This is a genomic window from Sphingobium sp. TomMM7A, assembly GCF_055397305.1.
In genome coordinates this window covers 1,732,506-1,955,114 of the sequence record NZ_AP027311.1, presented here as the reverse complement: position 1 = coordinate 1,955,114, position 222,609 = coordinate 1,732,506, and the positions used below count along the sequence as shown (strand labels likewise).

220 protein-coding genes, 3 tRNA genes, 3 pseudogenes, 1 riboswitch and 1 other annotated feature (2 of these 228 running past the window's edge) are annotated in these 222,609 nt (G+C 61.7%); of the genes and pseudogenes, 118 read left to right on the top strand and 108 right to left on the bottom strand.

The features are described from left to right. Window positions 1–146, bottom strand: the 5' end (the start) of a protein-coding gene (gene sseA, locus ACZ5ZH_RS09755; protein WP_464771379.1) for a 3-mercaptopyruvate sulfurtransferase. Its footprint begins 703 nt before the window's first position; 146 of the gene's 849 nt are visible here — the first part of the coding sequence; its start codon is at window positions 144–146; the stop codon falls past the left edge of the window. Between the two features lie 296 nt (window positions 147–442). Continuing rightward, window positions 443–1,693, bottom strand: coding sequence for a hypothetical protein (locus tag ACZ5ZH_RS09750; RefSeq protein WP_464771378.1), 1,251 nt, complete (start codon window positions 1,691–1,693; stop codon window positions 443–445). Between the two features lie 101 nt (window positions 1,694–1,794). Here ACZ5ZH_RS09750 and queF point away from each other — a divergent pair, with 101 nt between their 5' ends. The 3 genes from queF to ACZ5ZH_RS09735 all read left to right on the top strand — a co-directional run bounded on the left by queF (window position 1,795) and on the right by ACZ5ZH_RS09735 (window position 5,567). Then, complete coding sequence (gene queF / locus ACZ5ZH_RS09745; RefSeq protein WP_464775174.1) at window positions 1,795–2,262, top strand: preQ(1) synthase; 468 nt, start codon at window positions 1,795–1,797, stop codon at window positions 2,260–2,262. Window positions 2,263–2,404: 142 nt separating this feature from the next. Continuing rightward, window positions 2,405–2,692: a GIY-YIG nuclease family protein gene (locus ACZ5ZH_RS09740; RefSeq protein ID WP_464771377.1), complete on the top strand. Its 288-nt coding sequence runs from the start codon at window positions 2,405–2,407 to the stop codon at window positions 2,690–2,692. A gap of 244 nt (window positions 2,693–2,936) precedes the next feature. Continuing rightward, window positions 2,937–5,567, top strand: coding sequence for a M1 family metallopeptidase (locus tag ACZ5ZH_RS09735; RefSeq protein WP_464771376.1), 2,631 nt, complete (start codon window positions 2,937–2,939; stop codon window positions 5,565–5,567). A 122-nt stretch (window positions 5,568–5,689) separates the two neighbouring features. Here the strand turns inward: ACZ5ZH_RS09735 and ACZ5ZH_RS09730 are convergent, their stop codons facing one another. The 4 genes from ACZ5ZH_RS09730 to hspQ form a co-directional block, all read right to left on the bottom strand. Further along, window positions 5,690–7,186, bottom strand: a complete 1,497-nt coding sequence (locus tag ACZ5ZH_RS09730) for a SulP family inorganic anion transporter (RefSeq protein WP_464771375.1) — start codon at window positions 7,184–7,186, stop codon at window positions 5,690–5,692. Between the two features lie 55 nt (window positions 7,187–7,241). Then, window positions 7,242–7,297 (bottom strand) — a sequence feature (sul1 is cis-regulatory element that is thought to sense ions involved in sulfur or methionine metabolism; They are found in Alphaproteobacteria). A 121-nt stretch (window positions 7,298–7,418) separates the two neighbouring features. Next, entirely contained in the window at window positions 7,419–9,356 is a 1,938-nt protein-coding gene (locus ACZ5ZH_RS09725; RefSeq protein ID WP_464772628.1) for an OPT family oligopeptide transporter, read from the bottom strand. A 105-nt stretch (window positions 9,357–9,461) separates the two neighbouring features. Beyond that, window positions 9,462–10,271 carry a GDSL-type esterase/lipase family protein gene (locus tag ACZ5ZH_RS09720; RefSeq protein ID WP_460986854.1) on the bottom strand — a complete coding sequence of 270 codons (810 nt, stop codon included), beginning with the start codon at window positions 10,269–10,271 and terminating at the stop codon, window positions 9,462–9,464. Then, a complete protein-coding gene (hspQ, locus tag ACZ5ZH_RS09715; protein ID WP_464771374.1) occupies window positions 10,228–10,599 on the bottom strand; it encodes a heat shock protein HspQ in 372 nt (123 codons plus the stop codon). The genes ACZ5ZH_RS09720 and hspQ overlap by 44 nt, the downstream gene beginning before the upstream one ends. A 124-nt stretch (window positions 10,600–10,723) precedes the next feature. Between hspQ and ACZ5ZH_RS09710 the strand changes: the two genes are divergently transcribed. The 3 genes from ACZ5ZH_RS09710 to ACZ5ZH_RS09700 all read left to right on the top strand — a co-directional run bounded on the left by ACZ5ZH_RS09710 (window position 10,724) and on the right by ACZ5ZH_RS09700 (window position 13,148). After that, window positions 10,724–10,813 (top strand) — tRNA-Ser (locus tag ACZ5ZH_RS09710). A 144-nt stretch (window positions 10,814–10,957) separates the two neighbouring features. Beyond that, a complete protein-coding gene (locus ACZ5ZH_RS09705) occupies window positions 10,958–12,100 on the top strand; it encodes a tyrosine-type recombinase/integrase (RefSeq protein WP_196224675.1) in 1,143 nt (380 codons plus the stop codon). A gap of 178 nt (window positions 12,101–12,278) precedes the next feature. Further along, entirely contained in the window at window positions 12,279–13,148 is an 870-nt protein-coding gene (locus ACZ5ZH_RS09700) for an EAL domain-containing protein (RefSeq protein ID WP_196224674.1), read from the top strand. Between the two features lie 358 nt (window positions 13,149–13,506). Here ACZ5ZH_RS09700 and ACZ5ZH_RS09695 read toward each other — a convergent pair whose 3' ends face one another. Continuing rightward, a complete protein-coding gene (locus ACZ5ZH_RS09695; protein WP_460986853.1) occupies window positions 13,507–13,638 on the bottom strand; it encodes a hypothetical protein in 132 nt (43 codons plus the stop codon). An 858-nt stretch (window positions 13,639–14,496) separates the two neighbouring features. Between ACZ5ZH_RS09695 and rlxS the strand changes: the two genes are divergently transcribed. From rlxS to ACZ5ZH_RS09640, 11 genes and pseudogenes are all read left to right on the top strand, one after another. Further along, the gene (gene rlxS, locus ACZ5ZH_RS09690) at window positions 14,497–16,434 is read left to right on the top strand and encodes a relaxase/mobilization nuclease RlxS (RefSeq protein WP_464771373.1); all 1,938 of its coding nucleotides are present in this window, start codon (window positions 14,497–14,499) and stop codon (window positions 16,432–16,434) included. Window positions 16,435–16,512: 78 nt separating this feature from the next. Further along, window positions 16,513–16,929 (top strand): CopG family transcriptional regulator, encoded by a 417-nt coding sequence (locus tag ACZ5ZH_RS09685; RefSeq protein ID WP_196226620.1) that lies wholly within the window; start codon window positions 16,513–16,515, stop codon window positions 16,927–16,929. Beyond that, window positions 16,926–17,120 carry a helix-turn-helix domain-containing protein gene (locus ACZ5ZH_RS09680; RefSeq protein ID WP_196224671.1) on the top strand — a complete coding sequence of 65 codons (195 nt, stop codon included), beginning with the start codon at window positions 16,926–16,928 and terminating at the stop codon, window positions 17,118–17,120. The genes ACZ5ZH_RS09685 and ACZ5ZH_RS09680 overlap by 4 nt, the downstream gene beginning before the upstream one ends. A gap of 53 nt (window positions 17,121–17,173) precedes the next feature. Continuing rightward, on the top strand, window positions 17,174–17,479 hold the full coding sequence (locus ACZ5ZH_RS09675; protein ID WP_196224670.1) for a hypothetical protein: 306 nt from the start codon (window positions 17,174–17,176) through the stop codon (window positions 17,477–17,479). 151 nt (window positions 17,480–17,630) lie between these two features. Further along, complete coding sequence (locus tag ACZ5ZH_RS09670; RefSeq protein ID WP_460986852.1) at window positions 17,631–20,090, top strand: TonB-dependent receptor; 2,460 nt, start codon at window positions 17,631–17,633, stop codon at window positions 20,088–20,090. Window positions 20,091–20,421: 331 nt separating this feature from the next. Further along, window positions 20,422–20,683, top strand: a pseudogene (locus ACZ5ZH_RS09665) (hypothetical protein); the annotation flags it as partial. Between the two features lie 273 nt (window positions 20,684–20,956). Then, window positions 20,957–21,688, top strand: a complete 732-nt coding sequence (locus ACZ5ZH_RS09660; RefSeq protein ID WP_230463184.1) for a TetR/AcrR family transcriptional regulator — start codon at window positions 20,957–20,959, stop codon at window positions 21,686–21,688. A gap of 334 nt (window positions 21,689–22,022) precedes the next feature. Then, window positions 22,023–22,823 carry a phytanoyl-CoA dioxygenase family protein gene (locus ACZ5ZH_RS09655; protein ID WP_196224668.1) on the top strand — a complete coding sequence of 267 codons (801 nt, stop codon included), beginning with the start codon at window positions 22,023–22,025 and terminating at the stop codon, window positions 22,821–22,823. 95 nt (window positions 22,824–22,918) lie between these two features. Then, window positions 22,919–23,848, top strand: a complete 930-nt coding sequence (locus tag ACZ5ZH_RS09650; protein WP_196224667.1) for a phytanoyl-CoA dioxygenase family protein — start codon at window positions 22,919–22,921, stop codon at window positions 23,846–23,848. A 185-nt stretch (window positions 23,849–24,033) separates the two neighbouring features. Then, the gene (locus ACZ5ZH_RS09645; protein ID WP_460986851.1) at window positions 24,034–24,762 is read left to right on the top strand and encodes a hypothetical protein; all 729 of its coding nucleotides are present in this window, start codon (window positions 24,034–24,036) and stop codon (window positions 24,760–24,762) included. 53 nt (window positions 24,763–24,815) lie between these two features. Beyond that, complete coding sequence (locus tag ACZ5ZH_RS09640) at window positions 24,816–26,120, top strand: NtaA/DmoA family FMN-dependent monooxygenase (RefSeq protein WP_196224665.1); 1,305 nt, start codon at window positions 24,816–24,818, stop codon at window positions 26,118–26,120. A 679-nt stretch (window positions 26,121–26,799) separates the two neighbouring features. Here ACZ5ZH_RS09640 and ACZ5ZH_RS09635 read toward each other — a convergent pair. From ACZ5ZH_RS09635 to ACZ5ZH_RS09625, 3 genes are read right to left on the bottom strand one after another with little or no spacing between them, the layout of a single operon-like run. Next, window positions 26,800–27,522, bottom strand: coding sequence for an anti-sigma factor family protein (locus ACZ5ZH_RS09635; RefSeq protein WP_464771371.1), 723 nt, complete (start codon window positions 27,520–27,522; stop codon window positions 26,800–26,802). Next, window positions 27,515–28,048: a sigma-70 family RNA polymerase sigma factor gene (locus tag ACZ5ZH_RS09630; RefSeq protein WP_464771370.1), complete on the bottom strand. Its 534-nt coding sequence runs from the start codon at window positions 28,046–28,048 to the stop codon at window positions 27,515–27,517. The genes ACZ5ZH_RS09635 and ACZ5ZH_RS09630 overlap by 8 nt, the downstream gene beginning before the upstream one ends. Continuing rightward, window positions 28,036–29,277, bottom strand: coding sequence for a glycosyltransferase family 4 protein (locus tag ACZ5ZH_RS09625; RefSeq protein ID WP_464771369.1), 1,242 nt, complete (start codon window positions 29,275–29,277; stop codon window positions 28,036–28,038). The genes ACZ5ZH_RS09630 and ACZ5ZH_RS09625 overlap by 13 nt, the downstream gene beginning before the upstream one ends. A 230-nt stretch (window positions 29,278–29,507) precedes the next feature. Between ACZ5ZH_RS09625 and ACZ5ZH_RS09620 the strand changes: the two genes are divergently transcribed. From ACZ5ZH_RS09620 to ACZ5ZH_RS09605, 4 genes are all read left to right on the top strand, one after another. After that, window positions 29,508–30,140: a peptidylprolyl isomerase gene (locus ACZ5ZH_RS09620; protein WP_464772627.1), complete on the top strand. Its 633-nt coding sequence runs from the start codon at window positions 29,508–29,510 to the stop codon at window positions 30,138–30,140. 59 nt (window positions 30,141–30,199) lie between these two features. After that, on the top strand, window positions 30,200–30,946 hold the full coding sequence (locus ACZ5ZH_RS09615) for a DUF72 domain-containing protein (RefSeq protein WP_464771368.1): 747 nt from the start codon (window positions 30,200–30,202) through the stop codon (window positions 30,944–30,946). Between the two features lie 361 nt (window positions 30,947–31,307). Next, entirely contained in the window at window positions 31,308–31,637 is a 330-nt protein-coding gene (locus ACZ5ZH_RS09610) for a gamma-glutamylcyclotransferase family protein (protein WP_464771367.1), read from the top strand. 65 nt (window positions 31,638–31,702) lie between these two features. Next, window positions 31,703–32,617 carry a dienelactone hydrolase family protein gene (locus tag ACZ5ZH_RS09605; protein ID WP_464771366.1) on the top strand — a complete coding sequence of 305 codons (915 nt, stop codon included), beginning with the start codon at window positions 31,703–31,705 and terminating at the stop codon, window positions 32,615–32,617. A gap of 106 nt (window positions 32,618–32,723) precedes the next feature. Here ACZ5ZH_RS09605 and ACZ5ZH_RS09600 read toward each other — a convergent pair whose 3' ends face one another. Further along, entirely contained in the window at window positions 32,724–33,257 is a 534-nt protein-coding gene (locus ACZ5ZH_RS09600; RefSeq protein WP_460988120.1) for a peroxiredoxin, read from the bottom strand. A gap of 125 nt (window positions 33,258–33,382) precedes the next feature. Between ACZ5ZH_RS09600 and ACZ5ZH_RS09595 the strand changes: the two genes are divergently transcribed. From ACZ5ZH_RS09595 to ACZ5ZH_RS09580, 4 genes are all read left to right on the top strand, one after another. Beyond that, a complete protein-coding gene (locus ACZ5ZH_RS09595; RefSeq protein WP_464775173.1) occupies window positions 33,383–33,889 on the top strand; it encodes a hypothetical protein in 507 nt (168 codons plus the stop codon). A gap of 40 nt (window positions 33,890–33,929) precedes the next feature. Beyond that, window positions 33,930–35,000, top strand: coding sequence for a DNA replication/repair protein RecF (gene recF, locus ACZ5ZH_RS09590; protein WP_464771365.1), 1,071 nt, complete (start codon window positions 33,930–33,932; stop codon window positions 34,998–35,000). A 108-nt stretch (window positions 35,001–35,108) separates the two neighbouring features. Further along, window positions 35,109–35,642, top strand: a complete 534-nt coding sequence (locus tag ACZ5ZH_RS09585) for a CHAP domain-containing protein (protein WP_460986842.1) — start codon at window positions 35,109–35,111, stop codon at window positions 35,640–35,642. A gap of 79 nt (window positions 35,643–35,721) precedes the next feature. Continuing rightward, window positions 35,722–36,447 (top strand): CHAP domain-containing protein, encoded by a 726-nt coding sequence (locus ACZ5ZH_RS09580; RefSeq protein ID WP_464771364.1) that lies wholly within the window; start codon window positions 35,722–35,724, stop codon window positions 36,445–36,447. Between the two features lie 125 nt (window positions 36,448–36,572). Here the strand turns inward: ACZ5ZH_RS09580 and ACZ5ZH_RS09575 are convergent, their stop codons facing one another. The 7 genes from ACZ5ZH_RS09575 to ACZ5ZH_RS09545 all read right to left on the bottom strand — a co-directional run bounded on the left by ACZ5ZH_RS09575 (window position 36,573) and on the right by ACZ5ZH_RS09545 (window position 41,565). Continuing rightward, a complete protein-coding gene (locus ACZ5ZH_RS09575) occupies window positions 36,573–36,848 on the bottom strand; it encodes a DUF3297 family protein (protein WP_460986840.1) in 276 nt (91 codons plus the stop codon). A 30-nt stretch (window positions 36,849–36,878) separates the two neighbouring features. Further along, window positions 36,879–37,733, bottom strand: coding sequence for a S1 family peptidase (locus ACZ5ZH_RS09570; protein ID WP_460986839.1), 855 nt, complete (start codon window positions 37,731–37,733; stop codon window positions 36,879–36,881). Between the two features lie 3 nt (window positions 37,734–37,736). Next, window positions 37,737–38,159 carry a DUF350 domain-containing protein gene (locus ACZ5ZH_RS09565; protein WP_449474264.1) on the bottom strand — a complete coding sequence of 141 codons (423 nt, stop codon included), beginning with the start codon at window positions 38,157–38,159 and terminating at the stop codon, window positions 37,737–37,739. 235 nt (window positions 38,160–38,394) lie between these two features. Further along, window positions 38,395–38,694 carry a hypothetical protein gene (locus ACZ5ZH_RS09560; protein WP_464771363.1) on the bottom strand — a complete coding sequence of 100 codons (300 nt, stop codon included), beginning with the start codon at window positions 38,692–38,694 and terminating at the stop codon, window positions 38,395–38,397. Between the two features lie 119 nt (window positions 38,695–38,813). Then, window positions 38,814–40,055 (bottom strand): class I SAM-dependent methyltransferase, encoded by a 1,242-nt coding sequence (locus tag ACZ5ZH_RS09555; RefSeq protein ID WP_464771362.1) that lies wholly within the window; start codon window positions 40,053–40,055, stop codon window positions 38,814–38,816. 32 nt (window positions 40,056–40,087) lie between these two features. Then, window positions 40,088–40,834, bottom strand: a complete 747-nt coding sequence (locus tag ACZ5ZH_RS09550; RefSeq protein ID WP_464772626.1) for a molybdopterin-binding protein — start codon at window positions 40,832–40,834, stop codon at window positions 40,088–40,090. A 2-nt stretch (window positions 40,835–40,836) separates the two neighbouring features. Further along, the gene (locus ACZ5ZH_RS09545) at window positions 40,837–41,565 is read right to left on the bottom strand and encodes a cytochrome b/b6 domain-containing protein (protein ID WP_464771361.1); all 729 of its coding nucleotides are present in this window, start codon (window positions 41,563–41,565) and stop codon (window positions 40,837–40,839) included. Between the two features lie 412 nt (window positions 41,566–41,977). Between ACZ5ZH_RS09545 and ACZ5ZH_RS09540 the strand changes: the two genes are divergently transcribed. Beyond that, the gene (locus tag ACZ5ZH_RS09540; RefSeq protein ID WP_464771360.1) at window positions 41,978–42,496 is read left to right on the top strand and encodes an outer membrane protein; all 519 of its coding nucleotides are present in this window, start codon (window positions 41,978–41,980) and stop codon (window positions 42,494–42,496) included. 191 nt (window positions 42,497–42,687) lie between these two features. Here ACZ5ZH_RS09540 and ACZ5ZH_RS09535 read toward each other — a convergent pair whose 3' ends face one another. From ACZ5ZH_RS09535 to ACZ5ZH_RS09520, 4 genes are all read right to left on the bottom strand, one after another. After that, window positions 42,688–43,605 (bottom strand): EamA family transporter, encoded by a 918-nt coding sequence (locus tag ACZ5ZH_RS09535; protein WP_464771359.1) that lies wholly within the window; start codon window positions 43,603–43,605, stop codon window positions 42,688–42,690. Continuing rightward, window positions 43,602–43,958 (bottom strand): endonuclease domain-containing protein, encoded by a 357-nt coding sequence (locus ACZ5ZH_RS09530; RefSeq protein ID WP_464771358.1) that lies wholly within the window; start codon window positions 43,956–43,958, stop codon window positions 43,602–43,604. Before ACZ5ZH_RS09530 ends, ACZ5ZH_RS09535 begins: the two co-directional genes overlap by 4 nt. A gap of 126 nt (window positions 43,959–44,084) precedes the next feature. After that, window positions 44,085–45,605: a fumarate hydratase gene (locus tag ACZ5ZH_RS09525; protein ID WP_464771357.1), complete on the bottom strand. Its 1,521-nt coding sequence runs from the start codon at window positions 45,603–45,605 to the stop codon at window positions 44,085–44,087. A gap of 100 nt (window positions 45,606–45,705) precedes the next feature. After that, the gene (locus ACZ5ZH_RS09520) at window positions 45,706–46,350 is read right to left on the bottom strand and encodes a glutathione S-transferase family protein (RefSeq protein ID WP_464771356.1); all 645 of its coding nucleotides are present in this window, start codon (window positions 46,348–46,350) and stop codon (window positions 45,706–45,708) included. A 548-nt stretch (window positions 46,351–46,898) separates the two neighbouring features. Between ACZ5ZH_RS09520 and ACZ5ZH_RS09515 the strand changes: the two genes are divergently transcribed. Beyond that, window positions 46,899–48,830 carry a ribonucleoside-diphosphate reductase subunit alpha gene (locus tag ACZ5ZH_RS09515; protein WP_464771355.1) on the top strand — a complete coding sequence of 644 codons (1,932 nt, stop codon included), beginning with the start codon at window positions 46,899–46,901 and terminating at the stop codon, window positions 48,828–48,830. Between the two features lie 67 nt (window positions 48,831–48,897). On the opposite strand, the gene ACZ5ZH_RS09510 is transcribed toward ACZ5ZH_RS09515, so the two are convergent. Then, complete coding sequence (locus ACZ5ZH_RS09510; protein ID WP_449474680.1) at window positions 48,898–49,152, bottom strand: DUF2171 domain-containing protein; 255 nt, start codon at window positions 49,150–49,152, stop codon at window positions 48,898–48,900. 90 nt (window positions 49,153–49,242) lie between these two features. On the opposite strand from ACZ5ZH_RS09510, the gene ACZ5ZH_RS09505 reads away from it, so the two are divergent. The 3 genes from ACZ5ZH_RS09505 (at window position 49,243) to ACZ5ZH_RS09495 (ending at window position 52,224) form a co-directional block, all read left to right on the top strand. After that, window positions 49,243–50,298: a ribonucleotide-diphosphate reductase subunit beta gene (locus tag ACZ5ZH_RS09505; RefSeq protein ID WP_449474249.1), complete on the top strand. Its 1,056-nt coding sequence runs from the start codon at window positions 49,243–49,245 to the stop codon at window positions 50,296–50,298. A 19-nt stretch (window positions 50,299–50,317) separates the two neighbouring features. Then, entirely contained in the window at window positions 50,318–51,391 is a 1,074-nt protein-coding gene (locus ACZ5ZH_RS09500) for a hypothetical protein (protein WP_464771354.1), read from the top strand. Window positions 51,392–51,648: 257 nt separating this feature from the next. Next, window positions 51,649–52,224: a glycine zipper 2TM domain-containing protein gene (locus tag ACZ5ZH_RS09495; RefSeq protein ID WP_464771353.1), complete on the top strand. Its 576-nt coding sequence runs from the start codon at window positions 51,649–51,651 to the stop codon at window positions 52,222–52,224. Here the strand turns inward: ACZ5ZH_RS09495 and ACZ5ZH_RS09490 are convergent. Both ACZ5ZH_RS09490 and ACZ5ZH_RS09485 read right to left on the bottom strand, forming a co-directional pair. Next, the gene (locus ACZ5ZH_RS09490; protein ID WP_464771352.1) at window positions 52,221–52,661 is read right to left on the bottom strand and encodes a thermonuclease family protein; all 441 of its coding nucleotides are present in this window, start codon (window positions 52,659–52,661) and stop codon (window positions 52,221–52,223) included. The two genes, ACZ5ZH_RS09495 and ACZ5ZH_RS09490, sit on opposite strands and share 4 nt — an antisense overlap. Window positions 52,662–52,940: 279 nt before the next feature. Beyond that, window positions 52,941–53,258, bottom strand: a complete 318-nt coding sequence (locus tag ACZ5ZH_RS09485; protein ID WP_464771351.1) for a hypothetical protein — start codon at window positions 53,256–53,258, stop codon at window positions 52,941–52,943. Window positions 53,259–53,395: 137 nt separating this feature from the next. Between ACZ5ZH_RS09485 and ACZ5ZH_RS09480 the strand changes: the two genes are divergently transcribed. Genes ACZ5ZH_RS09480 through ACZ5ZH_RS09465 form a run of 4 tightly spaced genes read left to right on the top strand, consistent with a single transcriptional unit; the run spans window position 53,396 to window position 55,310 of the window. Further along, window positions 53,396–53,776 (top strand): RidA family protein, encoded by a 381-nt coding sequence (locus tag ACZ5ZH_RS09480; protein ID WP_460988117.1) that lies wholly within the window; start codon window positions 53,396–53,398, stop codon window positions 53,774–53,776. Between the two features lie 5 nt (window positions 53,777–53,781). Continuing rightward, on the top strand, window positions 53,782–54,138 hold the full coding sequence (locus tag ACZ5ZH_RS09475; RefSeq protein ID WP_196224626.1) for an ArsC family reductase: 357 nt from the start codon (window positions 53,782–53,784) through the stop codon (window positions 54,136–54,138). Window positions 54,139–54,189: 51 nt separating this feature from the next. Continuing rightward, complete coding sequence (locus ACZ5ZH_RS09470; protein ID WP_196224625.1) at window positions 54,190–54,615, top strand: RrF2 family transcriptional regulator; 426 nt, start codon at window positions 54,190–54,192, stop codon at window positions 54,613–54,615. Window positions 54,616–54,653: 38 nt separating this feature from the next. Beyond that, window positions 54,654–55,310 (top strand): MBL fold metallo-hydrolase, encoded by a 657-nt coding sequence (locus ACZ5ZH_RS09465; RefSeq protein WP_464771350.1) that lies wholly within the window; start codon window positions 54,654–54,656, stop codon window positions 55,308–55,310. A 3-nt stretch (window positions 55,311–55,313) separates the two neighbouring features. Here ACZ5ZH_RS09465 and ACZ5ZH_RS09460 read toward each other — a convergent pair whose 3' ends face one another. After that, complete coding sequence (locus tag ACZ5ZH_RS09460) at window positions 55,314–55,742, bottom strand: MAPEG family protein (protein ID WP_464771349.1); 429 nt, start codon at window positions 55,740–55,742, stop codon at window positions 55,314–55,316. 210 nt (window positions 55,743–55,952) lie between these two features. On the opposite strand from ACZ5ZH_RS09460, the gene rpmF reads away from it, so the two are divergent. The 5 genes from rpmF (at window position 55,953) to ACZ5ZH_RS09435 (ending at window position 59,054) form a co-directional block, all read left to right on the top strand. Further along, on the top strand, window positions 55,953–56,132 hold the full coding sequence (gene rpmF / locus ACZ5ZH_RS09455; protein ID WP_081570365.1) for a 50S ribosomal protein L32: 180 nt from the start codon (window positions 55,953–55,955) through the stop codon (window positions 56,130–56,132). A 65-nt stretch (window positions 56,133–56,197) separates the two neighbouring features. Then, window positions 56,198–57,223, top strand: coding sequence for a phosphate acyltransferase PlsX (plsX, locus tag ACZ5ZH_RS09450; protein ID WP_449474679.1), 1,026 nt, complete (start codon window positions 56,198–56,200; stop codon window positions 57,221–57,223). Continuing rightward, window positions 57,220–58,188 carry a beta-ketoacyl-ACP synthase III gene (locus tag ACZ5ZH_RS09445; RefSeq protein WP_464771348.1) on the top strand — a complete coding sequence of 323 codons (969 nt, stop codon included), beginning with the start codon at window positions 57,220–57,222 and terminating at the stop codon, window positions 58,186–58,188. The genes plsX and ACZ5ZH_RS09445 overlap by 4 nt, the downstream gene beginning before the upstream one ends. A 125-nt stretch (window positions 58,189–58,313) precedes the next feature. After that, window positions 58,314–58,610 carry an integration host factor subunit alpha gene (gene ihfA / locus ACZ5ZH_RS09440; protein ID WP_449474233.1) on the top strand — a complete coding sequence of 99 codons (297 nt, stop codon included), beginning with the start codon at window positions 58,314–58,316 and terminating at the stop codon, window positions 58,608–58,610. Between the two features lie 81 nt (window positions 58,611–58,691). Continuing rightward, entirely contained in the window at window positions 58,692–59,054 is a 363-nt protein-coding gene (locus ACZ5ZH_RS09435; RefSeq protein ID WP_464771347.1) for a MerR family transcriptional regulator, read from the top strand. Between the two features lie 201 nt (window positions 59,055–59,255). On the opposite strand, the gene ACZ5ZH_RS09430 is transcribed toward ACZ5ZH_RS09435, so the two are convergent. Together ACZ5ZH_RS09430 and ACZ5ZH_RS09425 are read right to left on the bottom strand one after the other, a co-directional pair. Beyond that, window positions 59,256–59,798 (bottom strand): SixA phosphatase family protein, encoded by a 543-nt coding sequence (locus ACZ5ZH_RS09430; RefSeq protein WP_464771346.1) that lies wholly within the window; start codon window positions 59,796–59,798, stop codon window positions 59,256–59,258. Then, complete coding sequence (locus ACZ5ZH_RS09425) at window positions 59,795–62,545, bottom strand: ATP-dependent DNA helicase (RefSeq protein ID WP_464771345.1); 2,751 nt, start codon at window positions 62,543–62,545, stop codon at window positions 59,795–59,797. Before ACZ5ZH_RS09425 ends, ACZ5ZH_RS09430 begins: the two co-directional genes overlap by 4 nt. A 176-nt stretch (window positions 62,546–62,721) precedes the next feature. Here ACZ5ZH_RS09425 and ACZ5ZH_RS09420 point away from each other — a divergent pair, with 176 nt between their 5' ends. Further along, window positions 62,722–64,299 carry a lysine--tRNA ligase gene (locus tag ACZ5ZH_RS09420; protein WP_464771344.1) on the top strand — a complete coding sequence of 526 codons (1,578 nt, stop codon included), beginning with the start codon at window positions 62,722–62,724 and terminating at the stop codon, window positions 64,297–64,299. Between the two features lie 240 nt (window positions 64,300–64,539). Here the strand turns inward: ACZ5ZH_RS09420 and ACZ5ZH_RS09415 are convergent, their stop codons facing one another. From ACZ5ZH_RS09415 to ACZ5ZH_RS09405, 3 genes are all read right to left on the bottom strand, one after another. Then, window positions 64,540–65,013, bottom strand: a complete 474-nt coding sequence (locus ACZ5ZH_RS09415; RefSeq protein WP_449474225.1) for an RcnB family protein — start codon at window positions 65,011–65,013, stop codon at window positions 64,540–64,542. Between the two features lie 185 nt (window positions 65,014–65,198). Further along, window positions 65,199–65,876, bottom strand: a complete 678-nt coding sequence (locus ACZ5ZH_RS09410; RefSeq protein WP_464771343.1) for a 2OG-Fe(II) oxygenase — start codon at window positions 65,874–65,876, stop codon at window positions 65,199–65,201. Window positions 65,877–65,974: 98 nt separating this feature from the next. After that, a complete protein-coding gene (locus ACZ5ZH_RS09405) occupies window positions 65,975–66,808 on the bottom strand; it encodes an RcnB family protein (RefSeq protein ID WP_464771342.1) in 834 nt (277 codons plus the stop codon). Between the two features lie 326 nt (window positions 66,809–67,134). On the opposite strand from ACZ5ZH_RS09405, the gene ACZ5ZH_RS09400 reads away from it, so the two are divergent. The 3 genes from ACZ5ZH_RS09400 to ACZ5ZH_RS09390 all read left to right on the top strand — a co-directional run bounded on the left by ACZ5ZH_RS09400 (window position 67,135) and on the right by ACZ5ZH_RS09390 (window position 71,061). Beyond that, window positions 67,135–67,620, top strand: coding sequence for a biliverdin-producing heme oxygenase (locus ACZ5ZH_RS09400; RefSeq protein ID WP_464771341.1), 486 nt, complete (start codon window positions 67,135–67,137; stop codon window positions 67,618–67,620). After that, a complete protein-coding gene (locus ACZ5ZH_RS09395; RefSeq protein WP_464771340.1) occupies window positions 67,613–70,183 on the top strand; it encodes an HWE histidine kinase domain-containing protein in 2,571 nt (856 codons plus the stop codon). Before ACZ5ZH_RS09400 ends, ACZ5ZH_RS09395 begins: the two co-directional genes overlap by 8 nt. Before the next feature lie 68 nt (window positions 70,184–70,251). After that, window positions 70,252–71,061, top strand: coding sequence for a DODA-type extradiol aromatic ring-opening family dioxygenase (locus ACZ5ZH_RS09390; RefSeq protein WP_464771339.1), 810 nt, complete (start codon window positions 70,252–70,254; stop codon window positions 71,059–71,061). A 12-nt stretch (window positions 71,062–71,073) separates the two neighbouring features. Here the strand turns inward: ACZ5ZH_RS09390 and ACZ5ZH_RS09385 are convergent, their stop codons facing one another. The 3 genes from ACZ5ZH_RS09385 to ACZ5ZH_RS09375 are packed head-to-tail and all read right to left on the bottom strand — an operon-like array spanning window position 71,074 to window position 73,332. Next, entirely contained in the window at window positions 71,074–71,610 is a 537-nt protein-coding gene (locus ACZ5ZH_RS09385; RefSeq protein ID WP_464771338.1) for a (2Fe-2S)-binding protein, read from the bottom strand. Further along, window positions 71,607–72,098: a DUF2721 domain-containing protein gene (locus ACZ5ZH_RS09380; protein WP_449474213.1), complete on the bottom strand. Its 492-nt coding sequence runs from the start codon at window positions 72,096–72,098 to the stop codon at window positions 71,607–71,609. Before ACZ5ZH_RS09380 ends, ACZ5ZH_RS09385 begins: the two co-directional genes overlap by 4 nt. A gap of 25 nt (window positions 72,099–72,123) precedes the next feature. Next, on the bottom strand, window positions 72,124–73,332 hold the full coding sequence (locus ACZ5ZH_RS09375) for an LL-diaminopimelate aminotransferase (protein ID WP_196224609.1): 1,209 nt from the start codon (window positions 73,330–73,332) through the stop codon (window positions 72,124–72,126). Between the two features lie 141 nt (window positions 73,333–73,473). Between ACZ5ZH_RS09375 and ACZ5ZH_RS09370 the strand changes: the two genes are divergently transcribed. The 5 genes from ACZ5ZH_RS09370 (at window position 73,474) to ACZ5ZH_RS09350 (ending at window position 79,089) form a co-directional block, all read left to right on the top strand. Then, window positions 73,474–75,216, top strand: coding sequence for a PHA/PHB synthase family protein (locus ACZ5ZH_RS09370; protein ID WP_464772625.1), 1,743 nt, complete (start codon window positions 73,474–73,476; stop codon window positions 75,214–75,216). Between the two features lie 140 nt (window positions 75,217–75,356). Further along, complete coding sequence (locus ACZ5ZH_RS09365) at window positions 75,357–76,199, top strand: phasin family protein (protein ID WP_464771337.1); 843 nt, start codon at window positions 75,357–75,359, stop codon at window positions 76,197–76,199. 145 nt (window positions 76,200–76,344) lie between these two features. Continuing rightward, complete coding sequence (gene clpS, locus ACZ5ZH_RS09360) at window positions 76,345–76,713, top strand: ATP-dependent Clp protease adapter ClpS (protein ID WP_449474206.1); 369 nt, start codon at window positions 76,345–76,347, stop codon at window positions 76,711–76,713. A gap of 117 nt (window positions 76,714–76,830) precedes the next feature. Next, window positions 76,831–78,612, top strand: a complete 1,782-nt coding sequence (locus ACZ5ZH_RS09355; RefSeq protein ID WP_464771336.1) for a sensor domain-containing diguanylate cyclase — start codon at window positions 76,831–76,833, stop codon at window positions 78,610–78,612. A 99-nt stretch (window positions 78,613–78,711) separates the two neighbouring features. Further along, window positions 78,712–79,089 (top strand): MerC domain-containing protein, encoded by a 378-nt coding sequence (locus tag ACZ5ZH_RS09350; protein WP_460986811.1) that lies wholly within the window; start codon window positions 78,712–78,714, stop codon window positions 79,087–79,089. Window positions 79,090–79,161: 72 nt separating this feature from the next. Here ACZ5ZH_RS09350 and glpX read toward each other — a convergent pair whose 3' ends face one another. Next, the gene (glpX, locus tag ACZ5ZH_RS09345; RefSeq protein WP_464771335.1) at window positions 79,162–80,145 is read right to left on the bottom strand and encodes a class II fructose-bisphosphatase; all 984 of its coding nucleotides are present in this window, start codon (window positions 80,143–80,145) and stop codon (window positions 79,162–79,164) included. Window positions 80,146–80,299: 154 nt separating this feature from the next. Between glpX and ACZ5ZH_RS09340 the strand changes: the two genes are divergently transcribed. Then, on the top strand, window positions 80,300–80,611 hold the full coding sequence (locus ACZ5ZH_RS09340) for a hypothetical protein (protein WP_464775172.1): 312 nt from the start codon (window positions 80,300–80,302) through the stop codon (window positions 80,609–80,611). 13 nt (window positions 80,612–80,624) lie between these two features. On the opposite strand, the gene ACZ5ZH_RS09335 is transcribed toward ACZ5ZH_RS09340, so the two are convergent. Together ACZ5ZH_RS09335 and ACZ5ZH_RS09330 are read right to left on the bottom strand one after the other, a co-directional pair. Then, on the bottom strand, window positions 80,625–81,929 hold the full coding sequence (locus ACZ5ZH_RS09335; RefSeq protein ID WP_464771333.1) for a homoserine dehydrogenase: 1,305 nt from the start codon (window positions 81,927–81,929) through the stop codon (window positions 80,625–80,627). Between the two features lie 96 nt (window positions 81,930–82,025). Continuing rightward, on the bottom strand, window positions 82,026–82,865 hold the full coding sequence (locus tag ACZ5ZH_RS09330; RefSeq protein ID WP_464771332.1) for a hypothetical protein: 840 nt from the start codon (window positions 82,863–82,865) through the stop codon (window positions 82,026–82,028). Between the two features lie 267 nt (window positions 82,866–83,132). Between ACZ5ZH_RS09330 and ACZ5ZH_RS09325 the strand changes: the two genes are divergently transcribed. From ACZ5ZH_RS09325 to ACZ5ZH_RS09305, 5 genes are all read left to right on the top strand, one after another. After that, the gene (locus tag ACZ5ZH_RS09325; RefSeq protein ID WP_460986806.1) at window positions 83,133–83,789 is read left to right on the top strand and encodes an energy transducer TonB; all 657 of its coding nucleotides are present in this window, start codon (window positions 83,133–83,135) and stop codon (window positions 83,787–83,789) included. Window positions 83,790–83,860: 71 nt separating this feature from the next. Beyond that, entirely contained in the window at window positions 83,861–84,619 is a 759-nt protein-coding gene (locus ACZ5ZH_RS09320) for a MotA/TolQ/ExbB proton channel family protein (RefSeq protein ID WP_449474194.1), read from the top strand. Window positions 84,620–84,732: 113 nt separating this feature from the next. Next, window positions 84,733–85,221: an ExbD/TolR family protein gene (locus ACZ5ZH_RS09315; RefSeq protein ID WP_449474193.1), complete on the top strand. Its 489-nt coding sequence runs from the start codon at window positions 84,733–84,735 to the stop codon at window positions 85,219–85,221. A gap of 20 nt (window positions 85,222–85,241) precedes the next feature. Beyond that, window positions 85,242–85,664, top strand: coding sequence for an ExbD/TolR family protein (locus ACZ5ZH_RS09310; protein ID WP_196224597.1), 423 nt, complete (start codon window positions 85,242–85,244; stop codon window positions 85,662–85,664). A gap of 187 nt (window positions 85,665–85,851) precedes the next feature. Beyond that, the gene (locus ACZ5ZH_RS09305; RefSeq protein WP_464771331.1) at window positions 85,852–86,169 is read left to right on the top strand and encodes a PilZ domain-containing protein; all 318 of its coding nucleotides are present in this window, start codon (window positions 85,852–85,854) and stop codon (window positions 86,167–86,169) included. Between the two features lie 24 nt (window positions 86,170–86,193). Here ACZ5ZH_RS09305 and ACZ5ZH_RS09300 read toward each other — a convergent pair whose 3' ends face one another. Both ACZ5ZH_RS09300 and ACZ5ZH_RS09295 read right to left on the bottom strand, forming a co-directional pair. Continuing rightward, window positions 86,194–87,981 (bottom strand): ABC transporter transmembrane domain-containing protein, encoded by a 1,788-nt coding sequence (locus tag ACZ5ZH_RS09300; protein ID WP_464771330.1) that lies wholly within the window; start codon window positions 87,979–87,981, stop codon window positions 86,194–86,196. Between the two features lie 56 nt (window positions 87,982–88,037). Further along, entirely contained in the window at window positions 88,038–89,324 is a 1,287-nt protein-coding gene (locus tag ACZ5ZH_RS09295) for a class I SAM-dependent methyltransferase (RefSeq protein WP_464775171.1), read from the bottom strand. A gap of 103 nt (window positions 89,325–89,427) precedes the next feature. On the opposite strand from ACZ5ZH_RS09295, the gene dgcA reads away from it, so the two are divergent. After that, on the top strand, window positions 89,428–90,405 hold the full coding sequence (gene dgcA / locus ACZ5ZH_RS09290; RefSeq protein WP_464771328.1) for an N-acetyl-D-Glu racemase DgcA: 978 nt from the start codon (window positions 89,428–89,430) through the stop codon (window positions 90,403–90,405). Here dgcA and ACZ5ZH_RS09285 read toward each other — a convergent pair. From ACZ5ZH_RS09285 to ACZ5ZH_RS09265, 5 genes are all read right to left on the bottom strand, one after another. Next, a complete protein-coding gene (locus ACZ5ZH_RS09285) occupies window positions 90,399–90,797 on the bottom strand; it encodes a hypothetical protein (RefSeq protein WP_464771327.1) in 399 nt (132 codons plus the stop codon). The genes dgcA and ACZ5ZH_RS09285 overlap by 7 nt on opposite strands. 88 nt (window positions 90,798–90,885) lie before the next feature. After that, window positions 90,886–92,049 carry a mechanosensitive ion channel family protein gene (locus ACZ5ZH_RS09280; protein WP_464771326.1) on the bottom strand — a complete coding sequence of 388 codons (1,164 nt, stop codon included), beginning with the start codon at window positions 92,047–92,049 and terminating at the stop codon, window positions 90,886–90,888. 25 nt (window positions 92,050–92,074) lie between these two features. Continuing rightward, window positions 92,075–93,079: a DNA topoisomerase IB gene (locus tag ACZ5ZH_RS09275; RefSeq protein ID WP_464771325.1), complete on the bottom strand. Its 1,005-nt coding sequence runs from the start codon at window positions 93,077–93,079 to the stop codon at window positions 92,075–92,077. A gap of 68 nt (window positions 93,080–93,147) precedes the next feature. Further along, window positions 93,148–93,867 (bottom strand): hypothetical protein, encoded by a 720-nt coding sequence (locus ACZ5ZH_RS09270; protein WP_460986798.1) that lies wholly within the window; start codon window positions 93,865–93,867, stop codon window positions 93,148–93,150. After that, window positions 93,867–95,234, bottom strand: a complete 1,368-nt coding sequence (locus ACZ5ZH_RS09265; protein ID WP_464771324.1) for a putative O-glycosylation ligase, exosortase A system-associated — start codon at window positions 95,232–95,234, stop codon at window positions 93,867–93,869. Before ACZ5ZH_RS09265 ends, ACZ5ZH_RS09270 begins: the two co-directional genes overlap by 1 nt. A gap of 200 nt (window positions 95,235–95,434) precedes the next feature. On the opposite strand from ACZ5ZH_RS09265, the gene ACZ5ZH_RS09260 reads away from it, so the two are divergent. Together ACZ5ZH_RS09260 and ACZ5ZH_RS09255 are read left to right on the top strand one after the other, a co-directional pair. Further along, on the top strand, window positions 95,435–96,664 hold the full coding sequence (locus ACZ5ZH_RS09260) for a TIGR04063 family PEP-CTERM/XrtA system glycosyltransferase (RefSeq protein ID WP_464771323.1): 1,230 nt from the start codon (window positions 95,435–95,437) through the stop codon (window positions 96,662–96,664). An 8-nt stretch (window positions 96,665–96,672) separates the two neighbouring features. Then, window positions 96,673–97,530 (top strand): hypothetical protein, encoded by an 858-nt coding sequence (locus ACZ5ZH_RS09255; protein WP_464771322.1) that lies wholly within the window; start codon window positions 96,673–96,675, stop codon window positions 97,528–97,530. A 10-nt stretch (window positions 97,531–97,540) separates the two neighbouring features. Here the strand turns inward: ACZ5ZH_RS09255 and ACZ5ZH_RS09250 are convergent, their stop codons facing one another. After that, entirely contained in the window at window positions 97,541–97,912 is a 372-nt protein-coding gene (locus tag ACZ5ZH_RS09250; protein WP_449474173.1) for a hypothetical protein, read from the bottom strand. After that, a complete protein-coding gene (locus tag ACZ5ZH_RS09245) occupies window positions 97,909–98,094 on the bottom strand; it encodes a hypothetical protein (RefSeq protein WP_097092364.1) in 186 nt (61 codons plus the stop codon). The genes ACZ5ZH_RS09250 and ACZ5ZH_RS09245 overlap by 4 nt, the downstream gene beginning before the upstream one ends. A gap of 116 nt (window positions 98,095–98,210) precedes the next feature. Here ACZ5ZH_RS09245 and ACZ5ZH_RS09240 point away from each other — a divergent pair, with 116 nt between their 5' ends. Together ACZ5ZH_RS09240 and ACZ5ZH_RS09235 are read left to right on the top strand one after the other, a co-directional pair. Continuing rightward, window positions 98,211–98,882: a S24 family peptidase gene (locus ACZ5ZH_RS09240; protein ID WP_460986795.1), complete on the top strand. Its 672-nt coding sequence runs from the start codon at window positions 98,211–98,213 to the stop codon at window positions 98,880–98,882. 51 nt (window positions 98,883–98,933) lie between these two features. Next, window positions 98,934–99,851 (top strand): XdhC family protein, encoded by a 918-nt coding sequence (locus tag ACZ5ZH_RS09235; protein WP_464771321.1) that lies wholly within the window; start codon window positions 98,934–98,936, stop codon window positions 99,849–99,851. A gap of 9 nt (window positions 99,852–99,860) precedes the next feature. Here the strand turns inward: ACZ5ZH_RS09235 and ACZ5ZH_RS09230 are convergent, their stop codons facing one another. From ACZ5ZH_RS09230 to ACZ5ZH_RS09215, 4 genes are all read right to left on the bottom strand, one after another. Continuing rightward, window positions 99,861–100,046 (bottom strand): YbdD/YjiX family protein, encoded by a 186-nt coding sequence (locus tag ACZ5ZH_RS09230; RefSeq protein WP_464771320.1) that lies wholly within the window; start codon window positions 100,044–100,046, stop codon window positions 99,861–99,863. After that, the gene (locus ACZ5ZH_RS09225; RefSeq protein WP_464771319.1) at window positions 100,043–102,091 is read right to left on the bottom strand and encodes a carbon starvation CstA family protein; all 2,049 of its coding nucleotides are present in this window, start codon (window positions 102,089–102,091) and stop codon (window positions 100,043–100,045) included. The genes ACZ5ZH_RS09230 and ACZ5ZH_RS09225 overlap by 4 nt, the downstream gene beginning before the upstream one ends. A 66-nt stretch (window positions 102,092–102,157) precedes the next feature. After that, complete coding sequence (locus tag ACZ5ZH_RS09220) at window positions 102,158–102,616, bottom strand: DoxX family protein (protein WP_464771318.1); 459 nt, start codon at window positions 102,614–102,616, stop codon at window positions 102,158–102,160. After that, entirely contained in the window at window positions 102,594–103,028 is a 435-nt protein-coding gene (locus tag ACZ5ZH_RS09215) for a pyridoxamine 5'-phosphate oxidase family protein (protein WP_464771317.1), read from the bottom strand. The genes ACZ5ZH_RS09220 and ACZ5ZH_RS09215 overlap by 23 nt, the downstream gene beginning before the upstream one ends. A gap of 115 nt (window positions 103,029–103,143) precedes the next feature. Between ACZ5ZH_RS09215 and ACZ5ZH_RS09210 the strand changes: the two genes are divergently transcribed. After that, window positions 103,144–103,701 carry a 2'-5' RNA ligase family protein gene (locus ACZ5ZH_RS09210; protein WP_464771316.1) on the top strand — a complete coding sequence of 186 codons (558 nt, stop codon included), beginning with the start codon at window positions 103,144–103,146 and terminating at the stop codon, window positions 103,699–103,701. A gap of 89 nt (window positions 103,702–103,790) precedes the next feature. Here ACZ5ZH_RS09210 and yihA read toward each other — a convergent pair whose 3' ends face one another. The 9 genes from yihA to ACZ5ZH_RS09165 form a co-directional block, all read right to left on the bottom strand. Beyond that, entirely contained in the window at window positions 103,791–104,438 is a 648-nt protein-coding gene (gene yihA / locus ACZ5ZH_RS09205; RefSeq protein ID WP_460986789.1) for a ribosome biogenesis GTP-binding protein YihA/YsxC, read from the bottom strand. Between the two features lie 13 nt (window positions 104,439–104,451). Beyond that, entirely contained in the window at window positions 104,452–106,152 is a 1,701-nt protein-coding gene (gene yidC, locus ACZ5ZH_RS09200) for a membrane protein insertase YidC (RefSeq protein WP_464771315.1), read from the bottom strand. Window positions 106,153–106,188: 36 nt separating this feature from the next. Further along, window positions 106,189–106,401 carry a membrane protein insertion efficiency factor YidD gene (gene yidD, locus ACZ5ZH_RS09195; protein WP_460986787.1) on the bottom strand — a complete coding sequence of 71 codons (213 nt, stop codon included), beginning with the start codon at window positions 106,399–106,401 and terminating at the stop codon, window positions 106,189–106,191. Window positions 106,402–106,403: 2 nt separating this feature from the next. Continuing rightward, window positions 106,404–106,784, bottom strand: coding sequence for a ribonuclease P protein component (gene rnpA, locus ACZ5ZH_RS09190; RefSeq protein WP_460986786.1), 381 nt, complete (start codon window positions 106,782–106,784; stop codon window positions 106,404–106,406). Window positions 106,785–106,816: 32 nt separating this feature from the next. Then, entirely contained in the window at window positions 106,817–106,951 is a 135-nt protein-coding gene (rpmH, locus tag ACZ5ZH_RS09185) for a 50S ribosomal protein L34 (RefSeq protein WP_013848777.1), read from the bottom strand. A gap of 266 nt (window positions 106,952–107,217) precedes the next feature. Beyond that, a complete protein-coding gene (locus tag ACZ5ZH_RS09180; protein WP_460986785.1) occupies window positions 107,218–107,988 on the bottom strand; it encodes a DsbA family protein in 771 nt (256 codons plus the stop codon). Beyond that, window positions 107,985–109,334, bottom strand: coding sequence for a M48 family metalloprotease (locus ACZ5ZH_RS09175; RefSeq protein WP_464772624.1), 1,350 nt, complete (start codon window positions 109,332–109,334; stop codon window positions 107,985–107,987). Before ACZ5ZH_RS09175 ends, ACZ5ZH_RS09180 begins: the two co-directional genes overlap by 4 nt. Beyond that, window positions 109,334–109,465, bottom strand: coding sequence for a hypothetical protein (locus tag ACZ5ZH_RS09170; protein ID WP_464771314.1), 132 nt, complete (start codon window positions 109,463–109,465; stop codon window positions 109,334–109,336). Before ACZ5ZH_RS09170 ends, ACZ5ZH_RS09175 begins: the two co-directional genes overlap by 1 nt. Window positions 109,466–109,478: 13 nt before the next feature. Next, entirely contained in the window at window positions 109,479–112,103 is a 2,625-nt protein-coding gene (locus ACZ5ZH_RS09165; protein ID WP_464771313.1) for an Rne/Rng family ribonuclease, read from the bottom strand. A 479-nt stretch (window positions 112,104–112,582) separates the two neighbouring features. Between ACZ5ZH_RS09165 and ACZ5ZH_RS09160 the strand changes: the two genes are divergently transcribed. Continuing rightward, complete coding sequence (locus ACZ5ZH_RS09160; protein ID WP_464772623.1) at window positions 112,583–113,515, top strand: N-acetylmuramoyl-L-alanine amidase family protein; 933 nt, start codon at window positions 112,583–112,585, stop codon at window positions 113,513–113,515. Between the two features lie 66 nt (window positions 113,516–113,581). Continuing rightward, window positions 113,582–116,119 (top strand): penicillin-binding protein 1A, encoded by a 2,538-nt coding sequence (locus tag ACZ5ZH_RS09155; protein WP_464771312.1) that lies wholly within the window; start codon window positions 113,582–113,584, stop codon window positions 116,117–116,119. Window positions 116,120–116,140: 21 nt separating this feature from the next. Here the strand turns inward: ACZ5ZH_RS09155 and ACZ5ZH_RS09150 are convergent, their stop codons facing one another. After that, window positions 116,141–116,650 carry a hypothetical protein gene (locus ACZ5ZH_RS09150; protein WP_449474153.1) on the bottom strand — a complete coding sequence of 170 codons (510 nt, stop codon included), beginning with the start codon at window positions 116,648–116,650 and terminating at the stop codon, window positions 116,141–116,143. A 215-nt stretch (window positions 116,651–116,865) separates the two neighbouring features. Between ACZ5ZH_RS09150 and prfB the strand changes: the two genes are divergently transcribed. From prfB to ACZ5ZH_RS09135, 3 genes are all read left to right on the top strand, one after another. Next, window positions 116,866–117,993 carry a peptide chain release factor 2 gene (prfB, locus tag ACZ5ZH_RS09145; RefSeq protein ID WP_196224571.1) on the top strand — a complete coding sequence of 376 codons (1,128 nt, stop codon included), beginning with the start codon at window positions 116,866–116,868 and terminating at the stop codon, window positions 117,991–117,993. Continuing rightward, a complete protein-coding gene (locus ACZ5ZH_RS09140; RefSeq protein WP_464771311.1) occupies window positions 117,993–118,727 on the top strand; it encodes a class I SAM-dependent methyltransferase in 735 nt (244 codons plus the stop codon). Before prfB ends, ACZ5ZH_RS09140 begins: the two co-directional genes overlap by 1 nt. Before the next feature lie 100 nt (window positions 118,728–118,827). Further along, window positions 118,828–119,139, top strand: a complete 312-nt coding sequence (locus ACZ5ZH_RS09135) for a PilZ domain-containing protein (RefSeq protein ID WP_449474147.1) — start codon at window positions 118,828–118,830, stop codon at window positions 119,137–119,139. A gap of 3 nt (window positions 119,140–119,142) precedes the next feature. On the opposite strand, the gene ACZ5ZH_RS09130 is transcribed toward ACZ5ZH_RS09135, so the two are convergent. From ACZ5ZH_RS09130 to ACZ5ZH_RS09120, 3 genes are read right to left on the bottom strand one after another with little or no spacing between them, the layout of a single operon-like run. Continuing rightward, the gene (locus ACZ5ZH_RS09130) at window positions 119,143–119,298 is read right to left on the bottom strand and encodes a hypothetical protein (protein WP_449474146.1); all 156 of its coding nucleotides are present in this window, start codon (window positions 119,296–119,298) and stop codon (window positions 119,143–119,145) included. Window positions 119,299–119,316: 18 nt separating this feature from the next. Next, window positions 119,317–120,027 carry a hypothetical protein gene (locus ACZ5ZH_RS09125; RefSeq protein ID WP_464771310.1) on the bottom strand — a complete coding sequence of 237 codons (711 nt, stop codon included), beginning with the start codon at window positions 120,025–120,027 and terminating at the stop codon, window positions 119,317–119,319. A gap of 4 nt (window positions 120,028–120,031) precedes the next feature. Then, on the bottom strand, window positions 120,032–121,246 hold the full coding sequence (locus ACZ5ZH_RS09120) for a toxic anion resistance protein (RefSeq protein ID WP_464771309.1): 1,215 nt from the start codon (window positions 121,244–121,246) through the stop codon (window positions 120,032–120,034). 191 nt (window positions 121,247–121,437) lie between these two features. Here ACZ5ZH_RS09120 and typA point away from each other — a divergent pair, with 191 nt between their 5' ends. Together typA and ACZ5ZH_RS09110 are read left to right on the top strand one after the other, a co-directional pair. Further along, complete coding sequence (gene typA, locus ACZ5ZH_RS09115; protein WP_464771308.1) at window positions 121,438–123,255, top strand: translational GTPase TypA; 1,818 nt, start codon at window positions 121,438–121,440, stop codon at window positions 123,253–123,255. Between the two features lie 125 nt (window positions 123,256–123,380). Further along, window positions 123,381–124,433, top strand: coding sequence for a DUF1176 domain-containing protein (locus ACZ5ZH_RS09110; protein WP_464771307.1), 1,053 nt, complete (start codon window positions 123,381–123,383; stop codon window positions 124,431–124,433). 27 nt (window positions 124,434–124,460) lie between these two features. Here the strand turns inward: ACZ5ZH_RS09110 and ACZ5ZH_RS09105 are convergent, their stop codons facing one another. Genes ACZ5ZH_RS09105 through gluQRS form a run of 3 tightly spaced genes read right to left on the bottom strand, consistent with a single transcriptional unit; the run spans window position 124,461 to window position 126,189 of the window. Continuing rightward, the gene (locus ACZ5ZH_RS09105) at window positions 124,461–125,030 is read right to left on the bottom strand and encodes a cob(I)yrinic acid a,c-diamide adenosyltransferase (protein WP_464771306.1); all 570 of its coding nucleotides are present in this window, start codon (window positions 125,028–125,030) and stop codon (window positions 124,461–124,463) included. A gap of 7 nt (window positions 125,031–125,037) precedes the next feature. Next, window positions 125,038–125,271 carry a twin transmembrane helix small protein gene (locus ACZ5ZH_RS09100; protein WP_464771305.1) on the bottom strand — a complete coding sequence of 78 codons (234 nt, stop codon included), beginning with the start codon at window positions 125,269–125,271 and terminating at the stop codon, window positions 125,038–125,040. 9 nt (window positions 125,272–125,280) lie between these two features. Further along, a complete protein-coding gene (gene gluQRS, locus ACZ5ZH_RS09095; protein WP_464771304.1) occupies window positions 125,281–126,189 on the bottom strand; it encodes a tRNA glutamyl-Q(34) synthetase GluQRS in 909 nt (302 codons plus the stop codon). Between the two features lie 96 nt (window positions 126,190–126,285). Between gluQRS and ACZ5ZH_RS09090 the strand changes: the two genes are divergently transcribed. Next, entirely contained in the window at window positions 126,286–126,852 is a 567-nt protein-coding gene (locus ACZ5ZH_RS09090) for an HNH endonuclease (protein WP_449474132.1), read from the top strand. A gap of 15 nt (window positions 126,853–126,867) precedes the next feature. Here ACZ5ZH_RS09090 and ACZ5ZH_RS09085 read toward each other — a convergent pair whose 3' ends face one another. Beyond that, window positions 126,868–127,602 carry a Crp/Fnr family transcriptional regulator gene (locus tag ACZ5ZH_RS09085; protein ID WP_449474130.1) on the bottom strand — a complete coding sequence of 245 codons (735 nt, stop codon included), beginning with the start codon at window positions 127,600–127,602 and terminating at the stop codon, window positions 126,868–126,870. 212 nt (window positions 127,603–127,814) lie between these two features. On the opposite strand from ACZ5ZH_RS09085, the gene murA reads away from it, so the two are divergent. Together murA and ACZ5ZH_RS09075 are read left to right on the top strand one after the other, a co-directional pair. Continuing rightward, window positions 127,815–129,098, top strand: a complete 1,284-nt coding sequence (gene murA, locus ACZ5ZH_RS09080; RefSeq protein ID WP_449474129.1) for a UDP-N-acetylglucosamine 1-carboxyvinyltransferase — start codon at window positions 127,815–127,817, stop codon at window positions 129,096–129,098. Continuing rightward, the gene (locus tag ACZ5ZH_RS09075; RefSeq protein WP_464771303.1) at window positions 129,091–130,614 is read left to right on the top strand and encodes a PAS domain-containing protein; all 1,524 of its coding nucleotides are present in this window, start codon (window positions 129,091–129,093) and stop codon (window positions 130,612–130,614) included. Before murA ends, ACZ5ZH_RS09075 begins: the two co-directional genes overlap by 8 nt. Here the strand turns inward: ACZ5ZH_RS09075 and ACZ5ZH_RS09070 are convergent. The 3 genes from ACZ5ZH_RS09070 to ACZ5ZH_RS09060 form a co-directional block, all read right to left on the bottom strand. After that, entirely contained in the window at window positions 130,559–130,996 is a 438-nt protein-coding gene (locus tag ACZ5ZH_RS09070; protein WP_460986767.1) for a response regulator, read from the bottom strand. The two genes, ACZ5ZH_RS09075 and ACZ5ZH_RS09070, sit on opposite strands and share 56 nt — an antisense overlap. A gap of 69 nt (window positions 130,997–131,065) precedes the next feature. Then, window positions 131,066–131,296 carry a DUF2188 domain-containing protein gene (locus ACZ5ZH_RS09065; RefSeq protein ID WP_460986765.1) on the bottom strand — a complete coding sequence of 77 codons (231 nt, stop codon included), beginning with the start codon at window positions 131,294–131,296 and terminating at the stop codon, window positions 131,066–131,068. A 4-nt stretch (window positions 131,297–131,300) separates the two neighbouring features. Continuing rightward, window positions 131,301–131,918 (bottom strand): DNA-3-methyladenine glycosylase family protein, encoded by a 618-nt coding sequence (locus tag ACZ5ZH_RS09060; RefSeq protein ID WP_464771302.1) that lies wholly within the window; start codon window positions 131,916–131,918, stop codon window positions 131,301–131,303. 76 nt (window positions 131,919–131,994) lie between these two features. Between ACZ5ZH_RS09060 and ACZ5ZH_RS09055 the strand changes: the two genes are divergently transcribed. Beyond that, window positions 131,995–132,312, top strand: a complete 318-nt coding sequence (locus ACZ5ZH_RS09055; protein WP_449474120.1) for a 2Fe-2S iron-sulfur cluster-binding protein — start codon at window positions 131,995–131,997, stop codon at window positions 132,310–132,312. A 21-nt stretch (window positions 132,313–132,333) separates the two neighbouring features. Here the strand turns inward: ACZ5ZH_RS09055 and ACZ5ZH_RS09050 are convergent, their stop codons facing one another. Both ACZ5ZH_RS09050 and rlmB read right to left on the bottom strand, forming a co-directional pair. Continuing rightward, window positions 132,334–133,068, bottom strand: a complete 735-nt coding sequence (locus tag ACZ5ZH_RS09050) for a hypothetical protein (RefSeq protein ID WP_464771301.1) — start codon at window positions 133,066–133,068, stop codon at window positions 132,334–132,336. 51 nt (window positions 133,069–133,119) lie between these two features. Beyond that, entirely contained in the window at window positions 133,120–133,860 is a 741-nt protein-coding gene (gene rlmB / locus ACZ5ZH_RS09045) for a 23S rRNA (guanosine(2251)-2'-O)-methyltransferase RlmB (RefSeq protein ID WP_464771300.1), read from the bottom strand. Window positions 133,861–133,967: 107 nt separating this feature from the next. On the opposite strand from rlmB, the gene ACZ5ZH_RS09040 reads away from it, so the two are divergent. The 4 genes from ACZ5ZH_RS09040 (at window position 133,968) to ACZ5ZH_RS09025 (ending at window position 138,884) form a co-directional block, all read left to right on the top strand. Next, a tRNA-Tyr gene (locus ACZ5ZH_RS09040) sits at window positions 133,968–134,054 on the top strand. A 114-nt stretch (window positions 134,055–134,168) separates the two neighbouring features. Next, on the top strand, window positions 134,169–134,489 hold the full coding sequence (locus ACZ5ZH_RS09035; protein ID WP_464771299.1) for a DMT family transporter: 321 nt from the start codon (window positions 134,169–134,171) through the stop codon (window positions 134,487–134,489). Window positions 134,490–134,559: 70 nt separating this feature from the next. After that, the gene (locus ACZ5ZH_RS09030; RefSeq protein WP_464771298.1) at window positions 134,560–136,824 is read left to right on the top strand and encodes a glycoside hydrolase family 3 N-terminal domain-containing protein; all 2,265 of its coding nucleotides are present in this window, start codon (window positions 134,560–134,562) and stop codon (window positions 136,822–136,824) included. A 191-nt stretch (window positions 136,825–137,015) separates the two neighbouring features. Next, window positions 137,016–138,884 (top strand): ABC-F family ATP-binding cassette domain-containing protein, encoded by a 1,869-nt coding sequence (locus tag ACZ5ZH_RS09025; RefSeq protein ID WP_464771297.1) that lies wholly within the window; start codon window positions 137,016–137,018, stop codon window positions 138,882–138,884. A gap of 6 nt (window positions 138,885–138,890) precedes the next feature. Here ACZ5ZH_RS09025 and ACZ5ZH_RS09020 read toward each other — a convergent pair whose 3' ends face one another. Further along, window positions 138,891–139,337 carry a nuclear transport factor 2 family protein gene (locus tag ACZ5ZH_RS09020; RefSeq protein WP_464771296.1) on the bottom strand — a complete coding sequence of 149 codons (447 nt, stop codon included), beginning with the start codon at window positions 139,335–139,337 and terminating at the stop codon, window positions 138,891–138,893. 241 nt (window positions 139,338–139,578) lie between these two features. Beyond that, window positions 139,579–140,883, bottom strand: a complete 1,305-nt coding sequence (locus tag ACZ5ZH_RS09015; protein ID WP_449474109.1) for an NtaA/DmoA family FMN-dependent monooxygenase — start codon at window positions 140,881–140,883, stop codon at window positions 139,579–139,581. 306 nt (window positions 140,884–141,189) lie between these two features. Here ACZ5ZH_RS09015 and ACZ5ZH_RS09010 point away from each other — a divergent pair, with 306 nt between their 5' ends. Beyond that, on the top strand, window positions 141,190–142,035 hold the full coding sequence (locus ACZ5ZH_RS09010; protein ID WP_464771295.1) for an SDR family NAD(P)-dependent oxidoreductase: 846 nt from the start codon (window positions 141,190–141,192) through the stop codon (window positions 142,033–142,035). Between the two features lie 27 nt (window positions 142,036–142,062). Here the strand turns inward: ACZ5ZH_RS09010 and ACZ5ZH_RS09005 are convergent, their stop codons facing one another. Then, window positions 142,063–142,383, bottom strand: coding sequence for a hypothetical protein (locus tag ACZ5ZH_RS09005; RefSeq protein ID WP_464771294.1), 321 nt, complete (start codon window positions 142,381–142,383; stop codon window positions 142,063–142,065). A gap of 142 nt (window positions 142,384–142,525) precedes the next feature. Here ACZ5ZH_RS09005 and ACZ5ZH_RS09000 point away from each other — a divergent pair, with 142 nt between their 5' ends. The 10 genes and pseudogenes from ACZ5ZH_RS09000 (at window position 142,526) to ACZ5ZH_RS08955 (ending at window position 153,424) form a co-directional block, all read left to right on the top strand. Next, complete coding sequence (locus ACZ5ZH_RS09000; RefSeq protein WP_464771293.1) at window positions 142,526–143,197, top strand: TadE/TadG family type IV pilus assembly protein; 672 nt, start codon at window positions 142,526–142,528, stop codon at window positions 143,195–143,197. After that, entirely contained in the window at window positions 143,170–143,865 is a 696-nt protein-coding gene (locus ACZ5ZH_RS08995; RefSeq protein ID WP_464771292.1) for a TadE/TadG family type IV pilus assembly protein, read from the top strand. The genes ACZ5ZH_RS09000 and ACZ5ZH_RS08995 overlap by 28 nt, the downstream gene beginning before the upstream one ends. 95 nt (window positions 143,866–143,960) lie before the next feature. After that, complete coding sequence (locus ACZ5ZH_RS08990) at window positions 143,961–145,745, top strand: pilus assembly protein TadG-related protein (protein ID WP_464775170.1); 1,785 nt, start codon at window positions 143,961–143,963, stop codon at window positions 145,743–145,745. Window positions 145,746–146,020: 275 nt separating this feature from the next. Further along, entirely contained in the window at window positions 146,021–147,169 is a 1,149-nt protein-coding gene (locus ACZ5ZH_RS08985) for an HlyD family secretion protein (RefSeq protein WP_464771290.1), read from the top strand. Between the two features lie 6 nt (window positions 147,170–147,175). Beyond that, window positions 147,176–149,293, top strand: a complete 2,118-nt coding sequence (locus ACZ5ZH_RS08980; RefSeq protein WP_464771289.1) for a glycosyltransferase — start codon at window positions 147,176–147,178, stop codon at window positions 149,291–149,293. Window positions 149,294–149,427: 134 nt separating this feature from the next. Beyond that, window positions 149,428–149,583: pseudogene (locus ACZ5ZH_RS08975) on the top strand (transposase); the annotation flags it as partial. A gap of 246 nt (window positions 149,584–149,829) precedes the next feature. After that, window positions 149,830–150,369, top strand: a complete 540-nt coding sequence (locus tag ACZ5ZH_RS08970) for a VOC family protein (protein WP_449474097.1) — start codon at window positions 149,830–149,832, stop codon at window positions 150,367–150,369. Between the two features lie 52 nt (window positions 150,370–150,421). Next, window positions 150,422–151,213 (top strand): glucose 1-dehydrogenase, encoded by a 792-nt coding sequence (locus ACZ5ZH_RS08965; RefSeq protein ID WP_464771287.1) that lies wholly within the window; start codon window positions 150,422–150,424, stop codon window positions 151,211–151,213. A 68-nt stretch (window positions 151,214–151,281) separates the two neighbouring features. Then, window positions 151,282–152,682, top strand: coding sequence for an aromatic ring-hydroxylating oxygenase subunit alpha (locus ACZ5ZH_RS08960; protein ID WP_460986736.1), 1,401 nt, complete (start codon window positions 151,282–151,284; stop codon window positions 152,680–152,682). 232 nt (window positions 152,683–152,914) lie between these two features. Continuing rightward, window positions 152,915–153,424 (top strand): MarR family winged helix-turn-helix transcriptional regulator, encoded by a 510-nt coding sequence (locus tag ACZ5ZH_RS08955; RefSeq protein ID WP_464771286.1) that lies wholly within the window; start codon window positions 152,915–152,917, stop codon window positions 153,422–153,424. A 111-nt stretch (window positions 153,425–153,535) separates the two neighbouring features. On the opposite strand, the gene ACZ5ZH_RS08950 is transcribed toward ACZ5ZH_RS08955, so the two are convergent. Both ACZ5ZH_RS08950 and ACZ5ZH_RS08945 read right to left on the bottom strand, forming a co-directional pair. Further along, window positions 153,536–153,718 (bottom strand): transposase, encoded by a 183-nt coding sequence (locus ACZ5ZH_RS08950; protein ID WP_464771285.1) that lies wholly within the window; start codon window positions 153,716–153,718, stop codon window positions 153,536–153,538. Window positions 153,719–153,859: 141 nt separating this feature from the next. Then, window positions 153,860–154,441 carry a VOC family protein gene (locus ACZ5ZH_RS08945; protein WP_464771284.1) on the bottom strand — a complete coding sequence of 194 codons (582 nt, stop codon included), beginning with the start codon at window positions 154,439–154,441 and terminating at the stop codon, window positions 153,860–153,862. A 983-nt stretch (window positions 154,442–155,424) separates the two neighbouring features. On the opposite strand from ACZ5ZH_RS08945, the gene ACZ5ZH_RS08940 reads away from it, so the two are divergent. Next, the gene (locus ACZ5ZH_RS08940; protein ID WP_464771283.1) at window positions 155,425–156,579 is read left to right on the top strand and encodes an alpha/beta hydrolase; all 1,155 of its coding nucleotides are present in this window, start codon (window positions 155,425–155,427) and stop codon (window positions 156,577–156,579) included. 89 nt (window positions 156,580–156,668) lie between these two features. Here the strand turns inward: ACZ5ZH_RS08940 and ACZ5ZH_RS08935 are convergent, their stop codons facing one another. Continuing rightward, a complete protein-coding gene (locus ACZ5ZH_RS08935; RefSeq protein ID WP_464771282.1) occupies window positions 156,669–157,385 on the bottom strand; it encodes an IS6 family transposase in 717 nt (238 codons plus the stop codon). Between the two features lie 65 nt (window positions 157,386–157,450). Beyond that, a complete protein-coding gene (locus ACZ5ZH_RS08930) occupies window positions 157,451–159,679 on the bottom strand; it encodes a TonB-dependent receptor (protein ID WP_464771281.1) in 2,229 nt (742 codons plus the stop codon). 579 nt (window positions 159,680–160,258) lie between these two features. On the opposite strand from ACZ5ZH_RS08930, the gene ACZ5ZH_RS08925 reads away from it, so the two are divergent. The 7 genes and pseudogenes from ACZ5ZH_RS08925 to ACZ5ZH_RS08895 all read left to right on the top strand — a co-directional run bounded on the left by ACZ5ZH_RS08925 (window position 160,259) and on the right by ACZ5ZH_RS08895 (window position 165,954). Then, window positions 160,259–160,741: a DUF3489 domain-containing protein gene (locus ACZ5ZH_RS08925; protein ID WP_464771279.1), complete on the top strand. Its 483-nt coding sequence runs from the start codon at window positions 160,259–160,261 to the stop codon at window positions 160,739–160,741. Beyond that, complete coding sequence (locus tag ACZ5ZH_RS08920; protein WP_464771278.1) at window positions 160,741–161,154, top strand: DUF2924 domain-containing protein; 414 nt, start codon at window positions 160,741–160,743, stop codon at window positions 161,152–161,154. The genes ACZ5ZH_RS08925 and ACZ5ZH_RS08920 overlap by 1 nt, the downstream gene beginning before the upstream one ends. After that, a pseudogene (locus tag ACZ5ZH_RS08915) lies at window positions 161,061–161,918 on the top strand (recombinase family protein); the annotation flags it as partial. The gene ACZ5ZH_RS08920 and the pseudogene ACZ5ZH_RS08915, both read left to right, overlap by 94 nt. A 1,122-nt stretch (window positions 161,919–163,040) precedes the next feature. Further along, window positions 163,041–163,310 (top strand): hypothetical protein, encoded by a 270-nt coding sequence (locus tag ACZ5ZH_RS08910; RefSeq protein ID WP_464771277.1) that lies wholly within the window; start codon window positions 163,041–163,043, stop codon window positions 163,308–163,310. 49 nt (window positions 163,311–163,359) lie between these two features. Continuing rightward, window positions 163,360–163,647, top strand: coding sequence for a hypothetical protein (locus ACZ5ZH_RS08905; protein WP_464771276.1), 288 nt, complete (start codon window positions 163,360–163,362; stop codon window positions 163,645–163,647). Window positions 163,648–164,014: 367 nt separating this feature from the next. After that, window positions 164,015–164,707 carry a hypothetical protein gene (locus ACZ5ZH_RS08900; RefSeq protein ID WP_464771275.1) on the top strand — a complete coding sequence of 231 codons (693 nt, stop codon included), beginning with the start codon at window positions 164,015–164,017 and terminating at the stop codon, window positions 164,705–164,707. A 230-nt stretch (window positions 164,708–164,937) separates the two neighbouring features. Next, window positions 164,938–165,954: an alpha/beta fold hydrolase gene (locus tag ACZ5ZH_RS08895; protein WP_464771274.1), complete on the top strand. Its 1,017-nt coding sequence runs from the start codon at window positions 164,938–164,940 to the stop codon at window positions 165,952–165,954. Between the two features lie 147 nt (window positions 165,955–166,101). Here ACZ5ZH_RS08895 and ACZ5ZH_RS08890 read toward each other — a convergent pair whose 3' ends face one another. After that, window positions 166,102–166,572: a protein tyrosine phosphatase family protein gene (locus tag ACZ5ZH_RS08890; protein ID WP_464771273.1), complete on the bottom strand. Its 471-nt coding sequence runs from the start codon at window positions 166,570–166,572 to the stop codon at window positions 166,102–166,104. Window positions 166,573–166,588: 16 nt separating this feature from the next. Further along, window positions 166,589–166,669: riboswitch (ZMP/ZTP riboswitch) on the bottom strand. Window positions 166,670–166,899: 230 nt separating this feature from the next. After that, a complete protein-coding gene (locus tag ACZ5ZH_RS08885) occupies window positions 166,900–167,523 on the bottom strand; it encodes a TetR/AcrR family transcriptional regulator (RefSeq protein WP_464771272.1) in 624 nt (207 codons plus the stop codon). Window positions 167,524–167,695: 172 nt separating this feature from the next. On the opposite strand from ACZ5ZH_RS08885, the gene ACZ5ZH_RS08880 reads away from it, so the two are divergent. The 3 genes from ACZ5ZH_RS08880 to ACZ5ZH_RS08870 all read left to right on the top strand — a co-directional run bounded on the left by ACZ5ZH_RS08880 (window position 167,696) and on the right by ACZ5ZH_RS08870 (window position 171,280). Continuing rightward, window positions 167,696–168,760, top strand: a complete 1,065-nt coding sequence (locus ACZ5ZH_RS08880; protein WP_464775169.1) for an alpha/beta hydrolase family protein — start codon at window positions 167,696–167,698, stop codon at window positions 168,758–168,760. 169 nt (window positions 168,761–168,929) lie between these two features. Next, entirely contained in the window at window positions 168,930–170,303 is a 1,374-nt protein-coding gene (locus tag ACZ5ZH_RS08875) for a S41 family peptidase (RefSeq protein WP_464771270.1), read from the top strand. A gap of 200 nt (window positions 170,304–170,503) precedes the next feature. Further along, window positions 170,504–171,280 carry a hypothetical protein gene (locus ACZ5ZH_RS08870; RefSeq protein WP_464771269.1) on the top strand — a complete coding sequence of 259 codons (777 nt, stop codon included), beginning with the start codon at window positions 170,504–170,506 and terminating at the stop codon, window positions 171,278–171,280. 48 nt (window positions 171,281–171,328) lie between these two features. Here ACZ5ZH_RS08870 and ACZ5ZH_RS08865 read toward each other — a convergent pair whose 3' ends face one another. From ACZ5ZH_RS08865 to ACZ5ZH_RS08850, 4 genes are all read right to left on the bottom strand, one after another. Beyond that, window positions 171,329–171,991, bottom strand: a complete 663-nt coding sequence (locus ACZ5ZH_RS08865) for an RES family NAD+ phosphorylase (RefSeq protein ID WP_464771268.1) — start codon at window positions 171,989–171,991, stop codon at window positions 171,329–171,331. Window positions 171,992–172,304: 313 nt separating this feature from the next. After that, entirely contained in the window at window positions 172,305–172,640 is a 336-nt protein-coding gene (locus ACZ5ZH_RS08860; protein ID WP_464771267.1) for a hypothetical protein, read from the bottom strand. Between the two features lie 328 nt (window positions 172,641–172,968). After that, window positions 172,969–173,463, bottom strand: coding sequence for a hypothetical protein (locus tag ACZ5ZH_RS08855; RefSeq protein ID WP_464771266.1), 495 nt, complete (start codon window positions 173,461–173,463; stop codon window positions 172,969–172,971). Window positions 173,464–174,359: 896 nt separating this feature from the next. Next, window positions 174,360–174,450 (bottom strand) — tRNA-Ser (locus tag ACZ5ZH_RS08850). 225 nt (window positions 174,451–174,675) lie between these two features. Between ACZ5ZH_RS08850 and ald the strand changes: the two genes are divergently transcribed. Further along, window positions 174,676–175,791, top strand: coding sequence for an alanine dehydrogenase (gene ald, locus ACZ5ZH_RS08845; RefSeq protein ID WP_464771265.1), 1,116 nt, complete (start codon window positions 174,676–174,678; stop codon window positions 175,789–175,791). Window positions 175,792–175,814: 23 nt separating this feature from the next. On the opposite strand, the gene ACZ5ZH_RS08840 is transcribed toward ald, so the two are convergent. Further along, window positions 175,815–177,017 carry a phospholipase D-like domain-containing protein gene (locus ACZ5ZH_RS08840; protein WP_464771264.1) on the bottom strand — a complete coding sequence of 401 codons (1,203 nt, stop codon included), beginning with the start codon at window positions 177,015–177,017 and terminating at the stop codon, window positions 175,815–175,817. A gap of 123 nt (window positions 177,018–177,140) precedes the next feature. Here ACZ5ZH_RS08840 and rpoZ point away from each other — a divergent pair, with 123 nt between their 5' ends. After that, on the top strand, window positions 177,141–177,485 hold the full coding sequence (rpoZ, locus tag ACZ5ZH_RS08835; RefSeq protein WP_449474068.1) for a DNA-directed RNA polymerase subunit omega: 345 nt from the start codon (window positions 177,141–177,143) through the stop codon (window positions 177,483–177,485). Between the two features lie 266 nt (window positions 177,486–177,751). Here the strand turns inward: rpoZ and ACZ5ZH_RS08830 are convergent, their stop codons facing one another. Beyond that, window positions 177,752–178,198, bottom strand: coding sequence for a hypothetical protein (locus tag ACZ5ZH_RS08830; RefSeq protein WP_464772622.1), 447 nt, complete (start codon window positions 178,196–178,198; stop codon window positions 177,752–177,754). Between the two features lie 138 nt (window positions 178,199–178,336). On the opposite strand from ACZ5ZH_RS08830, the gene ACZ5ZH_RS08825 reads away from it, so the two are divergent. Then, window positions 178,337–179,008 (top strand): spermidine synthase, encoded by a 672-nt coding sequence (locus tag ACZ5ZH_RS08825; RefSeq protein WP_464771263.1) that lies wholly within the window; start codon window positions 178,337–178,339, stop codon window positions 179,006–179,008. 260 nt (window positions 179,009–179,268) lie between these two features. Here ACZ5ZH_RS08825 and ung read toward each other — a convergent pair whose 3' ends face one another. After that, a complete protein-coding gene (gene ung, locus ACZ5ZH_RS08820) occupies window positions 179,269–179,961 on the bottom strand; it encodes a uracil-DNA glycosylase (RefSeq protein WP_464771262.1) in 693 nt (230 codons plus the stop codon). Window positions 179,962–180,045: 84 nt separating this feature from the next. Between ung and ACZ5ZH_RS08815 the strand changes: the two genes are divergently transcribed. From ACZ5ZH_RS08815 to ACZ5ZH_RS08805, 3 genes are all read left to right on the top strand, one after another. Continuing rightward, entirely contained in the window at window positions 180,046–181,017 is a 972-nt protein-coding gene (locus tag ACZ5ZH_RS08815) for a serine hydrolase (protein ID WP_464771261.1), read from the top strand. Between the two features lie 63 nt (window positions 181,018–181,080). Then, window positions 181,081–181,446, top strand: coding sequence for an Mpo1-like protein (locus tag ACZ5ZH_RS08810; protein ID WP_464771260.1), 366 nt, complete (start codon window positions 181,081–181,083; stop codon window positions 181,444–181,446). 58 nt (window positions 181,447–181,504) lie between these two features. Beyond that, window positions 181,505–182,572, top strand: coding sequence for a GNAT family N-acetyltransferase (locus ACZ5ZH_RS08805; RefSeq protein ID WP_464771259.1), 1,068 nt, complete (start codon window positions 181,505–181,507; stop codon window positions 182,570–182,572). Here the strand turns inward: ACZ5ZH_RS08805 and ACZ5ZH_RS08800 are convergent. Further along, on the bottom strand, window positions 182,550–183,410 hold the full coding sequence (locus ACZ5ZH_RS08800; protein ID WP_464771258.1) for a transcriptional regulator: 861 nt from the start codon (window positions 183,408–183,410) through the stop codon (window positions 182,550–182,552). The two genes, ACZ5ZH_RS08805 and ACZ5ZH_RS08800, sit on opposite strands and share 23 nt — an antisense overlap. After that, on the bottom strand, window positions 183,407–184,537 hold the full coding sequence (locus ACZ5ZH_RS08795) for a GNAT family N-acetyltransferase (RefSeq protein ID WP_464771257.1): 1,131 nt from the start codon (window positions 184,535–184,537) through the stop codon (window positions 183,407–183,409). The genes ACZ5ZH_RS08800 and ACZ5ZH_RS08795 overlap by 4 nt, the downstream gene beginning before the upstream one ends. A 191-nt stretch (window positions 184,538–184,728) precedes the next feature. Here ACZ5ZH_RS08795 and ACZ5ZH_RS08790 point away from each other — a divergent pair, with 191 nt between their 5' ends. The 4 genes from ACZ5ZH_RS08790 to ACZ5ZH_RS08775 all read left to right on the top strand — a co-directional run bounded on the left by ACZ5ZH_RS08790 (window position 184,729) and on the right by ACZ5ZH_RS08775 (window position 188,421). Then, window positions 184,729–185,727, top strand: a complete 999-nt coding sequence (locus ACZ5ZH_RS08790; RefSeq protein ID WP_464771256.1) for an NAD-dependent epimerase/dehydratase family protein — start codon at window positions 184,729–184,731, stop codon at window positions 185,725–185,727. A gap of 288 nt (window positions 185,728–186,015) precedes the next feature. Further along, complete coding sequence (locus tag ACZ5ZH_RS08785) at window positions 186,016–187,023, top strand: KpsF/GutQ family sugar-phosphate isomerase (protein ID WP_449474053.1); 1,008 nt, start codon at window positions 186,016–186,018, stop codon at window positions 187,021–187,023. A gap of 41 nt (window positions 187,024–187,064) precedes the next feature. After that, window positions 187,065–187,826 carry a cytidylyltransferase domain-containing protein gene (locus tag ACZ5ZH_RS08780; RefSeq protein ID WP_464771255.1) on the top strand — a complete coding sequence of 254 codons (762 nt, stop codon included), beginning with the start codon at window positions 187,065–187,067 and terminating at the stop codon, window positions 187,824–187,826. Window positions 187,827–187,830: 4 nt separating this feature from the next. Continuing rightward, on the top strand, window positions 187,831–188,421 hold the full coding sequence (locus ACZ5ZH_RS08775; RefSeq protein WP_464772621.1) for a histidine phosphatase family protein: 591 nt from the start codon (window positions 187,831–187,833) through the stop codon (window positions 188,419–188,421). Window positions 188,422–188,540: 119 nt separating this feature from the next. On the opposite strand, the gene ACZ5ZH_RS08770 is transcribed toward ACZ5ZH_RS08775, so the two are convergent. From ACZ5ZH_RS08770 to ACZ5ZH_RS08755, 4 genes are all read right to left on the bottom strand, one after another. After that, entirely contained in the window at window positions 188,541–189,353 is an 813-nt protein-coding gene (locus ACZ5ZH_RS08770; RefSeq protein ID WP_464771254.1) for a hypothetical protein, read from the bottom strand. A gap of 151 nt (window positions 189,354–189,504) precedes the next feature. Then, window positions 189,505–190,053 (bottom strand): LptA/OstA family protein, encoded by a 549-nt coding sequence (locus tag ACZ5ZH_RS08765; protein WP_464771253.1) that lies wholly within the window; start codon window positions 190,051–190,053, stop codon window positions 189,505–189,507. Continuing rightward, entirely contained in the window at window positions 190,053–190,700 is a 648-nt protein-coding gene (locus ACZ5ZH_RS08760; protein WP_449474048.1) for an LPS export ABC transporter periplasmic protein LptC, read from the bottom strand. The genes ACZ5ZH_RS08765 and ACZ5ZH_RS08760 overlap by 1 nt, the downstream gene beginning before the upstream one ends. A gap of 21 nt (window positions 190,701–190,721) precedes the next feature. Next, window positions 190,722–191,339, bottom strand: a complete 618-nt coding sequence (locus tag ACZ5ZH_RS08755) for a ribonuclease D (protein WP_196224467.1) — start codon at window positions 191,337–191,339, stop codon at window positions 190,722–190,724. A 242-nt stretch (window positions 191,340–191,581) separates the two neighbouring features. On the opposite strand from ACZ5ZH_RS08755, the gene ACZ5ZH_RS08750 reads away from it, so the two are divergent. Continuing rightward, window positions 191,582–192,427, top strand: a complete 846-nt coding sequence (locus ACZ5ZH_RS08750) for a cold-shock protein (protein ID WP_460986614.1) — start codon at window positions 191,582–191,584, stop codon at window positions 192,425–192,427. Between the two features lie 200 nt (window positions 192,428–192,627). Next, window positions 192,628–194,274, top strand: coding sequence for an AAA family ATPase (locus ACZ5ZH_RS08745; RefSeq protein ID WP_464771252.1), 1,647 nt, complete (start codon window positions 192,628–192,630; stop codon window positions 194,272–194,274). Window positions 194,275–194,635: 361 nt separating this feature from the next. Here the strand turns inward: ACZ5ZH_RS08745 and ACZ5ZH_RS08740 are convergent, their stop codons facing one another. The 8 genes from ACZ5ZH_RS08740 to hflK form a co-directional block, all read right to left on the bottom strand. Beyond that, entirely contained in the window at window positions 194,636–195,952 is a 1,317-nt protein-coding gene (locus tag ACZ5ZH_RS08740; protein WP_464771251.1) for a cell wall hydrolase, read from the bottom strand. A gap of 18 nt (window positions 195,953–195,970) precedes the next feature. Then, complete coding sequence (gene cysK / locus ACZ5ZH_RS08735) at window positions 195,971–196,900, bottom strand: cysteine synthase A (protein ID WP_449474042.1); 930 nt, start codon at window positions 196,898–196,900, stop codon at window positions 195,971–195,973. Continuing rightward, window positions 196,897–198,201 carry an MFS transporter gene (locus ACZ5ZH_RS08730; RefSeq protein ID WP_464771250.1) on the bottom strand — a complete coding sequence of 435 codons (1,305 nt, stop codon included), beginning with the start codon at window positions 198,199–198,201 and terminating at the stop codon, window positions 196,897–196,899. Before ACZ5ZH_RS08730 ends, cysK begins: the two co-directional genes overlap by 4 nt. 106 nt (window positions 198,202–198,307) lie before the next feature. Further along, on the bottom strand, window positions 198,308–198,712 hold the full coding sequence (locus tag ACZ5ZH_RS08725) for a hypothetical protein (RefSeq protein ID WP_464771249.1): 405 nt from the start codon (window positions 198,710–198,712) through the stop codon (window positions 198,308–198,310). A 25-nt stretch (window positions 198,713–198,737) separates the two neighbouring features. Next, window positions 198,738–200,369 carry a helicase HerA-like domain-containing protein gene (locus ACZ5ZH_RS08720; protein WP_464771248.1) on the bottom strand — a complete coding sequence of 544 codons (1,632 nt, stop codon included), beginning with the start codon at window positions 200,367–200,369 and terminating at the stop codon, window positions 198,738–198,740. A gap of 123 nt (window positions 200,370–200,492) precedes the next feature. Next, window positions 200,493–202,004, bottom strand: a complete 1,512-nt coding sequence (locus ACZ5ZH_RS08715; RefSeq protein ID WP_449474036.1) for a Do family serine endopeptidase — start codon at window positions 202,002–202,004, stop codon at window positions 200,493–200,495. A gap of 136 nt (window positions 202,005–202,140) precedes the next feature. Beyond that, entirely contained in the window at window positions 202,141–202,992 is an 852-nt protein-coding gene (gene hflC / locus ACZ5ZH_RS08710) for a protease modulator HflC (RefSeq protein WP_196224459.1), read from the bottom strand. Then, window positions 202,992–204,119, bottom strand: coding sequence for an FtsH protease activity modulator HflK (gene hflK / locus ACZ5ZH_RS08705; RefSeq protein ID WP_449474032.1), 1,128 nt, complete (start codon window positions 204,117–204,119; stop codon window positions 202,992–202,994). Before hflK ends, hflC begins: the two co-directional genes overlap by 1 nt. Before the next feature lie 73 nt (window positions 204,120–204,192). Here hflK and ACZ5ZH_RS08700 point away from each other — a divergent pair, with 73 nt between their 5' ends. From ACZ5ZH_RS08700 to ACZ5ZH_RS08660, 9 genes are all read left to right on the top strand, one after another. Further along, window positions 204,193–205,152, top strand: a complete 960-nt coding sequence (locus ACZ5ZH_RS08700; RefSeq protein ID WP_464771246.1) for an Mrp/NBP35 family ATP-binding protein — start codon at window positions 204,193–204,195, stop codon at window positions 205,150–205,152. Between the two features lie 66 nt (window positions 205,153–205,218). Then, complete coding sequence (locus ACZ5ZH_RS08695; RefSeq protein ID WP_449474029.1) at window positions 205,219–205,653, top strand: CoA-binding protein; 435 nt, start codon at window positions 205,219–205,221, stop codon at window positions 205,651–205,653. A gap of 39 nt (window positions 205,654–205,692) precedes the next feature. Then, complete coding sequence (locus ACZ5ZH_RS08690; RefSeq protein ID WP_464771245.1) at window positions 205,693–207,969, top strand: molybdopterin cofactor-binding domain-containing protein; 2,277 nt, start codon at window positions 205,693–205,695, stop codon at window positions 207,967–207,969. 8 nt (window positions 207,970–207,977) lie between these two features. Further along, window positions 207,978–209,033: a ferrochelatase gene (gene hemH, locus ACZ5ZH_RS08685; RefSeq protein WP_464772620.1), complete on the top strand. Its 1,056-nt coding sequence runs from the start codon at window positions 207,978–207,980 to the stop codon at window positions 209,031–209,033. Further along, window positions 208,978–209,700 (top strand): acetoacetyl-CoA reductase, encoded by a 723-nt coding sequence (gene phbB, locus ACZ5ZH_RS08680; protein ID WP_464771244.1) that lies wholly within the window; start codon window positions 208,978–208,980, stop codon window positions 209,698–209,700. The genes hemH and phbB overlap by 56 nt, the downstream gene beginning before the upstream one ends. Further along, window positions 209,700–209,993, top strand: coding sequence for a ribbon-helix-helix domain-containing protein (locus tag ACZ5ZH_RS08675; protein WP_460986604.1), 294 nt, complete (start codon window positions 209,700–209,702; stop codon window positions 209,991–209,993). The genes phbB and ACZ5ZH_RS08675 overlap by 1 nt, the downstream gene beginning before the upstream one ends. 69 nt (window positions 209,994–210,062) lie before the next feature. Continuing rightward, window positions 210,063–212,495, top strand: a complete 2,433-nt coding sequence (locus tag ACZ5ZH_RS08670) for a TonB-dependent receptor (RefSeq protein WP_464771243.1) — start codon at window positions 210,063–210,065, stop codon at window positions 212,493–212,495. 173 nt (window positions 212,496–212,668) lie between these two features. Further along, complete coding sequence (locus ACZ5ZH_RS08665; protein ID WP_464771242.1) at window positions 212,669–213,436, top strand: energy transducer TonB; 768 nt, start codon at window positions 212,669–212,671, stop codon at window positions 213,434–213,436. A 27-nt stretch (window positions 213,437–213,463) separates the two neighbouring features. After that, complete coding sequence (locus tag ACZ5ZH_RS08660) at window positions 213,464–214,147, top strand: Fe2+-dependent dioxygenase (RefSeq protein WP_464771241.1); 684 nt, start codon at window positions 213,464–213,466, stop codon at window positions 214,145–214,147. A 14-nt stretch (window positions 214,148–214,161) separates the two neighbouring features. On the opposite strand, the gene ACZ5ZH_RS08655 is transcribed toward ACZ5ZH_RS08660, so the two are convergent. From ACZ5ZH_RS08655 to ACZ5ZH_RS08630, 6 genes are all read right to left on the bottom strand, one after another. Next, the gene (locus ACZ5ZH_RS08655) at window positions 214,162–215,034 is read right to left on the bottom strand and encodes an FAD:protein FMN transferase (RefSeq protein ID WP_464772619.1); all 873 of its coding nucleotides are present in this window, start codon (window positions 215,032–215,034) and stop codon (window positions 214,162–214,164) included. A gap of 98 nt (window positions 215,035–215,132) precedes the next feature. Next, the gene (locus ACZ5ZH_RS08650; protein ID WP_464771240.1) at window positions 215,133–215,972 is read right to left on the bottom strand and encodes a DUF4198 domain-containing protein; all 840 of its coding nucleotides are present in this window, start codon (window positions 215,970–215,972) and stop codon (window positions 215,133–215,135) included. Between the two features lie 10 nt (window positions 215,973–215,982). After that, window positions 215,983–216,507 (bottom strand): DUF2271 domain-containing protein, encoded by a 525-nt coding sequence (locus ACZ5ZH_RS08645; RefSeq protein WP_464771239.1) that lies wholly within the window; start codon window positions 216,505–216,507, stop codon window positions 215,983–215,985. A gap of 19 nt (window positions 216,508–216,526) precedes the next feature. Next, entirely contained in the window at window positions 216,527–217,165 is a 639-nt protein-coding gene (locus ACZ5ZH_RS08640; RefSeq protein ID WP_464771238.1) for a PepSY-associated TM helix domain-containing protein, read from the bottom strand. A 367-nt stretch (window positions 217,166–217,532) separates the two neighbouring features. Beyond that, window positions 217,533–222,203, bottom strand: a complete 4,671-nt coding sequence (locus tag ACZ5ZH_RS08635) for an NAD-glutamate dehydrogenase (protein ID WP_464771237.1) — start codon at window positions 222,201–222,203, stop codon at window positions 217,533–217,535. Between the two features lie 175 nt (window positions 222,204–222,378). Beyond that, a protein-coding gene (locus ACZ5ZH_RS08630; RefSeq protein ID WP_464771236.1) for a PAS domain-containing protein crosses the window boundary here: on the bottom strand, window positions 222,379–222,609 show its final stretch. Its footprint extends 1,044 nt past the window's final position; the window shows 231 of its 1,275 coding nt (coding positions 1,045–1,275); its start codon lies beyond the right edge, outside the window — the gene reads right to left on this strand; its stop codon occupies window positions 222,379–222,381.

The window sequence follows — 222,609 nt, the reverse complement described above, 5'->3', positions numbered from 1 at the left end:
TAGACGGCGCCGGGGATGTGGGCGGCTTCGAACTCGGCGCGGGGGTCGCGCGGGGTGCTGGGCAGGAACAGGCTGGCGTCGAGTATCTTGAGGTCGTCCTGGCCCAGTTGGGTTGCGAGCCTGTCCGTGGAGATGAGGATGTCCATGCCGCCTCTTTGGTTGGTGCGTGGCGATCGTTTTAGGCGGGTGATGAGGGTGTGGGAAGGGTGTTGGGGGCATTCGTCATTCCAGCGGAAGCTGGAATCTCGGGAGGGGTGGCGTAACGGGGCCTGAGATCCCAGCTTTCGCTGGGATGACGAGGTATTTGGGGGATGGGGGAGGGGGCCTGATATCCCGGCGTTGGCTTTGCCGCCCTTCGGGTCGCTGGGATGACGGGGTGTGGGGAGGGTGGCGTGGCCGGCTTGAGATCCCAGCGTTCGCTGGGATGACGACTTGGGCGGACTTAGCTCGCGAGTTCGAGCGCGGTGGCGCGGCTGCCGGGGGTGCGGAACTGGCGTGGTCCCTGATCGACGCGGAAGGGGGCGAGGCGGTCGGCGGGCGGGGTTTTTTCCTGGCCGACGATGAAGGCGCGGCCGGTGCGACCTGAACCGACAGGGGCGCCGTCCGGTTCGTCGGACCAGCGATATTGCGCGTCGAAGGCGACAAGCGGAATGAGCAGCGCGCGATCGCCCATCTGCACGGGCGCGATCTGGTCGGGCAGGAGGCGTAGCTCGCCCGTCAGGCTGTGGCTCTGCCCCGGTGCGAGCGAGACGGCGGAATGAGCCGGTAGTCCGGTGGCTCCGGCGAAGAACTGCTGTAGCTGCGCCTGCTGGTTGGTGTCCGCATTGGCCATGAAGGTGCGGATCAGAATGTCGTCCGCGCCGCGTTCGCCGCGATTGTGGAGCGTCACAGCGTAGCCGATGGTTGCGCCCATCAGCGAGAGACGGGCGCTGCGGACTTCAAGGGTGAGGTCGATCCATGGCCGCTCGGCGGTTGCGGCGGCAGGGACGGGAGGTGGCGCCTTGGGCTGGGGCGTGGGGGGTGCTGGCGTAGGCTTTGCCGACGCTGGCCGGCGCGCGGAAGACGGGGGTGTTGGCGCGGATTCCTGCTCTTCGATGAAGGGTTGCTGTTCTTCTTCGGGACGGCGGCGCAGGAAAAGCCAGGCGGCGGCCACGATCGCCGCGAGCAAGGCGATGCTTCCTGCGATCCAGCCCCAGGAAGAGGCATCCGCAGGCGCGCTGAGCGGGGGTTCGGCGGCGGGAGTGGTGGGCGCTGGGGCAGGGGCGGCTTGCGGTGCGGCGGGTTCCGCTGGCGCGGGCTGAGGTGCCAGAGACTGGGGTGCCGGAGATTGCGGTGCCTTGGGCTGGGGCGCGGGGCGGCTGCTTTCGGGCTCGCGGGCGGGCGTGGCGGGTTCAGCGGGGGCCGGGCGCGGCGCTGTTGTGGTCGGGCGCTGCGGCTGGGCGGGGGCTGCTGGTTGGGGCTGGGGTTGCGCGACGACCGGCGGGGGCGGGGTGATGACGGGCGTGCTGGCTGGCGGCGTCACCGGCGCGCCACGGAATACATCCAGTTCTGGCCCCTGTCGGCTGGGATCGGCTGGCGGCTGGGACGTGCGCGGCAGGGTGAAGACGGGATCACTGCCGCCTTGTTCCTGCGCGAGCGAAGGCGTGGCCAGCAGCAGCGGCAAGGCGATCAAGATGGCAGGACGCATCCCCATGGCAGACAGCCAAGGCAATGATGACGCTGAACGGGAGATGAATGGCATGGCGGGATCAGGTTGCGGTGACATTAGGCGTGCGATGGCGTAGATGGCCGGTCATGACCGATATACCCCAAAGCATGGCACCGATCCATCTGGGCCAGAGCAGCGCGCTGCCTGCGAGCCCGGAGGAGGCGGTTCTCGATTATGTGCCCAATCCCCGGCCGGGGAAGCCCTATCTGGTGCGCTTTACCGCGCCGGAATTTACGTCGCTGTGCCCGGTGACGGGACAGCCGGACTTTGCCCATCTGGTGATCGACTATGCGCCCGGCGCGACGATCGTCGAATCGAAGTCGCTGAAGCTGTTTCTGGGGGCGTTTCGTAATCATGCCGCTTTCCATGAGGATTGCACGGTAGGGATTGGCGAGCGGCTGTTTGCCGAGATGCAGCCTTTGTGGTTGCGGATAGGGGGCTATTGGTATCCGCGCGGGGGGATTCCGATCGATGTGTTCTGGCAGTCGGGCGAGCCGCCTGCGGGACTGTGGCTGCCTGCGCAGGATGTGCCGGGGTATCGGGGGCGGGGTTGAGGCCGCGTCTGTTCGGTATAGCGGCTTGAGATCCCAGCTTTCGCTGGGATGACGGTTCCTTTTTATCTTTTTCATTCTAACTTTTTCCACCGTCATGCCAGCGCAAGCTGGCATCTCGTGAGGCTAGGAGTGGGCTTGTTCAATGCGCCGCAGTTGGACTTACATCATGACCAACAGGCGGCGTGGCGTGCTGTATGTCGGGGTGACGACTGACCTTGCGGCGCGGGTGGATCAGCATCGGCGGGGCGAAGGTTCGGCGTTCTGCCGGAAATATAATCTGCACCGGCTGGTGCTTGCCGAAGAGCATGGGGAGATCGACTTCGCCATCGCTCGCGAGAAAGCGCTGAAGGCGTGGAAGCGCGATTGGAAGATCGAGTTGATTGAGGCCGGCAATCCGGAGTGGCGGGACTTGTTTGAGGTCATCATGTAGCGGCCTGAGATCCCAGCTTTCGCTGGGATGACGATATCTCATACGCGTCATGCCAGCGGAAGCTGGCATCTCGTGCGTTGACACCTCAGGTCGGACGGCGCGCCAAGCCCTCCCTGTTAAACAAACGAACAACAAAATTCCGACAACCGCTTGACCGCAGACGAGAAAGGTTCGATCCCGCAACTATCATGGCACATGGCCGCACGGGCCGTGCCGTTCTCAACGTGTCGGAGTTGCGAACCTGATGTCTCTTTCCAAAATTTCGTCCCTCTTGCTGGCCGCCGCGCCGCTTGCCCTTGTTCAGCCTGCTATCGCCCAAACGCCCGCCGGGCCTGCGCCGGGGATCACGACGCAGTTGCCGCGTGGGGCGGCTCCCAGTCATTATGCCATCGAGGTGGTGCCGGATGCGGCGAACCTGAAGTTCACGGGCAAGGTGACGATCGACCTGAATGTCGCGCAGGCCATACCGATGCTGGTGTTGAATGCGGCTGACCTTAGCATTGGCAGTGTTACGCTGACCCCGGCGAAGGGGAAGGCGGTGACGGGGACGGCGAAGATCGACGCGAATGCGCAGACGGTGACGCTGGATTTTGGCAAGCCGGTGCAGCCGGGCAGCTACAAGCTGGATATTGCCTATGGCGGCGTCATCAACACGCAGGCGAACGGGATGTTCGCGCTGGATTACAAGGACAATGCGGGGGCGCAGAAGCGGGCGCTGTTCACCCAGTTCGAGGCGCCGGACGCGCGGCGGTTTGTGCCGAGCTTTGACGAGCCGAGCTATAAGGCGACGTTCGATCTTTCCGCGATCGTGCCGACGGGACAGCTGGCGGTCAGCAACATGCCGGTCAAGGCGTCGCAGGATCTGGGCGGGGGCAGGACGCGGGTGACGTTTGGCACTTCGCCGAAAATGTCATCCTATCTGCTGTTCTTTGGCCTCGGCGAGCTGGAGCGCGCCACCAAAATGGCAGGCGCGACCGAGGTGGGTGTGATCACCGGCAAGGGGAATACGGGCAAGGCGCAACTGGCGCTGGATGCGTCGGCGGCGATACTGCCTTGGTATAACGACTATTTCGGCGTGCCTTTCCCGCTGCCCAAGCTCGATAATGTCGCGGGGCCTGGCCAGAGCCAGTTCTTCTCCGCGATGGAGAATTGGGGCGCGATCTTTACATTCGAGCGGGCGCTGCTGGTTGATCCAAAATTCACGTCCGAAGGGACGAAGCGGACCATTTACTCGATCGTCGCGCATGAAATGGCGCATCAATGGTTCGGCGATCTGGTCACCATGGCCTGGTGGGACGATCTGTGGCTGAATGAGGGCTTTGCCAGCTGGATGGCGACCAAGGTCACGGACAAGCTGCAACCGGATTGGGAAATGCTGCTGACCCGCGTGGGCGGGCGTGAGCGGGCGATGGCATTGGATGCGTTGGTGACCACGCATCCGGTGGTGCAGAAAATCCATACCGTCGATGAGGTGAACCAGGCGTTTGACGACATCACCTATGAAAAGGGTGAGGCGGTCATCACCATGCTGGAAGGCTATGCGGGCGAGGATGTGTGGCGCGAGGGTATTCGCGGCTACATGAAGGCGCATGCCTATGGGAATACCGTGACCGACGACCTGTGGAAGGCAGTCGAGGGCGCGGGGGCCAAGGGGCTGGTCAGTATCGCGCATGACTTTACCAGCCAGCCGGGCATTCCGCTGGTCAAGGTGGACAGTGCGCAGTGCCGGGGAGGATCGACTCTGCTGTCGCTGTCGCAGGGCGAGTTCAGCCGGGATCGGAAGGATAAGGCGCCGCTCCGCTGGAATGTGCCGGTGATGGCGCAGACGATCGGCGGGGCGCCGCAGCGGCTGATCCTGAACGGGACGGCTTCTGTGACGCTGCCCGGTTGCGGGGCCTATGTGATCAATGCGGGGCAGACGGGCTATTATCGCTCGCTCTATCCGCAGGCGAATGTGAAGGCGCTGGCGGCGGGCTTTACCCGGCTGTCGTCGATGGACCAGATCGGGTTGATGGCGGATAATTTCCAGCTGGGGCTGGGGGGATATCAGCCGATCGGGCTGGCGCTGGACATGGTGGATGCGGTGCCCGCCAATGCGAGCCCGGCTGTGCTGGCCGAGGTGCCGGACTATTTGGACAGCGTCTATACGATGCTGGAGGGCGACAAGGTGGCGCAGGCGCGAGTGGCTGCCTATGCCTCGCGCAAGCTGGGGCCGGTGCTGAAGGGCGTCGGCTATGATGCCAAGCCCGGCGAAGGCGCGCAGGTGCCGGTGCTGCGGTCGGCGCTGGTGGCGACGCTGGGGAGCATGGGCGACAAGGCGGTCGTTGCCGAGGCGCGGCGGCGTTTTGCCGAGCCTGCGTTGATGGAAGGGCCGTTGCGCAATGTGTGGCTGCGCATCATCGCGCACAATGCGGATGCGGCGACCTGGGACAAGCTGCGGGCGATGGCCAATGGCGCGACGAGCGCGCTGGACCGGAGCACGCTGTTCGCGTTGCTGGGCGCGGCGAAGGATGAGGCGCTGGGGGGCAAGGCGCTCGACCTTGCCATGACGGATGAGCCGGGCAAGACGACGAGCGCGGCGATCATCTCCTCCGTGGGTGGGGAGCATCCGATGCTGGCGGTGGACTATGTGCTGGCGCACCGGCAGCAATATGAGGCGCTGATCGATGTGTCGGCGCGGTCCCAGGCGATTGCGCGGCTGGGCGGCGGGTCGGCTGATCCGGCGATGGCGGCGAAGCTGGATGCCTATGCGACCCAGTATCTGACGCCCGAATCGCGCAAGGTGGTGGATCGGTCGATCTCCGCCATCAAGACGCGGATCGAGACGCGGGCGCGGTTGAAGCCTGCGCTGACGGCGTGGTTCGCCAAGAGGTGATTGGAAGGGCGGTGGAGTGATTTGCCGCCCTCTTCATTGCTGCGGCCTAGAGGGGGCGACGGTTTTGGGTGGAGAGCGGAAGGGCAGTCTTTAGCTGTTGATCGTAAAAGCTGCCCGTTGGCTTAGTGGGGGACCACACCCAGCTCAAAGCCGGTTTTGTCATGAAGTGCGAAGCGATCTACAATGTCTGCACTGGCGCGGTTGTAGCCGACCACCTCGACTGAACGACCGTCTCGGCGCAACCGTGCTACGATCTTGTCGAGTGCGCCGACACCGGAAATATCCCAGAAGTGCGCATCGGCGACATCTATACGCACCTTCTCTGCGGTGTCCTCTGCGTTGAACGCGCGCCTGAACCGCTCCACGGATGCGAAGAAGATCTCACCCCTGACACGATAGGTCGCCTGTGCGCCGTCGACCGATACTTCGCGCTGGACAGAGAACATGCGCTGCACCTTGCTGGCGAAGAAGATGCCGGAGAGCAGCACACCGGCAAGCACTCCGAGCGACAGATCATGTGTGGCGACGACCACTATTACGGTGGTCAGCATAACGACCGACGAGGTGGGCGGATGTCGGCGCAGGTTTGGAATCGAGTTCCAGCTGAACGTCCCAATCGACACCATGACCATTACGGCGACCAGAGCAGGCATCGGCACGCGACCGACATAAGGTCCTAGCACCGCCAGCAAGAAGAGGAGAAACGCGCCAGCGACGAAGGTCGACAGCCTACTGCGGCCGCCCGAGGTTACGTTGATCACCGACTGGCCGATCATCGCGCAGCCGCCCATGCCGCCGAACAGAGCCGCAACAATGTTAGCACCGCCCTGCCCGGCGCATTCCTGCCGCTTGTCGCTGTCAGTGTCCGTCATATCGTCGACGATCTGCGCAGTGAGAAGCGACTCCAGCAGTCCGACCGCTGCCATCGTAAGCGAATATGGTAGGATGATCCGCAGCGTGTCCATTGTCAGAGGGACGTTGGGCAGGACCAGGCTGGGCAGACCCTCTGGCAGCTTACCCATGTCGCCCACAGTATTGACCGGGAGACCCAGACCAATGCTAATCGCGCTCAGCACCAGAATTGCGACCAGCGGCGAAGGAATCGCCTTTGTGATGCGGGGGAACCCGTAGATGATCGCAAGGCCGCCAGCCACCATCGCGTAGGTCTCCCATCCGACATTGGTAAGTTGCGGAAGCTGAGCCATGAAGATCAGGATGGCGAGCGCGTTAACGAATCCGGTAATGACCGAGCGCGACACGAACTGCATGACAAGATCCAGCCGCAGTAGACCAGCGATGATCTGAATGACGCCCATCAGGATGGTGGCGGCGAACAGATACTCGACACCGTGATCCCGCACGAGTGGCACGACAAGGACTGCGACGGCTGCTGTAGCTGCCGAAATCATCCCCGGTCGACCGCCTATGAGAGCGATGGTCATCGCAATGGCGACAGAAGCATACAGACCGACACGCGGATCGACGCCCGCGATGATGGAGAAGCCGATCGCCTCAGGGATAAGCGCGAGCGCGACGACGATGCCTGCCAGGATGTCACGGCGGGCGGCGATACCGTCAGTGAACCAATGGCGACGGTAAGTAGTAAGATCTAATGTCATTGAAAATCCACAACAGGGCACGAGCGCTGAACAGCGCATAAGGAGCAGTGCATGTTGTTATCCGGCGGATCAGCGGCCGGAATAGCCACCCGGACTTTCACCGGGTCCTTGCGAATGCGAGCCCTATAGAGGGTGCACCTGGGTGAATCAACAAGCCTGCAGTGTGTCGGCTATCCGAAAGTATGCGTGAAGCTCTAGCGACCGAATGTGGTCGAAACGGGTCGCTTCCCCCCTAACCAAGCGGTGCGCTCGCCCAGTGGCGCAGCCGCGCATAGAGTGCCGCGATCACCGCCGCGAAGATCAGCAGCGCGGCAGGCACGGCCCACTCATTTTCCGCCATCAGCGCGAGTGGGGCGTCGCTGTTGGTGGCGGCTACGATCCCGGCGAAGGCGACGCCGAACAGGCTTTCGCCGACGATGAAGCCGGTGGCCATCAGCACGCCCATGCGCTCGGCGAAGTCGGGGTTGGATTGGCGGCGCGCCCAGCGATTGTAGAAATGGCCGATCACCGCGCCGACCGGGATCAACAGGGTGAGCGCCATCGGCAGGTAAATGCCCATGCCGACCGCGAGCGGGGGCAGGCGGAGCTTGCCTGCCTTGCCGAGCAGTTCATCGATGGCGACGACCACGGCGCCGATCAGCGCGCCGGTGCCGATCAGGCCCCAATCGAGATCGCCGCCCAGCACGCCCTTTGCCAGCGCGGAGATGAGCGCGGCCTGGGGCGCGGGCAGGGCGGTCGCCTTGGCTCCGGGAGCGCCCGCAAAACCGAAGGCGCTGTTGAGGAGATCGAGCACTGGCGGAATGACGAGGGCGCCGAAGATGACGCCCAGGACCAGCGCGACCTGCTGCTTCCAGGGGGTCGCGCCGACCAGCTGGCCGGTCTTGAGGTCCTGAAGATTGTCGTTGGAGATGGTGGCGATGCCGAACACGATGGCGGTGACGAACAGGGCATAGGCGATGAGCGCCTGGCTTTGTTTCGGATCGCCGCCCGAGCCGTAGATGGCAGCGAGGATCAGGGAGGCGCCCAGCACGGCGAGGATGCCGACGCCGGAGATCGGGCTGTTCGACGCGCCGATAAGGCCCGCCATATAGCCGCAGACCGACGCGATGACGATGCCTGCGACCAATATATAGGCGAGCGTCAGGATGAGGATCGGCACTGGGTTAAGTGCGATCGGGCCTCCTTGCGCGAAATACCAGAGCAACACCGCGATCGGCGCGAGCGAGGCGAGGATGGTGCCGCCGACGATGCCGATGGGAAGGTCGCGCTCGGTGAGTTCGAGCAGGGCGCCGTCGCCAGCCTTGCGCCGTTGCGCTGCTGCGATGGCGGAGCGGATGCCGCTGATGATCGGTCCCAATATCTTGAGCAGGGTCCAGATCGCCGCGACGCCGATGGTGCCCGCGCCGATGAAGCGCGCTTTCATGCGGAAGGTGGTGCCGACGACTTCGGCGATGTCGGCTCCGGCTGGCAGGGGCGCGGTAAGCCAGGGGACAAGGCCGACCCAGCTGATCAGCAGGCCGACGAACATCGCGACACCGACCGACAGGCCGACGAGGTGGCCCACGCCGATCAGTGCCATGGAAAAGCTGGTCGAGACAGATGTCGCGCCTGCGCCGAATTTGAAGAAGGTGGCGGCCTCTTCGGCGATCAGCTTCGTCTTGGCGATGATGGAGAAGGCGGCGGCGGCGAGGGCGCTTATGAGGATGGCAGAGAGGCCGCGCTTATTCTCTTCCAATCCTTCGCGGGAGCCTGCGCCGACCTTCAGCACTTCGGCGGCGGCGACGCCTTCGGGATAGGGGAGGTCGGAGCCGGTAACGAGCGCGCGGCGGAGCGGCACAGAATACATGACCCCCAATATGCCGCCGAGCGCGATGGTGAAGGCGGACAGCCAATAGGGAAAGCCGTGCCACCAGCCGATGATCACGAGGCCGGGCAGAACGAAGATGATCGCCGAGAGCGTGCCCGCCGCCGACGCGATCGTCTGGACGATGTTGTTTTCAAGGATCGTGCCGGTCGCGAACAGGCGCAGCACCGCCATGGAGATGACGGCGGCGGGGATGGAGGTCGCGAAGGTGAGGCCGATCTTCAGCCCCAGATAGACGTTGGCCGCCGTGAAGAGCAGCGTGATGAGCGCACCCAGAATGACGCCGCGAAGCGTCAGTTCCGCCATGGGAGCGGGCATGGGCAGGGCCTTGGCCGAATCAGTGGTCACCAGCATCGTCCCCCTTTGGGTATGTTTTACAGATGTATGGTAATAATGTTGCTTGGCCGTGGATCAATTGGAAAGTGATGCCGAACGCGATGCCGGTGCCGCCGCCATCTCCGTCCGGTCAAGCCAGCCGCCGACCAGCCTGTTCCAGCGGCTGTATCCGCGCGGGTTCATGTGCAGCCCATCAGGGCCAAACAGCGATGCGTCGGGTAGGCCGTCATGGGCGAGCAGGCTGCTGCCGACGTCAAGATATTCAAAACCGCTGACCCGGCTGCGCGCTGCGACGGTCATGTTGACCGCCGCCATTTTCGGCCAGAGTGTCCATCGGATGGGCGAGGGTTTCAGCGACAGATAGGCGATGCGGGCCTTGGGATAGTCGGCGCGCAGCCTTTTCAGCAGCGTGAGTATGTTGCGCGCGACGGTGTCGGGGGTGGCTCCGGCTGCGAGATCGTTCTCGCCGATATAGACGAGCACCGATCGGGGCGCGGCTTTGGGGAAGAGCCGGGTATAGTGGCGCAGGACATCGGGCGTAGTCGCCCCGCCGAAACCGCGATTGACCGTGCTTCGGTCAGGGAAGCCCGCGTTTGTGTTCCACAGCCTGATGCTGGAACTGCCGAGGAAGAGGATGGCGCCGGGCGCGCCGCTGTCCCTTTCATTCGCCTTGGCGAAGGCGGCGACTTCATTGGCGAAGGGGAAGGTCGGATCGGCATTGATCCGGGGTTCCTGCGCGGGGCGCTCGGTCGGTGCCTGCGCAGCGGCGATTCCGGCGAGGCCGGGCAGCAGCGCGAGGGCGGCGGCGACCCGCCACCATGCCCGTGCGCGGGACGGCGCCTTAATGGCGATGGAGCGGGCGCAGCTGATATTTGCCGTGGGCATAGGTCCCGAACATCCCCGCGATCGCCGGATGATCCACCGGCTCCCCGCTGTCGTCGGCCATCAGATTCTGCTGGCTTACATAAGCGACATAGCTGGTTTCGCCATTTTCGGCGAGCAGATGATAGAAGGGCTGATGCTTGTCCGGCCGGGATTGTTCGGGAATCGCCTGATACCATTCCTCGCTGTTGGCGAAGACGGGATCGATGTCGAACACCACGCCACGGAAGGCGAAGAGGCGATGCTTTACGACATCGCCGATGCTGAAATGCGCGTGGACAACAGGTGGCGCGCTGACATCGGCGCCGAAGATTGCAGTGGTGTCGGTCATGAAAAGCAATTTAGGGTGCTTGCTGAGTGTTACAAGAAAAATACGGTGCGGGCCGCTTGGCAAGCCGGTCATCATTCGCTAATGGCCGCCGCTCGACCGGGACGGCACATGCTGGACCTTCTGCGGAGAGGTGGCAGAGTGGTCGAATGCACCGCACTCGAAATGCGGCGTGCCGGAAACGGTACCGAGGGTTCGAATCCCTCCCTCTCCGCCACCATCCTGTCCTTTCACATCCGTTCCGAATCACTAAAGCCCAGCTTTTCTGCGGCTTTCAGCGGGATTCGCATCCACGTCCATCCCTGCCAGTCCACCGGTGACCGATTGGAAATGTGGGAAAGAATGTGGGAGATTTGGTGGCATGGGAAGGCTCTCCGCTACCGCTGTGAAGGCAGCAACACGTCCCGGGCGGCTCGGGGATGGCGACGGCCTGTTTCTTGTGATTCAGCCCGGCGGTGCCAAGAGCTGGGTGTGCCGGGTGCAGAAGAATGGCAACCGGCGCGACTTCGGCTTGGGCAGCGCATCCAAAGTCTCGCTGGCGACAGCCCGAGAGCGGGCGCGAGAAATCCGCACCTGGGTCGAACTCGGGCTGGATCCGAAATTCGAGCGGCGCAAGGCGCAGGGCATTCCCACATTCCGGCAGGCGGCAGCCAGAGTGATTGCCGCCCACAGCAAGACATGGCGGAATGAGAAGCACGAGAAGCAATGGCTCCAGACGCTGGAGGCCTATGTGTTTCCCCAGATCGGTCATGTGCAGGTTCATGAGATTACAGGACCCATGATCCGGAACGTGCTGTCGGATATCTGGCTCGCCAAGCCAGAGACAGCGCGACGAGTCCGGCAGCGGATCGGCACCGTTCTCGATTGGGCTTACGCTTCGGGCTATCGCGAGACGGAAGCGCCGATGCGCGCAATTACCAAGGGGCTTCCACGACAGCCCAAGAAGGACGGGCACTTCGCGGCCATGGCCTATGCAAAGGTGCCCGCTTTCATGGTGAGGCTCGCGGAGCGGGAATCCTTCAGTAGGTTAGCGCTGCGCTTTGCTATCCTGACTGCCGTCCGATCAGGCGAGGTTCGAGGTGCGGCATGGGAAGAATTCGATCTGGACGAGAAGCTGTGGACCATACCGGCCGCGCGCATGAAGGCGTCGCGCGAGCATGTCATTCCCCTGTCGATACCGGCGCTGGCGATTCTGGAACGGTGCCGGGAATTGCGGATCGGATCGCGCTCGCTTGTATTTCCTGGGGCCAGAGGTGACGCGTCGATGAGTGACATGACGCTCACGAAATTGCTCCGCGAGATGAAGGAGGACGCGACCGCCCACGGATTTCGCTCGGCTTTCCGGGACTGGGTCAGCGAGGAGACCAATCATCCCGGTGAAATCGCAGAAGCCGCTCTGGCTCACCGGGTCAAGGACAAGACGGAAGCTGCATACCGGCGCGGGAACCTCCTCGAGAAGAGGCGAAAGCTGATGGACGAATGGGGAGCATATTGTTTGAAGTAGTGACTGGACACCTTCTTCAATGCCTACGGAGCATCTTGCCGTCTGATAGCGGCCGTCTCACGACTTCAGCCGGAATGGCCTTCATGTTCGCTTCGTTCGTCTCTGTTGGTCGAACGCTGGAGGAAATTAACTTTGCAGCGGAACGGCGACAGCTGACCAGGAGGCTCTGCAAGCCCGCATGTCGGAACTGTCGCTGGCCCGCCAGGCGCTCGACCTTGATCAGATCCTCCCCTTCTATCAACCCAAAGTCGATTTGGAATCGGGTGCCATCGCAGGATTTGAGGCACTATTGCATTGGCGCGACGGAATGCCTGGCGCATATCACGGACCCGGAACAATCTCCGCCGCTTTCGAGGATGCCGAACTCGCCATCGCTCTTGACCAGCGCATATTCAAGCTGATCGCGGCCGACATCCTTCGGTGGAGAAGGCGGGGACTCCCGATCGGTCGTATCGCCTTTAACGTGTCAGCCGCATCCTTTCGACAGGAGCATTATGTCGCGGGCTTGATGGAACGCATCGATCGCGCAGGCATCTCCGCATCTTGTCTGGAACTGGAAGTCACTGAAACGGTGCTGCTTGAGGGGGCTTCTCACAACGTAACGAAGACATTTGAACAGCTTCGGCGCGCCGGGATGACAATCGCACTTGACGACTTCGGCACAGGCTATGCCTCTCTCATCCACCTAAAGCAGTTTCCGGTTGATGTACTCAAGATTGATTGTTCTTTTGTTCAATCCCTCGACGATCCGATCAACGCGGCGATCGTCCGCGCGATCGTCAACCTCGGAAGGGATCTGGGAGTCACGACGGTCGCCGAAGGGATCGAAACAGGAGGCCAGGCAGATCGCCTGCACAGGAGCGGGTGCGATCAGGCGCAGGGTTATCTCTTCAGTCCAGCCGTAGCAGCAGATCAGATCCCTGCGCTTCTTGCCGATCAAACTGCAAGACGGAGCCGACGCGAGAGGCGTAGTGCCAGAGAACGGCGCATGCATCGGCCCTCGAGCAGCATCTCAAAAAGAGCGATTGAATGCGATCGCACGCCTTGAAAGAGCGGTATTTGAATCCACCGCCTGATGGCGGAATGCGATCAAGAGCTTTATAGGCTTCCAGTATGGCCGCTACTTTCTGAGTACCGGCCTTCACTCCCGGAGACGGTCCCGCGAGGGCAATGCCGTCGCCGGGAGACTAAAGATCGCCGACAACAACCGCTAGGCCGCATCACATTCCAGCAGTATTTGGGAAGTGTGGCCTCCCACGGTTCGTGCCATCCGTCGCGAAGATCCTACTTCCGGTCGAAGGCGACCGCCAATCTGCCGAACAAGGGCCGCGAGGATCCCGTCTACCGACTCCATCTTGACCGAAGGCTGGATCGATATGAGGTCGAAACATTCGTCAGGCTTGCAATTATTGAGGGGCAAGAATGTCGGCCCAGAAGGTGATTTCCTCATAAAGCTGCATGCCTTCCGGGTCCTCCCAGTCTCGCCGGTTGGGATCCCATCGGCCCACGACGGGCTGATCCTCCTCCCACAGCAGCATCCGTCGACCATCTTTTCGGTCAGATGGCAGATCAGAAATAGGGTTCCAGCCTGAACTGCTCGGCAACGTCATACGCGTCCCTCGGGTGAGCGACGCCCTGAGCCTTGGCCTTCATCGTCGCGCCTATGTCCACTCGGGGCGACGGCCAAAGCCGGATGTTCGAAACCTGACCAAAGGAACAGGCGCATGCGCCTTTACCGTTGCCGGCTGGACATGCGCGCATGCCACCCGGCCCCAGTAAACTGTGACCGAGCATCCTTTGGTTCGGGGTTTCGACGCCCCGCTCCCACGTATCTTGGGAGCCGGGCCAGATTGCTGGGTTTGGCGAAGTTATCAAGCCAAATTTCGCGCTTAATGACGTGGAGGAGATGCAGCCTGCATCAGAAATTCACATGCTTCCTCAAGTCGGCATCAGGACCGCCGCCGACCGCAGGACGCCTGAAATCAGGTGCTCGATGACTTCGTTTTGAAGTGAAAACCAGCGAGGATAGCTACAACCAAGGCCACGTCCGCAACCATCATTCAGGCAATGAGGATGGTGAAAAGCCGCCGAGCAGGAGGGCGGTTTGCCCATCCTCGCCGCGGGATCAAAGGCCGGAATTTGTGAGCGTCGTTGTTGAAATCTGAGACGCTGAAAAGGCAGATGTGAGGGGATTTAAGGTACGGCAAGATTAAAGCCCTGCCTCCTGATGCGGCCGGGAATGGCGCCTGCACAGGGTTTTTGATGGAGGCATGCCGACGGCCATGCCTCCACAGGGCCGGAGAATGCAGCACCTTCGGTCTTGGCGATGGAGGCCCTTGCACGGCGGGCCGACCGCTTCCCATCCTTTCCCGCATTCCTAGGGAAAGGACCACGACATGGCCGACGGCGACGATTTCGATCTCTGGCTCGGACGCATCGGCCGCGACACGCCGACCGTCGGCAAGAGCCTCGCCCGGGCTCGCCGTGTCGGCGGTGGCGGCAGTGCTGGCCGCCGCTTCACCGGCGCCCGTCTGGGGCGCGGCAATGGCGTCGGGCGGGTGCTCGGCCGGGGCTCACCCCCATCCGTCGCCAGCGCCCGTCGCGTGGTGGTGAAGAGCCGCATCGTGAAGCTGGGCAAGGGCATGGCAGCCGCTGCCCATCTCCGCTATCTCCAGCGCGACGGCACGACCCGAGAAGGGGAACGCGGATCGCTCTATGGCCGCGACACCGATCGGTTCGACGACAAGCCCTTCCTCGAACGCTCGGCTGGTGACCGCCACCAGTTCCGCTTCATCGTCGCGCCGGAGGATGGCGCACAATATGATGACCTTAAGTCCGTGATCCGTCAGCTGATGGAGCAGGCCGAGAAGGATTTGGGCACGAAGCTCGACTGGGTGGCGGTCGATCATTTCAACACCGGCCATCCCCACAGCCATGTCATCGTGCGGGGTAAGGACGAGACCGGCAAGGATCTCGTCATCGCCCGGGATTATATGACCCAGGGCCTTCGCGCCCGCGCTGCCGGGATCGTGTCCCTGGACCTTGGTCCCCGCACGCAACAGGAGATCGCTGCCAGCATGGCAAGAGAGATCGAGCAGGAGCGCTTCACCGGCATCGACCGAACCTTGATGCGGCAAGCCGATGAAGAGGGTGTCATCACCGTCACCAAGACCCATCCGGGCCAACATGCTTCGCTCATTGGGCGGCTACGCACGCTGTCCCGTCTCGGCCTTGCCGAGGAAGGCAGGAACGGACGCTGGACGCTCGATCGTGAACTGGAACCGACGCTGCGCCGCATGGGCGAGCGTGGCGACATCATCCGGACGTTGAACCGCGAACTGCGGGAAGCAGGGATCCATCGCCCGCCCCACAACCATAGCCTGTACGATCCCGCCCACGGAGAGGCGATCATAGGCAGGGTCGTCGCCACGGGCCTGTCCGACGAGCATCGCGACCGGCGCTACCTCATCATCGATGCCCTCAATGGCCACAGCCATTATGCCGACATCGGCGAGGACCAGCAGGCCTTCCCGACTGCAAGTATCGTCCGCCTCTCGCCCGCACCGATCGAGGTACGCGATGTCGATCGCACGGTGGCTAACATCGCTGCCCAACATCAGGGGCGCTACAGTGTCGATCTCCATCTCGCGCAAGACAGGACGATAACGGAGAGCACAGCGGAGATGCATGTCCGCCGACTCGAGGCCATGCGGCGGCTGATCGGCGTGCCTGAACGGCAATCTGACGGCAGCTGGGTCATCGGTGAGGATCATCTGATTGACACCGAACGCTATGAACGGGAGAAAAGTCGGCGCCTGCCGGTCCGCATCGAAACGCTGTCCGTCAGGCCGCTCGAACATCTCGCCGCCCATGATGGCGTGACATGGCTGGACCGCGAGATGGCGAGCGATCAGCCGCAGCCGCTTTCCGGCGGGTTCGGGGCGGATGTCAGGAAGAGCCTTGCCCAGCGGCAGGCATGGCTTGTGGAGCAGGGACTTGCAGAGCAGCAAGGACAAGGTGTTCGCCTACGCCGCAATCTGCTTCTCCTCCTCCAGCAGCGCGAGCTCAGCCGGACCAGCCAGCAGATCGAACGGGAAACGGGGCTGCGGCACATCACGTTGCGGCCCAGGGAGCCGATTGAGGGCATCTATCGCCGCGCCATAAACGTCGGGGACCAGCGCTATGCCGTGATCGAGAGGGCGCATGAGTTCAGCCTCGTGCCCTGGCGCCCGGTCCTCGATCGGGCCGTTGGCAAGCCTGTGTCGGGCGTCATGCGTGACGGTCCAATCAGCTGGACCATTGGCGGCAGGAATAGGGGATTGGGCATCGGCTGACCGGCCGCCCTCCGATAGACACCTGACGGCACCATGGAGGCACTGTCGCCCCATAGCGGCTTGGCGGATGTTGCGGGCATGAAGACGTTCAAGACCCGCCATCAATTCTACCTCCCCGATAGCCTGTCGGCGAAGCTGAATGCGCTGACCGCCGATCCCGGCACGTCGAAGACGCAGATATTGACCGACGCGCTCAACGCATGGCTCGACCGCAAGGGCGCGCAGGAATTGGACCAGCGGTTCGGGCCGCGGCTTGACCGGCAGAACCGGACGGCCGATCGGCTGGAGCGCAAGGTCGATGCGCTGACCGAGATGCTGGGCCTGTTCATCCGGCACCAGCTGACGCTGGTTGCCGACCAGCCGCCATTCGACAGTGACACCGCCCGCCTCGGAAGGACGCGCTATGTCAGCTTCATGAAGCTGGTCGAGCAGCGCCTGGTGAGGGCCGACAGCGGCGAAATAACCGCCCTTGCGAAATCGGAGGAACAGCCATGAGCCTCGAGCCATCACCCGCGCCGATCACGGTCCGCATCAAGGATGCCTGTCGCATGACCGGTATCGGCCGATCCAAGCTCTATCTGCTCATTGCCGATGGAGAGATCGAGACCCTCAAGGTCGGTAGCATGACGCTCATACCGGTCGCCTCGATCGAGGCCTTCCTCCGCAGTCGGCGAAAGGGCAGCTAAGCGCCAGTCTCGGTCATAACGCTCCGCTGCCGATCGCCTGAAAGCGGACATAGTTGCGGCTGGTCGGCAATGGAAAGCTTGCTGAAAGCGGCCTTGCCGAGCAAGATCAAAGGATGATCGTCACAGTAGCGTTCGATGTAAAGAATCACGTTGAAGTGATGGAGGGCTGGCCCATCGAATTGGGTAATACGAGCTTCTTCCTGGAACGTGAAGCCAATGTACTAAAGCGCGTTTGCGGCATCTCAGCCAGCATCGCCATTCATTCAACAAGTTCGCAACCAACTTCCTTGGTGCCATCTACCTCGCCGCCGCTGCCGCCGCCGTGGCGTGGTGAGTATGAGTCGGCCCTTGTTGCTTAGTTGAAAAATTTCAACTATTGAGCTCAGAAGCTCCGATATGCTGGCAGCACCCGGCCATCGTATCCGGCACTGCTCGTTGCACTGATGTCAGGCGGCGCAATAACGCCGCTGCGCATGACTGAAGCTGATGATACAAAAGGGAGGGAATACATTGAAAAAATATTTGAAGCGCAACCTGATGCTGTGTTGCGCTGCTAGCGCATTGGCGTTGCCAACCGTGGCGCATGCCCAGGATCAGGGCGCCTCTCCAACGACGCCAAGCCAGACGCGGACAGAAGGCCTGGGCGCAGTGACAACTACGGACATCGTTGTGACCGCGACCCGTGTCGCGCGTAACCTGTCCGACGTTCCGATGTCGGTTAACGTCGCTACTGGCGAACAGCTTGAAAAACTTCAGCTGTTCGACACTAAGGACGTCCAACAACTGGCTCCGGGCTTAGAGTTGACCAACACTTCGGGCCGTAACAACACAACCACCCTTCGCGGCCTTTCGTTTGATCCCGATTCAGGCGTCACCCCCACTGTTCAGACTTACGTCAACGAAGTTCCCGCTGACGCTCAAACTGTATTCACTGCCTTGTACGATATCGGGCAGATCGAAATTCTTCGCGGGCCTCAGGGTCTTGAACGTGGTCTCCCGTCGCCGGCTGGTGCCATCACCATCACGACGCGTCGTCCTGTCTTCGATGAAATAACCGGCTATGCGCAAGCAAGCGCGACAGACGACAAAGGTTATAACTTCCAGGGCGGTGTGAACCTGCCGTTTTCCGACAAGTTCGCGATCCGCGTTGCTGGTCTGGTTGATCACAACCAGGTTAACCAGGTGAGAAATATCAGCAATGGCGACCGTTCCCGCGCGACTACGATGAGCGGTCGTATAACGCTTGGTTTCAAACCGAGCGACGCGTTCACCGCTTATCTGACCTATCAATATCTTGAAGCCGATACCCGGCAATATACCCAGGTTGTTGGCACAGGATCGACTGGTCTGGCAGGTACATCAGGTCCAGCCTTGGGCGTTGATGACTATGCATCGGTCATGGAAGGTCCGGCACGTTTCAAGAATCGATCACACCAGATTACGTTCAATGGCCACTGGGATATGGGGCCAGTCTCACTGGATGGACTGGCTGCGTATCAGTATTCCAAGCTGGGTCAGGCGCGCGATCAGGACACCACCAACGCCATTCCGGGCTATGTGGCCGTCCAACGTATCGAGACACCGTTCAAGATTCCTACCTTTGAGCTTCGGCTTTCGACGAATGATGACGGCTCGCTCGGCGGTGGTATCGGTGCGTTCTACACCAAGCAGACTGGTACTACGCGGGTAGATCAGCCGGCAGACAACTTCTTCACGGCTTTTGCACCTGCGTCGCTGGGCCTGTTCCTGCCGATTGGGGTCAATGTCATTATTCCCGCAGACGTTGAAACATTGTCTTTCAACGCGTTCGGACATGCGCGTCTGGGTAATCTCAAGATTGAAGGCGGTTTGCGCTACACCAAATATCATAACATACTCGTCAGCGACACGTTTGTCAGTTCGCCTGGCTATCCGGGCTTTGCCCCCTTTGGCATTGATCCGATTGATCCGTTCACTGTCAATCAGGACGGTATTCCAGCAGCCCTGCGCGACCAGGGTACGCATGCGTTCACTGGCGGCGTGAACCTGACCTATGAGGTCAACGACGCCCTGAACATCTATGCCTCCTATAATCGGTCATTCCGCGCCCCCACGGCAGGCGCGTCAGTGCCTGTGGGCTTGTCGAACGACCTGATCGTCACAGATGACGAAAAGACCGATGCTTTTGAAGTCGGCGTGAAGGGTTCGGCGTTCGACCGGAAACTGAACTTTGCTTTCGCCGCCTTCTATCAGAAGATCGACGGCTTCGTGTCGCGCTTTACAGGTGTCACCTATGACTGCCCCAACCTGCCAGCGGCATTTGGCGGGGGCTGCGACAACGTTCCGCCGGCATCGCCGGTGGGCACGCCTGGCGATCGCGTCAACGACGGTGGGTTCGATTTCAACTATAATGGCGACGCAACGGTCAAAGGCGTAGAATTGACCCTTGATGCACATCCGACGACTTTCTGGGATTTTTCGGTCAGCACCGCTTATGTCAAGGCGCGGTATTCCAAGGGTGCCCGGCTGCCGTGCAACGATTATAACGGCGATGGGGCGCCGGATTCGGAGGGAACTCCAGCAATTACCGGACCGGGCAATGTTAGTTTCTGCAAGCTTGGCAGGTTGTCGGATACACCGAATTTCAGTCTTTCGGCCAACAGTGAGTTGCGTTTCCCGATGGGTGGATCGTTCACACCCTTCGTGCGCGGGCTGATCAACTATCGTCCCGCGGTATTTTCGCAGCTAAGGAACTTCAACTATCAAAGCCGTACCATTCTCAATGTCTATGCGGGTGTCCGCAGCGATGACAGCAAGTGGGAACTGACCGGATTCATCAAAAACCTCATTAATCAAAAGCGGATCACGGACATTTCGGCCGCCATCGGCCAGACCGCGGCAGCGGATGGCAGCGTGTTCGACTCGGGTTACCGGACGATCAACGCGACCGCGCCACGCGAGTTTGGCGCATCGCTTGCCTTCCGGTGGTAAGCTGCGCGGCAGCAACGAAGTAAATTGAAGGGACTGGCCGTCGCGGGTTCGCAACGGCCAGATCTCTTTTAGCGGACGCTGGGAAACGGGGTTGAACTTCTGCCGATCACTTCGATCGGCACTGTCAGATCAAATGCACTGCTCGTTAGGCGCTGGTAAGCAGATTCCATGCCGTGGCCCGCACCTGCCAGCCCAATCCGCTACGTCAACTCTTCGCGAGAAATCATCCGCCTGGTGGTGATGATGCATGTGCGATTTCCCCTGAGCCTGCGGAACGTTGAATAGATGGCCTTCGCTGATATGTCGCTGCGGTGGACCGGCTGGGTATACAAACAGGATGGAGAACAGCCGCCGTTTGCCTTTCGGCGACGGGAAAGAGCGACGCTCCGCTTCAGGCAGATGAAGGCACTACAGAAATTCGCCTCTGTTCACGCCAGCATCCACAACCATCTTTCCCTGGAGCGCCACCTCATCGACGGCAGACCTTTAAGGAGAGACGCTCAGCCGCACTGGCGGAGTGGCGGTTCCGCGGCCTGAGTCCCTGCCTCTTCATCCCTTGGTGCATGCAGCGAAGAGCGATTCGGTTTGTCTGACAGCACTACCTCGAATCTCCGGTTGGCCCGCTCCCGTTCGGCCGTCAAGTCGTTCGCGAGATCGACATCACCCGGTAGCCTCAGGTATCCAGCGCCAATTTCGGCGGGGCACGGCAGTAAAGGGAGTCGTTCCCGCCTAAATTTGGGGCAGGTGACGGCGCCCAAATGTGGGGTCACCGCTCGTGTCGCGGGGTTCGAGCCTCGCGGTGTAGAGAAGGCCAACCTACACTGGCACCCTTGATCGACTGATCCTTCAATGCTTAGGACAGTGCCATGATGGAAGCCGATAGCAATGAACAATCGATGGACCTTGGCATGGTGCGCCCCGGGAAATCTTCCCGAGGCTCTAAAACGGTCGACATGATACTTCGATCTGCCGTTCAAGTGTTGATTGAAGAGGGATCGGCGGCGTTCACATTGAAACGGATCGCAGAAAAATGCGGTTTGCAGATAGGCAACGTCACGCGCCATTTCCCTCGAAAGGAAATGCTTGTCCAGTTACTTCTTCATGAAATCCTCGATTCCAGTGAAGAACTCCTAAGACATCGCGTGTATGAAACTAATATGCCTGCCGAAGACGCGCTGACTCTTGTGATAACCGGCACGTTGGAAGGCGCCAAGGCGAAAGGAACAACGCATTTAATGACAGAACTTTGGGCCATGAGTAATCACAATGAATTTGTGGCGGAGCGCGTGGAGGCCTTATACCAATATAGTCACACATTGATTGGTTCGTTCGTAAAGCAGCTGAATCCCTCGCTTAACGACGAGGAAGTTGAAGCAGTCTCGATCTTCATCAATGCCGCAATGGAAGGCATGACAGTCATCGCAGGTCATGGTAAGCCATGGTCGAAAAAAATGCCGCTTATGCAAATGATCGGAGCGAATTCGCTCGTCAAAATGGCGAAAACCATCACTCCGGCCGAAATACGCATACTGAAGGCCCGGCCAGACGAAATGGCTGCGGAAAAACGGGGTGCGACGCAAAAGCGGGCGCCGAAATAGGTTAAACTCAGAGCGTGCGGCCAAGCGCGCGGCCCACGCCGGGTGGCCCCATCGCTAAATCATGCTTCGATAACGAACTTGGACGACGAGTCTTGCGCTCGGCCCATCGCTGGCGCTCGCGATGGCGCGGTAACCCCACATAAACCTGTTGACAGGAAGTTGAAAATATTCAACATAAGAAATGTTGATAAATATTAACGTAAGAAGGAAGGCGCGGTGCTTGGCTCAGCGACGGTCCGCTGCCCTATGCGATTTGGTTTAACCGACAAGGTGGCACTGGTAATTTCTTTGAGCTTAGCGCGCGACGAGACGACCTGCTTCAAGGAGTATCACGATGAAGCTTCAGCATCTTCCTAACGACGCCACCGTCGAGGAAGCGATAAAGGTGATCCGTGAGCATGGCCATGTGATCATAGATGAGCTGGTTCCAGGTTCCGTTATCCATCAAATCCTGACGGATATGCGGCCATATACCGATGCTGCGCCGTTCAGCGAAAATGAGTGGTTCGGTAATGGAAGTCAACGCGTCGGCAATTTGATCGCACGCTCGGAAACCGGTCGCGACCTCGTGATGAACCCTTTGGTACTTGGCGTCGTGAAGGACGTACTTAGCCATTCACCGATCGTTCAGCTCGGCGCAACCGAGATGATCTCATTGAAGCCAGGTTGTCCCGCGCAATTTATTCATCAAGACGAAATGACTTTCGACAGCTTTCCATTTCCTGATGACTATATCGTTTCTTGCAATACCTTGTGGGCATTAACGGACTTCACCGAAGAAAATGGCGCGACCCGGGTTGTTCCAGGAAGCCATGCCTTACCGCGTGCGGAATATAGGTTGGAAGACACGCTGCCAGCCGAGATGAAACGTGGTTCCGTGATGATTTTCACGAGCAAGCTGTGGCATGCCGGGGGCAGCAATCGATCGAAAGACATCCGACGCGCGCAGGCGATCAACTATTGTGTTGGCTGGGTCCGGCAGGAGGAAAACCAGTTTCTGGCCTGCCCGCAAGATATCGCCCGAACCCTGCCTGACGATCTTCTGAAATTGATGGGGTATCAGATCGGCTTTGGCTACGGCCACGCCGGGGCGCAAGCGGACCCCTTGACTGCACTCAGGCAGGCACACCCCTGATACGTGCCGGGATGAAGGACGCGAGATAGCGATCAGGGTGAGATCACGGTCTCACTAGCGATATCATTCCAGATCAAAGACTGAAGGATCGTGAAATGTCAGTTGGAAACACAATTTCGATAGATGACTATCAGACCGAGCAAATGAAAGCGACAGTAGTGGTGCCACTGGATTTTCAGGACGCTCTGCCGCAACCTACGCCGGATCTGGAAACGGCAAAGGCCGACTTTGAACGAGCAGGCTATGCGATCCTGACCGCCGCGATCTTGCCAGACAAGGTCGAACTCGCCCGGCAGGTGCTGGCTTCCGAAATTGCCCACGAAGAGGCGGCGGACATCACTCGGGTAAGCCAGTTCTTTGTCGATCCCGATGCCAAGAATCGGCGTCTGGACCGCTTGCCCGATCGGCATCCGGTGTTTCTCGAACTCCTCGAACAGCCTGTTTTGTTGGACCTCGTCAAACACATCCTCGGACCCACGGTGCTTAACGAAAGCTACCTTGTTCAAAGCCTGGATGCCAATGTCACACGTCCAGGAAGCGGCGCGCAATTCATCCACCTGGACGCTGCCCGCGACACCCATGATCAGGCCGTTCCATACCAGGCTCGCTTCATCTGGTGCCTGGATGCGTTTGACGAGGAGAATGGTGCGACGCGTGTCGTCCCTGGCAGTCATCGCTGGAACGACCGGATCGATATGTCTGGTGCAACATTCTACGAGTCGGTGCCAGCCATCGCCCCTGCTGGCTCGCTGCTCATTTACTCGGATATGCTGCTCCACGGCACAGGGGCAAATGTATCGACTGACCGGCAGCGGGCATCCATCAACTTTGGTTACTGCCCGCCCTGGTGTCGGCCGTTGATCAACTTTCCGCTCGTTCTTGATCCGCGCACGATGGACGGCGCGTCACGTACGCTCCGTCAGTTGCTGGGCTACAGCTCTGTCGTGAATGGCTTCGATTCACCCTGGAACTCGGCTTCGGAAGAGCTGCGTTCCATGACGGTCCCGGCCACCATCGAATACTGACCGTAGGAGCGGCGCAAGGCAGTCGGTACGCGGCGGTGGCGGCATCGCCACTGAACGCAAGTCGGTGCCTGGTGCGGACTCGACGGGGAAGGGGTCGGGAAGGCTGGAAAGACACCGGCGTACCCCGGTCGGCGTACATTTTGCGAGAGCAGCCTATGCACACCGCTTTCTCATTGAAGGGTTCGATGTTCGAGATCGAGATGAACGGTCATGCGGCGGATCGGGAGGAGCTGCTGGACTGGCGGCCCGATGATCGGCTGGCCGTCATTCTCACCTCGCCCCTGAGCGCACTGGGTGCCAGCATGCTGTTACAGCTGGTGACCACGGCCTATTATGATGTGCGCCCCAGCCGCCGAAAGGCGCCGCATTATGCGGAAATCTACCTGCTTCATTCTGGCGGGCGCTATGGCGACTTCTCAAGCTTTGACGTGGTGCCCCGTCGGGAGGTCTTTCTTCCAGCCGATCCCGACGCGCTGATCGAGGCGATCAACGATCGCGCGATTACCCACCTGGCTATTCCCGACGGAACTCCACGGCATTTGACGTTCCCTTGGAAAGAGCCAGAGGTGGCGCGCGATCGCATCCGGCATTGCTTTGCCTATACTGCCCAGGGACGCACCAGTAATGCCGATATTGCGATCATGTCGCGGAACCCTGATCTGCACCAGGATGTCGAACTGGCGCTCGAACCAATCGCGCTTGCGGAGAGTATCGAGCGCTACATCGACGCAGGCGATGCGGATGTTCAGCTTTATTCAAGAGAGCTGGCGCAGCGTGTGCGCAGTCGATTGATTGAAATTAGTGCAGACGAGAAAATAACCGCAAGAAAATATCACGACGCCATTTGGGATGACGGCGTCATGCGGCAGACTTTTCGAAAGATCAGTGTCGACGCCGCGCTCTCGCTGCTCTGACACACGTCTACCGGTCATCAGATCATCAAATTAAAATCAAGGAGACTGACGCTATGGCACACACAAAATTCCACCTCGGCTATTTCACCAAGTTCGGGGCCACGTCATGGCCCGGTGACGGCAAGGAGTTCGGGTCGGACTGGATTGACGGTTCCTATCACAAGCAACTCGCCAAGATGCTGGAAGCAGCGAAGTTCGATTTCATCTTTTTCGAAGACACGTTGATCGTTGGCGACAGATATGCCGGCTCCATGGAGCTCGATCTGAAGAACGCTACGCTGGCCCCCAAACTCGATCCCATCCCGCTGCTGCCAGTCATGGCGCAGGAAACGTCGCACATCGGACTGGTCGCTACCGCGTCCACCACATTCTACCCGCCCTATCTGCTGGCCCGACTACTTTCGACCGTCGATTCCCTTACGGGCGGGCGCGCTGGCTGGAACATGGTCACGTCCAGTGAGAAGAACGCGGCCCTGAATTTCGGCATGGACAAGCTGCTGCCGCCTACGGTCCGCTATGACATAGCGGATGAATATGTCGAACTGGCCAAGAAGCTGTGGGATTCGTGGGAAGAAGGCGCGCTGGTCGCTGACCCTGAAACAGGTGTGTATGTCGACCATAACAAGGTTCACACCATCAATTTTGAAGGTAAGCATTTCCACTCGCGCGGCCCACTGAACACGGTGCGGTCGCCGCAGGGCTATCCTGTCCTGTGTCAGGCCGGTGCATCGGAACGCGGCCGCGAATTTTCGTCGAAGAATGCGGAAGTTGTTCTGGGCATGATGACCGGCGGCGTTCCCGGGATGAAAGCCTATCGCGAGGATATTCGGCGGCGCGCCGAAGCGCAGGGCCGCAACCCGGATGATATCAAGGTCATCTTTCTGACGCCCGTCAACATCCTTCCCGAAGGGGTTGAGAAGCAGGAAATGACCGAAGCTGAAAAGCAGGCGTCGTTCGAGCATAATATCGTCATGGCCTCCTCCTCGCTAGACGTGGACTTTTCGCTCTATGACCTGGACGTGCCCGTGCCGCAGGACATCGTTGCGGGCGGCCATACCAGCGCGCTCGACCATATGAAGAAAGCCGGGCGGGAAGAAGGCAAATCCATCCGTGACCTGTTCTCCATGGGCCAGGGCGCCAGTGGAATGGACTTCAGTGGCACGCCGGAGCAGGTCGCCGAAAAGATGATGGCGGTCATGGATGAAGTCGGCGGCGACGGCTTCCTTATCGAAGGATCGGGCTATAACCGCCAGCTCCCCGATCTGCTCAACGGCGTTATTCCCGCTCTGCAAAAGGCCGGTGCGGTTCGCACCGAATATCGCGGCACCACATTGCGCGAAATTCTGCGGGAGTTTTGACTCTGCAATCGGGCGGTTCGCAGTTAGCCGCCCGGTTTCAAGCCTGCCGCTACCCATGTACTCTGGGTGGTGATTGTAGCGGGGTATCGAAGGTAACAGCTTGCGCCGAGGTAGGCCATTCGCGATACACGAGATAAGTCATACGCTTGGATGGTGCCGCTGATGTCTCCTTATGGCTGCAGTCCGGTAACCGAGCGGCACGGGTCGGCGCGCTGCACCCATCTGTTATCGGGCGAATGGCAGGATGCGTCCTGATCTGACATTTACACCAGAGCAGGGGGAACGCCGATGCTGCGAAGGGTTTCGGGCGCTTGCGTACGAAAGCCTCCAGTGCAGGAACCCGCGGGGTCCTTTGGTCGGAAACTGCCTCTGGGATCAGGTTCGGTGAATGGCGGCTTTCCTGTCTTCGCCTCTCTAAACGCCAAATTCCGCAAACGGCCGGTCGCGCTCGAACACCTGCGTCCACTCATTTCGGCTAGCGTCTGGACAGATCAAGGTTTGTCCGTCATCCTTTCATCAAGCTGGTGATTTCATGGCCAGCAGGGATACCCGTGGTAAGGGGTGTGGGAAAGCTTCAGCTGGTCTGGCAGGAACATAGGAAATTTGCCGCTTTTAGCGCGGGAATACTGATCCCTCCCTCTCCGCCACTTGATATCAAAAGCTTCCGTATCCAGCCGGGTCAGGACCAATATTGGTTTAGCCGTTCCGCCTCCTGGTCGATCGTGCCGGGATCGCCTTCGCCGGTCAGGGCATAGGACATGTCGCCGCGTCGCCAGTAGGCGACGGACTGGTTGCCTTCGCGTACCGTGTCGGGGATGGCGGGGGCGTCGCTTTTCTGTCGTGTCGCGAAGATGGACAGGCGCTCGCCCGCGCCGGTTCTGATCGCGACGAGAAGGGCGGGACTTTTCCCCGCCGGGAAAAGCTGAACGTCGGTCACGTTCCAGTCGGCGGGCAGTGTGGGCAGGAAGATGTGGGTTCGCGCCAGAAGCTCATGATGGTCGAGCGCCTGCCCTTCGATTTGTGAAGCCATGTGCGCCCGGATCAGCGCGACCCGGTGAGAGGCGACGGCCATATCGACATAATCGGGCGGGCTAGGCCCGGTCGCCAGCAGCAATGCCAGCGCGGCCGCTGTCCCGGTCCCGCCGACCGTCGCTGCCCTGCGCCAGAAAAGCCGGGCTTTCGAAGGCGCAAGCGCTGCGCTGTCGTCGAGCAAATGGCCGGAGAGTTGTTCCTTCCTGCGCGCCAGCAGACGGAGGCCCGTCCGCGCGCTGAGGTCGGCCATTACTCGCGCCGCGAGATCAGGGCGGGCGGCAAGATGCGTTTCCACGGCAAAGCGTCCGGCATCGTCCAGTTCATCATCGATATAGGCGTGCAATTCGTGATCGGCGGGTTCCTCAGTCATCCTGTCCTCCAACCAGGCGCAACGTCGCCCGCCCATCGACGCTGCCGGAGTTGCGCAAGCCCGCCCGCGCCCGCGCCAGCCGTGACATGATGGTGCCCACCGGCACGTCCAGCACCTCGGCCGCTTCCTGATAGGTCATGCCTTCGACAGCGATCAGGTGCAGGACCGATCGATGATGGTCCGGCAGCGCGGCGAAGGATTGCCCCAATTGGGCAAGCTGCACCCGATGTTCCTGCCCGGCATCGACATGCACCATCACCGTTTCGGCAAAGCGCGCGTCGCGCCGCGCCTCGGCGGCTTCGCGCCGTTTGCCCGATATGAAGACATTGTGGACGATGGTGAGCAGCCATTGGCGCCTGCTACGGCTGGGTCGAAAGCTGTCCTGCCGCTCGATCGCGCGCACCAGCGCGTCCTGGACCACGTCGTCCGCGTCCTGATCGTCGCGCGCGAGGGAGCGGGCATAGCGGCGCATGGCGGTGAGGTCGTCGCCGATCGGGCCGCCGGTCCCGCTTTTCAGCCAGCGCATGATATCAGTTCCCGTACCGTGGCGGACGGTGGGGCATCCGCCAGGCAATCGGCATAGGCTTGATAAACAGGCGCAAGGACATCGTCCCAGTCATAGCGGTCGGCAGCCGCGCTGGCCATCGCGCTCATGCGGCGGCGGCGGCGGGGGTCGCCGATCAAATGTTCGACGGCGGCGGCATAGGCGGCCGCGTCTTTCGGTTCGACCAGCAGGCCCGTGACATCATGGGTGACAAGAGCGGCGGCGCTCGGCACGTCCGCCGACACGACGGGCAGTCCACTCGCCATCGCTTCGAGATTGACGTTGCCAAAGGCTTCGGTGACGCTGGGATTGATCAATATGTCGGCGCTGGCGATGGCGGTGCCGAGCGCTACCCCCTCCAGATGCCCGGCAAAGGTCGCATTGGGCAGGCGTTGCGCCAGCCAGCTGCGGGCCGGTCCCTCTCCCACGATCATCGGACGCAACCCAGGGTGACGCTGACGCAGAAGCGCGATCGTCTCGGCAAAGACGTCCAGGCCCTTTTCCAGGACGAGGCGGCCAAAGAACAGCGGCACAACATCGTCGCGATCATAGCCATAGGCCGCGCGCACAGCGTCGGATCGGAGTGACGGATGGAAGCGCGCGCGATCGACGCCCCGGCCCCATATCGAAACCTTTGCCTCTCCATAAGCGCTGGCGAACTCATCGGCGATGGGCAGCGTCGGCGCCAATATGCGGTCGCACCGGCCATAAAAGCGGTCGAGATAGCGCTCGATCGGCTTGCGCAGGAAGGACAGGCGATAATAGTCCGCATAGGTTTCAAAGCGCGTGTGCACGCTGGCGATCACGGGCACATCATTTTGCCGGGCGTAGCCGAGCGCCTGCCATCCAAGCCAGTCGGGCGCTGATAGGTGGATGATGTCGGGGGCGAAGCTGTCGAGATCGGCGCACGCGGCGGACGTAAGGCCCAGGGCCAGCCGATATTCGGGCCGTCCCGGCAAGCCGAGCGAACGAACGGCCTGGATATCTCCAACGGCGGCGAAGGCGGGCTTTGGCGCGCGCGGGGTGTAGATGCGCACTGTTACGCCATGGCGCGCCTGAAGATAATCCACCAGCCGGTTGAGCGCCTGATTCGCGCCGTCCCGTACGCAGTCATAATTGCCGGAAAATAGGGCGACCCGCATTGGCCGCTTTGCATCTCGGGCGGCGATCGGCGGGCGGGGCGAGCGGTCGAGGTGGAGAAGCGTTGCCATGATGCGACGCTTACGCGTGCCGTCGCGCTTTTATTCCGGCTCACCTCCTTTTTTAACGGACGGCATAAGGCGGACTGATCGGGGACGGGAGACGTCCCGTTGGCCACTGGCGAGCGCACGGTTCGTCCTGTAGCGCGATCATCGCCCGTGTGCTTTGGAATGGAGACGATAGATCCTTGGTTAGACCGCCGATTTCTGCTGCCCTGTTGCGCGCACTTGCCCTGTTGTTGATGGTGTTTCCGGCGGCGGCGTGGGGAATGCCGGGCAATCGGGCGACGCCCGGCTATACGCGCGTGGCGATCGAGACATCGGTGGGCACGATCATTGTTGCGACGGATAATAAGCGGGCGCCGCGCACTTCGGCTAATTTCCTTACCTATGTCGATGATGGCCGGTTCGATGGCGTCACCTTTTACCGCGCGGCGCGGCGCAAGAGTGATGCGAGGCTGGGGCTGATCCAAGGCGGGATCGATACCGACGCGCGCCGGTCCCTGCCGCCGATCCCGCATGAGCCGACCAGCAAGACCGGCATCCGGCATCTCGACGCGACCCTGTCGATGGCGCGGCCCAACCGGCCGAATTCGGCGATGGGCAATTTCTTCATCACGGCGGGCGCGACGCCCAATATGGACGCGCGGGGGGACTATATCGGCTATGCCGCTTTTGGCCATGTGGTTGCTGGCATGGATGTCGTGCGCCGCATCCTGGCCATGCCGACCTGTTGCGGATCGGGGCCGATGCGGGGGCAGATGATCGTTAAGCCGGTGACGATCATTCGCGCAAAGCGGCTGGATGGAACGGCGCGGCCGACGCGCGGGGTGAAGCCTTGGCTGATCGGCCTGCGGCGCAAGGCGGCTTCCTGACATTTCCTCTGTTCCGGGCAGCGTTCAGCCGTCAGGATAAGTGCTGAAAGGAGAGTGCCATGGCGGCGGGACGCATCAGGGTAGGCATTGGCGGATGGACGTTCGAGCCATGGCGCGGCGGCACCTTCTATCCCGAGGGGCTGCGGCAGAAGGATGAACTGGCCTATGTCGGCCAGCATCTGACTGCGACGGAGATCAACGCCACCTATTACAGCACGCAAAAGCCCGCGACCTTCGCCAATTGGGCCAAGGCGGTGCCCGACGGTTTCCAGTTCGCGGTGAAGGCGTCGCGATACTGCACCAATCGCCGGGTGCTGGGGGAGGCCGGGGAATCGATCGCCAAGTTCGTGGGGCAGGGGATCGCGGAACTCGGCGATCGGCTGGGTCCGATCCTGTGGCAGTTCATGCCGACCAAGAAATTCGAGCCGCAAGATTTCGGTGCTTTCCTGAAGCTGCTGCCTGATTGCGTCGATGGCGTCCCGCTGCGCCATGCGCTGGAGGTGCGGCACGAAAGTTTCGATGATCCCGCCTTTTTGCAACTGGCGCGCGATGCGGGTGCGGCGGTGGTGCTGGCCGACCATGACGAATATCCTGCCATTGTCGGCCATGATGTGGGCTTTTCCTATTGCCGCCTGATGCGCACGCGGGAGGAGGAAGCGACCGGCTATTCGCCCAGGGAAATTGGCGGCTGGGCAAAAAAGGCGCAAGCGATGGCGGATAATGGTGACGTCTTCGTTTTCTACATCAGCGGGGCCAAAGTGCGTGCGCCCGCCGCGGCCCAAGCGATGATCGTTGCATTGGGGTGACAGGGCTGTTGCATTTGCTGCAACTGCGAACGCGTCCTTTGCGATTGAGGCAAAGGGCGTGTTCCATCATATGCGTTCTTGTCCAAACAGGGCGCAAAACAAAAATTGCAGGAAACGAAACATGCGGCACACTATGCAGGGCGTTGCGTTGATGGTTGCGGTCGGTGCGCAGATGCTGACCTTCTACTCGGTGCTTTTCGCCTGAGCGATTAATCGCTCCCTTCATTCCTCGTCTTGGGGGAATTTCAAAAAGGCCGCCCGGCTATTGTCAGGGCGGCTTTTTTATTGCTAGCGATTGCGTGCAATGAGCCAGCCTCTGCTATTCGTCTACGGGTCTCTCCGGCCTGGATTTTCAGGGGATATGGCTCGCTGGCTGGCATCAGTGGCGGAATTTGCGGGTGCTGCCATTGCGAGCGGTGCGCTTTACCGGATCGATTATTATCCCGGCTTCGTTCCCGATGCTGACGGAATTGTCACGGGTGAGCTGTACCGGTTGCCTGATCCTGACGGCATCCTTGCCATCCTTGACGAGCATGAGGAGTGCGCGGCGCATTTTCCCGCGCCTCATGAATTCGCGCGGGAGCAGATTAAGATCCGAAGCGCGGCGGGGTCGATCGATGCATGGACTTATGTCTATGCGCGCAATGTCGCGGGGCTGGAGCGAATCGCGAGCGGCGATTTCCTGGCCTGACCGCTTGCGCTGGGCGGACGGGCCGATAATCTGCGGCGGCCGGGGGGCTGCGGAGAGGAAGCGCGATGAGCAGTGAGAATGCAGAACCCGGCCCCATGGATCGCCTGCCCGAAGACCGCAACTGGATCGACAGCACAGGGCTCGACCGGCGCAAGCTGCTGATGACCGGCGCCTTCGCGGCTGGCTTCGCCGCCGCATGCCGCCCGGTGTCGAGCAGCGCCGTGCAGACATCGGGCGAAGGACTAACGCAGGAGACGGTTTCGATCGCGGCGAGTGATGGCTTTGCCATGCCCGCCTATGTGGCGCGGCCGGAAAAGGCGAAGAACGCGCCGGTCATCGTCGTGGTACATGAGGTTTTCGGCGTCCATGAATGGGTCCGCGACATGTGCCGCCGCTTTGCGCGAGCAGGCTATTATGCGATCGCGCCCGATCTGTTCGCGCGGCATGGCGATGCCACCAAGATCGCGGATATCCAGCAGTTGATCAGCAGCATCGTGTCGAAGGCGCCCGATGCGCAGGTGTTGTCCGACATTGACACGACCTATGACTGGGTGGGCAAGCATGGCGGGGACGCGGCACGGCGGGGCATTACCGGCTTCTGCTGGGGCGGGCGGATCGTTTGGCTCTACGCCGCGCATAGCGCGCAACTGGATGCAGGCGTTGCATTCTATGGGCGGCTGGTCAGTGAGAAGACAGCGTTGCAGCCGTTGAGCGTGGTGGAGCAGGCGGCTGCGCTGAAGGCGCCGGTGCTGGGACAATATGGCGGGTTGGACAAGGGCATCCCCGTCGCTGACGTCGAGACGATGCGGGCGGCGCTGATGAAGGCAGGCAAGTCGCCGCCGGATGCGATTACGGTCTATCCGGACGCTGATCATGGCTTCATGGCCGACTATCGACCCAGCTATAATGAGGCGGCGGCTAAGGAAGCCTGGGCAGCTACGCTGGAGTGGTTTGGGCGCTATGTGAAGGGCGTCGGATAAGGGTGATGCCCGTTCGTGTCGAGCGAAGTCGAGACATAGGATGCGTCAGCGCTTCTCGACTTCGCTCGAAGCGAACGGAGGTGGGGGGAGACGGGGTAGGCGTTTCCTATTTCGCCTTCATCGATTGTACGGCAGCAAGGGTGCTCTTTACATGGCCGGTATAATTCATTTCGCTGTGGACGAAGACGATCCGACCGTTGGGCGCGATGACGTAAGAGGTGCGGTCGGTTATGCCCGGCGCCATCTTGAGCGCGACGTCATAGCCCGCGATGATGTCTGGCCCGGCCGAGGCGACCGCGAACTTGCCCGCGCACTCCTTGGTGGAGAAGGCGACAAGGTCGTCCACCGGATCTGCCGACATGCCGATCACGGTCGCGCCCGCTTTCCTGAAATCATCGATATGCGTCGCAAACTCGCGCGCTTCGGCCGAACAGCCGGGCGTGAAAGCCTTGGGGAAGAAGTAGAGGACGACCGGGCCCTGCTTCAACTGGTGGGACAGGGTAAGGGTGAATGTCTTGCCCGCCCGCGCGCCGCGCGTGGTGAAATCGGGCGCCTTGGCACCGGCAGACAGCGCCGCCACGGCGCCGGTCGATCCCAACATGGTGGCGGCAAGGGCCATTGCGATCATCGCGCGCTTCATCATCACCCGTCTCCATCCTTTGCGGCAGAGCAAGGGTGATGGCCCCAAGCCGTGCCGCTGGCAAGCCTGTAGCTGGAACCCTTCACCGCCCCGCCGGTTCATTACGGATGCGCCTGCTTTTTGCCATGCCCTTGCTGTTGCTCGCCGCATGTGACGACAAGGGCGGGGAAAAGCCCCGCATGTCGACCAACATCGTCGATGAGCAGGCGACCTATGATGTCAGCAATGAAACGCCTGCGCAGGATGAAACGCTGGCGGCGGGCAATGAGACGCCGCCCCAACCGGGCGACAACGCATCTGTTTCCGCCGCTGCTGACAGGACGGGAACCGCGTCGCATGCTGGCGCAATTCCTGCGGCGTTACAGGGGAGCTGGACCGGCCTTAACGACCGTTGCGGCGATCGGTCGGCTGAACTGGAACTCAAGGTGACGTCGGACAGCCTGATCTTCCATGAAAGCGTCGGGACGGTGACGGGAGTTGCGACCGGAGTCGGCGGCAAGGTGAAGGTCGATGCCGCCTTTACCGGAGAGGGGGACAGCTGGACCAAGAAGCTGGAACTGCGCCCGTCCGCCAGTGGCCGCGAACTCACGATCATCAATGACGGGGCGGCTGTGACGCGCAAGCGCTGCTGAAGCGCTTTCCGTTTGTCGCGAGCGTCGCTAGAGCGGGGCGATGATCGGCCGCCTGACCTTGAGCGATTTCCGCAATCATGCGGATGCGCTGATCCTTCCCGATCATGCTTTCATCGTGCTGACCGGCGAAAATGGCGCGGGGAAGACCAACATATTGGAAGCGGTGTCGATGCTGGCGCCTGGACGCGGCCTGCGCGGCGCGGCGTTGCGCGACATGGCGCGGCAGGGTGGGCCGGGCAGCTTCGGTATCGCGGCGGAAGTGGACGGGGTGGTGCTGGGGACCGGCACTTCGCCCCAAGCGCCTGATCGACGTCAGGTGCGGATCGGCGGCGTTGCTTCGTCGGCCAACGCGCTGGCGGATCATCTGGCGATCGTGTGGCTGACGCCTGCGATGGACCGGCTGTTCATGGACAGCCCCGGCGGTCGGCGGCGGTTTCTGGACAGGCTGACGCTGGCGCTGCATCCGGGGCATGCGGTGCACAGCGCCCGTTATGAGGCGGCGATGCGAGCGCGCAATCGGCTGTTGTCGGACTTGCCGCGCGCCGACCCGTCATGGCTGACGGCGCTGGAGGCGCAGATGGAGGAGCATGGCGCGCTATTGTCCGCCGCGCGGGCCGATCTGGTTGCCCGGCTGGGCGTGGAACTTGTTGGCCAGCCCGATGAGCCTTTTGCCCGCCCGCTACTGGCGATCGACGGGGAGGAGGAGGACGATGGGCCGCTTGCGCAGCGGCTGGCGCGGGAGCGGCGGCGGGATGCGGCGGCGGGGCGGACCCTGTCAGGGCCGCACCGGCAGGACCTGTCGGTCACCCATGCGGCCAAGGGGCAGGCGGCGGCGCTCTGTTCGACTGGCGAGCAGAAGGCGCTGCTGTTGTCGATCCTGCTTGCCCATGCCGCACTGGTCGCCGCTCATCGCGGCCAGCCGCCGGTCTTGCTGCTCGATGAAGTGGCGGCTCATCTCGACCCGTCGCGACGAGCTGCATTGTTCGGCCGGTTAAGAGAAACCGGTGGGCAGGTGTGGATGACGGGGACAGAAGACAGTCTTTTCAACGAGTTGGGTCTAGCAACACGGTTAACGGTAACGGCGGGCCAGCTTTTTCGTTCCGCAGGTTAACCCGCCTCCGCAACAATTCACCGCTTGGCGCTTCTCAACTCATCCTGGCTCTGCGCTAAAGACGCCACGGGGTTGATAACGCACAACAAGTCGGGGGTCGTTTCACACATGGTCGGTGCTTTTCGCGCATTTATCGCGACTGTCGTGCTTGCGCTCGGCGCCCTGATCGTGACCCCTGCCGCCGCTGGCGTTCTGCAGTGCGCACCCTATGCGCGTCAGGTTTCCGGCATCGCACTTTATGGCAACGCCAATACCTGGTGGGGTCAGGCCGAGGGCCGCTATGACCGTGGTCATGAGCCGCGCGAAGGCGCTGTCCTGGCCTTTGCCGCCAGCCGTTCCATGCCCGTCGGCCATGTCGCCATGGTGAGCAAGGTGGTCAGCGATCGCGAAGTGCTGCTGACCCATGCCAACTGGTCCTATCGCGGCGGCATCGAGCGCAATGTCCGCGCCATCGACGTGTCGCCCAATAATGACTGGACGGACGTGCGCGTGTGGTACGGCCCGATCGGTGGCCTTGGCCTGCGCTCGAACGCCGCCAAGGGCTTCATCTATCCCGGCCATGCCGGTGAGGCCGCGCCGGTTCAGATCGCCATGGCCGATCGCGTGAACCCGGCCGCTGCCGCCGCTGGCGCCGCTTTCTGACAGTTTAACCAGTTCATAAGAGCCGCCGGATAATCTTAGCGGCGGTGGGGCGATTCTCAGTGGTTTGAGGTCGCAAATAATGTTTCGATATGTTCGCGGGGCGGCTTGGCTGCTGGCGGCGCTGGTCGCCACGCCGGTATTCGGCGCAACCGCTTTGCAATGCGTGCCCTATGCGCGGATCGTGTCCGGCGTGAATATCCGGGGCGATGCGCTGACATGGTGGGATCAGGCGCAGGACCGCTATGCCCGTGGGCACGTGCCCCGGCGCGGCGCCGTCATGACCTTTCGCCCCTATGGGCCGATGACCCTTGGTCATGTCGCGGTGGTCAGCAAGGTGCTGGACGACCGGCGCGTGCTGATCCGTCATGCCAACTGGTCGGTGCCCGGCGCGATCGAGGAAGATGTGCTGGCGCTCGATGTCTCGGATGCTGGCGACTGGAGCCAGGTGCGTGTGTGGCACAGCCCGACCGGCCAAATGGGCGCGCGGACCAATCCGACCTTTGGCTTCATCTATCCCGACAAGCCGCAGTTGCATGCGTTCGAGCCCGATCCCGCGCTGGGTACAAGCGTGCGGCTGGCGAAGGCGGATGCCGAGGATTGGAAGCCGACAAAGGCGGTGATCAAGGCTGACGGAGAGGAGCCGTCTCTGCGCCTTGCGAGCCTTGGCCGATCCTTGCGCAAGGCGGCGCACGAGCCGAAGCTGGAAATGGATATGCGGGCGATGCAGTTCGCGGATGCCGCGCCTTCCGGGCGGTCGTTGCGCGACATCATCGCCGATGTGAAGCGGGATGCGCGGCTGCGCTGACGGGTTTGAGCGACCTCTGTTCGTGTCGAGCGAAGTCGGGGCCCGTTATGTGCAACCGTTTCTCGACTTCGCTCGAAGCGAACGGAGGTTATTGGGAAGCGCCGGTCCTATGAGGATAGGCCAGCTTATTCCGCGTCGGCGGCCTTTTCCTCTTCGCCGTCGGCCCCGCGCTCGAACCAGGCTTCCACCGGGCCGGAGAGCTTGATCGTCAGCGGCTGGCCGTGGCGGTCCTTGGTCTTGCCGGCGGCGACGCGGATCCAGCCTTCGGAAATGCAATATTCCTCAACATCGTTGCGGACGCGATCCTTGAAGCGGATGCCGATGCCCCGTTGCAGCACGTCCATGTCGAAATGGGGGCTGCGCGGGTTGGTGGAGAGGCGGTCGGGAGGCGTGTCGCTCATGGCTGTTTCAGATCCTTCGTTTCGCGCCGCCTAGCCTTTTGGCCGCGCCGCCGTCAACCGGGGCGCTTCGTCCACGTCGCAGAAGATGCGCCGGATCACCCCCTGTTCCAGCCAGGAGGCAAAGCGCGTCTCGGCATCGGCCAGCCCCGCGAAGGGATAGGCGACCGGCTGGTCATTGACGGCGCGGCTGGCGTGCACCAGCCGGATCATGGCATCGGGCGCGGTTGTCAGAATGCGGCCGCGCCGGTCGGTGGCGGCGCTGTTGACGCCAATGACATGGCCATCTTCGGCAAAGACGGGGCCACCACTGATCCCGGACAATGTATCGTCGCTTTCGGGCAGGCGCGCGACTTCTGCCCAGGCGAGCACCGGCTGGGTTTCCTCCGTCCGTCCGCGCCGGGCGCTGGCCGCGCCGATCAGTTCTGATACGACAAGCGCCGCGTGCCCGGCAGGGAAGCCCATGTGGAAACCGAGCGATCCCGGCGCGGGCACGCGATCCGACAGCGGCAGCGCGTGATCGCTGGGCAGGCCGTCGCGCACCAGCGCGGCGTCGGCTTCCCGGCTCTCCACGATGCGGGACACGGCGCGGGCGACGCCACCATCCTCCAGCCCGATGCGGGAGCAGTCATGGGTGACATGCTCGGCGGTCAGCCAGGCCCCGTCGCGATCGACGGCAAAGGCAGTGCCCATGCTGTCGGATGGCGCGGCCGCCCGATCCTCGATCACGAAGGCTTCGTCGCTCCATTGCGGCATCGGGCGCCGGGGCGATCGGGGATCGAAGCTTTCGACCCGTAGCGGCGTCGGCTGCGTCACCTCGCCGATCCAGGCGATCGTCAATATGACGCCCAGCATCAGCGGCAGGCAGCCGACGCTCCGCCGCGCCATGGCTTAGCCCGCCACGGCCGCCGCCGTCAGGCAGGCGATCGCGACTTTCATCATGGCAAGGAAGACGGCGGCCGACCGCTCATTCGCCTCGATCCGTGCCGACAGGGAGCCGAGCAGGAAATCCACGAAGCGGAAGGCAATGAGTTGCAGGATCAGCGTGACGCTGCCCCAGATGATCACGTCCCAGACATTGACCGACCCGGCGAGGCACAGCGCCAGAGGAATGGTCAGCCCGATCGCGGCGCCGCCAAGGGATATCGCCGCCGCCTCATTCCCGGCGCGGATCAGGGCGAATTCGTCGTGCGGCGTAATCCACATATAAAGCGCCAGTGCCGCGAGCCAGGCCAGCGTTGCGGAGGCGAGGTGCAGCAGGAAGATGGGGAGCCCGGACAGCAGGCTCTGGATGACGGGCATGGGATCGCTCATGCGACCAAGGATGCCGCAACCTGATCCCCGCTTCAATCAGGGATCGGGTTGCGGAAGTGTTTCTGTGCCCGGAGCTTCGTGCGTTTATCGGCACTGCCTCCTATTTCCGTTCGCCCTGAGCCTGTCGAAGGGTTCTACTTCTTTTTAGGAAGTAAAGGGCTTCGACAAGCTCAGCCCGAACGGGGTTGGGTGATTCAGATTAGAGGCACGATGCTCCAAGTCAGACAGCTATGCCTCAGCGGCAGATACGCACCCGGACGTCCCGGTCGCGATAATAGTCATAGCGCCATTCGGTCCAGCAGCGCTGGCGATAGCGATAATGGCTCCGCCGTCCATCGCGCCAGTAGCGGCGGTCGTTGTGCCAGCGGCGGTCGTCTCGACGGTCCCAATCGCGGTCATGGCGCCCATCACGCCAGTCGCGGTCGCCATAGCCATAATAGCCGCCGCGATATTGCGCCTGGGCGGGCGCGGCAGTCGCGCCCAGCGCGGTAATCGCCAATCCTAGCGCGGTCGCGCCCTTCACGAAGATGTTCATTTCCTCTCTCCTCACTAGCACCCCCGGACGCATGGCGTTCAGTGGGGCTACGGATGAGAAGATGCACTGGGTTGACTGAACCGTCCGGGAACGGCGCTGTCAGCCAGCGTTCAGGGGGGTTATTTGCCGCGCAGTTCGTCCTCGGCAGACACCATATAGTCGCGCGTGATCGGCAGGGATCGGCGATTGCGCGTATATTGAACCTGGTAGTTCACCATGCTGCCATGTTCGAACACCGTCGCCGCGCCCGCCAGATAGAAGGTCCACAGGCGGAAGAAGCGTTCGTCATAAAGCGCGATGATATCCGCCCGGCGCGCCATCGCGCGGGCATACCATTGGCGAATGGTCAGGCCATAATGCAGCCGCAGCACTTCGACATCCGTCACCATCAGCCGCGTGCCCTCACTGCCCTGGATCATTTCGGACAGGGCGGGAATGTAGCCGCCGGGGAAGATATATTTCTGGGTGAAGGCGTCGGTGATGCCCGGCCCATCGACGCGGCCGATCGTATGGATCAGCATCACGCCATCGGGCGTCAGAAGATCGCGGCACTTGTCGAAGAAGGTGCGGTAATGGGCCGTGCCGACATGTTCGAACATGCCGACCGACACGATCCGGTCGAACGGCCCCTCTATATCGCGGTAATCGATAAGCTCGAAACGGACATGGTCAGCGACGCCGGCCTCCTCCGCCCGCTGCCGCGCGACTTTCAACTGTTCCTCCGACAGGGTGATGCCGGTCACATCGACGCCGCAGGTGCGGTGCAGATAGAGGGCCATGCCACCCCAGCCGCAGCCGATGTCCAGCACCTTCATGCCCGGCTTCAAATGCAGCTTGGCCGCGATATGCGCTTTCTTGTCCTCTTGCGCCTGTTCCAGGCTGATCCCCGCATCATTGTCCGCGTCGGGAAAATAGGCGCAGCTATATTGGCGGTCGCGATCGAGGAAGAGGGCGTAGAGGGCGCCGGACAGATCATAATGATGAGCGACGTTCGCTTTTGACCGGGCGCGGTGATTGGCGCGCCAGAGCGTCTGGCGGATCGATTTGAACCCGCGTTTCAGCCGCCCCTTGTCGCTGATCGACTTCCCGCTTTCCCAACTGTTGTTGGCGCGGATCAGCGAGATCAGTTCCATGATCCCGCCACCTTCGATCGTGACGCGCCCGTCGATATAGGCCTCCGCCATGCCAAGGCGCGGGTCCTTGATGATGTCGAAGGGCACGCGCGCGTCGCGGAATTTCAGCGCGAGCGAGGGGAAGGCCGGATCGGGCGCGCCCGCCGTCACCTTCCTGCCATCATGATAGATGATGGTCAGCTGTCCCCGTGTGACAAGCCGCTTGATGACGCGATCGAATAATTTCATGGGCGGCAAATTGTCAGTTCATGCAGCGCCCGTCAAATGCCTGCATACCAATCATAATTGGCGCGATCTTCCCAATAGCCCCCTTTGCCGTCGCCGATGCCGGAGAGGGTGCTGACCGCCTTAATCTCCATTAAATATTTGGCCTGCTTGTAGCCCAATTGCCGTTCGACCCGCAGACGCAGCGGGGCGCCGTTGGCTACCCTTAGCGGCTGGTCGTTGAGCGCGAAGGCGAGGATCGTCTGCGGGTGAAAGGCGTCGACCCTATCGATGCTTTCATAATAGGGCCGCCCGTCGCCCATGAAGTCCGCGCATTTGAAGACGAGATAGCGCGCGCGGTCGCTCATTCGGGCGGCGTCGAGGATGAGACGGAGCGGCACGCCGCGCCATTTGCCGATCGCGCTCCATCCTTCGACGCAGTCATGGCGGGTGATCTGCTCGCGATGCGGAAGGTTGTGCAGCTGGGCAAGGGATAGCGAAAGAGGGCGGCCGACCAATCCCGTGACCTTTAGCCGCCAATCGGCAAAGCCCGTCCGCCACAGGGCGCGATATTCGGGCGTGTCGGGATTGGCGGTTCCGTTGGGCCGGAAGAAGGGAGAAATCTGGTCAGGCCTGAACTCCCGCGCCAGCGCGTCGCGCGCCATCAGGTTGCGCTGCGCCCATTTGTGGAAATTCTCGGCAGAGAATAGCGCGTCCCGCACATGTTCGTTACGCGCCAGCCGGTCGCATCCCGACAGCGTGGCCGCCGCACCGAGCATCAGCGTGCGGCGATCGAGGATCATGCTCATGGCCTCTCCTCCGGCAAACGGTAGCGCCCGGTGATGATCGATCGCAACTCGTTCGCCGGGCCTGCCAGCATAACCATCGTGATATGGACGAGGAAGAAGGCGACGAGCGCGAAGGCGGTGATGAAGTGGATCGACCGCGCCGATTGCCGCCCGCCGAACAGATCGACCAGCCACGGCCAGGCGGCGTTCATGCCCGGCGACATGGTGAGGCCGGTGAGAATGATGAGTGGCAGGGCGACGAAGATGACCGCGATATAGCTCGCCTTTTGCAGGACATTATAGCGCAGTGCCGCCTGACCCGTCGGGAAGCGCAGCCGCGCATGATCGAGGATGTCCTGCCAGACATGGCGTGGGGCAAGCTCGCCCTTCCGGAAGGCGAGGTCGCGCGCGATATGGCGGCCCAACAGCGCCCAGAGCATATAGGCAAGCAGGGCGAAGGCGAAGACGGGCGCAGCCGCGAGATGCCAGTGCCGCGACATGGCCAGATCATAATGGGCGGGCAGGGTGATCCACTGACCAAAGCGCTCCAGCTTCAGCCAGGGCTGATCGAAGTTCGCGCCGAACTGCCCCCAATAAAGGCGCGGATGGGCATTGAAGATGCCAAGTCCGCTGGTGAAGAGGATGTAGAGCAGTCCTGCATTGATCCAGTGCCACAGCCGCACCGGCCAGCGGTGGCGCAGTACCGGCGGCTCCTTGTCGCCTGAGGGGGTAGGACCGCTGTCCATCGTCCTGCTGTTACCCTTTTGCATCAGTCGCGTCAAAAGCTGCTGTAGCGATCAGAACGTATCCGAAATGAGGTGCCGGTTCATCTTCTGGCCACATTCTCTGTGGATAGAGCGCTCGGCCTTGCCTCAAGATCACGCTGTGGCGGGAAATGGGGGAATAAGATGGTGAAGAAAAGATGACTGTTGCGAAATAGCATCATCCATCGACAATCTTCATATCGATATTGCAACATTGATCAAAGACGCACATATGCGCCCTCGCTTACGACGCAAGATCGGGGCAAGCAGGGATGGAGTAAAGGGGTCACTTCATAGCGACGCTCGAAGCTGAATGCTTCGATACCATGCCTGTTATATATCAAGAGTGCGATCCGCTTCCTGGATAATGCACGTCTTATCGCATGAGGACATTATGAAGACTGTGATTTTCGCAGCTGCTGCTGCTGCCGCTTTCTCGGCTCCCGCTTTCGCGCAGGACGCTGCTCCCTTCACTGGCCCCCGCGCTGGCGTGACCGTTGGCTATGACAGCGTCGAAGGCTTCAAGGACGGCGTGAGCTACGGCCTGAGCGCTGGCTACGACGTTGCCGTTGCCCCGTCGATCACCTTCGGTCCCGAAGTTTCGCTGGGCGACAGCACCGCTGACGCTGACATCGTTGGCCTGGAAGTCAGCCGCGACCTCGCCGCTTCGGTTCGCTTGGGCTACATCCTGAACCCGCAGGTTCTGGTGTTCGGCAAGGTTGGCTATGCCAGCACTCGTTTCGAAGGCTCGAACAGCAACAACGGTGCTTCGCTCGAAGGCGTCCGTTTCGGCGGCGGTCTGGAATATGCTTTCAACGGCAACGCCTACATCTCGGCTGAATATCAGCGCACCGAGTATGAAAACAATGGCAGCCGTGACGCTGGCGTCGTCGGCATTGGCTTCCGTTTCTAATCCCTCTCGGATCTGAAACACAGGAGGGCGGTCCCATCGGGGCCGCCCTTTTTGTTTGTCGGCCTTGGCTTTCGCAGATTAGTTCGCGAAGCTGACGCCGTAGATTGGGAGCGGCCCGGCATGGGGGCGAAGCGGCTGATTGAGCGAGGCCCTGCGTGGGTGCCGGGCCGCTGCCCTCAACCCCCACGAAGCTATAGTGACCCGGCCAGTGCGAGGACCACGCCGCTCACGACCAGCAACAGGCCCATCACCTCGCCGCGGGTCATCCGCTCTCCAAGGTAGAAGTGGCCAAAGCCCAGGGTGAAGGCTACCTCCACCTGACCCACGATGCGCACCAGCGCCACGGGCGCGGTCGCAAATCCGGTGAACCAGCAGGCCGATCCCAGCGCCGAGAGCAAGCCGACCTGCCCCGAAATGCGCCAGCTCGCGAAGACTTTCCGCATCTCCGCCGGTTCGCGCAGCAGCAGGTAGCCGCCCTGCATCAGCGTCTGGAGTGACACGGTGGCCGCCAGCACGACAAGGGCGGCCAGGATCGGGTCGCTGCCGCCGACTTCCTGCGTCGCGCGCCTGATGCCGATGGCAGTGAGGGCGAAGAAAAAGCCCGACGCGATGCCGGTCAGCGCGGCGGGCTGACCGAGCGCCTTGAGGAAATCGGCTGGCCCCATGCGCTTGCCGCCGGTCGACAGCAGCATCACTCCGGCAACGCCGCAGCCGATGCCCGCCCAGGCGAGGGGGCTGAGCCGCTCCCCCATCAACAGGAAGGACAGCGCCGCGCCCTGCACTGCTTCCGTCTTGGAATAGGCGGTGCCGACCACGAAATTGCGGTGGGCGAAGGCCATGATCAGCAGGTTGGTGGCGATGATCTGCGCAAGGCCGCCGCCGATGCAGAACAATAGGAAGGATGGGTCGGGGTGAGGCAGGGGCACGCTGCCTATCGAAACATAGCCGGTCAGCAGTAACAGTGCGAAGGGCAGGCCGTAAAGATAGCGGACCAGCCCAGCCGCGTTGATCGACAGGCTATGGCTGACCCGCCGCTGCACCGCCGTGCGCCACGCCTGCATGGCACCGGCGAACAGGGTGGCCGGGAGCCAGATGGGCGAGGTGATCATCTAATCCTCCCCATCATGAGATGGGGAGGGGGACCATCCGCAGGATGGTGGAGGGGAAAGGCGCGGCAGTTGTTCAGGATATGCCGCATCACGCTATCCAGATCGGTAAGAACATCGATTGCTTTGATCCTCAGGACCCTGAACCCATGCGCCCGCAGCCAAGTGTCGCGCCGCTCATCATGCGTGACCCGCTCGATGTGATCATGCCCGCTTCCATCAATCTCAACCGCCAAGCGGGCTGAAGTACAGTAGAAATCCAGCACATAAGGCCCCACCGGATGTTGGCGGCGGAACTTCAATCCGCTTGGCCGTTGCCGCAGCCATTGCCACAGCGCGACTTCTGGTGGCGACATCTCTCGCCGGAGCCCGCGCGCATTGTCGACCGTTTTCCTTCGCGGCGGCATCGCGCATTTCCCCTCCACCACTCGCTATGCGAGTGGTCCCCCTCCCCATCTTTCGATGGGGAGGATTTGGATGGCTCACGCCTTTTCGAGAAGGCCTTCCTTCTTGATCTTCTCCTGCCAGACCAGCGGGGCGAGGCGGTGGACGTTTTGGCCTTCGCTGTCCACGGCGACGGTCACAGGCATGTCCTGGACGTCGAACTCATAGATGGCTTCCATGGCGAGGTCTTCGAAGCCGACGACCTTGGCGCCCTTGATCGCGCGGGCGACCAGATAGGCCGCGCCGCCGACCGCCATCAGATAGGCGCTCTTATGCTTGGCAATGCTGTCCGTCGCCGCCGGGCCGCGCTCGGCCTTGCCGACGCAGGCGGCGAGGCCCTGTTCCAGCATCATGTCCATGAATTTGTCCATGCGGGTCGCGGTGGTGGGACCGGCCGGGCCGACTACCTCATCGCGCACCGGATCGACCGGGCCGACATAATAGATGACGCGGCCCTTGAAATCGACCGGCAGCTGTTCGCCTGCGGCCAGCATGTCGGCGATCCGCTTGTGCGCGGCATCGCGGCCGGTCAGCATCTTGCCGTTCAGCAGCAGGCGGTCGCCATGCTTCCAGCTCTGCACGACTTCCGGCGTCAGATTGTCGAGATCGACGCGGATCGCTTCCTTGCTCGGCTTCCAATCGACCTGCGGCCATTCCGAAATCTTCGGTGCCTCCAGATAGGCTGGACCCGAACCATCGAGCGTGAAATGCGCATGGCGGGTCGCGGCGCAGTTGGGGATCATCGCCACCGGTTTGCCCGCCGCATGGCAGGGATAGTCGTAGATCTTGACGTCGAGGATCGTCGAAAGCCCGCCCAAGCCTTGCGCGCCGATGCCGAGCGCATTGACCTTGTCGAAAATCTCGATCCGCAGCTTCTCGATATCGTTCTGCGGGCCGCGCGCTTTCAGTTCGCCCATGTCGATGGGCTCCATCAGCGATTCCTTGGCCAGCGCCACGGCCTTTTCCGCCGTGCCGCCGATGCCGATGCCCAGCATGCCGGGCGGGCACCAGCCAGCGCCCATCTGCGGGATCATCTCCAGCACCCAGTCGACGATCGAATCGCTGGGGTTCATCATCTTGAACTTGGTCTTGTTCTCCGACCCGCCACCCTTGGCCGCGACGTCCACCGTCACCCTGTTGCCCGGCACCATCTCGACATTCAGCACGCAGGGCGTGTTATCCTTCGTATTGACGCGCGAGAAAGCCGGATCGCGCAGGATCGAGGCGCGCAGGCGATTTTCCGGGTTCAGGTAGGCGCGGCGCACGCCTTCATCCACGACGTCCTGCATCGAACGGCTATTATCGTCGAGGCGGCAGTCCATGCCCCATTTGATGAAGACGTTGACGATGCCGGTGTCTTGGCAGATCGGGCGATGCCCTTCGGCGCACATGCGGCTGTTGGTCAGGATCTGGGCGATGGCGTCCTTCGCCGCCGGATTGGCTTCGGCGTCATAGGCTTTGCCGAGCGCGCGGATGTAATCCATCGGATGATAATAGCTGATGAACTGGAGCGCGTCGGCGACGCTCTCGATCAGATCGGCGGTCTTGATGACGGTCATCTTGCCTGCATGTCCCTAATTAGCGCCCGGCCCTGCACGGCGGGTCTTCGCAGGCGCGGCTAATAGGGATTGGGCCGAGAGTCCAGATATGCCGCGTCAGCTATCCGTTGGCATAGGGGAACATGTGCCACCAGGGCTCCTTCTCCTCCAACACGCGGGCAAAGCTTGGCCTTGCCTCTAGCCGGTCGAGATAAGCGGCCAGTGCCGGAAAGCCGCCGCGCATCGGTTCCACCTTGTCGGCATAGAAGAGAGCGGGGGCAGCGGCGCAGTCCGCCAGCGTGAAGTCGTCCCCCGCCGCCCATTGCCGCGCCCCGATCCGCTCCTCCAGCATCGCATAGGCCTTGCCCAGCAGGATGCGCGCTTCGCCCACACCATGGGCATCGCACGCATCGTCGGGCCGCAGCCGGTCGGCCACGATCTTCTGCATCGGCGTCATGACATAATTGTCGAACAGCCGATCCATCAGCCGCACCTCCAGTGCTTGGGCGGGATCGGCGGGGATGGGGCGGAAGGGGCCGGGGCACTGCTGCCCCAGATATTCGATGATGATGCTCGCCTCGGCGACCGTCTGGTCCCGCGCCTCGTCGCGCAGCACCGGGAACTTGCCCAACGGCCACAGCGCGAGCCACGCCTCCGCCACGCCGGGCTCCTCCATCATTGCCCGTTCGAACGGCGTGTCATTCTCATAAAGGGCGATCAGCACCTTCCAGCAATAGGAGGAAAGGGGGTGATAATAGAGAATCATCGGCTCTGCCTCTTTGCATGGTCCGGGGGGTAGGATTGTGCCTCTTACCATGGTTTCTGGGCGGTTTCTCGACTGCTCCTCATCCACAGTTGATCCACATCAGCTTGTGGATAAGTTGTGGATGAACCACCATCCTTAGCGGAACAGGGCAGGGGTGCTGACCTGTTCCCGGCAATTTCGGGCCTAAGCGAAAATTATTTTCGTTCTCAAATTGTTTCCCTTGCCTTTTGCAGGACCGTGGGAAGTCGGCGCGTCGCTGCAATGCAGGATGACCGCCATGCCATGCAGATAGCATCTCCTCCGCCGCCCGGAGTCTTCATACCGTCATTTACCCTCTTGCAAGCAGATCAAGCTGTGGCACTATCCCTTGTATCGGGTTAACGGGGGTTACCCAACAGATTGTGATTGCACCGGCCGGACCGTTTTCCGGGCGAGAGGCGTTTTGTCTCATGCGATCCGCTGCTGGCGCACCCCGCTGCCGTTCCGGGCGGCCTTACAAGATGAGGCTTGACCGAATCGAACGAAACAGGAACATTCGGGGGCTCGGAATGGATTTTCGTGACAGCGAACAGACAGGTGCAAGTGACGTGGCGACGGTAATCGACGAAGTGGTGGAAGCAGTGGCGGAAAAGAAGGCTGCGCCAGCCAAGGAAGCCGTGCGTTCTTCATCGTCCATCCAGGCGCGCCGGTTCGACGTGGTCACGGACGAAAGCCGCGATGCGCTGCTCACCGAGTTCGGCAAGGACACGCTGAAGGACCGCTATCTGCTGCCCGGCGAAAATTATCAGGACCTGTTCGCCCGCGTCGCTGCGGCCTATGCCGATGACCAGGCGCATGCCCAGCGCGTCTACGACTATATTTCGCGCCTCTGGTTCATGCCCGCAACCCCCGTCCTGTCGAACGGCGGCACCGGCCGCGGCCTGCCGATCAGCTGCTATCTGAACAGCGTGGATGACAGCCTGGAAGGCATCGTCAACACCTGGAACGAGAATGTGTGGTTGGCCTCGCGCGGCGGCGGCATCGGCACCTATTGGGGTAGCGTGCGCGGCATTGGCGAGCCGGTCGGCCTCAATGGCAAGACCAGCGGCATCATCCCCTTCGTCCGCGTGATGGATTCGCTCACCCTCGCGATCAGCCAGGGCAGTCTGCGCCGCGGGTCTGCCGCCTGCTATCTCGACGTCTCTCATCCGGAGATCGAGGAGTTCCTCGAAATCCGCAAGCCCAGCGGCGACTTCAACCGCAAGGCATTGAACCTCCACCACGGCGTCCTGCTGACCGACGAGTTCATGGAGGCGGTCCGCACCGGCGCTGAGTTCTCGCTCAAATCGCCCAAGGACGGTTCCGTCCGTGGCACGGTCGATGCGCGCAGCTTGTTCCAGAAGCTGGTGGAAACCCGCCTTGCGACGGGCGAGCCCTATATCGTCTTCTCCGACACCGTGAACAGCATGATGCCCAAGCATCATCGCGATCTCGGCCTGAAAGTTTCGACTTCCAATCTTTGTTCAGAAATCACACTGCCGACGGGTCGCGACCATCTCGGCAATGACCGGACGGCGGTTTGCTGCCTTTCGTCCCTGAATCTGGAAACCTGGGACGAATGGAATAAGGACCCCGTCTTTGTTGAGGACGTCATGCGCTTCCTCGACAATGTGCTGCAGGATTATATCGACCGTGCGCCGGACGAAATGGCGCGGGCGAAATATTCGGCGGCGCGTGAACGGTCAGTGGGCCTGGGGGTGATGGGGTTCCACTCCTTCCTCCAGGCCCGTGGCCTTCCCTTCGAAGGGGCGATGGCCAAGAGCTGGAACCTGCGCATCTTCAAGCATATCAGCGAGAAGGTGAACGACGCCTCAATGCAGCTCGCGGTTGAGCGTGGGCCGTGCCCGGACGCCGCCGACATGGGCGTGATGGAGCGGTTCAGCTGCAAGATGGCGATCGCGCCCACCGCGTCGATCAGCATCATCTGCGGCGGCACGTCGGCCTGTATCGAGCCGATCCCGGCGAACATCTACACCCACAAGACGCTGTCCGGCAGCTTCGTGGTGAAGAACCCCTATCTGGAAAAGATCCTGCGCGACAAGGCGAAGGATTCGACCAATGTGTGGAACACGATCCTCGAGCGGGGCGGCAGCGTCCAGCATCTCGACTTCCTGAGCCAGGAAGAAAAGGACACGTTCAAGACCAGCTTCGAAATCGACCAGCGCTGGCTGCTCGAACTCGCGGCGGATCGCACCCCCTTCATCGACCAGGCGCAGTCGCTGAACCTGTTCATTCCGGCGGACGTGGAAAAGTGGGACCTGATGATGCTCCACTTCCGCGCATGGGAACTGGGCATCAAGTCGCTTTACTATCTGCGGTCAAAGTCGGTGCAGCGCGCGGGGTTTGCGGGGGGCGTGGAAGCCGACAACACGATCGACGCACCGAAATTCGAGCTGGCTGGGGGAAGCACAGACTATGACGAATGTCTTGCGTGCCAATGAGTTAATGGGGGGGATGGGCGCGGCGGTGGCAACACTGACCGCGCCCACACATTCAGCCCCGGAGGCTTTACCCCTCGTCCTGTTCTTCTTCAAAGAGGACGGCGTTGGCACCGGTCGCAGACAGCCGCACAGTGCCATCCTCATCAACCCCGGCGATCAGTCCCTGGCTGATATAATGATGATGCCCGGAGTGACTTCCCTGGCCGCTATCCGCCTTGATCAGCTTGATACGATCGCCATCGACGTGATCGACAGTGCCGACATGGACGCCATCAGCGCCGATAACCTCAGCATGTTCCTTGATGCTGGTAAGATCAACCATCATATTGCTCCTGTGCCGGGAATGACAGGGACTGAACGTCCCGCGCCCGCGCAGGTTGCGCTTGTCCATTAATTCGCGGAGCCGACCCCAATGCCCCTTCTTCAAGCCAGCAAGGTCTACAAGCCTTTCGAATATCCCTGGGCCTATGAGTTCTGGAAGCGCCAGCAGCAGCTGCACTGGCTGCCCGAGGAAGTGCCGCTGGGCGAGGATTGCCGCGATTGGGCGCAAAAGCTGTCCGATCACGAACGCAACCTGCTGACCCAGATCTTCCGCTTCTTCACCCAGGCGGACGTGGAAGTGCAGGACTGCTACCACGAAAAATATGGCCGCGTATTCAAGCCGACCGAGGTCAAGATGATGCTGACCGCGTTCAGCAACATGGAAACGGTCCACATCGCCGCCTACAGCCATCTGCTCGACACGATCGGCATGCCCGAAACCGAATATTCGGCCTTCATGCAGTATAAGGAGATGAAGGATAAGCATGACTATCTGAGCCAGTTCGGCGTCGATACGGACGAGGATATCGCCAAGACGCTGGCGATGTTCGGCGGCTTTACCGAAGGGCTTCAGCTCTTCGCTTCCTTCGCCATGCTGATGAACTTCCCGCGCTTCAACAAGATGAAGGGCATGGGCCAGATCGTCACCTGGTCGGTGCGCGACGAAACGCTGCACTGCGAAGGCATCATCAAGCTGTTCCACGCCTTCACCAAAGAGCGCGATTGCCTGACGCCGTCGGTCAAGGACGACATCATGGACATGTGCCAGAAGACGGTGCGGATCGAGGACGCGTTCATCGACCTCGTCTTCGAAATGGGGCCTGTGCCTGGCATGACGCCCAAGGACATCAAGAAATATGTCCGCTACATCGCCGACTGGCGCCTGGGGCAGTTGGGCCTGAAGCCCATCTACATGATCGACGAGCATCCGCTGCCGTGGCTTACTCCGCTGCTGAACGGGGTGGAGCACGCCAACTTCTTCGAAACCCGCGCGACCGAATATTCGAAGGGCGCGACGCGCGGCCAGTGGAACGAGGTTTGGGATGCCTTTGATCGCCGGAAGCAGCTCAAGGCTGGCGATGCGGCCAATGCCGATGAGGTGAGCGATCCGGATATGTTCAAGGCCGCCGGGATCGCTGCGGAGTAAATTAGCTGAGGGTGATTAAATGACGAGTCCAGCGCAGCGCCACACGCGAGTAAAAGCTGCAAACGACAGCCCGAGCCCCATTGTGGAAGAGCTGAATGAAACTCAGCTTGCGTTGAAGCGCGTCCAAGATTTTGAAGTTTCTTCCTTGGTCCGCGAAAATGACCTTGGTAGCAAGTTTGCTTTTAAAGAGGTTGTTGATCCAGCGAACAAAGTAATTGATCTCTTCAAAATGATATCCCTCTCACAGCTTCATTTCTTTCCTGAGCGTCAAAAGACAATTATAAGGGATGAAGCTAATGCTTTTTACAACCTATTGGATCAGTGCCTGAAATTCGACCTTGAGTCCGCTCAGCCTGCTCCTATGGACGCCAAAATGAACTTGGTGAACCAAGTGACAAGCCGGTATCAGTCTATATTTGACCAGCTGTTTCTTTTGATTTCTTTTGCAACTGCTCGGTCTCAAGATTTCTCTCGTCTTGAAAGAGAGGCGAGAGCAGCGTCTCAGTCAGCGCGCGATCAAGCGGAAAGGTTGATGAGCGATCTATCAGAACAGAAGTCGGCCGCCGATTCTATACTGACGGAAGTGCGGGCCATCGCTGCGGAGCAGGGGGTAAGCAAACAAGCAATACACTTCAAAAGTGAAGCAGATAGTCACAAGGATTTGTCAGATACTTGGTTCAAACGGACTGTTTGGCTCTCCATCGGCTTAGCGTTTTACGCTGTAGCATCGTTGTTTTTCCACCGTGTCCCCGGCCTTGATAACTTAGACGGTTATCGTGGTGGCCAGCTAATTATCAGTAAAGTTTTGATATTCGCCGTTATAGCTTACATGCTGTTCCTCTCTGCTAGGAATTTCATGTCTCACAAGCACAATGAGGTTGTGAACCGACATAGGCAGAATGCCTTAGCTACGTTTACTGCCCTCGCCGAAGCTACATCGGATGCGGCAAGCTCAGACATTGTATTAAGTCATGCTGCGGCATGCATTTTTTCTCCTCAAGACACAGGGTATGCTAAGGGCGAGGGAGGCCACTCTGAAGGCGTTCCGAGTCTGCAACTAATACCAAGGATTGGAAACGTCGGCTCGGCTTAACTCGTGGCCGACCGGAGTAATATTTCTATTCCGCTGTCCTACACACTCTCACCCCGCTACATCCTCCAGCGGCTCTTTCACCCTGTAGGAAATTTCGCCGAAAACCGCGCTTTTCCGCGGCCCTGTCGTGTCACCTTTGTCACCCTGACGCGTACCTTGCGCGGGGGTGAACGGCAGGTTTTGTTCCGTTCATGCAACGTCCATCGGCGATCATGTGTTTAGACCTTCAGCCTGATAAACTGGCAAGGAGTAGACCCATGAAGATCAGCCTGAAAGCCGCGCTTTCGGCGCTTTCGCTGGGCGCGATGGCGCTGGGCAGCGTGCCCGCTCTTGCGCAATCCCGTGATTGGCGGGAAAACCGCGAAGACAGGCGCGAAGCCCGCCGAGAGTATCGCGAGGATGTCCAGGACGCGCGCCGTGATTATCGCAGGGATGTGCGGGAAGCCCGCCGCGACTGGCGCGATGATCGCCGCCACGACAATGGCCGTCACAAGGGTCATTGGAAACGTCCCGGTGGGGTCGTCTATAGCTATGACTGGAACCGCCCGGATCGCCGCTATGGCAGCCGCTATCGGCCCGATCGCTATTATCGCAGCGGCTATGAGCCGATCCGCGTGACGCGGGGCACTCGCATCTATCGCGGCTACGACGACCGCTATTATTGCCGCCGTTCGGACGGCACGACCGGCCTGATCGTCGGCGCGGCGCTGGGCGGGTTGCTCGGCGGGCAGCTGGATCGCGGTTATTCGAACACTGCTGGCGTGCTGATCGGAGCGGGTGCGGGCGCTCTGCTCGGCCGCGAGATCGACCGCGGCGGTATCAGCTGCCGCTAACTACGGCACCATGGCTGGCGCGCTCCGGTCCAGGGGCGCGCCAGACCTTCGGCGACCAGCAATGCGCCGATCGACCGGCCCTGTCGCGTCACGATGCGCAGGGTTCGTCCATAGCGATCCCGTTCCCGCTCCACCGGCATAAGTGAAAAGGCGCCCGCATTGAGCAGCGCCAGCAGCCGCTGTGTTGCCCGCATGCCCAGCGCCCCCTCGGCACTGCAACGCGGGCCGTGGGTTTCCGGCGTGTCGATGTCGGCGATGCGGATTTTTGTCCCCTCCATCCAGAATGTATCTCCATCGACCACGCAATCCGGCCCGCCTATGCCGTGGCACAGGCCGAAGCGCGAAGAAGGATTTTCCGCCCGGACAGGCCCCGCCGATCCGATCAGCAGGATATGAAGGGCGAGGAGGGGAGGAAGCAGTTTGCACAGGCGGATCATCCCGCCAGCCTAGGCTGCGTTGCTGGCGGTGCGCGGCGAAGCTGATCCGTTTACCCTCCGTTATGGCGGCTTTGGGCCTTTAGGGCTTCGTGATCTTTATCTGGATCACTCAATTCCGTTCGGGCTGAGCTAGTCGAAGCCCTGTTCTTTCTAGAAAAAAGTACAGCCCTTCGACAGGCTCAGGGCGAACGGTAACAGGGGCAGTGCCGATTTAAGGCGCGACGCTCTAGCGGCTGGAGGCCGGAAGGCGCGGGGAGAGCGCCTTATCCCGCCTCGGCGCTATTCCTCGTCCTCGGTGTTGCCGAGATAGTCTTCCTCATCATCCATCTGCGGTTCGCCCGCGAAGGCGTCATTGTCGATCCGTCCGGAACGGTTCATTTCCTCCATCCGCTCGACCAGGTCGGGCGTGTCTTCGGGAATGATCTGGGCGCGGTTTGGGGTTCCGCCCCGTTCGCTGTCCTCCGACAGGTCGGTGCTGTGCGCGCGGGCGTCGTCGGCGACATCCTGCGCCTGCGATCCCCTGTCCCTCTGCTCGTCATTTTCCTCGATATCGTCGGGAACGCGGTCCTTGTCCGACTGATGCTTTGGCTGGTCCATGGCATGTCTCCTTGCCTGCCCAACCGATCAACCGGGGCGCCCGTTCCATGGCTGTCCAAAAGGCGCTGGACAGGGGAGACGGCAGGGGGCAAGAGCCGCCCGATCCCTTTCATCGCTACCCCTTCGAAGGAAATCCCATGTCCCGCAAACTCATCTCCTCGGGTTCGCCTTTCGAGGCGCAGGTCGGCTATTCGCGCGCCGTGGTTCAGGGCGACTGGTGCTTCGTCGCCGGTACGACCGGCACCGACCCTGAAACCAAGACGATGCCGGAAAGCGTCGTCGATCAGGGCGTCAACGCGCTGAAGGTCATCGGCAAGGCGCTGGAAGATGCAGGCTTTTCCTTCGCCGATGTCGTGCGCGTGACCTATTATATCACTGACCCGGCCTATTGGGATGACCTTGGCAAAGCGACCGCGCCCGTGTTCGGTGAGATTCGTCCGGCCGCAAGCTGCGTCGTCGTCGGCCTTATCAAGCCGGAGATGAAGATCGAGATCGAAGTCACCGCGTTCAAAGGCTGACCCCCATGATTACCATGTATGGCATCAAAAATTGCGACACCATCAAGAAGGCGCGCAATTTCCTGGACAATGAGCGCGTCTCCTACAGCTTCCACGACTATAAGGTTTCCGGCGTGGACAAGGGCAAGCTGGAAGAGTGGGTGATGGAACATGGGTGGGAAACCATCCTCAACCGTTCTGGAACGACCTTCAAGGCGCTGGACGCGGGCGACAAGGCGCATATCGATGCGGAAAAAGCGATCCTGCTGATGAGCACCAACCCGTCGATGATCAAGCGGCCAATCCTGGACGTTGGCGGGCGGACCGTCGTTGGCTTCAAGGCTACCACCTATGAAGAAGCGTTGAGCAAGGTGAAGGCCTGATCGGCCCCGCGGCGACTTGTCAAATGAGGCGCGGGGGCGAATAACGGGAATATGCTTTCGCAGAAGACCCGTTACGCCATCCGCGCTCTCCAGCATCTTGCCGACCGCTACCGCCAAGGCCCCGTGCCGCTGAACGAGATTGCGACGCGGCAGAATATTCCGGCGAAGTTCCTGACGGTCATCCTGTCGGAACTGTCGCGGGAAGGGCTGGTGGCGACGCAGCGGGGGCGGGATGGGGGCTATTGGCTCGCGCTGGCTCCGGTTGATATCAGCTATGGCGATATCGTGCGGCTGACCCGAGGATCGTTGGCGCTGACGCCCTGCGCCAGCCGATTCGCGCATGAGACCTGCACCAACTGTTTGCCCGAATCGGAATGCAGGCTGCATCGCGTGATGCTGCGCGTGCGGGACGAGACAGCGAAGGTGCTGGACGGGATAAGCCTTGCTGAACCGCTGGCGATGGAAGACGCGGGCTAGCTCTTGCGCCCCACGCCCGCCTTCGCCACATCTCCGCCATGACCACGCCTCCGCTAAAAGCCGCCCTGATTCCCGTCACTCCCTTGCAGCAGAATTGCACGCTCTTCTGGTGCACGGCCACCAACCGTGGTGCTTTTGTCGATCCGGGTGGGGACCTCCCGCGGCTGAAGGCCGCTGCGGAGCAGCAGGGCGTGACGATCGAAAAAATATTGGTGACGCACGGCCATATCGACCATTGCGGCGAGGCGGGCACGTTGGCCAAGGAACTCGGCGTTCCGATCGAAGGGCCGCATGAGGCGGATCGCTTCTGGATCAGCCGTCTGGAAGAGGACGGCCGCAATTACGGCGTGAACGGAAAGATCTTCGAGCCTGACCGCTGGCTGGCCGACGGCGATCAGGTGACGGTCGGCGATCTGGTGCTGGACGTCTATCATTGCCCCGGCCACACGCCCGGCCATGTCGTGTTCCATCACGCGCCCAGCAAGCTGGCGATCGTCGGCGACGTGCTGTTCCAGGGATCGATCGGCCGCACGGATTTCCCGATGGGCAATCACCAGCAGCTGATCGACGCCATCACGGGCAAGCTTTGGCCTCTGGGCGGCGACACTGCCTTTGTCCCCGGCCACGGCCCGATGAGCGATTTCGCCCATGAGCGCCGCACCAATCCTTTCGTTGGTGACGCGGTCCTCGGCTAACGGCTAGCGCGCGGCCATGGCTGGTGGTGCAGGCACCGCGCGGGTCGCGTGATAGGCGACATATAGCGCCGCCATTGCCAGCGCCGCCGTCACCACCCAGGTGAGCATCGCGCCGCCTGCCCGCCAGGCGGTGGGGCGGTCGGCGTCCATGCCGATTCCGTGCGATGCGCGCGCTATGACATAGGTCAGCGCGCCTATCCACAGCCACAGCGGCGATCCTATGGCCAGCTCGATCAGGGCGAAGAGGATGAGGATGATCGGCGTATATTCGGCGAAGTTCGCATGCGCCCGTATCCGGCGCGCAAGCAGTTGATCGCCGCCATCGCCATGCAGCACTTTGCCGCCGACGCGAATCCGGACGCAGCGAAATGCGAGCCACAGGTTGAGAAGCGCGCAGGCAGCGGCCAAGGTCAGCGTGATCGGCAACAGCATCGCATGTTTCTCCCTATCCTTACGTTGGCGGTACAATAGGCGGCCATCGTTTCGGGGCAAGGAAGGACTTGCACCCCTGCCAAAAAACGCTATAGGCGCAGGGCTTCGCGATCACCCGGGCCGCATGGGTCTGCGGCGCCTGTGGCGTCGATATTCATCGGATTTCGGCCAGTCGCTTAACCAGATCTAATTATGGAATAAGGTGCCGACATGGCTGTCCCCAAGAGGAAAACTTCCCCGTCCCGTCGCGGCATGCGTCGCAGCCACGACGCGCTGCGCGTTGAAGCGTTCCAGGAATGCTCGAACTGCGGTGAACTCAAGCGCCCGCATAATCTGTGCGACGCCTGCGGCCACTATAACGGCCGCGAAGTCGTTGCCGTCGGGGCCTGACGACACACTCCCTCCTGCAAAGGTGTCCTGAAGTGTCCAGCCAACCGCGAATCGCAATCGACGCGATGGGCGGGGATGAAGGTGTGCGCGTGATGATGGCGGGTGTAGCGCTCGCCCGTCACCGCCACGAAGGGCTACGCTTCACCCTTTTCGGAGACGAGGCGCGGATCAAGGCCGCCCTCGACAATCATCCGAATCTGCGGGCCGCGTCCGAAGTGGTGCACGCCAGCGATGTCGTGTCTGCGGGGGATAAGCCCAGCGCCGCCATCCGCAAGAAGGCCAGCTCCATGAGCATGGCGATCGCTGCGGTGAAGGCTGGCGAGGCGGGCGCTGCGGTCTCGTCGGGTAATACCGGCGCGTTGATGGCGATGGCCAAGCTGGCGCTGCGTACCATGCCGGGGATTGATCGGCCCGCTCTGGCGGCTTTGCTGCCTACGCTCGGCGACAATGACGTGGTCATGCTGGACCTGGGCGCCAATACAGAGTGCGACGCCCGCAACCTGGTGCAGTTTGCTGTGATGGGCGCGGCCTATGCGCGCATCGCTTTCGACCTTGAACGCCCGCGCGTTCGCATCATGAACATCGGCACGGAAGACATGAAGGGCACGGAAGAAATCCGTGACGCTGCCGCGATTCTGCGCGCTGCGACGAGCCTGCCCCTCTCGTTCGATGGCTTTACCGAAGGCGACAAGATCGGGCGCGGCGAGGCCGATGTGATCGTCAGCGACGGTTTTTCCGGCAATGTGGCGCTGAAGACGGCGGAGGGCACGGCCCGATTCGTCACCGACCTGCTGCGCACCGCCTTCACCAGCTCCATCCGGTCCAAGATCGGGTTCCTGATTTCCAAGCCCGCCATGCACCTGCTCAAGCATCACCTGGACCCCAACAACCATAATGGTGCGGTGTTTCTGGGCCTGAACGGTGTCGTGGTGAAAAGTCATGGCAACGCCAATGACAAGGGCGTTGCCAATGCCGTCCATGTCGCTGCGCGGCTGCTGGAAGAAGATATTACGCGGCGTATCGCCGCCGACATGGCGGGCGTCAGCGCGCTTTCGGCCGTGGCGTCCAAACAGGAGCTCGCCGCAAAGTGATTCGCAGGTCCGTTCTTCTGGGTACGGGGTCGGCTCTCCCGGTTCGCGCTGTCAGCAACGCTGAACTGGCGGAGACCGTGGACACGAGCGACGAATGGATCGTCGAACGCACCGGCATCCGCAATCGCCACATCGCGGGCGACGGCGAAACAACCGCAAGCCTTGCGACCGATGCTGCTCGCGCGGCACTGGATGAGGCGGGTCTGGCGGCGCAGGATATCGACCTCATCATTCTGGCGACGGCTACGCCGGACCAGACGTTTCCCGCCAGCGCGACCATTGTTCAGGCAGCGCTCGGCATCAATGATTGCGTGGCGTTCGACGTTGCGGCGGTGTGCTCGGGCTTCCTCTACGCGGTGACGGTGGCGGACAGCATGATCCAGTCTGGCGCCGCGCAAAAGGCGCTGGTGATCGGATCGGAGACGTTCAGCCGCATTCTCGACTGGGAAGATCGGACGACCTGCGTCCTGTTCGGGGACGGCGCGGGGGCGATCGTACTGGGCGCGGAGGAAAGCGCAGACGGCGCGCGCGGCATATTGGCCTCAAAGCTGCATGCTGACGGTCGGCACAACCAGCTTCTCTATGTCGATGGCGGGCCTTCGACGACGAAGACGGTCGGCAAGCTGCGCATGAAGGGGCAGGAAGTCTTCCGCCATGCGGTCGTCAACCTTGCCTCGGTACTGACTGAGGTCATGGAAATAGCAGGCCTCGGCACGGACCAGATTGACTGGCTGATCCCTCATCAGGCGAATGCGCGCATTCTGGACGCCACCGCGCGGAAGCTGAAGCTGTCGCCCGATCGGGTCGTCATGACGGTGGATCGCCACGCCAATACTTCCGCCGCTTCGGTGCCATTGGCGCTTGATCTGGCCATGCGTGACGGCCGGATTAAGTCCGGCGACCTGCTCGTGCTGGAGGCGATGGGCGGGGGCTTTACCTGGGGCGCTTGCGTCCTTCGGGTCTAAGCCAAGGCATCTACCCGGAATTCTTTGACTTTCTTCGGCGAGTCATCTTGCCGAATCACTCAGCTTATCGCACAATTTACCATTGTCGTCGGCATTGACCCGGCGAATGAAGGTGGGGACGTTCGATGACTGGCAATGGCACCCTGACACGCGCAGATCTGGCGGAAAGCGTCAATCGTCATATTGGCCTTTCACGATCCGAGGCCGCCGCGCTTATCGAGTCCATATTGGAACATATGACCTCCGCACTGGAACGCGGGGAAAATGTGAAGATATCGAGCTTTGGCACCTTCGTTCTGCGCGACAAGACCCAGCGCATGGGCCGTAATCCCAAGACAGGCGTTGAGGTGCCCATCGAACCGCGCCGCGTGTTGACCTTCCGCGCCAGCCAGACCATGCGGGACCGCGTTGCCGCATCCTGATAGGTTAGGCCCTAAGGATAGCTGCCAGTTAATCCCGCGCATGGTTGACCTTTGCGTCCTGATAGGTGCAACATCGGACCCATGGAAAAGGCAGAGGGTGCGTTCCTGACGATTAGCGAGCTGTCCGGGGAACTGGGGCTTCCGCAGCATATTCTGCGTTACTGGGAAACGCGTTTTCCCCAACTACGTCCTCTCCAGCGGTCGGGTAATCGCCGTTATTACAGGCCAGCGGACGTGGCGCTGGTCAGGCGCATCAATCAGTTGTTGAATATTGAGGGGTTCACGGTGCGGGGCGCGCAAAAGGCGCTTGCCGATGGGATCGCCGTGGCGAAACCCGCCGCTGTTCCGGCTCCTGCTGTTTCGGCCAAGCCTGAGCGGGGTGCGGATTTGCTGGATCGGCTTCAGGCGATCCGGGCGGCCTTGGCGAAGGCTATTGGGGAGTAAGTTCAGCGCCTCGAGTTTACTTAGTGCTTCCAGCTCTAACTCAGTGCCGCCCTTTAAACCGGTTTGCCCCAAGCTTGTCGAAGGGCTTTACTGCCCCTTAAAAAGAAGAGGGCTTCGACAAGCTCAGCCCGAACGGAGGTGGGGGTCCGGGTTGAACTCACTCTGCGCCAGCAGCGACCTTGGTCACTTAGAACAGTTGATTTAACGCGATTCCGGGCCTAGCGCCGGATCTAGATCACGCGGGCGGGTGAAACTCATCAGCGTTCCCGCGTTCGGTGCGACGTCCGCCCAGCCATCGACATCCAGATCCAGGACCGCGATGCTGGCCGTCGGAAACTTGACTTCCACATCGCCGCGTAGCGGGCTGGCGTTATTGTCCGGCACCAGTTCCAGGATCAGTTCCTCAAGGCCGGGATTATGTCCTGCCAAGATCACGTTGCTTGCAGTGTCGGGCAGATCGCGCAGGACATCCAGCAGCGTTGCCACGGACGCCAGATATATGCGGCGATCCCAATGAGGATCCAGCGGCTGGCCATAGCCTTCCAGAAAGGTGTCGAGCGTTTGCACAACCCGGACGGCGGGAGAGGCGACGAGAAAGTCGAACTGCATTTTCCGGTTGCGGGCATATTGACCGATCAGCAGCGCCGCCTTTTCCCCGCGCCGGTTCAGCGGGCGGTCGAAATCCCGCTCTACCGGATCGTCCCAGTCGGACTTGGCGTGGCGCAACAGGGTCAACCGCTTCATCTTTGCTCCAGGTCGGGAATGCCGGATTCGTGTCCTCGTTGCCCTAGCGGCATGCCGTCGCCAAGGCCAGCGTGGCAATGGGCGCTGACCGCAATGATCGCTTCGTCAAGGGTGACGCGGCGAATGGGGGTGCCCGGCGGAAAGGCGCTGAGCAGGCGACTGGGCATCGCGGCCGACAATATGACGAAGCTGCCGCGATCCTCGGCGCGGCGGATCAGGCGGCCAAAGGCTTGGGCAAGGCGCGCGCGGATGAGCCGGTCGTCATAGGCGGCACCCCCTCCTGCGAGACGGCGGGCGGCGTGCAGCACCGTGGGCTTCGACCAGGGAACGCCCTCCATGACGACGAGCCGCAGCGAATGGCCGGGCACATCGACCCCGTCGCGCAAGGCGTCCGTGCCGAGGAGCGAAGCACGCGGGTCATCGCGGAAAATGTCGATCAGCGTTCCGGTGTCCATCGGATCGACATGCTGAGCGTAGAGCGGCAGGCCCGCTCGCGCGAGGCGATCTGCGATACGCGCATGGACCGCGCGCAGCCGCCGTATCGCCGTGAACAGGCCGAGCGTGCCGCCGCCCGCCGCTTCGATAAGCCGCCCATAGGCACCCGACAGTGCGGCAATGTCGCCGCGCTTGATGTCCGTGACCACCAGCACCTCCGCGCGGCCGGGATAGTCGAACGGGCTTGCCGCTTCGAACCGCTGGGCACCGTGCGGGAGATGGCTCGCCCCGCTGCGGCTTTCCGCATTGTCCCAATCGCCGCCGCCCTTGAGTGTCGCGGAGGTTATAAGCACGCCCTGTGCGGGTTTCAGCACGGTTTCGGCGAGGGGTCGGGTGGGGTCCAGCCAGTGGCGGTGGATGCCGATGTCGAATTCCCGCCCTTCGATGCGATCGACCGTCATCCAGTCGACGAAATCCGCATCAGCCGGGCCGCCGATCCGCGCGAGCAGCGCGAGCCAGGCGGCGATGAGGTCGCACCGCCAGCCGAGCGAGGCAATCGCGCCTTCGATCCGTGCGCGGGCTGCGCCGTCGAGCCAATCGGGCGCATCCTCGATGACTGCCTCCAGCCGTTTGCCGAGCCGGTTGAGCGGCCGCAGCAAAGCGTCGAGCGCGAGCGCCGCCTCCTGCGCGGCTTCGACCAGCGGGCCATCAGGTTCGGCCACTTCCGTTTCCAGTCCATAGCCTGCGTCCGCTTCCCCAACGTCGGCGGCGCGGGCATAGACGGTGCCACGCACCGCGGCGAGCAGCTGTTCAAGTGGTCCGAACGGCTCTCCCGCGACGATGCGTTTCAGCCACTCATCGGCTGGCAGCGCGCGCGCGGCGTCCGCCGCCGCGCGGATCGCCTGGCCGCCTTCCTCGTCATAGCTGGCCAGATCCGACAGGCGGGCGGCAAGACCGCGCCGCCGACCGCGCGAATTGCCTTCAGGCCCCATGACCCAGCGGCGCAGCTCGATGGCTTCCTGCCCGGACAAGGCGACGGAAAAGGTGGAGTCGGCCGCGTCGAAAAGGTGATGGCCCTCATCGAAGATGATGCGCTGGGGCCGTTGGCCTGTTTCCCGCCCGCGCGCGGCGTTGATCATGACGAGGGCGTGATTGGCGATGACGATGTCCGCGTCGGCAGAGGCGCGCGCCGACCGTTCGATGAAGCATTTGCGATAATGCGGACAGCCTGCGTAGATACATTCGCCCCGCCGGTCGGTCAGCGCGGTGGAGCCGTTGCGGCGGAACAATGTCGGCAGCCAACCGGGCAGGTCGCCGCCGACCATGTCGCCATCCTTGCTGAACGCCGCCCAGCGCGCGACCAGTTGGGCCAGGATAGCCGCGCGGCCGGAAAAGCCGCCCTGTAGCGCATCCTCCAGGTTCAGCAGGCAGAGGTAATTTTCGCGCCCCTTGCGTACGACGATCCGCCGCGCTGCCATTGCAGGATCGGGGAAGAGGCGGAGGCTTTCGCGGTCAAGCTGCCGTTGGAGCGCTTTGGTATAGGTCGATATCCATACCGTGCCTTGCGCCTGCGATGCCCAGAGCGAGGCCGGGGCGAGATAGCCCAATGTCTTGCCGATCCCGGTGCCAGCCTCCGCCAGCAGCATGTTGGGTTGATCCCGATGCTGTCGCGGACGGAAGCTCTCCACGGCTGCTGCCGCATAGGCGCGCTGCCCCGGCCGAGCTTCCGCCGCGCTACCGGTCAGATGCGCCAGCCGCGCCAATACCGCCTCTTCATCGAGGGAGATGGTGCGTGGCGCGGGGCGCGGCGGCGTTTCCTCCCATTCGGGCAAACGGGAGAAAAGCCAGCGCTCCGCTTCGGGTGGTCGGCTTATCCGGGGCGCGATGAGCGGCGCCCAAGGCCAGCGGAGGCGGTGCAGCGTCTGGGCGGAGGTCCAACCGCCCTCCCGCTCGGTCCATGAAGGCGATCCGAGCAAGTCCAGCAGAGTAGCGGTGGCGGCTTGCAGCAGCTGCGGAATGTCCGCTTCGCTGCCCGGCCGTTCCAGGCCGAGCGCTTCGGCGAGGCCCTTGGGGGTGGGGACAAGGAAGCGGGCCGGGTGGACGAAAGCCCAGAGCTCCAGCAGGTCCAGGCCGTTAAGTTCAGGATAGCCAAGCCTTTGCCCCGTCAGCGGCGCATTGAGCAGCAAAGTGGGTGTCTCTGCGGCGCAGGCGATGGCCGCTCCCTTTGCAACCGCCCGGGTGTCCTCACCCTCGCGCAACCAGATCCCACCATGGCTGGCATGAAGGGCGGGCAGGGCAGTGGGGTCGATCACTCCAATCGCTTAGGCGACCGGGAACAAAAGGGAAACCGGAAAAAGGCTCAACTCAGCTTGCGCGGCGGCCAAATCCGGTTGGCCGCAAGGAAAAGGCGCGCGGGGCAAAGCCGCGTCCGCCGCTGTACGGAAAGACGTTCCATTTCCGGCCTTCCAAGGCTAGGGGCATGTGCATCATGACCGTGTCCGATATCCTCCGCACCGCCGCTCTGGCGTCCAAGGCCTGGCCCTATGAAGAAGCGCGCAAGCTGCTGAAGCGCTACCAGAACGGCGCTCCCGACAAAGGCCATATCCTGTTCGAGACCGGCTATGGCCCGTCCGGCCTGCCGCACATCGGCACCTTCAACGAAGTGTTGCGCACGACGATGGTGCGCAACGCCTATCATGCGCTGTCCGATATACCCACGCGCCTGATTGCGTTTAGCGACGATATGGACGGGCTGCGCAAGGTGCCCGACAATGTGCCGAACCAGGCGATGCTGGCCGAACATCTTGGCAAGCCGCTGACCCAGGTGCCCGATCCGTTCGAGAAGTTCGAAAGCTTCGCGCACCACAATAACGCCATGCTGCGCGAATTTCTGGACCGCTTCGGTTTCGATTATGAATTCGTGTCCGCGACCGATCGGTACAAGTCCGGCGCGTTCGACGACGCGCTCAAGAATGTCCTGCGTCACTATCAGGACATCATGGACATTATGCTGCCGACCCTGCGCAAGGAACGGCAGGCGACCTATTCGCCAGTTCTGCCGATCAGTCCGAAGAGCGGTATCGTCCTTCAGGTTCCGATCGAGGTGCTGGACGCCGACGCCGGGCTCGTCCGGTTCGAGGATGAGGGCGAGATGGTCGAGCAGTCGATCCTGTCCGGCGGCGCGAAGCTGCAATGGAAGGTCGATTGGGCGATGCGTTGGGTCGCGCTGGGCGTCGATTATGAGATGGCGGGCAAGGATCTGATCGATTCGGTTACCCAGTCGTCCAAGATCTGCCGCGCGCTGGGCGCCCGCCCGCCCGAAGGCTTCAATTATGAGATGTTCCTGGACGAGAAGGGGGAGAAGATCTCCAAGTCCAAGGGCAATGGCCTGAGCCTTGAACAGTGGCTGACCTACGGGCCGCAGGAAAGCCTGGCCTTTTACGCCTATCGTGAGCCGAAGAAGGCCAAACAGCTGCACATGGGCGTGATCCCGCGCGCGGTGGACGAATATTGGCAGTTCCGGGTCAACTATCCCAACCAGCAGGTCGAGCAGCAACTCGGCAATCCGGTGCATCATATCCATGATGGAAAGCTGCCCGACGGCAAGCTGCCGGTGACCTTCGGCCTGTTGCTCAATCTGGTCGGCGTCATGGGCGACGCCAGCCGGGAACAGGTGTGGGGATATCTGCAAAATTATGTCCCTGAAGCGAGCGCGCAGACCTATCCTGAACTGGACGCACTGATCGGGCATGCGCTGGCCTATCATCGCGACTTCGTGGCGCCCACGCTGAAGCGTCGCGCGCCGGAGGCCCATGAAGCCGAGGCGCTGCGCAGGCTGGACGCGGAACTGGCGGCGCTGGGCGATGACGCCACCGCCGAAGATATCCAGAATATCGTTTATGCGATCGGCAAGGACGAGGCCTTTGGCTTTGCGGAACTGCGGGACTGGTTCAAGGCGCTGTATCAGACGTTGCTAGGCGCCGATCAGGGGCCGCGCATGGGCAGCTTCATCGCCCTTTATGGCGTGGCAAATAGCCGCCGCCTGATCGCGGAGGCGCTGGGTTGACGCAGGGGAACATTAGCCGACCCTAAGCGTTCCTATTCCGGTCCACCCCCTTTCGGACTGATGGTGCGCCCTGTGCGTGCCATCGGCCGCGCCTGCTCGGAGACGGGCGGCGCGGCCAAGGGGACTTCGAAAAATTGAGATACTGGCTGCGATCGCACCGCGACCGCTCTTCTGTGGCGAAAGAAATAGCGAACGGCTCCGAACCGAAATCCGGAGCCGCGCTTAGTCGTCAGTTCTGCGTTACCAGAAGAAGCCCCGATGGACCTCCATCACGCGCCCGCTGCGGACGTTTACCAACAGCACGTCATTATAATGCCTTACCCAGCGCAGGTTGCGGTTCGCGGGCCGGGGCAGGCGATAGCGATAGGGATCGCTGATATAGTAGCGGGAATTATAGAAGCCCGGGCGTAATTGAGACCCGACTTCCCAGCGATTGTAGCGGAAGGGCGCGCGCCAGTTGCCGCCGCGATAGACGTCACGGTGCGAACGGCGATAGTCGCGCCAATCTTCGCGCATTTCCTGCCTGGCGTCGCGGACATCGCGGCGCTCTTCCCGTACATCGTGACGTGAGCCATGGCGTTGCGCGTCGCGCAGTTCGCGCTGCTCCTGCCGTAGGTCCCGCGCACTGTCGCGCACTTCGCCGCGCGACTGGGCCATGACCGCGCTAGGCATCGCGGTCGCTGCGATAAGGCCGAGGATGATCAACTTACGCATATATTTTCTCCCATCAGCTTGGCGGCCTGAACCGGCTGGGATCAAACTTTCATCCCCTGGGCCGGTTCCGTCACCAACAATGGGGTTATGCATTCCGGCCGCTGAACCTGTGGGGAACAGTGTTGTCAGGAATCAGTCATTTATGTCGCAACTTGTATCACGGCTATGAAGAGGTGCGCTTGCGATCAGTGTACCCAGCGCCGCTCCCGAAACCATTTGGTCACGACATATTTAACGCCGTTTTCCACGGGCCGGGCGGCATGCAGGCTCATCGGATTGGGTGAACCGTCGGTCCTCAGGTTGTTCCAGATGAGGATCATCCCTTCAACGGGAGGCACCATGAACTCGCAATGGGGAAAATGCGTCTCCCCGCCGGCTCCAACCGGCGACAGATAGATCATCGCCGTCCAGCTGCGCTGCCCGCCCTTTTTCATCATCGCGGGCCAATAATTGGCGGTGACCGGGAAATAATCGCAATGGGCCTTATATTCCTGACCGACCGCATAGCGTTGACCCTGCAAGGTTTCGCCATTTTCGGGCGGCAAGCCGGTCAGCGCGCAAATCCGGCGGCTGATGCCATCGACCAGCGGGTGCCAGGGGCTAAGGTTGCAGCTGTGGCTGGTGCGGTAGTCGGCATTCGCGCTGCCGGAAAACAGCGTGGAGGGCTGGGCGTCGGCGTCGATCAGTGCGCGCAAGCCTTCGCATTCTTCGGCGCTGAGGAAGTCATGGCGGCCGTAGATTTCAAGGTTCGCTGCGTCGATCCGGCTGACCAAGGGGTTGCGGTCCAGCTTTGCGCGCACCGCATCGCCGATCTTTGCCCGAGTGGCCGAAGCGATGCCGCCATCATCAATCACGTCCGTCATGCCCGCTTCCTGCCGCCGTCGTCCCGTCGGTGCAAATGAAAAGGGCCTGACGCACATGGCGCCAGGCCCAGATGAAATCAGCGGATATGATCCTTCGCTTACCAGAAGAAATCGTGGATCACATCTACCACATAGCCGTCCCGGATATCGACCAGCAGGGCATCGTCATAATAGCGCACCCAACGCAGCGTGCCGTAGGCAGGCGGCAGGCGATAGGACCATGGATCGTTGATCCAATAGTTGTTCGCGAACAGCAAGCTGTTCAGGAAGATGCCTGTCGAAAAGCTTCTGTAGCCATAGCTCCATCCGCGCGGCGCATAATAGCGGCCCATCCGGTAGCGGTCGCTGTAGCGTGAGCGATAGCTGCGCCAGTCATAGCGGCGGTCCTGCCGCCAGTCATTGTCCCAACGACGCTGGCCGTTCCAGCGGGTGCGATCATCGAACCGGCGATTGCCCGCCAGGCTGCCGCGCCAGTTGTTGCCGCTGTCGAGGCGCCCTTCTGGTCGTCCATCCCGACGATCATCACGCCGGTCCTGTCGCCTGTCGTCGCGACTGCCGCGCCAGCCCGCCTGGTTGTTGTCCCGGCGGTCATCCCGCCACTGCGGACGATCGCCAACGGCCCGTTCCCGGACGCGCATATCGTTGCGCCGCGCATCGCGAGGAGCATCAGGGCGTGATTCCGCAGCACGCCACTGTCGATTGGGCTGTGCCGGAACGGTCTGTACCCGCGCGCGATCATTTACGCCTTCTTGCCAACGCTGCGTGGAAGCCTGGTCACGCACGCGGACGTTTCCGCGATCGCCATCCTGCCCGCCGCCACGGGGTGCCCGGCCTTCGTTCCGGCCAGACTGCTCACCGCCGCGATCGCGCCCTCCATCCTGCCCGCGTTGCGCATAGGCAGGGGCGACGCCACCCAGAACGGTGGCGGTCATCAGCCCCGCCAACATCATTTTCCTCAACATGGTCTTTTCTTTCCAAAAGGGGCGCCATGCCCCGCATGATTTCCCTTTTATGTCTGCCGCCATGTCGCGACGCTGAACTCGTTCGTCAGCGATTTGAAAGAATCTCACAAGTATAGATGATCATTGGGACCTGGCGTACACAAATCGATTATTTCGGTAGAAAATCGACCAACCACCGCCGTCAGGCTCAAAAACTGATCCAGATCAGTGCGCGCCTCGGTGTCAGCCTTTAGGAACGACGAGTGAAGAGAACGTCCAACGTCGGCCGAATTCGACAGGCCTTAAGAAAAGCGACGATGGAAAACCATCAGCGGGTGGATGATCTTTTTTCCGGCTTTTCGCTGGATTCCCCTGCGGAATATGGAGCCTTTCTGAAAGCGCATGCACGCGCGCTGATGCCGCTGGAACAGTTGGCGATGCCCGATTCTCCGCGCTTGCCCCAGTTGATGGAAGACCTTGCATCATTGGGCGAAACGCTGCCGGAGCCATTGGAAACAACGGCGCATGCGGGCGAAGGGTTTCGGTGGGGTGCGCTCTACGCCCTGGAAGGTTCGCGGCTGGGTGGCGCCATGCTGGAACGGCGCGTGCCTGCCGGGTTGCCCAGGGCCTATCTCAAGTCTGTCCACGGCCAAGGAAGCTGGATCGCCTTTCAGCAAGCGCTGGACAAGGCGGCGGATGGCGGTGGCCAGGATTGGATCGACAACGCGATACAGGGAGCGCAAGCCGCCTTCGCTCTGTTCGCGGCAGGTGCCGCGGCGGAACGGGTGAGCAGTCATGGCTGAACGCGATGGACAGGAGATGGCCGACTTCGCCGTCGACATCAGCAATTGCGATCGCGAACCGATCCATGTGCCGGGCACCATACAGCCTTTCGGCTTTCTGGTTGCGCTGACCGCCGACTGGCTGGTTTCCCGCGTCTCGGCAAATTGTGAACAGTTTATCGGGCTGACGCCTGAGCAGATGTTGGGCAAGCCGATCAGCGGGCTGTTCCGGGATGATGCCATTCATTCGCTGCGGAACCGCATCACGCTGCTGCGTGGCCCCGACGCGGTCGAGCGGATGTTCTCGCTGGTGCTGATCGACGGCATTCAGCCCTTTGACATAGCCGTTCATTTTTCGGGCTCGCTGGTGGTGATCGAGGCCGAACCGGCTTTCGCGGATGAGATCGAGGCGACCAGCATGGTGCGCTCCATGGTCGCGCGGCTTGCTCAAACGGACAGCATGGCTGCCTTCCTGCGCGATGGGGCGAGGCAGGTGAGAGCCTTGACCGGATTCGACCGCGTCATGGTTTACCGCTTTGCCGATGGTGGCGACGGCGAAGTCGTGGCCGAAGCGCTGCGGCCCGGCATCGACAGCTTTTTCGGGCTGCATTACCCGGCTTCGGACATCCCGACCCAGGCCCGGGCGCTTTACTTGCGCAATATCTTCCGCGTCATCGCGGACGTTGGGGCAGAGCCGGTTCCGGTGATCCCGGTGCTTGATCCCACCGGCGCGGCGCTCGACATGTCGTTGTGCCTGCTGCGCGCGGTTTCGCCGATCCACATCGAATATCTCGGCAATATGGGCGTGGGGGCTTCGCTCTCCATCTCGATCATTGTCGAGGGGCGCTTGTGGGGTTTGTTCGCCTGCCACCATTATGGCCCGCGCCTGCCGACCTTCGCGCAGCGTAGCGCGGCTGAGCTGTTCGGACAGATTTTCTCCATGATGCTGGAAAGCCGCGAGCGGGCGGAGACGGCGGATTATGAGGGGAAGGCGCGGCAAGTCGCTGATCGCCTTATGTCCGCTGTTGCCCAGGATCATGATCTGCTGTCCAACGCTCGTTGGCTGGGTGACGTCATCTTCGACACCGTGCCCGCGGATGGCGTCGGCGTGTATATTGACGGGGACGTGACGCTGGCCGGTTTGACGCCGGACAGGTCCGCCTTTGCAGCGATCGTCTCGATGCTCAATCGGACGGCGGCAAGCCAAGTGTTCGCGACCGACTGCCTCTGCCGGGTGATGCCCGAAGCGGAAGCCTATGCCGATCGCGCGGCGGGCCTGCTCGCCATTCCGCTGTCACGGCGACCGCGCGACTATGTCGTGCTGTTCCGCGCGGAGCAGATGCGTTCGGTGCGCTGGGCGGGCAATCAGGAAAAGCATATCGAATATGGGCCGAATGGGCCGCGCCTGACCCCGCGCAAGAGTTTCGAAGAATGGTCGCAACTGGTGAAGGGCACGTCAGTGCCTTTCACCCCGGCAGAATTGCGCGTCGCGGAGGCATTGCGGACGGCTCTGCTGGAAGTGGTGCTGCGCCTTTCCGATTCCGCCAACGAGGAACGGCAGAAGGCGCATGAAAAGCAGGAACTGCTGATTGCCGAGCTGAACCATCGGGTCCGCAATATATTATCGCTGATCCGTGGGCTTTTGTCCCAGACGCGCGACAATGCCCGTTCGGTGGACGAGTTTATCGACACGTTGGAAAGCCGTGTGCATGCGCTGGCCCGCGCTCATGACCAGATCACGGCTGACCGCTGGGCACCGGCACGGTTGCAGGACCTGATCGAGGTGGAGGCAGGGGCTTATCTGGGCGAGCGGCGCGACCGGGTCAAACAGACCGGCCCCAATGTACTGCTGACGCCGTCGGCCTTTACCGTGCTGGCCCTCGTCATTCATGAGTTGCTGACCAACGCCGCCAAATATGGCGCGCTGTCGGATGGTGGCACGGTTGCGATCGACTGGCGTGTCGATCCGGAAGGCAGCTTGCTTCTCGACTGGAATGAAAGCGGTGGCCCGGCCGTCGTCGCCCCGACTCGCCGGGGTTTCGGTTCCACCGTCATCGAACGGTCGATCCCTTATGATCTGGATGGCAAGGCGGAGATTACCTACCGCCTTTCCGGGCTGGAGGCGCATTTCTGCATCCCGTCCCAGCATATCGTGTCGGTTCTGCCGGACGTCACCGTTGGGGAAAGATCGAAGCCCGCGCCCGCGCCTGCTCCCGGCTTGCTCAAGGGGCGCAACGTCCTTCTGGTCGAGGACAATATGATCATCGCGATGGATGGCGAGGATGCGTTGCGCGATCTGGGCGCGGAAGTCATCACCGCCGCCAGCGTCGGGCGAGCGCGTGAAGCCATCGATCTGCACGCCATCGATTTTGCCGTCCTGGATTTCAATTTGGGCAATGAAACCAGCTTGCCGATCGCCGACATGCTCGCGGAAAATGGCATCAGCTTTCTGTTCGCGACGGGCTATGGCGATGGTCTTGACCTGCCCGAGCGGTTCAGCGGGGTCACCCTGTTGAAGAAGCCCTATTCCGGCGCCACGCTGGCGCAGGCCATCGCCCCCATTATCGAGGCTGGTGAAGCTTAGGGGCTACGAAACGCACTGTTTCACGCCGCGCACTTGCATGGCCAGGGGCAGCGCGCGATCTAACGGTCATGAAACAGCCCAGCCTTTATATCCCGCACGGTGGTGGTCCTTGCTTCTTCATGAACCCCGCAGATCCCGACCGCCCCTACAGCGACCCCATGTGGCAGACGATGCAGGATTATCTGACGCAACTGGTCGAGAGCCTGCCCGAACGGCCGCGCGCGATGTTGATCGTGTCGGCGCACTGGGAGGAGTCGGTCCTTACCGTGCATAAGGGGGATCGTCCGGACCTTCTGTTCGACTATTATAATTTTCCACCGCACACCTATTCCCTGAAATGGGATGCGCCGGGAGCGCCCGCCGTTGCCGACCGCGCCGCCCAACTGCTGCGTGAAGCTGGCTTCCCCGTCGCGGAAGAGCATGGACGCGGCTGGGACCACGGCATCTTCATTCCGATGAAGGTCGCGCGGCCGCAGGCCGACATTCCCGTCGTGCAACTGTCGTTGAGAAAAGACCTCGCCCCACAGGCGCATATCGCGGCGGGCCAGGCGCTTGAACCGTTGCGCGATGAAGGGGTCGTGATCATCGGGTCGGGGATGAGTTTCCACAATATGCGGGTGCAGGATTCGCAGGCGCGAACACCATCGCTATTGTGGCACGAGGCTTTGACTGACGCGGTGACGGACCCGGACCCCCAACGGCGATCGGCTCGCGTCGCTGCGTGGGAGACTTTGCCGGAGGCGCGCTTCGCCCATCCTCGTGAAGAACATCTGCTGCCGCTGATGGTGGCGCTGGGCGCGGGCGGCGATGATGTCGCGCAGGTTGATTATGACGACGCCGTGAGGGGATGGCCGGTATCGGCCTATCGGTTCGGCTAGGCGGCGGCGGGACTAGGGCCGCCGGAGCGCCGGGACGGCGCGGGCGGCCTCTTCGGGCGATACGCCGGGGGGCGGGGCCGCCTCTACCTGTTCCTCGCCGCGCATGACCTTTCCGGCGCGCTTGATGGCGCCGCGCAGGCGGGGGTAGATGCCACACCGGCATATGTTGGTGATGGCGGCGTCGATATCCTCGTCACTCGGATCGTTGTTACGCTTCAGCAGAACCGACGCCGCCATGAGGACACCGGGGATGCAATAGCCGCACTGCGACACATTGTCGGCCGCGAAGACCTGTTGCAGCGGGTGGCCGCGATCGGGGGAAAGTGCCTCTATGGTGGTGACGAAGCGTCCTTCGGCCTCCCTGATGCTGACCTGGCATGAGCGCACCGCCTGCCCGTCGATATCGACCGTGCAGGCCCCACAATCGCCCGTTCCACAACCATATTTGGTCCCGGTCAGGTTGGATGCGTCGCGCAGCGCCCAGAGGAGTGGCGTGTCGGGGTCCATCCGATATTGGACCGGGCGGTCGTTGACCGTGAATTTGGTCATGCCTCCTCTTCCCCCTCCGCCTGGTGATAGAGGACTTCGTTGCGGATGCGGATGGTGCGCGATGCCAGGCGGATTTCCTGAATGAAGGTTGCAAAACCGCCCGCCTGAAGCAGCATCGCCAGACTGAACAGGATGGCAATGAGCGTGCCAAGATGCGCACCGAACAGGTTGCCCGCAAACAGCAGGATGACGACCAGGCAGACCGCGCATGCGGATGCCACCGAAAGGAAGATCGCGACGTTGACCACGTTCATGCGCCGGTCCAGCACGCGGATCTCGCCCACCATGCGGTCATGTTCCTTACCGCGCGACGTGAGTATTTTGCCTTCGACCAGCCTGGCGCGGTCGATAATCCGGGCAAGGCGCCCCGCACAGACGTTCAGGAAGGCGCCGATGCCCGCGAGCAGGAACACCGGCGCCAAAGCAAGCTGGATCGTCTGCGCGACCTGCGAAACCTGGGGCAGGGGGATTGTCGAGTGAAGTGCCACGCCCTTTAACCCGGCGCCGCTTCCGTCAGGCCGCGCCCTTGGCGGGCGTGTTGATACCCATGGATTTCAGATACTGCTTGATGTTGCGCGCCGCCTGCCGCAGCCGCTGCTCATTTTCCACCATGGCGATGCGGACGAAACCTTCGCCATCCTCACCATAGCCGACGCCGGGGGCTACCGCGACCTTGGCATGGGTCAGGAGCTGCTTGGAAAATTCCAGGCTACCCATATCCTTGAGCGCGGGGGGCAGTGGAGCCCAGGCGAACATCGACGCCTTGGGCGCCGGAATTTCCCAGCCAGCGCGGCCAAACGCCTCGACCATGACATCGCGACGCTTGTGATAGAGTTCGCGATTCTTCTGGACGATGTCCTGCGGCCCGTTCAGCGCCGCGCAGGCCGCTGCCTGGATCGGTGTGAAAGCGCCATAGTCGAGATAGGACTTCACCCGCTTGAGCGCCGCGATCAGTTTGCGGTTGCCGACCGCGAAGCCGATGCGCCAGCCCGCCATGGAATAGGTCTTGCTGAGCGAGGTGAATTCGACCGCGACATCCTTGGCTCCCGGAACCTGCAGGATGGAAGGCGTCGGGTTGCCGTCATAATATAGCTCGGAATAAGCAAGGTCGGACAGGACCCAGACGTTATTTTCCTTCGCCCAGGCGACCAGCCGTTCGTAAAAGGCAAGATCGACCGTTTCGGCCGTAGGATTGCTGGGATAGCCGACGACCAGAATGGAAGGACGCGGCACGGTGAAAGCCATCGCGCGTTCCAGCGACTTCCAATAATTTTCATCCGGCGTCGTCGGGACCGAGCGAATGGTCGCGCCCGCGATGATGAAGCCGAACATGTGAATCGGATAGCTGGGATTGGGTGCCAGCACGACATCGCCCGGCGCGGTGATCGCGGTCGCGAGGCTGGCAAGCCCTTCCTTCGACCCCATGGTCACGACGACCTCGGTCTCCGGATCGAGGTCTACGCCGAAGCGGCGGCCATAATAATTGGCCTGCGCCTTGCGCAGTCCGGGGATGCCCATCGACTGGGAATAGCCGTGGGCGCTCGGCTTTTGCGCGACTTCGCACAGCTTGGCGATGACGTGGTCGGGTGGCGGCAAATCAGGATTGCCCATGCCGAGGTCAATAATGTCCTCACCCGCGGCTCGCGCGGCGGCCCGCATCGCGTTGACTTCAGCGATGACATAGGGCGGCAGACGCTTCATGCGGTAAAATTCTTCGGACATTATAGGGCTTTCCTGAAAGGTCTCCATGGGGAATAGTGCTGCACGCACTTTCGCGCGATGCGCTCTGGCTATAGCCCGCCAGATTGGCTCACGCCAGCGAAAGCGGCGGACATAAAGGATGCCAGGAGGAGGAAGGTGGCCATGGAAGCGCAGAACCTCAACGAGCCTCATCTGCCTACGCTGGAACAGATGCAGCAATGGACGCAAGTCGTCGGCCGGGCGCAGCAGCTCATTCTGGAGCAGGCAGCCGGAGCCACGGGAAGGACGATGCCATTCGATCCAGATGCGGTGGCGCGCATTCAGACAGGCTTTGCCAATGAAGGTCTGGCCCTGTGGCAGCGGTTTCTTGACTCAGGCGGCATGCTTCGCGACCAGCCGGACGCTCCGCCTCCCGAAAGCCCTGCCGCGCGCAAGGATCGCCGCTTTGCTGACCCCGCCTGGACCAAGCATCCGTTCTACGACCTGATCCGGCAAAGCTATCTGCTGATGTCGGACTATCTGCTGAAATTGACGGACGCGGTGGATGGGGTAGATCCCAAGCAAAAGGCAAAGCTGCGCTTCGCCACCAGCGGCATGCTGGACGCGGTGGCGCCCAGCAACTTTCCGCTGACCAACCCCCTCGTCATGGAAAAGACCCTGCAGAGCGGGGGCGAAAATCTGGTCAAGGGCCTCCAGCACATGCTGGCGGACATGGAAAAAGGTCAGCTGACCCAGACGGACGGCACCGTCTTTGAGCTTGGCCGGAACATCGCGACCACCCCGGGCAAGGTGATCAAGGAAACGCCGCTTTACCAACTGATCCACTACGCGCCCACCACGGACAAGGTGCTGGAAACGCCGCTCGTCATCTTTCCGGCGTGGATCAACCGCTTCTACATACTCGACCTGTCACCGGAAAAAAGCTTCGTCAAATGGGCGACCGACCAGGGGATCAGCGTCTTCCTGCTGTCGTGGAAATCGGCCGATGCATCGATGAAGGACCTGCTCTGGGATGATTATATCGTCCGGGGCCAGGTCGACGCGATCGACACCGTGCGCGAACTGCTGGGCGTGCCGAGCGTCCATACGATCGGCTATTGCGTGGCCGGCACCACCCTCGCCGCGACCCTGGCCTATCTTGCCGAACGTGGCGAAGCGGACAAGGTGGCAAGCGCGACCTTCTTCACGGCGCAGGTGGACTTCAGCGAGGCGGGGGATCTTGGCCTGTTCGTCGACGATGAGCAGATGAAACTGGTTGACCAGCTTTCGACCGGGGGCTTCCTGGATGGGCGCTATATGGCCGCGACGTTCAACCTGCTGCGCGGCCGCGACCTGATCTGGAACTATGTGGTCAATAATTACCTGCTGGGGCAGGATTATCCGCCGTTCGACCTGCTATATTGGAATGGCGACACCACCAATCTTCCCGCGTGCTGGCACAAAAATTACCTGACGCAGCTTTATCGCGACAACCAATTGGTGGTGCCGGGGGCACTGACCATCGACGGAACGCCGCTTGATCTGAGCAAGGTCAAAACGCCCGCCTATGTTCAGGCGGGACGGGAAGATCATATCGCTCCTCCCGAAAGCGTGTGGAAGATCACATCCCACTTCGCTGGGCCGATCCGGTTCTTGCTGGCTGGATCTGGCCATATCGCGGGCGTGGTCAATCCTCCGGCGGCGGGGAAGTATCAATATTGGTCCTGCGATGAACTGCCTGCCAGCCTTGCCGACTTCGTGGCGAACGCGAAGGAGACGAAGGGAAGCTGGTGGCCGGACTGGATCGAATGGATTCGCTCTCATGGTGATTCGATGGTCTCTGCCAAAGACGGCGGACGGGTGCCGGGCGCCGGTTCCCTGAAGGCCATAGAGGATGCGCCTGGCCGCTATGTGAGAGAGCGCTAAGCCTCATAAAACACGCTGATTTCAGACGGGTAAAACAAGGACCGATTTCTCCGCCAATCTGTTTTTGCTGCACTGCACAAAAATTATTGCGTTTGCGCTTTGAATTATATATTGTGCACTGCAGCAACGGAGAACCTTTTATGCCAGTCACTCCAAAGCCTGCTCGCCGCAAGGCAGCGGCCAAGACGCCCGGCTCTACATTGTCGGCGGCTGAAGCATTGAAGGCTGCGGAAGAAGCGGTGAGCGTCAGCCCAAAGGTTGCGCCAGCGCGGAAGGCCGTGGCGGTCAAGAAGGCGGCGGTTAAAGCCGCAAAGCCTGACCCGGTCGCGATCGTCGCCGCCACCACGGCGGTCGATGCAGCGCCCGAACCGGCTGTTCCGCCAGAAATTGATCCGGCCCCTCATGCACCAGCGCCGCTGGTCGAAGAGGTCGCCATCGAAGTCGAAGAAACCAAGAGCCTTTCGTCCGAGGCCGGGCCGGTAGAGCCCACCATGCTGCCTGCCACAGAAGGAACCAAGATGATGAACGACGTGATCGAAACCGGAAAGAAGTTCGCTGAAGAGACCAAGGCCAAGTTCGAGACGGCCTATGCCGGTCTGAACGAGAAGGCCAAGGCTGGCGTCGAAAAGTCGACCAAGGCCATCGAAGAGCTGAGCGACATCGCCAAGGGCAATGTCGAAGCGTTGGTCGAATCGGGCAAGATCGCTGCCAAGGGCATTGAGACCCTGAGCCAGGAAGCTGTCGATTACAGCCGCAAGAACTTCGAGAAGGCGACTGCCTCGCTCAAGAGCTTCTCGACGGTCAAGACGCCGACGGAATTCTTCCAGCTGCAGAGCCAGCTTTTCTCGAGCAGCTTTGACGAGCTGACCAAGGAAGCCGCGAAGAGCAGCGAAGCGCTGATCAAGCTGGCTGGCGAAGTCGCCCAGCCGCTGACCGCACGCGTTACCGTTGTCACGGACAAGGTAAAGTCGCTCGCCGCCTGATCGGCGGTAAATGGCTTGAAAGAATGAAGCGGCTCTCATCCCCGGGGTGAGAGCCGCTATTCTTGGTTACCACCATTCCTTGCGCGATGACCTGCAATCTGCGCCCCTTGCCTTAAGGGCTGGAATCGCCATATCCTCACCCGTCATGAGCAGCATTAGCAGATATCGGGAGAAGATGGCGGGCCGGGACCAGGATGATCAGGGTGAAGGCCCTGGCGGTCCCAATGTCGGCATCGCGACGCGCACCCGCGCCCGCACCAAGAAGCCGTCTCTCTACAAGGTATTGATGCTGAACGACGACTACACGCCGATGGAATTCGTCGTGCATGTCCTTCAGCAGTTTTTCCGCATGGACATGGAAGAAGCCACGCGCGTGATGCTTCACGTGCACCAACGCGGCGTCGGGGTTTGCGGCATTTTCAGCTATGAAGTGGCGGAGACAAAGGTGAACCAGGTGATGGACTTCGCCCGGCAGAACCAGCATCCGCTTCAATGTACGCTGGAAAAGGCCTGAACTGCCGAAAGCACGTCTGCCCAAACTGTAAGATGATGAAAGTCATGCTTTTGTCGTCGTCCGGCGCCCCCTCATGGTTATTATATATTAAGGATGGTTGCTTAGGCAGAAGGCGTCATGCCTGCCATTCTCCGTTCTCCTTCTTCCAGACTGACGCCGCTGGTTGCTGGCATTGCCTATTTCCTGATGGCGACGCTGGCGATGCTATGCTCGCGGTTCGAAGGGGGACTCGCTTTTGTATGGGCCGCCAACGCGTTGCTGATGGCGGAATTGCAGACATCGGAAACCAGCTATTGGCCGCGTGTAATCGTGGCTTGCGGTATTGCCAGCATCATATCGACGTCGCTGTTTGGCATGGGACCTTGGGCAGCCCTGCCCATGGCATTCATCAACATCGCCGAATCGCTGATCGTCGCGGTCCTTTGCCGCCGATTCATACCCGTCCACCTGAGTGACGGGTCGAAGCGCTCCCTCCTCGTCTTCGTCCTTGCACTTTGCATCCCTGCTAATATCCTCGCTGGCACGGCTGCGGCGCTTGTCGCCTCAACCCTTACGCCCGTGTCCTTTAGCGCTTCATGGCTGCAATGGTATAGCGGCCATGTGCTGGGCGGCCTGGTCTGCACACCGATACTGACGATGCTGTTGCAGGGACAGGTTCGCGCCTGGACTCGGGAGACATCCGGCAGGCAGAAGCTGGAGGCTTTGGCTCTCCTGGCCCTCTTCGCGGCCATGGTCGTCCATATATTCTACCTTGCACATTATCCGATGCTGTTCCTGCTATTCTTGCCGTTGGTCGCCATCGCGTTCCGGGTCGGCTCATTAGGAACAGCTGCCGCCGTCGTGCTACTCGCTCTGATCGGCGGGGCGGCGACGATGACGGGCTACGGGCCGCTGAACTTAGTGGCGAGTAGCGTCGGTGAACGGACACAGCTGTTCCAGTTCTTCCTGGCTTTCAGTTTTCTATTGTCCATGCCGCTTGCAGCCGAACTGAACGGGCGCCGCCGATTGTTCCAGATGCTGCAGGCGAGCGAGGCCCGATATCGGGCCATAGCCGAACATAGCGGCGACCTGGTGTTGAACGTCAGCGTTGATGGCATCATCCAATATGCTTCGCCTTCAGCGGCCGAGCAGATCGGCTGCGCGCCCGCGGTGCTCGTGGGCCGTTCGGCGGACATCATGGTCGATCCCAAGGATCGCGCGGAGGTTCACGGGGCTCATCAGCGCGCTCTGGCACGGCCGGGCGACGTGCAGACAGTAGAGTTCCGCCCGGCAGCTTTCACCGATGGGGTCGATTGGTGCGAGATGGTCACGCGTGCCGTGCTGGACGAACAGGGCCTTCCTACCGGGGTGATCAGCACGATCAGGGACATGTCGCGGCACAAGGCGCGGCAGAGGGCGCTGCAGCGCGTCGCGGCCGTGGATACGCTGACCGGCGCCGACAGCCGCTGGGCCTTCATCGAAAAACTCGACCAGGAAATCAAACGGGTGGCGCGAGGCGCCAATGCCTGTCTGCTGATGATCGACATAGATCATTTCAAATCGGTCAATGATCGCTACGGCCACGGGGTAGGGGACAAGGTGCTCTCCAGCTTCGTCGAGCGCCTGCGTCCTGGCTTGCGCGGCGGGGACAGTATCGGAAGGCTTGGCGGAGAGGAGTTTGCGATCCTTCTGACGGGCACCGATATCCAGCGCGCGAGCATGGTGTGCGAGCGCTTACGGAACATGGTGTCCGCGCAGCGCATCAGCGCCGTCGGCAGCGAATCGATCGCCATTACCTTCAGCGCAGGACTCGTTGAACTTGACGGGCGAGCGAGCAGGGCGGATCTGCTCGATGTTGCGGACAAGGCCCTTTACCGCGCCAAGAATAGCGGGCGAAACTGTTTGCGACTTGCCGCCTGAACCGGCCACCGGGCTTCCCGAAAACGCATCTCCGATCCTGACGAATATGTCAGATGATATGTTGTAACTTCATCTGGTCTGGCCTATGTACTGGCTACCATGCCAACCAGTATCCGCTCTCGCCTGTCAAATGGCCGCATCGATCGCATCGCGATTGCGGTGTCGGGCATGTGCGTCGCGCATTGCATCGGCACGGCGGTCCTGCTCGGCGTTCTTGCGTCGGCTGGCGGGGTTTTTGAGAATCCTCTCTTCCATGAGGTTGGGCTTGTGCTCGCTATCCTGCTGGGGGCGGTGGCGCTTGGGCATGGGGCCATGGAACATGGCTTCATGATGCCAGCGGCCGTCGGCTCGCTGGGTCTGGGCATAATGGCAGGGGCCATGACCCTGGACCATGGATGGCAGGAAAGCGCTTACACATTGTTTGGTGTGGTGACGCTGGCCCTGGGGCACGATCTCAATCACCGGGCTGGGCGCTGAGGCAGCCTGACCGGAGCGAATAGAAAAGGGGGCCATCAGCCCCCTTTTTTCGTTATCGGCGTTTCATTCTGGTCAGGAATGCTTCCGGTCCAGATGATGCTCGCCCTTTACCCAGCGAACCGTCCCGGTGCTGGCGCGCATCACGACGCTATCCGTGGTTAGCTTGCCACCGGGCAGCCGCTTGACGCCCGCGAGCAGGGAGCCGTCGGTAACGCCGGTCGCCGCGAAGATGCAGTCGCCCTTTGCCAGCTCCTTGAGGTCATAAACCTTGTCGAGATCGGTGATGCCCCATTTGAACGCCCGCGCCCGCTCGTCGTCATTGCGGAACAGCAGCTTACCCTTGAACTGACCGCCGACGCAGCGAAGTGCCGCGCACGCCAGCACGCCTTCAGGCGCGCCGCCTGAACCCATATAAATATCGATATTCGTTTCCGGATCAGTGGTCGCGATCACACCGGCGACGTCGCCGTCGGGGATCAGCATGATGCCGCATCCGATCGCGCGCAGTTCCGCAATCAGCTTTTCATGCCGGGGGCGGTCGAGAACGCAGACGATGATCTCATGGGGATGAACGCCCTTCGCCTTAGCTACGGCTTCGACATTCTCTTTCACCGGCCTGTTGAGGTCGATGATGCCGTCCGGATAGCCCGGACCCACCGCCAGCTTTTCCATGTAAACGTCGGGCGCGTTCAGCAAGCCGCCTTCTTCCGAAATGGCGAGAACCGCGAGCGCGTTGGGACCAGCCTTGGCCGTGATCGTCGTCCCTTCCAGCGGATCGAGGGCGATGTCGATCTTCGGGCCTGATCCGATCGCGTTGCCGACCTTCTCACCGATGTAGAGCATCGGTGCTTCGTCGCGTTCGCCTTCGCCGATGACGACGGTGCCGTCCATGTAGAGGTCGTTGAATGCCATGCGCATCGCTTCGACAGCGGCAGCGTCAGCCGCTTTTTCGTCGCCGCGTCCAATCAGCTTCGAGGCGGCGATGGCGGCCGCTTCGGTGACACGCACCATCTCAAGCACCAGGACGCGATCGAGAACTGAGCTAGCCTGCACCATGATAATCCCTCTGCTGTCTCTTTGTGATCAGCGCGATAGGAGGTCATCCCCGCCTTGTCGAGCCATCCACCCGGACTCAGCCTGCTTTTCGCGGCGCCAATGCAACGGAAGGTCGTCTGTGGCGTTAAAATGCCAACAATGACAAGGGGTCGAAGTGATGATCGCCGCGCTGCTTGCTGCCAGCCTCCTTCAGTCAGCGGCTCATCCTCCTCAACCTATCTCGGCTAAGGCAGCCCCGTGCCAGGCGGTGCCGACGCTGTGCATGTCCGGTCGGCCTGCTTCGGGCCGCCTGCCGTTGGAAGGCAGCGCAAAACGCGCGGACAACAAGATGAGCGCCTATCGCTTCGACGCGCGGCCGTGCCGGATTATCGGAAACATGGGTTGCCCCAAGCAAGCCCGTCTGCGCGTGTTCAAACTTGGCGAACCTTTGCGCGAGACTTTGATGCGCAGCTTCGCGGCCCGTTAAACGGCAGCCCTTTTCAATCGAGAATATGCATGACCATCGGGGCCTGGAGCAGGCTGTCCGATCCCGCGAGCCGCCGAAGCGTATCGAGGACGCAGCGCTCTTCCCCCGCATGGGTGACGATCGCCATCAGCACGCTGTCATCGTGGCTTGCGCCGCGCTGGATCATGCTTTCGATCGACACACCGGCGTCGCGCGTCGCAGCGGCGATCTCGGCGAGGACGCCGGGGCGGTCCTGTACCTTGAAGCGTAGATAGCTGCGGCCAATCCGCGCGCCTGCGTCCGCTGCCGGTTGCCGCGCCAATGCCGAGACCGGCATCGCCAGGGCATCGCCATATTCATCGCGCGCGACGTCGATCAGATCTGCGACCACGGCCGATGCTGTAGGACCATCGCCTGCGCCCCGGCCCTGGAAGAAGAGGCGGCCGACGAAATTGCCTTCGGCCACGACGGCGTTGAGTGAACCGTCGACATGGGCAAGCGGATGATCGAGGGGGACGAGCATGGGGTGAACGCGCTGGAATAACCCGCCCTGTCCATTTTCGGCCATCCCGACCAGGCGAATGCGATAACCCATGGCCGCTGCTTCGGCGATGTCGGCGGCGATGACGTGGCGGATGCCCGTTACCGCGACGCTGCCAAAGTCCAGTTCCGTGCCGAAAGAGAGGCTGGCAAGAATGGTCAGCTTGTGCGCGGCATCGACACCGTCGATGTCGATGCTCGGGTCCGCTTCGGCATAGCCCAGTTCCTGCGCTTCCTTCAGCACATCGTCGAAACCGCGCCCTTCCTTCTCCATCGTGGTCAGGATGTAGTTGCAGGTGCCATTGAGGATGCCATAGACGCGGCTGATCTCATTGGCGGCGGCGCCTTCGCGCAGGCCCTTAATGACCGGGATGCCCCCGGCAACGGCCGCTTCATATTTGAGGGCAATGCCGGCTTTCTCCGCCAGCGTGGCAAGGTCAAGGCCGTGATGGGCCAGCATGGCCTTGTTGGCCGTGACGAACGGCTTACCCGCCGAAAGACACTGCCGGGCGAGGGTGAGCGCCGGGCCGTCGGCGCCCCCGATCAACTCCACCACGACATCTATATCGTCGCGGCCGGGCAGGGTGGTCATGTCGTCCACCCATTCATAGGGCGACAGGTCCACGCCCCGGTCCTTGTTGCGGTCACGCGCGGAAATGGCGACGATCTGGATCGGGCAGCCCGCGCGACGCGCGATCAGGTCTGCATTTGTCTGCAACAGCCGGATCACGCCACCGCCCACCGTGCCAAGGCCGACAAGCGCGACGCGCAGCGGGGCATGGCGGTGAAGATTGGTCATGATAGTGGCTGTCCTCAGGCTGATATAATGCCGCGCTGATAGCCGCCAACGCGCCGCTGTCCAAGAAAAAGGACAAGGACGGCGCGTTCGGGGGTGTCAACGCGCGGAACGGGTGCGGCCGCAATTGCCCAGTGACTGGATGACAAAGGCATAATCGATCCGAGCCGCCTCCGCATCGACAGGAGCCAGCGCGCGAACCGAGGAGCCCGGCAGGGTGGGCGGCAGGCTGCAAGCCAGGCGATACCAGAGAAGGCTTCCTAGTGCGGGCGGCCGCGCCGCTTCATCGACGATTTCGCCCAGGGCAACGGCCCATTTCGGTTGCTGCCCTGGGCGGCGCAGGATGGAAAGGGATACCGGATCCCCCGTGGCCGTTCGCAGGAAAATCTGTGTCTCGCCTTCACCCGCGACCGTGCCTGCCACGTGGAAGGCGTCGCCAGGGCCGATGATGCGAGGCGGTGCGTTGGGAGCTACCAGTTCAGACAGAATGGCCTTCACCTGCTCGATCGCTGCAGTCGTGGCAGGAATTTGAGCGTCGCCCGCCACCAACTGGATTTCTCCCGGCCGTCCTCCTGGACGAGCAAACAGGATGACCTGCGTTTTCTTCAGCTTGGGAAGCTTTCCTCGGCCATTCAACAGCGCATCATAAAGATAGCGGACGCGTGGACTGATTCCCCCTTCGCCGCGAATCAGTGATGTGACTTCGGCCTCCACAAAGACCCGTTTTTGACCGGGCGGGACATTTTGGACCGTTTTTTCGGGTAGTGCAATTATGCTGCTGATGCGTGCTACGGCTACCAGCGGAGCCGCGTCTGCCAAATCCGCGAAATCGGCATAGGAAAGGGTGGCGGACTTTGTGCCATCACTCGTCTGGGCCGCTGAAACCAGCGGAGATGCGGCGAAAATGAGGCATGTTGCGGCGGCGGTTTTGAAGGTCATGGAGGATTTTCTTTGCATGTTCGTCCTGCCTAAAGTCATCCGTGACAATGTTGTCACAGGCAAGTCATTCTGTATTAAAATGCTAATCGGAAATTATCCTGTCGATAAAGCGTTTGCGTGCCACGATGCGCCGCGATAGGAGTTTGCGCGGTAGCAAATGCGCGGAAGGGGGCCAAAGGTGGCCAGGGACGACCTGGTCAACTAGGGCCATTTTTGGCTTGTTTGCTTATAACAATGGTAAGTTGAGTTAAGGAGTGTCGTTGCCGAATGGCCTATGCTGACCACTCGCAAGGATCGAGTCGTACGATCTCGATCGTCATCGTCGCCCTGATTCACGCTGTTCTGGGTTATGCCTTTGTTACCGGCCTTGGCATGAAATATGTCAAAAAGGCGGCGGAACAGCTGAACGTGATCGACGTGAAGGAGGAACCGCCGCCACCGGATGAGGAGCCGCCGCCGCCGCCGCCAGACCAGCCGGTCGAGCCGCCGCCAGTGGTCGCGCCTCCGCCGATCGTCCAGACGCCAGCCCCCGCGCCGGCCATTGCCACGGTGCGTACGCCGCCGCCGGTTTTCAACCCGGTTCCGGTTGCTGCTCCACCGCCACCACCGCCGCCGCCACCTGCAGTGCCTGCTTCGCGTGCAACGCCGCGCAGTTCGCCCGGCAGCTGGCTTAGCGATGCGGACTATCCGAGCCGCGCGCAGCGTGAGGAGCGTTCGGGTACAGCGGGTTTCCGGCTCGAGATCGGCCCTGACGGTCGCGTCACGAGCTGCACCATCACCTCTTCGACCGGTCATTCCGATCTCGATGAGGCGACCTGCCGTCTCCTGCCGCGCCGCGCGAAGTTCAAACCGGCCACGGCAGCCGGGGGTGGCCCGATGTCGGATACCTATAATGGTCGCATCACCTGGCGACTGCCTGAATAATTGTAACGGGAAGGCTGGCGCCGCTGCCGCCTTCCCCTTCTATTGATCCTTTTGAGAGGGAAGTCTTGAAAATGTTGATGTATCTCGCAGCCGCGGCCGCGCCGAAATCGGAGAACCCTTACGGCTTGATGGAGGCCCTGCAGCAGGGCGGCACCATCGCCTGGACCGTGTTCCTCATCCTTTGCGCCATGTCGGTGGGCACATTCTACATCCTCTTCACCAAGCTGATCGAACAGCAGAAGGTCCTCAATCAGGGCAAGAAGGTTCGTGCAACCTTCTGGCGCGCCCCGACCCTCAAGGAAGGTTCGGCCAAGCTCGAAAAGAACTCGGCCTACAAGCAGATCGTCGATGACGGCATCAAGGCTCAGGAAGAACACACCAAGCTGACCGATCCTGTCGAAGCCCATGACTGGCTGCACGGTTCGCTTGCCCGTTCGGAAGCCTCGATCAACTCGAAGCTGGGCGGTGGTCTGGCGTTCCTCGCGACCGTCGGTGCAACTTCGCCGTTCATCGGTCTGTTCGGTACGGTTATCGGCATCTATCGCGCGCTCATCAAGATCGGCGCTGCCGGTCAGGCCTCGATCGACGCCGTTGCCGGTCCGGTCGGTGAAGCTCTGATCATGACCGCGCTGGGTCTGGCCGTGGCCGTTCCCGCCGTGCTTGCCTACAACTTCCTGCAGCGTCGCAACAAGTCGATCGCCGAACAGCTGAATGGCTTCACCGTCGATCTGCTGGCTCACCTGGTGTCGAACGGCGCTGTTAAGCCTTCGTTCGCGACTGCCCCGGCTGCGCCTGCCGCCAAGACGGCTGCTGCTCCGACCAAGGCCTGATTGGGTCAAGGAGCCGGTGTGGGGGTTAGTGGACGGCTGCGACCGCTGCTTCCCCACCGGCCATGGGTCCCGAATAACGGGGCGCCATCGACACGCATGTTAGGAAATTATCAATGGCAATGAGTGTTGGCTCCGACGGCGGTGAAGACAAGCCGATGTCCGACATCAACACGACGCCGCTCGTCGACGTCATGCTGGTGTTGCTCATCATCTTCCTCATCGCGATTCCGGTCGTCGTCCAGACGGTTCAGCTGCAGCTCCCCAAGGTCGCTTTCGAGCCCACGACCACGAAGCCGGAAAATGTGTCGCTATCGATCACGCAGGCCAAAGACGGCAGCTGTGCGGTCTATTGGAACCTGACCAGGGTGTCTTCAAACGAACTGCTCGACCGCGCGGTCGCGAAGCTTGAAGCGGACATCAAGAAGGCGGGTGGCGTTGAAAACATGACGCCTGAGGATCTGCCCGAAGTACACATTCGTGGGGACATCAATACCCCCTATCGGTGCATCGGTGGCACCATCTACACGATGCAGCGCGCCGGTTTCCCGAAGGTCGGCTTCATCTCCGAACCCGAACCGGGTTCGACGGTGCAGCGGCTCTAAGTTTTTAGGAGTATCGCCCCATGGCAATGAGCGCCGGAAAAGATGATGGCGAGCCGATGATGGACATGAACACGACGCCGTTGATCGACGTCATGCTCGTTCTCCTCATCATGTTCATCATCACGATCCCGATCCAGACCCACGCGGTCAAGATCGACCTACCGCAGAACGCGCCACCGACCGACAGCGTCATCGACCCTGTCAAGAACAAGGTTGCGATTGATGCTGGCGGAATCATCACCTGGAACGGTTCGGCCATCGACCTTCTGACCCTGCGTCAGTATCTGCAGCAGTCGCTGCGGTTGCCGGTCGAACCCGAATTGCAGTTCCAGCCCGATGCTGCGACCCGCTATGTCGTCGTTGATCAGGTTCTGGCCGAGATCAAGCGCGCTGGCGTCACGAAGCTGGGCTTCGTGGGCAATGAACAATATGGAAACTTCTAAGAGCTGGCTACGCCGCCGCCGTCTGGCCGGGAATGTTCGACTTCCCGTTTCCGGGCGCGGGCTGGGGTGACGCAATCAGCTTTTGGTTATCTAAAGGGTCGCTTCGGCGGCCCTTTTTTTTGGTCCCTGCCTCAACGGTTCCTTAACCGTAATGTGAGAAGTTCCACCCAAAGGAACGCATCTGATCATGGGCGCTGAATTGCACATGGACCTGAACCAAAAGCGCGGTCGCCAGACTGACCGGCGCTATGTTCAGGTGCCCGTCAAAGTGAGGCGGCCAAGCGAGAACTGGTTCAAAAGCAGCGTCGCCGACTTGTCTGTTCATGGCTTCCTTCTGCAGAGCTTCATGAAGCTGGCCGCAGGTGATTCCCTCTGGGTCATGCTGCCCGGATTCGAGGGACGACGCGCTCAAGTTCTTTGGACACGGGGCCATGAAGCAGGTTGCCGGTTCGAACGGCCCCTGCATCCCGCCATCCTTGATCATATCGTCAGGATCAGCGGATAAAATAGCTTTGAAGGCCGATCTGCCTCAGGCCGCTGGCGCATCCTGAAACTGAAGGGTCGCCAACCTCGCGTACAGCCCCTTTTCGATCATCAGTGCGGCATGATTGCCCTGTTCCACCACGCGACCATTATCGAGTACGATGATCCGGTCAGCAGCGCGAACCGTTGCCAGCCGATGGGCGATGACGATTGTCGTGCGCCCTTGCATCAGGCGCGCTAGTGCGTCCTGGACCAGCCGCTCCGATTCCGCGTCCAGCGCAGAGGTCGCCTCGTCCAGCAACAGGATCGGTGCATCGCGGAGCAGGGCGCGCGCGATGGAAAGGCGCTGCCTTTGACCCCCGGACAGTCGGGCTCCACCTTCGCCCAAAAATGTATCCAGCCCCTCGGGAAGGGCGCGCAGAAACGTCTCTGCATTGGCCGCACGCGCTGCTCCCCAAATCTCCTCGTCCGACGCGTCCCAGCGGCCAAAGCGCAGATTGTCCCGCGCCGATGCAGCAAAGATAACGCTGTCTTGCGGAACCATCGCCATCATATTCCGAACCGTTGCCGGGTCGGCATCCTTCAGATCGACGCCATTCAGCCGGATAACCCCGGTCTCAGGATCATAGAAGCGTAGCGCGAGCTGTATCAGCGTGGATTTGCCTGCACCTGACGGCCCGACGACTGCCACTGTTTCACCCGCCGCAATATCGATCGAGATGCCGTGCAGCGCGGCATCGCCCGGTCGCGTGGGATAGCTGAAATGCACCCCATCGAACTGGAGGTTCGCGCCTTGTGGAAGTTGGGGAATCGGTTTGGGCAAAGCAGGAGCGACGATTTCGGGCTTTGCCGTCATAAGCTCATTCAAGCGGCTCGCCGCGCCAGCACCCCGGAGCAGGTCGCCCCAGGTTTCCGACAGCGCGCCAAATGCGCCCGCAACCAGGCCGCCGGTGAGAACAAACGCCGCGATACTGCCGCCCGAAAGCCTGCCCGCCGCGACATCCAGGGCGCCCTGCCACATCACCGCAGTGATCGATCCAAAGACCAAAGCGATGACAACCGCCGTCATCGCCGCGCGGAGGAGGATACGGCGCCGGGCTGTCGCAAATCCTGCTTCCACTGTCGTGTCGAACCGCGCGGATTCCCGAGCTTCCTGCCCGAATGCCTGAACGATCTTCATGGCGCCCAGCACTTCGGACGTTACGCTGCCGACGGCGGCCAGCCTGTCCTGACTGGCGCGGGAGAGAAGCCGTACGCGGCGGCCGAGGCTGATCATCACGACCAGAATGATGGGGATGCCAAGTACCAGAAGGCCCGCGAGCTTGGGCGCGAGCGCGAAGAGGTAGATGAGGCCACCAACCCCGGTGACCAGATTGCGCAGGGCGACAGACACAGTCGAGCCGACGATCTGGTCAATGATAGCGGTGTCCGCCGTCATCCGCGACGCGATTTCAGATGGCCGGTTCTCTTCGAAAAAGCGGGGTTCTAGGCGCAGCAGATTGGCCTGCGTCGCCGATCGGATATCGGCCACCACCCGTTCCCCAAGCCAGGACACAAAGTAGAAGCGTGCCGCTGTCGCCAGGGAAAGGATCAGCACGATCAAAGCCAGATACTGAAACCAACGACTGATATCGCCGCCGCCCATGAATCCGCGGTCGATGACCAGGCGGAAGCCGCTGGGGATAGCGAGCGTCGCGGCGGATGAGACGATCAGCGCGGCGAGCGCGGCGGCGATCCGTCCGGGATAGCGCGTGGCGAACCGCCACAGCATGGCGAGGCTGCCAAGGGACGAACGCGCGCCGCCGCGCGGCATGGACTTTTCCGCATCTTGCATGGGCGCGCGCTTAGCAGTCCCCGGCCCAAGCCTCAACGAGGATCAGCGGCGCGGCGTCAGCTGGAAGGTGTAATCTCCGCCGCCAGCGTCATGATGCGGCGAGCGGCCGTGCGACCGGTCAGTGCGTAGGCCATGTCGCCAGCTTCCCAATAGGCGATGATATCGGTTGCGCGCCGGGCGATGAGGGGACGTCCTTCTGCAGGCGTTTCGGCTTTGTCCGCAAAGAAGGAGAGTTGTTCGCCTGCGGGTGTCACGATCGAGATGGCTATGGCCGGACTGTCCGGCGTCGGAAAGAGCTGAACGTCGGTAACGCGCCAGCTGCGGGGAAAAGATGGCAGGATGATCCCGGTTGAACGGCGTATTTCCTCGCTGTTGAGGGTCGCGCTCTCCACCTGAGACGCCATATTTTGCCGCAACAGGCCAGCACGGTGGGACGCCGCCGCTTCGTCGAGGAAGGGGCTGGCCTGCGCCGCCTGTGGAAACTCGCCCAACGCGCCTCTCGCGATCCAGCCCGTCGCCAGCAGGGCTGCGATCGCGGCTGTCCGGCGCAAATGCTGCCAGCCGCGCCCGCCTTCATTATCGTTGGCGACCGGGATCGACATGTCACGCGTGCGCCCAACCAGCGTGCCCTTGGTGCCGTCATGCATCAGCCGGAAATCGATGTGCGGCCAGCGCTGACGCCAGCGTCGTGCCACGATTCGTTCGCCCGGCCTCGCCGCGTCATCCAGCAAGACAACGGCGTTGGGCGACAGCCGTGCAAACAGGCTGTCCGCTGCTCCCCGCACCAGCGGGTGAACCGACCATGGCGGTCCATCGATGATCAGAAGGTCGATGCGCTCAGGCAGATCGTCCAGCGCATACCAGCGCCCCGGCCAATCGCTGCTCTCCGATGCCAGCGGCGCATGGCGCAGGTCGGCTTGCAGACCATGATCGCAGAGCCAGTTGCGGGTGGCATCGACAAAGCCGCCATGCTGGTCAAAGCTGGTCAGGCGGCCACCACCATGCATCGCCAAGGCCTTGGCCGCGACCAATGTGGAAGCGCCTGCGCCAAGTTCCACGACCTGCGCAGGCCGCAAGCGCGCAATCTCCCGCACGATATGGCGCAGGAAGCCCACATCCGCCTTCCAGCTGCCAAGATGCGGAAGCGCATCATGAGGCAGGTTCAACTCATCCATCAGGGCGCGCTTGTCGGCTTTGCGCCCACCCGAAAGGCTGGCGAGCAGCCACGGCCAACTGATCGCCCCAAAACCGATGCGCCATGCCAGATCGGACATCCGGCGTTGTGTCGCACCGTCCTCCTGTTCGGCGAGGGAAAGAAAGCCAGTCAATTCGCGGGAAGTCACGATGCACCCATCCTTATATAAGATCTGGCGGGACTATGCGGCGGCCCGCGATTCTCGCATAGAGCCTGTGTCCGGTCCCTAACTTGCCGCTCAGGAAACGTCGATGACCCGTATAATTTCCGCCACCATCGAACGCTGGCCGGTAGCAGGCGCCTTCATCATCAGCCGGGGCGCCAAAACCTCTGTGGACGTCGTGGTCTGTACCGTGAGCGATGGCGTACATGTGGGCAGGGGCGAAGGCACGCCCATCTATTACGAAGGTGAAACAGCCGAAGGCTGTGCCGCCGCCCTCAACGCTTATCGGGGGCCGCCGGCTCGCGAGGCACTGCTGGAAGCGATGCCCCGAGGCGCGGCGCGCAACGCGCTTGACTGCGCGTTGTGGGACCTGGAGGCCAGGCAGGCGGGCATTCCCGTTTGGCAACTGGCCGACGTTCACCCCCCCGCGCCGCTGCCTACTGCCTTCACCATCAGCCTGAATGACCCCGACCAGATGGAAGCCGACGCCCGTGCCGCGGCGGGCAGGGGCTTTGCCCTGTTGAAATGCAAGCTGACGGGTGAGGGGGACAGGGAACGGATCGCGGCGGTTCGCGTCGGGGCGCCCAGTGCGCGGCTGATCGTCGATGCCAATGAAAGCTGGCATGATCTCGACATTGCGGCCGAAGCGGGCGCTCTCGCTGAACTCGGCGTGGAAATGGTGGAGCAGCCGGTTTGTCACGGGCGTGAGGACAGGCTGGCGGGCGTTAAGGCGCCACTCCCGCTCTGCGCGGACGAAAGCTGCCACACGCGTGCGGACCTAGATCGACTGGGGGACTTTGACGCGGTCAATATCAAGCTGGACAAGGCGGGCGGGTTGACCGAGGCGCTGGCTCTTGCCCGTGCCGCAAGGGAGCGGGGCTTCCGCATCATGGTTGGTTGCATGCTCGGCACGTCGCTCGGGATTGCCCCTGCGGTGTTGGTCGCGCAGGGCGCCGACTGGATAGACCTGGATGGTGCCCTGCTGCTGGCCAAGGACAGGGATGGTGCCCTCGCCTTGCGGGACGGCATGCTGCAGCCGGGCACGCTTTGGGGCACGGGTCAGTAGCCGAGCGTCAGGCCTACGGCATAATATTTGGGACCGACATTGCCTTTCACGCGCAGCTTCGGGACGATCGGCATCGCGATGGTGGCATAGGGTCGGCTGTTGTCACCGCTGAACCGAATGCCCGCGCCGATCGTCGCAAAGGCTGGCAGGTGATAGGTTGCCTCGACCCGGCCATACAGCTTGGCGTCACCATCGCGCAGATAGACGCCCGCACCGGGGGTCAGGCTGAAACCCGCCACGTCCAGTGCATAGCCTGCGCCGATTTCGGTGCCCCAATGACCATTTGCCCGGCCGTAATTGACTTCGGCTCCAAGCCCTTCGGCATGCGCCGCAGGAGCGATGACGAGAGAGCCCATCAGTGCGGCGGCAGCGAGTTTGGTGCGTGAAATCATCTTCAATCCCCAATCAGCGATGCTGCTGCCTGACCGGCTGACAGGGCCGATGCAAGCAAGGGGAAGGTGAAGCGAATCGAAAAACCGCTCAGATGAGCCGCGCAGCCCCCCCATGGTCGATGTGGATGGGATCGGGATAGGGCATGATCGTCCGCCCGTCCGGTGCTGCGGTAAAGCTCGTCTGGGTGGGATAGGCAAATTCAATGCCTTCCGCCTTGAATCGTTTCCAGATCGCAAGGCCGATGCGATGGCGCGACTGGAAATAATCATGCTGGTCGGGATAGGGCACGTCGAAATTAAGTTCGTAATCCAGCGAGCTCGCGCCAAAGCGCACCAGCCCGGCATTGACGAAATGCATGCCTTCGTCCGTTACGATCTTCTCAAGCAGGGCAGGGATGGCATCGGCCTTTTCATCCGGCGTCTGGTAGATGATGCCGATGGCAAAGGTGACGCGGCGCTGCTCCAGCGTTTGAAGGCTGGTAATCTCCTTTTGCAGGAGGTTGGCGTTGGAGATGACCTTCTTCTCGCCAGTCATGGCGCGCAGGCGTGTGCTCTTGAGGCCAATGCGTTCGACCCGTGCGGTGGTCTGGTCATAGGTAATCACCTCGCCCCGGCGGAAGGGCTTGTCGAAGATGATCGACAGGGCAGCGAACAGGTCCGAGAAGATGCCCTGCGCCGCGAGGCCGATGGCGATGCCGCCGATGCCAAGGCCCGCGACCAGACCCGTTACGTTGACGCCCAGATTGTCGAGTACGACGATCAAGGCGATGGCGAACAGGCCGAAGGTCACGAGGACGCGGATCAAGCCCATGGCGTTGGCCAGGGTTTCGCCATGAGCGTCTTCGCCAACGGTCTTGCGTTCAACGAGGCCCAGGATGATCTCGCGCGCCCAGATGGCGGCCTGGAAAACGGCGGCGATGGTGAAGAGGAACGCTACCGTCTTCAGCACCATCTGCGGAGGATTGGCGTAGCTGACCACCAGCCGCGCGGCGACCAGGGCCATGAAGAAGTGGGTGGTCCGGGCGATGGCACGGCCAACGACGTTGGAAACGCCAAGCGTGCTGCCCGGCTTGCCCCTGAACCGCTTGCCGAATTGCCGCAGCGCGGCGAGGGCGAGATAGATGGCGATGCCTGCCCCGACGGCCATCACTATCTGCAAAGAGTGAATGGCAAACCAGTTCGTCGTGGCGTGCCACATTTCCGAAAGGTTGGGAGCGCGAACCGTGAAGGCCGGGTCATTCTTTGCAGCCATGGGGATCCCTGAAAAATCTAAGCGGTCAGGCCGCCAGAGGAAGAGAGGAGCTTGCCCCGCATTCTTCCAGAAAGGCGATCAGTCCGCGTTCGTAGCGGGTGAGATAGCGCGTACTGCGCGGCAAGCGAAGCCCTGCCCGCCATTCATCCTGTCCCGACTTGCACAATTCGATCAGCGCTGGATGAATATAGCTTTTACGGCTGATGGCGGGGGTGTTGCCGAGGGCTTCGGCCACTGGCGCGACCATCTGCGCGAGCGATACAGGGCCGGAGGCTAAAGCCTCGAAGGCGACGGCCGATGCGCCCCATGTGCGGAAATGCTTGGCGGTGAAGTCATGCCGCATGGCTTCCGCTATATAGGCGTTCACGTCTCCGGAAGTGATCGGCCGGGCGATCCCTTCCTCGTCCAGATATTGGAACAGATGCTGCCCCGGCAGGTCCTGCATCGCGCGCACAAAGCGGAGCAGCCGCCGGTCGCTGATCGTCAGGTCATGTTCGCGCCCCGACTTGGCACGATAGCGCAACCGCAGCTTCTGCCCGCTAAGGTCGACATGGCGGCGGCGCAGCGTCGTGGCGCCGAAGCTCTTGTTCGCTGTGGCATATTGTTCGTTGCCCACGCGCACCTTGGCAAGGTCGAGCAGGCGCACGACTGCGGCCAGGGTCCTTTCCTTGCGCAGGCCGCGGATTGACAGGTCAGCCTCTATGCGCGCGCGCAGGCGGGGCAGCGCGCGGCCGAACAAGGCGCAGCCGCCGTATTTCTCCGCCTCTCGCGCGGCGCGGAACTCCGGATGATAGCGATATTGCTTGCGGCCCCTGTCGTCATAGCCGGTCGCCTGTATATGGCCATGCGGTAGCGGGCAGAACCAGCAATCCCGATAGGCGGGCGGCATGCCGATGGCGTTAAGCCTGTCGATCTCGTCCCGGTCGGTGATCCGCGTGCCATCGGCAAGGAAATAGGCCCATCCCCGTTTCAATGGGCGGCGCGCTATTCCCGGCAGGCTGTCATTGGCGTGGACGAGGCGTTGCGGCATTTGGCTCCTTCTCAAGAGCCATTAACCCGCCTTACCGCGCTTGCGTTCCCCGGCCTCGACGCGTGGGGTCAGGATCGGCCGGGCTGTGAGCCGGTCAAGCGCCAACGAAGCGCTCCGCTGCTGCGCAAGCGCCAATGCTCAGGATGGCGGCGGATGACCGATAGATGTGCGAGGGTCAGGGTCGCCGCCAATATCGCGGCGGGCATGGCGATCATCGCCATATTGGGCAGCAGCAGCGCGATCGCGAAGAAGCCCAAGGCTGTGGCTGCGGCGATCATGGTGGACCGTGCTTCACCGTCCGGCCCGCGCATCCAGAATATGCAGCCGCTCACCCCCAGCGCGAAAGCCATGGCGAGCCGGGCGGGCTGACCCTGGCCCGCAAGGCCGCAGCCGATGAGCAGAAGAAGGATGAGGAGCGCGATCCCGGCACGGGGCAGGCGGCCAAGCAGATAGGCTCCGGCAGGATAAAGAAGCAGCTCCGCCATCAGCACCGCTGCCAATATCGACCCGGCGAGCGCCGCCTGCTCTGGCCCCGCGATGACCGCCACCACCGCCGTGGCAGCCCAGGGGACGAGGCGTCCGGGCGCCATGCGAATATGGCTGATCCAGCCGCGCAGGCCCGCGCGGGTTTCCCATCGCCGGTCGGCAAGGCGCAGTTGGAAAGCCGCGATAATGAACAGCGCTTCCACGCCCCATGGCAGGAACTCCCTGCCGATCATGGGTGACGCCAGCACCAGTCCGAGCAACAAGCCATGGGCGATGCCCAGAATGCGGAGTTCTCCGCTCATCATACTCCCCCTGTGATCGGCTTTGAGGGCCGGAACGGAATGGCCGGGGCTCGCGTACCTTCCCGCTGCTTGCGCGTGAGATAGGTGTCGAGGCCGATTTGCAGCGATAGCATCATGAAGATGAAGGGTTGGTAAGCGATGCCGACGAACAGCGAACCGATCATGTAGATGACATGGCCCTGCTGAAGCGCCAGCGCGAAGGGCGCGACCCATGCCTCGCCCGGACCATCGCGGCCCCGATAACGTCGGCGGATTGCTTCAGTGCGGATGAAGCAGATGAAGTGGATCAGCAGCCAGAGAGCGAAGCCGAAATAGCCCTGCTCGCCGAGCATTTCGAAATAGGCGCTGTGATAGGCGCGGCCCTTGTCAGTAACGAGCCGCCGCTCCATGCGCGACCCGCCGCTGTCGGTCACCCGTTCCTGCATGAAATAGGTGAAGCTGTTCTGAAGGTAATTGTCGAAGCCGCCGCCGCCGGGATGCTCCTTCACATAGTCCAGCGTCCATTTCCAAACGGCGAGGCGGGTGGAAGCGCTTTCGTCGCCCTGATGATTCTCGATGGTGGACATGCGCTGGGTGAAGCTGGCGGGCAAGAAGGGGATGGCGGCAAGCGCGGCCACAGCCAGCAATGGGCCATAGACGAACCGCCGCTTCGACCGCATCAGCATCATGCCAGCAAGGATGACAATGCAGACGAGGCCCGTGCGGGCTTCGGTGCCGATCGGCATCAACAGGCAGGCGAAGCACAGCGCATAGGCGAAGGTTCGCACCCGCCAGTCCGGCGGAAAGATGGTGCCGTGTTTCGCCAGCCAAAGGATGAGCGGGATCAGCGAGATGGCGACGCAGCTGATAATGCTGCCTTCATAAAGGCCGCTATTATTATCGACCATTAGGTTGAGGACGCCATAGCCGCCGCCCGACAGCGCCGTCTTCATACCGCCATTGATGATGATGGTGCTCGCACACAGCACCATGAACAGCGCCAGTGCCTCAAGCCGCAGCCGGGTGCGCAGGGTGAGAGGCAGGAAGATCGCGAAGATCATCGCCTTCCACACCCATTCCCACTTGGTATGGGCGTTGAGCGGGAAGTCGGCCGTCGCGGTCGTATAGCCGCACCAGGCCAGCAAGATCAGCAGCAGCAATTGCCGCATGGAAAAGCGGCAGTCCGTCTTCTTGTCCACCAGCAGCCATGCGCCAACAGCCAATGCGAAGGCAATCGCGGAGATCGGGATGCGATTCAGAAGAAAGTAGGACAGCCGCTGCGGTGAGACGATGTCGATATAGGCGTAGACGGCGACCAGCAGGAAAGGACGCCGCAGCCCCAGCAGGAAGAAGGCGCCAAGGAAGGCGAGGAAGAACAGATCACGCATCGCGCGATTGCTCCACCTGCGATTCGTCATCCAGATCGGCGCGCGGCAGCAGGCGCCAGGCCGCCAGCATGATGACGCCATGGCTGATCAGCAGGGAAAGGGCGTCAATCATCGCGCGAAGAGTTCTTCCATGGCCACGGCCTTTCCCTAGCGCGGCAGAGTTGACGGGCCGTTAAACCTTTTCCGCCACAACAAGCGTCATGACTCGGATACTCCATGTGCTCGATCACAGCCTGCCGATGCATAGCGGCTACACCTTCCGGACGCGTGCGATCCTGCGAGCGCAAATGGCGCAGGGCTGGGACGTGCGGGGAATCACCGGATTGCGTCACGGCGCCAGTGGCCCAGCAGAAGAGGTCGTGGACGGCCTTCATTTTCATCGCACGCCGGGCACGCCGACAACCGGCAATCCGTTGCTGCGCGAATGGCGAGACATCGCGGCGCATGCGGATGCCATCGATTCGCTGATCGCTCGGTGGCGGCCGGACGTCATCCACGCCCATTCGCCCGTGTTGAACGCCATGGCGGCACAACGCGCGGCCAAGCGGCACGACATTCCGATGATCTACGAAATCCGCGCCTTCTGGGAGGATGCAGCGGTCGGAAACGGCACCGGCACCGAAGGCAGCCCGCGCTATTGGCTGACCCGGCAACTGGAAACCCATGCGGTGCGCGCGGCCGATGCCGTCGCGGTCATCTGCGAAGGGCTGCGTGACGATCTGGTTGCGCGCGGGATCGATCCGGCCAAGATCATCGTTTCGCCCAACGGCGTGGATATGGAGCAATTCGGAACACCGGTGCCGCGCGATCCGGCGCTTACCGCAAGGCTGGGGCTTGAGGGCGCCGATGTGGTCGGCTTCATCGGCAGCTTCTACGATTATGAAGGTCTGGATGACCTCATCGCCGCGATGCCCCGGCTGGTGCGCGCGCGGCCCAAGGTCAAGCTGCTGCTGGTAGGCGGCGGTCCGCGCGAACAGGCACTGCGCGACCAGGCGACGGCCTCGCCCTTCGCCGACCATATCGTTTTCGTAGGGCGCGTCCCTCATGATGAGGTCGAGGATTATTATGCGCAGGTCGATGTCCTCGCCTATCCGCGCAAGGCGATGCGGCTCACCGATCTTGTGACCCCGCTCAAGCCGCTGGAGGCAATGGCGCAGGGACGGCTGGTAGCTGCCTCCAATGTCGGCGGTCATCGCGAGTTGATCGAACATGGGGTGACCGGCACGCTGTTCGCGCCCGGCGATCCCGCGGCCATTGCGACCGCTTTGGCAAAGATGTTCGCTGATCGTGGGTTTTGGGACGATCGGCGGGCGACGGCTCGCGCCTTTGTCGAACGCGAGCGTAACTGGTCGTCAAATATTCTGCGTTATGGGCCTGTCTATGAGCGGTTACTGGCGCAGCGGATCGCGCGCGTTCGCGCCGCCGCCTGAACTGCAACATGGCGGCGGTTCGACTTCATAGGGCGATGACCCCGGCCGTGCTGGCAGGGCTGGCGGTCGCGCTGATCCTGTTGGCGATGCCCGTGGGACTGGTCGAGACAATCGTCGCGTCGAGCGGACTAAGCGAAGCCTTGCCCGCCGCCGCGCCGCCGTTGGGGTTGAAAGCGCGCCTGCTTGTTGCAGGCTTCGGCGCGCTGATGGCGATGGGCTTCGTAAGTTTCAACGCGGCGCCCATGCCGATGAAAAAGGATCGACGCTCTCGCAGCGTTACAGGAGTGAGTGATATGGGTTTTGCATTGCCGAAGCTGAACTGGCTGTCTCGCGGCCGGACCTCTGGAGCCTCCAGAATATCGCGCCCGCTGATGCGCCGCGCCGACGCGCATCCCGACGCCCCGGCGCGTGCGCCCATCTTCGCGAGCCGCGACTTTGGCGGCCTGGAGATTTTCCCCCGGATTGGCCCTGCGCGGGGTGAACAGTTCGAATCGGCTCAACCGGAAGCGGAGGCCATAATCCTGCCCGGTGAGCCGACGCCAGCAGAGGCCCCGGACATTCATTCAGCGGTCGATGCCGAATTTGAAGCGGTGAGCGTCATTGCCACCGATTCCGCCCCCGCCGATCTGTCCAACGACATCCCGCCAGTTCCCAGCCTGCCTTCGCTGGCTGAACTCACCGCGCGGTTCGAGAAAGGCCTAACCGATCGTGTGCGTGGCGCCAGGACTGCCGCCGCCGACGGTGTCATCGCTGACATGCCGACCGAACAGCGGGTCCCGGTGCGGGATCGGGTCGAGGATGATGTCGATCAGGCGCTGCGCGCGGCGCTTGGCACATTGCGGGCCATGGCGGATCGGGCGCGCTGAGGACTGCCGCTCACCAATCTTCGATGGTGAGCGCCGACAGTTCGATCCACTCCTCTTCCAAAGCCGACCTGCCGCCATCAATTATGATGTCGGCGACAAAATGCCTGGGTAGCGTCCATTCGGCTTCCTCCAGCCCTTCGGCGAACCGGGCTCGCCGATCTTTAGCGTCCGGCCCCTTAATCCGCAGCGTGATGACGTGCCGCCTCCCCTGGAACAATGCGCTGGCCCAGGGACGGCTGATAGCGCGTTCGATGCTGACGGGTTCGCCCGCACGCTCGATCAATTGGGCGAGCAGTCGGGGCAGGGGGTCCTGTCCACTCAGGCGCCTTCCTTCATTTTCGACCAGTTTCCGGCCTTGGCGGAGATGATCCAGACTTGTCATTGACCCGCGCTCCTGCGATATGTGTTCATGAAATGTTCTATACGTCTCTTGATCCGTTCCCCCGGTTCGCGACCTTGACGCAGGTCGAACACCAGACGGGGATCGCGAACGCTTTCACGGCCAAAGCGTGTCGCCGGAATGCCGTTGTCCCGCAGGAACTTCTCTACGGCGCGAATCAGCATGCGGTTCAATCTCCTCTCTTCGATGCGATTCGCCCCCTGCGAATCCCTAAGTGTTTTCCTATTTCTCCCCCTATTTCCTACTTGTCTAGGAAAATTCCTATCATTATGGATGAATCATGATCGGTAATGGAGAAGATCCGCGCGTTGTGCTGGAACGGCTGATTGCCGAGAGGGGGGAGAATTATGCCGACCTGTCCCGCCTGCTGAAGCGTAACCCGGCCTATGTTCAGCAGTTCATTAAGCGCGGCACGCCCCGCAAACTGGATGAGGAGGACCGGCGGGTGCTTGCACGCTATTTTGGCGTTGCCGAAGACCTGCTGGGTGGGCCGGGGCGCCAAGCCCCGGTGGAAAGGAAATCGCGGCCTCTGCCCGCAGTGGTGCCTGTGCCGCGCCTGTCGCTTGGCGCGTCGGCCGGACCCGGTTCGCTTGACGAGGATGAGCGGGCGGCGGGTGTCATGGCTTTCGACGCGAACTGGTTGCGCCATCTGGGCGTGAAGCCTCAAAGAGTATCCATCATCCGGGTGGATGGCGAATCGATGGCGCCGACGCTCAATGATGGTGACGAGATCATGGTCGACCATGATGATGACGCGATGCGGCTTCGCGATGGGGTATATGTGCTGCGACTGGACGGCGTGCTGATGGTGAAGCGTATCGCGATGGGGCCACGCAGAGGGCTGTTCAGTGTGCGCAGCGACAATGTTCATTATCCCGATTGGGTGGACATCGATCCATCGCTGGTGGCGATCGTCGGCCGGGTCGTGTGGACGGGGCGGCGGCTGGTCTAGCTTGGCGACGCATCGGCGACCTCCTATGTGCGATGGGCAAGGAGGCCCGGATTGAACGACAATGACGCGGTGATACGCAAGGCGATCGAGTGGCGTGGCGCGCCCATCGCGCTGGCAACGGTCGTATCGACATGGGGATCGGCCCCCCGGCCGCGTGGCAGTCATATGATCGTCCATCGCGACGGCCGCTTCGAAGGCAGCATTTCAGGAGGCTGTGTTGAGGCCGACGTCCTGCAACGGGCGGAGGAGGTGATCGCGGGTCGCCCTGCGCATCTCGAACGCTATGGCGTTGCCGATGATGACGCCTGGTCCGTGGGTCTTCCCTGCGGAGGCGAGATCAGCGTGCTGGTCCAGCCGGTGGAGGACGGGAGCTTCGCCCCTACGCTGTTCGACCGGATTGCTGATGCCCGCGATGAGGGGCGGTCCCTCATCCTTTCCACCGACCTTGGTACAGGCATCACCCGTGAAGCAGTGATCGAGGGCCAGTTTCACAACCGCTACGATCCGCCGCGCCAGTTGCTGATCGTAGGCGCGGTGCAGATCGCCCAATCCTTATGCGCGCTTGCCCAGGCCATTGGGGTCAGACCCGTAGTGATCGATCCGCGCGGTCGCTTCCTGACAGAGGAGCGTTTCCCCGGCGTGGAGTTGGACGACCGCTGGCCCGACGAGGCGATCGCGGCGCGCCGCCCCGGTGAGGCGACGGCAGTCGTAACGCTCAGCCATGATATCAAGATCGACGATCCGGCTCTGGCCGCCGCCCTGCGCGCGCCGACCGGCTATGTGGCCGCGCTGGGATCGCGAAAGAGCCATGCTGCGCGGCTTGAGCGCCTGTCGGCAATGGGTTTTTCCGCAGAGCAACTTGATCGAATAGACGGTCCGGCGGGGCTGAACATCGGCGCGGTGGGCGCGGCTGAGATCGCCCTGTCCATCGCAGCGGGCATGATCGCAGGCTTCAACGCGCGTAGCTGACCGGCGTCCTTAACAGCATTTGCCGCCATTCTTCCCGCCATAGCGCGCCTCCTGCCGATCGCGGAAAAACTCGGTAGGCGTCATGATCGGCTCGCCGGGATGATGCATGTGCATATGCTGGGCATAGCCCTCATAATCGGGGACACCGACCATCATCATCGCCATCCGCCGCACCCTGTCGAACAAGCCGATCATTCCGCTGGCACCAGAGAGGCGGGGATTTCGCGCGCCGTCGGCGCATCGGCCCGACGTGCGGCGAGGCAGGTGCGGACGGTGAAGAACAGCAGCGAAAGCACCACCATCAGGAAAATGGCGACCAGCCCGGCGTCCACCCGGTCGTTGAAGATAATCTGCTGCATTTCCGCCATGGACTTGGCGGGGTTGAGCAACTTGCCCTCATTCGCTGCTGCTGAGAATTTCGCCGCATGGGCAAGGAAGCCGACCTTCGCATCGGCCGAAAACAGCTTCAGCAATCCGGCCGACAATGTGCAGACCAGCAGCCAGGCGGTCGGGATCATCGTCACCCAGGCATAGCGGTTCCGCTTCATCCGGAACAATACCGCCGTCGCCAGCATCAGCGCGATCGCCGCCAGCATCTGGTTGGAAATGCCGAACACCGGCCATAGCGTATTCACGCCGCCCAGCGGGTCCGTGACGCCCTGATAAAGGAAGAAGCCCCAGGCCGAAACCGTCAGCGCGGTGGCCACCAGCCCCGGCACGATACCCGCTGTATCCTTGAAGCGGGGCACGGCCAGCCCGATCAGGTCCTGCAACATGAAACGGCCCGCGCGCGTGCCTGCATCAACCGCCGTCAGGATGAACAGCGCCTCGAACAATATGGCGAAATGATACCAGAAGGCTTTCATCGCCGGCCCGCCGATCACATGGGAAAAGATTTCCGCCATCGCCACGGCCAGCGTGGGCGCGCCACCCGCGCGAGAGATTATGGTATGTTCGCCCACATCTCGGGCGGTCTGTGCGATAAGGTCAGGGGTAATAGGGAAGCCCATCGCGGTGACGGCGGCGGCCGCGCTGCTCGCGTCGGCGCCAATCACCGCCGCCGGGCTGTTCATCGTGAAATAAATGCCGGGATCGAGGATCGACGCGCCCACCAGCGCCATGATCGCGACGAACGCCTCCATCAGCATCGCGCCATAGCCGATCAGCGGCGCGTCACTCTCGCTCGCGATCAGCTTGGGTGTAGTGCCGCTGGCGATCAGGGCGTGAAATCCCGATACCGCGCCACAGGCGATGGTGATGAACAGGAAGGGGAAGAGCCCGCCCGACCAGACCGGGCCATTGCCGTTTACGAATTGTGTGACGGCATGCATTTTGAGCGGCGGCGCCATGATGACGATGCCGATGGCAAGCGCGGCGATCGCGCCGATCTTGAGAAAGGTCGACAGATAGTCGCGCGGCGCCAGCAGCAGCCAGACCGGCAGCACCGATGCGACCGCGCCATAGCCGATCAGGATCCAGCACAATTGCATCGGCGTGAAGGTGAAGACCGGCCCCCATAGCGGCGATTGCGCGATGGACTGCCCATATATGATCGCCGCCAGCAGGCCGATGAGGCCGATCAGCGACACCTCGCCAATCCGCCCCGGCCTTATCCAGCGCGTATAGGCGCCCATCAGCAGGGCGAGCGGCACCGTGGCGGCAACGGTGAACATGCCCCATGGGCTTTCCGCCAGCGCCTTCACCACGATCAGCGCCAGCACGGCCAGGATGATCACCATGATCATGAAGGCGCCGAACAGGGCGATCGTCCCAGCGGCCTGTCCCATTTCCATGCGGATAAGCTCGCCGAGCGACTTGCCATCGCGGCGCATGGAAATGAACAGGACCATGAAATCCTGCACCGCGCCCGCCAGCACTACGCCCGCGATGATCCAGATGGTGCCGGGCAGATACCCCATCTGCGCGGCAAGGACCGGCCCCACCAGAGGACCAGCGCCCGCTATCGCCGCGAAATGATGCCCGAACAGAACCACGCGGTCGGTCGGGACATAATCAAGTCCGTCGGCTCGCCTTAGCGCGGGCGTGGGTCGTGCAGGATCAAGCCGCATCACATGCCGCGCAATGTAGAGCGCGTAATAGCGATAGGCGACCAGGAAGCTGCTGACCGCTGCCACGACGATCCAGAGCGCATTGACCGCCTCGCCCCGGGATATCGCAACCACTGACAAGGCGATCGCCCCGACTATGGCCGTCAGGATCCAGGGGATGTGCCGGTTCATCACTCTCTCTCTATCTTTGTTCGTGGAAGGCGGCCGACACAGTAGGGCCACCCATTTCAAAGACAATCATTGATATGGGACGTCACGTTTCCGCCCGAACGGCCATTCGATTGCCGTGCTGGACCACAAAGCCCACCATATGATCACCGGCTGCAACAGCAGGCGCGGGCCGTGATACCACCAGCTTAAATGCATGCCATTCAACGGAATATCGTTGAGCGCATGGTTCAGATTGGCTGGCCATACGCACAGCGCGTAAAGGGCAAGGCCGATCCCGGCGGCCCTACGCAGTCTAGGGACATGCAATCCCGCAGCGCCCGCAATTTCCGCCACGCCGGTCAGCGCGATGATGTCAGCGGGGTGGGGGACCCAATTTGGCGTGATGGCGATGAAGCCGCCGGGCCGGGTCAGATGGGCGACGCCCGCGATCAGATAAAATAGGGACAATATCCAGCGTGACGCCGTCCTGAAGCGATCTCGCTTGCCCGTCCATCCGTCAAGATCAGAGCTGGACCTCCCCTTCATCCTCTCCATCCCAATAATGCGCCCGTTCCGCGCTGACCTTGATCATCACGAGCCCCGGCGTGTCGATGCCTTCATCGAACCAGCGGTCAAGATCGCTGTTCCAATGCGCCTTGAACGCTCCCTTGTCACGGACAAGATCGGCGCGTCCTTCTATCGCCACGAATAGCGGCCTCTGCTTCAACAGCCCGCCGGAGCCCTGAAAGGCCAAGCCAACCTTCGGGTCGCGCTCGATATCGTGGACCATAACCGTGTCGTCGGTGGTGAAATAATAGCTGTCGCCATCATAATCGACGTCGCGATTGTTGCTCATTGGCCGTGCGGCGATCTGGCCACCTTCAGCGCGAGTGGAAAGCATGGCGAAGTCGATATCCTTCATCTTCTTCGCCAGCTGCGGCAGCGTGAGCTGAGCCATCGGACACTCCTTGGTTGAGACCATGCCCAACGTCCGAATGGCGGATCGGCTCCCAGGACTCGCTATCAACGCAATAGGAACATATAGTGAACATATCGACTCGAAAGGATCAGCCATGCGCCATGACATGCGCGCCGACACCAAATATCGTCTCATTTTCGCGCTGAAGCCGTCCACCATCATCGCGCGCCAGACCGATCATTTGGCAGAGACACTGGGCGGCGGGGAGCGCCGCATCCGGCCGGAGCATCAGCATGTCACGCTGGCCGTGACCGCCGATTATATCGAATATCCCTATGCGGTGATCAAGGCATTGCTGCGGGCAGGGACTACGGTCGAAGCCGAACCTTTTGACATGAGGCTCGACCGACTAAGCTTCAGCAATCGCTCCGCCGCCCTGCGCCCTTCGCGATCCCTGCCGCTGCTCAATCAATTACAGAAGTCGATCATCGACGCGATGCGGGGGGCAGGCGTGGCCTTGCGCCCCGGCTGGACCTTCAGCCCGCACCAGACGCTATTCTACAGGGACGGCCCTCCGGCACAGCAAAGTGTCGACGGCTTCCTGTGGTCGCTCGACCAGTTTGTCCTGGTTTGCAGCCATGTGGGCCGCACCCGGCACGATATTCTTGGCACCTGGACGCTTAAAGGAGACGGGCAATATGAACTGTTCTGATCCCGGCCTTGGCTGTTTGGCGAATGGGATAGCTTAAAGCGTCAGCGGAGGGAGGGCAGGGTCAACTGCCCCGTTTTAACAACGACTTGTCACCCTTCAGTCACGCTCGCCAGAACGGCCGCCCGAAGTTCCGCTATGCCCATGCCCTTTTCGCTTGAGGTCGGGATAATCTCGGGATGGGCAGCGGGCCGTTTCCGGACGGCATCGCCAGTCGCCTGGATCACTTCGGCGAGATGGCTGGCCTTTACCTTGTCCGCTTTGGTCAGGACGATGCGATAACTGACGGCCGCCGCGTCAAGCATGTCGAAAATCTCATTATCGACATCCTTGATGCCATGCCGGCTGTCGATCAGGACGAGTGCGCGCTTCAGCTTCGCCCGCCCGCGCAGATAGTCGTTCACAAGGAAGCGCCACTGGCGCACCATGTCCTTGGGCGCGCGCGCATAGCCATAACCAGGCATATCGACGAGGCGAAAGCGCAGCGGGTCGCCGACATCGAAAAAGTTCAGTTCCTGCGTCCGTCCCGGCGTGTTCGACGTGCGGGCAAGCCCGTTGCGGCCCGTCAGCGCGTTCAGCAGGGACGATTTGCCGACGTTCGATCGGCCCGCAAACGCCACTTCATTGACCGACATGTCGGGCAGGAACTTCAAATCCGGCGCTGACTTGAGAAAGGTGATCGGCCCGGCGAACACCTTGCGCGCTTCTTCGATCAGCTCTGCCTGTTCCTGCTCGTCCACTTGGATATCCGCCTTATTTCGCCGGAGCCGCGTTCAGCACGGGGTGGCGCTTGTAGAGCCACCACTGCTGCAGCATCGACAGGCAGTTGTTGGTGATCCAGTAAACCAGCAGGCCCGCAGCAAACGGCGCCATGATGAACATCATCATCCACGGCATGATCGAAAAGATCTGCTGCTGCATCGGGTCCATCTGAGCCGGATTCAGCTTGAACTGGAAGAACATGCTGATGCCGAGCAGCAGCGCCAGCACACCGATGCCCAGGAAGGCCGGGGGTGTGAAGGGGAGCATGCCGAACAGGTTGAGGATATGCAGCGGATCGGGCGCGGACAGATCCTTGATCCACAGCACGAACGGCTGATGGCGCATTTCGATCGTCAGTTGCAACACCTTGTACAGTGCGAAGAAGATCGGGATCTGGATGAAGATGGGCAGGCAGCCGGCGAGCGGGTTCACCTTCTCGCGCTTGTACAGCTCCATCATCTCCTGCTGGAGCTTGGGCTTGTCGTCCTTATACTTCTCCTGCAACGCCTTCATCTTGGGCTGCACCGCGCGCATCGCCGCCATGCTGGCGAACTGGCGCTGGGCGACGGGGAACATCAGCGCGCGGACCACGAAGGTCAGGCAGATGATGGCCACGCCGAAATTGCCGATATGTTCGAACAGCCAGTGCAGCAGCGCGAAGATCGGCTTTTCGAACCAGTAGAACCAGCCCCAGTCGATAGCCCGGTCGAACAGCGGAATGCCCGCATCCTGATAGGCTTCGAGCGTCTTCACTTCCTTCGCGCCCACGAACAGGCGCACCGTCTGGGTGACGGCCTTGCCCGGCGCCAGCATGGTCGGAGCCAGGCTGTAGTCGGCCTGATATTGCGTGCCGGCACCCTTACGGAATTGACCCTCAAATGCTGCCTTCTGGTCGGGGACCAGTGCCGACAGCCAATATTTGTCGGTGAAGCCCAGCCAGCCGCCTGTGGACTGGAAGCTCTGGCTGGAAGGACCCTTGTTCAGGTCTTTGTAGTTCACATCATAGTTGGCAGCGCCGTTGAACACGCCCATCGGGCCGACATGGATGGTCCAGGTGTCCGGGTCCTTGGGGATGCCAGTGCGGTTGATGTAACCATAAGGTTTCACCCCGACCACGCCAGTGCCGCTGTTCACGACCTTCTGCTGCGCGGTGATCATGTAATTATCATCCACCGACAGGCGGATTTCGAAGGCCTGGCCCGCACCATTGTCCCACCGCAGGGTCACGGGGTTGGTCGGGGTCAGTTCCTTCGCGTCGGCCGTCCATACGGTGTTCGCGTCAGGGGCCTTCAACCCTTCGCCTTGCCAGCCGAAGCCAGCAAAAAAGGCGTCGCTCGTGCCCGAAGGGCTGTAGAGCCGGATCGCGGGCGAATTTTTCGCGATCGTTTCGCCATAGGTGGGCAGCACGATATCGTCGATGCGCGCGCCCTTCAGGTTGATGGAGCCGGTCAGCTTGGGCGTACGGATCGCGACGCGCGGGCTTTCCTTCAAGACCAGGGCGCGATCGCGAGTCGCCGACGGGCTGCTGGCTACCGGGCTTGATCCCTGCGCCACCGGCGTGGTCTTGCCGCCTTCGATCTTCGTCGCGGGCGGGTTCGCGGCAGGGAAGAAATGCTTGGCAATATAGGGCCAGCCGAACAGGATCGCTGCGGTCAGTAGCACCGCCAGAACAATATTCTTCTTGTCGTCCACGCTTGTCGGCTCCGCCGTGTCTTGTGAAAATTCGTATCAGGGGACCGGGTCGTAGCCCGAACCGCCCCAAGGATGGCATCGCATTAGCCGCTTCGTGGCGAGCCAGCTACCCTTCACCGCACCATATTTGCCGACGGCCTCAATCGCATATTGCGAACAGGACGGCGCATAACGGCAGCTGGGGGGCAATATGCGCGAAGGGCCAAGCTGCCAGAAGCGCGCAATCAGGATAAGCAGACGAGCGATCATTGCTACTGAGCGCCCTGTTCGCGGCAAGGTTTCTTTCGCGGAGGCCCTCGATGGGTGCCAGCAGGGCGGCTCATCACCTTGCCCAGAGCCTTTTCCAGTTCCGACCGGAGCAACGCAAAGTCGCGCTCGATACCTTCGGAACGGCCGATCAGCACATGGTCCGCGCCCGCGACTCCGTGGATAGGCAACAAATCCCGCGCCAAGACGCGAAAACGGCGCTTCATCCGGTTGCGGATGACAGCGCCGCCAATCTTTTTCGTAACCGTGATGCCGATACGCATCGCCGGATCGCCATCGCCACGTTCGCGCACCAGCAGGACAAAGCCCGGCATCGGCGCGCGCCGCCCACGATTCGCCGCCAGGAAATCAGCGCGCCGCCTCATCATGGCTGGCGCGCGATCCGGCGGCGCGTCGTTCAGGCGCTCAGGCTCTTGCGGCCCCGCGAACGGCGGGCGCGGATCACATTGCGGCCGCCGGGGGTCGCCATGCGAGCGCGGAAACCGTGACGGCGCTTCCGAACCAGATTGCTCGGCTGATAGGTGCGCTTCATCGTTCATTCCTCAAGCAAAACGTCAAAATCGGGCGTGACAAAAAAGGGCCGCCGATGGGCGACCGCATGTCAGGCGGCGTCCGATAGGCAAAAGCGGGGGACGAGTCAATGGCGGAGGAGGAGGGATATGCTCAACATGTTCCCTCTCCCCTTCAGGGGAGAAGGCTAGGGAGAGGGGAGCAACGGATGTGCTGTGCGTTCCCCTCTCCCGCCTTCGCTACGCTCGACACCCTCTCTCCTGAAGGGGAGAGGGAGAAGGTCGCCCACTACTTCGCCCGCGTCGCCGCGACAGCCTGCTTCAGCGCGTCATACCCCACCGCGCCGTTCAGAACCTGATCACCCACCACAAAGGTCGGCGTGCCCGTGGCGCGCAGCTTTTGCGCCAGCGCGATGTTCGCCTGGATTTCACCATCATATTTGCTGTTGGCCATGGCCGCCTCCGCAGCCTTTCCGTCTATGCCGACCTTGGCGGCGGCGCCCAATATGGTGTCTCGCGTGACCTTCCCGCTCGCATACAGCGCCCGATGGAAAGGCATATATTGGCCCTTTTCCGCCGCCAGCAGCGACACCTTGGCCGCATCGGCGCTCTCGTCGGACAGGATCGGCAACTCGCGATAGACGACCTTCACCCCCTTGTCCTCGCCCACCAGCTTGGCGAGGTCGGGCAGGGACGCGCGGCAATAGCCGCATGCGTAATCGAAGAATTCGACCACCGTGACATCGCCGTTGGCCGCGCCTTCCCACGCGCCCGCATAGGGTGTTTCGATCGCCTTGCGGCTTTCGCCGATGCTGTCCGACACGCGTTTCGCCTGCAGCCGCTCGACCGCTTCGGGAATGATCTCGGGATGCTCCAGAATATAGTCGCGCACGATCTTCTCGATCGCGGCCTTGTCTCCGGCGGCGACGCTGCCGCTACTCTGCATGCCTAGAGCCGCGCCAGCGGCAGTGGCGGCGATGAAGGCGAGGGCGCCAATCGTCATTTGGATGGTCCTGTTGGAAAGGGCGGCGCGAATGCCGGGTCGAGAGGTTTCGGTCATTTCTTCTTTCGCTTCTGCTCGACGGCTGCGCGGGAGACCATGGCGATATCTTGCGCTCGCAGATAGTCAACCGTGCCGGGCTTCAATCCCTGCATGGCCGCGTCCGCGCTGCGCAGCGCCATCTGGTCGTCGCCCATCAGGGCATAGCGTTCTGCCGTTGCCAGCGCCGCGCGGGGCGTGTCACCCCGCCGTTCATAGACGACCCCAAGCTGATACCAGGCGAACGGATTTTCCCGGTCGCGCGCCACAGCATTACGCAGCACCTGTTCGGCTTCGGCGAAGTTCTTGTCATCCTCCGTCGCGATCAGCGCATGGCCCAGCATGGTGGCGATCAAAGGCTGCTGCGTCAGTTTCACGGCTTCGCGCAGCGGCGGGATGGCGTCGGCGGGCTTGCCGCTTTCCAGCAGCACCTGACCCTTGAGTTCCAGGAAATAAGGGTCATGCGGCTGCGCTGTCAGAAGGGCGTTGACCTCGGCGATTGCCTTGTCGGGATAGGCGCTTTTATGCCAGGCGTAGGCGCGCGCATAATGCGCGGGGAGAGACTGATCGCTCTCGGGATATTTGATCAGCGTTTGCGTGGGTTCGGAAACGAAGCCGACCAGCTTGGCCTTGATGCGTTCGAACCGGGCTTCCAGCTTCGGATCGATCGGTTTGTCCCAAGCGGGATCGACCGTATACACTTCCCGCAGGACATTGATGCGTTCGCCGGACAGCGGATGCGTGCGGCCGTAGCTATCCTCCTGCGGGATCGCGAGACGATATTCCTGGTTCTGCAACTTCTTGAAGAATTCCAGGCTGCCCTTGCCCGACAAGCCCGCCTTGCTCAAATAGCGCGCACCCGCAAGGTCGGCCGAGCTTTCCTGCGCGCGCGAAAAGGCGAGATATTTGCCCATCGCCGCCTGCTGCCCCATGCCCAATATGCCCATGCCCGCTTCCGCGCCGCCTGCCGCAATCGCAGCGGCGCCCAGGACAAGGCTGAGCAGGGTGATGCCGGTCGCCGCCTTCATGCCTTCCGAGGACCGGATGATATGGCCGCCCTCGATATGGCCGAGTTCGTGCGCGACGACCCCTTGCAGCTGGCTCACATTGTCGGCTGCGGCGATCAGGCCGCTATGAACCCAGACATATTGGCCGCCTGCAACGAAGGCGTTGATTTCCGGATCGTTGAGAACCAGCACCTGGACATTGCGCGGTTCCATCCCCGCCGCGCTGACCAGCGGTCCCGACATGTCGGCCATGAAGGCTTCGGTTTCCGCGTCGCGCAGAATCTGTTGCGCCAGCGCGGGCTGGACCATGAATGCCAGCGACGCAGCCGCAATCGCGGCGGCACGCAGCCAGCGGCGCATCATGGCCGATCACCATGGAGCAGGGACGAACGCAGCATGTCCGCGCGCCTGCCAGCATCGCCATGAACTCCGCCTGAAGCGAGAACGCCGCCACCTTTCCGGAAAACCGGCAAGGCGGCGGCGTTGCTCATCGGGCGGACGTCCTTACTGACCGAAGGTGCGCTGCCACCATCCACGGCGCGGTGCGCTATCGTCGTCGTTCGTCTCTTCGCCATCAGCCGTCGAGACCGCGCTCTCACCTGATGCTGCCGCTGTTGCGCCAGCTTCCGGTGCCACGGCTCCTGCGATCGCGGGAGCCTCCGCCGCGTCCTGGGCAATGGCCTCAACCTTCTTGCGCCGAGTGCGCTTGGGCTTGGCGGGTGCCTCGGCTTCCGGTTCCACGCTTACGACCGGTTCGGCAGGGGCTTCGGGAGCAGCTTCTGCCTTTTTGCGCCGAGTGCGCTTGGGCTTGGCGGGTGCTTCCTCGGCTGCCTCTTCGACCGGAGCCTCGGGGGCCTCCACGGGCGCTTCCACGGCTTCCTTTGCCTTGCGAGCACGGGGGCGACGACGCGTCTTTGGCGCCTCTTCCTCCGCAGGCGCTTCGGGCGCTGCTTCTGCTACCGTCTCGGCGACAGGCTCGACAGCGGCGGGCTCGGAAGCTTCTACGGCTTCGCTCGCAGCCTCGTCGGCAACCGCTTCGCCCTCGCGACGACGGCGTCCGCCACGGCGACCGCGACGGCCACGACGGCGACCGGCCTCTTCGCCTTCGCCATGGGTGTCGACAGCGTGTTCTTCGCTCTCTTCGCCAGCCGATTCGGCTTCTTCGCCAGTTTCGTCGTCGGCACCAGCGGCAGCTTCCGCTTCACCTTCGGCGTGATGCTCATCACGCTGGCCGCCACGACGGCGACGACGGCGACGACGACGACGGCCGCCTTCGCGATCCTCGCCCCGGTCGCCGCGCTCTTCGCGCTCAGCGGCCTCGACTTCCTCGATTTCCTCTTCTTCCAGCTCCTCGACGATGTCGAGGTCATCCTCTTCCTCGACGATCGGAGCATAGCTCACCACCCGTTCCGGACGCGGGCCGCTGGCTTCCACCGACATGCGCGCGCCTTCGACCTCGCCATCGGGCAGGATGGCGATCGTCACGCCATAGCGCTGCTCGATCTCGTCCAGCTCGCGACGCTTGTTGTTGAGGACATAGAAGGCCGCTTCCTGGCTCGCGCGCAGGGTGACGAGGTTGCCGCGACCACGCGCCGCTTCCTCTTCCAGCATGCGCAGCGCGCTAAGGCCCGCCGACGATGCCGTGCGGACAAGGCCGGTGCCTTCGCAATGCGGGCACTGGCGGGTCGATGCTTCCAGCACGCCGGTGCGCAGGCGCTGGCGGCTCATTTCCATTAGGCCGAAGCCGGAGATGCGGCCGACCTGAATACGGGCGCGATCGTCCTTCAGCGCCTCCTTCATCGCCTTCTCGACCTTACGGATGTTGGAGTTCATCTCCATGTCGATAAAGTCGATGACGACGAGGCCAGCCATGTCGCGCAGGCGCAACTGGCGAGCGATTTCGCGGGCAGCTTCCAGGTTGGTGGCGACGGCGGTCTGCTCGATGCCATGCTCACGCGTCGACCGGCCGGAGTTGATGTCGATCGATACCAAGGCTTCGGTCGGGTTGATGACGAGGTAGCCACCCGATTTCAGCTGCACGACCGGATTGTACATCGCCGCCAGCTGATCCTCGACGCCCGCGCGCTGGAACAGCGACACGGCGTCGGCATATTGCTGCACCCGCCGCGCATGGCTGGGCATCAGCAGCTTCATGAAGTCCTTGGCGGCCTTATAGCCATATTCGCCCTCAACGATGACCTCTTCGATATCCTTGTTGTAGATATCGCGGATCGCGCGCTTGATGAGGTCGCTGTCATTGTGGATCAGCGCGGGCGCTTCGGACTTCAGCGTCTTTTCGCGAATCTCGTCCCACAGGCGGGCGAGATAGTCGAAGTCGCGCTTGATCTCCGGCTTGGTGCGCTGAAGGCCAGCGGTGCGGACGATGCAGCCCATGGTCGAGGGCAGGTTCATCTCCGCGACGATCGTCTTCAGCCGCTTGCGATCGGCGGCGTTGCTGATCTTGCGCGAAATCCCGCCGCCATGCGACGTGTTCGGCATCAGCACGCAATAGCGACCGGCCAGCGACAGATAGGTGGTAAGCGCCGCGCCCTTGTTGCCGCGCTCTTCCTTGACGACCTGCACCAGCAGCACCTGACGGCGCTTGATGACGTCCTGAATCTTGTAACGGCGGCGCAGAGCCATGCGCTTGCGGCGCAGTTCGTCGGCGGCTTCATCGCCACCGCGCTTCCGACGGCCACCCTTTGCGGCGCCTTCGCTGCTCTCGGCGGCCTCGCCCTCATCATCTTCATGATGGGTGGCTTCGACCAGCTCCAGACCATCGTCGCCATGATGATCATCGTCATCCTCGAAATCGGCGCGTAAAGCGGCCTCTTCCTCGGCATGCTCGCGCTCTTCGCGCAGCAGCGCCTCGCGGTCTTCGCGCGGAATCTGGTAATAATCTGGGTGGATTTCGCTGAACGCCAGGAAGCCGTGGCGATTGCCGCCATAATCGACGAACGCCGCCTGAAGCGAGGGTTCTACACGAGTAACCTTGGCGAGGTAGATATTGCCTTTGAGCTGCTTGTGCTCGGCCGATTCGAAATCAAACTCCTCGATCCGGTTACCTTTGACGACCGCGACCCGGGTCTCTTCCCGGTGGCGCGCATCGATCAGCATACGCATTGTCATTTATTATTCTCCGGCGAAGGCGGCCAGCGGCACTGGGCCGGGCTGCCACGCGATAGTGAAGGGACGAATGCAGTCGCGCCGCCAGCGGCGCGGGTGTTGCTATCGTCCGGTTTGACAGGAAAAACTGCGCTTCTGCTGCATCGGCAGGGCCGGGCAAATCGCCGGTCCGCTCCATCCACGCCGCATCGCCCGCTATCGGGCTCAGCGTGGAATGGAAATCATGCCTCATGCAGCGTCAACCTGTTCGTCGCATCGGGTCTCAAGCGCCTTGGCGCTCGCCGATGCTGCCGTGAAAGTTCCTGATGAAGAAACGGGCCTAATGTGGGCGTTTCTTTCAGGAATGTGAATGGGTAGCAGCCTAAGGCCAGCCTAGCAACGTCCCCCGCAAAATTGTTTGGTCCAGGACGAATGCTGCCATTCCTGCGTTTAATCGCTCAACATGGTGAAGCAAAGGTAAACGCGGAAGCGAATGGCCGCCGCTGAAATGGGGCTGGACGGCATGGGGCGGTGCGGGGCACAAGCGCGCCATGCTCCACGCTCTTGCCCTGGCAACTGCTTTTCTGGCCGGTCCTCAGGGGGCGGCGCGCATCAGCTTCGACAAGCCAGCCTCGATGGCGCCCCGTCCGGCCAAGCGGCTGCATAGCATCACCGTGCCGATCCCGCCGGTTGCGCGCGGCCTCTCGCTGCCACGGGTGGAAGGATCAGCCGATGTGTCACGCCCGTTGATCGTCATAGATGCGGGGCATGGCGGGCACGATCCCGGCGCGATCAACGCGGAAACCGGCGAGCGCGAAAAAGATCTGACGCTCGCGATCGCGCAGGCGATCCGGGATCAACTGGTGAAGTCGGGCAGACTTCGCGTCGCGCTGACACGGGACGACGACCGCTTTCTGGTCCTGCAGGAACGCTATGGCATCGCGCGGAAGATGAATGCGGACCTCTTCATTTCCGTTCATGCCGATTCGGCGGACAATCATGAGGCGCGCGGCGCGACAGTCTATACCCTGTCGGAAGTGGCATCGGATCGGGAAGCGGCACGGCTGGCGGCGCGGGAGAACAGGGCGGACGTTTTGAATGGCGTCAATCTGGGCGCACAGACTGACCAGGTGTCGTCTATCCTGATCGACCTTACTCAGCGCGAAACAATGAAGGAATCAGCGAATTTCGCCCGCCTTCTTCAGCGGGAGGGGGCGCCGTTCCTGACGTTCCGTACCACGTTCCACCGCTATGCTTCACTCATGGTTTTGAAGGCGCCGGACACGCCATCGGTCCTGTTCGAGACCGGCTATCTCAGCAATGCCGAGGATGCCGCCTTCCTGGCCTCGCCCGAAGGGCGCAGCCGCATCGCGAAGGGCGTTGCCAAGGCCGTCGAGATATATTTCGCCCGCAAGCTGCCCCTTGGCGGCGGCTGACCGGGGCGCGGCCCGACGATCCGCACTGGCGCTGGCCGCATTTTGACCTTAGAGCCTCCTCTCGTCATGGAAGAGGCCCGTCCCCACACCGCCCGCTTGTCCTTTGCCGACCGTTTGCGCGGGGGTGGACGCGCGTTCCGGGAAAGGCTTTCCCCCCTTTGGCAGCGGCGCTGGTTCCGCTGGGCGGCGATCGCGCTCGGCGGACTTTTCCTCGCCTATCTGCTGTTCTGGATCATCTTCGCGCGCGGCCTGCCCGACGCCGGAACGCTGCTGGAATATGAGCCGCCGCTGCCCACGATCGTGCGCGACATCGATGGCCAGCCGGTGCACAGCTATGCGCGCGAGCGCCGCGTCCAGCTTCAATATAGCGACTATCCCCCGCTGCTGATCCGCGCTTATCTGGCGGCGGAGGACAAGACTTTCTTCGAACATCATGGCGTTGATATTCCCGGCTTCTTCGGCGCCGTGTTCGACTATGTGACGAAGATCGGATCCGGCCAGCGCGCCAAGGGTGGGTCGACCATCACCCAGCAGGTCGCCAAGAACCTGCTGATTGGCGATGAATATTCCCCGACGCGCAAGGTGAAGGAAATGATCCTCGCCTATCGCATGGAAGGCGTACTGACCAAGCAGCAGATCCTCGAACTCTATTTCAATCAGATATTCCTCGGCCGGAACGCCTATGGCGTGCAGGCGGCGGCGCGCGCCTATTTCGATAAGGATGTGGGCGACCTGAAGCTGCACGAGATGGCGTATCTCGCCATCCTGCCCAAGGGGCCGGCAAATTACCGCCCCGAAAGCCCGACCGGCCACGAGCGCGCGCTCGACCGGCGCAACTGGGCGCTGGGCGAAATGTACAAGAATGGCTGGATCAGTCAGGCGCAATTGAACGAAGCGCAGGCACAACCGCTCGGCACGGTCCCACCGCATGGCTCCAGCTTCGACGCGCGCGCGGGCGGCTATTATATGGAAGAGGTCCGCCGGCGGCTTATCGAACGGTTTGGTGAAAAGGCGGAGGAGGGCCCTAACAGCGTCTATGCAGGCGGCCTGTGGGTGCGCAGCCCCTATGATCCCAAGTTGCAGGAAGGCGTCGCGACGGCATTGCGCAACGGCCTGATCCGTTTCGACGCGGGCAAAGGCTGGTCCGGCCCGTTGGGCAAGATCGACATGGCCCGTGGATGGAAGCGCGAACTGGCGGCAAGCTATATCGGGATCGATTATGCGGACTGGCGCATAGCGGCGGTTATCGACCGCAATTCTTCGGGCGCCGAAATCGGCTTTTCCGACGGATCGACCGGAACGCTGCCCGCCAGCGCCGCGCAGATGCCCTATCGGCGCGTGGGCGGCCCCGCATTCAACGGCATGAAGGCGGGAGACCTGATCGCGGTAGCCCGCAACGGATCGACCTGGGCGCTACGCAACGTGCCCGAAGTGTCCGGCGGGATGATGGCCGAACAGGTCCATTCCGGGCGCGTCCTGGCGATGCAGGGCGGCTTCGACAGTCGCTTGTCCTCCTATAATCGCGCGACGCAGGCGATGCGTCAGCCGGGTTCGACCATCAAGCCGTTCGTCTATGCCGCCGCGCTCGACGGTGGGATGACGCCAGCCTCCATCATCGTCGATGGGCCGCTATGCGTTTATCAGGGCGCGGGCCTTGGCCAGAAATGCTTCCGCAACTTTTCCGGTGGCAGCGCCGGGCCGCAGACGATGCGCTGGGGCGTGGAGCAGTCGCGCAACCTGATGACGGTGCGCGCCGCCAGCCAGACCGGCATGGATCGTGTCGTCCGCACGATCAAGGCGATGGGGATCGGCGATTATCAGCCCTATCTCTCCTTCGCTCTGGGCGCGGGCGAAACCACGGTCGAGCGGATGGTGAACGCCTATGCGATGCTCGCCAATCAGGGCCGCCAGCTTTCGCCCAAGGTGATGGATTATGTGCAGGACCGGCGCGGCAAGGTGATCTGGCCGCTGCGCTGGCGCGCCTGCGACGGCTGCAACATGGCGAACTGGGATGGAAAGCCCATGCCGCGCTTCGGTTTTGAAGGGCGGCAGGTGATGAACCCGATGACCGCCTATCAGGTGGTGCACATCGCCGAGGGCGTGATCCAGCGCGGCACTGCGACGGTCCTTGCCGACCTCAAGCGGCCGCTGTTCGGCAAGACGGGCACGACCAACGGGCCAACCAATGTGTGGTTCGTCGGCGGATCGCCCGACATCGTGGCGGGCGTCTATATGGGCTATGACCAGCCGCGCAGCCTGGGCGGCTGGGCGCAGGGTGGCCGCATCGCCGCGCCGATCTGGAAGGCGGCGATGGCGCCCGTGCTGGAAACGATGCCCAAGACGCCCTTCGTCGCCCCCGCCGGTATCCGCATGGTCACGATCGATCGCCGGTCGGGCAAGCGCGTCTATGGCGTCTGGCCCACCGACGAGCCCAAGCCCGCCGTGATCTGGGAAGCGTTCAAGCCCGAGACGGAACCGCGCCGATCGATCCGCAAGGAAGAGGTGGCCGCTCAGGAACAGGCCGCCGCCCGGCGCGAGGCGGGGTCGCAGACGCGGCAGCGGACCGACAGCGACTTCCTGCAGGATCAAGGCGGGATTTACTAACCTCCCGCCTTCGCTGACCCGTTATTGCGCCTTTGCGCGCAACCCGCCGGAGAAGCGTTTCATCAGAAATGCGAGGCCCCCGACATAGGCTGCCGCTGTCACGATGGCGACTGCCGCAGCGGCGAAATCCGCGTCCTTTTCAAATATCATGGGGTTGCCGAGCGTCAGCAGCAGCATGAAGGCATTGTTGACGATCAGGCTAGCCTGGCCGCGAATGAGTAGGTAGATCGCGACGACCACGCCAACCAATCCGATAGCCATTCCGGCCATGCCCAGAACAGTTGGCAGGCTGTGCAGCAGAAATGCCAGGCCCAATCCGCCAAGGGAACCGCACAGCGCGGGTGCGAACTCCGCAGGATTCATGCCTTTGATGCCAGCCCAATAAAGCACGAATATGAAACCGAAGAAAAGGAAGCTCGCCACGCCCAAGGCGGATCCGATGGCGTAGAAAATCCCGATGATCGGTACGAGCGCGAGTATCACGAGCACCGCCTGCGCCGGTGCGGGATGGGTAGATTGTCGTTCAGCCAAGATGTCGTTCCTCTCCTTGCGCCTCTTTTGGGCGTGGTTGAGGTGTATGGCATAGCCTCTGGAGGGACAAGGTTTGCCTGGCCTGTTGGGAGACTGCGCGGACATGGCTTGGAGGATTGAACCTTCCCAAATCCGCTGCCCTCGGATAGGGGCAGGCGTTTAGTGCGTTTCCTGCCCGATGCCGGGGAGCGCCCCGAATTGTCTGGAGAGTTCCCATGCGCGCCGAAGCGCAGCAATATATCGACCGTATCGACGCCGCGCTGGACCTGCTGCGCCGCTTCCTCGACTGGGATCGCGCGCTGCGCCGTCTCGACGAGTTGAACGCTCGCGTCGAGGACCCGACGTTATGGGACAATCAGAAGATGGCGCAGGAAGTCATGCGCGAACGCACGCGGCTGGAAGCCGCGATCGGCGCGACCCGGGCGATCGACAGCGAAAAGACCGACACCGCCGAACTCATCGAAATGGCCGAGGCCGAGGGCGATGAGGACATGGTCAATGAGGGCGTCGCGTCCCTGAAAGCGCTGGCCGACCGTGCGGACGAGGATAAGATCAAGGCGCTGCTCGCCGGTGAGGCGGATGCCAGCGACACTTACCTCGAAATCCATGCGGGCGCGGGCGGCACGGAAAGCCAGGATTGGGCGGAAATGCTGTCCCGCATGTACCGCCGCTGGGCGGAACGGCGCGGCTACAAGGTGGAACTGGTCGACTATCAGGCCGGTGATCAGGCAGGCATCAAGTCCGCGACCTTCCTGTTCAAGGGCGAGAATGCCTATGGCTATGCCAAGACCGAAAGCGGCGTGCACCGGCTGGTGCGCATAAGCCCCTATGATAGCTCGGCGCGGCGGCACACCAGTTTCTCGTCTGTGTGGGTCTATCCGGTGATCGACGACAATATCGAGATTGAGGTCAATGAAGGCGACCTCAAGATCGATACCTATCGCGCGTCTGGCGCGGGCGGGCAGCACGTCAACACCACCGACTCCGCCGTCCGCATCACCCACATTCCCTCGGGCATCATCGTCGCATCGCAGAATGACCGGTCGCAGCACAAGAACCGCGCGACGGCCATGAACATGCTGAAGGCCCGGTTGTACGAGGCCGAATTGCAGAAGCGCGAGGCGGCGGCTTCGGGCGAATATCAGGCGAAGACCGAGATCGGCTGGGGCCACCAGATCCGCTCCTATGTGCTTCAGCCCTATCAGCTGGTGAAGGACCTGCGCACCGGCGTTACCTCAACCTCTCCCGACGACGTGCTGGACGGCGCGCTCGACCCGTTCATGGCGGCTGCCCTGTCGCAGAAGGTGACGGGCGAGAAGGTCGATGTGGAGGATGTCGACTGATGATGCGGGCGGCGCTGGCGGGATCATTGTTCCTGCTGGCGGGCTGCGGCCTGTTGTCATCCGCCAAGCAGGATGACCGGCCCGCCGCCGCGCGTGATTTTCCGCGAGCCGACCGGCCGGTCGCGCCCATCGTCTCGACCCGCTGGTCCAGCGAAGAAGCGCGCGACCGCGTCAACGAAGCCGACGATATCATGGACCGCGCGGGCATCCGGCCGGGCATGACCGTGGCAGACATTGGGGCGGGCGAGGGCTATTATACCGTTCGGCTGGCCAACCGGGTGGGTGCCAAGGGTCGCGTGCTGGCCGAAGATATCATGCCCGAAGTGATCGAGGCGCTGTCCCGCCGCATCACGCGCGAGGATTGGCGCAATGTCAGCGTAAAACTCGGCGCGCCGGAAGACCCCAAGCTGCCCGAAAACAGCTTCGACCGCATCCTCATGGTCCATATGTATCATGAGATTGCGGAGCCCTATGCCTTCCTGTGGAACCTCAGCCCCGCGCTCAAGAAGGATGGCGAGCTGATCGTCGTCGATGCGGATCGCCCGACCGGACAGCATGGCACGCCGCCGCGCCTGCTGATCTGTGAACTCGCATCGGTTGGTTTTCGGCTGGAGGAACTGGTGCCCAAGCCCACGGCGGGAGGCTATTTTGCCCGCTTTCGCAGAATCGTGGCCCGGCCGTCGCCCCAAAGCATCGTGCCCTGTGCGATCAAAAGCACAGCTGATACAAATTAGCGGTTTCCCTAGGGGAAAAGGTAGCTAATGGCGAGTTAACCATGATTCTGTGGATGGCCTTGACCTTTTTGTGATTGAGTGGCCGGGGGGGAAGCTCGGTATGATTGACCAAAGCAAATTCCTGACGGGTAATGCCGAACAGCGGCGGCACACTGCACGACACAAGATGTTCGGCCCTGTCACTCTATGCGTCGGCAATGCGGAGATGCGCGGTCATTTCCTCGACCTGTCCACATCGGGAGCGTTGGCGCACTGCGAAACGCCGCCTGCTACGGGAAGTTATGTGGCGATAAAGGCGATCGGCGTAGAAACAAGCGGCCGGGTCATGTGGGCGCGGGGCAAGCGCTTCGGCATTCAGTTCAGCCAGCTCCTGGCCGATGAGGCGATCGACACCCTTATTCGGGGCAGCTGACGCTTAGCCCCGCTTGCGCCATCTTCGGAACAGGGATGCGCTGACCAATCCGCCGCCCAGCAGCGCGGCGATGACGCCCCCCGCGGAGGCGAGCGCCCACGCACCGGCGGCGAGCAGGCCAGTCAGAAAATCGACGATGATCAGCGTCAGGTGGATCATGACAGAAGGACCGCTGGCCTAGTGGCCGAGTTCCTTTGCTTCCTGATATTTGAGCTCCAGGAAGCGGTTCTGCACCGCCAGCTTGTCGATGTCGCCGCTGGCAAGTGTCTCGCTGATCCGCGCGAGTTCGGTGTCGATGACGTTCAAACCCTCGACCAGTTGCTGCTCCGGAACGCGACCGTTGCGTTCCTGGCGGCGCAGGGGGACGGGAATGGATTCATAGCCCGTGACCAGTTCGGGCAGATGGTCGGACAGCAGCTTGCGGATTTCCTGCGCGGCGGGTTCCTGATCGGTGAGGCGTTCAAGCTGGGGGGCGAGCGTTTCCAGCTTGACGCCGATGCTGTCCGCCAGAGCGACGGCGGGGGCGGGGAGGGCCTTGCGCTGATTGTCGAGCCAGATTTCGGTCTGGAGCGGCAGGGCGGAAATGGGGGCGGCTGCAAGCGCCTGCGTCCGGACGCGCGGTTCGGAGGGGAGGGCGGCGATCAGCAGCAGCGCCGCCATGATAAGCCCCAGCGCGACCATGACGCCGGTCGTGCCAAGTGGGATGAAGAAGCCCGCGACCATGCTGCCGATGAGGATGGCAAGCACTGACCAGAAGGCCCATTTCGCTTTCCGCATCAGGGCAGCGCCGCGCCTCTGCCGCGCCCGTGCCGAAAGGCTGCGCCCGCGTTCGCCGTGACGGTGAAGCACTGCCTCCGCATCGGCAAGGACCCGGTCGGACCTGCTCACTTCCTCATGCCTCGATCGCGCTCAGCAGCGGATTGTCGGCGCGCGCCTGTTGCGCGGCCTGCGCCTGACCTTCTGCGCGCGCGATATAGCCTTTCGACTTTTCCACCTCGTTCGTCAGCGTGTTTACGGTCGTCTTCATATTCTCCAGCGCCTTGGCCTTGAACGTGTCGATATTATCCATCGTGTCGTAGATATTCTGGAAAGCGCGTTGCAGCGTTGCGATCGGGATCGTGCTGGACGCGGCCTGCTCATGGATTTGCGCGGTCTGGTTCTTCAGCATCTCGCCGGTCGAATCGATCATGTTCGCGGTGGTCGTGTTGAGCGCGGTGATCTGTTCCAGCACAAGCTTCTGGCCCGCCAGCGCCTGCGCCACGGTGACGGCGGTGCGCAAAGCCGCGACGGTCGTGGTGCTGGCGCGATCGACGCCCTTCACCAGCTCGACATTGTTCTTCTTGACGAGATCAAGCGCGAGATAGCCCTGCACGGTCACGGCCATCTGCGTCAGCAGATCCTGCGTGCGCTGGCGGATGTAGAAAAGCGCGCTTTCCCGGATCGCCTTGGCCTTGGCCGGATCAGCGGAGTCGAGTTCCAGCGCCTTCGCCTCCAGCCGCGCGTCGAGCGTCTTGGAGATGTGGATCATCTGCTCCAGACGGCCCATGGTCGCCCACATATTCTGCCGCTCGACATCGATGGCGGCATTGTCCTTGATCAGCACGTCCTTGCCGCTCGCCAGTGAGCCAAGGATCGAATTGATGTGGCCCTGCGCGCTCTTATAGCCGTCGAAATAGTCGCGCAGCTTGTTGCCGAAGGGGATGATGCCGAACAGCTTCTTGGGCGCGAGCAGGCTGCCACGCTTGCCCGGATCGAGATCCTCGACCGTGCGGCGCAACTCGGCAAGGTCCGCGCCCACCTTATTGTCGCTGTCCATCGCGCGGACGGGGCGGTCGAGGAAGCGGTTGGAATGGCCCGCCGCCTCGGCGATTTCCTTGCGGCCCATATTGGTCAGTTGGTCCACCCGCTGTCCGAATTCAGGGGAATTGGCGTCCTGCGCGACAAGGTCGTCGATAAAGGCATCGACCTTCTCGTCCAGCTTGGACCGCTTTTCCTCATCGATCGGGACGAGGCCCGCGGCTTTCTCCGGCGCAACGGGCGGCACCGGATCGGGCGGCGTCAGGTTGAGCGTGTCGGCGGTCGCCGTGGTGGGCGCTGTGCTGGCCATAACGTCTCCTTCAAGCTGTTATATGTAGCTATAACAGTGGCGCTTCAATGTGGAATATGGTCGTGCGTTCCGGCCGATGCAAATGCGGCCCTCGCCCTTGCCGCAACGCGTCATTTCCTGTAGGGGCGCGCGCGATACATCTGGTCAGGCGTGGTGCCGGCCGGGAAAACCAAAATCCCAAAGGCACATGCATGTCCCTGCGTAATATCGCGATCATCGCGCACGTTGACCATGGCAAGACGACACTCGTCGACCAGCTATTCCGCCAGTCCGGCACCTTCCGCGACAACCAGCGCGTCGAAGAACGCGCGATGGATTCGAATGACCTCGAAAAAGAACGCGGCATCACCATTCTGGCGAAGCCGACCTCGGTCGAATGGAACGGCACCCGCATCAACATCGTCGACACCCCCGGCCACGCCGACTTCGGCGGCGAGGTGGAGCGCATCCTCTCCATGGTCGACGGCGTCATCCTGCTGGTCGATTCGTCGGAAGGCGCGATGCCGCAGACCAAGTTCGTGACCGGCAAGGCGCTGGCGCTGGGCCTGCGTCCTATCGTCGTCGTCAACAAGGTTGATCGTCCCGACGAGCGCATCCAGGAAGTGCTGGACGAAGTGTTCGACCTGTTCGTGACGCTCGAAGCCAATGACGAACAGCTCGACTTTCCCGTCCTCTACGCTTCGGGCCGCAACGGTTATGCCAGCGAAGACCCGCAGCGCCGCGAAGGCACTCTGGAGCCGCTGTTCCAGAAGATCGTAGATCATGTGCCGCCGCCGTCGCTGGAGCAGGACGCGCCGTTCAGCTTCCTCGTGACGCTGCTCGACCGCGACAACTTCCTCGGCCGTATCCTTACGGGTCGCGTCCAGTCCGGCACGGTCAAGGTGAACCAGGCGATCCACGCGCTCGACATGGACGGTAAGGTCATCGAAACCGGTCGCGCATCGAAGATCATGTCGTTCCAGGGCCTCGACCGCGTGCCGGTCGACGAAGCCAAGGCGGGTGACATCATCAGCCTCGCGGGCCTCACTGTCGCGACCGTCGCCAACACCATCTGCGATACCTCGGTCAGCGAGCCGATCCAGGCGCAACCGATCGATCCGCCGACCCTGTCGATGCGCTTTGCTGTCAACGATTCGCCGATGGCGGGCCGTGAAGGCAGCAAGGTGACGAGCCGTATGATCCGCGATCGCCTCGCCCGCGAAGCGGAATCGAACGTCGCGATCAAGGTGACGGAATCGGATGACAAGGACAGCTTCGAAGTCGCTGGCCGTGGCGAATTGCAGCTGGGCGTCCTTATCGAAACCATGCGCCGCGAAGGCTTTGAACTCGGCATCTCGCGTCCCCGCGTGCTGTTCGGTGAAGACGAGAATGGCGGCAAGACCGAGCCGTATGAAACCGTCGTCATCGACGTGGACGATGAATTCTCCGGCACGGTCGTGGACAAGATGAACGTCCGCAAGGCCGAGATGACGGACATGCGTCCCTCGGGCGGCGGGAAGACCCGCATCACCTTCTCCGCACCTTCGCGCGGTCTGATCGGCTATCATGGTGAATTCCTGTCCGACACGCGCGGCACCGGCATCATGAACCGCCTGTTCGAGAAATATGGCCCCCACAAGGGCAAGATCGAAGGCCGCAAGAACGGCGTCCTCATCTCGAACGGTGCGGGCGAAGCCAATGCCTATGCGCTGGGTCCGCTGGAAGAACGCGGCATCCTGTTCGTGGGCGTGGGCGAAGCGCTCTACGAAGGCATGGTGATCGGTGAGAATGCCAAGCCCGAAGACCTTGAAGTCAATCCGATGAAGTCGAAGGCGCTGACCAACTTCCGCGCCAGCGGCAAGGATGACGCCGTCCGCCTGACCCCGCCCAAGAAGATGACGCTGGAACAGGCGATCGCCTACATCGACGATGATGAAATGGTCGAAGTGACGCCCAAGAATATCCGCCTGCGCAAGCGCTACCTCGATCCGAACGAGCGCAAGCGCATGTCGCGCGCCAAGGCGGCTTGATCGAAGAGGCCGGTGCCGAAGGACACCGGCCTTTTTCATTATGGGGTTCCCGTTGGCCAAAGGCTCGTCGGGTCGCGCGAAGGAAGCTACTACCGTCCGCCTATGAATTAAGTTATACTTAACCCATGGGGGACACACGCTTAATCGCGCTGGCAGCTATGCTGTCCGCGTTCATCGCATCGGCGCCGCTTTCTGCTCAGATGCCTCGGCCCGGCACTTTGGAAACCTACAAGGACTGGACCATCGGTTGCGACAATCGCGGCCGGTGCGAAGCCGTGTCCCTGTTGCCGGAAGGCGCCGACTGGCCAGACAAGCCGGTCATGCTGAGCATTCAGCGGGATGCCGGTGGCGCGTCCGGGCCGGAAATCTCGATAAGCCGCGACGCGCGGGGACGAGAAGACGTCAGTTTCCTGGTCGATGGCCGCAAGATCGCGACGACCGCGAGCAGGGATGGAGAAGCCAGGCTGCAAGGACCGCAGGCGTCGGCGCTCGCCATCGCCATGGCGCGGGGGGCGAAGCTGGAGCTGCGGTCGGCTGGCACGCTGATCGCGCGTCCTTCGCTGGCCGGAGCCGCTGCCGCCATGCGTTATATGGACGCAAGGCAGGGGCGCGCGGGCACGATGGCGGCGCTGGTCGCCACAGGTCCGCTGGCCGCCAGCGCCGTACGTGCCGCGCCGCCGATGGTTACTATACGCCGGGCGCTTATCCCCGCAGGCGCCGCTCCGGTGACGCTGTGGCGTGAGGAACTGGCGGCGCTCGGCAAGTTCACCGCTTGTGCCGACGAGATGCGCGATGCATCCCCGCCGGAGCTTTACCGCCTTTCCCGAACTGAGACGCTGGTGCTGGTTCCCTGCGGCGCTGGTGCTTATAATTTTTCGGCGGTTCCCGTGATCGCGACCGGCATTCCGGGACGGCGCAGCTTCCGCTACGTATCCTTCGACTATCAACCGGGGTGGAGCGAGAATGCGGCCAAGCCCATGCTGGTCAACGCATCCTGGACGCCCGAAAGCGCGTCGCTGGAAAGCTATGCCAAGGGCCGGGGCCTGGGCGATTGCGGCAGCAGCGAAAGCTATGTCTGGGACGGCGTCAGGTTCCGGCTGGTATCCGCAAGCGCCATGGGCGAGTGCCGTGGCGCGTGGCACTGGATCACCACCTGGTCGGCTAAGGTCGTGCAATAGGGCTGCGGCGCCTTTGACGCACGCCCCTTAACGCGAGGCGCCGGGAACCCATTTGATGTCGTCCGCCCCATTACCATTCAGGCGACGGGCAAGGACGAAGAGCAAGTCGGACAGCCGATTGAGATAGGCGAGCGCCTGAGGGTTGAGCGCAACTTCCGTGGCCGCTGCCGTAGCGCTGCGTTCGGCCCGGCGCGTTATGGCGCGGGCGAGATGGACGGCGGCGGCGGCGGGAGACCCGCCGGGCAGGATGAAGCTGTCCAGCGGTTGCAGATCGGCATTCATGGCGTCGATCTGGTCTTCCAGCCGTTTGACCTGCGTGGCGATGATCCGCAGCGCCCAGGGTTCGTCCTGCCCCTCCGGCACTGGCGTCGCCAGGTCAGCGCCCAGATCGAACAGATCATTCTGGATCGTCGTCAGCCAGCCCGCTTCGGGCCGTTCGCCGATGGCAAGGATGGCAAGGCCGATCGCGCTGTTCGCTTCATCGACATCGCCTACTGCCTGCATGCGCGGGGCATGTTTGGGCAGGCGCGATCCGTCCACAAGGCCGGTCGTGCCCGCATCGCCGGTGCGGGTGTAGATCTTGTTCAGCTTCACCATCCGCGGATCAGCCGTTGCCCTTCATCAGCAGCAGGATCGCAACGATGATGATAGCCGCCGCCTGAAACAGGATGCGGTTCATCATCATCTTGTTCTGCTTGAGGCTGGAAGGGCTGGGCGTGCCGTCCGGCGCGTTCAGTTGCTCCTTCGTCGTCTGAAGAAAGGCGATGATGCCCCGGATCAACGCAAAGAGCGTCGCGGCCATGGCAAGGATGAGGGCGATGACAAGAACGGTATTCATGGGCTGAATCTATGACTTTGCCAGGGAAATGCCAACTGGAAAGCGCGCCGCGCGCAGATCGGCGGCGAGGGTGGCGGGATCGACGCCTTGCGCGCGCAGGTCCGCAAGGGCGATCGAGCCATCACGCTTGGCAAGGCGCTTGCCATCCGCGCCGACGAGCAGGGGATGGTGACAATAGATGGGCGATGGCAGGTCGAGCAACGCCTGAAGCAGCCGATGCACATGCGTGGCGGCAAACAGGTCTTCCCCGCGCAGAACATGGGTCGCACCCATCGCGGCATCATCGACGGTGCAGGAAAGATGGTAGCTTGCGGGTGCATCCTTGCGCGCGAGGACCACGTCGCCTGCGGTTTGGGGCCTTGCTTCTATCATTTGTTCCCGAAGGGGCAGCGCGGAGGTGGGGAGGGGGGCAGACTTCCAGTGTAGTTCCCCTGCGGCCGCAACCGCCTTCGCCATATCCAATCGCCATGCATGGGGTTCGCCCGCCGCGATCCGCCGTTCGCGCTCGGACGGAGGCAATGCGCGACAGGTGCCCGGATAAACCGGCCCCTCTGGCCCGTGGGGCGCACTCGTGCTGGCCGCGATGTCGGCGCGGGTGCAAAAACAGGGGTAGAGAAAGTCCATCTGCCGCAATCTTTGCAGCGCGGCTTCATAATCATCGAGCCGGTCGGACTGGAATATGATCTCGCCGTCCCACGCCACCCCCAACCAGTTGAGGTCTTCGACTATGCCCGCGACATGCTCCGGGCGGCTGCGGGTGCCGTCGATATCCTCGATGCGGAGGTGAAACGAGCCGCCATTCGCGCGGGCAAAATCCATCGCCATCAGAGCGGACCAGCCATGGCCGATATGCAGCCTGCCGGTGGGGCTGGGGGCGAAGCGGGTTACCACATGCTGTGGCGGGGAGGATTGGATCATACAGGCCCTTGACGGGTCGGGGTGGTTAATGCTGTCATGTTGCCGTCACGTTCCTGATCAATCAGAAACCTGACAAATGGGGTTTCGAGGGTTCTTATGTACCATCCCGACCTGATACGACATCCGGAAAACTGTCCGGCGCTGGTCCTGAACGCGGACTATACGCCGTTAAGCTATTATCCGCTCAGCCTTTGGCCCTGGCAAACCGCTATCAAGGCGGTTTTTTTGGAACGGGTGGACATCGTCGCCAGCTATGAGCGGGAGGTGCACAGCCCCAGCTTGCAGATGAAGATCCCCTCGGTCATCGCGCTCAAACAATATGTGAAGCCGTCGGAACATCCCGCCTTCACCCGGTTCAATCTGTTCCTGCGCGACCGTTTCACCTGCCAATATTGCGGGTCGCCCAGTGACCTGACCTTCGACCATGTCGTCCCCCGCCGCGCGGGTGGCCGCACGACCTGGGAGAATGTGGCCACGGCATGCTCCCCCTGCAACCTGCGGAAGGGCGGGCGCACGCCGAAGGAAGCGGGCATGCGACTGCACGTCACGCCGATCCGGCCGACAAGCTGGCAGTTGCAGGAACATGGCCGCGCCTTTCCGCCCAACTATCTGCATGAAAGCTGGCGCGACTGGCTGTACTGGGATGTCGAACTGCTGGCCTGACGCTCGCCCAGCCCGTCAGCTAAGGGCGGGAATCCAGTCCAGATCCATATCCTTGTGCCGATTGGTGTAATGGCCAATTTCTTCCAGCCTCGCCATGTTCAGCAGGGTGATGCGGCCGTTCGCCCGGCTGATTAGTCCTTCCTGTTCCATCTGGCGCACCATGCGGTTCACATGGACGGACGTCAGCCCGATCGCGTCGCCGATCTCCTCCTGCGTCAGCTTCAGGTCGAAACTGTCGGTGACGCCGTCATCCGTGACGCGCAGCCGGTCGAAAATGTCGAGCAGGAACGACGCCACGCGCGCCTTGGCCGATGTGCGGCCCAGCGATGCGAGCCGATCGGTGAGGGCGACCTTTTCCGAACTGGACAGCAGGAATAGCAGCGCCGCGACCCTGGGATATTCCTCCAGCAACCGGCGCAAGGCGTGCTTGTCGAACGGGCAGACAATGGCGTCGGACAGCGCGACGAGCGATTCGGGCGCCTTGTTGTAGATCGTGCTGGCGGAACCGATGAAATCGCCAGGGAAATAGACGCGCAGAATCTGGCGGCTGCCATCGGGCAGGATGACGAAGCTCATCACCCGCCCCTCGCGCAGCACGAACAATTCCGTCACGGTATCATTGACGCGCTGGATCATGGCCCCGCGCTTTACCTTGCGCGGATTTTCCTCCAGTCTGGTCAGCGCGTTCCTCTCCTCGTCGGACAAGGGCACGTGCTTTGCGAGCCTGTCCGCGAAACAACCTGTCGCCACCCACAGCACCTTTAATCAAGTTTGTCGTTACGGTGGCAAAACGCCCCTTTCGCCTTTTGGCTGCATTTGCGGGCCGCGCACTAAACTCGATCAATTTCAGCGACCCGAAAGTGTAAATGTTTCGCGAGCGTATCCCGGGAAGCACGGTAGCGTTAACCGCAATGATCGCTCGTGCCTTGCGCCTGACGCATTTAGCGTTAAGAACCCAGTCGATGGACCGCATTCAAATACGCGGCGGCAAAAAGCTCAGCGGCCGCCTTCCCATCTCCGGCGCCAAGAACGCCGCGCTGACCCTGCTGCCTTGCGCGCTGCTCACGGATGAGCCGGTCACGTTGCGCAACCTGCCGCGCCTGGCCGACGTCGACAGCTTTGGTCACCTGCTGAACCAGCTAGGCGTATCGACCATGATCGAAGGCGCGCGGCCGGAGGATTTCGGCCGTGTCATGACGCTGCGCGCGGGCCGGGTCACATCGACCGAAGCGCCTTACGACATCGTGCGCAAGATGCGGGCGTCGATCCTGGTGCTTGGCCCCTTGCTCGCGCGCGCAGGTGAGGCGCGGGTTTCGCTGCCGGGCGGCTGCGCCATCGGCAACCGGCCGATCGACCTGCACCTGAAGGCGCTGGAGGCGTTTGGCGCGGTGATTGAGATCAACGCGGGCTATGTGCGCGCCTCTGCTCCCGATGGCGGGCTGCCGGGCGGCATCTACACATTCCCCGTAGTGTCCGTGGGCGCGACGGAAAATGCCCTGATGGCTGCCGTTCTCGCAAAGGGCACCTGCATTCTGGAAAATGCCGCGCGTGAGCCGGAGATTGTCGATCTGTGCAAATTGCTCATCGCGATGGGCGCGGATATCGAAGGCGTTGGCACCGACAAGCTGATCATCCACGGCCGGGACCGTCTGCATGGCGCAACCTACAGCGTCATGCCCGACCGGATCGAGGCAGGCAGCTACGCATGCGCGGCGGCGATCACCGGCGGCTCGCTCGAACTGGCGGGTGCCTGCGCCGATGACATGCATGCAATCCTTGCGGCCCTTCGCGAAGCGGGTGTGCAGGTGGATGAGCTGAAGGACGGGATCAGGGTAACGGCGGATGGCAAGCTGAAGCCGCTGACATTGTCCACCGCGCCTTTCCCGGCATTCCCCACGGACATGCAGGCGCAGTTCATGGCCATGCTGACGAAGGCCGACGGCGCATCCGTGCTGACCGAAACCATCTTCGAAAACCGCTACATGCACGTGCCCGAATTGGCGCGCATGGGGGCGGACATCGGGGTCAATGGCCGCACCGCAGTCGTGCGGGGCGTCGACCGTCTGGTGGGTGCACCCGTGATGGCGACCGACCTGCGCGCGTCGATGAGCCTTATCCTCGCCGGGCTTGCGGCCGAAGGGGAGACGCAGGTCAACCGCGTCTACCATCTCGACCGGGGCTATGAGCGGCTGGAGGAAAAACTGTCGGCCGTGGGCGCGGATATCGAACGGGTCAGCGATGGCTGACGGCAGGGGGCTGGAGACGGATCGCGCGGCCGTACTGGCGCGCTATGATCTGGATGCCGGCGGTTTTCGCACGCTGGACCAGATAACCGAATTCGCCTCCGCGCTTTGCGAAGCGCCGATCGCTCTGGTCAGCATTGTCGAGGACGAACGCCAGCGCTTTTTGGCGCGCACCGGGCTGGATGCGGAAGAAACGCCGCGCGACCTCTCCTTCTGCGCGCATGCCATGCAGGATGGGGCGATCTTCGTCGTGCGGGACGCCAGCGCCGATCCACGTTTTGCCACAAATGCCCTGGTGACCGGCCCGCCGCATATCCGTTTCTATGCCGGGGCGCCGTTGCTCAATGGCGAAGGTGTGCCGCTGGGCGCGCTTTGCATCATCGATGACAAGCCGCGCGACGACCTTACATCGCTTCAACGTCAGGGCCTTTCCCTGCTCGCGCGCCAGGTGATGATGGAATTGGAGGGCCGCCGTCGCGACCAGGATATCATTGCCCAGCAGGTCAAGGATGCCGAGGCGGTGGCGGAAAGCGACCGGCTGTTCCGCACATTGGCCGACACCATGCCGCAAATGGTCTGGTCCACGCTGCCCGACGGCTATCATGATTATTATAACGCGCGCTGGTACGAATATACCGGCGCGGCCGAACATTCGACGGATGGCGATGGCTGGAACGGCAACTTTCACCCGGACGACCGTGAACGCGCATGGCAGTGCTGGCGCCATTCGCTGAAAACCGGCGACCCTTATGAGATAGAATATCGGTTGCTCCATCACAGCGGCGAATATCGTTGGACGCTGGGCCGCGCCCTGCCCATCCGCGACGATGAAGGCAAGATCACCCGGTGGATCGGCACCTGCACCGAAATTCACGAGCAGAAGCTGATGATGGAAGAGCGCGAGATCATCGCGCACGAACTGTCACACCGGATCAAGAATATCTTTTCGGTGATCACGGGTCTGATTGGGCTATCGGCGCGTGAAGACCCGGCGATCCGGCCGGTGGCAGATGATCTGCGCGACCGGATCATGGCGCTGGGCCGCGCGCATGACTTCATTCGTCCGCACAGCGCTGAGGGTGACGAATATCTGCGGCAAGGTCGCCTGCGCGGCATATTGGAGCAAATCTTCGCGCCCTATACCGATGCGGGGGAAAGCCGCATCGTATTCTCCGGCGAAGATCCCGCGATCGATGACCGCTCGGCGACGCCGCTCGCGCTGCTTTTCCATGAGCTGGCGACCAATGCAGCCAAATATGGGGCGCTTTCCGTGCCTTCGGGGCGTGTCCATATCGATGTCCGGTACGAGGACGCGGACATCTGCATCGAATGGCGGGAAGAAGGCGGGCCACCAGTAAAGCCGTCGAGCCATGAAGGCTTTGGCAGCCGCCTCATGGCGCTCAGTGCCGAGCGGCAATTGGGTGGACGAATGCAACGTGACTGGCGGCCTGAAGGACTGGTGATCAGCCTGTGGATTCCATCCCGTTCCATGAGCCGGGCTTTGACTGAAATGGCGTGAAGCCGTAAATATCGGCTGTCTCCAAGTCCCTTTGTTCACACGCTGCGAGGCGAAGCGTCTGGGCGATGCTGTGCGGGCGGAAGGGCTTGGTTATGACGCCTAGCGCGGCTTCGGCCGCGACACCGATCTGCGCGGGATTGGCGGTCACATAGATTACCCGGACGCCATATCGGGCGGCAAGCTCCATGCCGATGCCCGGCCCGGTAGGCCCGTCGCGCAGGTTCAGATCCACCAAAGCGATATCGCAGTCATTAGCGGCCATAAGGGCGCTTTCACGGTCGGCGGCAATGGCGCTGACCGCGAAACCCGCGTCCTCCACGATCTGCTCGATCTCCAGTGCGACGAAAATTTCGTCTTCGACGATTAGAACCTTCTTATTCATGCCTCTGCCCGCGAAACTGGAGCCGATAATGTCCAGCCCGCCATCTGGTTCCGCAACAATCGAAAAAAGTCAGGAAGACGCAGCGTCTTCCTGGTTGGTCCAGAGCGTATCGAACTTGGTTCCCTGCATCAGCAGGACGCTCGCCGGGTAGCCACCATCCCCGGCCTTGCGCGCCGTCTCGGTCGCGTTCTCGACAGCGGCTTCGCGGGTGGCGAAGGGGCCATAATAGCGGTTGTCGAGATTGATCTTCCAGACGCCCTCATGTTCCAGGACGATGTAGCGGGCATGGGGCAGGGACATGGGTTTAGAGTACCTCCGTATTATAATGGTGCCAGGCCATGATCGCGGCAGCACCCCTATGGGGCCGCCACCGTTCGGCAAGCGCTCGTGTCTCGCGCTCGCTGGGCCGTTCGGGAAGCCCAAGGATGCGGCCCACCTCGATCTGTACGGCGAGGTCGCCCGCAGGCCAGACGTCGGGCCGCCCTTCGGCGAATAGCAGGTAGATTTCGGCTGACCAGCGGCCGATGCCCTTGATCTGGGTGAGGAGGGCGATCGCTTCTTCATCATCCTGGGGCAGGGCGTGAAGGTCGACCTGCCCGCTGGTGACCAGTTCGGCGAGGCTCCGGGCATAGCCCTGCTTCTGACGGGACAGGCCGCACGCGCGCAACGCATCGAAATCGCGGGAGAGCAACTGGCCGGGCGCGCATCCTTCGCCCAGCTCCGCCTCCAGCTTGCGCCAGACGGCGGCGGCCGAGGCGACGCTCACTTGCTGACCGACGATGGTGCGCAGCAGTGTCTCGTATCCAGGCTCCCGCACGCGCGGCAGGGGATAGCCGACCCGCGCCAATGCGGCGGCAAAACCGGGTTCAAGGATGGCGATCGCGTCCAGGCTTTCGCGCAGCTGCTCGGAGGTGGTGACCATGCTCTGCTTGCTTCCGGCTTGATTTATCGGCTCCCCCGCCTATGAGCGGCGGTGGAAAATCTTGGGATCGAGGTACATGCCTAAACTGATAGTGGTCAACCGTGCGGGTGAAGAGCAGGCTGTCGAGGGCGACAGCGGCCTGTCCGTGATGGAAGTCATCCGTGACAACGGCTTTGACGAGCTTCTGGCGCTGTGCGGCGGTTGCTGCTCCTGCGCTACCTGCCATGTCTATGTCGATCCCGCCTTCGCCGAAAAGCTGCCTGCGCTGAGCGAAGACGAAAACGACCTGCTTGACAGCTCCGATCATCGCAATGAGAGCAGCCGCCTGTCGTGCCAGCTGGTGATGAACGACGATCTGGACGGCCTGCGCGTCACCATCGCGCCGGAAGACTGATCCTCCCGATTGGGGCGCCCGTTACCGGCTGACGCGCAGCGTCGCCATGGGCGCCTCGTTCGTCAGCGGGGTGATCCGCCAGACGATCCGCTTGCCGTCGGCGGTGCTTTGCGCGCCCTCCTCCTGATTCTGACTGACGATTTCCGCGTTGGTGGTCAGCGTGAAGTGGCCGTCGAGCGCCTTTGACGCGTCCTCTCCAGAACCGCTTTGCCCCATCGGCTCACGGCTCTTGTCGAACCCGTTGGAATAGCCCGGAGCCTTCACCCGCACCCGATCGTCGCCGCGCAGCTCGATCGCGACGAACGGCAGGACGATTTCCGCGTCGCTGTTGAAGGGGAAGAGGAAGCTGTGGGTCAGCCGTCCGCTGATCGCATAGTCGATCTCAAACCGATGGTTGCCCATATAACGGGCGGAGCGAAATCCCTTCTCCTTGGAAAGCGCGGCAGCCATTGCCTCCATTTGCGCGTCGTCGCCGGCAGCGCTGCCACCGCCAAATCCTTCTTCATGGCCCTTCTGCATCGCGGTCTTGTGAAGGGCGCTGTCCTTCTTCTCTGGCGAACCATCGCCGACAGGGTCATTGCCGGGAGCGCCGAGCCCCTTCATGTCGGACGAGATTATCTCGCCCTTATAGGTGAAGCTGAACTGCCGATCCGCGCGGATGTCTAGGGTGGATTCGAACTTGCCCGGCGTCACCAGGCAAGCGCCCAGCATCAGGCAGCAGGCCAATGCGCTGGCGGCGCGAAGAATAACAGCCATATCGTCCCCCGTTCCCCTGCGCCGATGGAAGGCGGCGCGCCTTGTGCCCCGTTACCGGCTCGCGGCGGCGTACAGGGCGATCGCAGCCGCGTTGGAGACGTTCAGGCTCTCCATGCGCGGGCTGATCGGCAGTTTAGCCAAAATATCGCAATGGGCCATGCTGTTGTGGCGAAGGCCTTCACCCTCCGCGCCCAGCACCAGCGCAACACGCGATTCGCCGATTGCCTCGCCCAATATCGTATCCGCCTCACCATCCAGGCCAATGCGCCAATATCCCGCCTCCGCAATCTCATCGAGCGCGCGGGCAAGGTTCACCACGCGCACCCATGGTACGATTTCCAGCGCGCCGGAGGCAGAACGGGCGAGCACACCCGATTCAGGCGGCGCGTGCCTGTCCTGCGTCACGATGCACAGCGCATCGAACGCCGCCGCCGACCGAAGGATCGCGCCCACATTATGCGGGTCGGTCACCTGATCGAGCACCAGTACGGGCCGCTTGTCGTCCTGACCCGCTTCCAGTGCGTCGCCAAGCCATACGTCATCCAGCGGCTCAACTTCCGCGACGATCCCCTGATGAGGAGCATCGGATGGCACCATGCGGCCAAGGTCCGCCACATCGGCATAGACGATGGGCAGCACTGGCGGCAGGTCCAGCGCATTGAGCGCGTCGCGCGTGCCCCAGATTTTCCGGACCACCCGGTTCGGATTGGCGAGAGCCGCGATGACGGCATGCCGCCCGTAGAAGCGGGGGAAGTTGCCCTTGGGCTTTGCGCTGCGATGTCCTTTTTTCATGGAAGCGCTCTTTTCACATACCACCATTGACAGGCAAGCCTCCATTCGCCATTGAGCGCGCCTCCAGCGCGGTAAAAGGCAGTTTTTGCTTACAGCGTAAGGGCACTGGACAGGTGGCCGAGTGGTTAAAGGCAGCAGACTGTAAATCTGCCCGGGTTTCCCGTACGCTGGTTCGAATCCAGCCCTGTCCACCACCCTTCGGGCCTGTTGGCCTTCGGGCTTTTGCCCCATCGCGGGCGCGCCGCCTCTTTCGGGTTTCCGGCCTGCGCGCTTTCCATCCGAGCCCGCCTGAAAAAGGACCGCTCGTCATGGCGTGGCTTGTGCTTGGCATTGCTATATTCACTGAAATTTGCTGGGCGCTCAGCCTGAAATGGGCGGCGACTGTCGGCAGCTGGCAGGCTTCATCCGTGCCTATCGCCTTGAGCTTCCTCAACATGGGCCTGCTTGCCCTCGCGATGAAGGGCATTCCCGCCGGGACCGCCTATGCGATCTGGACCGGCCTTGGCGCTGTCGGCGTCATCATCGGCGGCATGATCCTGTTCGGCGACCGCATTGCCCCCGTGCAGGCCGGTTTCATGGCGCTGATCGTCATCGGCGTCGTCGGCACGAAGCTGTTCGCGCCCGCCTGACCGCGCCGCCGCAACATATGGCGGAGCGGGGCGTTGGCCCGGCAACAATCATCCGTTACGCTGTCGTCCAATGACCATCGACCGTCGCGCCTTCCTGGCTGCCGCAATGTCCGGCTCCTTCGCCTTACCCTTTGCGCGCCGGGCGTTCGCCGCGACCGAAGTGGACCGCGTCGATGCCCTGATCGCCCGCATGACCGTGGAGGAAAAGGCGGGGCAGATGACCTGCCTCACCGACAGCTTCCGTCCCTATAATCCGCCCAACCCGCAAGTAGGCATCCAGGATGAAAAGCGGCTGGCGGAAGAGGTGCGCAAGGGCCGGGTAGGTTGCCTGTTCAACGGCATCGGCGTGGCAGGCGCCCGCCGCGCGCAGGAGATCGCCGTCAAGGAAAGCCGCCTTGGCATCCCTTTGCTGCTGGCGGGCGACGTGATCCATGGGCTGAAGACCATTTTCCCCGTGCCGCTGGCGGAGGCCGCGAGCTTCGATCCCGCGCTCGCCGAACGCACCGCCCGCGCTATGGCGCAGGAGGCAAGCGCGGCCGGGCTGCATCTGACCTTCGCGCCGATGGTCGACGTCGCGCGCGATCAGCGCTGGGGCCGGGTGGTCGAAGGGGCGGGGGAGGATGTCTATCTCGGCAGGCTGTTCGCCGCCGCCCGCGTCAGGGGATTTCAGGGACGCGATCTGCGGCGGGAAGACTCGCTCCTTGCCTGCCCGAAGCATTTCGCCGCCTATGGCGCGGTCGCGGCGGGCCTTGAATATGGCAGCGTCGATATTTCCGACGAAACATTGCGAGAGACGCACCTGCCGCCCTTCGGCTCTGCCTTCGCGGCAGGCGCGCTCACCACCATGGCGGCGTTCAGCGAGATCAACGGCGTCCCCGCCACAGCCGACCGCGAACTGCTGACCGACCTGCTGCGCGGCGAGATGAAGTTCCGGGGTTTCGTCTTCTCCGATTATACGGCGGACGAGGAGCTGATCGCCCATGGCTTTGCGGAGGATGAGCGGGATGCCACCCGCCTTGCCGTGCTGGCGGGCGTCGACATGTCGATGCAGAGCGGCCTCTATATCCGCCACCTGCCCGATCTGGTGAAGAGCGGCGCGGTGCCGATGGGGACGATCGATGTCGCCGTGCGCCGCATCCTCTATGTGAAGATGGCGATAGGCCTGTTCGACAATCCCTATCGCTCCATCAGCGAAGAGGCCGAACGCACCCGCATTGCCACGCCCGCCCATCGCGCCCTGGCGCGGGAAGGGGCGGGCCGTTCCATCGTGCTGCTCCAGAATAGCGGCGTCCTGCCGATCGATCCTGCTAAGCGCCAGAAGATCGCGCTGATCGGCCCGTTCGGTGAGGATCGCGCCAATATCTACGGCCCCTGGGCATTTTATGGGGACAAGGGGAAGGGCGTGGACATTGCCGCCGGTCTGCGCGCCGCCATGCCCGATCCCGCCCAGCTGAGCATAGCCAAGGGCTGCGAGATCATGACGCCGATCGACAGCGGCATCGCGCAAGCGGTCGAGGCGGCGAAGGCAGCCGACATCATCCTGCTCGCCCTCGGCGAATCGCAGGACATGTCGGGGGAGGCGCAGTCGCGCACCGTGATCGAATTGCCGCCGCCCCAGCAGATGCTGGCCGACGCGGTGGCGGCCACCGGCAAGCCTGTCATCGTGCTGCTGCGTCACGGCCGCGCTCTTGCGCTGCATGGAGCCGTCGCGAGCGCGCAGGCTGTCCTCGCCACCTGGTTTCTGGGATCGGAAGCGGGCCATGCCATCGCCGACATCCTGTTCGGCCGGGTCGATCCTTCCGCCAAGCTGCCGGTCAGCTTTCCGTGGGAATCGGGTCAGGAACCCTTCTTCTACGACCGCAAGTCCACAGGCCGCCCGGTGATCGACAACCGCACCGAATATCGCGCGCGCTACATGACGACGGACAATAGTGCCCGCTATCCCTTCGGCCATGGCCTCAGCTACACGACATTCGCGCTCGACAATCTGAAGCTGTCCGACACCGCCTTGCGCTGGGACCGGGCGATCGAGGTGACGGCCCGCCTCACCAACAAGGGGGACCGGCGCGGCAGCGAAGTGGTGCAGCTTTATATCCGCGATCGCGTGGCCAGCCGCACCCGCCCCGTGCGCGAGCTAAAGCGAATCGAACGTGTCACGCTCGGGCCGGGAGAGAGCAAGACCGTGCGCTTCTCTCTGTCGCGCACCGACCTGCAATTTGTGGGGCAGGGCAATCGGATCATCGCTGAACCTGGCCTGTTCGACCTGTGGCTTGGCCAATCGTCGGACGGCGGTCTGCACGCCCAGTTCACGCTTTATGCGGAAGAACAGCGATAGAAGATTAGGGCTTCGTCCCGTTACCGTTCGCCCTGAGCCTGTCGAAGGGCTCTACTTCTTTTAAGAAGAGGGCTTCGACAAGCTCAGCCCGAACGGGGTTGTGCAATCCAGATAACTGGCACGATCTCTCTGCCCATCCGATTGCGTCTGCACCGCTGACAAGCCGCGCAACAACTGCTAGGGGCGCGGCCATGCTGAATATCAGGGATATCACCGTGCGGCTGGGTGGCCGTACCATCATCGACCGCGCCAGTGCCGCGCTGCCGCCGCGCAGCCGCGTGGGTTTGATCGGCCGCAACGGCGCGGGCAAGTCCACGCTGATGAAGGTCATGATCGGGCAACTCGACCCCGACGATGGCGGTTGCGACATGCCGCGCGATACGCGCCTGGGCTATATCGCGCAGGAAGCGCCCACCGGCACGGCGACGCCCTTCGAAACCGTGCTGGCCGCCGACAAGGAACGCGCCGCCCTGATGGCGGAGAGCGAAGCGACCCATGACCCCGATCGCCTCGGCCATATTTACGAGCGGCTGATGGCGATCGACGCCTATACCGCGCCAGCCCGCGCCGCCCGCATTCTGGTCGGTCTGGGATTTGACGATGAAATGCAGGGGCGTCCGCTTGACAGCTATTCGGGCGGCTGGAAAATGCGTGTCGCGCTCGCCGCGCTGCTCTTTTCCGAACCCGACCTGCTGCTGCTCGACGAACCCAGCAACCACCTCGATCTCGAAGCGACGATGTGGCTGGAAAGCTTCCTCAAAAACTATCGCGGCACCGTGGTCGTGATCAGCCATGAGCGCGACCTGCTCAACAATGTGGTCGACTATATCCTGCATCTGGAAGGCGGGAAGATCACCCTTTATCCCGGCGGCTACGACGCGTTCGAACGGCAGCGCGCCGAACGCCTGGCGCAGCAAGAGGCCGCACGCGTGAAGCAGCAGGCCGAGCGTGAGAAGTTGCAGGATTATGTCGCCCGCAACTCTGCCCGCGCCTCCACCGCCAAGCAGGCCCAGTCGCGCGCCAAGGCGCTGGCGAAGATGCAGCCCATCGCCGCCGCGATCGAGGACCCGTCGCTGTCCTTCGCCTTTCCCAGCCCGCCCGAACTGCGCCCGCCGCTCATCACCATGGACATGGCGGCGGTCGGCTATGGCGACACGCCGGTGCTGCGCCGCGTGAACCTGCGCATCGATCCTGATGACCGGCTCGCGCTGCTCGGCCGCAACGGCAACGGCAAGACCACGCTTGCCCGCCTGATCGCGGCACAGCTGGCCCCGATGGAAGGGTCGATGAACAGCTCGGCCAAGATGAATGTCGGCTACTTCACCCAATATCAGGTGGAGGAGCTCGACATTTCCGACACGCCGCTCCAGCATATGACGCGCGTCATGAAGGGCGCGACGCCGGGCGCGGTTCGCGCGCAACTCGGCCGCTTCGGCTTTTCGGGTGAGCGCGCAACGCAGCAGGTCGGCTCCATGTCCGGTGGCGAGCGTGCCCGACTGGCGCTGGCGCTGATCACCCGCGATGCGCCGCACCTCCTGATCCTTGACGAACCGACCAACCATCTGGACGTCGACAGCCGCGAAGCGTTGGTGCAGGCGCTCAATGAATATTCGGGCGCGGTCGTCATCGTCAGCCACGATCGCCATATGATCGAGCTGGTGGCCGATCGCCTCGTCCTGGTGGATTGCGGCACGGCCCAGCCGTTTGACGGCAGCCTGGAAGACTATACCGACATCATATTGCGCAAAGCCGACAGCGGTGGCAGCGGAAGCGACGCGCCCAAGCCGGATCGCAAGGCGGAGAAGCGTAATGCCGCCGAATGGCGCGAAAAGCAGAAGAGCCTAAAATCGGCAATCAGCAAGGCGGAAAAGGAGATGGCGACGCTCTCGGCCGAACGCAGCCGCATCGACCAGGCGCTGTTCGACCCGAAGGCAGCGACGGGCGCCGAAGCGAAAATGACCACGACCGACCTCATGGTCCGCCGCGCCTCGGTCGAAAAGAAGCTGGGTACGATCGAGGAAAGCTGGATCGAAGCCAGCGCGGCGCTGGAGGAGCTGTAACGGCCGTCAGCCCGCGTCGATACGCAGGCGTGTCAGGCGGATCTCGCTGATGCGCCAGCCGTCGGCCAGCCGCACATAGCGTTCATGATAATGGCCATAGCCATGCATCCAGCGGAAGGGCAGGGGTGAGCCTTCCTGCACCCACAGCTTGTCCTCCATCGCCCAGATGCCGCTGGCTTGGCTGTCCGTTTCGATGTGAATCTCGGGCATGTGGCCGTGATGAACGGTTGTGACCTGCTCCAGCATCGGCGCCAAGCGTGCCATATAAGGCGCAGCGCCGTGGATCAGCATGCTCTCGTCCCGTTCCCCCGCGGCATCACGGAAATCGGCGACCAGGTCTGGCGTGAAGACCGCTTCCAACGCGGGCCAATCCTTATTGTCCATGGACCGGAAGTAGCGCGCCTTCAGGGCATATATCGCCAAAGTCGCAGCGATCTTGTCGGTTTCAGTCAAACGTTCCTCTCCCATCTGCCCACGACTTCCTGGCCGTCTGCAAGGACCCTAACGCAGGGGATGCCGCGTTCCAAGCGAGCCTTTTTGCGCCCGCGCTAACAGCGGCTCGCGGCTGTGGCTCCGCGTGAACCAACGCGGTCGGGGATGCCAAAACAACTGGAGCGCGCCGCTATGTGCGGCGCGCTCCAGCTTCAAGATTGAGGCGGGCGCGGAGCAGTGTTACCGCTCCACGCCAATCGCGTCAGAATTCGCGCAGGATTTCGCGCAGCGTCGTGCCTTCATATTCGGTGCGCACGGCGCCTGCCTTCTGAAGGGTAGGGATGACGCCGTTGACCAGATCTGCAAGCTGATGGTTATAACCCGATCCTTCGATCAGGAACCCGTCGCCGCCCACTTCGTCCATCACCGCCATCATCTTTTCGGCAACCTGTTCCACGGTGCCGCTGAAGTCCATGCCGCTCGCGCCCTTCCCGACGGAGAACAGGTCGCGGAGGGATTTACCCTCTTCCCGGCCCGCCTTCTTCATATACTCAAGGGCGCTGGTGTGGCCGCCTGCCACAATATCCTGCGGCACGGGTGCATCCACATCGTAGAGCGAGAAGTCCACGTCCAGTGACGACGAAGCCATCACGATATTATGCTCGAACGAAGCCTGCTTTTCGGCCTCGCTCATTTCGGGCCGCTCGCCGCCTTCGGGGAAGATTTCCACCGGCGTCAGGAAGAAGACCTTGATATCGTCAGGATTGCGGCCCTGCGCTTCGGCGCGGTCCCGAATGTCCTGGCGATAGGCTTTCATGCCCGGAACGCCGCCTGTCATCATGCCCAACACGACTTCGGCATTCTTGGACGAAAACTGCCGTCCACGCTCGGACGCGCCCGCCTGCGCCAGAACCGGATAGCCTTGCGGCGAACGCAGCGTGTTCAGCGGCCCGCGCGAACGGAAATGCTTGCCCTCGAAATTGACGGTGTGGACCTTGGTGTGATCGACATAGACGCCGGTTTCCGTGTTCGCGACCAGCGCGCCCTCTTCCCAGCTATCCCACAGCTTCTTGACCAGCTCGACGAACTCATCGGCAATGTCGTACCGCTCGTTCGGCGGCAGCAGCTTTTCCATGCCGAAGTTCAACGCGGCGTTCTTCTCGCTCGACGTCACCATGTTCCACCCCGCGCGTCCCTTCGTCAGGGAGTCGATCGTCGAAAGCAACCGCGCGAGGATATAGGGCGGATAGAAGGTCGTCGAAGCCGTCGCGATCAGGCCGATGTGCGATGTTTCCTGCGCCATCACCGGCAGCAGCGGCATGGGGTCGAGCTTGGGCGACAGCGTCGCATTCTTGAGGTCCAGCTCCATCGAGCCGCCGTAACGATCGCCAACGATCAGGCTGTCTTCGAAGAAGACGAAGTCGAACTTAGCCGCCTCCAGCATCTTGGCCAGTTCCTTGTGATAGGAACCATCCGCCCACTGCGAGCCAAACTCCTTGCCATCGCCCGGCCAGGAAGTCGCGCCGAACTTCGTGAAATAGCCAAGGTGGAACTTCGTGTGGGCCATAGCCTGATACTCTCTCTAAGGTTTATCTCATTAGCATTTTCAAACGGTGGCCAGCGGCGCCCACGGCAGATCATCTGCTGAGGCGCAACTACACGGCCATCTGCTCCTAATAGTTGACGAATATCAACCTTTGTCAAGTGGTAGAAGCAATTCCGGTTTGAGGCGTTTCAAAAAAGCAGCGTTTCGAGCATCCCTCGATGCTGAAAGACATCATGATCTGGCTTGCGGCGGACCCGATTTCCCGGAACAAGGGCGGCTGGCGATCGGCAAAAACCCGACGTCCTACGATCATCAGGAGCTTTGGGTATGCGCAAGGTGGCAATAGTAACGGGCGCAACGCGCGGGATCGGCAAGGCAGCCGCACTGGAACTCGCAAAGTGTGGATTCGCCGTCGCGGTTACCGGTCGTACCCGGCGGGAAGGCGAAGGACGACTGGCGAGTTCCGTCGCGTCGGAGGCTATTGCCGTACCCGGCAGCATCGAAGCCACCGTAGATGAGGTCGAAGCCGCTGGCGGCGAGGCTTTGGGTATCCCGATGGACATATTGGACCGCGCATCCATTGATGCCGCGGTGGATGCGGTGCTTGCCAAATGGGGCAGGATCGACGGCCTGTTCAACAACGCTATCTATCAGTCACCCGCCATCATGTCGCCCATCTCCGCAATCGATGCGCATGCTGCGGAAGCGGCCATGCGTGGGATGATGGTCAATCAACTGCACATCACGCAGCGCGCGCTTGAACCCATGTTGAAACAGGGCGGCGGACGTATCGTCTTCATCACCAGTGGCGCGGGCAGCATGCTTTGCGAACGAAAGCTGACCGAGGGCGGCTGGGGCCTGCTATATGCGGCGGGAAAAGCCGCTTTCAGCAAACTCGCGGAATTTGTCGATCTGGAATATCGGGATCAGGGGATTGCGAGCTTTCACATACAGCCAGGCCTGACCATCACCGAAGCCATGACGGCGCAGTATGGCGAAGCCGCCAAGGGGTTTGGCGGCGGACTGCCGTCCTATACGCCCGCCGATACCGGACGCACGGTCGCCTGGATGATGGCTTCTCCGGACGCGCCAGCCTATGCCGGACCCACGTTGTACCAGGCGCCCACCTTCTTCGAGGATAATGGCATCGTTCCGCGCTTCCCCGGCGACTGAGCCTGGCCTGCCGATCTGGCGCACCCTTCACTCGTCCCGGAATGCCCGCGCGAACTGGTCTCTCAAGGGCTTTGTCAGGTAGGGAATCATCGTCCGATTTCCGGTTTCAATGAACAGTTCCGCAGGCATGCCGGGCTTCAGCCTCAGTTCGGGATGTTCCGCGAGTTGCGCCTCATCTATTTCAACCCGCACCGGGTAGAAACTTACCTTGCCCTCGGGGTCAGCCGTCCGGTCGGCATCCGCTCCGGTAAATCGATCGTCGAAGCGCATCAGCACCTGCACATGGGTGGCACGAAAGAATCGTCCCTCCGTGAAGGCGGGCCATGCAGGGCTGCTGCCCGCCCACACAATGCTCGTGAGGCGAAGCGTTACAAAAGCAATATCCGGAACTGGCGTTGATGACCGCCCAGAATGCCCGTCTAGGCCGTTTACGAAATCTGAACGCTGATCGGCGATATAGCCTTTGATATAGTTTTAAGGATGCCCTCGCGTGGCGATTTTACGCAGTATCTTTTACCCACTGAAAGCGGTTCGCCGCTTCGGTACGAACCTGTCGAAAGACAGGAAGGGTACGGCTGCCCTGGAATTCGCCATCGTCGCACCGGCTTTGCTCGCGCTGCTATTCGCGATCCTATACACGATGATGATATATTTGGCGCAACAGATGCTGGAGACTGCGGCTCAAAGCGCAGGGCGCCTGCTGTTGACTGGCTCAGCCCAAACGACCCAGATGGCCAATGGTCACATGGGCATGACATCCGATGACTTCAAAGACGCCATCTGCAATGGGTATTCCGGCACCAATTCGAGCGGGCAGGCCGTCAGCGTTCCATCGCTCCTGCCAGCGATGCTCACCTGCTCTCGGCTAACGGTCAACGTTACCACCGCAAGTGGCTATAATGTGGGCAGCACGTCTGCGCCCACATTCACGTATGACAGCAATGGCGTGCTGACCTCGACGGGGACGGGCTATATCTACCAGTCGGGCGGTAGCGGCAAAAATCGCATCGTCGTTCTTCAGCTGGTGTATTTGTGGCCGACAGGAAAAGGGCCGCTAGGCTTGAACCTGATAAATCAGCCCAATGCCAATCGGAAGCTTGTGGCAACGTCGGTGTTCACGACGGAAGATTATTCATGCAACGCGTCGCAAAGCTCATGCTGAAGCGCTTCAAGCAGGATGCGCGCGGCGCAGTGATCGTGGAATTCGCGATCTGTCTGCCGGTGCTTGTGCTCATGTACACGGGCGGCGTTTGCCTGTCGGACATGATCGCCTGCAACCGCAAGGTGACGATAGCGACCCGTTCGCTGGTCGATCTTACCAGCCGAACCATGTCCCCCACGGTCATCTACAACGCGCCGCAGAGCGCCAATGCGAAATCCTATCTCAGCGCTAGTGCCGTCGTCCTGGCGCCTTACAAGCTCAACAACGCGACCGAGCAGATTTCGCTGCTTCGGGTCTGCGACGCCACGCATGCCTATGTCGTATGGACCCAGGCGCAGACGCAGAATGTCGATGGCAGCATCGTCACGCCTACAACTTCAGAACATACTGCGGGTACGCTTCCAACTATCGAGACGCAGTCGGCTAACGCCGTCATCTCAATCCCGGCCGATATGATCAATTCCACTATGGTGCCGACGTCGCCGGACGGATCGAATGTTTGTCAAAATCTTGTTCCCGGCATCGCCAACAAGACCCAGGTCGGTACTGCCGGCGGCTGGCTGTACATGGGCAAGATCACTTACAATTTCACGCCATCGGTCAGTTATATACCTATCCGGACCACGGCGCTCACCCACACCATCTACATGACTCCTCGTCTTTACTAGGTGCTTGACCGATGACAAAACTCTCTTGTCTCCGTTCTTCGGCAGCGATGGCCAGCCTCGCTGCTCGTCTAAAGGCCGATCAGCAAGGCGGGGCCATGATGATCATGGCATTTTCGCTCATTCCGTTGACCTTCGTCACCGGGTTTGGCATCGATTATTCTCGCGCCATGAGCCTCCAGACGCACCTGAACGCCGCTGCCGACGCAGCGGCGCTTGCGGCTGTCGGACCATCGATGATCCTTCAGTCGAACAGCGAGGCGACTGCTGCCGCGCGTACTATGTTCAGTGCACAGGCGAGTCTCCTGAGCGGTTACCAGAACCTTCAGGTGACCCCCACGATTACGGACGGGACCTCCGGCGGCAGCGGCGCACTGGGGTATCTTCGCAAGGCTACCGTCAGCTACACGGCCAAGTCGGTCAATGTATTCGGTGGCATTCTGGGGGCAGGCACCCTGACGGTGAGCGGAACGTCTTCGGCAAGCGCTGCGCAACCGCCCAATGTCGATTTTTACCTTGCGATGGACAATTCGCCATCAATGCTCCTGCCTGCGACTTCGGATGGAGTGAGCAAGATAATCGCGGCCACCAAGACGAGCGAAAATGCGAACGGCTGCGCCTTTGCATGCCATGCGATGCTTCCGAAAACCGACAATATTTACGTCAAGGATCAGCAAAGCCGTCATATATTACTATCGGCAGGATATTATACGTCTGGTTCCACGACCCAGAATGTCTTCTACAGGTGGGATTCATCTGCCAACCTGGTCTATGACAGCGCGGGTAATCTCATGACGTCATCCACGACACCGACGGTGACGGGGCCTACGCGGACGACATCCGGATCGAACGGCAATACGCGGAACATCGACACCACTGTCAGTACTTATAACGTGACCACTTATACAGTTACCTCCAGTTCCAGCGGTGCTTCTACCGTCTACAAGGTGGTTACGCCGACCACGACTACAACAAAGGTTTCCACGCCGACTAACGGGGGTTCCTCGACCACAACTACAACCACAACTACGGGCACTGCAACGAGTACCGTCTACGACACCGGATATTGGGCTGACGGCTATTGGCTTACACATAATTACGGTAGAATCTATGGTAGCCCTTCCAGCATTACTCTGCGCAAGGACGACATGGTTTTGGCCGCATCGCAGTTGATCCCTTTCGCGGCCAACCAGGCATCGCAATATCAGGTCACCTATCGGGCACAGATGTTTTCGTTCGACTGGACGCGATCCGGCAATACTACACCTGTCAGGACGCTCAATAGTTTGAACAATGTCGCGTCCTACGGCAGCGGATTTTCGGCAACATCCCTGTTTCCGGCGGATGATTATTGGTGGAAGAACTCTATGCCGACGAGTGGGAGCAATATAGACGATAAAGCCACCGAAGTAACGAACATGCTCACTACGATGAAAAACCTCATTCCCAATGCGGGAACGGGTGCCCCCGGAGCGACACCACAAAAGATATTGTTCATCATTACGGACGGTATGCTGGATCAGCCAAATGGCGGCGGCCGATATTTCGGACCAATGCGGAGCAGCGACCTGACTGAATGCACGGCCATCAAGGCCAAGGGTATTAAGATCGCGATCCTCTATACGCAATATCTGCCGGAATCTCTTTCCGGCGACAGCTGGTCGCAGACGAATATTGCGCCGTTTTTGCCGCCTCCTCCGTCGCCCTATCCGGCAGGAAAGGCCGGGAACTCCGATCAGGTTCTGACCGCGCTGCAAAGTTGCGCGTCATCCGGCGTCAATGGTTCTCCGTTGGTGCAGACCGTGACAGCCGATGACAGTATCACCACGGCCCTTCTGCAACTATTCTCCACAGCGCTCCAGACGGCTCGACTGGTTCAATAGCGATCGCAAATCGATGGTGCTGAGAGCCTGGTTGAAAATGGATCGATACAAATTGGATGCAGTCGATCCATTTTCGAACCGGCTCTGGCTGGCGGGTCCTGATCAACTCATATTGGTATAATACCCCGCGTGCCGAATAGAACCGGCACAAGAGGGCGCTGGCAAAATGTCATTAACGCGCTGCTAACTATCCGATGTTACGCTTCGGAAGATTGTTAGAAGGCAGCGGGTCAGCGGCGAAAATGATTGATACTCAAAATCTTTTGCGCGCGCGAATGACGCGTATCATATTGGCGGCCGCCCTGATCGGTGGCGGGGCCATGGGTTTCGCCCCCTATGTGTTGAACGACGTTTCCACCCAGGCGGCGATCAATGCTCCGCTGATCAGGCTGACGGCCGCCGCCGATGGGACAGTCGCCAATCTCCCGGCGAACGGCCACTATTTCGACAAAGCCACCGGAATCCATCTGTTGGACCTGTCGCAGGATACGGGCGAGGTTGCCGAGCTAAAGGCTCAAGCCGAGATGGCGCAGACGGAAATGGCGCTCAGCGAACGGCAATTGGCGGAACTGAACGGCCAAAGCCAGCGATTGGAGCAGCGCGCGACGCTTTTTTCCGGTGCGATGGCAACGCGCCTTACCGCCGATCGCGACTCCGCGCAGGCAGATCTCGCCGGATGCCAGGCCGAACGCGCAGAGCAAGCCGCCAATCTTGCCCGCACGCGCGTTCTGGCGGCGCGGGGCTTCATATCGCCCGCCGGAGTGCAGAAGGCGGAAGCCGCCGCATCGCTCAAGAGCAGCAATTGCAGCAGCGCTGCCGCCAGGCTGCGGGCCATTCAGGTTACGCGTAGCGCGGCGGAAGCCGGGGTGTTTATCGGCGACAGCTATAATGACGCGCCCTATGCGGTGCAGCAGGGCGATCGCCTGCTCTTGCAGAAGCAGGCGGTCGAAAAGACGTTGAGCGACGCGACTGCTCGTTACCGTCAGGCCAGTCTGAGATTGAAGGACGCGTTGGCCCGGGCGAGTTATCGTGCCCCGGCGGGAACTTTGGTATGGGCGGCGGCCGCCAGTCCCGGCGCCGCCATTCGCGCAGGTGAGCCGGTGCTCGACCTGATCGATTGCCGTCGACGCTTCGTCCAGGTCGCCCTTCCAGAACGGAAGGCTGAAGTGATTGGTCCCGGCACGCCCGCAGACGTCCGTATGATCGGTTCCGATCAGTGGCTGAAGGGGCAGGTCGTGAACATCACCGGCGCGGCGGGGCGGCGCAGGGAGGAATTGCTGGCCGCATCCACCTATTCCTTGCCGGAAGATCGAGAAATTCTGATCGATGTCGCATTGCCGGCGCCCGAACCCCGGGGGGTCGATGCCGCGCGCAAATGCGATGTTGGGCGTTTGGCCGAGGTCCGGTTCAGCCGCAGGCTCTGACGGCACATGTCCAGCATCGCCACCACCGCGCCCTTCGCGCCGCTGGCGTTGCTGGTGGGCTTCTTGCTGCTTTTCGGCAAGATATGGCCGTGGCGTGCGGGGCTGGTCGCGACGATTGGGTGCACCATTGCCTATTATCTGCAGTGGCGGATCTCACAGACGATTCCCTGGGGCGAGGGTCCGGGCAAGCTATGGTGGCCGCTGACCTGTCTGCTGGTGGAAAGTGCCGCGCTGTTCGATGGCGCGATCTTGCTGGCGATCCTCTCCCGGCCGCGAGACCGGTCGGCGGAGGCTGATGCGGGGGAGGCACGGCTGCGCGCTGCATGGGAAGAAGAGCCGCTGAATTTACCCCCGGTGGATGTTTTCATAGCCACCTATAATGAACCGCGCGAAGTGCTGGAAAAAACCATCCTCGGCTGTCTTGCCCTCGACTGGCCGGACGCGCGCATATGGGTTCTGGACGATGGCCGACGGCCCTGGGTGCGCGATCTGTGCAAGGCAAAGGGGGCTGGCTATATTAACCGGCCGGACAACAAAGGCGCGAAGGCTGGCAATATCAATCACGGGCTGACGGTGACCGACGCGCCGTTCGTGGCGGTGTTTGACGCCGACTTCGTCCCACGCCGGGACTTCCTGCTGCGCACCATGGGCTTTTTCGAGTCTGATCGGATCGGCATCGTCCAGGTTCCGCACAGCTTCTACAATCATGATCCCATGCAGACCAATCTGGGCCTGCAACAGGCCATGCCGGACGATCAGCGATTTTTCTTCGAAGCGATCATGCCGGGACGAGACGGTTGGGATGCCGCCTTTTGCTGCGGATCGAACTCCGTGACGCGCAGGACCTTGTTTGAATCGATCGGCGGAGGGCTGCCGGAAGGATCGATCACCGAAGACATGTTGCTGACGCTGGCCAGTTTGCGGCAGGGTTATGTCACCCGCTATCTGAATGAGCCTCTGGCCTTTGGTCTTGCTCCGGAAAGCACGACTGCCTTCTTTGTTCAGCGTCAACGCTGGGCGCAGGGCGCGATCCAGATCCTGTACCTGAAGGAAGGTCCTTTGGGGCCAGGATTGAAACTGCGCTATCGCCTGCTGTTCCTGCCCAGCGCCTGGATCACGCAGGGCTTCCAATCCATGTTCACCGTGCTGACGCCCATTTGCTTCATGCTGTTCAACCTTGCTCCGATGGTCGGCATCGATCTGGAAGCGGTCATTCACTATGTCCTGCCACTGATCGTCGCAATGTTGAGCGGCATCACGCTCCTGGCGCCGGGGCGCTATTACCCGCTTGCCGCGCAAATTTTGTCGCTGTTCCAGTCCTTCCGCATTCTGCCCGTCGCCCTGCAAACATTGTTCCGTCCAAAAGGTCTTGTCTTCAAGGTCACTCCCAAAGGGGCCGACGCGGGCGGGAGTCCATGGGAGAGGACCATATTGTTCGTAGCGCTCGGCCTCCTCGCGCTCAGTTTCGCTGGCCTGATGATCAATGTTACGCCGGAATATCGGGTCGTGTCGCAGGTCGGCCTGCTGCCCATGGTGACTTTCTGGACGATCGTGAACATGTTCATCCTGCTGCTGGTTGCCATGATGTGCCTGGAAAAACCGCGTGTCCGGGGTGAGGAGCGCTTCGCGCTGCGACAGGCCGTGACGATCCTGAGCGCGCAGGGGCAGATGATCCGGTCAGATAAGGGCGACATTTCCATCTCCGGTCTTGGGCTGGAGCTTGCTGAACCGGCGGACCTGAGTGTCGGCGAGCGCGTCGATGTCGTGTTACCGGACGTCGGCTTGTTGCGCGGATTTGTGCGCCGTTCGGGCAGGCGCCTTGGCATAGAATTCGACTTTCATTCAGAAGAGATTCGGGACCGGTTGATCGTCGCCCTGTTCACGAACGAAATCCAGATCAATGCCGTTCGCCCCTCCGCGGCCGCCGCTGCTCTGGCTGTCGCCAAACGCCTCTGGCTGGCGGATCTTCGGACCACTGAAGTGGATTCCCGTATCGCCAACAGCGATCTGGCACCCGAGAAATTAAGCGCAACGACGCGTGTCGTCCCATCTGCGGTCCAAGCCCCTAAAAAAGCGCCTGAGCGCGATATGTCCGGCAACGACAGGGTAACTCGGGCAGCCTGATAGATCCACGCGAGAACGGGTTGTCCAACAGGATCACATTCGGCGGCACAACCTACGCTAAGCCTGACTCCCGCGCCGAACGTCGCCCGCGAAGAGCGGTGCATTTCTAACAGCACCATTTTAACCGCTTATGGCGGATTTCCGCCGCCGTCGATGCGATCGGCTTGCCGCTGCGCATTCATCCAACGCCAGGACAATATGGCGATTGCCCACAGGCCCAAGCCCTCCTGTCCGGCTTGCAGGGCGTCGGCCATGTCATTGCAGACGCCGCCTACGATGCCGATCCGCTACCACCTTCATTTTAACGGCCACAGATTGATCAGCACCACAGGGCGATCAGTCAGGTTAATATTATGTCGCCTAAATATATTGACGGGCGAGCCGTTGTCGAGTTAGGATGCATGCTAACAATAAGGAGGGGATCTAGATGCGGCTTGATGGAAAAGTGGCCATCGTGCTTGGCGCCGCCACCTGTCGCAATATCGGCCAGGTGATCGCCCCCTCCCTGCCTGATCGTGCTTGCAGGAGTATCCCTAATGTTCACTAAGATGTTCATGCGCTATCCGATCCGGCAGGTCGCATTTTATGTGCCCGATGTGCGCGAAGCTGCCCGTCAGCATGCGGAGGCTTTCGGTTCAGGCCCTTACTTCGTCATGGAGCATATTCCCATGAGTTTGGCGCGTTACCGCGGCAAGCCTGGCGTTTTCGATCATTCCTCCGCCTACGGACAATGGGGTGACGTCATGATCGAAATGGTTCAAGTCCACAGTTCCGAACCATCGGTCTTTTCAGACCTGTTTCCGAATGGCGGGACAGGTTTCCATCACATCGCGCTGATCGTCGACGACTTGCCCGCGATCATGAAGGAATTCGAAGCTGCGGGATTTCCGGAGGGCTTTTACGGCGAAGTCCAACCGGGGTCCGGATTTGCGATGATGGATGCGACCAAACAATTCGGCCACTTCGTCGAATTGTACGAACCGTCGATACCGCTCCTGTCGGTTTATCACCGGGTCAAGAGCGCGTCCGTGAATTTCGACGGCGCCGATCCGGTCCGCGATTTTTCCCTCATGTAAAAGCGATCGAAAACAAGTTCCCGACCGAAAAAAATACGAGGATTCTGAGTATATGGCCGATTTGACCTATAATCTCGCGGGCAAAACAGCGTTGGTCACAGGAGCAGCCGGTGGTATCGGTCGGGCGACGGCAATCGCTTACGCTTCTTCTGGTGCGAATGTGGTTGTCACTGATATCCAAGCGGAAGGTGGTGAGGAAACGACACACGCCATCACGGCGGCTGGTGGCACGGCCATTTTCGTCCGCTCCAATGTGACGTCATCCGAAGACGTCGATTCACTGATCGACACTTGCATTGCCACCTACGGACGTCTCGATTTCGCCTGCAATAACGCGGCAGTGGAACTGGAGGATACTGCGCTTGCCGATGTGCAGGATGAGCAGGCCCGCCGCGTTGTCGATATCAACTTCATGGGCGTATTTTTGTGCATGAAACGCCAGATCGCCAAAATGCTCGATCAGGGTGGCGGCTCGATCGTGAATGTCGCCTCAATGAATGCACTCAGGTCGCGGCCGGACAGTGCTGTTTACGATGGCACGAAAGCCGCTGTTCTTGCCATGACGCGAAGCGCGGCTTTGGCTTACACGTCGCGCAAGATCCGCATCAACGCGGTATGCCCTGGCGTGACTGACACACCGATGTTGGCGTTTAAAATGGATCTTGTGGGGGCGAAGCGGTCCATGATCGAACAGGTCGCCAATCTGGAAAAACGTCTCGGACGCCCCGACGAGTTGGCTGCTGCCATTCTTTGGTTGAGTTCGGACGCAGCTTCATTGGTCACCGGTCACGCGCTTCCTGTTGAAGGCGGCTATTTGCTGACGGGTGCGATCCCAGCGGGGTGATGTGGCCCGCGAGAGCTACGCTGGATAGCCAGCTTGGATTGACCCAGCCCAAGATGGGAGATTGAACCATGACTCATTTCGATACCAACGGCGCACCCGATTACCGGGACAGCCCTGCTCCGACATATCAGCAAGTGATTGCGCGCGACCCCATTGAGGCACCCGCGAGTTTACGCCAAATCCATCCCACGCATATCGAAATGCCGCGCGTCCCTCGCGAGCGTTATACCAGCCAGACTTTCTTTGACTTGGAAAAGGAACGGATGTGGTCGCGGACGTGGCAAGTCGCCTGCCGTGTCGAAGAAGTAAGGGAAGTTGGTGATTGCGTATTGTATGACTCGCCCGGTGCGTCGCTGATCATCATGCGCAGTGCTCCGGACGTGATCAAAGCTTTCTATAATGGATGTTTGCATCGCGGCATGAAATTATGCGCGTCGGACACGAGCGTAAACAAGATACGCTGTCCCTATCATGGCATGACTTGGAACCTCGACGGCTCCCTTCAGAATTTACCTGCGCGCTGGGATTTCGATCCGGTCGAAGATTCCGAACTCGCTTTACCAGAAGCGCGCGTTGGCCTCTGGGGAGGTTTCGTATTCGTCAACCGCGATCCCGCATCACCATCGCTGGAAACATATTTGGGTCCGCTGATCGCGGAATTTGCCGACTGGTCCCGGGACGACGTCTATCTGGACACCCGCGTAACCAAGGTCATGGAGGCGAACTGGAAGTGTTGCATGGAAGGGTTTATCGAAGCATTCCATGTCGCGGAACTTCACTCGCAAGCTCTTCCTTTTGGGGGCGACGCCAGCACGCAATATGACGTCTGGGCCGACAATGGTCATGTTAGTCGTTTCTGTGCTCCCACCGGAATTCCCAGCGACCAATACCCCCAGCCGATTACCGAAGCCGAGATATGGAAAGCAACGTTCGGCGCCGTCACTGGCAATACTGATAACGCTCCGCCACTGCCGGAGGGCAAAACTGCGCGGGGCTATCTGGCAGATATGAACCGTACTGAACTGGGCAAGGTCTACGGACAGGATTTCAGCCATCTGACGGACGCAGAAGCATGTGATCCCATTCAATATTCGCTGTTCCCCAACTTCCTCCTATTCAAGGGATTGCCTTATCCATTCGCCTATCGGTTCGTTCCGATCGACAATAGTCCAGATCGTACACGCTTCGATTTCATGATCTTCCGGCCAAAGCCGCAAGACGGATCCGATTTTCCAGAGGTCAATCAAATCGACCTTGGCCCTGATGATACTTATGCGGCCAGCGGCGCTTTTCAGCCGTGGCACGGGCTAATCTATGATCAGGACTGCCAAAATCTGGCGCTGCAACAGCAAGGCCTGAAGGCAGGTGGGGTGAAGGACGTCATGTTAAGCCGTTATCAGGAAGTCCGCATTCGTTTCCTTCATAAAACTTTGATGGAATATCTGGACCGGGACTCTTGCCTTAAATAGCTGGAGCCTCAGCGCGGTACGCAACCAATAGATTGTGGAAGCGCGATGCACATCTCTCCATCGTTGACACCAAAGACTGGGGAAAACAGGCCTCAAGCTTTGTGCCTCACGGTTTTAGACAGGAGAGCCGCAAGCGGGCGCCGTAAGCGCCTGGCGGCTCCTCGTTGTTGTTGCGGAACGACAAATGCTGTTTTTATGTGGCTTTATGACGACTCTCCCATAAGGACAGCGGATGAAGCAAGCACCCAGACATCGCGCGCGGCCCCCGGTTCGGACAGGATTCGACGAGAAGTGGGTTGCGCCCTCGGAATTCGACGCCAAGCTCACAACACCTTATCTCATCACGATGGTGGCGCGCCTCCAGTCTCATCTTTATGCCGTCAGGACCGCCGAAGCCTATGTGAGTCAGGCTGCGGCCTTTCTTCTCCTTGAACTGTATCAAGAAGAGCCTCTTTCGCATTCCGAACTGACCAAGCGGCTCTCGATAGCGCATGCGACAGTATCACAAACACTCAAGCGGTTGGAGCAGCGAGGTCTCGTTGAGCGAAGCATTTTTGAGGTTGACGCGCGGCAGGTGCGCGTGAGGCTTACTGGTAAAGGCCGCGAAGTGTGCGCGCCGCTACGTGCGGAAGGCGATGTCCTCAATGACGAAATCCGGTCAGTTTTGGGTGCTGAGAGGGAAGAGGCATTGCGAAAGAGTTTAGCGGACCTTGCCGAACACTTCCGTTTTGGCCAGCGGTAGGCCGGGTCCGACCCGTCTTTCGCTCAACGTGCTTTGCTTACCCCATCATCGCATTCGCGGGCTCAACAAAGTCCTAGCGAAGCACTCCCATCACTTAGGCCGCATCGACATTCAGCGTAGCCAGATCATGGCAGCGGCGAGATGTACGAAGTCGGCAAAGTGAGCGGTGCGCCGATCGTAGCGGGTAGCGAAGCGTCTGAAATGCTTGAGGCGACCAAAGCATCGCTCGATCCGGTTGCGGTGCTCGGCTATGACGCCATTACGAAGGAATTGGCGGAGATGAGCATGCCCCATGATGTCAACATCGTTGAATCGATCAGGCTACGCCAAATCTTCGGCACCGATCCCAATGGCGTCCGTGTGGAGCTGCACTTCACCGGCGACTGATCTGTCGGATGGCTGACTCGCTTGTCAGTGCCACCCGCCCAATAATCCTCAGCCCGCCGTCGGGTTGAAGATCTTTGCCTTGCCATCCCAGTTGGCGCCAGCCTGCTGAATCATGTCGAAAAGGCTCTGGACCTCGGCCTTCAACACGCCGATCTCCAGGATATTGTTTTCCTCAGCATCCATCGCGAAATAGGCGATCTGGGACCCGTCTGCGAACTCAGCTCCTTGCAGTCGCGTGCCGCCGTGTTCAGCGACCCAGGCTTCCGCATCTTCCATGCTGTCGGAGAAAGCGCATAGATGATGGACGCCTTTACGGCCCGCATCCAGAAACTCTTGGAAGATCGACGGGCCTCGCGGTTCGATAAGTTCGATCATCAGGTCCCCGGAAAATGCGATCGCCGCGCCGTACTGTGCGAAATGCTCTTTACCGCGATAATCGCCTCGAACCATCTCGAAAGCCGGAAAGATGAAAAAGGGGCCCACGCCCATTACCTCGGTCCACCAATCGATCGCCTTGTTTAAGTTGGGCACCATATAGGCGATTTGGTTGAGCCGCCCCCAAGGCTTGAGCACCATAATAGTATTGACCTTCCATCTATGTTGATAAGTCAGGCAATCATATGCAAGCATCCTATCAGGAAGCTCGGGATGAACCAACTTATAAAATATGGCAGATGAGCATGCGTAGGACGAAAAGCCCCGGGCCGCCCGGCCGGACTGTTCTGGTGCATCTGGCCACAGATTTAGCTTGGTGGTGGCGAGCTGTGGCAGGTCAAATGGGAAGACAATGACAGCGACATCCGCCGTAATGAATCGCTGCCGCCCACGGCCTATCGGCGGCTGAAAATACCAGCTAGAAGGAGTGTCTCAGGCCCGAATTGCAACGGCGGCGGGCGCTTGTTCCGCGGCGGTGCAGGCATCGGCAGAGGTGCGCGCCCGGCATCGCGCTGTTCGCTGGCTATGGGACGGCCTTCCGCGCGTCCTTTGGCTTGTCGTGTGCAGGAGCCAAAGCCGGAATCTCCTTTAATATCGAGGCCGGAATCAATCTCGCCATATCGAAGAGAGGTCTTTCGGGCACGATCGCAGCATTTCGGCACACGCACGAAACGTCATCTTTGCCGTCCTCGCCGATTTGGGCTTCCATATCCAGAGCGCGCATGCGGGGTGGAGGCCGATCTGCTGTGGTAGCCGAGATCTGCCTTCTCGCTCCTCGCCAATTATGCTTATACCGACACGGCCGACGATGGCGCGGCGCAGGACGACAGGATCGCACGCGTGCCCGAGAACAGCGGACGTATCGCCACGCGCTATCGCGTTCTCCAAGGCCCTGCGGGAGCCTATTTTCGCGCAGGACTCACCGCCTTCGCCTCACGCAAACTGACGTTGCCCATCCATGATCCGAAAATCACAAGTTTTGCATCAAGCCAAAAATCGCAGAAATCTGCCCCTCCCCGTGATACAAAAATCTGATGCACATTTGGCGCGCTTCTGGCCGCCGAAATCACTGTTTCTGCCTCCATCGCCCCTGATGCAAAAGTTTTGGACTCCCGATTAGTTGTCCCGATTGGGATCGTTGAATAGGAAAGCCGGATCACCTTGGCGACCTTGACAATATGGACGAAAAAGGAAGAATGATGCCTAAGCTGCTTCTCAAATGCGCGGTTCTTGTAGTTCCACTGATCATGCCCTTTGCCGCAGTGACCGCCCAAGTCGCAACAAAGGCAGAAAAAGGCTCCGCACCATCTCGCGGATCGTGGCAAGCTGCTGCTAATCCTTCTTCGCGACCAATCGAAGCAGATGGGTCGGTGAACGTGCCCTCATTTCGCCTGCCTCCTTCCGAGTATATGAGTGCCGAGGCGAAAGCGGCCTTACCACGTGTGCCCTCCGACATGTTCGAGGTGCTCCGTCAGTCGCCAAAGGATGTCACCGCCTTGCGCACGAATTTGCCAAGGCTCGTCGCGGGCCGCGTTGCCCAACTGAAGCGGATGTACAAGGTAGAGACGGAGGAGCGTGCGATCGCCGGTGTCCCGGCCGTCTGGACGCGGCCGATGGCAGGCATCACGCCCGCAAAGTCTGGCAAGATACTGCTGAACCTTCCGGGCGGGGGCTTCATGATTGCCAACGCGGGGGCCAATGGCATGTTTGAGACGATCCCCCTGTCGGGCCTCATGGGCGTGGAGGGCGTAAGCATCACTTATCGGCAAGGCCCAGAAGCGCATTATCCCGACGCAACCGAGGACGTGGTAAAGGTCTATCGTGAACTGCTCAAGACGCATAAGTCGCAAGATGTGGTGATATATGGCTGCTCGGCGGGCGGCCAACTCACCGCCCAGACCACCGCCGCGCTGATCCGCGATAAGCTGCCTCTTCCAGCCGCCATCGGCCTTTTGTGTGCATCTGCTGACATGCGCCTCTTGGGTGACAGTGCTGCCTTCACCTCACCCTTTCAGGCAATACCAAATAAAGAGATACGCCTATCGTATTTTGAGGGGATCAAACTCGACGATCCCGCTGTCTCGCCTCTCCGGTCGCCTGATGTACTGAGGCACTTTCCGCCAACTCTAATTGTAACGGGAAGCCGTGCTCTGGAAATGAGCAGCGCCGTTGCAACCAACAATGCGTTGCAGAAGAGCGGAGCCGTTAGCCAACTCAACATCTGGGATGGTATGGGACATGCCTTCTTCTACGATATCGCGCTACCCGAATCGCGGGAGGCGTTTGATACGATGGCGCGCTTCTTCACCAAATACCTTCACCTTAAGCCTTAGTGGTCATTTGCGGACATCTAGGCTTGGTGCTGTCAGACAAAGGCGAACCGCTCTCCACACGATGCACTTTGGACCGGCGAGGCAGGGGATCAGATCACGAGAGACCGCCACTCAGCCAGGGCAGCTGAGCGTCTTTCCTTGTAGGTCTGTCGATCAATCAGGTGGCGTTCCAGTGAAAAGTGGTTGTGGACGTTGGCGTGAACGGATGCGAATTTCTGTAGGGCCTTGATTTGCCTGAAGCGCAGCATAGCCCGCTCTCGTCGTCGAAACGGAAGGTGACTGTTCTCGACCCGATTGTTTGCCCAGCGGCCGACTACCTGCTTTGCCCGGTTGCCAAGCTCGCCCATCGCCGCGCCGTAAGTGCGAAGGCCATCAGTGGTGATCGATTCGGGAGGTCCATGACGCTTCAGCGCCTTCTTCATGAAAGTCAAAGCAGCCAGTTTGTCGCGCGTTTTCGTGACATAGCTCTCCAGGATCTCACCTTCCTGATCAACGGCGCGCCACAGATAGACCATCTCACCATTGACTTTGACGTACATCTCATCGAGGTGCCAGCGCCAGTGCCGGAACCCGCGCATGCGGCTGATCCGCTGCCGACGGATATCTCCGGCGAACAGCGGGCCGAACCTGTTCCACCAGTATCGGACGGTCTCGTGGCTGATATCGATGCCACGCTCGAAGAGCAGATCTTCCACGTTCCGCAGGCTGAGCGGAAACCGGACGTACATCATCACCGCCAGCCGGATCACCTCTGGCGACGAGTTGAAGTAGCGGAAAGGGCTGGCGGGCTTACGGGGGCGGGGCATGGCGCCCGCTTACCAGCGCTATCCTAACGAGCGGTGCATTTGGTCTGACAGAGCCCTCTCGAGGCTTAGAAGCCTACGTCGAGCGCAAGACCAAGTTGGCGAAAGCCCCCGTAGCTTAAGTTCTGGATATAATCGCCAGCGAAAAACGGATGGCCCTGAACTGTAGCGACGTAGCGGCGGTCGGTACAGTTCCGGCAGAAGGCCCGGAGGCTCCAGTTGCGCGCGGTCGGGGTCAAGGTGGCGCCCAAGTCAAGCGCCGTATAACCCTTCTGTACCGAACTGGGGTCGCCGTTGGACAGGAAATTGTAAGATGATTGTGACGTTACACCGATATTAAAGATGGCCGCGAAATTGTCGCCCAGTGGTTGCTCGTAGCTGACGTCTGCGATCGCCTTCCACTTAGGAGCGTTTGGCAGTCTCCGGCCAGAGGAGTCGGTCGCGCCGTTCACGCAGTCAATCTGCCCGACATAGCAGGTGTCCCCCTTGAACGAGATGAAGCGGGCATCTGTATAGGCAACACTGGCGTTGAATGTCAGGCGTGATGTGGGCCGCGCGATGACCTGTAGTTCAGCGCCGCGCGTGCGTAGCTTTCCTGCATTCTGCAGCAGGAACGACAGTGTCGTGAAGTCGATGCTCTGCGCCTGGAAATCCTTAAAGTCGGTGTTGTAAGCCGACAGGTTTACCGTCAACTTGCGATCGAGAAACTGGGCCTTGGTCCCGATCTCGAAATGCGTCGAAATTTCCGGCCTTACGTAAGAGAAGGAATATTGCGCATAACCCGGCCCCTTGTAGCCGCGCGCGGCAGTGCCGTAGACCATCCAGTCATTGTTCAAGTCATATTGCAGCGTCGTGCGCCAGGAAAAGTTGGTTTCGCGACGGGCCTCCTGTCGGTCAGGAGAAACAGGCAGCAAGGAGAGCGCGCCACCGCCCGCAGTATTTTCATAACGCATATTGATGGTTTCATGGGTCAGGCGCGCGCCCGCGGTCAGGCGCAGCCTGTCCGTGAAGCGATAGGTCCCCTGGCCATAGGCGGCATAGCTGCCAAGCTTTTGGCGCCAGAAGCTGTCGCTTCCCAGGACAGTCGTGAAGCCTGGGGGGGGCGTTTGTCCCAGAGACGCAGCAAGAAGATTGTCTTCCCGGACCCGCGCCTTGAGCAGGAACAGCCCGGCTTGGTAATCGAATTTTCCTCCCACGGGCGAAGCCAGTCGAAGCTCATTGGAAAATTGATCGGTGATAATGCCCCCGCCGAAAACCTGCACCAGGGGCAGGGGGCTATAATCGGCGTCAAACTGCTGGGACGTCTTGAACCCCCGGTAGGCCGCAATGTTCGTGATGGTCAGGCCACTATCCAGTTCATAGGAAATCTTGGCCTGAACCCCACCCACCTTGAGATTGTAGAAAGTCGGCCCATCATAGGCGCTATTGGAATTGTTAGGGCCCGGCGTGATGCCAAGTGTGGGGAGTAGTTGGGCGAGAGGACTCGTGGGCGTGACGACCCGCAAACTCGCTACGCCGCCGCCGGCGCCGCGGGAATCCAGATAGTCGCCCGCCAGCAACACCGTCAGCCGTTCTGTAGGCTTCCACAGCAGCTTCGCAGATCCGCCGACTTGTCGCAGACCGCCATCAAAGTCGGGATTGGCCACGACATTTTTCTGAAGCGACGAATTCTTGACGTAAAAGCCATTGATCCTCGCAGCCGCGCTGTCAGACAGCGCTAGATTAGCGATGCCTTGTACACGAAATAATGATGTGTCGTTGGCGTTATCCAACTGGCCATATTCCGAAAAAATGCGACCCGAATTGGTCCCGATCACGGGATCGTTGGTACGGATGTTGATAAGCCCGGCGGACGCGTTTTTGCCAAATAGAAAGCCTTGCGGACCGTTAAGAACTTCGACCTGCGCAAGATCGGTGAAATTGATGACCCCCAGTTCCGAACGAATCAGGGTCACATCGTCCAGAACGACAGCCACGCTGGGCTCGACCGACCGCTGGAAGCTGGACGTGCCGACGCCGCGTATCGAAAAATTGGTGCCCTGGGCGTTCGCCGCGTTGTTTTGAGTAACGAGGCTGGGTGAAATGCGGGTCAGATCCTCTGGATTCTTGACGCCGCGCTCGCGCAGCGCCTCTCCGGTGACGGCGGTAACGGTGATCGGTACATCCTGAAGCCTTTCCGAACGCCTGTTGGCGGTTACGATGATGTCTGCACTCGACGCGTAGGGATTTGCAGCGGCGGTAGTTGTTTGGGCTTCTGGAGCCCAACTCTCCGTGCTTGAAGATGTTGGCCCCGCCATTGCGAATGTTGGAAATAAGGCTCCGGTCGCGGCAGCGCATAAAATGCTAGTACGGAATCTCATAAACCCTCTCCCATTTTTATATCTAACCGCTATAATATGGAATCTATATTCCGTAAATACAAATTATAGAATGATCATCGTTGTGGCTGGAAGGCTGCGGGCACCTTCAGCATTTGGGCGGGTCACGAAGATCGATGTCTTCTGCGACGGGCGGCACCGGCCAGCCTTGGCCGTATCCCGAAAGCTTCCCCCATTAGACGAGATTTATCGAGCAAGGCACAATATTGTCGAGGACAAGCAGATTTCGTAATGAAAGGTTTGTTGCTCTAATGCACTAGTGAGAATATATATTCTAATTAAGACAGGCGGCTGCTGGAGAGGGGGCGTTGGCGACCAATCATTGAGTTGCGGCGAGCGGGCTGACAATGTGCTCGACTTCACCTTCAAACAGAGCGAACAGCATGAGCGCTGAATCGCTGCGTACCTGATGCGCGGTGACCTGCCCCGACCGGTCGACGGTCGGGGCTGTGGGTGGTGGGAGCCGCATTGCGCGGCTCCTTCGAAGGAGAACCACCCATGACCCGACTGAGCGATCTGCAATCCATGCTGCTCTCCACTGCGTCCCGGCGGGAGGACGGAGAGATCCATCCTTATCCCCAGAACGTGGACCCAAGGGGCGGCGCGAAGGCGGTAGCCGCGCTCCTGCGCCGCGGCTTTGTCGAGCAGCGGGCGGCGGACGGCCCAGATGGAGAGGCGCACATCCACATCACGGCCGCGGGCCTGCGGGCGATCGGCATTGAAGCTGATGCCCCCGACAAGGGGGAGGGCGTGGGCAAAGCTGAACCTGCCACATCCCCTGTCCGGACGACGAAGACGGGTATGCTCCTTGCCCTGATCGAGCGGCCGGAAGGGGCGGTGATGGCAGACCTTATCGAAGCGACCGGGTGGCTGCCCCACACGGTGCGGGCGGCACTGACCGGCCTGCGCAGGAAGGGACATGCGATCGGGCGGAGCGCCCGCGATGGCCAGAGCTGCTACCGGATCGGGAGCATCAGCTGATGGGCGAGGTGGAGCGGCGGATCGCCGCCCTCGAAAACCTCTCCTCATCGGCGCTCAGGGCGGAATGGCAGCGCCTTGCCGGGACGGCTCCGCCCCGGATCAGTCCGGCGATGATGCGTCTCGCCCTTGCATGGGAATATCAGGCAAAGTCGCTGGGCGGTCTGCCGCGCACGACCCGGCAAAAGCTCGCCCAGCTTGCAGGGGGCAAGAGCCGTACGGCAGACGCGAAGGCGGGCATGCGCCTGACCCGTGAGTGGAACAGCGTCGTCCATGTGGTGACGATCGGGGAGGACCGGATCATCCGCTGGAACGACCGGGAATGGCGGTCGCTGAGCGAGGTTGCCCGGACGATCACCGGCACCCGCTGGTCGGGCCCCGCCTTCTTTGGCCTGAAGCAGAAGGTTGCGGCATGAAGCCGGTCCGCTGCGCCATCTACACGAGGAAGTCGAGCGAGGAAGGGCTGGAACAGGACTTCAACTCGCTGCACGCCCAGCGGGAAGCGTGCACCGCCTACATCCTCTCGCAGGCGATTGAGGGCTGGACCGCGCTTGCCACATGCTATGATGATGGCGGCATATCGGGAGGCACGCTCGAGCGGCCGGGGCTGCAGCGCCTGCTCGAGGATGTGAGGGACGGACTGATCGACATCATCGTCGTCTACAAGGTCGATCGGCTGACCCGTTCCCTGCTGGACTTTGCAAAGCTGGTGGAAGCGTTCGATGCAGCCGGTGTCTCATTCGTCTCGGTGACCCAGTCGTTCAACACCACCGCCAGCATGGGGCGCCTGACACTCAACATGCTGCTCTCCTTCGCCCAGTTCGAACGGGAAGTGACCGCCGAGCGGATCCGCGACAAGATCGCGGCATCAAAGGCGCGGAGCATGTGGATGGGCGGGGTTCCTCCGCTGGGCTATCGCCCCGATGGCCGCAGCCTCGCCATCGTGCCGGAGCAGGCGGCGCTCGTGAACAGCATCTACGGGCGCTATCTCAAGATCGGCAATGTCCGGCTGCTGGCTGAAGCGCTGCGGGAGGAGGGAGTGCTGGCGCCCATCCGTACCACGGCGACCGGCAAGAGCATGGGAGGCCGGCCGTTCACCCGGGGACAGCTGTACCTCATGCTCGCCTGCCGCACATATCTTGGCGAGATCAGCCATCACGGGAAAATCCATCCCGGGCTCCACGAGGCTATCATTGAGCGGGATCTGTGGGACAGGGTGCAGGCGCTGCTGGAACAGAACCGACAGGGTATGCGGACGGGCAAAAACGCGCAGCAGGCCAGCCTTCTCGCCGGACTGGTGCGGGATGAAGCGGGCGAACCGCTCATCCCGGTGCATGCTACAAAGGGGAAGGTGCGGTATCGCTATTATGTGAGCAGGGCGCTGCAGACCGGAGAGGGCGGGGACGGCATGCGCATCCCCGCACGCGAGCTGGAGACGGCCGTAGTGGACCGGCTGGCGCAGGCTTTTGACGACCCGATTGACCTTGTGGCGCAGGCCGGTGCCTGGATCGACCGTCACGACATCTCACGGATCATGGACGCGGCGGCGCGGAGTGCGGCCTGTATCCGTCAGAGGAAGCGCGAGGTCCTGCTCTCCCTGGTGGAAGCCGTGGAAGTGACGGGGGAAGGGGTCACTCTCCGATGCAGGCTCCCTGCGCTGATCAAACTCCTGGACCTTCCTGCTGATGACGAGGCAAATGACGTCCTCCTGCGTTCTCCTGTTCGTCTGACACGCTCAGGTCGTGCGCTCCGTCTCGTACAGGATGGCGGAGCATCGGCGTCAGCCCGGATCGACCCCTCGCTCATCCGCATGGTCGCAAGGGCGCATCACTGGTGGCGCATCCTTCGCACCGAGCCCGTTGACGTTAAAACCCTCGCTGCCCGGGAAAAGGTGAGCGCCTCCTGGATGACCCGCGTGCTGCGGCTCGCTTTCCTCTCTCCGGCGGTTACCGAGGCCATCCTCACGGGACGACAGAACGCGGATGTCGACGGCGCCATGCTGCTTGCCCGAGGAGCGATCAATCCGGGTTGGGGTGCCCAGGATGCCAAGCTCCTCGTATCGATCAGAGGCTAATTTTCGCTTCCCGAAAGCGGCCGCTCGCTCAGATTTTCACCGTTGGATTTGCGGGGAGAAACCGGCTGGTCGGCATGCTACCAGTCGCCGCCATTGAGCCGGGCTACCGGCTATCATAGAAGCGGACTTTCGAAACGGGGAGGTGGCGATCATGCGAGCGGAAGAGGCACCCTAGTATGAGAAGCTGGCGAAAATCGTCCAATTGAGGCCGAAGCAGGAGAAGCCGGAGTGATCGCGGCCTTTGTCTATTTCGCGGCGGCACTTTGGTTTAACTGGCACATCTTCCGCCTGCTATACATCGCTGGATCGCGCGGTTATGTGATGGCGCTCAGTCGCCCTTTCATCGATACTGTTGAAACGCCGCAAACTCGGACTGAAAACCCTCAAAAGTTTTGGGCGAACGTAATCGTGGCAACCTTTTTGCTGCCGTTGGCAGTGGGCGGCCTATGGGACTCCAGCACAAGGCTTTACGCACTCATTAATCTGCGCGGTGTGTAGCCGCATGCGGCCATTTGCAGATGCTGTCCGATAGCGTTAGGCATCTCCAATGCGGACAGCCAACATCTTCGCTGGAATTGCTGCGGCGCTCTGGTTCGGACTATTTTATATGGGTCGAAGCGGGACCTACGGCATCTACGCACATGGGAATGGCGTCTATCCCAACTCAGGCCAGATCGACTATTACATGGTATTTCCGATCTGCATCACGGCGACGTTGCTGTTGGCTGGTTGGATTTGCAACGGTCTCCGGGCTGCGCAACCATTAGGGGCAATTTCCATCATCGCTTTGGCAGCCCTGTTCCCATATCTGCTGGTTTACACCGGCGGGATATAATCCCTGTAGTCAGATTTCCAGCAAATGCCGCCGAAACCTGCCTTTCCGCTAGCCACCCAGCCCGGACATAGCAGGGCTCATTGTAAGACAACATCTTCTTCAAGCCGCCCGTCGGCCTCTGCTGTAGCTATCGGGCAGATTGGATAGCAGGAGCGGCCGGTCCGCTCATCGGCGGTGCAAGGAGCATGGCAGTCCGGGACCAGCGGCAGGCGACCATTCCTGTCTGGATTGGAGTTCGATAAGCCGACACGGCCAATCGCGGTAGCCCATAGCAGTTGACTTTGTGCAGTCCCGATGATCAGTTCAACACTCATGCACAAGCAGTGTTGCGCATACGGCAACAAAGTTTTTGTGTAGGAGGCAAGGGATGAACCTGTGGCGCTGCGCGGCTCTCGGCGGAATCGCAGTATTCATCTTCATGATGATGTTTCCTGCCATAGCCGGATTGCGCGCATGCACAGTTGCGCCTGATCCAATCGTTGCACTTGAAATGGCGCTCAGCCCCGCCGCCGTTGCCGCTCTGTTTCCTGAGCCCTGCAAGGCGTCTCTGATTGCTGCGCAGATGCAAGCACTTCGGATCGACACTTTCGGGTTCATCCCCGTCTATGCCGCGTTTTTGATCGTGTCAGCAATCGCGGTTGGACGGATTGTGCCGCCATCAGGGCGGGCTCTGATAAAGCCCGCCATAGTGCTCACAATACTCGCTGCCATCTTCGATCTGATTGAAAATAGTCGCATGTACGCCATCATTGGCGACCTGCCGGGCAGTCGCGGCGAGATAGACGTTCTTATGGTCGTCGCGCGCGCCAAGTTCGTGCTTTTGAGCGTAGTTTTGATGCTTATCGGCATCATGCATGTGAAAAGCTCAGGATGGCAGCGGTGGTTAGGAATTGCGACTGTTGTAGGCGGCGCGCTCTGTGCGGTCGCTGTTTTCACAAATCAGGAATTGATGCCATTCGGCGCGTCGTTTGCCTGGCTCAGCTTGTTGATCATCACCTTCGTATGCGCATTGTGTCCTCCGCCGTCATGGCGTGAGAGTCGGCAAGCCAGCTCTAGCTGACTTCTTCGTCAGAACTGACAGTCAGCAAGCCACCTGCATCGTCGTTCCCGGATTCCGGACCGCTGCCCCGCGCTGTTAACCTGCTGGTCCGGCTCGGGGTGAGGAAGCTGTCCAGCGGCAAGCGACCACGCCATTTGCAGGATGATGTTTTGCCTGATTGCGAACGATCGGCTTCGCTGGCACGGTTGCCTCAAATGACATGGCCGTGGGAGATACAGCTTTGAGTGATAATGATCCTTATGCTGCTGGCCGCTCGCTCCTTGGTGAGATGCAAAGTTTGTCAATGCCCACCGCAGTCGATCTCAAGATCGATTTCGAATTGGGGGGGCGCCCGGCAATTTGTCGCCATCCGTGGCACTGACGCCGCGAATCCCGTGATTCTGTTCATTCATGGCGGGCCGGCATCAACTGAGCTTCCAATTGCCTGGACATACCAGCGACCGTGGGAAGATTTTTTCACGGTGGCGCAATGGGATCAGCGTGGTGCCGGTTTGTCCTTTCCGCTCAATGAGCCGGAGGCGCTCGGCCCGACACTGACGTTCGAACGTTATTGCGACGATGCAATTGAACTCATCGAGCTACTCTGTTCCCGCTATGAGAAGCAGAAGGTCATCATCGTTGGCCATAGTTGGGGGTCTGCCGTCGGACTTGCCGTTGCAATAAAGCGACCAGATCTCGTCCACGCTTATGTCGGCGTGGCACAGGTGATAGATTTCCTGAAAAACGAGCAGGAAGGTTACGCCTGGACCTTGTCCGAAGCTGCCAGAACAAATAACTCCGACGCCTTATCAGAACTGAATGCAATCTCACCATATCCGCAAGAACACGCCCTTGATCTCGAAAAAACCAGAATCGAGCGGAAGTGGGTCCGCCGCTTTGGTGGCTTTGCTGCATACAGAAATGATACGAACTTTCACTCGCATTCCTTCCTGCTTTCGCCGGCGCACGGCATTGCTGACGGCCAGGCCATCGGAGCAGGCTTTTCGTTCACCATGCCTCGTATGTGGCCGCAATTAGCGGCGATTAGCTTTTCGGGCGTGAAGCATATTGAGGTTCCCGTCCTGCTATTCCTCGGACGCCATGATCGGGTAAGTCCTCCCTACATCGCGGAACAATGGCTTGCAGACCTGGATGCCCCACTCAAGGAACTGGTTTGGTTCGAACGGTCTGCTCATCTTCCAATGTTCGAAGAACCCGGTAAGTTCTTGGCCGCGCTGGTGGAACGCGTCACGCCGCTAGCCGCGTAACCTGTACCACATGCGGACTGGCTGTCTGCGGAGCGGGACGATCCAAAATCTGCTCCGGCCATGCCCAGACCGGGTGGTTTGCGGACGGTCGGCTTAAGAGGTGGCGTCAGCCGGAAAGCTGACTAACGCCTGCCTCTATAAATTACCTTATTTCGGGAGACGATGAGGCAGCGAACCACTGGCATCATCTCCGATGAACGATGCCCAGACGCCTCCGGGCTGCCACACCGTGTCCATTAGTGCCCGCGCTTGCGCGTCATTGTGCCCCAAAGCCTCTCGTTGCCAACGATAAAGGAAGGCAGACACTCTCATGTTGGCAATGCAATGAACATGAACTGGCCTGCTTTCAAGCTTGGCCATCGCGTCACAGAACTTATTGAAATCTTCTTCGGTTGGTCGGTCGAAATCCACAGGGATGTGAATATAGGTCAAGCCGAGACGAGCAAGTGAGGCGGCTTCATCGGGCAGAGCTTTTTCATGTGTGTGCAGCCCAAGATTTATGACGTGTCCAATACCAAGTCTGGATAACTCGGCAAGTTGCTCCTCCGTGGGTTGGCCTGATGTAGTGACGCGGCTGTCGAGGCGTCGCCAGTTATAAATATCGGTAGGATCAGACATACAGGCACCTCCATTCAAAGGGTGCCCAGGCGAGCGGCGGCGGCGTTTCGCGCTCCACGGTGGTAATCCACCTTCCTCGCCAGTTGCGCGAACGCGGCTCGTATACCCTATGACGGCGCTACCGCCAAGCCTGCCCATTGCAGGAACGACCAGCTTCAAGCGTATGAGTGGCTGTTTTATTCGGCAGCAAATGGTCGATTTCGCATAAGACTGGCGTTAACCGGCCAAGCGATGCGTGAGGAAGGCTCCCGATAGTCCCATTACCAGGCATCGACCTTCCTCCTGGCGTCGGCCAGTGACAGGCTGAAGTCCAACGTCACGCCATTCTCATAGGCCCAGCTGCCTCGGGATGGCCAGGATCTTGCCCAAGGCCCGATCCCAGGCCGCGACCAGATCGAACCCTTGATCGGCCTGCAGCCAACGGAGCGTGAGGCCCTCTATCATCGCGAAAAGTTCGCGCGCGATTTCTAGGGGGCCCTCGCAGTGCGGCGTCAGCATTAGTGTAAAACCCTCCATCACCATTTTCTCGCGCTCGCGGACGAGAGCGTTGGCGGGATGCGCGGGATCAGCCATAGCCTCTGCCTGAAGAACGAGGAAAAGGCGCTCGATCTCTGGCTCGGCGGCGGTCCGGCCCGCCATGAAGTGCAGGAGTTCAACGACGGCTGGAAACGACATTTCTCCTTGCGCCCCGTCGGCCCGCGTCCTTTCCTGCGCAAACGCCTGCACGTCGGCGACCTCGCGGCGTGAATATTCTTCAAGCGCAGCGGCCAGCAGGCCTTCCTTTGACCGGAAATAGTATAACAGCGCGCCTTTGGTGATACCGCAGCGGCTGGCAAGCTCCTGGATTGTGAAGCCGTGATAACCCCGCTGCCCCACAAGGCGGATCGTCTCATCCAGGATCTGCGCCCGCCGTTCCTCGGGATCGCGCCGCTCTCTCATACGCCTGCTCATATCCCTTCCTGAGATTATATTGACCGTATGGTCAATAGGCGATAGCAACACTGCGGCGGATAGAGTTGGCGCACCGTAGCCGCCGAAGGCCCACTCGCTCAAAGAACCGGGGATAATAATAATGCGCCGTGTTTGGGATGTCCTCAAGTTTGCTGGCCGCTGGGTCGGCCCCTTGCTGATCCTGCTGGCGCTTTACCTTTATCTATTTCCGCTCGGGCCGTTCATGAGCGGGTTGGGCTTTGTGGTCGCGGTTCCCGGCGCGGTCCTGACCGGAGCAGCCTCGATGTTCACCCGTGCCCCGGAGCGGCGGACCAGCCGCAGGATCCTCGCCATCGTCACGCTGGCCGGGATCGTCGTAGCAGGCTGGCAGTTCGCCGAAACAAAACGTGGTTATGCCTATCATCAGGAGGCAATCAGTTTCGAGAATCGCGGCGCGCGGCTGGCCGGGGCCATGTACTTGCCGGACAGGCAAGGTCGGGTTCCCGGTATTGTCCTCGTCCACGGTTCGGGCGATCTTCCGCGGAGCAGCCAGACCGGAATGGCCCGCCAGTTGGTGCGCCGTGGCTATGCGGTGATCCTCTACGACAAGCGCGGAACGGGAGAATCGACTGGCCATTTCGAGAAGGTCCAGGCCCTCCGCCCGGATAACATCGATTTGCTCGCAAGCGACGCCTCCGCCGCCCACGACGTTCTGGCAGCGCGCCGTGAAGTGCGGCCGGACATGGTTGGGTTCTTCGGTGGCAGTCAGGCGGGCTGGATCATACCAAGGGCGGCCGTCCTGAATGGCCACGCTGCGTTCATGCTGTTGCTCTCCGGCCCGGTCGTATCGACCCATCACTGGCTGCAGTACGAGCGTCTCCATCTCGGACCGCCAAACGGGGGAGCTACGCTCGGCAAAATCCTGAACGCCTTTTCCCGAGGCGATATCCCCAAGGGCATGACCCCGGATCAGGCTTGGGAGGCATCGCAGAAGCGGCCTCTCGACCTTCCCTATGGGAATTACGATCCCGTCGCCGACCTGCGCGCGCTCAACATTCCCGGGCTGTGGTTGTTGGGAGATCGCGACTGGATGGTACCCTCCGGATCCACCGCACGCAATCTCGATGCCCTCCGCGCCCTCGGAAAGCCATATGAGTATCGCCGCATTCCAGGAGCCGGCCACGCTATGTTGCCCAGCCCGGGGAGGCTGGTGGAGCGCACCTTGGAACAATGGCTGGCGCGAGTGACCAGTCGGTAGAGACGGAGGGGGAACAATTATGTCTGTCATTAAAGGGCTAATCGCTCCCCGGTTCGCAGACAGCGTTCAACACCTTAGGTGGCATGTCGATAAGCCAGGCCTTACGCTCGCGCTAGCCCTTACGCTTGGCGCGTGTACCACGGTAGATCATGTCGCCGCTATACGGGCGATGGACGACGCTACCGTGCGCCGCGAGATCAGCACGCGCTTTCAGTACCCTCCGCCACGGCCAGTTCCTGCCCGCGTCGATGATCAACGCGCCGGTCGGATCGCGGACGCGACCTACTTCGCCGCCTTTCCCGATTATGACCGGTCCTATTCCCCCCGCGCTCGCGCCAAGGCGAAGCGGCTCGCGCTACGCTTGCAGGCTGATGCCGGTTCGCTGACCCGCGACCAGTTCACGCTGCGCATCGCCGAGATCGCCGCGCTTGCCGATAACGGACACACCACTCTCTTCACATTCGGCCAAAAGGTGCCGCGTATTCCGGTGCGCTTCTATCTGTTTGCCGATGGCCTGCACGTCCTCGATGCCGATACCGCGCATACCGCTATGCTGGGCGCGCGCATCGATCGGATCGACGGACGCCGCATCGACGACATCTATCGCCTCATCCGCCGCTATCGGGGTGGGGCCGAGGCACTGCGCCGCAACAGTCTTGTGCCGATGTTGGAAGCGCCCGGCCTGTTGCAAGCTGCCGGCGTGGCGGAGGCAAAGGACAGCTTGGTGGTGGCCGGCGTTCTCGCCAGCGGCGCGCCGTTCGAACGCCGCCTCACAGCCGAGACCAGCATGCCGTCGATACTCTGGCCGACAATGGGCCGCCTGTTGTTTCCCGGCCAGCTCAAGGGTGTCGCCACTGTGCTGCAGGGGCGCGATGACCTTCCCTTATCGCTTCAGCAGCACGACCGTGTCTATTGGTCGCACACGCTTGCGCCCGGCGGCTTCTATGTGCGGATGTTGCAGAATGTCGGCAATCCGATCGCGGCATTCCTGAAAGAGACCCTGACGCAAATCCGCAAGGAGCGCCCGACCTTCATCGTGCTCGACATGCGGATGAATCCGGGTGGCGATTACACCATGACCTATGCGTTCGCGCGCGCTTTGCCCGAAGCGGCGGGCGATGCCCCTATTTACATCCTGACCTCGCCCTGGACCTTCTCCGCCGCGATCACGACCATCTCCGCGCTGAAAGAGGAAGGCGGCACCCGCGTGAAGATCGTTGGCGAAAACGTTGGCGACCGACTGGATTTCTGGGCCGAAGGAAGGCCGTTCCTGCTGCCCAACAGTGGCCACATGATTCAATTTACGGCGGGTCGTCACGTCTATAACGGCCCTTGTAATGATATCGACCAGTGTTTCTGGCTGAACTATCGCTACCCCGTGCATGTCCGCACGCTACGGCCAGACATCGCCGCGCCCTGGACTTTCGCAGCTTATCGTGAGGCCCGCGATCCTGCTCTGGAAGCGGTGCTTGGCCTGGAGAATATCCGAGCTGGTTCGAAGACCGGTAGGCCAGGGCGAGCGCGAACCAGAACGCCGGGTTGAACATACTCGACGTTATCGCACTCTCGCTGCCCGCGGTTCGATGCGCGGGCGTCTCTAAATGACGTATCGGCTGCTAGCTGTCGGTCTTCTTTCTGGCGTACGGCTTTGATTAACAGACATTCCTCTAAGACAATATAGTGCAGTCGCGACGCTTGCCTTTCTGGGACGGAGGTGGTTTGCATTGGGTCGATGTGTCAAACGTGGTGCTGGATGCGGTCGGCCCCCTCTCTGCGCACTGGCCGAGGCTGAAGGAGGCCGGCCTGATACCGGAGACGGCTGACATAGCACCGACGATGAGCATCTTCGAGCTGGAGACGGTCATGGAGGTGCTGACGATGCAGGTGGAGCGGTGCCACTACCTGAGCCGCCGTGAGGCCTTCGAGCGGCAGGTGGCGTATGTCGCGGATGAGTTGGATCTGGTAGCATTCTATCTGGAGACGCAGTTCAACGTGCCGAGCGTGGGACGCAATGGCGAGCTGTGGCTGTATGGCCGTTCCGCGAAGGTCGCGCATGGCTACAGCGAGGCTAGGGCGGCGAGGACCCTATCTTTTCCGATCCGCAGGACCGAAACGTGGAAGGCGGTATTGCGATCCCTTGAGGACAAGAAGCCCGCGGGCTGGACGCGCTTCGGTCATCGGCTTCTGAGCTTCGACTTCGAGACGCAGAAGGCTGCCGACCGTTTGCTGCGCGAAGGCTGGCGGATGGTTGAGAGATCCGTCGACTGTTTTTTCTCAAGTGGAATCACGTCGGGCGAGGCGGAGCGCGCATCGACCATCTCGTTCGTGATCGGCCCCCCTCCCGATCCGAAGACCTTTCAGGCCAATGTCGCGCGGGCGACGAGCAGTGCGCTTGATCAAAGCGGGACGCGGGATCTGCTGCTGCTGCTGTATTGGTTCGCGCCCCGAACCGGCGAAGCCTATGATTTCATCGGGACGATGAAGGGCACGGGGCTTACGTCGCGGATGATGCAGGCGTGAGGACCTTGGCGGAGTAGTCGGACGGGCGTTGATCACCGACGCGCAAAACTAGAAGTCAGGTTCGTCCAGATCGTCCGGCGAGAGGTCGAGAGCGGGCGAGGCATAATGCGTGTCGACGGCGTAGACCGCAGAGCCGACCTCCAGCAACTCGATGGTGCCGTCGATATATTCGAGCCCCGCATTCGATTGTGCGGGGAGGGGTGAGACAAAGGCGGGGAAGTCGAGGTCGGCGTCTGGACGCGTGGCGGAGGACCTGTCGGACGGCTCCGATGCAGGGAAGGCGCAGATGGTCGCCGCGTCACCCATGATGGCGATGTTCTTGCCACCTTCACGCTGGGCCGACCGGAAGATGATGGCGTCCGGGGTCACGTCGGTGCCGCGCCATCGCACTGGCTGGTTCGTGAGATATTCTGCCACGACCTGCGCGGGCACGTATTCGAGATGCTCGTCGCCCGGGAGGATGGGCTGGCTGATCTCGGACGCGAAGCTCTGCATGAAGGCCCATTGGGTGGCGCGGACCATTTGGTTCTTGGCGAAGATGTCGATCTGCTTTCCGGCCCGGGTGAAGCGGGTGAGGTCGAGGACGTGGATAGGTCGGTGGATGCGGAAAGCGGCCAGGGTGATCAGCGAGCCGACGGCGGGGCGCAGTTCGGCGATGGCCGTATCCTTCTCGGTGGCGCCGTAGAACACCGCGATTCCGGCCGCGTTCATCCGACCTGCCCGGCGCAGAGGGGGAGGCGGTGGCCCCATGAGCGATGCCGGGTTCTTCGCGATGGTTCGGAAGGCTTCCTCGTCGGCGACGATGCGGGCGCGGTAGAAGACCGGATCAGTCGCGGGGACCAGGCGGTAGAACGCCGGCTGGCTGTCGATGTCCGATTGATACTGGATGCCGTCGAATATTTGGGCGAGGAACGCCTTGGCGAGATCGTTGAAGAAGCGCTGGCGGTGGAGGATGGCCTCGCGGAACCTGCGCCACAGGGCGCCGTGGCGCCACCCGTCGAGGCGGATGGGGACATAGGTCTGGTCATCCGCGAAGAACGCCTCTTCGCCGTCTGGCGGCCAGTAGTCGTCGTTGTCGATCAGCCAGCCGAGGAGCGTTTATCACCTGGTCGTCGTCGGCACCGGTCGTTTCGTTGATGATGGTGTAGAGGTCCTCGCCCTCTTGACTTTCGAACATCCACTCACCGATCGCGTAGTTCGCGCGCAGGGCGGGCTCCACGATTTTGCCGACCTCCTCCAGCGGAACTGCCTTGCGGGAAGGGTGGAACTGGCATCGTTCGTCGTCGGGAAAGCCCGGGCGAATTTCGATCAGCCGGCGCTTCAGCGTGGTGTTTTCGAAGCACTCCGGACAGACGTTCATTGCGATCCCCAAACTCGGCGAGGACGGCTTTCTCACACAGTGCCGACGAATTTACCATCGTCCGTCGGTGCTTGCTCGGGGTAAGCGCTAAAACACTTCCACTGGTGGGCCTTAGGCGGCCTGATCGATGACGGCACTGCCGGCGACGCGGCTATGTGCGGCACGCGCGTCGTGCAGAACGACTTCGGAAATTCGACGTTCATCATCCCGCACTACCCCTTGGCGTTGCCCGCCAAACGCCTACTAAGCACGGTTAGTCCTATCTCCGACATGTCACAATTTCCGTCCATCGCGAGGATAGACTGCTCTCTCAGCCGATGATGTCCGCTTACAGATAGACTGGCACAGGCTGCGGGCTACGGCTGATCCGAGAACATGCGCGCTCGACGCGCTGGTCGAGCTGGGCATCTAGCATCATGTTTTCGACGATTTCTACTTCATATCCAAGAAGCGTGAACGCTTCCTCCAAGCGGCTCATTGTTACATACGGCGCGCAGCTCCCTGCCCAAAGTCGGAAGAAATTACTCCAGTCGCGCTGCATTAGGTCGAGGAGCGCGCTTTCGTCGGCCCGGTCAGGCGTCTTACATGCGATGACGCAGTCGGAGAGAATTATAGTACTGCTATCCTGCTTGTGCACGAGCTTGTCGACCCTCATGCGGCCGACGCGGGGAAACAGCAGTGCCGATCCCGCTACGGATCTTGGGGCATGGGCGTACCAGCGCGAGAGCGGACCAATCCGGCCGTCGGCTAGGTCGGTGCTGTGAACAAAAGGTTGGCCCTGCGGTTCTGCCGATCCACGGGAATTGGCGATGCTGCCGCGCATCAACTGTAGGCGCCCGCGCGAAATGTTAGATCGCGGAGCATTGGATGTCGGAGGAACTGCTAATCCAGCCGAACGTCGGGCCAGCTTCACTATATCAACTGTCACTGAGCAGCGCGGGAACGCGTCCGAGTGCGAAGCTCCAATCGTCATGAAGTCCCAGTGCTCGTGTAGAGCGCCTCGCAGGCCTTGATCGCGCTCGCTCGTCAAGCAGGAACTGGGCAGAATTGCTATCAGTTCGCCGCTGGCATTAAGGAAAGAGAGCGCGCGAGCCACGAAGGCAAGTGCCCTGCTAGCCTGCGGCAACCGCGATCATCATTTCGAGCAGAATGAATTCGGTAGTGCTGGCCACGGCATCAGAGAACGTGGCGTCGTATCGGGGAGGCTCGGGGGATGTTGGGTTCTCCGCACTACCGAACCCCACGAAATACGTGCGAATTCCCGCCGTCTTTCGGAGATTCTCCGATTTCTGCGATATTTGCAGACTAGCTGGCGGAGCGGAACGGATTCCAAACCATCAATACGCTTTTGATGCAAAAGTGCATTCCGTAGTGCGGGGAGTAGCAGCAGAGATAGCTGGGCCAAATTCCGTATCTTTGGTTCGCATCTGACTCTCTGCAGTACCGAACTGAGCTGAACGCGCGCGAATTTGCGCCGCTTTTCGGCAAATTCTCTAACGTTTCCAATATGTTGAGACTTGGTGGCGGAGCGGTACAGATTCGAACCATCGATATGCTTTTGCCCAACAACCCTCGGAAATGTCGGCAGAAGATTTTGGGGTGCGTAGCAAGAGAAAATCCTTGCCGTTTTTCGCGCGGGAATGTCCGAAAGCGTAGTGGAAACTGAGACGATCTGTATCGACCGGTTTCTCTAAAAACCCTGCAAAATCAAGGACTAGCTGGCGGAGCGGGAGGGATTCGAACCCTCGATACGCTTTTGACGTATACTCACTTTCCAGGCGAGCGCCTTCGACCACTCGGCCACCGCTCCGCATGCACTGGAAGGCGGCTCCCTATCGTGCGGCGCGGCGAGTGGCAAGGGGATGCCGCGACTTTCCTGCTTCAATTTCGCGGCGGTACTTCACCCGCCGTTGCGCTACGTAGACCGTGACGGATAGGCAAATGCCTGGCCGCAACCTACATTCAGGAACAATAGCTACATTTCCGGCGATACCCTATCCAGATGCGGCATCTCTCCAGAACGGAAAGGCTGAACATGATTGTAGGCACGGTCAGGGAGATCAAGAATCACGAATATCGCGTCGGCCTGACGCCTGAGAGCGTGCATGAACTGGCGGCCCATGGCCATCGGGTGCTGGTGGAAAGCGGCGCGGGGGAGGGGATTGGCGCGCATGACGCGCTGTACGCCCGTGCCGGGGGCGAGATCGTCCCGAGCGCGCGCGACGTGTTCGAAGCGGCCGAAATGATCGTGAAGGTGAAGGAGCCGCAGCCCGAGGAACGCGCCATGCTGCGCCCGGGCCAGATACTCTACACCTACCTTCATCTCGCTCCCGACCCGGACCAGACCCGCGACCTCATGGCGTCGGGCGCTGTCTGCATCGCCTATGAAACCGTCACCGACGCTGGCGGCGGCCTCCCGCTGCTAAAGCCTATGAGCCAGGTAGCCGGACGCATGTCGATTCAGGCGGGCGCGACGGCGCTGGAAAAGGCGAATGGCGGCCGGGGCGTGCTGCTGGGCGGCGTGCCCGGCGTCCTTCCGGCCAAGGTCTGCGTGATCGGCGGTGGCGTCGTCGGCTTCAATGCCGCGCAGATGGCGGCGGGCCTGGGCGCGGACGTCACCATCCTCGACCGCAGCCCTGAAGTGCTCGAACGGCTCGGCATCTATTTCGAGGCACGGGCGAAGACCCGCTTTTCCAATCGCGCCAATCTGGCCGAATGCGTGGCGGACGCCGACCTCGTCATCGGCGCCGTGCTGATCCCCGGAGCCGCCGCGCCCAAGCTGGTCAGCGCCGACATGCTCAAAACCATGAAGAAGGGCTCCGTGCTGGTCGATGTCGCGATCGATCAGGGCGGCTGTTTCGAAACCAGCCATCCCACGACCCATGCCGATCCCACCTATATCGTCGATGGCATTGTCCATTATTGCGTCGCCAACATGCCCGGCGCGGTCGCGCGCACCAGCACATACGCGCTAAATAATGTCACCCTGCCGCATGCGCTGCGCATCGCCGATCTGGGGTGGAAGAAGGCGCTGCAATCCGACCCGCATCTGCTCGCTGGGCTCAACGTCTGGGACGGCAAGGTGACCTATCAGGCGGTGGCTCAGGCGCTGGAGCTGCCCTTTACCCCGGCGGAGGAAGCGCTGGCCTGACGGCCGCCCCGGGGCACCCCCCTTTAATCCGCGTCCGGATTGCGGAAGTTCAACCGCCGCGTGACGGTGTAATCCACCACGCCCACCAGGAAATAGCTGATCCACTGCTTCACCAAAGTCAGCACCCCGCGCTGGGCCTTGTAGCGTTCCAGCGTGATCTGTCGGCTTTCCTCTGCGCGACGGCTAATGAAGTCCCTCGCTTCGTCCGCCAGCGCCTTATCCTCGATCCGCAGCATGATCTCCAGATTCAGGAACAGGCTGCGCATGTCGAAATTGGCTGATCCGATGAAGACCGCGTCATCGATGACGATCAGCTTCATGTGCAGCTTGCGCTTCTGATATTCCCATATCTCCACCCCGCGCCGCAGCAGCGGTCCGTAGAGCAGCCGTGCCGCCGCAACCGTCGCGCCATTGTCCGACCGGGACGGCAGGATAAGCCGCGCGCCCTCCCGCCGCGCCGCGCGCGCAATGCGTTTCAGCATGCCGCGTCCGGGCGAAAAATAGGCGGCCACCATGTCCACCCGCCGCGCATGCTCCAGGTCATGCTTCACGACCTGCGCCCAGGGGCTTAAGCGCCGGGTCGGCCCGCCGATCAGCCATCGCATCGGATCATCGGGATCATGGTGCAGCGACGGGTGCCAATGCCGCACCATCCGCCGCATTGTGCGGAAACTCTGCTTGCTGGTCGATACCCACCGCCACAGCTGCCCATACCAGTTGGTCATCGCCGCGACCTGCGGCCCGTCGATCAAAAGGCCCAGGTCCACCCAGGCATCCTCTTCGGGCAATCCGAAATAGGCATCCTCCACATTGAACCCGCCCAGCAGTAGCCGCCGATCATCCGCAATGGTCATCTTCTGATGATTGCGGATCAGATAGCGGGTCGACCGCCGCGCGCCGAATCGGCCAAACCGTCCCCCCGCCTTGATCAACGGGTCGAAGAAAGTAACCGGCGTGTCGGCCGATCCGAACGCATCGATCATCAAGGTTACGGCAACGCCGCGCCCTCGGGCCGCGATCAGCCGATCCAGCACCATCCGCCCGCTCTCATCGGCGGCGAAGATGTAATAATAGAGCTTCAGGCTGTCCCGCGCGCCATCGATCAGGCCGATCAGCGTCTCTCGCAGAGCGGGACCATGTTCGATCACGTCCAGCCGGTGCCCCCGGATGGACAGGCCGATCCCGGCCTCGTCGCTCTTCGCTGGGGACTGCCGGTTGGTCGCCATATCCCGTTCATGCGCTTAATTGCCGCTATGCGCCACGGCTTTATGGGCTTTTCATTGACTCCCCGCCCGCCCGCTGATAGGCGCTGCCCTCACGATTTCCATCATTTTGCCAGGAGCGCCCGTTTGGCCCGCGTTACCGTCGAAGATTGCGTCGACAAGGTTACCAACCGTTTTGACCTCGTCCTGCTTGCGGCGCAGCGCGCCCGTGAGATTTCCGGCGGCGCTGAACTGACGTTGGACCGCGACCGCGATAAAAACCCGGTCGTCGCCTTGCGCGAGATCGCTGAAGAAACCGTATTTCCGGCCGAATTGCATGATTCGCTCGTTGGGTCGCTGCAAAAGGTGCAGATCGACGACGACGACACGCCGGACGAAATTGGTTCGATTGCCCAGTCGGCAGAGGCCCTGCGCCTCACCGCCGCCGCCCCGCCGCGCAACCAGAATGTTGGCGGCGACTACGACGGCTGATCCGTTCATCGGTTCGGAGAGGGAATGAGGCTCGGCCTGCGCAAGCAGGACCGGGCCTCGATCCGTTTTGGGGGGGGCATACTCTAATCCCCTCTCTCCTTCAGGGGTCGGCCAGAGGCACGTGACTCTGGCCGAGGTGCCGAGCGAAGCGAAGGCGGGAGAGGGGATCGCAACGTGGACGCAAGCACCCCATCCATCTCCGCCTAACCAGCAAGCTGGCAAGGCTGCGTATCCTTCTCCCGCCAGCGGGAGCAGGGTGAAGCCAGCTAATTCCCCAAACAAAAATCCCGCAAAGCCCGCGCATCATGCAGCGCATTATGCGGTATCCGGCTATTCGCCGCCGCACTAAACCCCGCCGCATTCACCAGCTGCAACTGCAACCCGTTCATATCCACCATCTGCCCCGGCCCGGTCACCAGCAGCGCGCAGAAATGCGCCAAATCCTCCGGCCAGTCGGCGACGATCACCGGGTCTGCATCACCCGCCAGATAATCGGCCAGATGATGCGCGGCTTCCACCCGGCCCAACTCCATGTCGATCCCCGGCGGCACATGGCGCAGATAGGGGATGACGTTGCGCTGTACCCAGCCATGCGGCTCCTCTGCCAGCGGCAGCGACACGTAAAATTCATCGTCGCCAAATTCCGGCACCAGCGCGACGCTGATCAGCGCGCCTGCAAATCCGTTGAATTCGGTGTCGAGGAAATAGCGCATGAAAAAAGGACTGCCTGCTGGAAAGGGGGGAAAGGGGCTGTCCGCGAGATAGGGGCAGGGCGCCTCTTGCGCCAGCCTGATGATTTGCCTCGGTTCAAGCAAGCTGCCATGCGGGGCCATCGACACAAGGACCTGCCAGTGACCCCTCGCATACTCATCGACACCGCCGCCGTGCCGGGCGGACAGGAACTGAAACTCTATAGCCGGGGCAGCGATCACATGATCGTGCTCGACCGCAACGAGCTGATGAGCAGCCGCATGAGCGGTTCGGAAAAGGCGCTCGCTATCATGTCGCTTGAGCGGCTGAAAGGGCGAAGGTCGCCGCATCTCCTGATCGGCGGTTACGGCATGGGCTTCACCCTGCGCGCGGCGCTGGCGGGCATGGGGCAGGACGGCCGCGCAACGGTCGTCGAACTGGTGCCCAAGATCATCGAATGGGCGCGCGGGCCGATGATCGAACTCGCCGCTGGTTGCCTCGATGATCCGCGCGTCACGCTGATCGAAGGCGACGTCGCGGCAGAGATCGCCGCAAGCCAGCAACGCTATGACGCTATCCTCCTTGACGTCGACAACGGCCCAGACGGCCTCACCGCTCCGGCTAACGATCGGCTCTATTCCTCCGCTGGCCTCTCCACCGCCAAGGCCGCGCTGAAGCCCGGCGGCATCCTCGCCATCTGGTCCGCTGCCCCCGACGCCGCCTTCACCCGCCGCCTCCGCGACGCGGGCTTTCTGGTCGATGAGGTAGCGGTCAAAGCCCGCGACAATGGCAAAGGCCCCCGCCACGTCATCTGGTTCGCCCAGAAGCGATAAGACCAAAATCCTCCCTGCGCGAAGCGTGGGGAGGGGGACCGCTCGCGAAGCGAGTGGTGGAGGGGAAATGGCACAACCTGCGCATTCCCCCTCCACCAGCCTGTGGCTGGTCCCCCTCCCATCTCCCGATGGGGAGGACAACCCCTTCCCGAAAACTCCGTCATCCCAGCGAACGCTGGGATCTCAGGCCACCAGGCCAAACGCTACCTCCCGAGATGCCAGCCTCAGCTGGCATGACGATCAGTGGCGCTCAATGCCGATCACCCCCCCCATTCCGGCAAAGCCCAATCAATCCCCCCACGCCCCTTGGCCTCCAAAAACGCATTAGCCTGCGAAAAATGCCGACACCCCAAAAACCCATTATGCGCCGACAGCGGTGAAGGATGCGCCGCCTTCAAAACCAGATGCCGCGTCTGATCCACAAACGCCGCCTTCCTCTGCGCATAAGCGCCCCACAGCAGGAACACGACCGGCTCCTCCTGTCGGTTCACCAGCCGAATGATCGCATCGGTAAACTCTTCCCAGCCGCGTTTCTGGTGTGAAGCGGCGCGCCCCATCTCGACGGACAGCACGCTGTTCAACAACAGCACGCCCTGCCCCGCCCAATGCTCCAGAAACCCATGACGCGGCGGGTCGATGCCAAGGTCGCTCTTCAGCTCCTTGTAGATATTCTTGAGCGACGGCGGCGTCCGCACCCCCGGCTGCACGCTGAAGCACAGTCCATGCGCCTGCCCCTCGCCATGATAGGGGTCCTGCCCCAATATCACCGCCTTCACATGGCCCAGCGGCGTCAGGTCCAACGCGCGGAAATATTCGCTGCCCTTGGGGAATATGCGTTTGCCCTGCCGCTTCTCCTCTTCCAGAAATGTTTTGAGCGCCTGCATATAGGGGCGGTCGAATTCCTCGTGCAGCGGCGCGCGCCAGCTTTCGTCGAGCTTGATCGTTGCGGTCATGATCGCCTGATGACCTGCCCGGCAACGGCCTGTCAACCGCACGGCGGCCTTGCTCCGCGCCTGAAAATGAGGGAAAGGAAAATCATGCCGCGCCTTTCCTTCACCACCGCCCTTGTGGCGGGCCTCGGCCTGTTTCTCGCGCCCCTGCCAACGGCGGACGCCTTCGGCCCGCAGCCCAATGTGGTGCATCAAACCGCGCAATCGCGTCTGCTCGGCGAGTTCACCCGTTTCGCCGCGCTCAGCGACGGCACGGTCGGCATAGCGGTGCGCGACCTGCGCAATGGCGAGACGCTGGAACTGAATGGCGACACGCTCTTCCCCATGGCCAGCACCTACAAGGTCGCGGTGGCGGGCAAGATATTGTCGCTCGCCGATGCGGGTACGCTGCGCTTCGATGAAAAGCTCCCGCGCCTCGGCACGCCGATGCCGGTCACGACCTTGCTCGACCTCATGCTCACCCGCAGCGACAATGAAGCAACCGACGCGCTCGTCGCCCGCGCTGGCGGCCCGCAGGCGGTCAATGGCTGGCTCCAGTCGCTCGGCATTCGCGGCCAGCGGGTGGACAGCAACACCGCCCAACTGCTCGCCCGCGCAAAGGTGGGAGCGGGCGGGGCAGGGGACGAGGTCGAAACCTCCCTGTCATCGCGCGCGCGGGATGCGCGAGACATGCCCAACATCGCCTTCGCCGCCGATCCCCGCGACACCTCCACGCCCCGCGCGATGAACGATCTCCTCTCCACCATCCAACATGGCAGGGCGTTGAAGAAGGGCAGCACGGCCATGCTGCTCGGCATCATGGCGCGCTGCAAGACGGGCAAGGCGCGCCTCGTCGCCATGCTCCCGCCCGGCACGCCGATCGCGCACAAGACGGGCACGCTCAATGGCCTCGGCAATGACACCGGCATCATCACCCTGCCAGATGGCCGCCCGATCGCCATTTCCGTCTTTGTCATGAAGGATCATCGCGGCCACGCCGCGCGCGACCGCATCATGGCCGAAGTGGCGCGAGCGGCCTACGACTATTTCCTTTTCGCCCCTGAATCGCGCACGGCCTGACGCATCGCTCTTAACATGGATTGAACTTGGCTCTAGCCCGGTTGTCCGCAGCGGGAGGATGGCATGCGCGATGTCGCGGCTTTCAGCGATTTCTGGCCCTATTATCTTCAGGAACATGCACGCCCCGCGACTAGGGCGATGCACTATGCGGGGACGAGCACGGTCGTCCTGCTGCTCGGCGTGATGCCCTTGACCGGCCGCTGGTGGCTGCTTCCGGCTCTACCTGTCGCCGGTTACGGCTTTGCCTGGGCCGCCCACGCCCTGATCGAACGCAACCAGCCCGCCACTCTCCGTCATCCCCTCTGGTCCCTGCGCGCCGATTTTCGCATGTGGTTCCGCTTCCTCACGGGGCGCATGCGCCGCGATCTAGCCCGCGCGGGCGTCCGCCCCGACGGATCGGTCGACCCCGCCAAGCGCCTCAACCTCTAAGGCATCCCCTCACGCCAGTGACTTGACCGCTCCCGCCGCTCTGCCACAAGGGGCGGCGATGGCCCTGACCGCCCACTTCTCTTCCTTGCCCGATCTCGCCGCGCTGGCCCCCCGCTGGCAAGCGCTGGAGGCTACATCGGACGCCTCCTTCTTCCTCGGCTGGACCTGGACCAGCAGCTGGCTCGAAAGCTACGCCGTTCGCCCCGACCTCCTAAGCATCACCGACGGAGAGGGCAGGGACATCGCCCTCGCACTCACCGGCCGCGCGCACCAGCCGCGCCTGCTCGGTCGCTGCGCCACCATCTCGCTCAACCAGTCGGGCGATCCCGCGGCCGACCGGCCCTTTGTCGAATATAACGGCCTCCTCGCCCAGCGCGGCCGGGAAGCCGAATCCGCCCAGGCCTTCCACGCCGCCCTGCAACGCCGTACCGATTGGCAAGCCCTGCGCCTCAGCGGCATCGCGCCCGACTCCTCCCTGTTAGGACTGCGCACCCACCGCGCCACCCGCCTAGACCGCTCACCCGTCTACCAAGCCGATCTCGAAGCCGTCCGCGCCGCCAATGGCGACTATTTCTCCCTGCTAAGCGCCAACACCCGCAGCCAGATTCGCCGCGCCATCAAGGACCATAACGGCCTCCCCACCGTCACCGCCGCCACCGCAGATGAAGCCGCCACATGGCTGGAAGAAATGCGCGCCCTCAACGAAGGCCGCCACGACGACAATGCTTGGGAAGATCCAGCCTTCCGCCGCTTCCTCTTCACCCTCGCGCGTAAGGGCATCCCCAGCGGCGAAGTCGAACTCCTCCGCTTCACCGATGAAGGCGGCCCCGTCGGCCTGCTGGTCAATTTCATCCATCGGGGCCAGGCGTTGAACTATCAGTCCGCCTTCGCCGCCCCGCGCACGGCCAAGGACAAGCCCGGCCTCCTTTGCCACACCGCCGCTGTCACTCATTATGCGAATAAGGGCCTAACCCTCTACTCCCTCCTCGCAGGGAAGGATCGCTACAAGCAAAGCCTCGCCACCCGCGAAGAGGCGCTCGAATGGTGGCTCCTCGAACGCTTCTCGCCCCGCCTGGAAGCCGAAGCGCTGCTCCGTCGGTTGCTTAAACGCCCAGCTTCCGCATGATCCGATAGGCCAGCCGACGCGCGCTTTGCCGCTCGGGTGCAGCGCCGATCTGCCCCACCGGCAATCCCCGCCGCCGCAGTAGCGCATTGAGCCCATGCAGCTCGCTTTCCGCAACGCTACGCTCCGATCGCCAAGTCACCGACAGGCTGACCGACACGCCCGCGCCATTCTCCACGAAATGCGGCGCCTTCACCGGCACATGGATGGCATTGCCGGGCAGCAGCTTCACCGCCGTCCCGCGCCCGCGAAAATCATCCCGCCAATTCAGGTTACGATGCCCGCCCGCATGAAAAGCCTCGCTCTGCACCGCAGGCACCAACTCCTGATCACCAGCCGGAAAGACCGTCATGACCTTTTCGCCCATGATCTGGAGCAGAATATTATGCTCCGGGTCCATGTGAAACGGCGTCACGCTGCCCGGCGAGGACAGGAAGATAAACGCCTCCCGGTTCAGCATCCGCCCCGTCCGCGCGTTCACAATGGGAGCCAATTCCGCCAGCGCCGCGTCCAGCAATGCGCCATAGGCCGCATCCCGCTCGACATTCTTCAGCACCGCCCAGCTACCATTGCTCTCGATCGTGCGGATCGTCTCGCCCAATGTCAGCCCGTTGGCAGGCGTATCCTCCGGCCGCACGCCCAAAGGCAGCTTGCCCAGATTATATTCGACCGACGCAGCCGGCATCCGCTCGGCCAATCCGGCCAATGCCTCGATCGCCAGCAGCGGGTGCCCAACAAGCCCATGATGCAACTTCACTGATGCATCCGGATAGGCGCCCGCGAATATCCGCCGCGCGTCCTCATCGAAAACCTGCGCGCTGATCGGCAAGTGAGCAGTCATCCTTGTCCCTTCATATGGCTGGCGATCGCCTCAACGGCATTGGCCAGCGCGAAAGCCGCCGCCCGCCCGATCCGGTCGATCCCGCTCCCATGCAGCGCCACGCGATATTGCACGATAGTCCGCCGCTCGGCCCACAGGCTGTCGATCATCGGATGATCCGGCGCGGCACAGCTGTCCATCCACCCGATCGCCGGATCACCCTGCACCGCATGCAGGTTGGCCAGCTCGATCAGCACACCCGGCGAAAAGCGCCCCATCTCCTCGTCAAAGGCGATCTTGAAGGAAAAAGCGCCCTCGCCATGACGGAAATTCGCCAGCATCGCGATCGCCCGTCCATTAAGGTCAATGCGCAGGAAATGCAGTAGTCCCGCATCGAAAGCCGCCGCGCAGGCCGCCCGGAAAAATGCCGCGTCCTGCGGAGAACAGCCAAGCGCCGACCCCTCACGCCCCTTCCACCCCGACGCCTCCAGTGCCAGAAAATCGGCGCACCAATGCGGCAGTTCCGCCCGGTCCTCCAGCAGGTGTTGGCTCACCGCGCCAAGGTCCGCCAGCCGCTTTTGCAGCCGCCTGATCTCCTTGCGCTTCTTCGCGCGCACATGCGTTTCCCAATAGGCGTCGGCATCCAGATCGGATCGCAGCATGGCGCGATCATAACGATGCACCTCGCGCCGCCCCCGCCGCTGCTCGACGCACAACGCCTCCAGCGCAGCCGCATTGGCGCCCGCCGCATCCAGTCCCCGCAGGTACAAAAATCCCGCCGCCCAATGCGCGTCATCCAACTGCGCCAGCAATCCCCGCCACGCCGCCACCTCATCACCCCGCCGGATCAACGGCGCGCCAAAGAAGCAATGCTCGTGCATCCAGTTGGTGACGCAGGAAATCGGCAGGCGACCGTGCCGCGCTGCCACCGTCACCGGCAACAACCCGATCAGATCCCCTCCCGCATACGCCTCGACCATCCGCACACCCGGTGTCCCGGCCAGATGGTCCAGCGCCGCGCACAACATGTCCGGCGCGTAAAAGGCGTTGGCCTCGGCCGCCTCCGCCGCCAAAGCGGTCCAGCGGGCGCGCTGCGCGGGGCCATAGGCACGGGTGCCGTTGGGCAGGGGATGCGATGCCATGTCCATGACAAAGCGCATAAACTTCAATGATTAGGGAAAGACTAAACTGCTTCATTTGGGGCAGCAGGCCGCCTCTTTGGGGGAAAGCCCTTTACATCGCGCGCCGGATTGTCTGTTAACGATGGGGCTAACCCGCGACGGCTGAAAGAGATTCCCATGGCGACCCACCTGATCCTGTCACATAGCGTGGTGGCCGCATGACCATTCTCGTCACTGGCGCTGCCGGCTTCATCGGCATGGCCGTCGCCGACCAGCTGCTCGCCGCCGGGCGGGCGGTGATCGGCATCGACAATATGAACGACTATTATCCCGTCTCGTTGAAGCGCGACCGGATCGCGGCGCTGCAACAGCGGCATGGAAAGCTGTTCACCTTCGCCGAACTGGATTTCGCCGACATGGACGCGCTGCACGCCGCGCTCGCGGGGCAGACGGTGGAGGCAATCGTGCATCTCGGCGCGCAGGCGGGTGTGCGTTATTCGCTCATCAATCCGCATGCCTATGTCCGCTCCAACCTTGCCGGGCATGTCAACATGCTCGAACTGGCGCGCGAACGGCGGGTGCGGCACCTGGTCTATGCCTCATCCTCCTCGGTCTATGGCGGCAATGACAGCCTGCCGTTCCGCGTGGAGGACCGCGCCGACCATCCCGTCTCGCTCTACGCCGCCACCAAGCGCGCCGATGAATTGATGAGCGAGACCTACGCCCATCTCTTCCGCATTCCCATGACGGGCCTGCGCTTCTTCACCGTCTATGGCCCTTGGGGCCGCCCGGACATGGCGATGTGGATCTTCACCAAGAAGATCCTGGCGGGGGAGCCGATCCCCGTGTTCAACCATGGCCGGATGCAGCGCGACTTTACCTATATCGACGACATCGTGAACGGGGTGATCGGCTGCCTCGATCACGCGCCTGCGGATGATGGATCGCTAAAGGCGGGCGGCAGCCGCTCGCCGCATCGCCTTTACAATATCGGCAACAATCGGCCCGAAGAGCTGATGCATCTCATATCGGTGCTGGAACAGGCGATCGGGCGCAAGGCAGAGATAGATTTTCAGCCCATGCAGCCGGGCGACGTGCCCGCCACCTTCGCGGACATCAGCGCGATTGCCCAGGATATCGGCTTCGCGCCGACCACCGGCATAGAGGTCGGCGTGCCGCGCTTCGTGTCCTGGTATCGCGACTATCACGCAGGATAACCGACAAAAGCACGGCACTACGCGCGCCTCGGGGGAAAGTTCCGGCCCTCAACATATAAGCAATAATTTGCGGGATATGTGGCAATAAAGGCGCGCAAATCTTCGCTCATGCTGGCAAATTGAATTGCCATTCTGCCGTTAACGGTTCTATTCCCGTCACCGGGACGGCTTCGAGCCGAAATGGGTCGCTTAAAACGAGGTTTAGGGCGGAGCGCCGGAATGGCGGCTGCCGCCATGCCGCATCGATCAGGAAAACCTGCCGTGCGTCATGGAAAAAAGGGCGAACTTGTGTCGACATTATCAAAAATTGTGCCTTTTGGTTCTGGCAGCCGGATCGTGGAAACCGCCTGTAGAACCTTGTCCGTCGCTTCCCAGGGACTGAACGCGCTGGAGGCGAAATTCTCCGATCGTGATTTCGCCGCGATATTCCTTCGCGTCGCTGGCATGATCATGAGCGCGCGTGGACGCCTGATCGTCACCGGCATGGGGAAAAGCGGTATCGTCGCGCGCAAGATGACGGCGACCCTGACCTCGACCGGCACGCCCGCGCTCTTCATGCATCCGGCTGACGCTGGTCATGGCGACCTTGGCATGGTGACGCCTGACGACATCGTCCTGATGCTGTCCCATTCGGGCGAATCCAACGAACTTGGCCCCATCATTCAATATTGCAAACGGTTCGGCATTCCGCTGCTCGGCCTCACGGCCCGCGCGGACAGCACCGTCGCCAGCGCTTCCGACGTCTGCGTGCTGTTGCCCGCCGTCCGGGAAGCCTGCCCCAACGAACTGGCGCCCACCACCTCCACCACGGTCCAGATGGCCTTTGGCGACGCGCTTGCCATCGCGCTCATGGAAATGCGTGGCTTTTCGGCCGATGACTTCCACAAATTCCATCCCAATGGCCGTCTTGGCGCGCAGTTGCTGAAGGTTCGCGATCTGATGGCCGCCGGTGACAATGTCCCCCGCGTGGCCGAAGACGCGTCGTTGCTCGACGCCACCATCGAAATGACGCGCGCGCGCCTTGGCGGCACGGCGGTCGTCAACAGCGCTGGCGAACTGATTGGCGCCTTCACCGATGGCGACTTGCGGCGGACCCTCACCGATACGCGGCAGCTGACCGAAACCGTCGGCCAGTTCATGACCGTGCCGCCGCTGTCCGTGGGGCCTGACGATCTCGCCTCCGAAGCGCTGCGCCTGATGCACATGCATAACATCACGCTGCTCTTCGTCTGCGAAGGCGGGCGGCTGGCGGGTGCCGTCCACATGCACGACCTGCTGCACGCCGGGGTCGCCTGAACAGCATCATCGTCATTCCGGCGCGGGCGGGCTCGTCCCGGTTGCCGTGCAAGCCCCTGCGCCTGATCGCCGGGCGCACCCTGCTGCACCGGACCATCGCCATGGCGCGCACCGCCATCTCCGGCCTCGCCGATGCGGAACTGGTGGTGGCGACCGACGACCGCGAAATCGCCGATCACGCCAATGCCGCAGGCTGCGCGGCGGTCATGACGGACAGCGCCATCGCGACAGGTTCCGGCCGCGCGCTCGCCGCCGCGCTCCAGCACCCGGCTCCCCCGCGCTTTATCGTCAACCTGCAAGGCGACTCCCCCTTCCAGCCGCAAGGCGCCCTGCGCGCCGTCATCGCCGCGCTCCACGCAGGCGCTGAGGTCGCAACCCCCGTCATCGCGCTCGACTGGCAGGCGCTCGACGCCCTGCGCGATCACAAGCTCCGCTCGCCCTTCAGCGGCACCACCTGCGCCCGCGCACCCGATAGCCGCGCCCTCTGGTTCTCAAAAACCATCATCCCCGCCATCCGTGACGAACAGGCCCTGCGAGACAGCCATCCGCTCTCGCCCGTCTGGCGCCATGTCGGCCTCTACGGCTACACGCTCGAAGCCCTGACCCGTTTCGAGCAAACACCCCCGACCACGCTGGAACAGCTGGAGGGCCTGGAACAGCTCCGCCTCCTCGAACTTGGCATCCCGGTCACCACCGTCGCGGTCGATCCGCCCATCTTCGACAGCTCCGGCATCGACACAGAGGCCGACATCCAGCGCGTAGAGGCCCTGATCGCCACCCATGGCGACCCCACGCCCGCCTGACCTCATGCGCCGCATCTTCATCATCCGCCACGGCAACACCTTCGAAAGCAGCGCCACCGCCTGCCGCATCGGCGCGGGCACGGACTTGCCCCTCGTCGAAAGCGGCCGCGCCCAGGCCGACCGCCTCGGCCAATGGTTCGCCGCGCAAGGTCTCGCCCCCTGCCACATCCACAGCGGCCCTCTCAGCCGCGCCCGCGAAACCGCAAGCCGCATCGCCGCCGCGCTCAACCAGCCCGTCACCGGCACGCTCCCCTGGCTAGACGAAATCGACCACGGCCCCGACGAAGGCCGCCCCGAAGCGCAAGTCCTCGCCCGCATAGGCCAACAGGCGCTCGCGGCGTGGGACGAACAAGCCATCCCGCCCCCCGGCTGGATCGTGAATGCGCCATCCCGCATTGCCGCCTGGCAAAGCTATTTCGCGCAAAGCGGGGAGGGGACAGACCTGCTCGTCACCAGCAACGGCGCCGCCCGCTTCGCCCTGCTCGCCCTCGGCCTCTCACCCGCCTCGCTCAAGCTGCGCACCGGAGCCTATGGCGAGTTGACCGTCGCGCCTGACGGCGCCGTTACCCTCTGCAACTGGGACCAACGGCCCTAAACGTCATCACAACCCAAAAAGCCTCTCCCCTTCAGGTGCAAACGAGGCACGTGACTCGTTTGAAGGGTTGGGGCGGGCGCTCTCCCCGGATTCCGATTGCTCCTGTCAAACCACGCCGCTCACCCCACGGGCGTTGAGCTGGCCGTCACAGGTTGCAGCACGGCAGGCTTCGCCTCGGGCGCTGCAACAGATTTGTCCGCCGCCGCTTCCGGAGCCGCAGCCTGCGCCTTCAGGCTCGCCGCCGCATTTTGCAAAGCGACCGCTGCCGCTTCCAGCGCTGCCGCCGCGGAATTTGATTGCCTCGCCGGTTCCCCAGTCTTCGCGACAGTCACTCCCGCAGCTGTGATCGCCTCATGCGGAGCATCGACCTGCTTCGTCCCTCCAGCTTCCGCCGCACCCACCGCCGGAGCCGCTACCGCTGTCGGGGTCACCGCCGCCGCCGCCACCGGCTGCGCCTCACACACCGCATCAATCCCCAGTGCGCTTTCGGAAAAGTTCGTCGCCAGCTGCGGCAGTTCCCGATCCTGCGCCTCGGTCGCCAAAGTCAACAGCGTCTCGGTCATCGGGCAATAGCTTCCGGCCTGCACCAGTCCGGAATGGCTGTTGCCCAGTTTCGTGTTGAACTGCTCATAGGCGCGCTGCCCTTCGGCGATGCCGTTCACCCGCATGAAGCGCGTCTTCAGCACATTATTATAACTGCTCAGCAGCCCGATCTTCTTATCGACAAAGGCGGAATATTTCGCCTCTATCTCCTTATTCACCCCCTTGCACCGCAGAGCGCCCAGCATCAGCATCACGTGCAGATCCCGGACCTTCGCCGCTTCAATCTCATAGGGTTGCCAGCACGGGCCGGGGGTGGAGGCGGCTATTTGGCCGGAAGAAAGCTCAACGAAACCACAGGCGGCAACCGCCGCCATCTGCAACCGTGACATGATGGACCTCGCAGAATCGAAAGAGGCGACCCGCTGATCCCGATGATAGCATTCTGCCCCAAAAATGCCATATTTATTAATGGACATAAGCCAGCCCGAGCGCCCGAAAAAGCACCCCGCCACGCCCGCATTCAGCGCCCCTAGGCGCCCCTCAATTCTTCCGCTGCGGCACGGTAAAGGTGCCCGAAACCCGGCCCCCCGATCCGCCCGAAACCCCCGGCCCGCCGCCGCCGGAAGACCGTCCGTCCACAGTCGACCGCCCGCTGGTAAGGTCAATCACCAACCGCCCACCAGTCAGCCGGTTGCTCCCCTGCGTCAACGTCACATTGCCCAGCATCGTGATCAGGCGGCTGTTAAGGTCATAGATCGCCACATTGCCTCGCGCCGTCTCGTTCCCCTTGGTCACGACGACGTTGCCCGAAGCGTCGATCCGGTCGACCTCCACGCCGTTCCCGCCCGTACCATTGCGGTAAGCGACGGTCATCCGTGCGGCGTTCAGCGTCATGCCCGCCTGCGTCACCTGGACATTGCCGGAAACGACGACCCGGTCGGCGCGGTCCTGCACCTCGATCCGGTCGGCGGTGAAATTAACCGGCGCGTTGCTGTCATGATTCTTCAGCACCTGCGCCGCGGCGCCCGCGAAAACCATAGCCGCGCCCATGGCGCCAGCGCTCGACAGCAGGATCAGCGATCTTTTCATCACTTTTGCCCTTTGATGCCATTTTGTTCGATGCGCAAGCTCGCCCTGCCATTGAGCGTAACCGTCCGCGCGTTCAGGTCGGCGTCCAGATGGTCGCCGCTGAACGTGCCGATGGGTATCCGGCCATCGACGCGCCCCGCGCTGCGCATGCGCCGGGTCTTGAGGTCGATGCCCACGTCCCGCGTCGTCAGCCTGTATCCGCCCGCCGCCTCGAACTGCACCGGCCCGTCCACCGCGACGCGCTCCTTGTCCATGTCATAGCGCCCCTTGCGCGCGTTCAGCACGGCCGGTCCTTCGGACAGCAGGATGCGCGCCGACATGTCGTTGAGGTCTACGATCGGTTCGCGAGAGCTTTTCTGCACCGCACTTCCCGCGCGCAACGAAAAGGGCTGCCCCTTGCTGTCCTCGCCGCGATACAGCGCCTCGCTCACGCGCATCCGCTCCTTCGCCACCTCGACCTTGTTTTTGTCGAGCACGAAGCTCACCTTGTCCCCGCCGGTAAAGGGCGCCATCACCAGCAACGCCGCCAGCACGCCCACCAGCACCGGCAACCAGTTTTTCAGCCGCGCGACCAGCCTGTCATGGCTGCCACCCGGCCGCGCCCAATGGCGCCTGACATGACGTTGCTGATCGGCCTGTATGGACATGGGAAAGCGCTTCTAAGCCCCTTACATATGCGCGAAGATGTCGATCTCCGGCCATCCCGCCAGGTCCAGCTCGGCCCGGTGAGGAAGGAAATCGAAACAGGCCTGCGCCAGTTCCATCCGTCCTTCGCGGATCAATCGCTTGTCGAGTTCAGCCTTCAGCGCATGCAAATAGCGCACGTCCGACGCCGCATAATCTTTCTGCGCGTCCGACAGGGTGGGGGAGCCCCAGTCGCTCGACTGCTGTTGCTTGCTGATTTCCTGCCCCAGCAATTCGCGCACCAGTTCCTTCAACCCATGGCGGTCGGTATAGGTGCGGATCAGGCGTGAAGCGATCTTCGTGCAATAGACGGGCGCTGCCACCACGCCCAGATAATGTTTGATCGCCGCGATGTCGAAACGCCCGAAATGATACAGCTTCAATCGTGCCGGATCGGCCAGCACCGCGCGCAGGTTCGGCGCGGCATAATCGCTGCCCGGCATGAATCGCACCAGATGCTCGTCGCCCTTGCCATCGCTGATCTGCACGACGCACAGGCGATCGCGCGGCGTGATAAGGCCCATGGTTTCGGTATCGACGGCGACGGGGCCGGGGGCAAGGACGTCTGCGGGCAGGTCCTCTTCGTGGAAATATACTGTCATCCAACCCCTCTATGGCGAAAGCGGCGGTAACTCAATCGACGCTTTTTCGGCCCTGCCAAAATGCCCCACGCTGGTTCATTCGGGCGAATGTGGCGGCAATCGGGCTAAAATCATTCGCGCATGGCTGAAAAGTTGATATAGTGATTCTCAAACCCGCATACGTGCGGTGGATTCTGCATGTCATTTCGCCCGGCATGTTTGTCCGATTTAGTCGGGGGCGAAGCGAAAGTGACCAACAGGGCATGAGTTTTGATAGAGGTCGCCGCGGCGGGCGCGGCAAGGACAAGCGCGACGGTTTTGGCGACGACAATTTTTACGGCGGCGGTAACGATCGTGGCGGTTTCGGCGGTGGTTTTGGAGATCGTGGTGGTTTCGGCGGTGGTGATCGCGGCGGCTTCGGCGGCGGCGGTGATCGCTTCGGCGGTGGCGGCGGTGGCGGTGGCTTCCGCAGCGGCGGTGGCGGCGGCTTCGGCGGCGGCGGCGGTGGTGGCGGCTTCGGCGGCGGCCGTGGCGGCGGCGGCGGCATGCCGGCCCAGGTCGTTGGTGAAGGCACCGGCGTTGTAAAGTTCTTCAACGGTCAAAAGGGCTTCGGCTTCATCGTTCGTGATGACGGCGCGGAAGACGTGTTCGTCCACATCAGCGCCGTTGAGCAGGCGGGCCTCACTGGCCTGGCCGAAGGTCAGCAGCTCGGCTTCACCCTGGTGGACCGTGGTGGCAAGATTTCGGCAACCGACCTCAAGATCGAGGGCGAGCCCCTTCCGGTCGTCGATCGTCCGCGTGAACCCCGCGAACCCCGTCCGGGTGGCTTCGGTGGTGACCGTGGCGGCTTCGGCGGCGGCGATCGTGGTGGCCCGCAGCGTCAGCTGACCGGCGAACGCGCCAGCGGCACGGTCAAGTTCTTCAACGCCATGAAGGGCTTCGGCTTCATCCAGCGCGACGACGGCCAGCCCGACGCATTCGTGCACATCAGCGCAGTCGAACGCGCAGGCATGTCCGCCCTCAACGAAGGCGACCGCCTGGACTTCGAACTCGAAGTAGACCGCCGCGGCAAGCACGCAGCCGTCAACCTTCAGTCGAAGGCCGACTGACACATAACTCTGCCCGCATAAGCGGAGAGGATAGAAGGGGTCGCCTGCCCGGCGGCCCCTTTTTTGTTGTGGGTTGCTGCGGCTTAGCGCCAATCTCGGTCATTCCGGGCGGGCTTCGTTGAACCTGCATTCGGACTCGGTACCCTTCCACAAGTCCCTGCCCGCACCTATATTCCGAGCTGGCAAAGCTGGGGGTACACGTGACCGAATTTACCGTGCCGGGTCCGGCGCAGTCGACCATTTCTCTTATGGTCGATGCCGGTCGTCCTTTATTCATTGTCGGTCGCAATGGGACTGGCAAGTCCGCCCTCATAAACTGGCTTCAGCGGAAGGCTCAGTTGAATACAATCTACCTGCCTGGCAGCAGGACTGCTCTATTCGACGGTGAGAGCCTATCGCTCACGCCCAGCAGTCGAAGGGATCTCGCGACCAACCTGTCAGCATGGGACAAAAATGCTGAATCTCGATGGAGGAACCATTCCGGCAATGGGCGAAATGAGAAAGCGATCCACGACCTAACGGCGGCAGAACACCAATATAAAAACGATTGTGCAAACAAGATTGCTGAGAATCTAAACCCGGTCGAAACGGCCGCCGCAATTGCGAAATTGCAAGCGAAAGAGGCCCCTCTCGACAGGGCCAACCAGATCCTTGAGCAAGCCAACATCCCTGTGAGGATGCTCATAGCTGACAACGAACTCAAGGCGACATCGGGCGGTAATACCTTTAGTTACGCGCGGATGTCGGATGGGGAGCGTATCGCGCTCATCCTGATCGCGGAGGTGATATCGGCGAAGTCAGGAGTGGTCTTCCTGATCGACGAGCCTGAGTTGCACCTTCACCGTGCAATCGTCACTCCCTTAATTGCGACGCTTATCAAGTCGCGTCCCGACTGTGAGTTCGTCATCAGCACCCATGAACTCGATCTACCAATATCCATTCCCAATTCGCGTGTGTGCATCGTTCGATCCGTCACTTGGAAAATCGACGGGCAGGTGGGGCACTGGGCCTTAGACATAGTTGATCGGACGGTGGAACTTCCTGACGAGTTCGTCACCGATATCCTCGGTTCACGACGCCGAGTTCTTTTCACCGAAGGCGATACCACCAGCCTCGACGTCCCGATGTACTCCGTTCTGTTTCCAAAAGTCTCGATCAGACCCAAAGGAAGCTGCAAGAGCGTGCAGCAGGCGGTGGTCGGAATCCGATCGACAACCAGCCTGCATCATACTGAAGCATTTGGCCTAGTCGACAACGACGGCATGGCCGAGCAAACCATCAACGATTTTCAAGCGGACGGCATCTATGCGCTCCCTTTATTCTCGGTGGAGTCGCTTTATTATGACGTGAGTGTTCTGGCAGCGGTCGCCAAGAGACAGGCGACGACGCATGAGGCGGACGAAGAAAAGCAAGCCGATCTTATCGCAGGTTTGCTTGCTGATATTGTTGCTGAAGGAATCGCTGCGGCGGCCAAGCAAGGGACGGCAGAGCATTTAGCCGGGCGGCTCGCGGAGCGGCAGGTCCGCGACGCACTTTTGGTCCAGATGCCGAAGCGGGAAAAACTTGTTGCAGCAGCCTCGCTGACCATACAGATCACAGGACAATCCACCTATCCAGCAGAACTCGCGCGTTTCCAAGCAATGTTAGCTGAACAGGACCTTCACGGCATCATAGCGCGCTACCCGGTCCGGCATTCGGGTATCCTCGGTGCCATAGCCAAGGCGCTGAAATTTCAAGGCCGGACCGATTATGAAACGGCCGCTATAGCCCGCATTTGTTCGGACGAGACACTCCGCGATGCGCTGCTTTTGAAACTTGCTCCTCTGTCGAGCTTGCTCAACGAGTAGTGCCTACAAGTTCAACCTAGACCTAAAACGCATCCCCAGCTGGAGGGTGAACGACTGTTATCCCCAATCACTTTCCCAAAACCCGGCAGTCCGCAATCGGCCCTTGGCTGTCGTTCAGCACCGCCTGATCTTCCGGCGTTTGCTGGCCAAAACCCGCGTGGGGCATGGCTTCTGCAACGTAAAGATCAGCCTCGACGCCCGCTCATGCATCCTGATGGTATCGGATAGCAGCCGGTCATGCGTCCCGCTTGTCAGGTGCGTAGGAGGAAAGGCGGCCCCCAATCCCCACGCCACCGCCGGAGGGAGAGCAGGGAAGGCCCCTCCCAAAAATAGGAAAAATAGGAAACCCACGAAAACGCGTTTAATTCGCCATTTCATTCATGACTTTGACCGGCGGCACGATCGTCACCGTCTCAAACCGCTCCTTCCGCCGCACTCCGTTCATCGGCGGCGGAACATTCACCTGCTCCACCGGCACCCGCTGCCGCATGCATTCTCCCTTGTTCTCCCGCGCCGTCTGCCCACAATTCCACAAGGCCCGCTGCAATCCCGTCCCGCTATTGTGAATATAGGCAAAGCTCATGCTTTCCATCTGATCGCCCGACAGCGGAAACCCACTCGGAGCGCTCCCCGCCCGCCAAGCCATAATCCGACACTCCGGCCGCCCCGCGCAGAAAGTCTGCGCCATCACCGGCCAGTTGTCGGGCGCCGTCCCCTTGCCAAGTTCCACCAGAAAGCTCCGCGCTCCCGGCGCGATCGCGATCAACCTCACGCCGCCCATTATCCGCCCCAGCGAGTCCGCGCCGATCGCCTCCTGCGGCTTGGCCGTCAAAGCCGCCAGACTGCTCCCACCCGGCGCCAGAACGCCCGACCCCTCGCTGTCCCCGTCCTGATGCGCCATCGACAGTCGGGCGATCCGCGCAATTATCGGCTCCACACTTTCCCGCGCCAACCGGAAAGCAGGCGGCGTTCCCCACCATCCCCGCCAGCGGAAGAAAAGGTGCGTCCCCACCGCCGTAATCTTGTCCAGGCTCCCGCTCCAATAGGGCACCACCCAATCTGTATGATAATGGGTGGCATAGCCGACCGGCTTGAACACCTTGCCCGCCAACGCTGCCTTCGCGATGTCCCGCGCTCTGTTCCATGCCTCTTCCCCCGGCGTCCGCGCCAGCGCGCCATCGCAGGTGAAAGTGAACTGACAGCCGGTCGATCGTTCCTGTCCCTGAAACACGACCCCGCACACCGTTTTGGGGAAAGCGGGGTGCCGAACCCGGTTCAACACCACCTGCGCCACCGCGCGTTCGCCCACCGCGTCATCGCCCGCTTCGTAAAGCTGCGCGGCCGCCAGGCAGTCCGTGGCCCGCGCCAGGTCGCTTTCCGAGCCAGTGAACACAAACGGCCGCGCTGCCGGATTGGGGAGCCGCGAGAAAGGCACAGCCCCGTTGAACGCCCGCGCCTGATCCTGATCCAGCGTATAAAGCTCCACCGGCTGCACAACGGGTGCCGCTGTGGTCGGCCGCTTCATCAGCGCGCGCTGAACCAGTGCCGCCCGTGCCGCACCGGCAGCAGGCGCCCGTGCATCCCACCGCGCGACCAGCGCAGGCAAACCGGCGAACAGCAGGAGCCAGATCAGCCACATCGCGCGATGTGGCTGGCTGCTGGTAGAAGCGTCGATCATCCCTGACCCTGCGCCGTCCTATTCGGGCAGGAAGTCAGGCACCGACAGATAGCGTTCACCAGTATCATAGTTGAAGCCCAGAACGCGGCTGCCGGACGGAAGCTCCTTCAGCTTCTGCGCAATCGCGGCCAGTGTTGCGCCGGACGAGATGCCGACAAGCATGCCTTCCTCTCGCGCCGCGCGGCGGGCATATTCCTTGGCATCGGCCGGGTCGACCTGGATCACGCCGTCCAGCAACTGCGTGTGCAGGTTTGCGGGGATGAAGCCAGCGCCGATACCCTGAATGGGATGGGGACCCGGCTGCCCACCGCTGATCACTGGTGAGAGGGTAGGCTCCACTGCATAGACCTTGAGGTTGGGCCACAGCTTTTTGAGTACCTCGGCAACACCCGTGATGTGACCGCCCGTGCCGACTCCAGTAATTAGAACGTCAAGCGGGCTGTCGGCGAAATCAGTCGCGATCTCCTGCGCGGTCGTGCGAACATGCACATCGATATTCGCGGCATTTTCAAACTGTTGCGGCATCCAGGAATTGGGCGTTTGCTCGATCAATTCCAGCGCGCGTTCAATTGCGCCCTTCATGCCCTTCTCGCGCGGGGTCAGGTCAAAGGATGCGCCATAAGCCAGCATCAACCGGCGCCGCTCCACCGACATGCTTTCCGGCATGACGAGGATGAGCTTGTACCCCTTCACCGCCGCGACCATGGCCAGGCCAACGCCCGTATTGCCAGAAGTAGGCTCGATGATGGTTCCGCCGGGTTTCAGATCGCCCGACTCCTCGGCGGCCTCGATCATCGCAAGCGCGATACGGTCCTTGATCGATCCGCCCGGGTTGGAGCGTTCCGATTTGATCCAGACTTCGGTGCCCTCAGGCGCGTCTGCAAACAGGCGGCTCACCTGAATATGCGGCGTGTTGCCGATGGTTTCGAGAATATTGGCAGCTTTCATTTGGCCTTCTCCTGGCTAATCTCGGCCTCCCTTAAGTCGGGTGGGTCAAAGGTACGTGCAAGGCGCAATTCGGGAAAGAGCCGCGCCCATAAAATTGTGATGACTATAGCGCCTATCCCGCCGCCAATCACGGCCGCAACGGGGCCAACCAGCGCGGCGAGGAAGCCTGACTCGGCCTCCCCCAATTCGTTCGACGCCGAGATGGTGAGTTGTGACAGGCTGGATACCCGGCCCCGCATCGCATCGGGCGTGTGAAGCTGGATCAGCGACTGGCGCACGTAAACAGACACCATGTCCGCAGCGCCCAGCAGCACCAGCGCGCCGATGCCGATCTCCATCGCAATATTGCGAGGAATGAAGGCAGTGGCGCCGAAAAGGATCGTGGACAGGCCAAAGATTATGACCGCGCCCAGCATCTTCAACCCGACCTCTGATCGCATGGGTCGAAAGGAGAAGAAAAGCGCGACGATGGCTGCTCCGATAGCGGGAGACGCGGCCAGATGCCCCAGTCCCGCCGATCCAACCTTCAATATGTCACGTGCATAGACTGGCAGCAGCGCCGTCGCTCCTGCCAGCAGCACCGCGAACAGGTCCAGAGTGATGGTGGCCAGCACGAGCCGGTTCGATCGCACATAAGTCCAGCCGTCAAGCATCTGCCGGACCGGGTGACGGCTCGTGTCGCGCGGCGGCTGTTTGACGGGACCGATCAGCAACATGCCCCAAAGGGCAATCGCGAACAGTAGCGATGTAAGAGCATAAGCGCCCCAGGGCGTCATGGCGTAGACATAACCACCTAACGCGGGACCGATGATCATCCCTGCCTGCCATGCAACACTGGACAGCGCGATCGCATTGGGCAGCACGTCGCGCGGCACTAGGTTGGGCGCCAAGGCGCTGTAGGCAGGCCCATTGAACGCGCGCGTAATTCCCACCACGCCGGCGATGCCGAAAATCAGGGGCAGGCTCACCCAGCCTTCGTAGGTTGCAAAAGCCAGTAGCCCCGACGCCGCCATGAGCAGTGCCAAGGTCAGGCGCGCAATGGCGCGACGGTCGAAATGGTCCGCGACCCAACCGGTAAGCGGGGTCAGAAAGAAAAGAGGCACGAACTGCGCCAACCCGATCAGGCCGAGCTGAGCGGCGGCGCCCGACGTGCTCATGCTTTCGCGTGCGATATTGTACGCCTGCCACCCAAGCACGGTCATCATGCCATATTGGGCCAATACGCCCGCCAGCCGCCCCATCAGATAGGCGCGGAAATCGCCGAAGCGCAGCGGGTGACGGGAGTCGGCGGGGGCCTTCATATGATTTCCTTACCGCCTGCACCGCATTACGCAATTACAGCGGTAGAGAATGGCAAAAGCAGTTTTTGCAGCCGCGAAACTCTCGCTTTCGTCCCCCCTCGTTATTTTAGCGGTCGGGGTCCAGCAGGATCCCACTCACCGACCCATTGCGAACCGAGCAGATAAAGGGAACAGACCGGCGGTCATCAGCCGTGCCGACCGCTCCTTCGACCTCCCATCCAGTCGACATGGATCTCGCTTCGACGCGACCCAATATGCGTGCACCCGGACCTGCTTCCTGACGGGCCTTGGCCGCGCAGGCATTGCGCGCTGCGGCTGCGCTATGGATGGAGCCATATCGAGGAGAGGCATAAGGTTGCCGCCTCGCGTCACGTTCCTCCTGCCGGTCACGAACGATATCGCTGACAATTGCTGCATCGGCCGCACGGTGCAGATCGCGATAATCCTGCGCGTGGGCAGGCAAGGTAATTGTCAGGCTGATGGCGCAAATAGCCATGTTACCGATATGCATATCATGCCTCCTCTGCGGTTGGCCTTTATTTGAAAAGGCTACCCAATATGCCGCGCACAAGTTGTCCCGCCAAGCCGCCTGACGAGGAGCGGCGGCTGGTTCCTCCAAATACCGCCCGGCCGAGCTCATTGGCAACCTGCCGCCCGACCGAAGAGGCAGCCGAACGGGTGGCTGACTGAACGGCTCGGTCGAGGGCTGAAGGCTTGGCCGCCTCACGCGCGGAGGCCGCGTCGCGCCTTGCCTGCTCCTTGAGTTCGGCTTCCCGCTGTTTGGCCTCCAATTTTGCTTGCACGGCGGCGGCCTTTTCTGCTTCGGCATTCGCCTTGGCGGCCTGCGAGGCAGCAGCGGCGGCTTGACCGCGGGCGGCCAATATCTCCTCAGCGGACTCGCGATCGATCGCGTCATCATATTTGCCCGCGCAAGGGGAGATGGATTGAATGATCGCCCGTTCCTTTGCGTCTACCGGCCCCAAACGTGAACGGGGCGGGGCGATCAGGGTGCGCTGGACGATGCCGGGCGAGCCATCCTCCTGAAGCAGCGAGACTAGCGCTTCGCCGACTTTCAATTCCGTAATCGCCGTTTCAACGTCCAAGTCCGGATTGACGCGGAATGTCTCGGCTGCGGCCTTTATGGCCTTTTGATCACGCGGGGTGAACGCGCGCAGTGCATGCTGAACGCGGTTGCCGAGTTGTCCTGCCACGTCTTCGGGAATGTCGATCGGGTTCTGGGTCACGAAATAGACGCCCACGCCCTTGGAACGGATCAGTCGGACGACCTGCTCGATCTTGTCCGTCAGGGCCTTGGGAGCGTCGTCAAAAAGCAAATGCGCTTCGTCAAAGAAGAAGACCAGAACAGGCTTTTCCGGGTCTCCGACCTCGGGAAGCGTCTCGAAAAGCTCGCTCAGGAGCCAGAGCAGGAAGGTCGCGTAGAGCTTGGGGCTCTGCATCAGTTTGTCGGCGACCAGAATGTTGACATAGCCGCGCCCTTGATCATCCACTTTCAGGAAGTCGTGAATGTCGAGCGCCGGTTCCCCAAAGAAATGGCCGCCGCCCTGACTGTCCAATTGCAGCAACTGGCGTTGGATGGTGCCGACGCTCGCCTTGGTCACATTGCCATAGCGGCTGGACAGTTCGTCGGCATTTTCTGCGCAATAGGCCAGCATGGATTGGAGGTCGCCGAGATCAAGTAGCAACAGCCCTTCATCATCGGCATATCTGAACGCGATGGAGAGTACACCCTCCTGGGTTTCGTTCAGGCCCATGAGCCGGGCCAGCAACAGTGGCCCCATTTCGCTGACCGTGGTGCGGATCGGATGCCCCTGCTCGCCATACAGGTCCCAGAAGATCGCTGGATTGTCGGCATAGCTATAATTTTCGAGGCCGATCTCCTTTGCGCGAGCGACCAGCTTGTCGGCGTTTTTAGCGGTCGGTGAACCAGCCATCGCGATGCCCGACAGATCACCCTTCACGTCGGCAAGAAACACCGGGACACCCAGTGCGGAAAAGCTTTCGGCGATACCTTGTAGCGTTACTGTTTTGCCAGTTCCGGTAGCGCCTGCAATCAGTCCATGACGATTGGCCCGGCGCAGGTTGAGCGTCTGTGGAATGCCGCCATCCTTGTCCGCCGCGCCAAGACCGATGAAAATGCCGTCGCTCATGTGTCATGCTCCCCAAAAGCGGCGGGCCGCGCCCGTCGGAAGTCCTGTCTCACCACCTTAAAGGCGAGACAGGACTTCCGGCAAGCGCGACCCGCTATGGTCGTCCGATGCGCTGTTGCCGGGTTATTTGTCCCGCAGGCGCACAGGCAAGAATACGGCAGGCTGGCCGCGACGTAGAACCTGCAACAGGATGGCGTTGCGTCCTTGCGACGACACCTGACGCACGGCTGCGTCCAGCTCTGCCTGGCTAGCCACGGGCCGGTTGTTGGCGGTGATAATCACATCGCCCCGGCGCAGGCCCTTTGCTCCGGCGTCAGTAGAAGAATCCACCGCCGTGATCACGATTCCACGCGTATCCGCCGCAATGCCCAACTGGCGAACGATGTTGGGCGTGAGCGGAATGGCCGAAATGCCCAACGACTGCTGCGTCGCCTGTCCGCCGCTAGATTGGTCATCCTGCTGTTGATTGAAGTCATCATCTTGCTGCTGGGCGAAGCTATTGAGTTCATCCTCTGACGGACGCTGGCCGACGATGGCAGTTACGGTCTGACGTTGACCATTGCGGAGCAGAACGATCGACACGCGGGAGCCAATCGGCTGCGATGCAACGATGGATGACAGGTTCTGGTCCGGCGTCACTTCCTGCCCAGCCACGCTGACGATGACGTCGCCCGCCTTGATACCGGCGCGGTCGGCGCCCTTGCCCGGTTCCACGCCCTGAACGAATTCACCGCGATTTTTCGCAAGACCCAGGGAATCGGCGAGGTCTTCGCCCAGCGGACTGATCTGGATCCCCAGATAACCGCGCTTGACGCTCTGCCCTCTCCGCAGCGTGTCAACAATCGGCGCCGCCTGTTCGGACGGAATCGCAAAGCCGATGCCAACGTTGCCGCCAGAGGGTGAAAGGATCTGGCTGTTGATACCAATCACATTGCCGCGCATGTCGAACATCGGGCCGCCGCTATTGCCCTGATTGATCGACGCGTCGGTCTGGATGAACTTGTCATAGGTGCCGCCGGTGCCGCGATGGACCGCGGAGATGATCCCCGCCGTGACAGTGCCGGACAAGGCGAACGGGTTGCCGATGGCGATGACCCAGTCACCGACGCGCGCTTTCGTGCTGTCGCCGAACTTGACGAACGGCAACGCCTTTTTCGGCTCTATCTTCAGCACCGCGATGTCGGTCGCCGGGTCACGGCCGATCAGCTTCGCCGAATATTCCTCGCGATTGGTGAGGGTAACCGTGATCGCATCCACCGACGCGCCTTCGGCGCCCGCGGACACCACGTGATTGTTGGTGACGATATAGCCATCAGCCGAGATGATGAAACCCGAACCGAGAGATTGGGCCTGGCGGGTCTGCGGCTTGCCGCTCTGGCCCTGGCCGAACAGATCGCCAAAGGGCGTGCCAGCGAATGGGTTTTGAACCTGGACGCGCTGTCGGGTGGATATATTGACGACGGCGGGCTGCAACTTTTCGACCATGTCAGCCAGACTGGCAGGGGCACCTGCGGGCGCGGCGGCCTGCATGCCCTCATTTTGCGCGACTTGCGCGCCGACATTCGGGCTGGAGGTTACGGCGATGGCGGTGCCACCAAGCAGCAGGGCGCCGGTAAGGGCATAAGCGTAACGCACTCGTGACGGTCCTCTCGTGAACTTTGGCGAAGGAAAGGCGGGACTCTGGGTAGAGTCGGATGCGCCGCCAAGCCTTAACCCTCATTGAATGAAGCTGGTTCCGAAATGATCTACAACCCTCTTCCGCACTTTACGGTTATCGATCCTTGCCTTGAAACTGTTTCAGGAACTCATTGTCGCGCGACAGCACCATCGTCGTCGAGCCCGGCCGATCGGGCGCAAAGGTCAGCCTGTAGGCCTGCATCGCCCGATAGAAATCGTAGAATTGCGGGTCTTTGCCAAAGCTTTCCGAATAAATGCGCGCCGCATTCGCATCGGCTTCGGCGCGGATGATCTGCGCCTGCTTCGCGCCCTGAGCCCTGATCGTCAGCGCTTCCTGCTCACGGGCGGTTCGCATCCGGGTGAAAGCGCTTTCCAGCGGAGCGCCGTCGGGCAGGTCTGCCCGCTTGATCCGTACATCGACGATCTGCGCCCCATATTGACGTGCCACGCGATTGAGACCGGCCTCAATATTGTCCATGACCTGACCGCGCTCGGGCGACAGCAACGCAGCGAAAGGACGTTTGCCAAGCTCATTTCGAAGCGCCGAACCCAGGATCGGCCGCAGGGCATCGGAAACGCGCTCCTCATTCCCTGCCGCAATATACATGCGCAAAGGATCGACGATCCGATAACGGGCGAAGGCATCGACCTGCAACCGAAGCTGATCCGTCGACAGCACCTGCTGCCTTTCCATTTCGACCGACAGGACGCGCTTGTCGATCCAGACGATCTGATCGATGAACGGCCAGCGCAATATTACGCCCGCGCCGGTCTTGCCGAACTCTTCGTTGGCACGATAGCGGTTCACGATCTTCTTCGGATCGCCAAAGCGCACGATCACGCCCTGCTTGGTTTCGGGCACGATGGCAACGGTGCTGCCGATAAGCAGCAGCAGAGCTATGACGGATAGCGCCAAAGCGACGGGATGGCGGATAAGCGTCGGCATTATTGGCCCCCTTCCGCAGCGGCGGAGCCGGAAGAAGCGGACGCTCCCTGCGCGCGCCGCTTCAATTCCGGTAGCGGCAGGAACGGGGTGACATTGCCGCTTTCGACGATCGTCTTATCGACGTTGGACAGGACGCCCTCCATGGTTTCGTAATACATGCGGCGGCGCGTCACGTCGGGCGACAGCCTATATTGCTCATACACCTTGTCGAACGCCGCAGCCTCGCCTTGGGCCTTGGCGGTAACCTGCTGCGCGGCGGCACGCGCTTCGTTCAGATATGTTTGGGCCGTCTGCTGCGCCGCAGAAACCGCCTTGAACGCGTCGTTGACCGCAGTCGGCGGATCGGCCTGCTTGATCGCGACGCCCTGGACACGGATACCGGACCTGTATCCGTCCAATATCGCCTGCATCCGCTGTTCGACCTGCTGCTCGATTTCAGTGCGCCCAGCACCCAGCGCGTCGTCCAGGCTGGCGCTGGCGACAACCGATCGCATGGCGCTTTCGGCGACTTCCCTAACCGTTGCGTCAGGGTCGGACAGCTGGAACAGATAAAGCTCAGGACTGCGGATATTCCAGCGAACCGAGTAAGCAAGGTCGATGATATTCTGGTCGCCGGTCAGTACCAGATTTTCGCTCTGGGCGCTGGGTGAACCGATATCAATGGCCCGGATTTCCTCCACATCGACCGTAGTTACATTCTCGAAGGGCGCGGGCAGCGTCAAGCTGATCCCCGGCGACAAGGTCCGGCTATATTTGCCGAGCAGCGTCACGACACCGCGCTCCTGCGGGCCGACGCGGTGAAAGCAAGTGAGCACGAGCCACAGCAAGATGAGGATGCCGACTGCAGCGGGCCAAAGCGTCTTTCCGGTTGGTCGAGGCGGGAGGTTGCCAAACCCGCCGCCGCCGCCCTGGCCGAAACTTTCCCGGCTGCGGCGCAGCAGTTCTTCAATCGCGGAAGGCCCCTTGCCGCCCGGGGCCTTCCCCGGTTGCGTCCAAGGATTCCGGGGGCCGCCATCGCTTCCCTTGCCCGGACCTTCATCGCCACCCGGGCCGTCGCTTTTGCCGCCCCAAGGGCCTTGGACCATTGCGCTAGCGATGCCAGGCATCCACCCGAAAAATCTCTTCATTCCGTCTCTATAGGAAGGGTGGGTCGCGAAAAACAGTGCCCTTCGCAACGATTATTGCCTAGGAGGCGCTGTCATGACCGATCTTGAGAGTTTCGCCGCCCGCCTGAAGACCTTGACCGATGGCCGCGCCAGCACGCCCCGGATCAAGGATGGAATCATGAGCCTGGCGCTGGATGTCGGCGGCCTTTCCCCCGAACGGCGGGATGCCGTCGCTGCGGCGATCAGGGAAGGAGGGCTGTCGGTGGCAGGTGTGCAGGATGTGCGGATCGCCATGACAGCAGAAAGAAAGGCTCTCCGCATCATTGCCGTTGCATCCGGCAAGGGCGGAGTGGGCAAATCCACCCTCTCGGCAAATCTTGCCGTTGGCCTCAAACGAATGGGTTTTGCGGTAGGTCTGGTGGACGCCGATATTTACGGACCGTCGCAGGCCAGGCTAATGGCCAGCGAAGATAAAAAGCCCCAAGCGCGCGACAAGCATTTGATCCCCGTCGAAAGCCCATTAGGCATTCCGATGCTGTCGATGGCGCACCTGGTCGAACCCGGCAAGGCGCTGGCCTGGCGCGGGCCTATGGCGGGCAATGCGCTTTCGCAGCTGATCGATGCCGATTGGGGCGAGACTGAGGTGCTGGTCGTGGACATGCCGCCGGGGACCGGGGATGTGCAACTTTCGATGGTGCAAAAGCATAAGCCTGCGGGAGCGGTGATCGTATCGACGCCTCAAGACCTGGCTTTGCTCGATGCCACGCGCGCGGTCAGCCTTTTCGAGCAGACGCAGGTGCCCTTGATCGGGCTGGTGGAGAATATGGCCGGGTATAGCTGTCCGCATTGCGGTGAGATATCCGATCCTTTCGGCGCGGGTGGGGCGGAAGCGGCTGGCTCAGCCATGGGCATGCCCTTCCTCGGGCGTATTCCTTTGGCGATAGACATTCGGCGCCGGTCGGACGCGGGCGACCCTCCAGCAGCGACGGAAGATGCCTCTGGCGAGGCTTTCCTTGCAATCGCCAGCAAAGTGGCGGCCTGGTTACGGGGCTAAAGGCGGCGTTTGGGAACGGTTCATCGCATCCCGCGTCTTTAGGATGGCCGAGAAGGAACCAAGGACATGCCGCTGACGTTGCCGCAGGAAATTGCCGACCTTTTAAGGGAAACGCGGACCATCGCTTTGGTTGGCATCTCTGATCGACCCGGCCGTCCAAGCTATGGCGTCATGAAATTCCTGCAGGACCATGGTTATCGCGTGTTGCCGGTCAATCCGCAGATTGCGGGAGAGCATGTGCATGGGGAGTTTGTCTGGGCGCGGCTTGCCGACATCGGCGTTCCAATCGACATGGTGGATATCTTCCGTCGCAGTGAAGTAGCGGGGCAGGCTGTGGACGATGCGATCGCCGCAGGGGCCAAGGCGGTGTGGATGCAGTTGGGGGTAATTGATGAGGCGGCCGCTCGGCGCGCGGAGGCTGCCGGATTGAAGGTCGTCATGGATCGCTGCCCCGCCATCGACATTCCCCGTTTCAATATCCCGCAGGTCCACGCGTTTTAGCGCTTTCCAGCTGCCGCAAGCCTCTTTATCAACGTCCTCATGACGCGCGCACTGCGGAGGCAGGCAAATCATAAAGGCACGGCAAGGGGGCTTGATCGGCGTACGCTTTTAGTAGGCGCTGGAGCGTCGGCTGGCCTGCTGCTGGCCTGGGGCGCATGGCCGCGCAGCTACCGCCCAAATCTGAATACCGCGCCCGGCGAAACCGTCTTCAATGCCTTTCTGAAGATCGATAAGGCAGGCAGGGTACTCGTGGTCGTGCCGCAAGCCGAGACGGGGCAGGGCGTGACGACACTGCTGCCACAGATACTGGCGGATGAACTGGGTGCGGACTGGCGCACCGTGGGTGTGCAAAGCGCGCCCATCAGTCCGCTCTATGCAAACACGTTGCTAGCCAGCGAGTGGCTTGCGAGCGACTGGTCGAGGCTGGCGGGTGGCGCCGGCAATTGGGCGATCGAGCAGTATGCGACGCGGCGTGCTTTGATGCTGACTGGCGCTGGGACGTCAGTGCCAATGTTCCACAAAGCCTATAAGGAAGCAGGCGCCGCCGCGCGCGTGCTCTTGTGTCAGGCCGCTGCGGCGCGCTGGGACGTGTCATGGGAAAGTTGCGACATCCAGAACGGCATCATTTCTGATGGTGGCCAGCGCACATTGAAGATCGGCGAGGTCGCCGCCGAAGCAGCGGAATTCGAACTGCCCGAGATATTGCCGTTCCGCCAAGATCAGGTTGACCGGCTCTTCGGGCAGGATTTGCCGCGCCTCGACACGCCTTCGAAGATTGATGGCAGCCATAATTTCGCTGCTGATGTCCGGCTGCCGGACATGGTTTTCGCTTCCATCCGGCAGGGGCCGATCGGCGATGCCGTGCTCACAAGGGTGAACGAGCAGGCTGCAAAGTCCGTCACCGGCTTTATCAAGCTGGTGCGCACCGAACGGTGGGTGGCCGCTGTCGCAACCAACTGGTGGGCCGCCAACAAGGCGCTTGATCTTAGCGATCCGGTTTTTGAATTATCGAGCACGCCGGTGAGCAGCGCCAGCATTGATGCTTCGCTTGAAGGGGCCTTTTCGGGATCGGATGGTCGGCGGCTGTATTCGCGTGGCGATCTCAAGCCGCTTTTCGATAACGCCACCATCCTGGCCAGCGAGTTTACCGTTGCTCCGGGGTTGCATCTGGCGCTGGAGCCTCCTTGCGCGACCGCGCGTGTTACCGACGGTCTCGCCGAGATATGGATGCCTGCGCAAGCACCTGCACTCGCGCGTAGCGCGATAGCGGATGCTCTCGATCTGCCTGAGCAGCAGGTGGTGCTATACCCCCTGCATGCCGGGGGCTCTTTCGGCCGGAAGATGGATTTTGAAGTGGGTATCCAGGCTGCGTCGATAGCGAAAGACGTTGGGCGGCCCGTCCAACTGCTCTGGTCAAGGCTGGAAGATGTGATCCAGGATCGTCCCAGTGCTCCCGCCCATGCCCGTATGGCGGCCAAGCTCGGCCGCAACGGCGCGATTGAAGGATGGCTTGCGAAAGTGGCGGCTCCTTGTGCCATGACCCAGACATGGAATCGCATCGCCGATCGCAAATTGCCGCATGAAGCGAGCCGTGACACTGCCAACGCATCCAGCCGTCTCGCTGTGGCGGGGATGGAACTGCCATATGCGTTGCCGAATTGGGCGGTCGATCATTTCCCCGCCGATGTTGGACTGCCGCTAGGCTTTGCACGCGGCAATGCTCATCTTCATGGCGCCTTCTTTACGGAAAGCTTCATTGATGAACTGGCTCATCTTGCCGGGATGGAGGCGCTCTCTTTCCGCATTCAGATGCTGGGCGGCAACCCGCGACTGGCTCATTGCCTGACGACCGTCGGATCGATGGGGGGATGGCAGGGAGGTATCGAGGGGAGCGGTCAAGGTCTGGCGGCGCATGTCATAGACGGCGCTTATATCGCCGTCATGGTCGAGGCAGCGATCGAGGGTGGTCGGCTCAAGGTTGGGCGGATCATCGCTGCGGTAGATGGCGGGGAGCAGGTCAATCCGGACATCGCACGTCAACAAGTGGAAAGCGGCATCATTTATGGCCTGGCTTCCGCAATGGGTGCTTCGGTGCCTTATGCGAAGGGAATGCCCACGCGCTCGATCATCTCCCGCATGGGCCTTCCTCAGTTGCAGGATATAGGTGAGGTCACGGTGGAACTGATCCGAAGCACTGCACCCCCCGCCGGGCTCAGCGAGATTGGGGCGCCTGCGATTGCTCCGGCCATAGCGAACGCTCTTTTTACAGTTAAAGGGCAGCGATTCCGCCAGCTGCCTATTTTGGCGCGGACATGACATTGAATATGGAAAATATCGGCGTCCTTATCATCAATCTCGGTACGCCCGACGCACCGGACGCGGCGTCCGTGCGGCGTTATCTGGGTGAGTTTCTGTCCGACCCGCGGGTGGTGGAAATCCCTCAGCTTCTGTGGCAGCCGATATTACGCGGCCCGATCCTTCTTACGCGCCCGGCCAAGTCCGCGAAGGCTTACCGGGAAGTGTGGATGGACAAGGGTTCGCCGCTCGCCGTTTATACTTGTGAAACTGCTGCCGCACTCCAGAAAATTACCGGGCCGGAGGTTAGGGTGGATTGGGCCATGCGCTATGGATCACCGTCCATCGCCGAACGGCTGAATGCGATGATCGCCGCTGGATGTGACCGCGTCCTGCTGGCTCCGCTTTACCCGCAATATTGCGCGGCGACGACTGCTACCGCTCTGGACGCCTGCTATGCCACTTTGGCGGGCCTGCGAGCCCAGCCAGCCATCCGCACATTGCCTCCATATTTTGCGGAAGCAGCCTATATCGAGGCGCTACGCAGTTCGACCGAAAGCCAACTGGCTGAACTGGACTTCAAACCGGATCTGCTCGTGGCCAGCTTCCATGGAATGCCTGAACGAACGCGCGATTTGGGTGATCCCTATTATGATCAGTGCCGTGCCACCGCTAGTTTGCTGCAGGAAGCGCTTGGCAGGGAAGTGAGGCTGTCGTTCCAATCACGATTCGGGCGAGCGAAATGGCTCGGTCCAGCAACGGATGAGACGTTGCGGGAGCTTCCCGGGCAGGGCGTTCGATCCGTTGCTGTGCTTACCCCCGGTTTTTCGGCCGATTGTCTGGAGACGTTGGAGGAAATCGCTATCCGGGGGCAGGAAGAATTTTTGGCGGCTGGAGGCCAGGCGTTCACCCATTTGCGCTGTTTGAACGCATCGCCAGAAGCTATCATTCTTTACTGCGAACTGATCGGCCGCGAACTGGCTGGTTGGGTTCAGGAAGCGTTTCGTCCAGTTCAACATGGAGGGGATTATGGACAGAGTTGCCATCGTAACGGGCGGAACACGCGGCATCGGGGAAGCGATTAGCCTCGCGCTCAAGCAACTAGGCTGCAAAGTCGCGGCCAATTATGCCGGAAACGATGAAAAGGCGCGGGACTTCACGGAGAGGACAGGCATTGAAGCCTTCCGCTGGGATGTGGGAGATCATCAGGCTTGTCTGGACGGTTGTGCAGCGGTCACCGAAAGGCTGGGGCCCGTCGATATCGTCGTCAATAACGCGGGCATCACCCGCGACGGCGTGCTTGCCAAGATGAGCTTCGACGACTGGAATGAGGTGATGCGCATCAACCTTGGCGGTTGTTTCAACATGGCCAAGGCGACCTTCGGGGGCATGCGGGAAAGAGCATGGGGGCGGATCGTCAATATCGGTTCCATCAACGGTCAGGCTGGCCAATATGGGCAGGTAAACTATGCCGCCGCCAAGTCCGGCATCCATGGCTTTACCAAGGCGCTGGCGCAGGAAGGGGCGAAGTTCGGCGTTACCGTCAACGCGATCGCGCCGGGCTATATCGACACCGACATGGTGGCGGCAGTGCCTGCTCCGGTTCTGGAGAAGATAGTTGCCAAGATCCCGGTCGGCCGCCTTGGCCAGGCCGAAGAGATCGCACGCGGCGTAGCCTTTTTGTGCAGCGAAGAGGCGGGCTTCGTCACGGGGAGCACGATGTCCATCAACGGCGGGCAGCATATGTATTGATGGCGCAGGGCGACCACAGTGAAGGCGCGGCGCCGCCAACCGGGTCGCCCTTCTCGCCTCCCGTCAAGCGGAGTGTGACGATCGCGGGGCATCAGACCGCAATCAGTCTTGAACCCATATTCTGGCAGGCTCTCCGCACGGTCGCTGTGCGAGAGAGCTTGCCTCTCAATGCCTTGATCGCGCAGATCGATCTTGCGCGGCTGGCGGCTCCCAGCCCGCCTAATTTGGCCAGCGCCATACGATGCTGGCTCTTCGCTAATGCGCTGACCGGCGATAATAATTATTCGCAATAGCGTTGACTCTGCGAACAATTCGCAATAGCTGACCCCCTGACGATTAGTGAGAAAAGGGGTTTTCGTTTGATGTCCAGCAGTTCCAAATCGATCCCGTCCTTCCTGGCGCTTGGCTGCGTGAGCGCAATTGCCTTTGCTTCGGCCGCCCACGCGCAAGACGGTACACCCGCACCCAAGCTTGGCGGGATGACTGTGACGGACACTGCAATCGATGCTTCGGAGATCAAGGTCGAACGCGCGGAGTCCCCCAAATATGTGCGCCCATTGCTGGACACGCCGCAGACGATCACAGTGATCAACAAGGAAACGATCCAGCAGCAGAATCTGCTCACCTTGCGTGACGTGTTATCGACCGTGCCAGGCATCACCTTCGGTGCTGGCGAGGGCGGTTTCGGTTATGGCGACCGCATCATCCTGCGCGGCCAGGACGCGAAGAACGACGTTACCGTCGATGGCGTCCGATCGGGCGCATTCCTGAACCGCAACGAAGTCTATAATATCGAGCAAGTCGAAGTTACCAACGGAGCGAACTCCGTGATGAACGGCGGCGGTTCGGTTGCGGGTACGATTAACCTCGTGACCAAGCGGCCGCTGGCGGATGACCAGACGATCCTGAACGCGGGGATCGGCACCGACAATTATTACCGTGCGACGGTGGATGCGAACAAGCGCATCAACGACCTGATCGCCGTGCGCATCAATGCGGTGTATCATGAAAATGACGTGCCTGGCCGCGACGTCGAAAATTACAAGCGCTGGGGCATCGCGCCTGCGATCACGATCGGCATCGACAGTCCGACCAGCCTGACCTTGCAGGGCGAGTATCTGGATGACGATGCGATGCCGCAATATGGGCTGCGCTATTATCCGGCGCAGGGTGGCATCTTGGATGAGTTTGACCGCTCGGGCTATTATGGCTTTGCCAATATTGACAAGCAGGACAGCAAGACCAAGTCGTTGCAGGCGATCTTCAGCCATGCGTTCAGCGACAGCTTGAAGGTGCGTAACCTGACGCGATATGAAAAGATCAGCCAGAATACCATCACCAGCCAGCCGACAGGTGACTTCTGCCTGTCTTCGGGCGTACAACCTGATGGATCCGCTTGTGCGGCAACGGTCGCCCCCGGCTATTTCATGCCAAACCGCGGCAACGGGCGAGGCAATACGCGCTTCATCAACAACGAAACCGCCTATAACCAGATTGATCTCAGCGCAGATTTCGCGACGGGCGGGATTGAACACACGCTGGTCCTCGGCGCGTCTGCATTGTGGGAAAAATATAACCAGCTTGCCGGAAACAGCCTGCGTGCGGCCGATGGCACAAACCCGTTCGCGACCTCCTATCCGCTCGTCAGCATCTCCAACCCCGGTGAAGTGGTGCAGGGTCCGGCAGGCTTCGTCTATGGCAGCAACAACTATGTCGGCCCCATCAACTTCATCCGGGCGACGAGGGCGTTGGGTGAGCAGACGAGTTACGCGGCCTATCTGTTCGATGCGATGAAGTTCACAGACTGGCTCGAACTCAACGGCGGTATCCGTTATGAGAAGGTGAAGGGAAGCAGCAAGAACGTTAGCTTCGATACGGTTGCTGGTTCTGCCACCCTGGGTAACCCGACCGGCGTATCGGCCCCGGCGAAATTTGACGATAACCTCTTGTCCTATCGGGTTGGTCTGGTCGTGAAGCCCACGTCCAACACCAGCCTCTATGTCGCCTATGGCAATTCGAAGCTGCCTTCGAAGGCGTCGGTTGACGGCTCCTGCGCCATCGACACGGGCACCGGCGGCGGGACCTGCAACGTGAAGCCGGAAACGACCAAGAACTACGAGATCGGCGTAAAGGCTGACCTGTTCGACGCCAAACTGCTGCTGACCGCTGCGGCCTTCCGCAACGATCGTAACCAGATCAAGGTGGTGTCGGGAAATGTACTCCTTCCCGATCAGGCGACCGATGGTCACCAGCGGGTCGAAGGCATTTCGTTGGGCGCATCGGGCAATATCACCAGCAACTGGACGATTTCCGCCAACTACATGTATCTGAAGAGCAAGATCCGGCAGGGCGTGTCCAACTTCTGCCTCGATAATCCGGGATCGACCAGCACGACGGCAGGCAATTGCGCCAACAACGCCGATTTCCTTGATCCCACTCGTGGCTATTCGCTTACGAATACTCCCAAGCATTCAGGCAGCCTGTTCACCACCTATCGCTTCGGCTTCGGTCTGGAACTGGGTTACGGCATAACCTACCAGGGTAAGTTTCTGCTGAACCAGCCGACGCTGGCGCAGCTCGTGGCAGGCAACTATGTCGGCTATCATGTGCCGAGCTACACCATCCATCGGTTCATGGCGAACTACCCGATCACCGAAAATCTTAAGGCGCAGCTCAACGTCCAGAACTTCACCAACGAGAAGTATGTGACGACTGTGCGCAACAATGTGAACGGCAGCTGGGCGCAGCCCGCAGCGACCCGATCCGCAGTGCTGAGCCTGAACTACACTTTCTAATGACCACCTCCCCCGGCATCGTCCCTTGCCGGGGGAAAGGCGGATGGCGATGCACTCCTCCTCGGATCGCCATCCGCCCGTTGCTGAAGAAATAAGAGGGGTGCGATTGATTCGCATTAGGACCGGCGTTATGTGCCTGTTCTGCGGGGAAACGCCGTGAAAGGGAAAGTGGCATGTTCGATGCAGCGGAACGGTACATTGCAGATGATGCTGCATCTTCCGTTTCTCCGCCACTTAGCCCGACACCATCTCCCAGCAGCCAGGTGCCGGAGGTTCCGGCAGCCGATGCTTCGCGCTATGGTGAACGACGCCAGATCAATTTGCCCACGATCTTGCTCATCATCCTCATTCACGGTGTTTTGATCTTCGCGCTCATTCACGCCCGACAACATATTCAGCACGTCCGCGAAGCCCGCCTGTCGGTCGTGAACTTGATGCCGCCTCCACCGCCGCCCGCTGCGGAGACGCCACCGCCTCCGCCATCTGCGCCTCCGTTAGTGGCGCCTCCGCCGCTGGTTCAAGTGCCAGTTCCGCCGGTGCCGATCGCTACTACGCCTGATCCTTCTCCAGTCCCGGTTCCTCCAACACCTGTTGTAATCCGGGCGCCTGTGCTTGCCGCGCCGACGGTTCCTGCCTCGCCGAGTACCGTTCAGGGGGGCGACCTGGCGACGCAGATGGTGGCGGGTAAGCCGCCGCGCTATCCGATCGAAAGCCGTCGCAAGCGTGAGCAGGGAACTGTCATTCTGTCCCTGACGCTGGGCGTCGATGGGGCTGTGGAAAGCCTGACTATAGCACAGAGCAGCGGCTTTCCCCGTCTGGACGCTGCGGCGCGCGAAGCGGTGCGAAGCTGGCGGTGGAAGCCGATGGTCCGGGACGGCCAGCCGGTGCGGGTTAAGGGCGTCGTTGAAATCCCCTTCGTCCTACGTAGCGCAGAGACTTGAACAAGAGGCGCTGATAGAGTTTCCGACATGCTGACAGTTATCCCCGACTTGCTCGATCCTGCCACTGTGCAGCGCGTCCGGACGCTCATCGACGCTGCGCAATGGATCGATGGCAATGTGACCTCAGGTCATCAGTCGGCACTTGCCAAGCGCAACATGCAGCTTCCCGAGGACTCGCCCGAGGCGCGGCAGGCGGGGCAAATCATTTTGGAAGCATTGGGGCGCTCGCCACTACTTATCGCTGCTGCACTCCCGCTCAAGATATTCCCGCCGCTGTTCAACAGTTATGAAGGCGGACAGGCGTTCGGCGTACATGTGGATAATGCCGTCCGGGTGCAGGCAGGCACGGGGCTCAGGATACGATCCGACCTCTCGATGACCGTCTTTCTGGAAGACCCGCAAAGCTATGATGGCGGCGAATTGACCGTCGAGACGAATTTCGGTGTGCAGCGGGTGAAGCTACCGGCGGGCCATGCGGTTTTATACCCTTCCTCGTCGCTTCATCGTGTCGAGCCGGTGACGCGCGGGCGACGGATCGCCAGCTTTTTCTGGTTGCAGTCGATGGTTCGGGACGATGCTGCGCGTCAGATGATGTTCGACCTGGACAGCAGCATACAGGCTCTGGCGGTCGATCTTGGCCATGACAATGCCCAGGTGATCCGCTTGACGGGCGTCTATCACAATCTGCTACGGCGGTGGGCAGACGCCTGAAACGGCTGGCTGGCCTAATCGAGCATGGAGGCTAGAGCGGGCGTCATATATTCCTTGGCGCCGTCGTCGGTGCGGAGAATGAGGCGTGCGGCAATATCATGACGCGTCGCCAGCGCCATGCCGCTCTCATGCCCCAAGATCGTGATTGCAGTCGCCCAGGCATCTGCCAGCATCGTGCTTTCGTGCAGGACTGTAACCGACGCGACATCATTGGTGATGGGTCTGCCGGTTGTCGGATCGATGCTGTGAGACAGGTTCGCGCCGTCCTTGGTCTGGAAGCGCACATAATCGCCCGAAGTAGCTACAGACAGGCCGCACAAGGCGATGCGGAGGGTAGGCACCGCGAGACCCGGCGGCGCCTCTACATCAACCCACCAGGGCTGATGATCGGGCTTGAAGCCATCGCCACGCAATTCCCCGCCGATCTCGACCAGAAAATGGCGAGCGCCCAGATCGCGGAGAGCTTCTGAAACCGCATCGACTGCGAAACCCTTTGCTATGCCAGAAAAGTCCAGCTTCACGTCAGCAAGGCGGCGGGCGCTCTGATCCGTGATCTCGACCATGGTCCAGGGTGCAGGATGCGCGGGCACTATTTCCGGGCCTGTTATGCCCGACGGGCCGAAACCCCAGCGTTCGACCATCTGTCCAATTGCCGGGTCAAATGCGCCGCCGGATAGGCGAGCCATGGTCAACCCGGCTTTTAGCACCGTCATCATATCGGAGGGAAGCGTTGCCCAAGTCCCGATCGGCAGTGCATTGAAGCGGCTGATGTCGGAATGTGCTTCCCAGTTGCTCATCTGGGCGATGACGCGAGAAAGTGCGTCATCAATTGCGCTCGCGCAACCGGGTGGAGCATCGACGATCCGGGCCGACCAGCTTGTGCCCATGGTCGGTCCGGAAAGCTCTGTAATGTATCCCGATCCGCCCCGCTGAGCCGACGGGAGCTGCGGGGGCGGCATGTCAGGAATGGCGATGCGAACGCCGGTCAGGGGGCCAGCACTTCCAAGGTGGTGACATAGGATGCGCGGCGTGGTGCCGGAGTAGCGGGCGACGTCGCCTGAGCGCCTTCGCCGCCTTCGCGATTTCCACCGACTGTGGCGTTCAGCCAGTACATGCCAGGCTGCGGCCAGCTGATCGAAACTTTTCCGTCCTTGCCGGTGACCAGATCCTGCTGGCCTAAGGTGTCACGGTAGCGAATACCGCCGGGGATTATCGTTACCTTGAGATCCGCAGCGGGCTTTCCATCGAGGAGAAACTGGAAGGTCGCCGCTTCGCCTGCCACCAAATCATTCGGATGCGTGAAGGGCACCAATTCGATGCCAACGCCGGTCGGCTTGAATATGGTAGTGGTAGGCGCGCCCAGTGTCAGGAAAATCTCGTTTCGGTTGGTGGCTTCGACCGTCTGGACGTTGGTGGCTCCGGCCGGGATTGCTTCGGCCAATTTCTCCTTGGTCGTGCCCCGGGGCAGGCGCTTTACTTCGCCGTTGAGGGTGTAGCTGCCCATGATTCCGGTCGAGACGCTGGCGACGCGGTATGTGCCGGGCTGCGTCAGGTGAACATCGAAGGTGGAGCGATACTTGCCGGTCGCGGCGTTTTCTATTTGGCCAGCCGAGCCATCGGGCTGCGTCACTGCAACCGTGTCGGTACGCATGGGCATATGTTCGAAGTAGAAGAGGTCGTTTGAGACCGCCGCGTCAACGGTGACCCAGCTGTCCGTTCCGGACAGGGTTGTCGAGGACGGGAGCATCCACTGGCGGTGGGCCTGGGCAGCGCTGGTGGTCATCAGCGCGGCGAGGGTTGCTGCGATCAGATATTTGGCTTTCATGACAGTCCCCTTATTTGCTGACGCTGAGGCTGACCTGCCCCAATTCATTGTTGCCCTTTGCGCGGACCACGGTGCCTGGCTTTGCTGGCCAGCTAAAAGGCAAGCGTAGCAGTTCGCGGCCGCCGACTTCGCGCGCCGCCTCTACGACCAGCGTGTAGTTGCCGGGTGCGAGTTGCCCGAGCGGGCCTTTGCCTGGCGTGAAGGCGAGCTTCTGGTCACCCGGAGCGCGGGTTGCTCCGGTGATGCCGTCGGCGGGGACTTTCAGCGATCGGCCGGAGACGCGCCACCATTGGCGCACATCGCGGAGCCATTTGGTGCCTTCGCCCTTCGCCTTGTCGACATCATACCAGACCGACAGGGTGCGGGGAGTGGCGCCTTCCTTTTCCAGCCAGATGGCGACGTAGGGACGGTGATATTCCGCGACGGAGAGGCGCGGGATGGTGACGTTGACGTTGAGCGTCTGGGCGGTGGCGGGGATTGCTGCCGCGCCGAAGGCGGCGCTGCTGCCGAGGATGAGTTTGTAGCGGCTTTGCATGTGCTGCTGGTCCCCTGAATTAATGAAGGAAAAGGAGAATTAAAACGGTTGGGATGATGAGGCCTGCTCCGACGATGGGCCAGGTGCTGGGGCGCTTGGCGGCGTGGAGCTGTAGGAGGAGGAGGCCGGTCATTGCGAAAACGAAACAAGCGACGGCGAAGATGTCGATGAACCATTTCCAGACGGTGCCGGTGTTCCGGCCCTTGTGGAGGTCGTTCAAATAGCTGATCCAGCCGCGGCTGGTGCTTTCGCTGGTCACTGCGCCGCTCTGCCGGTCGATGGAGACCCAGCCGTCGCCGCCGGGGCGGGGGAGGGCGAGGTAGATTTCGTCGGCGGACCATTCCGCCGCGCCCGCTGCGCGAGTGCCGATTTCCTTTTCGACCCAGGTGGCGATGGGCGCGGGGAGCGGCTTTTTGCTGTCGGGGCGATTGTCGGGAGCGACTTGTTTCAGGAGCGGCGGGGGAAGGGTCGCGGACTTTTCGATGGTTTGCGGTGAGGCTTCGACATCGGCGGCGTGGTTGAGGGTGATGCCGGTGAAGGCGAAAAGCAGGAGGCCGATCAGGCTGATCGCGGAACTGATCCAGTGCCAGCTATGCAGTTGCTTCAGCCAGAAGGTCTTCTTCTTTTTCTTGGGCTGGAGACGGGCAGGGGCGTGCATTGGGAGGGTCGGTCCTGATGATGAGGTGGACCGGATAACGCGAACGACTCGCAATTGCAAACGCGGAGAGGGAGGAAATTGTATTAAAGTGTAGGGGTTCGGTGGGATAGGGCATCGGGCCTTTAATCTGAATCGCCCAGCCCCGTTCGGGCTGTTTGAACGAGTCACTTGCCTCGTTCAAATGTCGAAGCCCCCATCTTCCTAAAAAGAAGTAGAACCCTTCGACAGGCGCAGGGCGAACGGCATTAATAGGGGTGGAGCCGATATAAAGCACGAAGCTCTAGGGCGCGTGGCGGGGCACGAGATCCCAGCTTTCGCTGGGATGACGGTAGAGGTTGGGATGAAATGCTGTTGAGGGGGGGCGCTATTAGCGCCCCAATAGCCCCCTTGCTTGCCCCGCTATTTCGGCGAGCATCGCTACGTTGGGTGCCGCAGCTGCCTTGGCGCGGTGGACGAGGGCGCGGAATTGGGTGATGCGGGGCTGCTTGTCGGCGAGCCATGCGTCGACATGGGCAAGGATGTCCTTGCCGTTGGATTTGCCGCCCTGTTCCAGGAAGTCGAGGCGGACCTGCTGCATGTCGCGGGCGACGCCGGAGATGAGCAGCCTTTCCCATGGGTCGCTGGGGGCCATGCGGGCGGCGGTTGACTGCACCCAGTCGATGCCGACCGTTTCGCCCAGATGGGTGAAGGCGCGGGTAAGGGCGACTTCATCGACCTTTAGCCGCACCGCAAGCGCGGCGATGCCGACGGCGCCGTCGAGTTTGAACAGACCGGCGGTGCGGCGCACGAGATCCTCTGGCGCGCCCAGTGCGAGGAGGCGGTCGATGACGGCATTGGTGCGGCGCAGGGCTTCGCTGGTGAGGAGGTCATCGACATCGCGGGCCAGCTTTTCGACGCCGCTGGCGAGCAGGGCGTGACCGGCGCCGGGCAGGGTTCCGGTCGGAAGGCTGCGCAAAATGTCGGCAATCTGTATCCGTACGCCATTGGCGACGTCGGCGAACAGGGCGAGGCGCGCCGCCTCCGACATAACGGCGGCGTCGATGTCTGCCCAGAGGGTGCCGATGTCATAGAGACGCTCAGCAATCAGGAAGGCGCTGGCGAGGTCGGCGAGCGAGCAGCCTTCTTCTTCGGCGAGTTCGAAGGGGTGGATGAGGCCGAGGCGATTGACGATGCGGTTGGCGACTTTGGTCGCGACGATTTCCTTTGCAAGAGCGTGGGCGGCAATGGCGTCCGCCTCCTTCTTTTGCATGGCGGGCGGGAAGGCCGCGGCGAGTTCCGGACCCATGCTGGGGTCGAGGGCAAGTTGCCCCTGTTCGATGGCATCCTGTAGCGCGAGCTTGGCCGTGGAGAGCAGGACGGCCAGTTCGGGCCGGGTAAGGCCAAGACCATCCTGTCCACGCCGAAGCAGCATGTCATTGGCGGCAAGACCCTCCACCTGCCGGTCGAGCCGCCCGCTTTCCTCGAAGGTTTCGATCAGCCGGACATAGCTGGCGAGGTCCGCCGTTCCACCGGATTCGGCGATGGACAGGCCCAGCACCTGAAGGCGGTTATCCTCCAGCACGATGTCGGCCACGGCATCGGTCATGCTTTCGAGCAGTTTGTTGCGCGCGTCGAAGGCCAGACGGCCTTCCGCCATTTCCTGGTTGAGCGCGATCTTGATGTTCACTTCATTGTCCGAACAATCGACGCCCGCCGAATTGTCGATGAAGTCGGTATTGATGCGGCCCCCGCGCAGCGAAAAGGCGATGCGCGCGGCCTGGGTGACGCCGAGATTGGCGCCTTCGCCCACGACCTTTACGCGCAGATCCTCCGCATTGACGCGCAGGCGGTCATTGGCGGGATCGCCCACATCGCCATGGCTTTGCGCAGCGGCCTTCACATAGGTGCCGATGCCGCCGAACCACAACAGGTCGGCGGGGCTTTTGAGGATGGCGCTGACGAGAGCCGCCGGTTCCATTTCGGTTTCGGTGACGCCCAGCATCGCCTGAACCTGAGCGCTGAGGGGGATGCTCTTCAAGGTGCGGGGAAATACGCCGCCGCCTTTTGAGATCAGCGACTTGTCATAATCGTCCCAGCTGGACCGGGGCAGTTGAAACAGGCGGTCGCGTTCCTTCCAGCTCTTCGCCGGATCGGGGTCCGGATCGAGGAAGATGTGGCGGTGGTCGAAGGCGGCGAGCAGGCGGATGGATTTGGACAGCAGCATGCCGTTGCCGAATACGTCGCCCGACATGTCGCCGCAGCCGACGACGCTGACCGGCTCGCTTTGCACATCGATGCCCATTTCAGCAAAGTGCCGCCGCACGCTGATCCACGCGCCGCGCGCGGTGATGCCCATCGCCTTGTGATCATAGCCATGCGATCCGCCGCTGGCGAAGGCGTCGCCCAGCCAGAAGTCGTGATCCAGCGCGATGGCGTTGGCGACGTCGCTGAAGGTGGCCGTGCCCTTGTCCGCCGCGACCACGAAATAGGGATCGTCGCCGTCGTGAATGACGGTTTGCGCGGGATGGCGGACCTTGCCCTTCACGATATTGTCGGTGACCGACAGCAGCGCGCGGATGAAGATGCGGTAGCTTTCGGTGCCCTCCGCCATCCATGCGTCGCGATCGACCTGCGGGTTGGGAAGCTGCTTGGGATAGAAGCCGCCCTTTGCCCCGGTCGGCACGATGACGGCGTTCTTCACCCGCTGCGCCTTCATCAGGCCGAGGATTTCCGTGCGGAAATCGTCGCGCCGGTCGGACCAGCGCAGGCCGCCGCGTGCGATCGGCCCCGCGCGCAGGTGGATGCCCTCGACCCGTGGGGAGTAGACCCAGATTTCGCGCCAAGGCAGCGGTGCGGGCAGGCCGGGCACCTGCGCGCTGTCGAGTTTGAAAGCGAGCGCTTCGGCGGCGGCGTTGCTGAAGAAATTAGTGCGCAGGGTAGCCGTGATGACGGCGCGCAGCAGGCGCAGAACGCGGTCCTCGTCGATCGCGCTGACCTTTTCGAGGCCCGCATTGATGGCGGCCTGCGCCTGCTCGGCACGGGCCGGGCCATCCTTTGCGGCGGGGTCGTGCAGTGCTTCGAACAGGGTAATGAGCTGGCGCGCAATCTCCTGCTCCCGACGCAGCGTTTCGGCGAAGGTCGCCATGCCATAGGCCATGCCGGTCTGACGCAGATAGCGGAAGAGCGCGCGGAACAGCACGACGGCGCGGGGCGCAAGCCCTGCCGTCACGATCAGTTCGTTGAACCGGTCATTTTCGGCGCGGCCTTCCAGCACCTGCGCAATCGCTTCGGTTACTATGTCGGCGCGAGCGACGACTGCATCACCGCTGCCGCCCGTGGGGAGTTCAAGGACGAAGCGCTGCACATGGCCCTGCGCGCCGCCATCGACCGCCGTCGTCATTTCATCGATGACGCGAAAACCGAAATTCTCGAACGCCGGAACGACTTCCGACAGGGCGATCACATCGTGGCTGTAGAGCTTCAGACGCAGCTGCTCGGGCGTGTCCTCGCCGTTGCGGTAGATGCGGATCGATTTGTCGCCGGGGCCGCCAAGACCGTGGAGCAAGCGGATGTCGATCGCTGCCTCGGCCGGGCCGGCGCCGTTGCGATAAGCCATGGGAAAGCCGGGCGCATAGCGTTGGGCAAGCGCGGCGGCGCGGCCGGGCTCTTCGGTTTCGGCCAGCGCTTCCTCGACGGCGGGCAGCCAGCCGCGCACCATCTGCTTCAACTGGCGGTCGAGCGAAACTTCGTCAGGCACCACGCCACCATCGCGCAGGTCGAGCGTGATGCGCAGCAGCGCAAGGCCGCTTTCCTCAAGCGCGATCGACCAGCTGAGCACGGGCGCATGGGCGGCCTGCGAGAGCATATCCTGCACGGCAAGGCGGCGGGCGGTGGTCAGTTCGTCGCGCGGCAGCCAGGCGAAGGCATAGAGATGGCGGGGGAGGGCGCTGGTGCCGAGCGCCAGCTTTGGACGCGGCCGGTCGGTCAGCGACATGAAGGTGAGCGCGAGCCGTTCCAGCGTTTCATGATCGAAGCCGATCAATATGTCGTGCGGCAGGGCGGTGAGCGCGTGAACGAGCACTTTGCCCGCATGGCCGCCGGGATCGAAACCGAACTTGTCCATCAGCGCGGAAAGAGCGGAACGGAGCAGCGGCACCTTGTCGGGGCTGGCCGACAGCGCCGCGCTGGTCCACATGCCTGCGTGAATCGAGAGGGCGACCAGCTTTTTCCCTTCCCGCACCGGCACGATGATGAGGTCGAGCAGGACGGCGCGATGGACGCGGGAGAGCTTGTTCGATTTGATGATGAGCGGGTTGCGCTTGCCCTCTTCAAACCAGGTGAAGGCCGCTTCGAGCGAGGCGGGCGCGAGCAGCGGCGTGTCATCCAGCGTGCAGATGCCCAGCTGATCTTCCGCCCTGCCATTGCGAAGGCGGCGTTCATGGCCCGTTTGCGTGAAGTGGCGCGCGAGGAACCAGCGAAGGAGTGCGGCCCCTTCACCGTCGGGGATGTCGTCCGCATCCCGGCTCATAGCGTCGCGCATCTTCGGCCAGTCGGCAACCGCGGCGCGGACATCGGTCAGCGTCTGGCGCAGCGATTTTTCCAGCGCGCGGCGGCCCTTCGCGTCGGCGCGATCCGCCTCGATATAGATCATGGATTCGCGGCGGGCGCCGGGGGCTTCGTCGTCCAGAATGGCGGTCAGCTTGCCCGCTTCGCTGCGGTCGATCGAGAGGACCGGGTGGAGCAGGCGGTAGATGGTGACGTCATGCGATGCCAGCGCATTGGCGATCGAGTCCACCAGGAAGGGCATGTCGTCATTGACGATGGCGATCCGCATGTAGCGGCCGGTCGCGCCTTCGCCGAGCGTTTCGATGGAAATGGCAAGCTGGCCCGGTTTGCGGACGTCGGCGGTGCGGCCGAGGAAGGCGGCTGCGGTTACCGCTGCCTCATGATCGAAATCCTCGCTTTCGCCCGGGAGTGCGCCCCTTTCCAGCGCTGCCTCAAGCGCCTTGCGGATCGATACGTTTACTCGGCCGGTCTTCGGCTCGGACAATGCCGTCATGCGTAACCTCTTCCCGCTGCGGCTGTATGCCGCTTTCCCTGAACGGGGACGACGCTGGCATGTTGTCACGCGACTCCCCGGCTCGGCTTGTTATGCGCTAGCGCCCGGTGAGGCTCAATTGGAGAAATGAAATAAAGTTACTGGCCGTCGAAATATAATGAGCGTTGTCGTTCGGTTAGGCGGCCGCCGCGACGATCACCCGCTGACCAAGGTCCGATCCATCGGGAAGGGCGCCGACTATCGCCAGAGTGCCGTCCGCTTCCCGCCGGGCGATGACGACGGCGAGGCCGTCTCCATCGGTCGAAATGGCGACAGGGTCGATCGGCGCGGCGGCCTTCATCGCGGCGCGCGCGGTCTGGCTGGGGTCGGGGCGAGGGGGTAGGAGCGAGCGGCGCTGGGCGCGCTC

Coding starts and splice junctions, on each gene's coding strand:
- ACZ5ZH_RS09750 (WP_464771378.1), bottom strand. CDS start 1,693: ATGGGGATGCGTCCTGCCATCTTGATCGCCTTGCCGCTGCTGCTGGCC.
- queF (WP_464775174.1), top strand. CDS start 1,795: ATGACCGATATACCCCAAAGCATGGCACCGATCCATCTGGGCCAGAGC.
- ACZ5ZH_RS09740 (WP_464771377.1), top strand. CDS start 2,405: ATGCGCCGCAGTTGGACTTACATCATGACCAACAGGCGGCGTGGCGTG.
- ACZ5ZH_RS09735 (WP_464771376.1), top strand. CDS start 2,937: ATGTCTCTTTCCAAAATTTCGTCCCTCTTGCTGGCCGCCGCGCCGCTT.
- ACZ5ZH_RS09730 (WP_464771375.1), bottom strand. CDS start 7,186: ATGACATTAGATCTTACTACTTACCGTCGCCATTGGTTCACTGACGGT.
- ACZ5ZH_RS09725 (WP_464772628.1), bottom strand. CDS start 9,356: ATGGCGGAACTGACGCTTCGCGGCGTCATTCTGGGTGCGCTCATCACG.
- ACZ5ZH_RS09720 (WP_460986854.1), bottom strand. CDS start 10,271: ATGCCCACGGCAAATATCAGCTGCGCCCGCTCCATCGCCATTAAGGCG.
- hspQ (WP_464771374.1), bottom strand. CDS start 10,599: ATGACCGACACCACTGCAATCTTCGGCGCCGATGTCAGCGCGCCACCT.
- ACZ5ZH_RS09705 (WP_196224675.1), top strand. CDS start 10,958: ATGGGAAGGCTCTCCGCTACCGCTGTGAAGGCAGCAACACGTCCCGGG.
- ACZ5ZH_RS09700 (WP_196224674.1), top strand. CDS start 12,279: ATGTCGGAACTGTCGCTGGCCCGCCAGGCGCTCGACCTTGATCAGATC.
- ACZ5ZH_RS09695 (WP_460986853.1), bottom strand. CDS start 13,638: ATGCTGCTGTGGGAGGAGGATCAGCCCGTCGTGGGCCGATGGGATCCC.
- rlxS (WP_464771373.1), top strand. CDS start 14,497: ATGGCCGACGGCGACGATTTCGATCTCTGGCTCGGACGCATCGGCCGC.
- ACZ5ZH_RS09685 (WP_196226620.1), top strand. CDS start 16,513: ATGAAGACGTTCAAGACCCGCCATCAATTCTACCTCCCCGATAGCCTG.
- ACZ5ZH_RS09680 (WP_196224671.1), top strand. CDS start 16,926: ATGAGCCTCGAGCCATCACCCGCGCCGATCACGGTCCGCATCAAGGAT.
- ACZ5ZH_RS09660 (WP_230463184.1), top strand. CDS start 20,957: ATGATGGAAGCCGATAGCAATGAACAATCGATGGACCTTGGCATGGTG.
- ACZ5ZH_RS09655 (WP_196224668.1), top strand. CDS start 22,023: ATGAAGCTTCAGCATCTTCCTAACGACGCCACCGTCGAGGAAGCGATA.
- ACZ5ZH_RS09650 (WP_196224667.1), top strand. CDS start 22,919: ATGTCAGTTGGAAACACAATTTCGATAGATGACTATCAGACCGAGCAA.
- ACZ5ZH_RS09645 (WP_460986851.1), top strand. CDS start 24,034: ATGTTCGAGATCGAGATGAACGGTCATGCGGCGGATCGGGAGGAGCTG.
- ACZ5ZH_RS09640 (WP_196224665.1), top strand. CDS start 24,816: ATGGCACACACAAAATTCCACCTCGGCTATTTCACCAAGTTCGGGGCC.
- ACZ5ZH_RS09635 (WP_464771371.1), bottom strand. CDS start 27,522: ATGACTGAGGAACCCGCCGATCACGAATTGCACGCCTATATCGATGAT.
- ACZ5ZH_RS09630 (WP_464771370.1), bottom strand. CDS start 28,048: ATGCGCTGGCTGAAAAGCGGGACCGGCGGCCCGATCGGCGACGACCTC.
- ACZ5ZH_RS09625 (WP_464771369.1), bottom strand. CDS start 29,277: ATGGCAACGCTTCTCCACCTCGACCGCTCGCCCCGCCCGCCGATCGCC.
- ACZ5ZH_RS09620 (WP_464772627.1), top strand. CDS start 29,508: ATGGTGTTTCCGGCGGCGGCGTGGGGAATGCCGGGCAATCGGGCGACG.
- ACZ5ZH_RS09615 (WP_464771368.1), top strand. CDS start 30,200: ATGGCGGCGGGACGCATCAGGGTAGGCATTGGCGGATGGACGTTCGAG.
- ACZ5ZH_RS09610 (WP_464771367.1), top strand. CDS start 31,308: ATGGCTCGCTGGCTGGCATCAGTGGCGGAATTTGCGGGTGCTGCCATT.
- ACZ5ZH_RS09605 (WP_464771366.1), top strand. CDS start 31,703: ATGAGCAGTGAGAATGCAGAACCCGGCCCCATGGATCGCCTGCCCGAA.
- ACZ5ZH_RS09600 (WP_460988120.1), bottom strand. CDS start 33,257: ATGAAGCGCGCGATGATCGCAATGGCCCTTGCCGCCACCATGTTGGGA.
- ACZ5ZH_RS09595 (WP_464775173.1), top strand. CDS start 33,383: ATGCCCTTGCTGTTGCTCGCCGCATGTGACGACAAGGGCGGGGAAAAG.
- recF (WP_464771365.1), top strand. CDS start 33,930: ATGATCGGCCGCCTGACCTTGAGCGATTTCCGCAATCATGCGGATGCG.
- ACZ5ZH_RS09585 (WP_460986842.1), top strand. CDS start 35,109: ATGGTCGGTGCTTTTCGCGCATTTATCGCGACTGTCGTGCTTGCGCTC.
- ACZ5ZH_RS09580 (WP_464771364.1), top strand. CDS start 35,722: ATGTTTCGATATGTTCGCGGGGCGGCTTGGCTGCTGGCGGCGCTGGTC.
- ACZ5ZH_RS09575 (WP_460986840.1), bottom strand. CDS start 36,848: ATGAGCGACACGCCTCCCGACCGCCTCTCCACCAACCCGCGCAGCCCC.
- ACZ5ZH_RS09570 (WP_460986839.1), bottom strand. CDS start 37,733: ATGGCGCGGCGGAGCGTCGGCTGCCTGCCGCTGATGCTGGGCGTCATA.
- ACZ5ZH_RS09565 (WP_449474264.1), bottom strand. CDS start 38,159: ATGAGCGATCCCATGCCCGTCATCCAGAGCCTGCTGTCCGGGCTCCCC.
- ACZ5ZH_RS09560 (WP_464771363.1), bottom strand. CDS start 38,694: ATGAACATCTTCGTGAAGGGCGCGACCGCGCTAGGATTGGCGATTACC.
- ACZ5ZH_RS09555 (WP_464771362.1), bottom strand. CDS start 40,055: ATGAAATTATTCGATCGCGTCATCAAGCGGCTTGTCACACGGGGACAG.
- ACZ5ZH_RS09550 (WP_464772626.1), bottom strand. CDS start 40,834: ATGATCCTCGATCGCCGCACGCTGATGCTCGGTGCGGCGGCCACGCTG.
- ACZ5ZH_RS09545 (WP_464771361.1), bottom strand. CDS start 41,565: ATGGACAGCGGTCCTACCCCCTCAGGCGACAAGGAGCCGCCGGTACTG.
- ACZ5ZH_RS09540 (WP_464771360.1), top strand. CDS start 41,978: ATGAAGACTGTGATTTTCGCAGCTGCTGCTGCTGCCGCTTTCTCGGCT.
- ACZ5ZH_RS09535 (WP_464771359.1), bottom strand. CDS start 43,605: ATGATCACCTCGCCCATCTGGCTCCCGGCCACCCTGTTCGCCGGTGCC.
- ACZ5ZH_RS09530 (WP_464771358.1), bottom strand. CDS start 43,958: ATGTCGCCACCAGAAGTCGCGCTGTGGCAATGGCTGCGGCAACGGCCA.
- ACZ5ZH_RS09525 (WP_464771357.1), bottom strand. CDS start 45,605: ATGACCGTCATCAAGACCGCCGATCTGATCGAGAGCGTCGCCGACGCG.
- ACZ5ZH_RS09520 (WP_464771356.1), bottom strand. CDS start 46,350: ATGATTCTCTATTATCACCCCCTTTCCTCCTATTGCTGGAAGGTGCTG.
- ACZ5ZH_RS09515 (WP_464771355.1), top strand. CDS start 46,899: ATGGATTTTCGTGACAGCGAACAGACAGGTGCAAGTGACGTGGCGACG.
- ACZ5ZH_RS09510 (WP_449474680.1), bottom strand. CDS start 49,152: ATGGTTGATCTTACCAGCATCAAGGAACATGCTGAGGTTATCGGCGCT.
- ACZ5ZH_RS09505 (WP_449474249.1), top strand. CDS start 49,243: ATGCCCCTTCTTCAAGCCAGCAAGGTCTACAAGCCTTTCGAATATCCC.
- ACZ5ZH_RS09500 (WP_464771354.1), top strand. CDS start 50,318: ATGACGAGTCCAGCGCAGCGCCACACGCGAGTAAAAGCTGCAAACGAC.
- ACZ5ZH_RS09495 (WP_464771353.1), top strand. CDS start 51,649: ATGAAGATCAGCCTGAAAGCCGCGCTTTCGGCGCTTTCGCTGGGCGCG.
- ACZ5ZH_RS09490 (WP_464771352.1), bottom strand. CDS start 52,661: ATGATCCGCCTGTGCAAACTGCTTCCTCCCCTCCTCGCCCTTCATATC.
- ACZ5ZH_RS09485 (WP_464771351.1), bottom strand. CDS start 53,258: ATGGACCAGCCAAAGCATCAGTCGGACAAGGACCGCGTTCCCGACGAT.
- ACZ5ZH_RS09480 (WP_460988117.1), top strand. CDS start 53,396: ATGTCCCGCAAACTCATCTCCTCGGGTTCGCCTTTCGAGGCGCAGGTC.
- ACZ5ZH_RS09475 (WP_196224626.1), top strand. CDS start 53,782: ATGATTACCATGTATGGCATCAAAAATTGCGACACCATCAAGAAGGCG.
- ACZ5ZH_RS09470 (WP_196224625.1), top strand. CDS start 54,190: ATGCTTTCGCAGAAGACCCGTTACGCCATCCGCGCTCTCCAGCATCTT.
- ACZ5ZH_RS09465 (WP_464771350.1), top strand. CDS start 54,654: ATGACCACGCCTCCGCTAAAAGCCGCCCTGATTCCCGTCACTCCCTTG.
- ACZ5ZH_RS09460 (WP_464771349.1), bottom strand. CDS start 55,742: ATGCTGTTGCCGATCACGCTGACCTTGGCCGCTGCCTGCGCGCTTCTC.
- rpmF (WP_081570365.1), top strand. CDS start 55,953: ATGGCTGTCCCCAAGAGGAAAACTTCCCCGTCCCGTCGCGGCATGCGT.
- plsX (WP_449474679.1), top strand. CDS start 56,198: ATGGGCGGGGATGAAGGTGTGCGCGTGATGATGGCGGGTGTAGCGCTC.
- ihfA (WP_449474233.1), top strand. CDS start 58,314: ATGACTGGCAATGGCACCCTGACACGCGCAGATCTGGCGGAAAGCGTC.
- ACZ5ZH_RS09435 (WP_464771347.1), top strand. CDS start 58,692: ATGGAAAAGGCAGAGGGTGCGTTCCTGACGATTAGCGAGCTGTCCGGG.
- ACZ5ZH_RS09430 (WP_464771346.1), bottom strand. CDS start 59,798: ATGAAGCGGTTGACCCTGTTGCGCCACGCCAAGTCCGACTGGGACGAT.
- ACZ5ZH_RS09420 (WP_464771344.1), top strand. CDS start 62,722: ATGACCGTGTCCGATATCCTCCGCACCGCCGCTCTGGCGTCCAAGGCC.
- ACZ5ZH_RS09415 (WP_449474225.1), bottom strand. CDS start 65,013: ATGCGTAAGTTGATCATCCTCGGCCTTATCGCAGCGACCGCGATGCCT.
- ACZ5ZH_RS09410 (WP_464771343.1), bottom strand. CDS start 65,876: ATGACGGACGTGATTGATGATGGCGGCATCGCTTCGGCCACTCGGGCA.
- ACZ5ZH_RS09405 (WP_464771342.1), bottom strand. CDS start 66,808: ATGACCGCCACCGTTCTGGGTGGCGTCGCCCCTGCCTATGCGCAACGC.
- ACZ5ZH_RS09400 (WP_464771341.1), top strand. CDS start 67,135: ATGGAAAACCATCAGCGGGTGGATGATCTTTTTTCCGGCTTTTCGCTG.
- ACZ5ZH_RS09395 (WP_464771340.1), top strand. CDS start 67,613: ATGGCTGAACGCGATGGACAGGAGATGGCCGACTTCGCCGTCGACATC.
- ACZ5ZH_RS09390 (WP_464771339.1), top strand. CDS start 70,252: ATGAAACAGCCCAGCCTTTATATCCCGCACGGTGGTGGTCCTTGCTTC.
- ACZ5ZH_RS09385 (WP_464771338.1), bottom strand. CDS start 71,610: ATGACCAAATTCACGGTCAACGACCGCCCGGTCCAATATCGGATGGAC.
- ACZ5ZH_RS09375 (WP_196224609.1), bottom strand. CDS start 73,332: ATGTCCGAAGAATTTTACCGCATGAAGCGTCTGCCGCCCTATGTCATC.
- ACZ5ZH_RS09370 (WP_464772625.1), top strand. CDS start 73,474: ATGGAAGCGCAGAACCTCAACGAGCCTCATCTGCCTACGCTGGAACAG.
- ACZ5ZH_RS09365 (WP_464771337.1), top strand. CDS start 75,357: ATGCCAGTCACTCCAAAGCCTGCTCGCCGCAAGGCAGCGGCCAAGACG.
- clpS (WP_449474206.1), top strand. CDS start 76,345: ATGAGCAGCATTAGCAGATATCGGGAGAAGATGGCGGGCCGGGACCAG.
- ACZ5ZH_RS09355 (WP_464771336.1), top strand. CDS start 76,831: ATGCCTGCCATTCTCCGTTCTCCTTCTTCCAGACTGACGCCGCTGGTT.
- ACZ5ZH_RS09350 (WP_460986811.1), top strand. CDS start 78,712: ATGCCAACCAGTATCCGCTCTCGCCTGTCAAATGGCCGCATCGATCGC.
- glpX (WP_464771335.1), bottom strand. CDS start 80,145: ATGGTGCAGGCTAGCTCAGTTCTCGATCGCGTCCTGGTGCTTGAGATG.
- ACZ5ZH_RS09335 (WP_464771333.1), bottom strand. CDS start 81,929: ATGACCAATCTTCACCGCCATGCCCCGCTGCGCGTCGCGCTTGTCGGC.
- ACZ5ZH_RS09330 (WP_464771332.1), bottom strand. CDS start 82,865: ATGACCTTCAAAACCGCCGCCGCAACATGCCTCATTTTCGCCGCATCT.
- ACZ5ZH_RS09325 (WP_460986806.1), top strand. CDS start 83,133: ATGGCCTATGCTGACCACTCGCAAGGATCGAGTCGTACGATCTCGATC.
- ACZ5ZH_RS09320 (WP_449474194.1), top strand. CDS start 83,861: ATGTTGATGTATCTCGCAGCCGCGGCCGCGCCGAAATCGGAGAACCCT.
- ACZ5ZH_RS09315 (WP_449474193.1), top strand. CDS start 84,733: ATGGCAATGAGTGTTGGCTCCGACGGCGGTGAAGACAAGCCGATGTCC.
- ACZ5ZH_RS09310 (WP_196224597.1), top strand. CDS start 85,242: ATGGCAATGAGCGCCGGAAAAGATGATGGCGAGCCGATGATGGACATG.
- ACZ5ZH_RS09305 (WP_464771331.1), top strand. CDS start 85,852: ATGGGCGCTGAATTGCACATGGACCTGAACCAAAAGCGCGGTCGCCAG.
- ACZ5ZH_RS09300 (WP_464771330.1), bottom strand. CDS start 87,981: ATGCAAGATGCGGAAAAGTCCATGCCGCGCGGCGGCGCGCGTTCGTCC.
- dgcA (WP_464771328.1), top strand. CDS start 89,428: ATGACCCGTATAATTTCCGCCACCATCGAACGCTGGCCGGTAGCAGGC.
- ACZ5ZH_RS09285 (WP_464771327.1), bottom strand. CDS start 90,797: ATGATTTCACGCACCAAACTCGCTGCCGCCGCACTGATGGGCTCTCTC.
- ACZ5ZH_RS09280 (WP_464771326.1), bottom strand. CDS start 92,049: ATGGCTGCAAAGAATGACCCGGCCTTCACGGTTCGCGCTCCCAACCTT.
- ACZ5ZH_RS09275 (WP_464771325.1), bottom strand. CDS start 93,079: ATGCCGCAACGCCTCGTCCACGCCAATGACAGCCTGCCGGGAATAGCG.
- ACZ5ZH_RS09270 (WP_460986798.1), bottom strand. CDS start 93,867: ATGAGCGGAGAACTCCGCATTCTGGGCATCGCCCATGGCTTGTTGCTC.
- ACZ5ZH_RS09265 (WP_464771324.1), bottom strand. CDS start 95,234: ATGCGTGATCTGTTCTTCCTCGCCTTCCTTGGCGCCTTCTTCCTGCTG.
- ACZ5ZH_RS09260 (WP_464771323.1), top strand. CDS start 95,435: ATGACTCGGATACTCCATGTGCTCGATCACAGCCTGCCGATGCATAGC.
- ACZ5ZH_RS09255 (WP_464771322.1), top strand. CDS start 96,673: ATGGCGGCGGTTCGACTTCATAGGGCGATGACCCCGGCCGTGCTGGCA.
- ACZ5ZH_RS09250 (WP_449474173.1), bottom strand. CDS start 97,912: ATGACAAGTCTGGATCATCTCCGCCAAGGCCGGAAACTGGTCGAAAAT.
- ACZ5ZH_RS09245 (WP_097092364.1), bottom strand. CDS start 98,094: ATGCTGATTCGCGCCGTAGAGAAGTTCCTGCGGGACAACGGCATTCCG.
- ACZ5ZH_RS09240 (WP_460986795.1), top strand. CDS start 98,211: ATGATCGGTAATGGAGAAGATCCGCGCGTTGTGCTGGAACGGCTGATT.
- ACZ5ZH_RS09230 (WP_464771320.1), bottom strand. CDS start 100,046: ATGATCGGCTTGTTCGACAGGGTGCGGCGGATGGCGATGATGATGGTC.
- ACZ5ZH_RS09225 (WP_464771319.1), bottom strand. CDS start 102,091: ATGAACCGGCACATCCCCTGGATCCTGACGGCCATAGTCGGGGCGATC.
- ACZ5ZH_RS09220 (WP_464771318.1), bottom strand. CDS start 102,616: ATGAAGGGGAGGTCCAGCTCTGATCTTGACGGATGGACGGGCAAGCGA.
- ACZ5ZH_RS09215 (WP_464771317.1), bottom strand. CDS start 103,028: ATGGCTCAGCTCACGCTGCCGCAGCTGGCGAAGAAGATGAAGGATATC.
- ACZ5ZH_RS09210 (WP_464771316.1), top strand. CDS start 103,144: ATGCGCCATGACATGCGCGCCGACACCAAATATCGTCTCATTTTCGCG.
- yidD (WP_460986787.1), bottom strand. CDS start 106,401: ATGATCGCTCGTCTGCTTATCCTGATTGCGCGCTTCTGGCAGCTTGGC.
- rnpA (WP_460986786.1), bottom strand. CDS start 106,784: ATGAGGCGGCGCGCTGATTTCCTGGCGGCGAATCGTGGGCGGCGCGCG.
- rpmH (WP_013848777.1), bottom strand. CDS start 106,951: ATGAAGCGCACCTATCAGCCGAGCAATCTGGTTCGGAAGCGCCGTCAC.
- ACZ5ZH_RS09180 (WP_460986785.1), bottom strand. CDS start 107,988: ATGACCGAAACCTCTCGACCCGGCATTCGCGCCGCCCTTTCCAACAGG.
- ACZ5ZH_RS09175 (WP_464772624.1), bottom strand. CDS start 109,334: ATGCGCCGCTGGCTGCGTGCCGCCGCGATTGCGGCTGCGTCGCTGGCA.
- ACZ5ZH_RS09170 (WP_464771314.1), bottom strand. CDS start 109,465: ATGAGCAACGCCGCCGCCTTGCCGGTTTTCCGGAAAGGTGGCGGCGTT.
- ACZ5ZH_RS09165 (WP_464771313.1), bottom strand. CDS start 112,103: ATGACAATGCGTATGCTGATCGATGCGCGCCACCGGGAAGAGACCCGG.
- ACZ5ZH_RS09155 (WP_464771312.1), top strand. CDS start 113,582: ATGGAAGAGGCCCGTCCCCACACCGCCCGCTTGTCCTTTGCCGACCGT.
- prfB (WP_196224571.1), top strand. CDS start 116,866: ATGCGCGCCGAAGCGCAGCAATATATCGACCGTATCGACGCCGCGCTG.
- ACZ5ZH_RS09140 (WP_464771311.1), top strand. CDS start 117,993: ATGATGCGGGCGGCGCTGGCGGGATCATTGTTCCTGCTGGCGGGCTGC.
- ACZ5ZH_RS09135 (WP_449474147.1), top strand. CDS start 118,828: ATGATTGACCAAAGCAAATTCCTGACGGGTAATGCCGAACAGCGGCGG.
- ACZ5ZH_RS09130 (WP_449474146.1), bottom strand. CDS start 119,298: ATGATCCACCTGACGCTGATCATCGTCGATTTTCTGACTGGCCTGCTC.
- ACZ5ZH_RS09120 (WP_464771309.1), bottom strand. CDS start 121,246: ATGGCCAGCACAGCGCCCACCACGGCGACCGCCGACACGCTCAACCTG.
- typA (WP_464771308.1), top strand. CDS start 121,438: ATGTCCCTGCGTAATATCGCGATCATCGCGCACGTTGACCATGGCAAG.
- ACZ5ZH_RS09110 (WP_464771307.1), top strand. CDS start 123,381: ATGGGGGACACACGCTTAATCGCGCTGGCAGCTATGCTGTCCGCGTTC.
- ACZ5ZH_RS09105 (WP_464771306.1), bottom strand. CDS start 125,030: ATGGTGAAGCTGAACAAGATCTACACCCGCACCGGCGATGCGGGCACG.
- ACZ5ZH_RS09100 (WP_464771305.1), bottom strand. CDS start 125,271: ATGAATACCGTTCTTGTCATCGCCCTCATCCTTGCCATGGCCGCGACG.
- gluQRS (WP_464771304.1), bottom strand. CDS start 126,189: ATGATCCAATCCTCCCCGCCACAGCATGTGGTAACCCGCTTCGCCCCC.
- ACZ5ZH_RS09090 (WP_449474132.1), top strand. CDS start 126,286: ATGTACCATCCCGACCTGATACGACATCCGGAAAACTGTCCGGCGCTG.
- murA (WP_449474129.1), top strand. CDS start 127,815: ATGGACCGCATTCAAATACGCGGCGGCAAAAAGCTCAGCGGCCGCCTT.
- ACZ5ZH_RS09075 (WP_464771303.1), top strand. CDS start 129,091: ATGGCTGACGGCAGGGGGCTGGAGACGGATCGCGCGGCCGTACTGGCG.
- ACZ5ZH_RS09070 (WP_460986767.1), bottom strand. CDS start 130,996: ATGAATAAGAAGGTTCTAATCGTCGAAGACGAAATTTTCGTCGCACTG.
- ACZ5ZH_RS09065 (WP_460986765.1), bottom strand. CDS start 131,296: ATGTCCCTGCCCCATGCCCGCTACATCGTCCTGGAACATGAGGGCGTC.
- ACZ5ZH_RS09060 (WP_464771302.1), bottom strand. CDS start 131,918: ATGGTCACCACCTCCGAGCAGCTGCGCGAAAGCCTGGACGCGATCGCC.
- ACZ5ZH_RS09055 (WP_449474120.1), top strand. CDS start 131,995: ATGCCTAAACTGATAGTGGTCAACCGTGCGGGTGAAGAGCAGGCTGTC.
- ACZ5ZH_RS09050 (WP_464771301.1), bottom strand. CDS start 133,068: ATGGCTGTTATTCTTCGCGCCGCCAGCGCATTGGCCTGCTGCCTGATG.
- rlmB (WP_464771300.1), bottom strand. CDS start 133,860: ATGAAAAAAGGACATCGCAGCGCAAAGCCCAAGGGCAACTTCCCCCGC.
- ACZ5ZH_RS09035 (WP_464771299.1), top strand. CDS start 134,169: ATGGCGTGGCTTGTGCTTGGCATTGCTATATTCACTGAAATTTGCTGG.
- ACZ5ZH_RS09030 (WP_464771298.1), top strand. CDS start 134,560: ATGACCATCGACCGTCGCGCCTTCCTGGCTGCCGCAATGTCCGGCTCC.
- ACZ5ZH_RS09025 (WP_464771297.1), top strand. CDS start 137,016: ATGCTGAATATCAGGGATATCACCGTGCGGCTGGGTGGCCGTACCATC.
- ACZ5ZH_RS09015 (WP_449474109.1), bottom strand. CDS start 140,883: ATGGCCCACACGAAGTTCCACCTTGGCTATTTCACGAAGTTCGGCGCG.
- ACZ5ZH_RS09010 (WP_464771295.1), top strand. CDS start 141,190: ATGCGCAAGGTGGCAATAGTAACGGGCGCAACGCGCGGGATCGGCAAG.
- ACZ5ZH_RS08995 (WP_464771292.1), top strand. CDS start 143,170: ATGCAACGCGTCGCAAAGCTCATGCTGAAGCGCTTCAAGCAGGATGCG.
- ACZ5ZH_RS08990 (WP_464775170.1), top strand. CDS start 143,961: ATGATGATCATGGCATTTTCGCTCATTCCGTTGACCTTCGTCACCGGG.
- ACZ5ZH_RS08985 (WP_464771290.1), top strand. CDS start 146,021: ATGACGCGTATCATATTGGCGGCCGCCCTGATCGGTGGCGGGGCCATG.
- ACZ5ZH_RS08980 (WP_464771289.1), top strand. CDS start 147,176: ATGTCCAGCATCGCCACCACCGCGCCCTTCGCGCCGCTGGCGTTGCTG.
- ACZ5ZH_RS08970 (WP_449474097.1), top strand. CDS start 149,830: ATGTTCACTAAGATGTTCATGCGCTATCCGATCCGGCAGGTCGCATTT.
- ACZ5ZH_RS08965 (WP_464771287.1), top strand. CDS start 150,422: ATGGCCGATTTGACCTATAATCTCGCGGGCAAAACAGCGTTGGTCACA.
- ACZ5ZH_RS08960 (WP_460986736.1), top strand. CDS start 151,282: ATGACTCATTTCGATACCAACGGCGCACCCGATTACCGGGACAGCCCT.
- ACZ5ZH_RS08955 (WP_464771286.1), top strand. CDS start 152,915: ATGAAGCAAGCACCCAGACATCGCGCGCGGCCCCCGGTTCGGACAGGA.
- ACZ5ZH_RS08950 (WP_464771285.1), bottom strand. CDS start 153,718: ATGGGGCATGCTCATCTCCGCCAATTCCTTCGTAATGGCGTCATAGCC.
- ACZ5ZH_RS08945 (WP_464771284.1), bottom strand. CDS start 154,441: ATGCTTGCATATGATTGCCTGACTTATCAACATAGATGGAAGGTCAAT.
- ACZ5ZH_RS08940 (WP_464771283.1), top strand. CDS start 155,425: ATGGACGAAAAAGGAAGAATGATGCCTAAGCTGCTTCTCAAATGCGCG.
- ACZ5ZH_RS08935 (WP_464771282.1), bottom strand. CDS start 157,385: ATGCCCCGCCCCCGTAAGCCCGCCAGCCCTTTCCGCTACTTCAACTCG.
- ACZ5ZH_RS08930 (WP_464771281.1), bottom strand. CDS start 159,679: ATGGCGGGGCCAACATCTTCAAGCACGGAGAGTTGGGCTCCAGAAGCC.
- ACZ5ZH_RS08925 (WP_464771279.1), top strand. CDS start 160,259: ATGACCCGACTGAGCGATCTGCAATCCATGCTGCTCTCCACTGCGTCC.
- ACZ5ZH_RS08920 (WP_464771278.1), top strand. CDS start 160,741: ATGGGCGAGGTGGAGCGGCGGATCGCCGCCCTCGAAAACCTCTCCTCA.
- ACZ5ZH_RS08905 (WP_464771276.1), top strand. CDS start 163,360: ATGCGGACAGCCAACATCTTCGCTGGAATTGCTGCGGCGCTCTGGTTC.
- ACZ5ZH_RS08900 (WP_464771275.1), top strand. CDS start 164,015: ATGAACCTGTGGCGCTGCGCGGCTCTCGGCGGAATCGCAGTATTCATC.
- ACZ5ZH_RS08895 (WP_464771274.1), top strand. CDS start 164,938: ATGATCCTTATGCTGCTGGCCGCTCGCTCCTTGGTGAGATGCAAAGTT.
- ACZ5ZH_RS08890 (WP_464771273.1), bottom strand. CDS start 166,572: ATGTCTGATCCTACCGATATTTATAACTGGCGACGCCTCGACAGCCGC.
- ACZ5ZH_RS08885 (WP_464771272.1), bottom strand. CDS start 167,523: ATGAGCAGGCGTATGAGAGAGCGGCGCGATCCCGAGGAACGGCGGGCG.
- ACZ5ZH_RS08875 (WP_464771270.1), top strand. CDS start 168,930: ATGGACGACGCTACCGTGCGCCGCGAGATCAGCACGCGCTTTCAGTAC.
- ACZ5ZH_RS08865 (WP_464771268.1), bottom strand. CDS start 171,991: ATGAACGCGGCCGGAATCGCGGTGTTCTACGGCGCCACCGAGAAGGAT.
- ACZ5ZH_RS08860 (WP_464771267.1), bottom strand. CDS start 172,640: ATGAACGTCTGTCCGGAGTGCTTCGAAAACACCACGCTGAAGCGCCGG.
- ACZ5ZH_RS08855 (WP_464771266.1), bottom strand. CDS start 173,463: ATGCGCGGCAGCATCGCCAATTCCCGTGGATCGGCAGAACCGCAGGGC.
- ald (WP_464771265.1), top strand. CDS start 174,676: ATGATTGTAGGCACGGTCAGGGAGATCAAGAATCACGAATATCGCGTC.
- ACZ5ZH_RS08840 (WP_464771264.1), bottom strand. CDS start 177,017: ATGGCGACCAACCGGCAGTCCCCAGCGAAGAGCGACGAGGCCGGGATC.
- ACZ5ZH_RS08830 (WP_464772622.1), bottom strand. CDS start 178,198: ATGCGCTATTTCCTCGACACCGAATTCAACGGATTTGCAGGCGCGCTG.
- ung (WP_464771262.1), bottom strand. CDS start 179,961: ATGACCGCAACGATCAAGCTCGACGAAAGCTGGCGCGCGCCGCTGCAC.
- ACZ5ZH_RS08815 (WP_464771261.1), top strand. CDS start 180,046: ATGCCGCGCCTTTCCTTCACCACCGCCCTTGTGGCGGGCCTCGGCCTG.
- ACZ5ZH_RS08810 (WP_464771260.1), top strand. CDS start 181,081: ATGCGCGATGTCGCGGCTTTCAGCGATTTCTGGCCCTATTATCTTCAG.
- ACZ5ZH_RS08805 (WP_464771259.1), top strand. CDS start 181,505: ATGGCCCTGACCGCCCACTTCTCTTCCTTGCCCGATCTCGCCGCGCTG.
- ACZ5ZH_RS08800 (WP_464771258.1), bottom strand. CDS start 183,410: ATGACTGCTCACTTGCCGATCAGCGCGCAGGTTTTCGATGAGGACGCG.
- ACZ5ZH_RS08795 (WP_464771257.1), bottom strand. CDS start 184,537: ATGGACATGGCATCGCATCCCCTGCCCAACGGCACCCGTGCCTATGGC.
- ACZ5ZH_RS08790 (WP_464771256.1), top strand. CDS start 184,729: ATGACCATTCTCGTCACTGGCGCTGCCGGCTTCATCGGCATGGCCGTC.
- ACZ5ZH_RS08775 (WP_464772621.1), top strand. CDS start 187,831: ATGCGCCGCATCTTCATCATCCGCCACGGCAACACCTTCGAAAGCAGC.
- ACZ5ZH_RS08770 (WP_464771254.1), bottom strand. CDS start 189,353: ATGTCACGGTTGCAGATGGCGGCGGTTGCCGCCTGTGGTTTCGTTGAG.
- ACZ5ZH_RS08765 (WP_464771253.1), bottom strand. CDS start 190,053: ATGAAAAGATCGCTGATCCTGCTGTCGAGCGCTGGCGCCATGGGCGCG.
- ACZ5ZH_RS08760 (WP_449474048.1), bottom strand. CDS start 190,700: ATGTCCATACAGGCCGATCAGCAACGTCATGTCAGGCGCCATTGGGCG.
- ACZ5ZH_RS08755 (WP_196224467.1), bottom strand. CDS start 191,339: ATGACAGTATATTTCCACGAAGAGGACCTGCCCGCAGACGTCCTTGCC.
- ACZ5ZH_RS08750 (WP_460986614.1), top strand. CDS start 191,582: ATGAGTTTTGATAGAGGTCGCCGCGGCGGGCGCGGCAAGGACAAGCGC.
- ACZ5ZH_RS08740 (WP_464771251.1), bottom strand. CDS start 195,952: ATGATCGACGCTTCTACCAGCAGCCAGCCACATCGCGCGATGTGGCTG.
- cysK (WP_449474042.1), bottom strand. CDS start 196,900: ATGAAAGCTGCCAATATTCTCGAAACCATCGGCAACACGCCGCATATT.
- ACZ5ZH_RS08730 (WP_464771250.1), bottom strand. CDS start 198,201: ATGAAGGCCCCCGCCGACTCCCGTCACCCGCTGCGCTTCGGCGATTTC.
- ACZ5ZH_RS08725 (WP_464771249.1), bottom strand. CDS start 198,712: ATGCATATCGGTAACATGGCTATTTGCGCCATCAGCCTGACAATTACC.
- ACZ5ZH_RS08720 (WP_464771248.1), bottom strand. CDS start 200,369: ATGAGCGACGGCATTTTCATCGGTCTTGGCGCGGCGGACAAGGATGGC.
- hflC (WP_196224459.1), bottom strand. CDS start 202,992: ATGCCGACGCTTATCCGCCATCCCGTCGCTTTGGCGCTATCCGTCATA.
- hflK (WP_449474032.1), bottom strand. CDS start 204,119: ATGAAGAGATTTTTCGGGTGGATGCCTGGCATCGCTAGCGCAATGGTC.
- ACZ5ZH_RS08700 (WP_464771246.1), top strand. CDS start 204,193: ATGACCGATCTTGAGAGTTTCGCCGCCCGCCTGAAGACCTTGACCGAT.
- ACZ5ZH_RS08695 (WP_449474029.1), top strand. CDS start 205,219: ATGCCGCTGACGTTGCCGCAGGAAATTGCCGACCTTTTAAGGGAAACG.
- ACZ5ZH_RS08690 (WP_464771245.1), top strand. CDS start 205,693: ATGACGCGCGCACTGCGGAGGCAGGCAAATCATAAAGGCACGGCAAGG.
- hemH (WP_464772620.1), top strand. CDS start 207,978: ATGGAAAATATCGGCGTCCTTATCATCAATCTCGGTACGCCCGACGCA.
- phbB (WP_464771244.1), top strand. CDS start 208,978: ATGGACAGAGTTGCCATCGTAACGGGCGGAACACGCGGCATCGGGGAA.
- ACZ5ZH_RS08675 (WP_460986604.1), top strand. CDS start 209,700: ATGGCGCAGGGCGACCACAGTGAAGGCGCGGCGCCGCCAACCGGGTCG.
- ACZ5ZH_RS08670 (WP_464771243.1), top strand. CDS start 210,063: ATGTCCAGCAGTTCCAAATCGATCCCGTCCTTCCTGGCGCTTGGCTGC.
- ACZ5ZH_RS08665 (WP_464771242.1), top strand. CDS start 212,669: ATGTTCGATGCAGCGGAACGGTACATTGCAGATGATGCTGCATCTTCC.
- ACZ5ZH_RS08660 (WP_464771241.1), top strand. CDS start 213,464: ATGCTGACAGTTATCCCCGACTTGCTCGATCCTGCCACTGTGCAGCGC.
- ACZ5ZH_RS08655 (WP_464772619.1), bottom strand. CDS start 215,034: ATGGGCACAAGCTGGTCGGCCCGGATCGTCGATGCTCCACCCGGTTGC.
- ACZ5ZH_RS08650 (WP_464771240.1), bottom strand. CDS start 215,972: ATGAAAGCCAAATATCTGATCGCAGCAACCCTCGCCGCGCTGATGACC.
- ACZ5ZH_RS08645 (WP_464771239.1), bottom strand. CDS start 216,507: ATGCAAAGCCGCTACAAACTCATCCTCGGCAGCAGCGCCGCCTTCGGC.
- ACZ5ZH_RS08640 (WP_464771238.1), bottom strand. CDS start 217,165: ATGCACGCCCCTGCCCGTCTCCAGCCCAAGAAAAAGAAGAAGACCTTC.
- ACZ5ZH_RS08635 (WP_464771237.1), bottom strand. CDS start 222,203: ATGACGGCATTGTCCGAGCCGAAGACCGGCCGAGTAAACGTATCGATC.